We start from the raw sequence: 230,686 nt of genomic DNA, 5'->3' as shown, positions 1-230,686 counted from the left end.
ATGACCGGCATCACGAGCATTAGAATGCTTTCGTTGTCGTCGGCAGTGGTTGGCATGAGCAAGCCAGCTCGGTTGGGCGTACTCAACTCCAAGGTAATTTCTTCAGAATCAATGTTGGAGAGCATTTCTGCCAGGAAACGAGCATTGAAGCCAATCTCCATATCCTCGCCCTCATACTGGCAGGCCAGGCGCTCGCTGGCTTCGTTGCTGAAGTCAAGGTCTTCGGCTGAAACTGTTAGCTCAGAACCAGCTAAGCGCAGGCGAACCTGGTGAGTGGTCTTGTTGGAATAGATGGAGATGCGCTTTACCGAGTTCAGGAAATCGGCGCGGCTGATGATCAAGCGATTCGGATTACTTACAGGAATTACGTTTTCGTAATCAGGATAGCGCTCATCAATCAGGCGGCACACAAGGCGCATCTGATTGAAGCTAAAGAAGGCATTGGAGCTGTTAAATTCTACTTTCACCGTAGTGGCCTCGGATGGCAACGCACTTTTAAGCAGATTGAAAGCTTTCCGCGGAATAATCAGGTTAGCTGATTGACCGGCACCTACATCGAGGCGGCGATAGCGCAGCAGGCGATGGCCATCGGTAGCTACAAACGTAGCTTGGTTGTCTGCAAGTTGCACCAGAATCCCGGTCATGGCTGGCCGGAGCTCGTCGGTACTTACGGCGAAGATAGTTTTGTTAATAGCCCGCGCCAGCGACGAGGACGGTATTTCAATCGGAGCCGAGCCCTTCACTACTGGCACACGTGGAAAATCAGTAGCATTCTCGCCTGCCAGCTTGTACCGGCCATTGGCGGAGCTTATTTCGATGGTGTACGTTTCCTCATCCAGCGTAAAGGTTACGGGCTGGTCAGGCAGGTTTTTGAGCGTATCGAGCAGAATGCGGGCGGGGGCAGCAATGCGACCTGTTTCGCGGGCCTCCACGGGCAACTCTGTTATCATGCTGGTTTCCAGATCGGAGGCCGTAATAGTCAACTTGCCGTCCTCAATCTCGAAAAGGAAATTCTCCAGAATGGGCACTACGGGGTTGTTCGTGACTACGCCGTTAATGCTCTGGAGCTGCTTGAGCAAGGCAGAAGACGAGACAATGAATTTCATATAGTGGGGGTTCGGCCAGGGTTGGGGGAAGGCGACAAAGATAGGAAACGCACCCGGCTTTGCCAGCGCCAGCAGCAGGGAATAACATAACCTGCTAGTCAGTATTTGCTGGCGAAGTTTAGCGTGATGAAAACTCCAAAATTTCGCTTCCGAGAGAAGCGCGACAGGGCCTGTGCAAATTATAAAGCAATACAGAAAGTGGCCTAATCCATGCTGTATAGCATGAAATTCGCTAATGTTGATTCACATAAAACCTGATCACTTTCTGCTTTATGGCTCCCGAGGCTTTACACCGTTTAGTTTATCAAAGTACCGCTACCCTGCCCATGAATGATAAGGAATTGGAATCCTTACTTAAGCAGGCGCGCGATTGGAATGCGCAGCATCAGCTCACCGGTGTTCTGCTCTACAGCGAGCATAATATCATGCAAGTATTAGAGGGTCCTAGAGACGAGGTGTTCTATATCTTCAATAAAATTAAGCAGGATATCCGCCACCGCAACGTGATTAAATTAGCCGACGGTGAGATCTACCAGCGTGATTTCTCCCAGTGGTCTATGGGCTTCAAGGTTGTAGCTATAAGTGACTTCGAGCATCTTGCTGGGTACTTGAATATTAACCGAGCTGATTTTTTGCCCCCCAGTACTGGGCAAAACGATACATCTCTACATTCGCTCCTTGCCTCGTTTGTAACTGAGGATGTAATCCGGTTTTAAGTGGAATCGACAATAAGTATAGTGATAATACTTACGTCTACTTTCCCGCAGAAAACCGTTCTGCTTTTTTGCGAGGAATTTAAATAGTCATATAGAAAGAAATGCAAATAATCTACAGACTTAAATTTTTCTTGCGTCGAAATTCATGGTGCTTACAGTAGCTCAGATTCATGAAATACTACCCCAATATTATAAAACAATTATTAATACTAAGTACGCTATTATATTCGTGCACCAAAAATGGGAATATTGGCGAAAAGACTGTTGATAATTTTCAAATTAAAACGTCGAAAAGTATAATTAAAAATAATTTTATAAAAGCAAAAACAATAGCAGATACCATTGCCCAAAAATTAATAGCACCTGAGAAGCTAGGCAATTTTCATTGCGAATATCACTTTGAATATTATGATGAGCAAAAATATAATAATGACTCAATCAACAAGCCGCCAACTGATTATCATATTTCTTATTATTTAATCTACAATGGGGACACAATAGGTAATAGCCCTATTTCAATAGACAGCTCATTTCAAGTAAAGTATTGCCGAATAAACTCATTCATTGGTCAACGGCATTTCTTAGAAGGAAAACTAACTATAACTAAACGAAAGGCTTTGAACATTGCACAAAAGAATGGAATTGATTTGCATTCAAATAGAGCCAAGGCAACAGCTACATTTCTTTCTAACTATAACTTATATGATGAAGCGCTCAATGCGATATATAAAAATAATGGTTTATTAAACTTGGTTCAAGAGGAAAAAACTAGATTCTATTGGGAAATAGAAAATCATTGTGATGGCTGCATTAGGCTTAACGTTGATGCCGAAACAGGCGAAGTATTCGGCAAAGAGATAATGCAATTTATGTATTAATATTTTTCTAAAACGACGCGTAGCGCCGCTTACGCCGCCATGCTCTCAAGACTCCAAACACTCCTAACAACACTAACGGAGCGCCAATATTAATTAGTTGCCAGCGGCGACGCTGCTCTGTTACTTTCACTTTATCGAGCGGCCGTAGTGTAATTTGCTTACTGCGAACGGCGATGAGGCCGGTTTCGTCGAGCATGTAATCCACGGCGTTTAGGGCCAGCTCGCGATTGGCAAATTCGGTGTTGGCGAGACGGTCGAAGCCGAGGCGGAAGGGCTGACCAGTTTTAGGATCCAGTTCGCTACGCACAAAGTCGCCATCGCCGATAATCAGCACTTTACCGGGATGGACATTGGATGCAGTAGCCGGTTGAAACTGCGTGGTACCCGGCTGGGCACGATTAGCAAACAGTGAGCGAAATTGTCCTTCTAGCAGGTATCCTACCGGCTTAAAGCTCTCGCGGTACAGCTTGGCATTAGGCTCCATGCGGGCGTCGTTCAAATTGACGGGCACCGGGGACGGCAGCACACGAGTATAGCGAGAGGTAAAAAGCAGTGGCGTTTTGCGAATGCCGACTGCCTTTACCGTATCGATGGTACTCACGAACTTGGTGTACACCGCGTCGAGGTTGCGGGTGATGGGGTGCGGGCTAAACTGATTGATGAGCGGATAAAACTGCCATGGCATTGGCTCTACGGTGGGCTGGTCGCCGGTGGTACCGGTCACAAGCGGGATTACGCCGGAGTTCAGGTCGAGCACCAGATTGGGATTGATGCGGGCGCCGTATTTAAATAACAGGTCCTCTAAGTTCAGCTGATACGGAAACGACAGCATACCGCCGCGCGCCGCGCTATCGAGGTTCACACGCATGGCATCCACGAAAAAGAGCGCTTTGCCCCCCTGGGTAATGAACTGGTCGAGCTTAAACTTCTCAATTTCGGTGTAGGCTTGCTCTGGCTTGGCCACAATCACCGCGTCGAGGGTGCGCAAATTAGGCACCGCGGCCAGGTTGACGCGGTACACATCGTAATACTCCTGTAAAGAGCCTATCAGGTCGCCGGCTTGCGCGTTGGTCAACTCCCCGTGTCCTTCGACTACGCCAATGATTTTGCGGCGACCGGGCGACAGTTTGCGAATGTTGCTAGCCAACTCGTATTCGAGACCTTCAATGCTCTGATTAAGACGCACATCGGAAGATGCGGTTTGGTTGCCGCGTAAGAGCAGCACCTGCTTTTCGCGAGGCCCAACGGCCACAGTAGCCCAGGGAAAGATGATTTTCTCGACGCGCTTACCGTTTTCCGTAGCAGCCAAGTTGGTTGGGCGAAGTCCTTTTTTGATCAGCGTTTCATAATACTCGCTGCGTGCCTTCTCAGAGTTGGCAGCCGAAGGATCGACGAATACGTAGCGCAGATTTGCCCCCCGTACACCTGCATCTCATTCAGCGTTTCGCGCACGGCCTGTTGGAGACGGCGGAAAGCAGGCGGAAACTCGCCATCCAGATACACCGTGACCGTAACCGGCTCCGGCAAATTTTGCAGAAGCTGCTTCGTGGCCGGCGACATGGTGTAGCGCTTTTCCTCCGTTAGATCGAGGCGAAAAAAGAGCCGCTGTCCAACAAAATTGAAGAGCAAAAGCACTCCTATGATCAACAGGAACCGGATCAGGTCGCGGCGCTTGCGGGAAGGTTGAATGGGTGATTCGGGCATGTTGTGCGGGGCTTCCATCTTAGCTTTTTGGTAGGGTCAAGATGTAAGCAGGATTACCAATTGCGGCTTTGCAGCACTAGCCGGGTGGCTAAAAGCAGTACGGCCATTAGGCTAAAAAAATACGTCAGGTCGCGGGAGTCGATTAGGCCTTTGCTGATATCGCGGTAGTGGGCCGCGATGCCGAGCTGGCTGATATAATAAGCAGGGCTTCCTTCGAAAACGGATGCTAGGGAATCAAAGCCCGAGTACACCAAAAAGCAACCTACCACAGCCACTAAGAAGGCAATGATCTGGTCGCGGGTAATGGCGGAAGCAAATACACCCATCGCCACAAATACCCCAGCCAATAGCGCCAGCCCCAGATAAGAGCCCACCGTAGCCGCCGAATCGATATTGCCTTCCGGATTTCCGAGCTGATACACCGAATAATAATATAGGAGCGTAGGTAGCAGTGCCAGCAAGGTCAGCAGCAGGCAAGCCAGAAATTTGCCCCCCAGAATCTGGCCATCGGTAAGTGGCCTAGTGAGCAGAAGTTCGATGGTGCCTGCCTTTTTTTCCTCGGCAAAGGTACGCATGGTGATAGCCGGAATCAGGAAAAGAAAGATCCAGGGAGCAATATTAAACAGGGTTTGCAGGTCAGCGTAGCCGTAGTCCAGCACGCTACTATCGGGAAATACCCACACGAACAGCCCGGTAGCCACCAAGAAAACGCCCATCACTACGTAGGCGACTGGTGAGCTTAGAAAGGCATTGAATTCTTTGCGAAGAATGGCAAACATTGGGTCAATTAATGAAAGCAGGCGGTCATGCAGAGGCGGAGCCGAAGCATCTCGCGTGTTTAGTGAAGTTGCTAATCTAATGACCGCGAGCGAGATGCTTCGGCTCCGCCTCTGCATGACCGCCTGCTGGTTTTTATTTAGTCAGATTCTGAAATACTTGCTCCAGCGACTGCTCTTCTTGGCGCAGCCCCAGCAACACCCAACCTTCCTGAGCCGCAAGGCGCGAAATTGCTCCCCGAACGTCAGTTCCGGCGCTGGCCCGGATGTGGTACATATTCTGGGGGGCAATTTCGACGCTCGTAATGCCTGGCAAAGCCCGCAAAGGAGCGGGATCGATGGCTTGCTCAAACTCCGCACGAATAAGCGTATCGCCGGCAGCGCGGGCACCTAACTCGCTGACGGAGCTGTCGGCCACAAGTTGGCCCCTATTGATAATTACTACTCTAGTGCACAAGGCGGTTACTTCGGGAAGAATGTGAGTTGAGAAAATCACAGTTTTGTCTTCACCTAGTTCCCGGATAAGCGTGCGGATTTCGCCGATCTGGTTGGGGTCGAGGCCGGTAGTGGGCTCATCAAGAATGAGTACGCCGGGGTCGTGAATAAGCGCCTGCGCCAAGCCGACCCGCTGCCGATAGCCTTTCGATAAAGCTCCTATCTGCTTGTTCTGCTCCCGGCCGAGCCCTACTCTATCTACCATGGCAGCCACGCGCCGGCGCCGGTCAGTACCCTTCAGTCCGTGCACAGAGCCAATAAATTCGAGGTACTCGTGCACGTACATATCCAGGTAAAGCGGGTTGTGCTCAGGCAGATACCCCACCTGGCGGCGCACTTCCAAGGGTTCGGTCAGCACGTCGTGGCCGGCTACGCGCACGGTACCGGCGCTGGGGGGCAAATAGCCGGTGGCAATCTTCATGGTAGTGGACTTGCCGGCCCCGTTCGGCCCCAGGAAACCCAGAATCTCGCCCTTGCCCACTGAGAATGAAATGTCATTCACAGCGGCTTGAGTACCGAAGTTTTTGGTCAGATGCTGTATTTCAACCATAGAATGTAGCGCGAAGCTCCAGCTTCGGGCATCTTTGCGAAGCCCAAAATGGGATGCAACGATAGGTTTGGACGAGGAAGCACGGAGCTGGAGCTTCGCGCCACAAGTTTACTTTTTAGGCTGTAATGGCCGCATTTCCAAGTCCACAATGTGGAAATTAAATGGCGTTTGCAGCGCATAAATGATTGTATCGGCAATATCCTGGGGCTGCATCATGTGCTCGTTGGCGTCGGTGCCGGGTATATCATCGAAGAAATTCGTTTGCACCGAGCCCGGATACAAGCAGGTTACTTTGATACCATCGTTGCGCACTTCCTTAAACAACGACTGCGAAAAGCCCCGCACTGCAAATTTGGACGCACAGTAACCCGCCATTTTTTCGATGCCCGTAGTTCCGGCAATGGATGAGATGTTCACGATATGGCCGATTTGCTGACGCTTCATGGCAGGCAGCACAGCTTGGCAGCAATAAAATGTACCGTGCACATTTGTATCGAACATTGTGTGCCAGTCTTCAGCCGAGAAGCCATCAACGGGACCAGCAATGCCCAGCCCGGCATTATTTACGAGCACATGCACTTCGGAGCCAAGTTGATTGATGGTATTGGCAAAGGCAACCTGCACACTAGCTTGCTTGCGTACATCGCACTCAAAAAAATGAAACCGCTCGTGCCGCAAATTCGTCGGGCGGGTGCGGCCCCAGCCGGCCACTACTGCCCCTTGGGCCAGCAGTGCCTGAGCAGTAGCCAGTCCAATCCCTTTGCTGACGCCCGTTAGAATAGCTACCTTGCCGGTCAGGTCCATAGTTTGGGTATGTTGCGAGTGAATAGTTGGTTGCAAGTTAGCTGCCTGCCGCGGCTTTTGCGCAGTTGGGTAAGTCTGTTCCTCGTGATGTCAGGGCTGGCGGGCTGCGCGAAGGATCATGAGGGCGATTGTTTTAAGAGTACCGGCAGCGTTGTAACGGAGCGGCGGGCGCTTCCACCCTTTCAGGACTTAGTTACCTACACCAACGTAGATGTGATACTGGTTCAGGATAGCACAGCGAATGAACCCTACGCCGAGGTACGCACCGGCAAAAACCTGCAGGAAGACATTGAGCTTCAAGTTGAAGATGGGCGCCTCACCATACGAAATACGAGCCGCTGCAACTGGGTGCGCCGCTACGACACGCCCCGCGAAGTAACTTTGCACGTAGCCAGCATCCGCGATGTCGCCTTATTAGGCGCCGGTAATATCCGCACGGCTGGCAACTTCCGCGTCAGCACCGTTTTCTTTCACCTCGTGGGGGCCGGCGACTACGACCTCGACCTGACCAGCGACATTATCTTTTTGGATATGTATGAGTTAGGTGATGTACGTCTGCGCGGGGCCGCCGACGAACTGAGCCTAACCGTGGGCGGACTAGGCTCCCTGCGCGCTACCGAACTCCAAACCAAACGCTGCTTTTTTGAGCTCACCCGCAACAGCGACGGGTCGGCCTACGTTTCGGCTTCCGACATTGTGGGTGGCAGCCACGCCGGCACCGGCATTCTTTACTACAGCGGTAATCCTGCTGCCACCGACATTCGGATAACTGGCAAAGGCAAGGCAGTAAAGCGCGATTAATTATCGACTCTTGCCGCCGGTTAAATATCGCCTAGCTGAGGCCGGATCAGGAGTTCTTCCACCACCGCCTGGGGCGACAAGGAGTAAGCCCCAAAGATAGCTTCGGCTACATCTTCCGCCTTAATAAACCGCTCGGGGGCAAATCAGCACCCTCCCAGCTAGCCGTGAGCGTAGCCCCCGGCAACACAGCCGTCACCCGGATATTCTGCTCTTTCAACTCCTCGCGCAGCGCTTTTGTCAGGCCAAGCAAGGCAAACTTTGCTACGCTGTAGGCGCCGCCACTGGGATACGCCCGCAGACTGGCCACTGAGCACATCGTGAAAATATGCCCCCCACCGTGCGCCAATAAGCTGGGCAGCAAGGCGCGGGTCACATCGTAGGTGCTATATAGATTCACGTCAATCATATGCCGCAGCACTGAGCCTTCTTGGTCATCATCTTGAAGGCGACCAGGAGTAAATGCTCCCGTGTTATTAATTAGGACCTCGATTTTGCCCCCCAGCGCCAGCACGAAATCGGTGAAGCGGCGGGTATCAGCAGGTTGGCTTAGGTCGGCGGCTAAGGTGTACAGCTCACTGCCCGGAAGTTCCTCCTCCACATCAGCGGCTAGCGTTAGTAAATCGGCGGCTGAGCGGGCGCAGGTAACCACCGCGAAACCAGCCCGCGCAAAACGCATGACCACAGCGCGCCCAATTCCCTTCGTTCCGCCGGTAACAATGATATATTTTTGCATTCCTTTACTTGTTGAGTTCGTTTTTACGTAGGGTTATCAAACACGGGCCGAGCATTTCCTAAGCGTAGCTGTTTGCTCTGCAAGTTCCTGTATTTCTCCCTTCCTCCTTCCGCTTTATGGTCAAAAACTTCGGCGAGTTTCTGCTTTTTCTACAAAGTATGGTCACGCGGACCGAGCGCATCAAAACGCTCTGGAATCGCACCCTTGAAGAGGCCGTAATTATCGGCTTCAATTCTGTTTTTATCGTCGCTATCGTCAGCGCTTTTATCGGAGCTGTAACGTGCGTCCAGATCTCGTATAACCTTGTTAGTCCGCTTATTCCGAAGTCGACCATCGGCTTTATGGTGCGCGAAATGACTATTCTGGAGCTTGCGCCCACTATCACCAGCATCGTGCTTGCGGGTAAAGTGGGATCGAGCATCGCGGGCGGCTTAGGCACCATGCGTATCACGGAGCAGGTAGCAGCGCTAGAAGTAATGGGCATCAACTCTGCTTCTTACTTAGTGCTCCCGCGAATCGTAGCAGCCATTCTTATGTTTCCGCTGCTGGTTATTTTGGCAATGCTTCTTTCCATTTTAGGGGGCTACTTAGCCGGCACTCTCACCGGTGCCATTTCAGCTCAGGAATATATCGAAGGACTACGGAGTGATTTTATTCCTTACAATATCACTTTCGCCCTGATCAAGTCGGTAGTATTTGCCTTTCTGGTGTCTGCTATTTCTTCTTACAAAGGCTACTTCACCACGGGTGGGGCGCTGGAAGTAGGAGCAGCCAGCACCGGCGCCGTTAATAACTCTATCATCGCTATTCTGCTAGCTGACTTCGTGTTAGCTGCGCTTCTTCTGTAAATGCTTGAATGGCTGAGTGGTTAACTGGCTGATAGTTCCAACTTCTGAACGCAACCATTTGGCCATTCACCCTTCACCCATTTAATCATTCAACCATTTAGTACCATGATTGAAATTCATAACGTCCAGAAATCCTTTAATGGCAACCAAGTGCTGAAGGGTATCACCTGCACGTTTGAGACGGGCAAGTGCAATTTGTTGCTGGGTGGTTCAGGCACTGGTAAAAGCGTGCTGTTACAGTGCATTGTGGGCCTGATGCAGCCCGACATCGGGAGCATCACTTATGACGGCAGCGTGTTCACCAATAACAAGGTGCAGATCAGGCAGGAAATCCGGCGCAAAATTGGGATGCTGTTTCAGGGCTCAGCGCTGTTCGACTCTATGACGGTGTTCGAAAACATTGAGTTTCCCCTGAAAATGCTTACCCCCGAAATGACCAAAGAAGAACGTCGCGACCGGGTTGAGTTTTGCCTGAAGCGCGTAGGTCTTGAGAATGCGGGCAACAAAATGCCGGCAGAAATTAGCGGCGGCATGAAGAAGCGCGTGGGTATTGCCCGCGCCATTGCGCCCAACTGCACCTATCTATTCTGCGACGAACCCAATTCCGGCCTCGATCCACTCACCAGTCTCAAGATTGACGAGCTGATTCACGAAATCACGCACGAGTACAACATCACCACCGCTATCATCACCCACGACATGAATTCCGTGGTGGAAATCGGCGACCATATCATCTTTTTGCATAAAGGGCAAAAACTGTGGGATGGTACCAAAGACGAAATTCTGAATGCACAGGTACCGGAGCTGAAAGAGTTTATCTTCAGCAGCAGTTTGGTGCGAGCCGCCAAAAAAGTGGACGACGAATCGGAAGGAGGCCTCGCGGCCATTACAGAAGGCGAGTCTACCAGTGCCTGATACATTTGTTTATTCTACATAAAAAAGCCCCCCAGAATTATTCTGGGGGGCTTTTTTCGTTTAATCAAGATTGGCTTTGTGGTCACGAAGGCCAGTTAAGTGAGCCAAGTGGTGCTGTCCATGCCAGGCATAGAGCACCAGCGCCTGATCGAGCGTATAATCCCGATTGTTGCCGGGATGATAAAAGGTGCGTTGCCATTGGGCCTCCGTTAGATGATGCAGCAGCACCGTCCAGCGGGTGTGTAAGGCCTCTAACAGCGTTAACGACACGGTGATAGGAGTTGCTTCCACGTCGAGCAATTCGGCCCAGGCGTGCTCTTCATAGGGCTTCACGGTGGGCCTTTCCTCCGTGAGAGCCAAGCGGAAACGCGTATAGCTATTAATGTGTGAATCGGCCAGATGGTGAATGACCTGCCGACCAGTCCAGCCACCGGGGCGGTATGGCTCCTGCAAACGCACTCCACCAATTTCGCGGGCTACAGCCGTAAGCTGGGCTGGCAGTTGCTCAATCTGTCGAATTAGAGCAGCTCGCTCCGTAACGGAAAGCTTACCGGCCGGCAGCGTGGGCTGCCCAATTGGATAACGAAGATCGGGGCTGGGGGGCATTTTCAGTTGGTTGGGTGAAAGATGTTTGGCACAAAAAAAGCCTTCCATACAAGGAAGGCTTTCTTTCTAGAACGACCAAAATTTTAGCCGTTGCGCTTATTTAGCTCATCGCGAATTTTGGCGGCCTTTTCGTAGTCTTCTTTTTCCAGAGCCTGGGCCAGCATCTTCGTCAACTCGTCCAACGACACCTGACCACTGGGGTCGCGAGGGGTTGGCGTTGAGGCCGGCGTACCGCCGTTATCGTCATCATCGTCGTCCTCGTCATCATCGTCCGAAGCATCTTCGGCATTTTCATCGAGGTCGCTTAGAATGATACCGGCTTCGCTCAGCACGCTTTCCACAGTGAAGATCGGCACGCCGAAACGCAGGCCGATAGCAATGGCATCGCTGGGGCGGGCGTCGATTTCGAAGGTTGTGGCCCCATCGGAGCACACAATTTTGGAATAGAATACGCCTTCCTTTAAATCCGATATCATCACTTCAATGATGGCCACATGCACGTGCTCCGCAAACGACTTGAACAAGTCATGCGTCAGGGGACGGTTGGGGCTAATTTTTTCTATTTGAATCGCAATACTCTGCGCCTCAAACATGCCAATGATGATGGGCAACCGGCGGTTACCTGTTTTTTCGCCCAGGATAAGAGCGAAAGAACCCGATTGGGATTGGCTGGATGACAGGCCGAGAATTTCGAGCTGAATTTTCTTCACAAGCGATTAAGCTGATTTTAGGTGTGTCGATTTGCGTTTACTAAACTAGTAATCAATAAGTTAGTGCGTTAAATAAAACAATAGCAGCAACCCATCAAAACTTAATGTAGCGACGCACTAATTCAACTCTTTAACGGCCTGAGTTAATTTCGGTAATACGTCGAAAACGTCGCCAACGATACCATAATCAGCCGCTTTAAAGAATGGCGCTTCTGGATCCTTGTTGATGACGACAATAACCTTCGAAGAGTTTACGCCAGCTAAATGCTGAATAGCTCCCGAAATACCGCAGGCAATATACAAGTTCGGCGACACCGTGATACCCGTTTGGCCCACGTGCTCATGGTGAGGGCGCCAATCTACATCAGATACCGGCTTGGAGCAGGCAGTAGCCGCGCCCAAAGCTTTGGCTAGGTCTTCTATCAGATTCCAGTTCTCTGGGCCTTTCATGCCCCGGCCGCCAGACACTACTTTGTCGGCTTCCGGGAGCAGAATACCACCAGCCTGCTCCTGCATGATCACCTGCTTTGGTGCATCGGAGAAGTCGGCGTCGGTGAGCTGAGCGGAGAAGTTCTCTACCGTTGCGGTTTGGCCAGCATTGTGCAGAGGCTCCATCGAGTTCTTCTTCACAGCAATAATTTTGCGCTCGCCACTCAAAATAACGTCCGAGAAGGCTTTGCCGGAGAAAGCACCACGCTTCACCACAAATTGCCCCCCATCGGTTTTGGGCAGCTCTACTACGTTAGTAGCCAAGCTCGCTTGCAGACGCACCGACAGGCGCGAACCGACAGCCGCTCCGATGTTGGAGTTAGCTAATACAATTATCTGCGCACTTTCCTGCTGGGCCGCGGCGGCAATCAGTTTGGTATAGGCGCCGTTTACGAAATCCTTCAGACGGGAATCGTTGTCGTATAAAACTTTGCTGATGCCCTGCTCGCCGAGAGCGGCAAGGTTAGCTTCAGTAGCCTCACCCACGGCGACAGCCGTAGCCGTGGTGCCAAGCATCTGAGCCACCTGGCTGCCATAGGAAGCTACTTCCAATGAGGATTTTTTGACCTCGCCGTTATCACACTCAACTACAACTAGAACAGACATTTATTTAGACATAAGAAGTGAACTACAAGAAATGAGTTGTTTACCAGAGAAGCTTATTAGCAGACGTTTATCTCATGTCTGCTTCGTGGTTCTCTAATCTCAATCCTGTATTATATTACTTTGGCTTCGTTGCGCAGCAGCTTAATCAGGTCACCGGCCGATTCGGCAGGGATAAGCTTGACACCCTGCTTCTTGGGGGGCAAAGCGTACTCGGTAACCTGGGTGCGGGGAGCTTCGCCGGTTGGCTCTACTACTTTCAAGGGCTTGGTCCGGGCCGTCATGATACCGCGCATGTTAGGAATGCGGGGCTCACACATGGGCTCCTGACACGAAACAACGAAAGGCGTAGCCACCTCCACTATTTCTTTGCCACCTTCAATCTCACGCTCCAGCGTAGCCGTATTACCTTCTACATCAAGCTTGATGGCCGGTGCTACTGTTGGGATGCCGAGCAGCTCGCCAACCATGCCATGTACTTGAAAACCATTATAATCTATGCTTTCCTTGCCCATCAGAATGAGGTCGTAACCACCTTCTTTGGCGGCCGCCGCAATTTGCTGGGCCACGAAATAGGCGTCGGTGGGCTTGGCATTAACACGAATAGCGTCGTCGGCACCAATGGCCAGAGCCTTGCGAATATTGGGTTCCGTATCGGCTTCGCCTACGTTGAGCACCGTCACATTGCCCCCCAGTTTTTCCTTTAACTCAATGGCGCGGGTAAGGGCATATTCATCCCAAGGATTAATTACAAACTGCACCCCAGCCTTGTTGAGCTCCTTATTATCAGGAGTGAAGGCGATTTTGGTGGTCGTGTCGGGCACGTTGCTGATACAAACGAGAAACTTCATCGAAGGTGCTTATATGGACAAATAACTACGGGAAAGCCCCTAATTTCGGGCGAAGATACAGAAAACTCCTGCCCTATGGAAACCTCACCCAGCCGTTTACAGCAACTCCTAGCCTTCTACGCCGATGACCCCAACGACGCATTTACGATCTACGCACTGGCCACTGAATATAGGTCTACGGAGCCGCTAGTGGCTATGAAATATTATCAAACGCTACTGGATGAACACCCTGACTACGTGGGCACATACTACCACGCAGGCAAGTTGCTGGAGCAATTAGAAAAGCCGGAAGAGGCTGAAAAAGTTTACCGTCAAGGCTTGCAGGTGAGCCGCAAAGCCGGGCAGATGCACGCGGCCAGCGAATTGCAACAGGCTCTCAACCAATTGCTCGGCTTAGACTACGAAGACGAGTAAAATGACTGGTTTATTTTTTTTGCATGAGCGCGCGAGCTGCTTCCACCGCTATACGGGCATTGGGAGCAAAGGCATCGGCCCCGATGGAGCGCCACAGCGTTGGGTCGGCGTTGAATGGCTCCCCTCCTACTAACACAAACACGTTGCTGGCACCTATCGTATTTTTTTTGGCGTCAATAAGTTGGCGTAGTATGCCCACGTGGTGAGCCATAGAAGCACCAATGACTAGCAAATCGGCTTTAAACCCAACAACTGCTTTCCAAATGCCATCAGTCGGCGTGTTCGCACCTAAAAAGTAGGGCGTCCAGCCATCAAGTTCTAGAAAATCGGATACCATTCGCACCGGCATGCTATGCAAATCGCCGGACACCGTGGTAGCCACAAAACGGAAGCCATTGGGTGTGCCAGCTTGCAGATATGGGTGTAGCATGGCCATAGCCAACTCCGTAGCGGCGGTGCAATAATGCTCTTGCGCTACAGTAATTTGCCCTTTGTGCCAGCGCGAGCCCACCTCCCACTGCACAGGCATAAATACATGCTCATAGAGCAGCCGGACATCAATCCCGTCCTTCGCTTCTTTTCTGAGTAAGCTAATAGCTTCCGTACGCTGCCCAGCTAATAAATGCGCTAGATAGGCATCAGCTAAGTCTTTAAGCGGAGTTTCCTGAAGCGAGACGGCGGGCGTCGAAGGGGCCTTTTCAACCAGCGGGTGCTCTAATTCTTTAAAAGCGGCACTCAGATAGCCTGCTGCGGCAATATACTCTGTGATGGGCAGCCGTTGGGCAAGCACCTGCTTCAGGGCTGCTAACTGCTGTGTCAGACTTTGATCGTGGGCAGGATCGGGTGGATGGTGCCGGGAATGAAACAGATGCGTTTCAAATAAGCCCGCACTGTTCATTAGGATGGCATTGGCGAGCGCCGTCAGATGGCTTTGCATCTCCTGCTCCAGCGCTCTCCGACCTTCCTCATCGCCTTCGCAGTAATTTATACCGGGTGCTAGCTGACAGTAGAGCGTCGCAGCCTCCCCAGTTATATTCTCGGCCTGTTGATAAATGCTTTCGGCTGTACGTTGCTGTTTTACATTCATTACTGTATACCCATTGCTGCCCCCATAACACTGCTACACAGCTTATTGTATCAACAGCTATCTGTTTTACATAGAATACATTCTGTGAGTAAAAGGCGTAGCTTACTCTATCCGGTCTTTGTACTCTGAACCGCGCCGGGTGGTTTCGCAGAATGCGTTTTTACCTGCCATATAACGACAAAAAGCTCCTCGTACAAGATTCAGTGGCTGAGCAGTGCCCCCATTACAAAATTAATAGTTGCCTGCTTTTGGCAAAACCCCTGTTAAAGCCGTTCGGGGGCTTTTATTCAGTTATATCGCCTAAGGCAAGCAAGTCAGCAGTACTTTTTTGAGAGTACAGACCGTGTTGTTATCTGGTTGGTACTGAACTTTCTCTGGCCAATCTGTGTCAGAGGGACCATGTCCAAAACCTCTTTATGGCTTATTGGGGGGCTTTTTTTAGCTACTCCAGCCAATCTGCTGGCCCAGACTACCGATCCTACTCTCAACGCCGATGCGCCGTTCGTGCGCAACATCCGTCCTGATAGGCCCGGCCGCACCATCACGACCAACATGGTACCCTTGGGCCAAGTGCAGATAGATGCGGGCACCAACCGCTTTGAGCCGGCCACCACTACAGGTTTTGGCCCGAATCGTACGCTGTCCGGGGCTACGCTGCGTATTGGCTTGCCTAGTCATATTGAGCTGCGCCTGACGCAGGGCTACCTCCACCCCACCGACAAACTCGCCGCCGCATCAGCAAGGGTCACGGGCAACGATTTTGAAGTCCCACTGCCTTCTGCATCGCTTCCTGGTGGATTTATGCCTCTGACCGTAGGTGCCAAATTTCTCGCTTCTACCGTGCCCAATGCCCGCTCCCAAGTGGTGCTTTTGGGGGAGTTGACGCTACGCAACGGCAATGCGTCTTTCCCAAATAAAGTACTGGAGCCCGGAGCCCGTTTACTAGTATCGCAACAGTTGGGGCAGCGCTACGGCCTGGAAGCTAACCTCGGCTTTCGCCAGCGTGGCTTCCGGGCCGCCGACACAAAATTAGGCACCTACCTTGGCACGCTGGCTTTGAATGGACCCTTGGGGGGCAATTTTGGTTTCTTTGCTGAAACTTATACCACTTGGCAGCGCGATTCAAAGCTGGCGCCTGGGGCTACGGCCGGTGTTTACTGGCGGCCGCTGCCCAACCTCCGCTTCGACCTGAATGCTGGCCAAGGCTTCACCCGCGAAGCCGAGGGCTTATCTGTAGGGGCTGGCTTTAGCGTACGCCTTCCCAAATAGTAACCTAGTATTCGTTTAACATGAAACGGCCGCCCCAATACTTATTTAGTATCGGGGCGGCCGTTTTTTCAGACAAACCCAAGGGCTACGGACGCTGACCTACACTGGCGGGCTCAATGCGAGTGGGTGTTTGCTCGCCGCCGATTATTCCGGTAGCACTACGCGCAATGGCCGAAATAATGGCGGTCATGTTGGTCAAGTTCAAGCTTTCTACTTCGTCATCTACCGAATGATACAGCTTATCCGTCGGAATCTGGTCGCTGCTGATGGTGTGGGCCGGCACGCCTAAACGCGCTAGCGTCGCATTATCGGAGCGGTAAAAAAGGTTTTGCTCGGGGTAAGGGTCTGGCTCGAAGCGGAAGGGCGTGCCTTCCAGCTTTTGCTGAAGCAGCTTGCCAAAGTCAGAGCGCTCGTAGCCAGTGATGAAAGCGGTTTGGGGGCCAAATTTGGCTTCCTTACCAATCATTTCGATATTAAACATGGCCACAACTTTCTGTGGATCAATCTGCTGGGAAAAATATTTAGAGCCGAAGCCTCCAATTTCCTCTGCCGTGAAAGCCACGAATACCAGCGTCCGCTGATTTTTCTTTTTCTTCTTGCCGACCTCCAGCTTGTTGTTTTTGAAGTACTCTGCCAAAGCAACCACCGCCGTCGTACCGCTGGCGTCATCGTCGGCTCCATTGGCAATGGAGTCGCCGGCTACGGCAGGCAATATGCCAATGTGGTCATAGTGAGCTGAGAACACTACCATTTCGGCTGCGCGAGCTTTGTCCTCTGCCTGTCCGGGTAGCACTCCTACTACATTGCGCAGCTCCACCGTTTTGATGGTAGTGGTGGCCGTAGCAGCAAATTTTACGGGAGCGGCCGGGGCGGCAGCCAGCACAAAGACGCTGGCAAAAGGTTTCGGCTGCTCACCCTGCATACCGCCATGACTCAGATAGCCAGATAATTGCTTGAAACGCTGCGCGTGTGCCGGATCGACCAGCACCAGGGTGTTAGCAGTAGGCTGCAGCAAAGCGCCCATCTGTTGGCGCACATTATCCTGGGGGCCAATAACAATCACGCGCGGCGGCGCGGCATCTTCACTGGTCCAACTAAGGGTAGGCAGCCCCGATACGGGTAGCACGTTTTCGGGCGCTACCGCCGAGCCATTAAGTGTTACACTACTAGCAACTACCTGTACTTCGTACGCCGGAAACACCTGCTCGTAGGTGGTAAGACCTGGCATCTTCTCCAGCCCAATCCGTTCAAACTCAGCAGCCAAGAATTTAGCTGCCTGTAACCCGCCCGGCTTACCAGCGGCTCGCCCCTGCATGTCATCGGCCGCCAAGGTGCGGATGACGCGCTCAACGTTTGCTTGCTTAATTATTTTCTTTTGTGCTTCAGCTAATTGTCCTATACAGGCCAATCCAATGATCAGGACGAGTTTTTTCATGGCTCAAGGTAGGAATTTTGCCTCATCACAAAACCACTAATTCCCTTTAGCTTACCTTTTCACTTACCGTTATTCCTATGTCGCTCCGCTTGCTTCTGTTTTTGCTCCCTGTTTTTCTTTTTAGCGCCTGCAAAACTGCGAAAGACACTACCCCCGATGCCAGCCTGCGCAATACGCGCTGGGTACTCCGAACTCTAGGTGCTACCCCCATCACCACGCCCGAGAATAGTCAGGAAATCTATCTGCAATTCAACGCCACTACCGACCAGATAGCTGGCTACGCGGGCTGCAACCGTTATTTCGGCCGCTTCGAACAGCCTACAAATGCTTCGCTGCGCCTCTTGAATATTGGCTCGACCAGAATGTTCTGCGAAGCCCGACAACAAGTAGAAACCGACTATTTAAAAGCGCTTCAAGAAGCCTCACGCTTTCAAATAAAAGGCAATACCCTACGCCTTTACGCAGGCACAAGTGAGGAGCCACTGGCAATTTTTGAGGCCGTTTATCTAAGATAGGCGCACAAAAAAGCCCCCCAATTACGTTGGGGGGCTTTTTGTGCGCCTATAGCACGACCTACTTGGCGGGCAGTGCGGGTAACGAATTTAGCCAGGGCATGAAAGCCACAAAATCGGCTTCGGTGCGAAGAGCCGGGCGCTTTTTAAGCTCTGCCTGAATTTGGGCCGAGTGTTCGGGTAAAGCAGCCGTCAACGCTTTTGCATTCAGCTTGAGAGGTTGCAACCGACCATCAGCCGTACGGACGAAGTAGTCGGTTTGGTCAACCAGCTCATCATAGCGCCGGTCGGCGCTGTACGCGCCCGCGAAGCTAGCTTTTTGCAGCGTTTTGCGCTGAAGCTTGAGAAGGCTGTAGTTGCCCGGCACCAGTACTTCAAAATACTCCCGGCGCATTGCCGGATCAGGCGCGTCATAGAAGCGCTTGAAAGCTCGCGGCTGCGTTTTGGTCGGGTCGTTCAGAACAAATGACTCTATCCTGTTCATATCCAGGTATATGGAGTCCTTAGCATTACGAAGCAATAACAGCAAACGCTGATTGGCATCATACTTCAGTTTTAGCTCCGGTAATGGCACCTTGGACGCGAGTTGGACGCTGCCCGGAAGCCAGCTAGGAATCAAGTAAGGAGTACCCCGTACTCCCTCGTAGCGATTATCGAATCGAACAAAGGCTGAGCCCTCAACCAGGTTCTTAATATTTTCCTGGGCTGCATTGCCCGAGTTGATCACTGCACTTTGGGCGGTAGCTTGCAGACTCACCAAGGCGCTGGCGATAACAATAAATAGTTGAAAGCGTCTCATTTAGAGATTGAAGTTGAATAATCAGCAGTATTGCTCCGAAAATATATTCATTTTCAGATTAAAAGTCAGACTACGCGCTGTAAACACAAGATTAGCTCAGCGTAAGTATAAGGTCATCAGCGTTTACTAAGGTTCCTTCGCCCAGGTGCAGGCTTTGCACGGTAGTGTCTTCGGGGGCGGTGATGGTGGTTTCCATCTTCATGGCTTCGATAATGAAGAGCGGCGTGTTGCGCTTCACCGTTTCGCCATCTTTCACCAGCACTTTGGAAAGCATTCCCTGCAAGGGCGCACCAATCTGCCGCGGGTTCGACTTATCCGTTTTTTGGTTACGCACCGTTTTCACTTCCACCGAGCGGTCGCGCACTTCCAGATTGCGGGTCTGGCCGTTGAAGGAGAAGAACACGGTGCGGTTGCCGTCGTCATTCACGTTGCCCACCGAGCGCAGCTTCACAATCACCGACTTGCCGCGGGCAATATCAATAATGGTTTCTTCTCCGGGTTTGAGGCCGTAGAAAAACACACGCGTCGGGATCAGCGACACATCGCCGAACTGCTGCACGTGTGCCCAATACTGCTCAAATACTTTGGGGTACAGCAGATAAGAGAGCAGATCGGTAAACTTGGTCTGGGGGCCAAATTTCGTTTGAAACGCGGCCCATTCTTTATCAAAATCAATGGGTGCGAGGTGCTCATTAGGCCGGTCGGTGAAGGGCTTCTCATCCTTGAGAATAAGCTTTTGCAACTCTGCTGGCCAGCCCCCTTCCGGCTGCCCGATGTCGCCCCGAAACAGGCTCTGCACCGACTCAGGGAATGACAGGCTTTCCCCTTTTTCCAGCACGTCCTGCGTGGTTAGGTTGTTGGTCACCATAAAGAGCGCCATATCGCCAACTACTTTCGACGAAGGGGTTACTTTCACGATGTCGCCAAACAGCTGATTTACGTCGGCGAACGTTTGCTTCACTTGTTCAAACTTATCGCCTAGGCCCAACGCCGCCGCCTGGGGCCGCAAGTTCGAATATTGCCCCCCAGGAATCTCGTGCTGAAATACTTCTGACGTGCCTGCTTTCAAGCCCGACTCAAACGGATAGTAGTACTCACGCACCGTTTCCCAGTAGTTCGAAAACTCGTTCAGGCTCCGCTGATCGAACTCCCGATGGCGAGGCGTACCACGCAGCATTTCCACAATAGAGTTGAAGTTGGGCTGGGAAGTAAGACCGGATAATGAGCCTAGGGCTACATCAATTACATCAACATCGGCCTCAATCGCCTTGAGGTAAGTAGCTGCTTGTAAGGACGATGTATCGTGGGTATGTAGATGAATGGGCAAGCTAATGGTAGACCGAAGACCCTGAATAAGCTCAGTGGCGGCATAAGGCTTTAGTAGGCCAGCCATGTCCTTAATGCAGAGAATATGAGCGCCGGCGTCTTCGATTTGCTTAGCCAAGCGCAAGTAGTAATCAAGGTTGTACTTGGCGCGCTTGGGGTCCAGAATGTCGCCGGTGTAGCAAATGCTAGCCTCGGCCAATCCCTGGGTTTTGTTGCGTACAAAGCCAATACACGACTCCATGCCCGGCATCCAGTTCAGGGAATCAAAGATGCGGAAGATGTCCACGCCCGTTTCCCAGGCCTGCTGCACAAATCGCTCGGTGAGGTTATCGGGATAAGCTTTGTAGCCCACCCCATTCGCCCCCCGAATGAGCATCTGGAGCAAAATATTCGGTACTGCGGTCCTGATTTTAGCCAACCGCTCCCACGGGTCTTCGTGCAGAAAACGTAGCGCCACATCGAACGTCGCGCCACCCCACACTTCCATTGAGAAGGTTTGAGGGTGCATTTTGGCGTAGCGCTCCGCTACCTTCAGCAAATCGAAGGTGCGCATACGGGTCGCCAGAAGGCTCTGATGCGCATCACGAAACGTCGTGTCGCAATAATGGATGGGCTTATCGGCCCGCAGCCACTGGGCAAATGCTTCGGGGCCTAATTCGGTCAGTTTGTTCTTAGTGCCGGGCTGGTGGGGTTCGGTGGTATTAGCGGCCGGAATTTTGGGTTTGCGCAGATCCCGCGCGGGGTCCATCAGATTTTTAACGTCGGGGTTGCCGTTTACCACCACATCGCCGATGTAGGCCAGCACTTTAGTGCCACGGTCTTGGCGGGGCTTGTACTGAAATAGCTCGGGGTGGTCTTTGATAAAGTCCACATTGGCCTTGCCGCTTACAAACTCCGGGTTGGCAATGATATTTTGCAGAAACTGAATGTTGGTTCGTACCCCTCGAATACGGAATTCATCCAGCGTACGCGCCATTTTCTGGGCCGCTCCTTCCAGCGTAGGCGCATGGGCCGACACTTTCACCAGCAGCGAATCGAAGAAGGGCGACACTTTCACACCTTGGTACACCGAACCCTGGTCGAGACGAATACCAAAGCCGCCGGCCGAGCGGTAGGCCACAATAGTACCGTAATCGGGTTTAAAGTCGTTTTCGGGGTCTTCAGTGGTGATGCGGCACTGAATAGCGAAGCCCGTGCGCATTGGTTTGCCCCCCGGCTCCAGCCCTATCTCAGGCGAGGAGAGGTTGTAGCCGGCGGCAATGTAGATCTGCGTTTTGATCAGGTCGATACCGGTAATCATCTCCGTTACGGTGTGCTCCACCTGAATACGCGGATTTACCTCAATGAAGTAGATGCGGTCCTGCTCGGGGTTTACCAAAAATTCTACCGTGCCTACGTTGTTATAATTCACGGCCCGGCCCAGACGCAGCGCGTACTCGTACAGCAAATGCCGCTGATGATCAGCCAGATCCAAAGCGGGAGCAATTTCGACTACCTTCTGAAAACGGCGCTGCACCGAGCAGTCGCGCTCGTAGAGATGCACAATGTTGCCGTGGTTGTCGGCTACCAGCTGTACCTCTATGTGCTTAGGCCGCTCCACGAACTTCTCCAAGAACACAGTGTCATCGCCAAAGGCTTTTAGGGCCTCGTTACGGGCCTCAAAGAATCCTCTTTCCAATTCTTCATCCGTCCGAATGACGCGCATTCCTCGTCCGCCGCCGCCCGAAGCTGCCTTGAGCATGACGGGGTAGCCAATACGATGCGCCTCATTCAGAGCAACTTCCAGATCAACCAAATCGGCTTCGCTGCTTTCAATAATGGGCACTTGGCACTGCAATGCCACACGCTTAGCGGCTACTTTGTCGCCCAAGGCTTCCATTACTTCCGGCCGCGGCCCCACGAAAATGACGCCTTCCTCTTGGCAGCGCCGGGCTAGCGTAGCATTTTCAGCCAGAAACCCATAGCCGGGATGAATTGCATCGGCTCCATTCTCCTTAGCAGTACGCAGAATGGCTTCGATGTCCAGATAAGGCTTCAGCGGCTCATCGTCGCGACCGATCTGATAGGCCTCATCCGCCTTGTAGCGGTGCAGCGAATACCGATCCTCGTACGTGTACACGGCCACCGTTGGGATTCCCAGTTCGGTGGCGGCACGCAGCACGCGGATAGCAATTTCGCCACGGTTGGCAACGAGTAGCTTTTTAATATTCATAGTTCAGGAGATGAGGGAGAAGCGGAGAACGAATCGGGACGAAGCTAGGCAAATGCGCAACAAGCGCCACACGTAGTCAGCGAATTTTTGCTAACTGAGCCTTATTCGCAATATCGACTCCTTTGGTTATTCCGACGTAAAGGCTGCTACTCAAGGTAGGAAGCATTCCTAAAAAAGCCCCCCGGTAGTGTCCTGCTTCATGCAAAAATCCCCTGGTTAGCCTTTATTGGCTAACCAGGGGATTTGATTGGAAGTAATTTCAGCCGGTCTAGCGAGCGGCTCGTACGGAGCTGGCACCGCTGGCACGGCTGCTTACTACGCGCGCATTGCCTTTGTAGCGAATGTCGCTGGCACCTGAAGCGGTGGAGGAAAGTTCTCCATCGATATTCACCTGAGCCTCACTAGCACCCGATGCCGTTATCTGCGCGCCTCTGGATTGCAACGCATATGCTTGGTACTCACTACCGCCGCTGACGTTCACTTTCTGCCGATCGGCCTGACCGGAAAGCTTCACATCGCTGGCACCAGAACAGTTTACATCTAGGCTTTTCGCTGTGAGGCTGAGGGTTATATCGCTGGCTCCGCTGGCTTGTATCTTAAAGTCGTTCGTGGTAAAAGCTGACTGGCCCTTCACTGCAGATGCCCCGCTCACAGAAATTCCTTTGAGTGTGGGGCAGGTGATATAAATATTCACGCTATTCTCTTTGCTGCTGCCCACCAAGTCACGCCAGTTGAAATCACGGTCGCGGTATATTTTCAGGGTGCCGTTCTGCACCTCCGTTTTCAGGTATTTCTGGATTTCCTCTGATGCCTCCACTACCACGCTCGTAGCGCTGCCCTGGCGCAGAAACACATTCACCGCGCCACTGGCGCTCACGGCTTCGAAGTTGCCTGTTCGGCGGGTTTGCTTTGTTTGGGCTTGCACACAAAATTGGAGCGTACACGCAACTAACAGTAGGAAGAGTGCCTTGAAATGAGTCGAGGTTTTCATAGAGTAGAATAAGTATTTGAGAGTTGTTGAGGTAGATGCCTGTATCACACGAAGGGTTGCCTAAAGTGCAGATAATATACTCATTTAGCTGCTGAAATCAGATACAAAAAATCGGTAATAGTATTTACAATCAGCATGTTGGCTCCTGGGGGACAAATATTTTTCACTTTCGCTCCCAACGGCTTGCAACCATTTGCCTTGGACGTGCCTCCCCTCTACAGACTACTCACAACTTTCGCTATATGGTACAAGCCTTGACCCGCTCTTTTTTGTGGTTAACAGCCGCGCTCATGCTCGGCAGCTGCGTTGAAGATTCAGACGTCAACGCCGAATTACTGAATAGGCGCTGGCGATTAACAGACGTAGGCGAAACGCCCATTGAGGTTTCCAGCTTTTTCCAGGATAGAGAATCCTATATCCAGTTTGTCGCTTCTGGCAACCGGATAGAAGGCTTGTCAGCCTGCGACGAGATTGGGGGCAATTTTCGCTTAATGCGGCCACCAATACGCTCAATATCACGCAGCTAACGGTGAAGGCCGGCAGTTGCTCAAGCCCAGTAATCGGAGGGCGTTATCTGGCAGCACTACCTCAAATTACTACCTACAAGCAAGAAGGCAATACACTTCGTCTTTATGATGCGACGAACTCGCTAATTCCACGCTTGACTTTTCGCACAGACAACTGAGTTTACTTAAGTCCCTTATTTTACCTACTGATTGTTAGTGGATTAATTGTTAGGCGCTATGTTATTCAGGCCGGCAGAAGGTGCGCTTCTGCCGGCCTGATTTAGTAATAGGCTGCTGCCTTTACTCCGATTACTGGCATCTTGGGCAGCCGTAGTTTCACCTCGCGCAAACCTTGGCCGCTTGGTTCAGTTGTGAAGTAACCCTTCTCACCTGAACTACCTTCATGGATTTTGCCCAAAAAAACATTCTCATTGTCGGGGCCTCATCGGGCATCGGGCTGGCTACGGCCAAGCTGTTGCATGGTCTTGGTGCCCAATTGTTTACTGCTTCGCGCCACCTTTCGCCCGAGCTAGCCGAGTTGCAGACCACGCACCTCGCGCTAGACGCCACGCAGCCCATCGCGCCCACCGCCTTCGATGCCCTACCCGATACCTTGCAGGGCTTTGTGTATTGCCCCGGCAGCATCAAACTGCGCCCATTTGAGCGAATTCCGCTGGATGATTTTCGCAGTGATTTCGAGTTGAATGTAATGGGTGCTGTGCAGCTGTTGCAACCACTCATGAAACGGCTAAAAAAAGCGGATGGCGCTTCGGTAATCCTCTTTAGTACGGTAGCCGCCACTACGGGCATGAGCTTTCACGCCAGCATTGCCACCGCTAAAGCCGCGCTGGAAGGCTTAACTCGTGCGCTGGCCGCCGAATTTGCCCCCCAAAACATTCGCGTGAATGCGGTAGCCCCATCGCTAACCAACACGCCCCTGGCTGCGCTATTATTGAATACCCCCGAAAAAGCCGAAGGCGGAGCCAAGCGCCACCCGTTACAGCGCATCGGGCAGCCCGAAGATTTGGCGTACATGGCTTCCTTTCTGCTTTCTGACCACAGCAGCTTTATTACCGGTCAAGTGATGCCCGTTGATGGCGGCATGGGTCGGTTGAAGTAAAATAGCCAGATTCACGTTAGGCAACCTTTATACTATGGCTAAAATCACGCTTTTCTGGCATCGGCGCGACATTCGCTTGCATGATAATGCGGGCCTGGCCGCCGCATTACAAAGTGGCTATCCAGTGGTGCCGCTGTTTATTTATGACCGCGAGATTCTGGATCTGCTCCCCAGCCGCCGCGACGCGCGGGTCACGTTTATTTATCAGCAAGTAGAGCGTCTTGCGGCGCAGACAGAGGCGGCGGCGGGCAATTTTCTGGCTATTTATGGTCGGCCGCTGGAAGTATTTGAGCAACTGTTGAGTCAGCACGAAGTCGCGGCCGTGTATACGAATGAAGACTACGAACCCTACGCGAAAGAGCGCGATTCGGCCGTAGCGGCAATCTGCCAGCAGCACGGGGCTGATTTTCACGCGTTTAAGGATCAAGTAATTTTTGCCAAAAGCGAGATTCTGACTAAGTCGGGTACAGTACCCAAAGTATTCGGCTCTTATCAAAAAGCCTGGTTGGCCGCCTTGCGCGATGAGCACTTGCACGCGTATCCGTCCGCCGATTTATTTCGCCCTGAGAACTTATATCGGCTGCCTGATGCGCCAGCCCGGCCAACGCTGCAAGAAATGGGGTTCGAGCATTTTGAACAGTTTGTGCCAGCCGCCGAATTGCCGGATGAGGCTCTGGTTCGCAACTACCACCTAACCCGCAACCAGCCCGGCTTGGTGAATAGCAGCACTAGGCGTTCGGTGCACCTGCGCTTCGGCACCCTGAGCGTGCGCGAGGTAATGCGCCAAGCCAAAGAGCTGAACCCCAAGCTGCTATCCGAATTAATTTGGCGCGACTTCTTTATGATGCTGCTCTGGCATTATCCCTTCACCGCCACTGAGAGCTACGACCCGAAGCTGCGCCGCGTGCCGTATCGCAACAACGAACAGGAGTTTGCTGCCTGGTGCGAAGGCCGCACCGGCTACCCGCTTGTTGATGCAGGTATGCGGGAGTTGAACGCCACTGGCTACATGCCCAACCGCGCCCGTATTGCCGCTGCGGGCTTTCTGGTGAAGCATCTGCTCATCGATTGGCGCTGGGGCGACCGGTATTTTGCTGATAAGCTGCTCGACTATGATATGTCGCAGAACGTGGGCAACTGGCAATGGATGGCCGGCACCGGGGCCACGGCTGCCCCGTGGTTTCGGGTATACAGCCCCCAAAGTCAGCAGGAACAATACGACCCTACGTTTGCTTACGTGTGGCAGTGGATACCCGAGTTTGGCACCTGTGATTATCCCAAACCAATTGTAGATCACAAGTTTGCGCGCGAGCGGGCCATCGAAACGCTGCGCGCGGCTTACCGACAGGCAGAATAAGCGAGCGAAATGCGCCCACGACTTTTTACGTGGCCACACTGCTGCTCACGGCTCAACTTTACCGGGCTTCTTGCTGTTGTATCAGTACTATGGAAAATACGGAAAAGGACCGCATCAAGCAGGCTTACCTGACTTACGTGCTGGATAAAAATAAGCCTCCAGCGTCGGTGTTCAAGCTTACCAGCAAGCTGAATATCCCGGAGGAAGACTTCTACCGCCACTACCCGAACTTTGAGGCTATCGACCGGGAGCTGTGGGCTGACTTTGGCCGGCAGGCGCGCGAAAAAGCGGCTTTGGAGCCCGTCTGGCAGGAGTACGGTGCTCGCGAAAAGCTGCTATCCTTCTACTATACCCTGCTCGAAATCCTGAAGCAAAACCGCAGCTACGCGCTCATGGCGCTACGCCGCTCGATGCCGCGCGTACCGGGCATCACGCCCCGTGTGCTCGACGATTTCCGGACCGAGTTCGAGATGTTCATTGCTGATTTATTGCGCGAAGGCCGCCGGACCGAAGAAATTGCCCCCCGGCGCTTGGTGCAGGATAGCTACCCACGCCTGTTCTGGACGCAGGCGCTATTTGTGCTCACCTTCTTTGCCAAGGACGAAAGTCTGAACTTCGAGCGTACCGACGCGGCCGTGGAGAAAGCGGTTACACTCAGCTTCGACCTAGTGGGCCGCAACTCCTTCGACTCCGCCCTCGATCTGACTCGTTTTCTGTTGCATCGGCGTCGCTAATGGCTGAATCTGTGGACAATTTACCCCCCAGCCCCTCGCTGGCGGATGAGAGCGTGCCCGGCCGTCAGCTTGATTCGCTGCCCACTACCAAAGTGGCGCGGGCGGCTCGTTTTGCCAAGTCGGGACTGAAAGTGGGCGCCAATTATGTGAAGCACTACGCGCGCCGTTCGGTGGGCGCTACCAGCAGCGAGGCCGACTTGCACGCCGCCAACGCTGCGGAGCTGTACGGCACGCTGAGCGAGATGAAAGGCTCGGTGCTAAAAGTGGCTCAGATGCTGGCGCTGGAAAAGAAGTTTTTGCCCCCCGCCTACGCCGACCAGTTTGCCCAAGCCCAGTATCAAACGCCCCCGATTTCGGCTCCCTTGATTATCAAGACTTTCCGGGATGCGTTTGGCAAGTCACCCTTTGAGCTGTTTGCGGAATTCGATGTAAATGCTCGGCAAGCGGCTAGCATCGGCCAAGTGCACTACGCCCTATCACGAGACGAAAAAAGCCCCCTGGCAGTGAAAGTGCAGTACCCCGGCGTGGCCGACAGCATCCGCTCGGATATTCGTCTGGTGAAGCCCATTGCCCTGCGCGTGATGGGCCTCGATGAGGCGCAGGTCCGGCCTTACTTAGAGGAAGTAGAAACGCGCCTGCTCGAAGAAACCGACTACAAACTGGAGCTACTGCGCGGTACTGAAATAGCCGCCAGCTGCGCGCAACTGCCTCATCTGGAGTTTGCTCGCTACTATTCTGAGCTATCCTCGGCCCGCGTCCTGACGATGGATTGGCTGCCAGGCCAGCATTTGAAGGAGTTTCTGACCACGAACCCCAGTCAGGAAATCCGCAACCAACTAGGGCAGGCACTGTGGGACTTTTATATGTTTCAACTCAATACGCTGCTGAAAGTCCACGCTGATCCGCACCCCGGCAACTTTCTGCTACGCGCCGACAACGGCGGCACCGTGGGCGTGCTGGACTTCGGCTGCGTAAAGGAAATTCCGGCCGATGTGCATCGGCTTTTCAATGCGCTGCTGGCTCCCGAAACGTTGGCCGATGAAGCCCGTCTTGCCGCCCTGCTCGACGAAACCGGCATTCTGCGCGCCACTGATACCGCCGAGCGCCGCGCCCTGTATGTGCGCACGTTGCGCGCGTCGCTGGAGCTAGTTGGGCGGCCTTTCCGGGAGCCTACCTTCGACTTTGGCGACCCTGCTTATATGGCGTCGTTGTATGCGTTGGGTGATGATTTGATGCAGGAACCGGAGCTGCGCCAACAGCGCGAGCCCCGCGGCTCTGAGCATTTTATTTATCTCAACAGGACCTACGTGGGCCTGTATGCGCTGCTCACTGAATTGGGAGCGCACATTCGCACGCAATAAACCCGCGGTGGTGCTTCCACCAAAACTATAGTTGGGGCTTCCGGTTAATGCGTCCTGAACTGGCATCGATTCGTGTAGCAACATGAGTTGGCGCTAGCTCAGGACGCACTTTCTTTTTCCCCTCTATTTCCATGAAAAAACTTTGGACTCTTTGCGCCGCGCTGCTCAGCGTGGCTACCGCGGCTTCGGCCCAAACCACGGCGCTGAGCTGCTGCGCCAAGCCGGCCGTAGCCACCGAAACATTCGCCATGCTAGCCTCCAACACTGACTTCTCGGGTGGTCACGATGCGCCGCTGCCCTACTCTTATGAGGGCGAAGGCACGATGGTCAAATTCAAAACTGCCGATGGCCAAACTGGTCAGGGTTTCGAAATCAAGAGCGCTACGCCGTCCAAAAAGTATCTGTTCGTGATTCATGAGTGGTGGGGCCTGAACGACTACATCAAGAAGGAAGCCGCTGCTTTCGCCCGTGAGTTGCCCGGTGTCAACATCATCGCGCTCGACCTATACGATGGCCAGGTGGCCACCACGCCCGATGAAGCCGGCAAGTACATGCAAGCCGTAAAGACGGACCGTGCCCAGAATATCATCCGGGGCGCCATGCAGTACGCCGGTCAGGATGCTCAGTTTGCTTCTGTAGGCTGGTGCTTTGGGGGTGGCTGGTCCCTACAAACGGCGTTGCTCGCGGGGCCCAAAGCCGTGGGTTGCGTGATGTATTATGGCATGCCCGAAAAGGACGTGGCCAAGCTCAAAACCCTGAACACTGACGTGTTAGGCATTTTCGCCAGCGAAGACAAGTGGATCAATCCGGAAGTAGTAGCACAATTTCAGAAGGATATGGCGGCTGCCAAGAAGAAGGTGACCATCAAGAGCTACGCCGCCGACCACGCGTTTGCCAACCCATCTAATCCCAAATACAACCAAAAGTTTGCCGCTGATGCCCACACCGCCGCCGTGGCCTATCCGCGCAAGAACTTCAAACTGAAGTCTTGATTTAATATGCAAAAAAGCCCCCCAAATTCATTTCTGGGGGGCTTTTTTGTGTAAGCTGTGGTGGGAAGAGGCATAAGCGTGTCAACCAGCTTTCCGGCGAAAGCTGAGAGTCGGGTTACGCCGGCTTCAGTTGCCAACTATCCGCAAGCAAGGCGGCCATTTCCGCAACGCTAGCCGTGAGCTGCTCCCAAGAGTTGAGCACAAAGTATTGCTCCTGAAAGCGTTCCTCGGAATAGGGCGTGTCGAGCACTGTCGAAAGCTCAAACGCATGGCGGACGGTTTCATCGTGCACGCAGTGGTGAATCTCGCCGGCTGAGGATAGCAAACCGGCTCCATAAATGCGCGGCTGTCCGCCTTCCTGCACTAGCCCAAACTGGACGGTAAAGCCATACAACCGCCGTAGTCGCACCAAAGCAGCCACATCGTGGCGGTGCTGCCGACCTACGATGCCTAGGAAGTGCAGAAAATCGGCGAAGGCGGAGTCGGTGAGCAAGGGCGCGTGCCCAAATACGTCGTGAAACAAATCGGGTGTCTTCACAAAGTCGAACTGCTCCATTGCCCGCAACCGCGTGACGGCCGGAAACTTACGCTCTGCCAACAACGCAAAAAACGTAGCATCATCCACTGCTTCGGGCACAGGCACCAGCTCCCAGTTGGTGTAGCGCTGCAGCTGCTCACTTACCGCATCAAAGTGCGGGATAATGGTGCGCTGGAAGTCGAGGCGCGCGAGGCCAGCTCCAAATGCTTGCGCCGCCCGCTTATGCAGCAGAGCCGTCTGGCGGTCGAATAACACTTTCCAAACGAGTTGATCCTGCGTGGTGTACTGGTCGTGGGCTTGTTCGAACATAGCGCTAGGTAGAATTATTAGGTCATAAAAAAAGCCCGGCTCTTGACGGAGTCGGGCTTGTGGTTTTCGGGGTTGGAAGTGGTTACTTACCTTCCTTTCCGGCCATGCAGCTCGACTCCGCCTCCATTGGGGCGATTGACGGTTAGCATAATGCATTTGGCGGATTGCAGTAACATGGAACAAATATAGAAAATCAGAATAATAAGTTGTACGCCACTAGCCAACTTATTTTCAGATAGATACCAAATTTCTGAAAATAGTTATCGGGGGCATTTTTGTCCAAACAGCCAGAAGTAGCCGATGTATTTTACGTAAACCTTTGCGTTCGGCAGGACTTCTAAACACTCCCATACCGAAGCAAGCTGATTAGCACGTAGCTTCATTGCGACGCGTACTATTAGCTGCGTCACCTTAAAATTGCTTAAAGCTTACCATTTACTTCATAGCCCATGCTCAGGTTGGTATCGCCGGTAACGTGCAGGTCGAGGCGAGCTTTCTTGTCGGACGGATTGAGGAGGAGCGCGGTGGAGCCCGGCAAAAACCGTAGTATGGCGCGCTGCCCAGGGGCTAACGTAGCCTTGCCAAAAATACCACCCCCGAGAGGCCGCTCCTTTATTTCCACAGATACGGTTCCAGTGTTGCGAGCCACTACCCGAAAGGCGCCCGGCTGCCCGCCTCCCAGCGCGAACTGCTTGCCGGGCTCAATCAAAAGGTCGGACTTTAAGCTGCCACCAGCCAAGCAAGCTGTAGTGAGGAATAGCACCAGTGCAGCGGTTGCCGTAGCTACCCGCCGCGTTGGCACCAATTCGCTGAGCCGGCTCCTATGCTGAGTGAGCACATAATCAAGCGAATAGCGCCCGCCACCTACTACGGTTACAAGCACAAAGCACCAGAACAGGAGTTGCTGATAATACATACCCAGCACGGGTTCGGGCGTTTCGTACCACAAAAAAGCGATGACGAAAAACTGAAAGGCCAGTTGGACCGCGCTCCAGCGCGTGAGCAGCCCAAAGGCAATCAGCAGGCCGCCTGCAAACTCTCCCCAGGTAGCCAGCCACGCCCACATATAGGGTGATGGAAACGTAAAACCCAGAGTAGCCACTTGCTGCACAAACCAATCGGGTGGCCCCAGCGCGGCCTGCCCACCTGCCAGCTTAGCCGCCTCAGTGGCGGTGGTCATGCTGACGAGCTTTGCCCAACCGGCCCCAACGGCGATGGACAACCCAATGTGTAAACGCAGGAGCAGCCAGGCAACGTCGGCGAGGCGGGAGCCCAGCGGGCTGGCGGAAAAGAGAAGCTTTTTCATGGTCGTTGAGTAAGTGATTGAACGACCCAAAATTGCCCCCCACTCTACTCCCATACGCCCCGCATCATGGCTTGGGACGTCCCAACTTATGGATTGAGCCTAGCTGCCACCTCACTTGGCGTCGCCGATTTCAGCTTTTTGAAAACTCGGTTGAAGGTTGACTTGGAGTTGAAGCCCGATTCCAGCGCCACCGCCAGTAAGGTATAGTGCTGGAAGCGCGGGTCTTGCAGCTTGCGCTCTGCTTCAGCAATGCGATACCTGTTGATATAGTCATTGAAGTTTTGCCCGAAATACGTATTGATGACGCGCGAGAGCAGCGAAGTATTGGTACGAAGCTGACTAGCCAATTCACTCAAGGTAAGTTCGGGTGCCAAATACGGTCGCTCAGTTTCCATGTGACGGGAGAGCTTAGTGGCCCACCGCGTCAGGTCTGGGTCGGGCGCGACCTCTGCGGTGACTAACTCAGCAACTGGAGCCGACGCCTGGGGTTTTTTTTCGAATTTGCTTTCTAGGCCTGCTGGTTCGAGCGCTTCAATGCTTATCCTATCCGCGACGGTACTTGTGGTCGCTTGAACGTCCTCCGTACTGGTGGGCTGAAAATGTAGGGCTGGCGCTGGCTGGTAAGGAGCCAGCAATCCAGCAATACCCAAGTAATAAATTAGTAGTCCGGTTGCCAGAAATGAATACCACACCTGGATGTAGGACAGCGGCGTTAGCACTTTATTCACCAAGCCGAAGAAAAAGGAAACTAGCAGGCCCACCAACACCGCTACCATCAGATTGCGCAGCCATTGGAAGCTGATAGGACCTGTGTTAGAGTAATTATCGTCGAGGTAACGGCGGTAACGCTGGTAGTCACGAAGCGTGAGCCAGCCGTACGCAAATACCGATAGGTAGCCCAGCAATTCTACTGTGCCATCTAAGACTTCGCTCACATTGGCGAGATTGCCTTTTGTACCAAAGTGCTCAGTAAAAGGCTCTCCCAGGCTCCAATGCTGCCACACAACATCATGGCCAAATACCATGAGCCGCCAGCCTAAGTACACCGCCGCAGGCAGAAAGTGTAGCTTTTCGGCCTTACCAAATCGAAAGTCTTGGTTGGTAAGACTTCGAAAATAGAAGTAAAAGGTAGGCCCCAAAGCCAGCCAGTGACTAAAGGGGAAATAAAACATGAAGGTGGAGTGGGCATCGTGGGAGTCGTACCAACCTGCGAAGCCCAGCATCCACTGCGTAAGGGGAAGCGTGTTGAGCAGTAATAGTAGAGCCAGCCACCAATCGGAAGCTAAGCCGCGCTGCCACCCACGTACCAACAATATCCCTATAAACACCACGCCCTGCACAAAGAAGGGCAGCAGTAACGAGCTATAAGGACTGAATTCGAAGAACATGCGCTAAATCTACACAACCAGCCCGTTACGACATTACACTAATTCCTTCCGTAACTCGTACACCCGGCGCAGGTTTTGAATAAGCCGGCTCGATTCATCAAAATTCAACGTTTGCTGTCCATCAGAAGCTGCTTCTTCGGGCTTTTCGTGGGCTTCGTAGAGAATACCATCAGCGCCGGCCATGACGGCGGCAAGTGCCATTGGCGCTACGTAGTCGCGGATACCGATACCGTGCGAGGGGTCAACCACGACGGGCAGGTGCGTTTTCTCCTTCAGAATGGGCACCGCATTCAAATCCAAGGTATTGCGCGACGCGGTTTCGAAAGTCCTGATACCTCGTTCGCAAAGAATCAACTTCTCATTACCACCTGAAAACACATATTCAGCCGAGGATAATAACTCTTCAATTGTTCCCGAAATACCACGCTTGATGAGCACGGGCTTATCGACTCCCCCTAGCGCGTCGAGCAGGTTGAAATTCTGGGTGTTACGAGCACCAACTTGGAACACATCCACGTAGTCGTGCATCTCCTCCACCTGCGACACCTGCATTACCTCCGTCACCACTTTGATGCCCCGTTCGCGGGCCATTTGGTGAAATTGTTTTAGGCCTTCCATCCCTAATCCACGGAAGGAATATGGGGAGGAGCGCGGCTTAAAAACGCCTCCCCGCATCAGCCGCATGTTGTTATCGAGCAGGTGCTGCATGACTTTCTCCATCTGCTCTTCGCTCTCAATACTGCACGGCCCAGCTACCAGACTCAGCGAACCTTCACCGATAAATACACCGTCGCCTAAGTCGAGTACGGTGGGCCGCACGCGCCACTTGCGCGACACCAGCTGGTAATCGTCCGATACCTGATGAATATCCCGAATTCCGGGCAGCTGGCCAATAGCGCGCAAGTCGACTTCTGCCTTGCCGATGCCCACCAAGTAATGGGCGCGCTGGGTCGTCACCTCCGTAACCTTATACTTCAGGGCTTTTATCTGATTTATAATATCCGCTTTGGTATTCGCGGCAATATCTTTTTCGAGTTGGATGAGCATGGATTGCTGGTGCTGAGAAAGGTGTTGGAGTGCTTAATTCAGCACTGAGGAAACGAAAGCCTTGGCGGCGGCAGGCGCATCGTCGGCACCTTCGAGGGCCCGAATGAAGGCGGAGCCGATGATAGCGCCATCGGCATAAGAGCACGCGCGGTCGAAGCTGGTTTTGTCGCCGATACCGAACCCGATGAGACGCGGATTGCGCAGATTCATGGCCGCGATACGCTCGAAATACGCTTCCTGCACACCTTCACTTTGGGTATTTTGCCCCCCAGTAGTGCCGGGACCAGATACTAGGTACAGGAAAGAATCGGTCAGCTCGTCGATGCGGCGGATACGGCTCTCGCTGGTTTGCGGCGTGATAAGGAACACGGGGCGCAGGTTATAGCGCCGGAATATTTCCTGATACTCAGCTACGTAGTCATCCAGCGGCAAATCAGGCAGAATAATGCCATCAACGCCAGCTTCGGCGGCTTGGCGGCAGAAGTTCTCCACTCCAAACTGCATCACCGGATTCAGGTAACCCATGAGCAGCAGCGGCGTGTTGGGCACCGTTTGGCGGATACCGTGAAGCTGCTTGAACAGCACGCGCATATTCATACCGTTGGCCAGCGCGGCGGTACTGCTTTGCTGAATCACGGGACCATCGGCCAGCGGATCAGAAAAGGGCATCCCAATTTCGATCAGGTCGGCGCCGGCACCGGAAAGAGTTTGAATCAGCGGTACCGTAGCGTCGAGTGTAGGGTAGCCGGCGGTGAAGTAAATGTTGAGCAGTTTACCTTTTTTGGCGGCAAACGCTTGTTGAATACGGTTATTCATCGATCAATTAGTGAGTTCGTGCAGTAAGTAGTCGGCAACCACATTAGTGCATTTGCTCCGCGTATTTCAGGTAAGTATCCAAGTCTTTGTCGCCGCGGCCCGAGAGGTTCAGCACCACAATATCATCAGGGCCCGCCCCTATTTCGGGTAAAGCTGCTAGCGCGTGCGCCGTTTCAAGGGCTGGAATAATGCCCTCCAAACGACTCAGCTCGGCTACCGCCCGCAAAGCCGGCTCGTCTTCAATCGAGATAAATCGTGCCCGACCCGATGCACCAAGGAAGGCGTGCAGCGGCCCAATACCCGGATAATCGAGGCCCGCTGATAAAGAGTACGGCTCCGTAATCTGGCCGTCTTCGTCCTGCATAAGCAAGGTGCGCGAGCCGTGAATAATACCTGGCTTTCCCAGCACTGAGGTCGCCGCGGAATGACCCGAGCTAATACCCTTACCAGCCGCTTCCACTGCAATCAGCTTCACGGAAGGCTCGTCCAAGAAATGATAAAAAGCCCCCGCTGCGTTGGAGCCGCCGCCCACGCAAGCCACCACATAGTCGGGCAGTTCGCGGCCTACTTTTTCGAGCAGTTGTTTTCTAATCTCTTCACTTATAATAGCTTGCAAACGCGCTACCAAGTCGGGGTACGGATGCGGGCCTACTACCGAACCAATAATGTAGTGCGTGTCAACGGGGTTGCTAATCCAGTCGCGGATGGCCTCGTTGGTGGCATCTTTCAGGGTTTGGCTACCACTAGTTACAGGGCGAACTTCGGCGCCGAGCAGGCGCATACGCTCCACGTTGGGGCGCTGGCGTTCAGTGTCGGTTTTGCCCATGTACACAATGCACTCCATCCCCATCAGGGCGCAAACTGTTGCCGTGGCCACGCCGTGCTGACCGGCGCCAGTTTCGGCAATGATGCGCGTCTTACCTAAGCGTTGCGCCAGCAGAATTTGACCTACTGTATTGTTGACCTTATGGGCGCCCGTGTGACATAAGTCTTCACGCTTCAAGAAGATGCGGGTACCATAGCGAGCCGACAGTCGCTTGGCTTCAAACAATGGCGTGGGCCGGCCCACGAAGTCGCGCAGAAGTTGCTGGTAATCGCGCTGAAAGTCGGGGTCGGCGAGGATGGTGAGGTATTGCTCGCGCAATTCTTCCACGTTTGGGTAGAGCATTTCGGGAATAAATGCTCCCCCGAACTCACCGTAGTAACCACGGGCATTGGGTTGGAAAGCGGAAGTAGTAGCCATATCGAAGGTGAAGGGTTGGGATGCTGGTTTTGGAATTAGTTAGTTAAAACGGTGTCATGCTGAGCTTACCGAAGCATCTCTCCCGCAATGGTAAAATCAACGAAGCGGGAGAGATGCTTCGGCAAGCTCAGCATGACACATTCTTGTGCTTAGTGTCTATTAGTTCGGCAACGGCCGCGCCCCGAAGCTGCTGAAACATCTGTTGTAAGCGAGCCGAGTCTTTCATACCTGGAGAAATTTCAAACCGACTGTTTAGGTCTACGGCAAACAAGCCGGGCAGCTGGAGGTTCCGCAGTGTTTCGGCGTGCGTCAGGTCGAGGCCACCGGCGAGGAAATATGGGACTGTCAAAGAGTAGTCGCGCAGAAGTTGCCAATCGAAGACGAGGCCGTTGCCGCCGGGCTGCTCGCCTTTGGTGTCAAACAGGAAATAATCGCAGTGCGGGACGTAGGGCAATAGCGTGTCGAAGTCAAAATTGCCCCCCAGTGCAAACGCTTTGATTACTAGCAAATCTGGTGATCGTAGCACTTGACATTGAGCAGGCGTTTCGTCGCCGTGAAGCTGCACGGCGTTTAGCTCGAACTCCTGCACTCGCTGCCTGATAACTTCAGTCGCTTCATTCACGAATACGCCCACTTTTTTGATGTTGGGGGGCAAATTTTCTAAGCTGGCCGCGCTTAGCTCCTGCCCTACATAGCGGCTGGATTTGGGATAAAATATGAAGCCCAGAAAATTCGGTTGCAGCGCTGCCACGGCCGCCAAGCTATTCGCCTCGCGCATTCCGCACACCTTTATATATAGAGTAGGCTTCATGTTATAGAATCGACGCTGCGTTTTACGCCGTAATCGGCTCGGTAGCTCGTAATTCCTGCACCAGCGCGGCGCATGCTTTTTCGGGGCGGCTGTGACGCATGAAAGCCTCGCCCAGCAGGAAGCCGCGGTAGCCGTAGCCGCGCACTTGGCGGATAGCGGCTGCGGTGCTCAGTCCGCTTTCCGACACTTTCACAAATTCATCAGGGATGCGCTCAGCCAACTCAGCGGAAGTTTCCAGACTCATGCTGAAGTCGTGCAGATTGCGGTTGTTGACGCCTACCAAGTTCACTGCTTCAGCGTCGAGGCTGCGGTCTAATTCTTCGGCATTGTGCACTTCCAACAATACTTCCATGCCTAGACTGCGGGCGAAACGACCAAGCTTTGCTATTTCGGCGGGCGTGAGCACAGCCGCGATGAGCAGCACGGCATCGGCACCGATGCTTTTGGCTTCCAGAATCTGGTACTCATCTATCACAAAATCTTTGCGCAGAATGGGGCAGAAATTGAAGCGGCGCGCCGTTATCAAGTCCTCATTTTGCCCCCCAAAAAACTCTTTATCCGTGAGCACCGACAGCGCCGAAGCGCCGGCCTGCATGTAGCCAATGGTAGTGCGCTCTACGGGCGCATGCGGATTTATCCAACCCTTCGAAGGCGATTTGCGCTTAAACTCAGCTATAATTCCGCTTAAGTCTTCGCGCAACAGGTAGTGGCGAAGCGATAATGGCTGAGTTTTGAAGTACAAGCTGCGCTCCAGCAGCTTCACCGGCACCAAGCTTTGGCGCTCAGCTACTTCGCCGCGCTTATGTTGAATAATCTGATCAAGAATAGTAGCCATGAGCTAAGAACAAGAAGCCGCGGAGTTTGGTCGGCTGTGAGGATGAAAATGAATAAGTAGAGCAGGATGTAGAAATGCAGATTCGTGCCTCTACACGTTTAACAACTGCCGAAAAGCCCCCCGAGCGCGCCCACTCGCCAACGATTCGCGGGCGACCTCCAAAGCTGCGGGCAGCGATAATGCTGGATCAGCGCATTGAATAGCCAGCGCCGCATTTGCCGTTACGACATCGCGCTGGGCTAAGGTACCTTCGTTATCAAGCACTTGCAGAAACAAGGCAGCAGATTCGGTTACAGTTTGTCCCCCAGCCAAGTCGAGAGCCGTGTACGTAGGCATGCCGAGCGTGGCGGCGGTTACCACCTGCTCGCCTCGCGCCGACACTACTTTGGCGGTGCCCGTCAGCGACAGTTCATCGTAGCCGTCGAGAGCGTGGACGACGGCATAGCGGGTGCTGGTTTGCTGAAACAAGTAGTTATATAAGCGCAGCAATTCCAGGCTGAACACGCCCGCTAATTGGGCCGCTGGCCGCGCTGGATTTACCAATGGGCCCAAAATATTAAAGAAAGTGCGCACGCCCAGTTCGCGGCGTACGGGCCCGGCGTGGCGCATGGCCGGGTGAAAGGCTGCCGCGTGCAGAAAGCAAATATTCGCCTCGTCCAGCTGCCGCCGCAGGGTGTCGGATGGGGCCTCAAAATCGTAGCCGAAGTGAGCCAGAATATTGGAGGAGCCACACACCGACGACACACCGAAGTTGCCGTGCTTAGCCACCTTATAGCCCGCACCGGCCGCGACAAAACAGGCCAGCGTGGAGATATTGAGCGTGTCTTTGCCGTCGCCGCCAGTGCCCACGATATCGAGTACTTCGTAGGTGCCTAGTTCTGGGTCGCGGCAGAGTTCGAGCAGGGCATCGCGGAAGCCGCTCAATTCCGGCACCGTGATGGGCCGCATCCGATACACAGTCATAAAAGCGGCCGTTTCGGATGCATTAACGCCTCCCTGACCCAGGCGAAACATAGCCTCGCGGGCTTCCTCACGGGTGAGGGTTTGCTGGTCAAAAAGGGTGGTGAGGATCTGTTTCAAAATCGGTGATTTATAGAGATTGTACTAACCTGTTTCGTTGGTATATCATGCAGAGCGATGCGAAGCATGACGGGCTTTTAGTCAACAAGCCAGTTTCTCAGCATTTCATGGCCGTGTTCGGTCAGGATAGATTCGGGATGAAACTGCACGCCGCGCACGTCATACTGACGGTGACGCAGGGCTAGCACCTGACCATTAGCGTCGCTGGCCGTTATTTCAAGTTCTACCGGCATCGACTCAGGAGTTACAACCCAGGAATGGTAGCGGCCTACCTTAAATTTGGTAGGCAGGTTTTTGAATAACCTGTCCTCGCCAGTGATGATATCGGCGTCGGTGGCAATGCCGTGCAGCACGGCGGGCAGGTTATACAATTGCCCCCCAAAAGCCTCGGCAATCCCTTGGTGACCAAGGCATACGCCCAGCATCCGTTTCGTAGGCGCAAACCGCTCGATGATGGCGGGCATGAGGCCAGCATCAGCAGGAACGCCGGGGCCGGGCGAAAGCAGAATGGAATCGTATTGCTCCACTTCTTCCAACGATATTTTATCGTTGCGCACAACAGTGGTTTGCGCGCCGTAGCCAAGCTCGCGCAGGAGCTGCACGAGGTTGTAAGTGAAGGAATCGTAATTATCGAGAACGAGAATGCTCATGGTACTCAGAAAATTTAAGGGTCGCCATATCAAGCATGACAGACACTTACTGTTTTTTTCAGTTCAATTAGAAACGGTTGTGGCTTGCGTAGCGGTCAGCTTCTCCCCTATTGCTTCGGCCATTTTCAAGGCTTTGCGCAAAGCAGCCAACTTGTGATGCACTTCGTTTAGTTCGGAGTTGATATCGGAAGCGGCTACTACGCCCGCACCGGCTTGGTAGTGAAGCTGATTGCCAGTACTCAGAAAAGAGCGAATCATGATAGCGTGGTTGAAGTCGCCGTTGAAGCCTAAGTAGCCGAGGGCGCCGCCGTAGTAGCCGCGACCCGTTGGTTCGAGCTTATCTATGAGCTGCATGGCGCTGTGCTTAGGGGCGCCGGAGAGCGTGCCGGCCGGGAATGTATCGGCTACTACTTGCAGCGGCGAGGCGTAGGGAGCTAGCGTGGCGGTTACTTCGCTCACCAAGTGAATGACGTGAGAGTAATACTGAATTTCGCGGAAGACCTTCACTTTCACCTCGTCGCCGTGGCGAGCCAAGTCGTTGCGGGCCAGATCAACTAGCATCACGTGCTCAGCGTTTTCTTTGGGGTCGTCGGCTAATTTCTGGGCGAGGGCGGCATCTTCGGCATCGTGGCCGGTGCGGCGGAAAGTGCCGGCAATTGGGAACAGGCTGGCGGCGCGCCCTTTAATTAGCAACTGAGTTTCGGGCGAGGAGCCAAAGATTTTGAAGTTGCCGTAGTCGAAATAAAACAGATACGGCGACGGATTTACGGAGCGTAAGGCCCGGTACACGTTAAACTCATCGCCCACAAAACCCTGCGAATAGCGGCGCGACAACACAATCTGGAACACGTCGCCTTTGCGGCAGTGGTTTTGGCCAGCGGCCAGTTTCTCCAAGAACTCCTCATCGGTCAGGTTGGTGGTCTCATCACCTACCGGCGCAAAACCGAACTCCGGCAAACTCGGATTGCGCACTAGGTTCACTAGTCGCGTAAGGCCGTCGTGGTCGGTAGGCTCATCGGCGGGTGAGTGCTCAAATACGTACAGCTCATTGCGGAAGTGGTTGATGGCAATGACGTAGCGGTAGGTACCGTAGATAATGTCCGGAATCTGGCCGGCAGATTCTTTAGCTGGGTTCAGCGTGAGGTCTTCGAAATACTGCACTGCCTCATAGCCCATGTAGCCAAAAAGCCCCCCAGTAATGAAATCGAACTCGCTTTTCTCCGTTTGGAAGCGGCCGGCAAACTCACGCAGGCGGTCGAGAGCGAGACGGGGCTGCGCTAGCGTTTCGGTGGTAGTGGTGCCGTCCGGGAAGGTTTGGGTCAGCTTACCGCGGCTTAGCTCAAAGCGCGCCAGTGGGTCGCAGGCTAAGTAGCTGAATGCGTTCTGCTGGCCGTGATAGTCGGAGCTTTCCAACAGCAGGCAATTGGGATACTGATCGCGCAGACGCAGGTAAAGACCCACCGGCGTCACGGTATCGGCTAGCAGGCGTACGTGGCGGGTTTTGAGCGAGTAAGTAGGTTGCGGCGAGTTATTCATGGGACGCGGGGGGCTTTTTGGCGGTGAGCGATGCCTTCTGTTTTGGTCCACCGGGAAACAAAAAAGCCCGGCGGGTGGCCGGGCTTTCCTTTATGTTCGATGCGAGGTTCTATTTACAAATGACCTTACCGCACGCACAGGTTTTCCCGTCCGGAGTTTCGGAGAGGCCACCACCATGCTTGCGAAGTCATTGAGAAATTCATTGCCACTGAGTAAAGGCGTTTGTGTCGCAAATATACGGGCGAACTCACACTGCGCAAGTAATTTTTAAATCGCCAACGCCACAGCCTGCTCAAGGTCATTGCTTTGCACGCGCATTTTTGCCCCCCGGCGCATTCGATTGGTATAGCCACTGATAAGCCGCTGGAAACTCGCGCCGCCAAAACCACTCGGCGTGCTTGCCATCCGGCACAGTGTGGTAGCTGATGGTCGCGGTCTTCACTCCAGCTTTTCGCAAAGAATCCCGCATGGCAGCCATCAGCGGCACCATTGTCACGCTTTCCTGTTCGCCAGCGACTAAGTAAAACTGCACGGGTTTCCGCACTTTAGTGCGGCGCACGTAGGCAAAAATAGAATCCTGCGCGAACCACAAAGCCGGCGAAAACACCCCGATTTTGCTGAACACTCGGGGATATTTTAAGCCCGCATATAACGAAATTAGGCCACCCATGGAAGAACCGGCTATACCCGTATGTTGACGATTCTGTAAGGTGCGATACTTTGCATCAATGTGCGGCTTAAGAGATTGCACCATAAAATCGAGATAGGCATCGCCCTGCCCGCCACCATACTTTGCATTACGCCACGGCGAAAGCTCATCGAGGCGTGTGTCGCCGCCGTGGTCCACGGCTACCACAATGCAGCCTGCATCTTGCTCAGCTAGTTGCAGCTGACGCAAGGTTTCGTCCACGCCCCACTCACCGCTGAAGCCCGTAAATTCATCGAAGACATTCTGGCCATCGTGCAGATACAGTACAGGGTAGCGCCGGTTGCTGGTGGCGTAGTCGTTGGGCAGATACACCCACACGCGCCGCTTTCGGTTGAGCTGAGAAATAGCAAACGAGTCGGTCAGCACAGTCACATTAGGAGTCAGTGTGTGCTGTTTCACGGGTGCGCCACCCGCCAGATCCTGCCAATTGCTGATTACGTGCGTGACCGTTTTGCCCGCGGCAGCCGAATAACGCCGATTCTCGACGGCTTTGTTGGCAGCATCAGTTTCTACCGTTTCCCAGGTGCCACGCGTGAATTTGTACTCGAAATTACCGGTGCTGGGAGGCAAAATCACCTGGTAGCTGCCATCCGCATTTTTGGTAAGCGCGTGGGGGGCATTTTTGGGGTTCCAATTATTGAAAGAGCCCGCCACATACAGCACGGCATCGGTGGGTGTATTGGCTGGTACGTGGTCAACGCGCAGCGTAACCTGGGCCTGTAGAGAGCCTGCGCACAAGAGCAAGCTGAGTGATAAGGAAGGAAGACGCATGCAAAAAGAGTATTGTCGGCGCCCGAAGATGTTCGTGGCGTCGAGCTTAAGTAATTGGTAAAGATAAGGCTACCGTATCGTCCCGTTTTTATACCACGCCGAAATAGAATAATGCCCTACCTTTGCAACGCAATCGTTTGCGCAAAACAGCCAAAATAGCGCTATCTGCGGTTTTGTTATGAGCTGATAATGTCCACTTTATGCATACTTATTTACGCTGCTTCCTACTCTTTCTTCTACTCTGGAGTGATGCCTTCCTCACCCCAGCACTAGCGCAAGAAGCTATCCGCCGGCCGGAGGGCGACGTATTTGTAGACAAGCAAGGCGTGTTGCGGTGGCAGAAAACGAAGAAAGAGGTAGCCTTATTTGGCGTAAACTATACTACCCCGTTTGCCCACGCTTACCGGGCTCACCAGCGCGTGGGCGCTGCGCACGAGCAAGCCATCAGGCAGGATGTGTACCACCTGTCGCGGTTGGGTCTGGATGCGTTTCGCGTCCATGTGTGGGATGTGGAAATCACGGATACACTCGGCAATTTGCAGGAAAATGAGCACCTCAAACTACTCGATTTTCTGGTGGCTGAACTCAAGCAGCGCGGCATTAAGATTATTCTGACGCCGATTGCTTACTGGAATAATGGTTACCCGGAGCCCGACACCGGCACGGGCTTTTCCAGCATTTACTCCAAAGCTCAAGCCTACACCAATCCACGGGCAATACTGGCCCAGGAACGGTATCTGACGCAGTTTCTGAATCATCGCAATCTGTACACCAAGCTACTCAACCGCGAAGACCCGGATATCATCGCCTACGAGGTTTGCAATGAACCAAAATACAGCAAGCCTGAGGCGCGCGTAACAGCCTTCGCTAACCGCATGGCCCAAGCCATTCGCGCCACCGGCTGCCGCAAGCCGGTGTTTTACAACATTGCCGAAAGCCCAGACGTGTACGATGCCATTCTGGACGCGAAGGTGGATGGCGTCACCTTTCAGTGGTACCCGCAGGGCTTGGTGAGCGGACACGCATTGCGCGGCAACTTCCTGCCGTACGTGGACCACTATCCGATTCCATTTCGCACCGATAAGCGCTTCACTAGCAAGGCCAAGATGGTGTACGAATTCGAGTCGGCCGACATACTTCAGCCGGTGATGTACCCGTTTATGGCGCGCAGCTTCCGGGAAGCTGGTTTTCAGTGGGCCACGCAGTTTGCCTACGACCCGATGGCTATTGCCTTTGCCAACACGGAGTACCAGACGCATTACCTGAACCTGGCGTACACGCCAGCCAAGGCCCTGAGCCTGCTGATTGCGTCCAAAGTGTTTCACCGCGTGGGCCGGAGCCAGTCGTTTCCCAACTACCCGGCCGACTCGGTGTTCGATGCGTTTCGGGCAAGCTACCGGCAACAGCTCAGCGAGATGAACACACCGGAGGAGTTCTACCATACTTCCTCCACGAACACCCAACCGAAAAAGGCCGCCAGTTTGCGCCATGTAGCGGGCGTTGGCTCTTCGCCAATTGTAAACTACGGCGGCACCGGTGCCTACTTCCTCGATCGGTTGGCCGCGGGCGTATGGCGCTTGGAAGTAATGCCCGATGCCGTGCCCATCCGCGACCCGTTCGAAAAAGCCTCGTTGAGCAAGCCCGTCACGCAGATTTTGTGGAACGACCAGCCACTGCAAATCACGCTAGCCGAGCTGGGGGGCAATTTTTCCCTACGCGGCCTGAATGAAGACAACACCACGCAAACGCAGGCAAGTGATGGGCGCGCCACCGTGCGGCCCGGCGTGTATCTGCTGGCGGCGGGGGGCAAATCGACCAGTCGCTATACGGCCCAAACTGCTTTCAATCAGATTAAGCTAGGCGAGTTTGCAGCTCCTGCTCATACCAAAATTGCCCCTCAGGTACTGCACACGCCGACGGCGCAAGTTTCGGCGGGGCAACCAGTTCGCATTACGGCTCGCCTCACCGGAGCCGAGCCGCAGGACAGCGTTTTTCTGGTGGCGCAGCATTACTATGGTCGCACCCAAACATTGGCCATGACTACTACTAGCTATGCAACGGTCGAGGCTACGGTGCCCGCCGAGCTAGCGTATCCGGGCTTGTTGCGCTACTGGATTGTGCTGCGCAAAGGGCAGCAGGCGCTGACGTTTCCCGGCGGTTTCACAGGCCAGCCCCGCGACTGGGATTATTATCACGCCGAGAATTACGCTGTGCCCATTGTGGCGGCAGGTGCGCCTTTGCCCCTCTTTACCGCGGCCCTAGATAAGGACCATGTAGAAGCGCGCGGCCTTGCTTCTACCAACTGGACAGATTACGTCACGACACCGACTGGCGAACTGGCTTTGCGACTGGTTGTAGGGCAGCCCGATAAATTGAAATCAGCGGCACCGACTGGTCCGAAGACGGCTTTGCGGGCTTACTTTGGTCACAAGTTGGCGGGACGTGCTACAGAGTTGGCCAGCTTTAAAGAAGTAGTGGTTAAGGGCCGCGCTAATCAGCCCGCAACCACCGTGAAAGTGGTGCTCCAAACCAAAGACGCGGCGGCCTACGCTGCTACCGTACAGCTCGGCGCCGAAATGCAAGAAGTGCGAATTCCGCTTTCTGCCTTCCGTCCCGATGCGCTCCTGCTGCTGCCTCGCCCCTACCCCGGTTTTCTGCCGCTTACGCATGAATTTGCCCCCAGTCGGCATTTAAGCTCCCCGACGCTGAGGTGTTGCAAGTGGTGGTACAAGGCGCTGCGCCGGCCAATGGTCAGCTGCACGTTGATCTCGAATCAGTCTCTTTACAATAAGCTGCATGTTTTCTATCCCGACGCTCTCACCGGTTCTTTCACGCCTCGGCGCAGGCTTTTTGTTGGTTGCCGCGCTAAGTCAGTGTAACCGACCCGACAAGCCCCAAAGCGTAGCTCCAGCCGTTGACTTCAACCAGGACTGGCAGTTTGTCAAAGACATTGATACAGTTGTCACCACCTCTCTTTTTGCCAAAACAGCCGATAGCGCGGCACAGTGGACCGCCGTATCGTTGCCGCATACTGCCCAAATTGAGCCTGTTGTCACCGATAAAAAGCAGTGGCAAGGCACCTGCTTCTACCGCAAGTTTTTCCAAGTAGCCGCCGCCGATTCCACTAAGCGAGTAGCCCTACATTTCGGGGCGGCCATGCACACGGCCGATGTGTATCTGAATGGCAAGCGGCTCCAGCGGCACCTGGGGGGCTATTTGCCCTTCACGGTAGACATTTCCCGTCAGCTCAAGTTCGGTGAGGAGAACTGTTTGGTGGTAAGACTTAATAATCAGGACAACCCCGATGTGCCGCCCGGCAAACCCCTCAAGGACCTAGATTTCAACTTCTACAGTGGCCTCTACCGCTCGGTTCAACTGTTAGTTCAGGATAAAGTATACATCACCGACCCCATACAAGCCGGACGGCCAGCGGGTGGCGGCATTTTGTTGCACTACGAAAACGTAAGTCCGCAGTCAGCGACGCTACAGGTGCAAACCGATGTGCAGAATGATGCTGCCGAAGCGCAGAAGGTGCAAGTACGTGCTACTTTGCTCGACGCCAAAGGCGCCGCGGTAGGCAAGACGGAGAATCAAGAATCCACTATTGCCGCCGGTGCTTTTGGGAAAGTCAACCAGCAGCTTTCAATTGCGAAGCCGCAGTTGTGGTCGCCGGAAACCCCGTATCTGTATCGTTTGATGGTGGAAGTGCTACGCAACAGCGAAGTCATTGACCGCAAGGAAGTTAAAACCGGCGTACGGACCATTCGCTTTGCCACTGATGGTTTTTACTTAAACGGCCAAAAACTGCGTTTACGCGGCACCAACCGCCACCAGGAATATCCTTATCTGGGTTACGCCTTATCGGACAACGCGCAGTACCGCGACGCGTGGCAGATCCGGGAGGCAGGATTCAACTTCGTGCGCTGCTCCCACTATCCGCCCTCTCCGGCATTTCTGAATGCTTGCGACGAGTTAGGAATTCTGGTGATGAACTCGATTCCGGGCTGGCAGTTTTTTGGCGACGCTGATTTCCAGAAAAACAGCCTGCAGGACGTGCGCGACATGGTGCGGCGCGACCGTAACCACCCCAGCATCGTGCTCTGGGAGTCGTCGTTGAATGAAACCGACATGAGCAAGCCCTATATGGAGCAAACCCACGCGGCCGTGCACGAGGAGCTACCCTGGAAGGAAGGCGTGTACACCTGCGGCTGGATGGACTACGCTTACGATGTATTTATTCCCGCCCGCCAGCACCGTAAAGCCCCCGATTACTGGAATAAGTACGACGGCAAAAAACCCCTGTTTCTGTGTGAATACGGCGACTGGGAATATTATGCCCACAATGCTGGCTTCAATCAGACTGCCTACGCAGGCCTGAAAGAATCGGAGCGCACCTCGCGCCAGTTGCGCGGGCAGGGCGAGCGAGCATTGGCCCAACAAGCCCTTAACTTCCAGGAAGCTCACAACGACAACTACCGCAGCCCCGCCATGGGTGATGCCAACTGGCTGATGTTTGACTACAAGCGCGGCTATGCCCCTGATATTGAGTCATCCGGCGTAGCCGACATTTTCCGCCTACCGAAGTTTGCTTACTACTTCTACCAGAGCCAATATGGCCCCATAAATGTCCCCCACGGCTTCGGTAAACCCATGGTATACATCGCCAACTATTGGCAGCCAACTTCCAGCAAGCAAGTAGTGGTGTACAGCAATTGCGACGAAGTAGAATTGTCGCTCAACGGTAAGGTAATAGCCCGCCAGCGGCCGGATAAGAACAATTTTTCTGATCAGCTACCGCATCCGCCGTTCACCTTCACGCTTCCCGCTTACACGCCGGGTACCTTGCGAGCCGTAGGTTACTACAAAGGCAAGTCGGCGGCCCAAACTGAGCGCCGCACGTCGGGCGCTGCCAAAAGTCTGAAGCTTACGTATGCCCGGCACGGCAAAGATCTGGCAGCCGGTCAGAATGACGCCGTTTTCGTGTATGCCTCTGTAGTAGACGAAAACGGTACGGTTGTACCAGATGCGATTCATTCGGTGCGCTTCACCACAAAAGGCGGCGAGCTGATTGGCGATAATCCGGTGAGAGCAGAAGCCGGGGTTGCCACTATTCTGCTAAAAATGCCCCCCCAACAGGGAACAGCACAACTCACAGCTACTGCGGCTAGCTTAACTGCTAACACGCTCACGCTTAAGACCCAATAAAAGATTTTAACCCGGTGATAGATAGTAAGACATGTTCTACACAAGCGTTTGTGTAAAAAACAGGAATGATAGAAGCTAGTGTCATTCAACTTCTAATTTTCTTCCGATCAGAAGTATTTATTTTTTCTATGATTTAGCCTGTCATATATATGGTTGACAAAAAGAATTATCGATTGTGTTTTTTATACAATACGGCAGCTTAACCTTATAGAAAAAGGATGTAAGTCAAGAAAATGTCTATTCATAAGTGAGAAGGCCTATTTTATTCACTGTATTGTAGCAAAAAGGTGTTTCTAATGCCACTATGGCCATCTAACACTGAAGTATATCCTTCACCGGTATATTAAGTATTAACAATTTCTTTCTCTTTTTCTATGAATAAATTAATTGCATTTTTTAACGTCAAAACTTTAAATTGCGCAGTTTTTTCACCATTTTAGAATGTGTGGTTGAAATGATTAGTGCTGAATTTTTTAGTCCGCCGGCTATATCAGTTCCTCACTTCATCGCACGCCTTTTTGCTTACCCGGCTTAGCCGGCTTGTTTATTCCCACCTCAAACATTTTTTCAATGAAACACCCTTACTTGGCGAAACTATTGTTTCTCCTCTTGTTCATCTGTGCCGGTTTTACCGGCGCGTTCGCTCAGACCGGCTCCGTGAGTGGTCGGGTATTGGACGAACAGAGTCAAGGATTACCCGGCGTGACTGTACTGGTTGAGGGTACGTCCCTAGGTAACTCCACTAATGCTGATGGTACTTTCTCTATTCAAAACGTGCCGGCGGGCCAGCAAACCTTGGTCGTATCCTTTATCGGATACACCACGAAGCGTTTGCCGTTTGCCATTACAGCAGGGCAAAACACCGAATTGAACGCGACCCTAGGCGAAAATACTACCCTGCTCAACGAGGCAGTAGTAGTAGGTTATGGTACCCAGCGTCGGCAGGACGTGACGGGCTCCGTAGCGACCGTTGACTCTAAAGACTTCGTGCAGGGGCAAATCACTAACCCCGAGCAGCTCATCAATGGTAAAGTAGCCGGTGTGCAAATCACGACGGGCGGTGGCGCTCCGGGCTCAAACAGCAACATCCGCATTCGGGGTGGTGCTTCGTTGAACGCTACCAACGAACCCCTCATTATCATCGATGGTGTACCAATTGATGGTAACAGCATCAGCGGCGCGGCCAGCCCTCTGAGCACCATCAACCCAAATGATATTGAAACCTACACCGTACTAAAAGACGCTTCAGCCACCGCCATCTACGGTTCACGCGCTTCCAATGGTGTTATCATCATAACGACTAAAAAAGGCTTAGAGGGTGAGAAGCTGACCGTTACATTCAGCACCCAGTACTCACGCTCGAAGAAAGTAAACGAAATCAATGTTCTCTCCGCTGACCAGTTTCGCGCTGTCGTGAATGAGCGGGGCAATGAAACACAGAAGGCATTGGTAGGAGCGGCCAGTACCGATTGGCAGGATGTGATTTTCCAATCGGCTTCTACCTACGACAATAATATCAGCCTAACGGGAGCTTGGAAGAAACTACCCTTCCGGGTTTCAGCGGGTTACCTGAACCAAGATGGTATCTTGAGAACCAGCAACCTAGAGCGTATTACGGGTTCCATCAGCCTCACGCCCGTATTGCTCAACGATAACCTTCGCCTGACCATAAACGCGAAAGGCAGCCGTGCAAACAGCTTCTTCGCCGATGAAGGAGCCATCGGAGCTGCTACCAATTTTGACCCTACAAAGCCCGTTACGGGCGACGCTTTCGGCGGCTATTTCGAGTGGGCTCAGCCAAGCGGCAACCCTATTCCTACTGCTACCCGCAACCCGCTAGCCTTGCTGGAGCAGCGCCGCGATGAGGCTACCGTTGACCGCTTCATCGGCAACGTACAGCTCGATTACCGCCTACCTTTCTTGCCCGATCTGCGCGCCGTATTGAATTTGGGTATGGACCGCTCTTCCAGCGAAGGCACTCGCTTTGTTCCAGCTATTGCGGCTCGCTCGTTCACCCGCGGCGGTGAAAACAACCAGTACGCTCAGGACCGCTACAACAAGCTACTTGACTTCTATCTGAACTACGTCAAGGCTTTTGGTAGCAGCCGCCTCGACCTCACGGGGGGCTATTCTTACCAGGACTTCATTCGGGAAGAGCCCCGCTTCGCTGATCTTCGCGAAGACCGGACTCAGTTCGCTCCGGCTCCTTTCCCTTTCCCTTTCAAAACGCAGAACACGCTGGTTTCTTTCTTCGGCCGCGCCGTGTATAGCCTGAAAGACCGCTACAGCGCCACGGCTACGCTTCGTGCTGATGGTACTTCCCGTTTTGTGGACAACAACCAGTTTGGCTACTTCCCTGCCTTGGGACTTGCCTGGAACATCAAAGAAGAAGCCTTCCTCAAGGACGTAAACGTTCTCTCCCAGCTTAAGCTGCGTGGTGGCTATGGCATTACAGGTCAACAGGATCTGGAAACAGCCGTGGGTAACTACCCTTTCTTGGCTCGTTACACCCAAGGTGACTTGAACACCCAAATCCAGGTTGGCTACAACCCTGATGGAACGCCCCGCTTCGTGTCGACGCTACGCCCTGAAGGCTACAACCGCGACCTGAAATGGGAAGAAACGACCACCTACAATGCCGGCCTCGACTATGGCATTCTGGATGACCGTATCTCGGGCTCGATTGATGTGTATAAGCGTAACACAGAAGACCTGCTGGCTGTAGTAGCCCTGCCCGCTGGCTCTAACCTCATCAACGAGTTTGCCCGCAACATCGGCAGTCTGGAGAACCGTGGCATTGAAGTAGCACTGAACTTGGTGCCTGTTCGCTCCGAGAATTTCAACTGGAGTGTCAACTTCAACGTGGCCTACAATGAGAACAAAATCACCAGCCTGAACGACGTAAATGACCCCAACTTCGCCGGGTATCTGGTGGGGGACATTTCGGGTGGTACTGGCAACCGGATTCAGATCAACTCTGTGGGTTACCCCGCTAACTCGTTCTACGTGTACAAGCAGGTATATAATACGGAAGGTGCGCCGTTGGAAGGCGTATATGCCGACTTGAACGGTGACGGTCAAGTGACGGAGCTGGACAAGTACCGCTACAAGTCCTCCAACCCTAAGACTACCTTGGGCTTGAGCTCTAATGTATCGTACCAGAAGTTCAATCTGTCGTTCACACTGCGTAGCTACCTCGATAACTACGTGTACAACAACGTGTATTCCGACCGGGGTACGTATCGTGGTCTGTTTGACCCAAACAACTTCCTTGGCAACGTATCTGAGAACGTGTTGGAGACCAATTTTGCCAATAACCAGTTCTTCTCAGATTACTATGTAGAGAACGCCTCGTTCGTGCGCATGGACAACATCACGCTGGGATATAATGGTGGACGTTTTTTCAATGAAAAGCTAAACTTTGGCCTGACCTTCGCTGTTCAGAACCTATTCGTTATCAGCGATTACCAAGGCTTGGATCCCGAGATTTTCAACGGCATCGACCGGAACTTCTATCCTCGTCCACGCACCTTTACTGTTGGTCTAAATCTGGGCTTCTAAATAGTTCGTACTTCCTAAATAATGAAAAACCTACTCATAAGGAGCCTATTAGCCTTCACGGTTACTACCTCCACGCTTGGCCTTTCGTCTTGCGTAAAAGACCTCGACCGGGAGCCTGAATTTGATCCTACCTCTGCCCTGGTTTATACTGACCCTGCCAATTACGAGGCTGTTCTCGCCAAGCTGTATTCTGGCTTGGCAGTAAGTGGTCAGCAGGGCCCCAGCGGCGCACCCGACTTGCGGGGCTTTGATGAGGGCACCTCTCCTTACCTGCGCATGTACTGGTTCACCCAAGAGTTGCCAACAGATGAGGCCATTATTGCGTGGAATGACGGTGACCTCCCCGATCTGAATCGTTTGACTTGGACGCCGAGCAATACGTTTGTGCGCACCATGTACAACCGTATTTTCTATCAAATCACAATCTGCAACGAGTTCATTCGTGAAACCACGGATGAAAAACTCAGCGGACGTGGGGTGTCGGGCACGGTACTGGAAAATGTAAAACAGTATCGCGCCGAAGCTCGCTTCCTGCGGGCACTGAGCTATTTCCACGCGCTCGATATGTATGGCAATGTGCCCTTCGTAACGGAGAATGATCCGGTAGGTGCTTTCATGCCCAAGCAAACAACGCGTGCTGAGCTATTCAGCTATGTTGAGTCGGAACTGCTTGCTATTGAACCTGAGTTAGCGGCAGCCCGCCAAAACCAGTACGGTCGTGCCGACCGGGGTGCTGCGCAAACCCTGCTAGCGAAGCTTTACCTAAATGCTCAGGTATATACGGGCCAGCCTAAGTTCGCTGAAGCTGCTACTTACGCTAAAAAAGTAATCGATTCAGGCTACAGCCTGACCCCTACTTACCGTAATCTGTTCGTAACCGATAACAATACGGTTGCTGCTTCGGAGATCATCTTCCCAGTTACCTTCGATGGTTTGCGCACCAAGACTTTCGGTGGCATGACCTTCCTTGTACACGCTGGTGTGGGTGGCTCCATGGATGCCGCAGCTTATGGCATTAACGGAGGCTGGTCAGGATACCGGGCTAAGTCTACCTTGGCTGACAAGTTTCCCGACCTGACGGGTGCTACAGACCAGCGGGCCGCCAACTTTGTAACGGATGGCCAAAAGCGTGAGAACAATGACATTTTCACCTTTACCGATGGCTACGCTCTGCAGAAGTACCGCAATGTGAGCTCCACGGGCGTGAAAGGCTCTGATACCGGCGGTGACCACCCCGATACTGACTTCCCCCTGTTCCGCTTAGGCGACGTGTATTTGATGTACGCCGAAGCACTTTTGCGCAGCGGCGGCAGTCAGACCGAGGCACTCACCTATGTAAACCGCGTGCGTCAGCGGGCCAAGGCTTCCAATATTACCGGCAGCCAGTTAACTCTGGATTTCCTGTTGGATGAGCGGGCTCGCGAATTGTACATGGAGTGCTATCGCCGCACCGACCTGATCCGCTTTGGCCGCTTTGCTGGTCCTAGCGCCAACTACGTGTGGCCATGGAAAGGTGGTGTACTTCAGGGTCGTCCGGTTTCGGAAGCTCTCAATCTGTACCCTATTCCTTCTTCTGATCTTACCGCTAACCCCACGCTTAAGCAGAATCCTGGCTACTAAGCGTTTAGATGAAGTTACTTATCTGAATACCTGATGCTGAGCCCCAGCATAAAGTTGAGTCCAGCATCAGGTATTCGGTAGTGACCTTCCCACCCTCTTCAAAAAATTTAACTTCTCTACAAATGAAAAACTGGCTTACCCAAATCTTGGGTCTTTGCATGGCCGTAACGCTGCTTTCTTCCTGCGAAAAGGATGAGGAGCAGGTAGTTGCCAAGCCTGGCAGAGAGACCACGCTCACCACCGTTTCTACTAACGTACCGCTGACCCTGGATGACAAGGACAAGACATATGTTGTCTATTCCTGGACTCCCGTTTCCTTCGGTTACTTGGGAGAAGTGGTTTCTTACACGCTGGAAGTTGCCAAGAAAGGCAATGACTTTGCTGGTGCAAAAACCTATCAGACAGGCTCAGCACTAACCAAAACCTTCACTGTTTCCGAAATCAACAGTCTGATGATTGAGATGGGGGCGGTGCAGGATGCTAAAACTAAAGAGTTCAGCCCTATTGAGCTGGAAGTACGCGCGAAAGCCGCCTTGGGCACCAGCCCTACTGCCGATGCTATGGCTAAATACTCGGCCGTAACTACGTTGGCAGGCAAGCCTTATAACGCCAATGCCGCTATCGTTTACCCATCTCTTTGGGTACCTGGTGCTTACCAAGGCTGGGCTCCCGACAAAGCCCCTGCAATTGCTTCGGGCGACAAGGACAACAAGAAGACCTATGAAGGGTACATCTATTTCCCATCGGCTGATAAGCTGAAGTTCAAGTTTACCAGCAAACCCGCTTGGGATGACGTCAACTATGGTAAGGGCGCTAGCGCTACTGACCTATCAACCGATGGCGGTGCCGGCGACTTAGAGGTATCTGAACCAGGCTATTACTGGCTGAAAGCAAACACTGAAACGCTGAAGTGGTCAGCTACCAAAACTACTTGGGCTGTAATCGGCTCGGGTACTGCTAAAGGCTGGGATAATGAGACGCCCATGACTTACGACCCTATCCAAGGCGTTTGGACTATCACCACGGCTCTTTCGCAGGACGGTGAAATTAAGTTCCGCGCTAACAATGGCTGGGATCTGAACTACGGTGATAAGGGTGGCGACGGCTTGCTGGAATCCGGCGCCGACAACATCAAAGTACCTAGCGCTGGCAACTACACCATCACGCTGGACCTTAGCAAAGGAGCTGGCAACTACACGTACACGCTGAAGAAGAACTAAGGTAGGCTTACTTCTATCTACCATTCTTAAAAGGCCGCTGCATCGCAGCGGCCTTTTTTGCATCACCACCTTACAGACCAGTTACCCAAGTTGCACAGCGTCGGGGGGCTTTTTTGTAAAAAAGCCCCCCGGTGGATTATCGGTCAAACGATGCTAATCCAGCGCAATGCTTTCATCTACCAAATTCTTTTCCGTGCTTCGCTTCTGCTGCTCCGGGCACTGCGACGGTAGCTAGCTCATTTCCCGATCTTACCATCCCTTTCTCAGACTACTTCTTCTATGATAATCATTGCCGACGGCGGCTCCACTAAAACCAACTGGTGCCTCATTGACGACGCGGGTACCCGCATCCAATTTAATACGGAAGGTTACAACCCAGATTTTATTGGTACGGAAGGAATCCAAGCTTCTCTGCAGAAAAGCCTTCCCGACACGCTGGAGCTAGATAAGGTGACTGAGGTGCACTACTATGGGGCGGGGGTTTCGTCGGCGAAGAAAGCGGAGATAGTAGCGGCGGCCATGCGGGCTGTGTTTACGCAGGCCAAAGTCGTAGTCGACCATGACCTGCTGGCGGCGGCGCGGGCCCTGTTGGGGATCAAGCCAGGCTTTGCGGCCATCTTGGGTACGGGCACCAACTCCTGCATCTACGACGGCAAAGACGTAGCCATGAGCGTCGATTCGCTCGGCTATTTCCTGGGTGACGAGGGCAGCGGCTCCTACATCGGCAAGCGCCTGTTGCGCGACTATCTGCGGGGCCTGCTGCCTGATGGCTTACAAGAGAACTTTCGCGAAACGTATGGCCTCACCCGCGATGAGGTTTTGGACCGGCTTTATAACAAGCCCTTGCCTAACCGCTTCCTGGCCAGTTTCGGCAAGTACGCCTACGACCATAATAACGTGAGCTACTGCCGCGAAATAGTGGTGGAAGGCTTCAAGGCTTTCTTCGATAATATCGTAACCAAGTATCCTAATTACCAGGATCATACGTTCAACTGCATTGGCTCGGTGGGCTACAACTTCCGCGATGCCCTGATTCAGGTGGCCAAAAGCTACGATATGGAAGTGGGCAAAATCATCCGCTCCCCTATCGATGATCTGGTAGACTACCACACCATTCTTACTAAGCAGGCTTAATTCTCGCCTTCATTTAACAAAAAAGCAGCTCCGAAATCGGAACTGCTTTTTTGTTGGGCGCTGGGGGGCTTTTTTAGTGCTGTACAACCAGGCGCGTTGTCTGAATTTGATTGCCGGTGCTCACCCGCACTAGGTATACGCCGTTAGCCAACCCCTTGAGAGAAAGGGGTAGCTCATGCGCACCGATGGCCTGCCGGGAAGTGGTAGGCAGAGTGCGCACCGTAGCTCCCATCAGGTTCGTAATTGAAACGGTAACGGGAGCAGCCGTCGTCAGCTCGTAGCTAAGCGTAGCCGTAGTGGCCGCCGGATTAGGCGCGGCCGTCAGGCGCAGAGCCGTTGTGTTGCGAGGGCCGCGGGCAGCCAGCACGTTGGTTGGCCGATTGATCAGGCGTGAGGTATACACGGCGTATTCGCCAGGCTGTAAAGTCAGGTTAGCTGTGGGGTTTGTCACGCTGAGCGTAGCCCCAGTAAGGTAGTTATACCAGGTACCAGTTTGCTGAAACTGTGGATTAACTACCTGAGGTACAATATCAAAGTTACCCACCACGGTTACCTTCAGGTTGTCATCCTGCAAATGGATGGTTTTCACGGCCCCCACTACATTCTGGGTAAAATTGGTGGTTTCGAAAACTGGCTCGTTCTTTTTCAGCGCAATCAGGCTGGCATACACATTATACAGCTTGCGCCGCTCCTGCACATCACGATAATCCCAGCGGATGGGCTTGTTGGCCGTCCTGCAGTCGTTGCTATTAGTGCCATCAGGGCAGCGGTTGATGGCAAAGTCGTAGCCTAACTCCCCAAATTGCCACACCATTTTCGGGCCCGGCACAGTAAAGAAGAAAGCCGCTGCCGCTTCCTGACGAGCCAGCGCTACATTCAGGTCCTTGGTATTGTGCGTAGCGGTGGCCGCCCGAATGACAGGTTTTTGTACACCAAACGCTCCTCATCGTGGCTTTCCATGTAGCTCACCAAGTGCGGCTGCTCCCAGTTGCGGTTGCGGTAGTACGTAGCACTAAAATCCGACTTGTCGCCGGTATTGTAGCCCATAGTAGCCTCGTTGTATTTATCCGTCATTTTGCCCCATAGCATCATCCCGTAGTCGGCTAATATTTTCTCCTCGTCGTTATCGCTCAGGTGCTCCAAGATGCAGTACACGTTAGGATCGATGGTGCGAAGCTGGTCGTATATATTCTTCCAGATGGCAATGCGCGAGTCGTCGCGGCGGCTCCAGGCACCTACATCTGTAGGGTTATTGCGTTGCGTGAAGCCTTTTGATAAGTCGTAACGGTAGCCATCAATGCGGTATTCCTGGAGCCAGAACGCATTTACCTGCTCCACAAAATACTTCGTGAAGGGACTTTCGTGATTGAAGTCGTAGCCTACGTTGAAAGGGTGCGTGGCATCCGGATTAAACCACGGACTATCGGCCGTCGGCTTGCCGCCCGCAAAATACAGCTGTGCCATCGGCGACTGCCCAAATGAGTGGTTCAGCACCATATCCACGATAACGGCAATGCCACGCTTGTGGCACTCGTCTACGAAGCGCTTCAGGTCGTCTTTGGTACCGTAGTATTTGTCGGGAGTAAAGTAAAACGAAGGATTATAGCCCCAGCTTTCGTTACCCTCAAACTCATTGATGGGCATTAGCTCAATGGCATTCACGCCCAGACGCTGCAAGTAGGTAAGCGTATCAGTAAGAGTTTTGTAATCGTGGCGGGCAATAAAATCACGCACCAACAGCTCATACACTACCAGATCCGTACGCTTGGGCTTCTGAAAATTTGTTACCTGCCATTGATACTCTGGCTGTCCCGACTGGAAGGTTGACACGATGCCAGTCGTCTTACCCGTGGGGTACTGGAGGCGAGCCGTGGGGAACGTTGCATCCGGGATAAAACGGTCATTGTTAGGGTCTAACACCTTTTGTGTGTAGGGGTCAGCAATGCGCAGGTTCCCATCTACTAGGTACTGATAGGCATATTCGCGGCCGGGAGTGAGATTGTCAATCTGAATCCACCAGCGACCATTGCTGCTATTGTCCGGAGCATTATCGGTGGCACTCACGGGCGTGCGCTTCAGCGCCGATGCCGCGCTGGACTGCCAGTCGTTGAAGTCACCAATGGCGTGAACAAACTGCTTGTTGGGCGCCGTCAGGCTCAGGATGACAGAAGTGCCACCGTTCAGGTACGTGGCCCCATCTTTCTTGGCTCCGGCAGGCAAGGGTGCTGTGGTTACCGCCTCACGGGTCTGCACCGTTAGCTCTGTTTCAGCGGAGACAGTAGCGTCGGTGGCCGTGAGGCGAAGCACGTTGGCACCAGCTTGGGTTAGCGTTACGGTTCGGGAAATAGAGGTAGCATTAGGCTCCGATGCGCCAACCTGAACTCCGTTCAGGAACAGAGCCAGCGTGGCGGGCAGGGCGGACGTGCCGGTAACCGTGGTGGGTGCGTTAAGCACGAAGAAATTGCCCCCCGCTCCTGTGGGGGCCGTAAAGCGCAGATTAAACTTGTTCTGGGCTACGTCCACGAAGATGTCGCCTCCCGGACCGCGCCCTACCTTACTACCATCCGCATTTTTAAAGATCATGCCCAACCGGTAAATTTTAGTGCCGGCCGCAATGGGATAGAAGGTATTGGGCGTGAAGGTGATAGTGTAAATGTTGGCATTGGTGGCGGAGCGCGTCATCTTCGCCGCCGCGTCGGCCTGATTGAAAGCAGGGCTTTTTACATTGGTCCAGGTAGTGCCCGTAGGACTGTCAGTCACTACCCCGGTCCAGATGTAAACGTCGCCGGTAAAGTTGGCTAGCTCCCCATTGCCCTGAGTAGCATTGAAAATGATAGTAACCGGCTCTGATGCCAGAAAAGTGGAGGGCTGAGTTGTTACCTGGCCGTACGCGGCGGGCAGCCCGGTAAATAGCACAAGCAGGCTAAATAAAAGTCGAAGTTTCTTCATTAATAATGGATTGATGGTGGGACGTCAGGAAAGCCGAACTGAGCACTGGGCTTTATTTTATTCAGGATGAGTAAGCCAGAAGAATAAAGGTACACAACGAACTGTTTAGCTTAGTCCACAGGCGCACGCATTTGTTTGTAGCTTTGATGGTTCCGGCTCCTGAGGCCATTTGCTTCCGCATGACGCTTTTCTTTCGATTTTCTACAGAAGTCCGGTGGTGGCTGGTGGCTCTCTTCGTAATAAGCTGTTTACGGCCAGCCATTTGCCAGGCCCAAAGCTCCGCTGATTCGGCTTTAGTAGCGCCTACTTCTCCCCTCTTACAGCCAACCCAACCTGCCGATTCGGCCCACCTAAGCCGTCGGCTTCCCATTTTGGCCGGCGGCCTGGCGCTGAGCTACACGGGCTTGGTTTATGGATTGAGCAAGGGCTGGTACACCGGCGAGCGCACTTCCTTTCATTGGTTCGATGATAGCCGCGAGTGGAAGCAGGTAGATAAGGCCGGACACTTCTGGGGGGCTTTTCACGAAAGCCGCGGGGCAGTGGATATGCTGCGCTGGGCGGGCGTCCCTGACCGTAAAGCGCTGTGGTATGGTGGCTTCGTTGGCTTTCTGCTCCAAAGTCCCCTAGAGCTGCTCGATGGCCGCGACCCCGCGTATGGCGCTTCGGCTTACGACCTGGGGGCCAATTTTCTGGGCTCCGCCGGACTTATTGCCCAGCAACTGGCCTGGAATGAGGTTCGGATAATGCCTAAATACTCCTTCCGTACCACGCGCTACGCAGCGCTTCGGCCCAATGTGCTGGGTAAAAGCTTGCCTGAGCAATACCTGAAGGACTATAACGGCCACACTTACTGGCTTTGCGCCGACGTAGCCGCTTGGCTACCGCAGGAAAGCAAATGGCCCAAGTGGCTGCAACCTGCCGTGGGCTACGGCGCTCAGCAAATGGTGTACAACGACTCTGCCGCCAACGCTGCCTTGGGCCTCCATGATTACCGGCAGTATTATCTGAGCTTCGATATAAACCTGATGCGTATCCCCACGCGCAGTAAATTCTTGAAGCGCGTGTTTTATGTGGCCAGCATTTTTCACCTCCCCGCTCCCGCTTTAGAATATAACTCTCGCCGGGGTTTCGTGGTGCACGGGCTATATTATTAAGAGAATTACACTTGGAAGCTGGCTTCATCGGCTCGGGGTCCATTTCTGGCCCACGTTACGAGTAAAAGGCTTCTGGTCCCAGCTATTTCTTCCTAGCAAGCCTTCAAAAACGAAGGCAACTCGCTTTCTCCATCCTTCACTTCAGAGTAATTATTACTCGGTCCACACAGCCGGGCTGGACTATCGCGTCTACAATTTCAAAGCTATAAAACACAACCTATAACGACGGCAATATTACAATAATACAATATATACAACCAAAAAGCTCGTCAATTCCTTCTGTTAAAATACTCATGTCAGAGAAATATTCTTGACATTAATTCTACTCGTGAGTAAATTAATTGGGGACTTTTATTTTACAAAACACTGATTATCAAATGCTAGCTCAACTGTTTTCACCCTTTACCATCTACGTCATGCACCTATCAAATCTCGCACTTAAACCAGAAATGTAACTATGAAAAAATTCTTATTACTACTCTTTTTGATTCTGGCTGGTTTTCGCGTGGCGACGGCGCAGGATCGAGCGATACAAGGGCGAGTAACGGACCGGGCTACGGGTAGCGGCCTACCGGGTGTAACCGTACTCGTGAAGGGTACGACTATCGGAGCATCGACCGATTCGGAGGGGGGCTTTAATCTGTCAGTGCCAGCTTCGGCTACCACCCTCACCTTCAGCTTCATTGGTTACTCCACTGTCGAGCGGCCTATCACCGATGCAGGCACCATTAATGTAGCGATGGAAGCTTCTACCCGCGAGTTGGGTGAAGTAGTCGTAACAGCGCTGGGCCTGGAAACCAGCCGCGACCGATTGGGCACAGCCCAATCAACCGTGCAGGGCCAAGCACTAGTGCGCTCCGGCGAAACCAGCCCAATTACGGCCCTTTCAGGAAAGGCACCTGGTGTACTCATTACCCGTTCTACTGGCGACCCCGGCGCCAGCGCTAACATTCAAATTCGCGGCGCCAGTACCATTACAGGCAATTTGCAGCCCCTGATTGTAGTGGATGGTATTCCGATATCGAATACCTCTGTGGGCGAGAATACACCGGGTAGCTCGGGGGGCATTGTGGCCAGTGGTGGTGGCGCAGCTTCCAACCAGATAGCGGGAGTTGTGCAGCAGTCGCGCCTCAATGACATTAACCCCGATGACATCGCCTCTATGGAAGTATTGCGCGGGGCAGCGGCAGCAGCGCTGTGGGGAACACGGGCCGCAAATGGCGTGCTGGTGATTACCACCAAAAAGGGCCGCAACGCCGACAAGCTCAATCTCTCCTACCGCACCACCTATGGCATAGACGAAATCAACCAGGTGCCCGAACTTCAGCAACGCTTTGGACAAGGTGTGAATGGCCTGTTTTCACAGAGCAACGCCCGCAGTTGGGGCGACCGTATAGCCGACCGCTCAGGCGGACTGGATGCTGCCATTACAACGCCCGGTGCACCTGGCTACCAAGGCTTTATCACTTTCGCCGATGGTACGCAACGCTACGCTATTCCGGCGGGCACAGCAGCGAATCCTCACGGCGGCAAGAACAGTCGCGATACCTATGACCACAGCGACGAGGTATTCGGGCGGGGCTATACCTGGGACAATATTGCCACGCTCAGCGGCGGTGACCAACGCAGCAATTTCTATATCAGCCTAGGCAATACCCACACGGAGGGCATCGCGCGCAACAACAGCGATAACGACCGCACTACCGTCCGGGTAAACGTAGATCGGCAGTTGGCCACCAAGTTTCGGGCAGGTATAAACGCCACGTATGCGCGCACGTTCTCTAATCGGGTGCAGCAGGGCTCCAGTGGCAGCAGCATTTTCCTGGGGGGCCTTCGTAGCCCCGCCGATTTCAACAATGCCTACTATATCGGCGACTTTACCGATCCGCAAGGCAACATCTTCCTTCGTCGGCAATCCTCATATCGTAACCAATTAGGGAACAGCACTAATCCTGGGTTTGACAACCCCTTCTGGACTATTGATGAGGTGCGCGACCAGACGCGGGTGCAGCGGCTTATCGGGGCTTTGGAGCTGACGTATGATGCCACAAACTGGCTGAACATTATTAATCGTACAGGCGTCGACACCTATACCGACCGGCGCTCTACGGTGTATCCAATTGGAGCGGGGCAGTCGCCTACCGGGCAAATCGGGCAATCGACGATTCAGGAAACCCAAATCAATAACGACCTGATTGCGCGAGCTACGCATGATTTCTCCGAGAATCTGGGGGGCACTTTATTGGTGGGGACCAATTTAAACATCCGGCGGGGCGAGCAGGTCGGCGCTAATGCGACCAACTTCATCAACCCCTTCTCGCCGCCTCAGCTAGATAACACCCTCGCCGACAGCCGCCAACCCTTCAACCTCGTGGTGGAGCAGCGTACGGCGGCCGCTTACGCGCAAGTAGACCTGGCTTTCTTCAACCAGCTCTACCTCACGGGTACCGGCCGGGCCGAAACCGCATCCACTTTTGGCCCTGAAACCAGCAGCACATTCTTCTTTCCGGCCGGTACGCTCGCCTGGCAGTTTACCAAGCTTGCGCCCTTCGCTGATAACAAAGCGTTGAGCTTCGGTAAACTTCGGTTGGCCTACGGCTCAGTGGGAGTGCAGCCTACCCCTATCTCACCCGCACCTACTACATCCCAGGTGACGCTAACATCATTGCCGATGGGTGGGGTACCACCCTGGATGCGGCCAACTACGGCGGGGGCTTCGTACGCTCCAACGTGCAGGGCAACCCCGAAATCAAGCCCGAGCGCAAAACCGAATTAGAGGGTGGCCTCGACCTCCGCTTCTGGCAAGACCGCATCAATTTCAGCATTACAGGATACACCAACCGCACCAAGGACGCTATTTTGACCGTGCCGGTAGCAGCCACAACAGGCTTTGTATCGACTAGTGCCAACGCAGCTGAAATCGAAAATAAGGGGCTGGAGATAAGTCTTAGCGGTGACGTTATCAATCAGCCTGATGGCTTTGTCTGGAACATTGCGCCTAACTACTCCCTCAACCGCAACGAGGTAACCGACCTATCGGGCGCAGAGTCCATTTTTCTGAACGGTTTCACGGGCACCTCGTCGCGGGCCGTGCGGGGCTACCAAATGGGCGCTTTGTGGGGCAGCCGCTGGGAGCGCAATGCTGAAACCGGAAGCTTAGTGTTCGACACGAATGGGTTCCCGATTCAGGCCGCTACAGAAGGCATTATTGGCGACCCTAACCCCCGGTGGCGAGCAGGCCTCGGCAATACATTTAGCTACAAAGGCTTATCGCTGAATGTGCTGTTCGACCACGTTGACAACCTCGATGTATGGAACGGCACGAAGGGTGCGCTCTACTCCTACGGCACCGCTAAAGACACGGAAGTGGAAACAACAGTATCGGCGGCGGATGCGGCTACCTTGCGCCTGTGGAACAGCCAGACGGTAGCGCAGCGCTACCAGCCCAATGCTGATGGCTCCTATACCTTCCGCGGTTCGGTAACTGACTTTGGAGCCGGACCGGTAGTAGCAGACGAGCAGTGGTATCGGAATGGTTTGGGCAATGGGTTTACTGGTCCAGCTGAGCAGTTTATTGAGAACGTGAGCTATACCCGCCTGCGCGAAATCACGCTGGCGTATAGCTTGAAGCTGCCTTGGCTGAAAGACCGCGCGAAGTTGCAATCGGTGGACGTGTCATTGACGGGCCGCAACCTGGCCTTGTGGACCGACTATACCGGCGTAGACCCCGAAACCAACTTGACAGGTGTATCCAATGGCCGTGGTCTGGACTACTTCAACAACCCCAGTACCCGCTCCTACATCATGTCACTGAACTTCAACTTCTAAGCAGTGCAAGTAGGCTCCCAGCACCAACGGGTTACCGATGTGCTGACTTGAGCCCCGCACCTTTCTCCACGCTTTTGCTTGTTCAACCATATGAAAACATCCCTGCGTTATTATCTGCTGCTAGCCTTACTATTGGTAGGCCTAGGTAGTTGCGAAAAGATTACAGAAGGCTACGATATCAACCCAAATGCCCCCAGGATGCCCCAGCTGACCAACAGCTGACGGCGGTGCAGGTATCGGAAGGCTTTGTGCTGAGCGGCGAGATGGCCCGCACGGCTGGGATATTTAGCGACTATTTCACCGGCACCGACCGCCAATACGAAGGCCTGCAGAACTATACCACGGTATCGGGCGACTACGATAACATGTGGAACAACACCTACTACCTAGTGCTGGCCAACGCCCGCATCGTGATCCAGAAGGCGGAGGCTGTCCAGAATTTTCAACTGGCCGGCATTGCCCAAGTACTCGAAGCCCAGATGATTGGTATGGCAACTTCACTTTGGGGCGACGTTCCTTACTCACAAGCCTTTCAGCCAGGCAAACCAGCTCCATTCGACAAACAGTCCGACATTTACGCCAGCGTTCAAACCTTGCTCAGCACGGCCATCACCAACTTGGGGCGCAACGGCATCAACCCTGAAGAGCGCGACATTTATTATGGAGGCGACCTAGCTAAATGGCAGGCTGCGGCTCATTCCCTAAAGGCTCGCTTTTATTTACATGTGCGCAACTATCCGCAGGCGGCAGCCGAAGCGCGGCTAGGAATTGCCAGTCCGGCTGGTGATATGCTAGTGCCTTACGACGGAACCGTGAGCACCAGCGCCAACCCCTATTACGACTTTATCGACATAAACCGTACGGGTTATATGGGCGCGGATGGCTCCTATGGCTCGCGCCTGCTAGATGGCCTCCGTGACAATGCCCGCACCAATGAGTCGGCCCGCTTTGAGTATTTCTACTCCACCGAGGTTGGCTACAGTGACCTTGATCCTAACATATTGGAAGGTGGAGCTTTCGCGGCCGATGCTGACTTTCCGCTTATAACCTATGTCGAAACGCAAGCCATTCTGGCCGAAGCACAAGCCCGCGCCAACGATCTGACTGGCGCCTTGGCTGCTCTCAACAACATCCGGGCATACAACCGCACCACGTTCACGGGGGGCAATTATGCTGCCTACACGCTCGCCGATTTTGCCGCAGGTGGACTCCTGAATACAGGCCAATCGCAGCAGCAGGCTTTGCTACGGGAAATTCTGACAGAGAAATACTTGAGCTTGATTGGTCAGATTGAACCCTACAATGACATCCGCCGCACCAACAATCTGATCGGCGTGCCCAAAAAACGTGCTGATGCACCCAACATTCCGCAGCGGTACTTGATTGCGCAGAATGAGGTGAATACTAACCCTAATGTACCGCAGCCTATTCCGGCCTTGTATGATCCCACTGAGGTTAATCGGTAATTAGCTTTCTCTTCTTATTATAAGCCTCGGTCGCTTGGGCCGGGGCTTTTTGTTGTTAGAAAGATAAGTGACATCAAGTAAGCCGTTTGGAAGGTAGGGGGCACGTTACTGCAGGCGGCAGGGTTGAGAAGAAGCTAACCTATATCCCATAATACCTTTACGCATGAGTAAAGCACCTAACTCTGCGCTACTTTTGCTTTTCACCCCAATTTGAACCCACGCCTTACCGATATGAATGTAGGAGACCGAGTACGCCTGCTCACCGGCCGCGAAGAAGGCATCGTCACCCGTTTGCTTGACAACGACCTCGTGGAGGTCGCCATTGATAACGACTTCACTATTCCCGTGCTGCGGCGCGAGGTGGTAGTAGTTGCCGCCGAAGAGCACAAAGCGTTTGGGCAAAGTGCCGCTTCCGTAGCCGCCGAGCGCCAAGCCGCGGCCAGCGCCCCACGGCCCAATTTTGCCCTCCAGAAGCCTGATGCGCCCAACAACAACGCGGGGGGCAAAAAGGCAGACAAAGGCCCAAAGCCAGAATTGCCGAAGGCGCAAAAGGGCTTGTATCTGGCGCTTAGCCATCAGTCGCCGGAACTGCTGGCCGTGCAGCTTATTAATAACACCGATACCGATTTGCTCTTCACGTACGGCGAAGAGCAGCAGGATAAATACCGGGGCTTGCTCTCCGATAAGCTCGGTCCAAAGTCGGTAAGCAAGCCGTTAGCTCACCTTCACTTGAAGGATTTTGAGCAGTGGCCCGCTGCCGTGGTGCAACTACTGCCACACCGTCTGAATGGCGACACGGCGTTTGAGCTGCTCACCAAGCGCTTGTCTTTCCGGGCTAATAGCTTCTACACCAGCCGGCAGCCCGCGCCGATCTTGCAGAAAGAAGCCTATCTATTTCAGCTCGACGAGAAACCTGCCGCGCCCGTAGCTCCTGAGAAGCTCGCCGAAAGCCTGCAAGCCCAGCTAAGTGGCAACGCGCCGGCCAAGCCGGCGGCGGTTGCGCCTATCCCAGAGCCGGTCAAAACTATTTTGCCACCTTCGCACGAGGTTGATCTGCACCTGGAGGTACTCAACCCGGATGCTGCAACGCTCGATCCGCCTCTTACTAACACGGCAATCCTGCGCCTACAACTCGATGCGTTTGAGGATGCGTTAAGTCGGGCGTTGGCTACCAACATGCACGAAATCGTATTTATTCACGGCACCGGCAATGGCACCTTGCGCAAGGAGATTCACAAAAATCTGAGCCGCAACCGCGACATCAAGTTTTTTGAGGATGCCCAGAAAGAGAAGTTCGGCTACGGCGCAACGCTGGTGCGACTGAAGTAGATTCTCAAGTTGAGTGATTTCATTCACTTACAACACAAAAAAGGCTGCCTCTAAGAAGGCAGCCTTTTTTATAAACAACTATCAAGCTTACAAGTGAGCAATCGGGTCAGCATTACCATCGGGGTCGTTTTTCACGGTACCAACGGTATTAAAGCCCTTACCACGCATAAGCAGTACACCAGCCATGTGTGGGGTAGCCATCGACGTGCCGCTGATGGTGTTGTAGCCACCATTCAACCAGGTTGACTGTATGCCAACGCCGGGCATGCAATAGTCTACCGGCGGGTTGCCGAAGTTGGAGAATGAAGCCCATGAATCCGAACTGTTCATGGCCGAAATCGTGAAGATGTTAGCTCCATTCACCCGAGCAGGCGAGTGATTGTTCGCATTGTCGGTTTCGTTGCCTGCTGCTAGGGCGAAAAGAACCCCTTTCTCCGAAGCCCGCAATACTGCCGCATCAAGTGCCGTGGATACACCGCCGCCCAAGCTCATATTGGCTACGTCGCCGGCTTTGCCATTGGCGCCAACATAGTCTACACCGGCAATTACACCAGAGTTAGAACCGCTACCGCGTGAGTCCAGCACACGTACTGCTACTACTTTTGCACCAGCGGCTACCCCTACTACGCCACTAGCGTCGTTTTTGGCGGCAATGGTACCAGCGCAGTGCGTGCCGTGGCCGTTACCATCGTCTGGCGAAGCGTAGTTTTTGCCGCTGGTCAGGAAAGACTTGCTGCGGGCTACGTCAACGTTCAAGTCGGGGTGATCCAGGTCTATACCTGTATCGATAACCCAAGCGGTTCCAGCAGCAGTACCATCAGCAGTTCCTACGCGGGCAATACCATAAGGCGTTACCTGAGCAGCCTGTATGGTGCTACCGCCGCCATTGTTAGGATTACCAAGCGTGATAATCCGGTCTTGCTCCACGTAGGCTACATTTGCATCCTTACGCAGTTCGGCCGCTTCGACAGGGCTCAACTGAGCTACAAAGCCTTTTAGTGCATGACCATAGGCGTGGCCTACTTTCTCAGCACTCAAGCCACGGGCCCGCAGTATGCCTTGACCAACGCCTTTTACTTTATTCACTTTTGCGTCGTAAGAAGCGTCGCCATTGGTATCAACGGCGCCATCTTTCAGCACGACAATGTATTGACCTTCAATTAAATCATCTGATGCTTTTGCGTCAGCACTGATCTGGGCAACCGATGGATCGTCGGCATCGATAGAGTTATCGGAGCAGGCGGTGAATACAGCTGAGGCAGCTACGAGCGAAGCGCTCATTACCCAAAAAGAAAGACGCGGATGTAATTGGTTTTTCTGCATGCTTTTGAAAAGAATGATGGGTGAGAAAAAGATGAATTCGCCGCCCGCTGCTGAGGTCTGCATACCTCGGTACTATCAGCGGCCAGTGGGGTGATTGTTTGGCCAATGTATAGATTCGAAAATAACATCCAAGGCAGGGCGAGCTTTCGGGGGGCAAACTCAAGCCTTTTAATCCCATTTTTAACCCCAAAAATGCACCTCATATCAGCGCCACGGCAGAATCAGGAAGAAAATACTCTATTTGTGACATAGTGATAATTATATGTGTTTTTCGGTGTTAGTTGGACTCCTCAAGGCCTAGCTGAGAGTAGTCAGGTTTTGGGTTCTTACCTCTTCTGTACAAATAGGTGTTGACCTCATTGGTAAGTATGCAAGCAACGAAACTGCTACCTTTGCTTTTGTGATGAGTCGCTCCACCGCGGCGCCTTCGGGCGGCGAGGAAAGTCCGGGCAACGCAGAGCACCCTGCTTCCTAACGGGAAGGATGGGCCGTAAGGCTCAGACAGCCAGTGCCACAGAAAACTACCGCCTACGTTGCCTTCGGGCAGCCGGTAAGGGTGAAAAGGTGCGGTAAGAGCGCACCAGCGGCCGGGCGACCGTGTCGGCTGGGTAAACCTCAGGGGTTGAAAGACCAAATAAGCGGGCACGCTGCTTGGCAACAGGCAGCACCGGGCGGCTCGTCCGGCGTCCGTGGGTAGGTTGATGGAGCCTTTCGGCAACGACTGGCCTAGATAAATGGTGGAGACGCCGAGCTTTCGGGCTTGGCGGACAAAACCCGGCTTACAGACTCATCACCACCGCATCACCGGTCGCCGTAACTTCGGTTGCGACGACCGGTTTTGTTTTAAAGCTAATTGGGGGGTAAATATTTCTGGCAGGAGCCTTTAAATTAAATAATTACAATTTTTCATGTGTATTGTGTTCTTTCCTCATCGAATCCTTCAATAACTTTACTCACTAAACGGGTAAAGCTTTTCGTTACCTTCGCTACACCCTCAGTATTAATCTATTCTGCTCTCAGCTTATGCCCAAAATCCTCATTATCGACGACGAAAGGTCGATTCGTAATACACTAAAGGAAATTCTGGAGTACGAAAGCTACGCCGTTGATCAGGCCGAAGATGGTCCGTCGGGCTTGGATATGCTTATCAAGAATAAGTACGACGTGGTGCTCTGCGACATCAAGATGCCCAAAATGGATGGGCTGGAAGTATTGAGCCGCGCGCAAGAATTGGCCCCCGATGCCGCTTTTATTATGATTTCGGCCCACGGCAGCATCGACACCGCCGTAGATGCTACGAAAAAAGGTGCCTACGATTTCTTGCAGAAGCCACCAGACCTGAACCGTCTCTTGGTAACCGTGCGCAATGCCCTAGACCGCACCAAGCTGGTGACCGAAACCAAGACGCTTAAAAAGAAAATCGCTAAGAGTTCCGAGATGGTTGGCAGCTCGCCGGCGTTGGAGCAGGTGCGCAAGGCCATTGCCAAGGTCGCCCCCACCGATGCCCGCGTACTCATTACCGGCCCCAATGGTGCTGGAAAGGAGATGGTGGCCCGCCAGCTGCACGAGCAAAGCAACCGCGCCAACGGCCCCATGATTGAGGTAAACTGCGCCGCGATTCCCTCCGAGCTAATTGAAAGTGAGCTATTCGGTCACGAAAAAGGCTCGTTCACATCGGCGGTAAAGCAGCGCATTGGCAAGTTTGAGCAGGCGCACGGTGGCACGCTGTTTCTAGATGAAATCGGCGACATGAGCCTTTCCGCCCAGGCCAAAGTGCTGCGAGCTTTGCAGGAGAACAAGATTACCCGCGTGGGGGGCGAAAAGGAAATAACGGTAGACGTGCGCGTGCTGGCCGCCACCAACAAAAATCTTCAGCAGGAAATCGCGGACCGCAATTTCCGCGAAGACTTGTATCACCGCCTGTCGGTTATCCTTATTCAAGTTCCGCCGCTGAATGACCGCCGCGAAGATATCGGCGACCTCGTGCAGAAGTTCCTCGACGATATTGCTCGCGACTACGGCAACAAGCCCAAAATCGTCGCTCCCGAAGCCCTTGCTTACCTCAAAAGCCTCGACTGGCGCGGCAATATACGCGAGCTCCGCAACGTAGTAGAGCGCTTGGTAATCATGAGCGACGATACCATTACGGAATCAGACGCCAAAATGTATTCCGGCAAGTAAATAGCCACAGGTTTAACGCACTAGCCCCGCCTCTTCCAACCAAAGGAGGCGGGGCTAGTGCGTTAGCGCCTACACCATCTGGTTGCAGCCGCGCACATCTGAGTTGTCCAGCCGGCCTAACACCTCAAACGAGCCATCAGAATATTGACGAGCTAAGTCTTTGGTTTCGATAAAAGCGCAGGAGTCAATATTCGCCAAGTCGATGACATTAATAGCACCGGCCGGACGTGTAGCGTCAACAGAAAACGGGTCGGACGGCTCACGGAGCAGAAGGCGGAGGACTGGGGGGCAAAAAAAGCGGCCGTTGCCGGTGCTATAGGCTTGAGAAAGCAACTCGGTCATGCCGTATTCGGAGTGAATACCTTGCGGTCCAAATGCGGTCTGCAACTCGGCATGCAACTCCTCCCGAATCATTTCGCGGCGCCGTCCTTTCATGCCGCCGGTTTCCAGCACCGTGAGCCCCAATAGCTCGGGCGCCCCCGCATAGGCAGTTACCAAATCGAGCAAGGCATACGACACGCCCAGAAGCATTACCTGACGACCAGAATCGCGCTTAGCTGCTGCTAGCGCCTGCAACAACGCCTCATGGTCGTGCAGGAAAAACGCGGGTTGAGTTTGGCCCGATACGGTGGCAAAATGTTCAACCATAGCCACCAAGGAAGATTGCCCTTGCTCTAGATAGGAGGGCAACAGCGCCAGAAAAATCCAGTTGGTCAGGGGGCCATAGGTTTGCTCAAAAATTCGCGCGGCGTTGCGCCTGTACAGCGCTGGGTCGCGCAGGAGGTGGCGGCTGCGCTGCTGCTGGGTGGTGCCGCTACTCAGAAAGATTTCCTGCGGAACCCAATCGGCGGGTGCGGTGCGTACCTCGTGGGTTTTGAAGAACTCAATCGGAAGAAACGGAATATCCGTCAGCGTTTTAGCTTCACTTGGGTTGCGCCCGAGCGCGGCGATATAGTCGTGGTATGGGGGGCAATTTTGGGCCTGATACCGAAATAAGGCCAGGGCGATTTCCTCAAAATTGGTAGGCGAGACAGAAGGTAGAACACGCAGGTGCTCATCGCGGAAACTCATTGCAAAACAGTGGGGTTAAAAGCAAGGTATAACAAACGCAACACGTCTTCGTTGAGAAGTTGTATCTTCCGTTCTGGCTGAGAAGGCTACGTTTGACCTATCTTTTTTTCTTCTATATGAACCTACTTCGTACTCTTCGGATGGGTGCCCTACTCCTGCTCACGGGCCTGACAGTATCCTCATGCTTGGAGCCGCCAGAGTATCCGGAAACGCCCACTATCGACTTTGAGCGCATTACCTCGCAGCGAATATCTGATGCCAGCGGCACTTACGATAAAGTTACCATTACCGTTAGCTTTCGGGATGGCGACGGTGACCTTGGTTTGAATGAGGCGGACAAAACGGATGATTCTCCCTGGGCTCGCATTAAAAATGGATTGCCTAACCCATACTATAACAATTATTACCTCACGCCTTCTATCCGCAACGCTCAAGGCGATTTTGTAGAGTTGGAGCTGCCCGATCCTAGCTTCAACTATAACAGCACCTATCCACCGCTGGCTACCGACGACCGCGAAGCGCCACTGCGCGGCGAGCTAAACTTCACCTACGATTTCTATGTGGGCTCACCATTTACCCCCGGCCAGACCGTACGCTTCAACGTATCCATCTTCGACCGTGCTCTGAACCAGAGCAACACCGTCACCACCGACCCCATCACGATTCCGCGTTAAAGGAATTTCGTCGTTAAGGAAAGGTGAGAAAACCCCGACTAGATATTACTCTGGTCGGGGTTTTTCATGCTCGTTGAGTTGCTTAATAAATCGCTGGGAAGCGCTTCGGATCAGATTCCTGCAGCATCTCGTACACCGTATCAAATACATCTTCGGTGTTGGGCTTGCTGAAGTAATCGCCATCGGAGCCATAGGGCGGACGGTGGGGCTGGGCAGCTAAGCAACGGGGCTGCGAGTCGAGGAAGCGGTAGGCCTGCTGGTCGTCGAGCACGTGCTGCATCATGTAAGCCGTAGCGCCACCGGGCACATCTTCGTCGGCGAAAAGTACGCGGCTGGTTTTACGTACGCTGTCTGCAATAACGTGCTGCAAGTCGAAAGGCAGCAGCGTCTGCACGTCAATCACCTCCACCGAAATCCCAACTTCACCTAGTTGCTTGGCCGCATCCAGTACGATCCGGCACATAGAGCCATAGGTTACGATAGTCACGTCGGTGCCTGCCTGCAATATTTCCGGCACTCCAAGCGGCAACGTAAACTCGCCTACGTTCTGCGGAATGCGCTCCTTCAGACGGTAGCCATTCAGCGGCTCAATAACCAACGCTGGCTCGTCGCTTCGCAATAGGGTATTATAAAAGCCTGCGGCCTGCGTCATGTTACGCGGCACACACACATGCATCCCCCGAATGCTGCTCAGAATCATGCCGATAGGCGAGCCGCTGTGCCAAATACCCTCCAGCCGATGCCCACGCGTACGCACGATTAGTGGAGCTTTCTGCCCGCCCTTGGTGCGGTACTGCAAGCACGCCACATCATCCGACAAAATCTGGATGGCATACAACAGATAATCAAGGTATTGAATCTCGGTAATAGGTCGCAAGCCGCGCATCGCGGCGCCAATGCCCTGGCCCACAATGGTGCACTCACGAATACCAGTATCGGTCACGCGCAATTCGCCAAATTTCTCCTGCAAGCCAGCAAAAGCCTGGTTTACGTCACCGATGCGGCCGACATCCTCGCCGATGGCGAAGATAGTGGGGTCGCGGCGGAAGTTAGCGTCGAAGCAGGCTTGCAAAACCTCACGAGCATCAACCTGGGGGCATTATCGGCGAACTTGATAGGCTCAACCTCTATGTTAAGCGCAGCCTGCTCGCTTTGGCTATAGAGGTAGGAATTGTAGCGGTCAGCATTTTCAGCCAGCGCCTGATCGAGCCAATTGGTTAGTTCGCGGCGGCTGGCGGAACGCTGCTGATCGCGGGTGAAGCGCAGGGCTTTCCGAACCGTACGCACCATGTCGGCGCGGATGGGTGCGGGGTTGTGCTGCAACTGCTCCACCATTTCATGGAGGGCATTCTGACGGCCGGTTTCATCTACCAGCTTTTCCAGCAATACCACTACCTCGTCGCGCTCCTGCTTGATGGGGTTGAAAAAAGCCCCCCAGGCAGCCGTGCGCGCTTCACGCACGGTATTTTTTGCTTCATACTCCAGTTGATCCAGTTCCTCGCTCGTAGCGTGTTCTTCGGACAGCAGCCAGTCGCGCATTTTGAGCAGGCAGTCGTGCTCTTCCTCCCAGGTCAGGCGGTCCTTGGATTTATATCGCTCATGCGAGCCCGACGTGCTATGCCCCTGAGGCTGCGTCACTTCCGTCACGTGAACGAGCACCGGCACATGCTCGCGGCGGCACACCTCAGCGGCCCGCTGATAGGTATCGAGCAACGCTGGATAATCCCAGCCTTTCACGACAAAAATCTCAAAGCCCTGCTCGCCGGGTGCCTCGCGCTGCAGGCCACTGAGAATGGCGCTGATACTTTGCTTACAGGTCTGATATTCAGCCGGAACAGAAATACCATAGTGGTCATCCCACACCGACACGAGCATCGGAATCTGTAGCACGCCGGCAGCATTCAGCGCCTCAAAAAACATTCCTTCGGAGGTGCTGGCATTGCCAATGGTACCAAAAGCTACCTCGTTACCATTCACGCTGAACTGGGTCAACTCATGCAGTTCGGGGTTCTGACGGTACAGCTTCGATGCATAGGCCAAACCAACTAAGCGCGGCATCTGGGAAGCCGTCGGCGACACGTCCGCCGAAGAGTTTTTCAGCTCCGCGAGGTTTTTGAAGTTACCATCTTCATCGAGCAGGCGAGTAGCAAAGTGACCATTCATGGCCCGGCCGGCGGTGGCAGGCTCGGCTTCTACATCGGGGTGAGCGTAGAGCTGGGCAAAATACTGCTGCAACGTCAACTCGCCGGCGGCCATCATAAAGGTTTGGTCGCGGTAATAGCCGGAGCGGAAGTCGCCAGGCTGAAACACGCGGGCCATGGCCAGCTGAGGCAGTTCTTTGCCATCGCCGAAAATGCCAAATTTGGCCTTACCCATAAATACCTCCTTCCGCCCAGCCAAAGAGGCGTGGCGGCTTTCCCAGCCCAGGCGGTAGTCGTGGAGCAGGTCTTCTTTGCTGAGGGTGGCCGGGGTGGCGGCTAGTGCAGATTCGGCAGTGGACATAGGGAAGAGTAGAAATAAAGCAGATGGCGCCGATCAGTAGAACTGGGGGTTTCTTCGAACGGCGCACAAAAGTACAGATTTGGGCGCGATACCGGCTACAGGCCCCTTCAGCCCCCTACGAGGCCGGTATGTTTTTGTCTATCTTTGGGGAGTAATCTATGGAATTGTAGTCTGCTTTTGCCGCTCATTGCGCCATTATTTGCCTCTGTTTTCTCCGACCTTTACTGCTATCATTTTATGAAAAAGTTTGCCTCTCCCCTATTCAGCCTGGCTTTGCTGCTGCTATGCTTTTCAACTCAAGCTCAAGGCGTAATGACGTTTGAGAAAGAGCAGCATGATTTCGGCAATGTGCCCGAGGGCACGATGGCCACGCACGAGTTCAAGTTCAAAAACACCGGCAACCAGCCCATTATTATTGCTACCGTACAGGCCTCCTGCGGATGTACTACGCCCGACTGGACCAAGACACCCGTACTACCCGGCAAAACGGGTATGGTGAAAGCCGTATATAGCAGCGCAGGCCGGCCTGGGGTGTTCAACAAAACGGTAACAGTGACCAGCAACGCCGCTACGCCGAACACTACACTCACCATCAAAGGCACGGTGCTTGGACCTGAAGAAGTAAAAGCCAGCCTCACGCCCGCTCAAAAAGCCCAGGCTCCCCGCCTCGTACTCGACCGCACCACCCATGATTTCGGTAAGATGGAAGCGGGCCAGCAGCCTTCTGCTCGGTTCACGGTGAAAAATACAGGCAAGCAGGACTTATTGCTAGGCATGATAACCTCGCCTTGCAATTGCGTAGGCTACAAAAAAGCCCCCCAGCCCATCAAGCCTGGTCAAAGCGCCGTGATAGAGGTGCTCTACGCACAGCGCCAGCTCGGCCCGATGACGGATGTAGCCACACTGAACTCCAACGCCGTAGAAGGTCCTGCTAAGCTTACCATAAAAGCCAATGTAGTGCGCGATTTGAACGCGGCCAGCATGGTTAAAGAGAGCGCAACCGCCGTTCCCTTCAAGTAAAAACTGGCGCTTCGCCTTGCTTCATCCGCTTTGCGTAGCGCTTTGACTTTATTTTAAACTATAAGAAAGGTCGCAGCCCTTATCTTTGCGGCCGTTTTCACCCCCGTCATCCACCCATCTTCACTTCTCTGCCATGATCATCGGCGTACCGAAAGAAATTAAGAACAACGAAAACCGCGTGGGCCTGACGCCCGCTGGCGTAGCTGAGCTTCGCAAGCACAACCACACCGTATATGTACAAGCTACTGCTGGCTTAGGCAGCGGTTTTCAGGACGCCGAATACGAAGAAGCCGGAGCATTGATTCTCGCTACCATCGACGAAGTGTATGCGCAGGCAGAAATGATCGTGAAGGTGAAGGAGCCGATTAAGGAAGAATATAACCTGATCAAAGAAGGCCAGCTGCTTTTCACTTATTTTCACTTTGCCAGCGGCGAGGAGCTCACCCACGCCATGATTGAGCGCAAGGCCGTGTGCTTAGCCTACGAGACGGTAGAGCTTCCCAACCGTGCTCTGCCCCTGCTCATTCCAATGAGCGAAGTGGCCGGCCGCATGGCTCCGCAGGAAGGCGCAAAGTATCTGGAAAAGCCACTGAAAGGTCGTGGCATTCTGCTGGGCGGCGTGCCCGGCGTAAAGCCTGCTAATGTGCTGGTTCTCGGTGGTGGCATCGTTGGTACGCAGGCTGCCAAGGTGGCGGCGGGCTTAGGTGCTCAGGTTACCATCATGGATATCAACTTGAACCGTCTGCGTGAGCTCGACGACTTCATGCCGAAGAACGTGGTGACGCAGTATTCCAACGAATACAACATTCGCGAGGCCATCAAAACCGTTGACCTCGTAGTAGGTGCTGTGCTAATTCCAGGGGCCAAAGCGCCTCACCTCATTACCCGTGACATGCTCAAAACTATGCGCCCCGGCACGGTGCTCGTGGACGTAGCGGTGGACCAAGGCGGCTGCATCGAAACCTGCAAGCCGACCACGCACGAAGATCCAACCTTCATCATCGACGACATTGTGCACTACTGCGTGGCCAACATGCCAGGCGCGGTGCCTTACACGTCTACTTTGGCTCTGACCAACGCTACGTTGCCCTACGCCGTGCGCCTCGCTAATCTGGGTTGGCAGGAAGCTTGCCGCCGCGACGCAGCTTTGCGCCTGGGCCTGAACGTGGTGAATGGTGAAGTGGTATACCAAGGTGTAGCCGAAGCCTGGAACTTGCCCCTCGTAAGCGTTGATTCAGTATTGGAGCCCGCTCACGCTTAATTGTTTATTAGTGCTACAAAGCCTTCCCGATACACTATCGGGAAGGCTTTTTGGTTGATAGCGTGATGTAATAAACCTTAAGCTGAGGTTGCAGCACGCTCTTACTCTACTACATGAAAGGAATTATTTATACCGGCGAGGCCATCACCGACCATAAGCTACTGGCGATGCTGCCCAAAGAGCTGCAAGCATTTTTACGGCAGCGCAATGGCGTAGTGGCTTACTTCGGTGGCTTGCATATTCGGGGCTGCTGTACTGAGCCGGCGTGGCACTCGTTGCGGGAAGCGTGGCAAGGTGAGCAGGCGCTGCAAAAAACTTACGACACGGTTCAGAAGAACGACATACCATTCGCGCAGGACTGCGTGGGCAATCAGTTTTTGCTGCGACAGGGCGAGGTTGTCTTTCTGGACACCGAAACCGGGGAAATTGCCCCGCTAGAAGTTGATTTTAAGCATTTCCTGATTGGGGCCGAGAAGTTTCCGGTGGATGCGCTGGGGCTGGAGCCTTTGCGGCGCTGGCAGCAACAGGGTGAGGTTTTGGCGCCCGGGCAGCTGCTGCACATGTATCCGCCGGTTTGTATTGCCGCCACCACTGATAAAGCCACGCTAGCGCCAGTTTCAGTGTTGAAGCGACTGGCTTTTCTGGCTGACTTATACCGTCAAATCAAGCACTTGCCCAACGGCCAGTCGCTCACCATCAAGCCGCTTCAGGATTAGATTTCTTAGAATGCCGTCTCCCCTTCTGCGCCTGTTGCTCCGCCGCTTTGCCTTACTGTTAGGCGTGTATGTGCTGCTGCGCGCGGGCTTTTACTGGGCTAATCAGGAAGTGTTTCGCGAAGCATCGGGCACGGAGGTAGCGTGGGCTTTTTGGCACGGCTTCCGGTTTGATATTGCGGCGCTGCTCCTCCTGAATTTACCGTTTATGTTGCTGTCGTTGGTGCCGCGGGTTGATAAAGGCTGGCAGGGCTTTGTGCGGGGCGTTTATCTGACTCTGAACGCAACGGGCATGGCACTCAATATTATTGATAGCCAGTACTTTAAGTTTATAGGGCGCCGCACAACCGATGAGCTGTTTACCATCACCGACGACATTCAGCGCCAGGCGGGCCAGTTGGCTTTTCATTACTGGTTTCTGGTGCCGCCGTTTATCGTGTTATTTGGGCTGCTGTGGTACTTCTACCCGATGCCAACCGCTGCAAATTTACCCCCCACTCCGGCGGCAAGCTCACCGCAACGCCAGTTTATTCGGCCCCTGCTAGAGATAGTACTGGTGGCGGTGCTGGCGGTGATTGGCATTCGGGGCGGCTTGCAGCTCAAGCCTTTGCGCACGGGGCACGCCTTTGTACAATTGCCGCCGGTGTTGGGTCATCTGGCATTGAATAGCACATTTACCTTTCTGCGAAGCCTTGGCTACCAAGCGGTAGAACGACGCGCGTATTTTCAGTCTGAGGCGCAGCTACGGCAGGCATTAGCACCTCGGATGCCAGCGGCCGACCCAACCGCTCCTCGCGACAACGTGGTGATCCTGCTGCTGGAAAGTTTTTCTTCCGAATACACCGGCATCGAAAATGGTGGCCGTGGCTACACACCCTTCTTTGATTCGTTGGCCACCGGGGGGCTTTTTTTTCGTGACCACTACGCCAACGGGCGGCGCTCAATTGAGGCGCTGCCTGCTGTTCTGGCGGGCATGCCGGCGCTGATGGAAAGCCCATTTATCACCTCCAATTTTCAAACGAACGAGCTGCATGGCCTAGGAGAATTGCTGGGTCGGAACGGCTATGCTACTTCCGTGTTTCACGGCGCTCAGAATGGTACGATGGGCTTCAATACGTTTGCCGGCATGGTGGGCGTGCAGCGGTATTTTGGGCTCAATGAATATCCGGGTGGAGCCAAAAGTCCGGACTACGACGGGCATTGGGGCATTTTTGATGAGCCCTACTTGCAGTATTTCGCGCAACAGCTAAGCCAACAACAGCAGCCGTTTTTCTCTACTGTTTTCACGCTCACCTCTCACGAGCCGTTCCCGGTACCAGCCAAGTACAAAAACCGGTTTACACCAGGCGAATTACCCATTCACGCCTCCATCGGCTACACCGATTTCGCGCTCCGACAATTCTTCAAAACTGCCGCTAAACAGCCCTGGTATAACAATACGCTCTTTATTCTGCTCGCGGATCACACCTCTCAAACACTCACGCCCGAGTATCAAAACACCTTAGGTAGCTACAAAACACCTCTGCTTCTTTTCCACCCTAGCGGCAAATTGCCCCCCGCCAATACAAGCCGCATCACGCAGCAGGCCGACGTACCGGCTACCGTGCTAGATTATTTGGGTATGCCTGCCAACGGTAAGCTACTGCCCTTCGGCTATTCCGTATTTGATACCCTAGCCAATGGGCGCGCACTGTTTCTGACGGGCGGCTCCTACTACCTTGTTCACAAAGATTATGTCACGGAGCTGACAGCCAACGACCAAGTGCGCCTCTACCCTTACCAACGCCATAATTTGCCCCCCACGCCGGTTGAGAATGCTGCCAAGGCCCAACAGTACGGCCAAGAACTGCGTGCCAGCGTGCAGTTTCTAACGAATGGACTGCTGGATAATTCCCTGTACAAGCTATCGAAGTAAAAGCAGCTTCACTCGTCTGTCATGCAGAGCGGCGCGAAGCATCTCGCCTGCTAACGTTGCAATGGTGAACTCAACGAAGCGAGCGAGATGCTTCGGCTCCGCCTCTGCATGACGCACTAACTTAAACTCCTAAGAAATAAGAGCCAGCGCCTGCTCATACTTTGGAATTTCCGCTAGGCGCTGATTGCTTTTTTGTGCGAAGTCGACCAGCCAACAGTAATGCTGTAAGCCATTGGTCAGCAGCAGGAAAGGCGCTCCAACCGTTTGATTATAGGTAGTCACTTGGTGCGCAACGGTAGCCGTAATAGGCACGGTGGTGGCTTTACACTCTACCAATAAAAGCGGGGCGCCCCCAGGACCGAAAGCGCAGATATCGGTACGTTTCTGGCGTTGGTTGTAGGCATGGCCTCTCTCTAAGCTGAGCAAGCCGCGCGGGTAGCCCAACTCGTTCATAAGGTAGTGCACCACGTGCTGGCGCACCCACTCTTCGGGGGTGAGCACCACATTTTTGCGGCGCAATACATCCCATATCAGGGAGTTTGCGCCCGATTTTGTAAGTTTGTACTCGAAAGGCGGCAGGTCGAGAGCTTGCATCACCTCCAAAGGTACGGCCCGGAATCACTGCTTCCGCTTTTCATCCGCTGTACCGTCGTTCGAAAGTGCGACGGTTTTTTTGTATCAGTTTGTGAACAAGCAAGTAAGCGAACGGGAAGCTGTTCAGTTGCTTCATCTTTTCAATTCAAAATTCCACCATTTACCCCCACCCTATGAAGGACAAATCCGCGATAGTGGAGAACTGGCTGCCGCGTTATACTGGTGTGCCACTCAAGGAGTTCGGGCAGTATATTCTGCTTACCAACTTCATCAATTACGTGAATATGTTCGCCGAGCAGTTCGACGTAGAAGTGCGCGGACTAGATAAGCCGATGCAGTCGGCTACGGCCAACGGTATCACGATTATCAACTTCGGCATGGGCTCACCGATGGCCGCTACCGTTATGGATTTGCTGTCGGCCATTAAGCCTAAAGCAGCGTTGTTTCTGGGCAAATGCGGCGGCTTGAAGAGCAAGACCAAGCTCGGCGACCTGATTCTCCCCATCGCGGCTATTCGCGGCGAGGGTACTTCCGATGACTATCTGCCTCCGGAAATTCCGGCTCTTCCCTCCTTCCGTTTGCAGCGGGCCGTGTCGTCGATGATTAAGAAGCACGAAAAGGACTACTGGACCGGCACTGTGTACACCACCAACCGCCGCGTGTGGGAGCACGATGAAGCTTTCAAGGAATACCTGCGCCAGATTCGGGCAATGGCCGTGGATATGGAAACGGCCACCATTTTCGTGGTGGGTTTTATCAATGAGATCCCCCATGGCGCCCTGCTGCTGGTGAGCGATAACCCGATGACGCCCGAAGGTGTGAAAACGGCCGAAAGCGACTCAAAAGTGACGCTTGGGTACGTGCACACGCATCTACAGATCGGTATTGACTCGCTGATTGAGTTGAAAAACTCCGGCGAATCGGTGAAGCACATGCGCTTTGAGTAGACGCATAAAGAATTGTCACTTTTTACAGCTGGCATTCTAAAAAGAACGTCATGCAGAGCAGAGCGAAGCATCTCGGCAGCGGTAGTAGGATTACCAACCTAATATCAGCACGCGAGATGCTTCGCTCTGCTCTGCATGACGTTCTTTTTACAGTCTTTATCGCTTAATAACTTCCCGGCGCCAAGTAGATATCGCGGTACATTTTGCGGCGTGCCTTAACTTGCCTACATGATTCGACTTTTACGCCCGCTTTTCTTGCTGATGCCGTTGCTGGCAGGCTTCAGTAGTTGTCAAAATGCCCCCCAGCAGCAAGCCGCCGACCTAGTGGTGTACAACGCCACCGTGTACACCGTCGATTCGGCGTTTTCTAAGGCTCAGGCCTTTGCTGTACAGGATGGCAAGTTTCTGGCCGTCGGGACGGCTGACGAAATTCGGCAGAAGTATAAGGGTAAGCAGGAAGTAGACGCTGGGGGGCAATTTATCTACCCCGGTTTCTATGATGCGCACTGCCACTTCTACCGCTATGCCTTGGGCTTGCGCTTCGCCGATTTGGTGGGCACTACTTCCTGGGGCGACGTGGTGAGCACCTTACAACGGCAGCGGCAGCAGTACCCCCAGGCCGCGTGGCTGATTGGCCGCGGCTGGGACCAGAACGATTGGCCCACTAAACAGTTTCCGACCAAAGACACGCTGGATAAGCTGTTTCCCAACGTGCCCGTGCTCATCACGCGCGTAGATGGACACGCCGCCATCGTGAATCAGAAGGCCTTAGACTTAGCTGGCGTTACGGCTAGCACGCCCGTCAGTGGGGGCGTTATTGGCCGCGACGTAACAGGTCAACTCACTGGTTTGTTGGTAGATAATGCTGTAGACCTAGTGTCGGCTAAAATTCCCGAGCCTTCCGCAACGGAAGCCAACGCCGCTCTGCTGCAAGCGCAGCAATTATGCGTAGCCGTGGGCCTCACCAGCCTCGCCGATGCCGGTCTGGACAAAGCGAACATCGACCAGATGGAAGCTTTGCAGAAACAAGGCAAGCTCAAGTTGCGCCTGTATGCGATGCTCAACCCTACGGCCGCTAACAAGCAATTCTACTTCAAAAACGGCCCCATAGAGAATGACCGGCTTACGGTGCGCTCCTTTAAAGTGTACGCCGACGGCGCCCTGGGCTCGCGTGGTGCTTGCTTGGTAGAGCCCTACCACGACCGGCCAAAAGAAACCGGCTTCCTCCTTTCTACTGAAAAGGAATACCGGGCGCTAGCTAAAGAAATTGCGGCCAGCAAGTTCCAGATGAACACCCACGCCATCGGCGACTCGGCCAACCGCATCATTCTCAACATTTATGGAGAAGCGCTGAAGGGGCAGAAAGACCGGCGGTGGCGCATCGAGCACGCGCAAGTAATCACGCCGGCCGATATGGGTAAATTTGGGCAGTTTGGAATTGTACCCTCGGTGCAGCCCACCCATGCTACCTCCGATATGTACTGGGCGGGCGAGCGACTGGGGCCGGAGCGCGTAAAAACGGCTTATGCCTTTGAGGAACTGCGCAAGCAGTACGGCCAAGTAGCCCTAGGCAGCGACTTTCCCGTGGAAGATATCAATCCCCTCTTCGGTTTTCATTCTGCTGTTGCCCGCCAAGATGCGAAGAACTACCCAGAAGGCGGTTTCCAACCCGAAAACGCTCTTTCTCGCCCCGACGCCCTACGTGGTATGACCACTTGGGCTGCCCACGCCGCCTTTGAAGACAAGCAAAAAGGTAGCATTCAGCCCGGTATGGCCGCCGATTTTGTGTTGCTCAACAAGGATTTGCTCACGGCTCCGGCACCCGAACTGCGTGGTGCACAAGTGCAGCAAACCTGGATTGCCGGTGAGCAAGTATTCTCGATAAAGAAGTAGTGCTTATTTCATTATTGCGGGAGTCCATCAAGCATTAAACTCACAAAAAAGCCCCCAGAATTGTATCTGGGGGGCTTTTTTGTGGCGACGTTTACGATTAACTCCACCCTTGCTCATCGGCGCTAGAGCCGTACATGGCCGGCACCGGAATATCGAGCAAGCGCAGGTATACGCTAAGCTGGCCGCGGTGGTGAATGCTGTGATTCAGACCCATAATGCGCAGAGCGGCACCTTTGGGGCGCTCCATTAATACTTGGTCGCCAGCATGGAGCTTAAACGGCTGAGTTAGTTTCTCGTCGTCGGATTCGCTCAGGGCTTTGCGCAACGTTGCCGAATACTTGTCGAAGCGGGCCAGCAACTCCTCCTTGGAAGTCGGCGTAGGTCCTGGTTTTGGGGCGTTTTTGTCTAGAAAATCGCGCGAATCACGCTCAACAAAAAGAGTTTTGAACGCCAGCAGATTTACCACGTGTGATGCCAGCTGTACCAGCTTCATGCTCTTCGGGTGAGGCTGGTAATCGGCCTGCTCGAAGGGTACCCGTTCCAGTATTTTGCGGGTCGTAACCAACTCATGATCGAGCTCAGCGAGGATGTTTTGCTGGAGAGAAGATGTGTGCATGGGATGGATTGAAAAGTAAGAAAACTAGATACAAAGGCGTAGAGACGCTTGTGCGCGTCTACCCATCAGGCTCATTGCTCGAACACGATAGGGCTTATTGATCCGTTACCAAGCCGAAAACCGCGCTTCTACAGGACAGATTGGTTTAGTGGCGCTTCCGTAGTGACAGCATCAGGGCGCAGGTTCTGGCCGCGCATTCTGAACAGGAAAAGCAGACCCAGAATAAAGAACACGATCAGGGCAAGAATGCTGTTGCGCATGTTGCCTGTGATTTGGGAGATGATGCCGAAAACGGCGGTGCCAATCACGATGCTGAGCTTTTCGGTCACGTCGAAGAAGCTAAAGTAGGAAGCCGTATCGGGGGTATCCTCGGGGATGATTTTGGAATACGTAGAGCGCGAAAGGGACTGTATGCCGCCCATGGTCAGGCCAATGACGGAGGCCAGGGCGTAGAAGCTCCAGCCAGCCTGCACAAAATAGCCCGCCACGCAGATTAGCGCCCAGATGGCCACCGACCAGCTTAGCGCCCGCGTATTGCCAATGGCCTCCGACAGGCGGGCAAACAAATAGGCCCCCAGAATAGCGACTACCTGCAACAGCAAGATGGTGATAATCAGCGCCTGCGACTCCAGCTTGAGAACTTTATCGCCGAACACTGTGGCTACGTACATCACCGTTTGTACGCCCATGTTGTAAGTGAAATAAGCCAGCAAAAAGCGCTTGAGCATGGGCAACTGCTTGATCTGCTGCCACACATTACTTAGTTCGTGGAAACCATTGAGCAGGAAATTGCCCTGCGCGGCAGGCATGTGGTCGGGGCGACCGGTATCAGCGGGCAGACGGGAAAGCGCAAACTGCCCAAAAATGGCCCACCACAAGCCCGTAAACAGGAAAGAGATGCGCGGCGGTAACGATTTATTCGCCGGATCGATACCAACCAGATCGGGCTTGAGCACGATTACCAGGCTCAGCACCAGCAGAATAACACTACCCACGTAACCAAGCGAAAACCCTTTGGCCGAGAGCCTATCGTATTGGTCTTCAGTGGCAATGAGAGGCAAGTAGGAGTTATAAAACACAATGCTACCCGCCCAGCCAACGGTGGCCGACATGAGCAGCACTATCGATAGCCCAAACGTGGCTTGGGTAAAGAAAAACAAGCCCGCACACGAGGCTGCGCCCAGAAAGCAGAAGAAGCGCAGAAAGAGCTTCTTGCGGCCTGAGAAGTCGGCAATGGCGGTGAGAATGGGACTAAGCGCCGCGATAATGAGAAATGACGCGGAAATGGCGTAAGTATAGAGGGAGGAGCCCGGCAGGTTGAAACCCAAGAAGTTAACCACATCCTCACCCCGCTCATTCACAGCTACTGAGCCGTAGTAGATGGGGAAAATGGTGCTGGTAATTACCAGCGGGTACACCGAGTTGGCCCAGTCGTACATGGCCCAGCCATTGGTAGTACGGGGGTTATTCTTCTCGACTGGGGCCGAAGTAGCCACGGCAGCTTGCTGCATAAAATCAAGGAAAGGAAATGGTAGTGGGCAAGATAATGGGTTTTCGCGCAGTCCGGGTTACACTAGTGGTTCAGCTGGCAAATCTGAATCCTCCGCAGCTTGCTCCCCCATGTCATTTTCCAGCAAAGAGGCATATTGGGCGGGCGTATCCACATCAAAAACGCCCCCCGGAAACGGCACGCTACCAGCAGAATTACCATAACTAGCAATAACTTGCCGCGCACCCTCCGCCCCCCCAATTGGCGCAGTGCAGGGAGCGAATCGGCACTAAAAACTGCTGGGACACCCAGGGTACCGCCGTAGGCAGAGGCCACTACCGGCGCCTGACTCGCTTGCTGTTGCTTGATCATTGTCAGCAATAACGCTGGCGTAACCAACGGCTGATCGCAGAGCATGATGAGCACAGCTGAAGGCGGCTGGGGGGCTTTTTCCAAGGCAGCCAGCCCGGCCCGGATGGAGGAGCCCATGCCCGCCGCCCAATCAGGATTACGGGTAACGAGGAAGGGCAAATCATCAATTTCTGCAACTAGCTCCTCATGCAAAGCACCCGTTACCAGCATCAGCGGCTGGCAACCCGTAGCCACGGCCGTTTCGGCGGCGCGGCGTAGAAGGGTTTGGCCCTGGAAGTATAGCAGTTGTTTGGCTTGCCCCATCCGAGTTGATGCCCCAGCAGCTAACAAGATCAGAGCGACGGAGCTTGTCGCAGCGGAAGCAGTTAACTCAGAGAGCATGAGGCCGCAACCGTTGCATTTGCCACTGGTACCAGGGAAGAGCGAAGCACGGGTGTCTGCTCATGAATTGGGCCGTCGAGTTGGTGCAAAAAGCCCCCCGCACGTCCCCTGAGCACCGCCTGCATCTCGGCCACGATGGACAGCGCAATTTCTTCCGCCGTCTCCGCTCCAATATTCAACCCCACCGGACTGTACAACCGCGGCACGAGGCGCTGAGTCGGCTGCAAGCCTTCCTCTTCCAACTCCGCCAACAGCCGATCAGCCTTTTTGCGGGGCCCTAATAAGCCGATATACGGTGTAGCGGTGGGCAACAAATAGCGCAGTGCCGCTAAGTCGTAGTGGTAATTATGGGTCATCAGCAGGGCGAACTGCTGCGTGGGGGGCAAATTTGAGAGTTGGTCGAAGCTTACTACGCATACCTCTTCCGCTTCAGGAAAGCGCGTGGCGGTGGCCTGTCCCGGCCGTCCATCCACAACGCGCACCAGCCAACCCAAACTCGCGGCCAGGCGCACAAGGGGCTGCACATCATTACCAGCTCCGAATACCGTAACGCGCACAGCAGGCTGAATTACTTCCAAAAATATCCGCAGTGTGCCCGCTACCGTATCGTAGTCGGCGGTAGCAGACCGGCCACTTTGCAGGGTTTGGTGCGCGTGCTCCAATAGTTGCGCCGCTGTATCGGCTTCGAAGCTGAGCGTGCCGTGACTGGTAGCATCACGCAGCAATAGCAGCCGCTCTCCCACTTGCACTTCCGTATTTGTGGTCAGGCTGAAGGCAGTTATGAGCACGGCCGTTTGCTCCTGCTGGGCGCACACGCGCAGCATTTCCAAGGGGTTCGCTGGATCGTCAACATCGAGGGGCTCCAGCAGAATTTGTATAACTCCCTGGCAGCCCAAACTCACCCCGTGCTCTACGTCTTCTTCCTCATCCATAGAGTCGTAGGTGACCAGCGCTGGCCGGCGACGCACAATGGCCTGACGGGCCCGGCGCCGGGCGTCTCCCTCCAGACAACCACCGCTGATTGCACCCGTCAGCTGCCCATCTTCGGTCACCAACATGCGCGCACCCGGCCGTCGGTAAGCTGAGCCACTTACATGCACCACGGTGGCCAGCGCGCACGCTTGGCCAGCCGCACGGTAAGCGTCGTAGGCAGCAAGTAAACGGCGTATTTCACTCATAAAATAACTTATTGTTCAGCATCAGCCGCCTCATAACATACCCGGCCTACGCGGCACTCAGCAGCTTCCGCCACCTCATCATCCGGACCGAACGACTCCATTGTACGCAAACACCAACAAGTGGCGGTCATTCCGTCGACTAAAAGCCAGGGCTGCTCTCCTCCTTCATTCGTACCTAAGCCAGTTTTGCTACGCAAAAACCGACAGATCCCCGTGTGGTTTTCGAATTCAATGGGAATATAAGTAGGCATATAAATAAGCTATTCAACGGCGCTTCAACCCCTAGCCCCTTCTCCTAGGGGAGAAGGGGGACTAGTTCTAATAACTAGATGGCTAATACTAACTAGTTTGCTAGAAACTAAAGCTAGTTCCCCTTCTCCCCTAGGAGAAGGGGCTAGGGGTTGAGGCCCCTACGCCTCCCCGGCTTTTAGGATAGCGCGCTTCACGATGGCGGCAAAAATCGGCACCTTATAAGCATTGTGTTCTAGGGGCGTAGCACCGGCAGTCGCTGCTTGGCCGGCGGCGCGGGCGGTTTCTTCATTTATGGGTTTACCAATTAAGGCGGCTTCGGCGGCGGTGGCGCGCAGTGGAACGGGGCAGCGGCGCCCAGCACGATACTCGCCTTGGTGCAGCGGCCATTTTGCTGCTCCAGCACTACGGCAACGTCGGCCAGTGCCCAGTCGTAGCTTTCCCGCTCCCCGAATTTGATATACCACGAGCCAGTACCAGCCGCGGGCGCGGGCAGCAGCACATCGGTAATCAGCTCATTGGCCTGAATAGCGTTTTCGCGTTTCACATCCTTATCCGGCGTCACGAAGAATTGCTCCAGCGGCACGCGCCGCACACCTTGCGGACCAGTCAATTCCACCTGCGCCCCAAAGGCCACCAATGCTGTGCTGATGCTGGAGCCATGCACCGCCGAGCACACCGCGTTGCCCATGATGGCATGGTACTTATTCTCAGCGCCAGGCTGGTTCGCGAAGCAAACGGTACCGCCTTTTTTTAGGCACTTAAAATTCTCGTTACGGAAATACCAGCAGTGCGGACGCTGCATAATATTGCCCCCCAGCGTGGCCGCATTACGCACTTGGGGCGTAGCCGCGTGGCTGGCCGCCTCGGTAAGGGCGCGGAAGTCTTTTTGCAGGTCGCCATCGCGCTCTAGCTGAGCTAAGGTGACCAAAGCGCCAAGGTGCGTGCCTTCTTTGCCGGCATTGCGAATCGCATCCAGCTTAGGCAAATTGCCAATCCCTACTATGCGAGCGGGCACCAACACGTGCTCCTTCATCAAATCCAGCACGTCTACGCCACCAGCTTTGAAGATGGTGGCCGACTCCGGCTTGGCATTCACCAGCATTGCGTCGGCTACCGGCGTCGTGTTTTGGCCCGTAGCCTGCTTGACGCTTGTGGCGTCGGTCCATTGAAAGGCGTTCATCGTGCTAAGTCGTTAAGTAGGCAGTATTTGCTAGGTAGGAAGTGAAGTAGCCTAAGCTATACCTTGCCTAGTTTCTGTTTGGATCTGGCCAGCGCATTCAGAACCCGCTCCGGAGTAATGGGCAACTCGTAAATACGCACGCCAATGGCGTTATACACCGCATTAGCCACGGCCGCAGCGGTGGCTACGTTCGCAGATTCGGCAATACCCAGCGCATCGGTTGAACTGGTAGCCGTGTATTCCTCTACCATGATGATGTCGATTTGGGGTACCTCACGCGAGCCCAGAATCTTGTATTGGTCGAGGTTGGCGTTCATCATGTGGCCGTAGTTGCGGTCCAGGTGGCGGTTTTCGTACAGCGCCCAGCTGATGCCCTGCAAAATTCCGCCATTGATCTGGCTTTCCAGCGCCAGCGGATTGATGGGCCGGCCGCAGTCGTGGGCGCCTACTACGCGCTCCACTTTCACGTAACCTGTTTCCGTATCTACGGTCACTTCCACAAACTGAATTCCGCCCGATTGACCAAAGGAAATGCCCGGCCGAAAGAAGCCGCCGTAGTCGTCCTTGCGCTTTTCTGTGGCTGCTATTTGCTGGGTTGGGAGCTTCTGGGCCGCTTCGCGGAAGCTGATGCTTTTACCGCCGTTGCCCTTCGCCACAATTTTGCCCCCCACAAACGCCAACTCACTAGCAGCCACACCCATACTCGGTGCCACGGCGGCCAGCAGCTGCTGACCAACTTTATAAGCGGCCGTACGAGCGGGCGGCGTAATGGAGCCGGTGGTTTTGCTGCCACCCGAGCCTGGGCCAGGCGGATAATTCGTGTCGCCGATGCGCACGGTTACGTCGGTGGGTTGCAGACCCAATTCTTCAGCTACAACTTGGGCCAGCACCGTGCGGATGCCCGTGCCGAGGTCCTGCACGCTCGACATAATCTCCACGGAGCCATCCTGATGTAAGCGCACTTCACACGACGAGTCCATATCAATAAAGCGCCCCCACTCCGATTGAGCCGCACCCATCCCGCGCTTCACCACGCCGGGCGAAGCGCCGGGCGCTTGGCGCTTACTCCAGCCAAAACGCTCAGCGCCTACGCGTCGCTGCTCGCGGCGCATCTCGCTCTTGTCAATTTTGTCGCGCAAGGTTAGGGCATCCACGCCAACTTTTTCGGCCAGCTCATCAATGAGCTGCTCTAGGGCAAATGCCCCCTGCGGGGCACCCGGCGCACGGAAAGCCGCACCGGGTCCGGCATTGGTCAGTACGTCGTATTGTTCGCCCTTGAAGTTGGGGTTGGTCAGATACATGGTTTCCGCAATCCAGCCCACGCCCGCGCCCAGGCCCACACCCGCAGTCCCATGACTAACCAGCTGCATAGCCGTGAGCGTACCGTCTTTTTTGGCCCCAATGCGCAATGTTTGCACCGTACTGGGCCGATTACCCACGGCAACATGCTCTTCCCTTCTATCCAACATAATACGCACAGGCACCCCCGTTTTCTTCGACAGATTCATGGCGGCTACCCCGTAGTTACCGGCCCCATATTTGGCCCCAAACCCGCCACCCATAAACTCGGTGATGACGCGCACCTGCGTTTTGGGCAGCTTGAATAGCTCGGCCATTTCGCTACGAGCCCCGGCAGTGTCCTGCGTGGAGAGGTATACGGTCAGGCCGTCGGGGCGGTAGTCGGCTACCATACCGTGGGTTTCCAGCGGCGCGTGGGTTTGCACTTGGGTTCTGAACTCGCCCTCTACAATGATTTCGGCTTCCTTGAAGCCTTTCTCGACGTCGCCGCGCGAGCCGCCAAACATGCTTTTCGTGGATGGGCCGCGCACGTTGCCTTTCTGGGGCAAGCCACCCGCCGCGCCGCCGCCGCCACCACTTTCCTCCATGCTTACCTGTTTGCCACCGTACACCAGCGGCGCGTCGGGTTTGCGGGCCTCGTCCATATCGGTCACGAAGGGCAGCAGCTCGTAGTCTACTTTGATCAGGCGGGCAGCTTCATCAGCGGCTTGCTGGGTGGTAGCGGCCACGGCCGCAATGGGCTGGCCAACGTAGCGCACCTTCGGAAATTTGCCCCCCGTAGACTGCACTTTGGGGTTTTTGTGGTTGGGGTCGCGCTCAATGGCAGAGCCCATCACCGTTTCAATAATATACACCGCCTTCACGCCCGGGTAGCGCTCGGCGGCGCTGGTATCCACACTCTTTACGGTGGCGTGCGGATGCGGCGAGCGGTACATGCGCCCAAACAGCATCCCCGGCAGATTCACATCATAGGTATACTTGGCTTGACCTGTCACTTTCAAATGCGCGTCGAGCCGGCGGGTACGCTTGCCCAGCACGTTGAGCTTGTCATTTACGGCCAGCACGGGCGGCTCATCGGCCGGCACCTCGCGGCTGATGGTTTTCAGATTCACCCCCGGAATGCCCACTGGCATTGTCAGCGACTTGGTAGCGGCTGGCGCGGCCGAACCGATAGCCGGAGCAGCAAGCGCGGCGGCAAGCGCGGCGAACTTGCCCTCCTTCTTCGCCGACTTTTTGAGTTTACGGTAGCTGGCCATAATCTATCCTTTGGCGGCCTGAGCCTGATTTTGGGAGTAAGCAATGCCGGCCGCGGCCAGCGTCGCCTCAAATACTTTCGGATACGTACCGCACCGGCACAAATTACCGCTGGTAGCCGTTTTCACGTCCTCGAGTGTAGGCTTAGGGTTGCGCTGCAGGAGACTAGCGCAGCTCATGACCATGCCCGGCGTGCAAAAACCGCACATGCTGGCATCATGAACCACAAAAGCTTCCTGCACAGGGTGCAGCTTGCCGTTTTTGGCTAAGCCTTCGATAGTCGTTATTTCCCGCTTGCCTACTTCAATGGCCAGGGTCATGCAGGAGTTGACGGGCGTAGTATCGAGCCACACGGTGCAAGCCGAGCAGGCACCCCGGTCACATACTACTTTGGTGCCCGTCAGGTTCAACTCTACGCGCAGCACTTCGGCTAGCGTCTGGCGGGGCTCAATAGCCACTTTTTTCTTGTCGCCGTTAATCTTGAGCGTGATGCTAGTGCGCCCTGGACCGACGGTGTCGGGCGCCGGGGCGGCCTCCGCCCCCGACAAGCCAGCAATGCCGCTGGTCATAAGCACGCCCCCGGCCGCCGTGATGCCTGCACCTTTCAGGAAGCCGCGCCGCGACAGGCCCCGGCCCGCGTTGGCACTTTGTTCAATGTTCTCTTCGGGATCTTTCATCTAGCTTAGAAATAAGAAAGCGCTTGAGTAGAATACGCGTCCAAACGGCTGGGGGGCTTTTTTAGGCCTCAGCAATGCAGGTCAGTTCAGCCACGGATATTGCTTACCATACGAAGGTTGATCAGCTATGACTAAGATAAACAGATCATTCCAGAAATACCTTGAAGCTACATTTAGCAGCTGATTGAAAACACTCGCACACAGAAAAGCCTGACTCTAGAGTCAGGCTTTTCTGTGACTAATTGGCGCTTATTTGCTAACGCTGACAAGGGCCAGGCGTCGTGGAAATGACACCCGCTCGGCCAGCTTCGCAAGCGTTGTTGTAGGTTTTGCCGTCGCAGCCGCACACCGGATCTACATTCGCAGGGCATGGCCCCGAACTGATTTTGTCTTTGTCAATGCAATTCGGGTCCGGATCTGAGTCGGAGTTGCAGGCCATCAGACTAACTAGCAGGAAGCAGAATAATACATTTTTCATGGTTCTGAGCTGGCTGAGGTGGAAGTACTTAGTGGAGCCTAAAAAAGCCCCCCAGGTTGCATTCACGATGGTTTCATGCCCAGATAAAATAAGAAACATGCCGCTGGCACCTCCCTTTACAGGCTGTATCTTCGTGGAAGCAGAGTAACGAAGCAGTGGAGCCCCAGCCCGAATATCGCAAAATCATTCACCTAGACATGGATGCCTTCTACGCCTCCGTGGAGCAGCGCGACAACCCAGCGTTGCGCGGCCGGCCCGTAGCCGTAGGTGGTTCGCGGCAGCGGGGCGTAGTAGCGGCGGCCAGCTACGAAGCGCGGGAGTTTGGCGTACGCTCGGCCATGGCATCTTCGGTAGCGCTGCGCAAATGTCCCGAATTGGTATTCGTCAAGCCCCGCTTTGATGTATACAAAGCAGTTTCGCGGCAGATTAGAGCCATTTTTGCCGAATACACGCCGCTAATCGAGCCAGTTTCGCTGGATGAGGCCTACTTGGACGTCACTCAAAACCTCAAGCAGATAGCATCCGCTACGCAGGTAGCCCAGCAGATACGTGCTGCTATTCTAGCCGAAACGCAACTCACAGCCTCGGCCGGCATTTCCTACAATAAGTTTCTGGCCAAGTTAGCCTCCGACTACCGCAAGCCAAACGGGCAATTTGTCATTCGGCCACATCAGGGCCTGGCGTTGGTTGAAAGCTTGGCCGTGGGGCAGTTCCACGGTATCGGCCCGGTTACGGCGGCCCGCATGAACCAGCTGGGCATCTTTACCGGCCTCGATTTGCGCCAACAAACGGAGGCATTTTTACGCCAGAACTTTGGCAAATCGGGCAGCTACTACTATGCTATTGCCCGTGCGCAGGACAACCGTCCCGTGGTAGCCGACCGGATTCGTAAGTCCGTAGGCTCCGAAACCACATTCGAGCAGGATTTGGCCAGGTATGAAGAACTAGTAGCAGGAATTGCCCCCTGCATAGAATCGGTGTGGGAGTATTGTGAGCGCACCGAAACCAGAGGCCGCACAATTACGGTGAAAGTAAAATACGCTGACTTCCAGCAGGTCACGCGCAGCCGTACAGCCCTAACCTCTGTTCATTCCAAAGCCATACTCGAGCAGATAAGCTTAGAACTACTAACCGGCCTGCTTCCCTTATCCCAAGGCGTCCGACTACTGGGCGTGTCTCTGTCAAATCTGGATATCGAAGAAGTTGCTGGCCGACAATTAGCCCTAATTTTTTAGGATTCAGCGTAGATACATGAAAACGAGAAAGTATCTCCTCCAAAAACCCTAAATCTCTACGCTGGGGGGCTTTTCCGCTTGTCAGGCTCATCCATTACCTACCTCAATCGATTGAGATCGGTCAATTTATAAGGTCTTATTTCGGTAAAAGCACATGATTTTATTTGCAAATTGTTGGAGTTTATAGTACTCTTAACAAGAATTTCGCCCAACATCACAACTCTCTACTAACTTATGAATGCCCTCATAACGTCATTGCGAGTTGATTTGGCCCTTGTAGCCCGGTGATGTCAGGCCAGTAGCCACACATTTTTTTTGAGCTTTTACACAATCGTTTGTGAATGAAGCTTGACACAATCGATTGTGCATCTTATTATTTTTCATCCCCACCATTCCCCACTTCATGAAAAAGCCTGTACCCAAACTGAGTCGGTTCGCTATTCCGGCTCTTCTTTGCTGCCTGCCCTTTCAGCCCTACACGGCAGCAGCGGCTTCTTACGCTAATTTCCTGGCAAGCTCACTCACCTTCCAAACGCCTGATGTGACCATCAATGGCCGGGTGACAGACGAAAATGGAGAAGGCCTGCCGGGCGTGAACGTGGTGGTGAAAGGCACCACCAATGGCACGCAAACGGGTGCTGATGGCAGTTATACCCTAACCGCCCCCGACAATGGCACCCTCGTCATTTCGTACGTAGGTTACACATCGCAGGAAATTGCCGTAGGCGGCCGTACCACTATTAATATAGGCCTGGCTCCAGATGCCAAGGCGCTAAGCGAGGTCGTGGTAGTTGGTTACTTAACAGAAGACCGTCAAAATGTAAGTAGCTCCGTGAGCAGCCTCGACGTAAAAGAGGCAAACAAGGCGCCAGTAGCTACGGCTACACAAGCCCTGCAAGGCCGTCTGCCCGGCGTACAGGTTACTGGCAATGGTGGCCCCGGCGCGGCACCCATCGTTAACATCCGGGGTATTGGTACGCTGGGTAATGCCGGCAGCGGGCCGCTATATGTAATCGACGGGCTGTGGACGGATAATATCAGGGATCTGAATCCGAATGATATTGAGTCCTTGACGGTGCTGAAAGATGCCTCTTCAACCGCAGTTTATGGCTCCAGAGGCGCAAATGGTGTAGTTCAGATTACCACAAAAAAGGGCAAGGCTGGTGCTCCATCTATTAACTTCAATGGGTACACGGGCGTTGAAAGCGTGTACAAGCAATATAACCTGACCAACGCTAGCGAATGGGCCGACCGGGCCGTTATTGCTTACCGGAATGCGGGCTTAGATCCATTGAATAACGGCCAAAACAGCTTGGCTGGCGCCGTGAAAGGACCAGGTGGAGCTTTCAACCCCGATATTGATACCGATTGGCAAAAGGAGTTTTTCCAGACGGGCCGGGTCGAAGATTACAACCTGTCTTTCTCTGGCGGCTCCGCAGGGGAGAAGAACGCTACCAACTTCCTGATTTCGGGCGAATACTTTCATCAGGAAGGCATCGTAAAAGGCCCCGATTTTCAGCGCTATAGCCTACGCCTCAACTCTGGCCTCACCCGTGGGCGCTTCCGTCTACAGGAGAATGTGCAGCTGACGCACTTGAGCGCAACCCTGCTCAACGGCAATCCTTTCATCGACGTGCTGACCATAATACCCAGCATTCCGGTGTATGACCCGGCCAATGAAGGGGGGTATGGTACCGGCTCGCCCATTCTGAACACATTTGCCACCAACCCAATTGGTGCCCAGGAGTTGCTGCAGCGTACGCAGTCTGACAACCGCCTGGCGGGTAACATCAGCGCCGAGTATTCCTTCTTCGATTTTTTGACTTACCGCCTGAACGTGGCCGGAGATGGCCATACTTACAGCAATGCGGATGCCCAGAAGTCTGGTATCCTGCGGCAGAACACCCGCATCAATACCTCGTCGCTTAATGAGTTTTTAGGCTATGACCTCTTCCTATTGGGAGAGAACACCTTGAACTTCAACAAGCGCCTGGGCGACCATACGGTGAATGCGCTGGTAGGTGTTTCGGAGCAGAGCTTCCGGGCGCACAACATCCAAGCGGGCGGACAGGGGTATACGCCTGCTGGGGGGCAATATTTCTTTGAGCTGAGCGCCGCCCCAAAGGTGGGAGTTGTGCAGGGCACCTCATACAAGTACACGAAGCGCTCCTTCTTCGCGCAGGCTACCTACGATTACAAAAACCGCTACCTGCTGTCCGTCAGCGGACGCCGCGACGGTTCCTCCCGCTTCACGGAGGATAACCGCTGGGGCAACTTCGGTGCTGCCTCGATTGGGTGGCGCATCAGCGAAGAGGATTTCTTCAAGAACTCCCTGCCACAAGTCAACAACTTGAAACTACGCGCTAGCTATGGTGCGAATGGTAACGATGCCGTAGCTGGCGCCGCCGGCGGCAGCTACCTAACGCAAGCTATTGTAGGGCAAAATGTTAACTACGTAATCGGCACTGACCAACGAATTGTAAACGGCTCTTCGCAATTGGCGCTGCCTAGCCCCGATATTCGCTGGGAAGAACGGTACACGAAAGATGCCGGTCTGGACCTTGGTCTATTTGACGACCGCCTCACACTCTCCACTGATTACTACATCTCCGAGACCCGCAACGCTTTGGCTCCAGTGCAGGTGCTTACTTATCTGGGTCACTTTGGCGCTACGCTATTCCAGAATGCTGGTGATATCGAAAACCGGGGTTTCGAGTTGGCTTTAGGCTACCACGAAAACAAGAACGCCTTTACCTACGGCGCCGACTTTACTCTTACCACTGTTAAAAACGAGGTTACCTCCCTACCCGTTGTAGGCCAGGTATTGGAGGGCGGCGAGCTTCTGACTCGCTCGGAAGTAGGTCGTTCGCTCGGCGAGTTCTACTTGATTCCCTTCGACGGCATTTTTCAGTCGCCAGATGAGGTAGCTAATTATAAGAGCTCCAACGGCACCGTTATTCAGCCCTTCGCTTCCGCCGGCGACGTGCGCTACCGCGACACCAACGATGACGGTCGGATTAATAATAGCGACGCCGTGTACTCGGGCAAATCCATTCCTAATCTGCTGATGGGCCTGAACCTGAACGCTGGCTACAAAGGCTTTGATCTGTCGGTGTTCTTCAACTCAGCGAGCGGCAACAAGATTTATAACCAAGCCCGCAGAGACCTGGAAGGGTATGCTGGCCCGAATAACTACAACGCCGACGTAGAGCCCTGGTCCGTGGAGAACCCTTCTTCCTCTACTCCTCGCCTGCTGCAGGGTGGCGGTGCTGGCAACCTGGGCTTAGCAGCTGCTTCCAACTCCCTTTTCAACACCACGCGCTGGCTGGAAGATGGGTCGTACATCCGGCTGCGCAACATTCAGCTTGGCTATACCCTGCCTCAGTCACTGACCAGCAAAGTACCTAGTCTGGGCAGCGTACGCGTGTATGTAACCGGCCGCAACGTATTCACCATCACCGATTACACAGGGTTTGATCCGGAGATTACTGGCACAGGCTTCTACAGCCGCGGCGTCGATATCAGCTCTTACCCCAATGTGCGCAGCTTCACGGGGGCATTCAGGTCAACTTCTAAATCACGACGGGGCGTTGCAGACTCAGCTGTGCCCTACCCAAATCGTTTTCTTTACTTAGATGAAAAGCAATAAAATAATCACGCTTCTACTCGCAAGCGGTCTGTTTATGACCTCGGGCTGCGAGAAGGATCTACTGGACCAAAGCAACCCGAATGCTCCCACTAAGGACAATTTCTGGCAAAACGAGAGTGATGCTGTGAAGGGGGTATTTGCAAGCTACTCAGGCCTGCAGCAGTTTGCCTGCTACTACCGCAGCTGGCACTTTATGGCCCATCGCTCCGATGAGTCGTTTAGCGCGAGCCCCTTCGTAGAGCTGGCCAACTTTACGCGCTTCATTCAGCCCGACGTGGACTTCTTTATCTCGTCGTTTGCCTGGAACGACTACTACCGGACGATTTACCGGACGAATCAGGTAATTGGCCGCGTGCCGGGCATTACCATGGATGAGACGCTGAAAAAGCAGCTGGTGGCCGAAGCCAAGTTTGTGCGGGCGCTGTCGTACTTCGATATGGCTTACTTCTTCGGTAATGTGCCACTGATTCTGGAAGAGCCAAATGACGTGAATGCCCGGGCGCCCCAAGTGTCGCAGGCTGAAGTAGAAGCGCAGATAATTGCCGACCTGCAATCAGCTATTCCTGACCTGCCGCTTTCATACGGCAACAACGACAAGGGCCGGGCAACGAAAGGCTCAGCGCAGGCACTATTGGCTAAAGTGTACATGCAGCAGCGCAAGTGGGCAGAGGCTTCGGCGCTGTTCACGCAGCTTGCGGCCTCGGGCCAATACGACCTGGTGCCTAATTACCTCGACAACTTCACCGACACGAACGAAAACAACCGCGAGTCGGTGTTTGAGGTGCAGTTTACGGGTTCAGTGCTGGAAGTTGGTCAGGGACAAGACAACGGCTCTGCCTCAGAAAGCCATGACCGCCCCAACTTCTTTGGCCCTCCCGGTCCTACGTTTGCCGACGTGCAGCCCCGCCGCTGGCTACTCAACGCCTACACGGATTCGACAGTAGGGTTTGCGCCAGGCAGCACAACAAAGCACATGATTGACCCTCGGCGTGACATCAGCATCATTCACTCGGGCAACCCCGACCGCTTCTATGGCCGCACCTTTCAGCAGTGGAACTGGAACCCCAACCAGCAGTACTGGCGCAAGTATCTGAATGACCGCACCCGCACGGACGAGAACTTTTCGTCGGGCATTAACCACCGCGTTATTCGCTACGCCGATGTGCTGCTGATGCAAGCGGAGGCGCTGACCCAACTCGGTCAGATAAGCGCTGCGCTTCCCTTGGTCAATCGGGTACGCGCCCGCGTCGATCTGCGTCCTCTCACGGGTACTTTCACGCAAGCCTCCATGCTCCAGGCTATCTATTCGGAACGGGCTAAAGAGCTGGCCGGTGAAGGCACGCGCTGGTTCGATATCCTGCGCTGGGGCCTGATGGATAATCAGGCAGGAATTAATGAGCTCATTACCCGCGATACGGACTTCACCAACTTCCGTTTGGGCACTTCTAAGCTCCTGCCCATTCCGCGCCGCGACCTAGGTATCGACCCCAATCTCAAACAGAACCCTGGCTACTAAGCGATTGATTCATCACTAGACCAACAGCCGCTCTGGCCCACCGCTGGAGCGGCTGTTTTTGTCTGATACATACTTAAGTGTGGTTGCTATGCGTGTTTTTGCCCCCCAGACGAACTTCTGCCATCCGCGGCACTTCGTTTCCCGACTATGGCTGCGCTGTCTGTTGGTAGCTCTGTGTGGGTGTATCAGTGCCCAAGCCTACGCTTTGCAGGGGCTTACGGGGCTGCACGATCCATCTACCATTGTTAAGGATGGCGACCGGTATTGGGTGTTTGCCACCGGCCAGGGTATTTACAGTATGTCGTCCACGGACCTCATTAACTGGACCCCAGGGCCGCGCGCAGTATTCGTCAACAATGCCTATCCGAGCTGGATCAATACCAAGGTGCCAGGTTTTCAAGGCAATTTCTGGGCGCCCGAGTGCTTCTACATGAACGGAAAATTTCATCTGTACTACTCTTGCTCTACTTTCGGCTCTCAGGTATCGGCCATCGGGTTGGCTACCAACGTGACGCTGGACCCCAGCAGCCCCAACTACCGCTGGGTGGATCAAGGCGAGGTCATTTCAACTACCACCAGCAGCAGCGCCAATGCCATCGATCCGGCCGTATTTCGGGATGCAAATAATAATGTGTGGCTTACCTATGGCTCGTTTTTCGGTGGCCTGCGCACCACGCAGCTTAACCCGAGCACGGGCAAGTTGCAAGGCACCACCGAGTTTAGCGTGGCCAATGGTGACGTGGAAGCGGCCCACATCATGCGCCACGGCAACTTCTACTATCTGTTTATCAACCGTGGTGCCTGCTGCCGGGGGGCAAATAGTACCTACTTCGCGCAGGTTGGGCGGTCGTCGTCGCCTTCCGGGCCTTTTCTCGACAAGAATGGGGTCGATTTGAATAACAACGGCGGCACAACTGTGCTCAACTCCTCGGGTCGCTACATTGGGCCGGGCCATATTGGTGTGTTTGAGGAAAATGGCGTCAGCTACGTTTCACACCACTATTATGATCGGGATGACAACGGCAACCCCAAGCTCGGGCTGGCAAATCTGACCTGGGACGCCACCGATTGGCCCGTCATTAGCCGCGACTGGGTGAAGCCGGGCCGCTATGAAATTGCTAACAAAAACAGCGGGCTTGTGTGGGATGCCTGGGGTTGCACTGGCGTATCGGGCCAGATGATTGCGCAGGGCACGAAATCAGGCTTGACCTGCCAGCAATGGGATTTCACGGCGCTGGGCAACGGCGAGTACAAAATAACCAATGCGCTGGGCAGCCTCGCCGCCGATGTATCGGGCTGTTCCCCCGACGCCGGGGCCAAGCTGCAGCTCTTCACCGATAATGGCTTAACGTGCCAGCGCTTTCGCCTGGAGCGGGCCAACGATGGCACCTTGGTTTTCGCGTCTGTTAATGGTAATCGGGTGGTGGAAGTGCCTTCGGCTTCTGCGGTGGCCGGTATACAGCTCGGCCTTTGGGACTATAATGGATGCGCATGCCAACGTTGGACATTGGCTCCAGTGGGCACACTTACTGCGGCCAGTACTCCAGCGCTCTTAACGGAAGTAAGTATCTACCCTATTCCAGCTATCCGAGGAAGCTTTACAGTAGAGCTGGGGGCAAAAAAATGGGCGGTGCTGTCACGATTCAGATCTTCAACCTACAGGGCAGGTCAGTGTACCAAAGCAAATTTGCCCCCCAGCAGGAAAAGGTAGCGATAGACGCGGCTTTGGCGCCGGGTGTATACTTGGTGCAGGTGCAGCAGGCGGGTAAGCGCATGAATCAGAAGGTGACTGTTGAGTAGAGCGGGGCTGTGAAGTAGAGAGCCAAAGACACAAACGATTGTGTAATTCAACAACTCTTTCTACTTTACATACCAAATCTGAAGCTGCTCTTACCATAATCTACCCTCGTTAGTACCTATCAGCTTGCTCCAAGAGATTTATCTCTAGCAATTTAGTAGTAAACTAACGCCCCGGCAGTGGTACTTGCTCAACCGTTTCGCTACTCCCTGCTTAACCTTCCACCTAGGGTTATCGCCCATTTAAACCCCCTTTTTCTCCCGCTATGAAATCTTTTTCCCGCAACTCTTTGCTAGGCGGAAACCTGGCCGGCGTACTTCTTCTGGTAGCCTGCAACCAGCAACCCTCTAGCACTGAAAACGCCAACTCCGGCGCCGCCGCTGACTCCACCCAAACAGCCTCCACCGCTATGACCCCAACCGCTACTTCCTTCGGTAAGACGACCGATGGGACGGAAGTCCAACTCTACACCCTTACCAACTCGCACGGTCTGCAAGCCAAAATCACCAATTATGGCGGTACGCTGACCAGCTTATTGGTGCCGGACAAAAGTGGCAAGCTTGGCGATATCGTGTTGGGCTTCGACAACGTGAGCGGCTACCAGAGCCCGGAATATGTGAAATCAGGTCCTTATTTCGGCGCACTGATCGGGCGGTATGGCAACCGTATCAAGGGGGGCAAATTTACCTTGGATGGCAAGGAGTATAAGTTGGCCACAAACAATGGCGCCAACCACCTGCACGGCGGCGTGAAAGGCTTCGATAAAGTAGTGTGGCAAGCCAAGCCCGGCAGCTCGGCCGACGGCCAAAACCTGACGCTGACTTACACCAGCAAAGACGGCGAAGAAGGCTACCCCGGCAACCTGAATGTGCAGGTAGTGTACACGCTCACCAACGATGACGCGCTCCGCATCGACTACACGGCCACCACCGATAAGGCCACACCCGTCAACCTCACCAACCATAGCTACTTCAACCTCAACCATGGCACGGCCAAGGACATCCTGAGCCATCAGGTAACCCTTGATGCGGACCGCTACACCGTGGTAGATGCCGGACTGATTCCGACGGGCGAACTGCGCCCCGTGACGGGTACTCCTTTCGACTTTACGACTCCTCACGCCGTCGGTGAGCGGATTGGGCAGGTAGAAGGCGGCTACGACCACAACTGGGTGCTGAAGGGCACTGGCAGCGGCATGCATCAGGCGGCGATGGTGTACGAGCCAACTTCAGGCCGCACCATGACTATCACCACCGACCAGCCCGGCGTGCAGTTTTATACCGGCAACTTTCTGGATGGCACCCTCACGGGCAAAGGCGGCACCAAATACGTGAAAAATGGCGGTTTCTGCCTGGAGACCCAGCATTTTCCCGATTCGCCCAATCAGCCTAAGTTCCCCAATACCATCCTGAAGCCGGGCGAAACCATGCGCACGTCTACGGTGCATCAGTTTGGGGTGCGCAAGTAATTCGGCCTGCAACTTTACCTGGAAACTGATTTATTTATCTCTATCGTGCAAAATTCTCAATCCGTTGATTCGGGAGCAGATGCCTACGTTATCGGAGTCGACTATGGCACCGATTCCGTGCGCGCTTTGCTGGTGAATGCCCGTACTGGGGCCGAAGTGGCTCAGGCAGTGCATTATTACGCCCGCTGGAAAAAGCTGCTCTACTGCAAGCCCGCCCGCAACCAGTTCCGTCAGCACCCGCTGGATTACATCGAAGGGCTGGAAACCACTATCCGGCAGGTAGCTCAACAGGTGCCTGCTGAGCAAATTGTGGGCATAGCCGTAGATACCACCGGCTCAACGCCCTGCGCCGTGGATGAGCACGGCACCGCCCTTGCCATGACGCCTGGCTTTGAGGAAAACCCCAACGCCATGTTTGTGCTCTGGAAAGACCACACAGCCTTGGCCGAGGCCGCCGAAATCAACCACAAAGCCCGTACCTGGGGCGGCGAGGATTATACCAAGTACGAAGGCGGTATCTACTCGTCGGAGTGGTTTTGGGCGAAGATCATGCACGTGGTGCGCGAGGACGAGGCCGTAGCTCAAGCCGCCTATTCCTGGATGGAGCACTGCGACTGGGTGACGCTACAGCTCACGGGGGGCAATTTGCATGACTTCAAGCGCAGCCGCTGCGCTGCTGGCCACAAAGCGTTGTGGCACGAGAGCTGGGGCGGGTTGCCGCTGGAGCAGTTTATCGTTCACTTAGAGCCCAAGCTAACGTTGCTGCGCGGGCATCTTTACCAGGATACGTTTACCGCCGATCAACCCGCCGGCAACTTGTCCGCCGAGTGGGCTGAGCGCCTGGGCCTGACCACCAATACGGTAGTTGCCGTGGGCTCATTCGACGCCCACGCCGGCGCTGTAGCTGGCGAGATTGAGGCCTACTCCATGGTAAAGGTGATGGGCACTTCTACCTGCGACATCGTGGTAGCGCCCAGCGCTGAGGTAGGCGACAAGCTGGTACAAGGCATTTGCGGCCAGGTAGATGGCTCCGTAATTCCGGGTATGTTGGGTCTGGAAGCGGGCCAATCGGCCTTTGGTGATCTGCTGGCCTGGTTCCGCCAGATTATCGAGTGGCCACTACTCACGCTCCTGCCGCAATCGAAGGTGCTGACGCCTGAGCAGCAGGAGGCCCTGCGCGAAGAAATGAGCGACCGGCTGCTAATTGAGCTAACCAAAGCTGCCGCTGAAGTTGACCCCGAAGAATCGTCTGTATTGGCTTTGGATTGGGTGAATGGACGGCGCACTCCCGATGCTAACCAAGCCCTAAAAGGTGCCATTATGGGCCTGACCATGGGCACCAGCGCTCCTCAGATATTCCGGGCGCTAGTTGAGGCCATATGCTACGGCTCCAAGCAAATCGTGGAGCGTTTTGAGCAGGAAGGTATTCCAATTAAGCAGGTTATCGGTATCGGCGGGGTGGCGAAAAAGTCGCAGTTCGTGATGCAAACTTTGGCCGACGTACTCGACCGGCCTATCAAGATTGCTACCTCCGAGCAGGCGCCAGCCCTAGGCTCGGCGATGTACGCGGCCGTGGCCGCCGGTGTGCACCCTGATGTGCTGACCGCGCAGCGGGTTATGGGCAGCGGCTTTGCCGAAACCTACGAACCGAATCCGGCGCGCGTGGCCGACTATCAGCGCCGCTACGCCGAGTACAAAACTTTCGGTCAATTTGTGGAATCCGTAACGCTGGGGGGCAAAGATGACGCACCCGAGCCCACCGAATCCCGAGACGCCGAACATATCATCCCCGCTAACGCATGAGCCAGTATCAGGATCTAAAACAGGCCTGCTACGAGGCCAACATGCAGCTCCCCAAGCTCGGGCTGGTGCTGTTCACCTTCGGCAACGCCAGCGTCGTGGATAGGGAGCAGGGCGTATTCGCCATCAAGCCCAGCGGTGTACCCTACGACACCTTGCGGCCTGAGGACATCGTAATTATGAGTCTGGGGGGCAAAGTGGTGGAAGGCACCAAGCGTCCCTCGTCGGATACCAAGACGCACGCGGTGCTTTTCAACCATTGGGACCACATTGGCGGTATTGTGCACACGCATTCTACCTACGCTACCTCTTGGGCGCAGGCCCAACTGGATATTCCCATTCTGGGCACTACCCATGCCGACCACCTGACCGCTGACATTCCCTGCGCCCCGCCCATGGCCGACGCCATGATTGCCGGCGACTACGAGCACCAAACCGGCTGGCAGATCCTCAATGAGTTTCAGCGCCGTGGCCTCTCCCCTACTGAGGTGGAAATGGTGCTGCTCAGCAACCACGCGCCTTTTACCTGGGGCAAAACCGTGGAGAAAGCCGTGTACAACAGCGCCGTTCTGGAAGAAGTAGCTCGCATGGCCTACCTCAGTTGCACGCTTCGCCCCGACGTGCCACGCCTGAAAGACGCGCTGATTCAGAAACACTACGACCGCAAACACGGCGTGAATTCTTACTACGGACAGTCATAGCAATTGCCTGCTATTCACCCTAAAAGAACGTCATGCAGAGCGCAGCGAAGCATCTCGCGTGCTGACGCAGGATTAGTAACCCTACTAAACACGCGAGATGCTTCGGCTCCGCCTCTGCATGACAAAATCTCTAAGTATACTCTCTCCCATCATGATTGACATTTCCCACTACGAAGCGTGGTTTATTACGGGTAGCCAGCACCTCTACGGCCCCGAAACGCTGGAGCAAGTCGCGCAGCATTCTCAGCAGATTGCGGCGGCCCTAAACACGGAGCTACCGATCAAAATCGTTTATAAGCCGGTTTTGACGGGTCCCAATGAGATTTATCAGCTCATGCAGGAAGCCAACACCACCAAAAATTGCATGGGGTTGATTGCCTGGATGCACACTTTCTCGCCGGCCAAAATGTGGATCAACGGCCTGAAGATTCTGCAGAAGCCACTGGCTCACCTGCACACCCAGTTCAACCGCGACATCCCGTGGGCCGATATTGATATGGACTTCATGAACACCAACCAATCGGCGCACGGCGACCGGGAGTTTGGGTTTATTGGCACCCGCATGCGCTTGAATCGCAAAGTGGTAGTGGGCCATTGGCAGGATCCAGCCGTGCACCAGAGCCTGAACGTGTGGGCACGCGTGGCTTGCGCCTGGGCTGACTGGCAGGGGGCAAAATTCATCCGTTTCGGCGACAACATGCGCTACGTAGCCGTAACTGAGGGCGACAAAGTAGAAGCCGAAATCAAGTTTGGCTACTCCGTGAATACGTACGGCATCGGTGACTTGGTGGCAGTTATCAACGCCGTGAGCGATGCCCAAATTGATAAGTTGCTTGCAACCTATGAGCAAGAATACGAGTTGGCCGAAACGCTGAAAAACGGCGGCAGTCAGCGCGAGTCGCTGCGCGAGGCGGCCCGCATTGAGGCCGGCATGCGCAAGTTTTTGCAGGATAACGGCGCGAAAGGCTTCACCGACACCTTCGAAGATTTGCATGGCATGGCGCAGCTGCCGGGCATCGCTACCCAGCGTCTGATGGCGGAGGGCTACGGCTTCGGCGGCGAGGGCGACTGGAAAACGGCCGCGTTGGTGCGGGCGATGAAAGTGATGGGCGCCGGCCTACCGGGGGGCAATTCTTTCATGGAAGACTACACCTATCACTTCGCCCCCAACAACAATCAAGTGCTAGGCTCCCACATGCTCGAAATTTGCCCTACTATTTCTGCGGGTAAAGTGCGCTGCGAAGTACACCCTCTCGGCATTGGCGGCAAAGCTGACCCAGTGCGCCTCGTATTCAATTGCCCCGCCGGTCCGGCGCTCAATGCGACCATCGTAGACATGGGCAATCGTTTCCGGCTGCTGGTGAATGAAGTGGAAGCTGTAGAGCCCGAGCAAGACCTGCCCAAGCTGCCCGTAGCTCGCGTGCTTTGGAAAGTAAAACCAAGCTTAACAGTTGGTGCGGCGGCCTGGATTCTGGCCGGCGGTGCTCACCACACGGGTTACAGCCAAAATTTGACGGCTGAATATTTAGAGGATTTTGCCGAGATGGCCGGTATCGAATACGTTTTGATAGATGACGATACCAAGTTGCGCACATTTAAAAATGAGTTGCGCTACAACGAAGTAGCTTATGGCGGCCGATAATTTCGCTACTTTCCCAAATCCTTACTATTCGTCAGCCAAAAGCCCTACAACTTTCAAATGAATCAGCTCGCAACGATTGACTACATCGTTTTCATTATCTACTTCATCATTGTTGCCGGCTATGGCATCTGGATTTATCGCCGTAAGAACACACACGATGGAACGGTTGACGGCGATTCCAAAGACTACTTCCTCGCGGAGGGCTCTCTGACGTGGTGGGCTATCGGCTCTTCCCTTATCGCATCCAACATCTCGGCCGAGCAGTTTGTAGGCATGTCGGGCTCCGGTTTTAAGATGGGTCTGGCCATTGCCACCTACGAGTGGATGGCGTCTATCACGCTGATTATTGTGGCGGTGTTTTTCATTCCGGTATACCTGAAAAACAACATTGCCACCATGCCGCAGTTCCTGAGTCAGCGCTATAACAGCACGGTGGCCATGATTATGGCCGTGTTCTGGCTCATGCTGTATGTGGTTGTTAACCTAACTTCTATTCTTTACCTGGGGGCAATTGCTATCAGCAGTATCTCAGGTTTCGACCTTACGCTCTGCATGTACCTGCTGGCCATATTCGCTATTTTCATCACCTTGGGTGGTATGAAAGTAATCGGCTACACCGACGTGATTCAGGTGTTCTTCCTGATTCTGGGTGGTTTAGCGACTACGTATCTGGCCTTGAATCTGGTGGCAGAGCACTATGGTAGTACAGGTGTACTGAAGGGCTTCTCGCTGATGACGAGCCAGGCCAACGACCACTTCCACATGATTTTTAAGCGCGACAACCCTAACTACCTCGATTTGCCCGGCCTAACGGTGCTGCTCGGCGGTATGTGGATTGTAAACCTGAACTACTGGGGTTGCAACCAGTACATCACCCAGCGCGCCCTCGGTGCCGATCTGCCCACTGCTCGCGCTGGTTTGCTATTCGCTGCCTTCCTGAAGATGTTGATGCCCGTAATTGTGGTGTTGCCAGGTATTGCGGCGTACGTCCTGTTTAAGGCCGATGTATTCGGTGCTGAGATGATGCAGGACGGCGAGCTTAACCCCGACCGGGCCTATCCGGTACTGCTCAACATTCTGCCCGTGGGCCTGAAAGGCTTGTCTTTTGCCGCACTTACGGCGGCGGTGGTAGCCTCGCTGGCCGGCAAAGCCAACAGTATTGCCACCATCTTTACTCTCGACGTATACAAGAAAGTGTTCAATGAGGGTGCCTCCGAGAAGCAACTGGTACGCGTGGGCAAAATCTCGGTAGTAGTAGCCATGATTTTGGGCGTACTCATTGCTCCCTTCCTCGGTATCGATAAAAAAGGCGGCTTCCAGTACATCCAAGAATACACGGGCTTCGTGTCGCCGGGTATTTTCGCCATGTTTATCCTAGGCTTCTTCTGGAAGAAAACGACCTCCACGGCAGCTCTATTTGCTACTATCGGCGGCTTCCTGCTCTCGGTTCTGCTTAAGTTCTTGCCAAACATGATGGACCTGTCGTTCCTGGCTCCTATCGGCTTTGCCGTACCAAGCGCCACGGGCGTCTACGAGATTCCCTTCCTCGACCGCATGGGCATTGTGTTCATTGTCTGTGTACTGATGATGATAATTATCAGCCTGATTGAGAACAGCATGGGCGTGAAAACCAATGGGCTGGAAATTGACCGGACTATGTTCAAGACCAACCGCAGCTTTGCCATTGGCTCTATCGTGGTCTTTGTTCTAATTACCACGCTCTACACGGTTTATTGGTAATCAAAAAAGCCCCCAGTTATTCTCTGGGGGGCTTTTTTAAATGATCTGAGATAATGAATTCACAAGGCTACTTCCCACCTAAAAACGTACTTATGGAAACTCATTTTATTTCCCATAAAGCACAATCGATTGTGTTAAGCTTAAGTATATCTGGCGCGCTGATTAGCAACTCAGTACAAGCCCAGACGACCAACGCGCCCAGTACCATTACAGTGCAGGTAAACAAGCCCGGCGCCCCAGTTGCTAAGACTATGTACGGCTTGTTTTTCGAGGATATCAACTTCGGCGCCGATGGTGGTCTTTATCCAGAACTCGTTAAGAATAAGTCGTTTGAAACCGATGACCGCCTAATCGGCTGGAAAGGTATCAAAGGCGCCTCGGCCCTCTCCACCTATACGGTTTCCAGCCAGCAGCCCATCAGCGAGAAAAACAGCCACTTCCTCCACCTGACCGCTACCACCGCCAGCCCCGACGCGGGCTTCGTAAACGAGGGTTTTCGGGGAATGGGCGTGAAGGAAGGTGCCGAGTACACATTTTCGGTGTATGCCCGCCGTGGCCCCGGCAACATTGGGGGGCTAAATGTGACGATTGAAGAGCCTGCGCGTGCTCAGGGCGGAGGTCCCGAAGCGCCTGCCTCGGGTAAAGTCTTGGCCCAAACCAAAATCACTGGCCTCACGAACGAGTGGAAAAAGTACAGTGTCGTACTGAAGCCGTCAGCTACGGCAGCCAGAGCGCGCCTTAAGCTGACCGTAGATGGCACGGGCACGCTTGATCTGGACGTGGTATCGTTGTTCCCAAAGGATACCTGGATGAAGCGTGAGAATGGCATGCGCGCCGACCTAGTGCAGCTGCTAAAAGATATGAACCCCGGCTTTCTGCGCTTTCCCGGCGGCTGCATTGTAGAGGGCGTTACGCTTGACAACCGGTACCAGTGGAAGGAAACTATTGGTGATGTAGCATCCCGCTCGCCCATTATCAACCGCTGGAATACCGAGTTTAAGCACCGCTTCACACCCGATTATTATCAGTCGTTTGGGCTGGGTTTCTTCGAGTATTTCCAACTCTCCGAAGATTTGGGTGCTGAACCGCTGCCCATTTTGAACGTCGGAATGGCTTGCCAGTTCAACTCCGCTGAATTGGCCCCTATTACCGCCGCCGGTGGCCCCAGCGCCCCGGCCCACGACCACGCCGACGATGAGCCGACCCTCGACACCTTCATCCAGGATGCGCTGGACCTGATTGAGTTTGCCAACGGCCCCGCTACCAGCACTTGGGGGGCAAAACGGGTGGCAATGGGTCATCCGGCCCCTTTCAATCTGAAGTACATCGGGATTGGGAACGAGCAGTGGGGGCCGCAGTATTTGGAGCGCTACGAGCCGTTTGCCAAAGCCGTGAAGGCGAAGTACCCGAATATGAGCATCGTGAGCAGCGCGGGTCCTTCGCCGGGCGGTGAGCTATTTGATAAGGCCAGCGCAAAGTTGCGGGAGCTGAAGGCCGAGCTGATTGACGAGCACTACTACGCGAAGCCCGAGTGGTTTCGCGAGAACGTAGGCCGCTACGATAACTATCCCCGCACCGGTCCGAAAATCTTCGCAGGCGAGTACGCCGCGCAAAGCGTAGCCATCGGCAGCCCCGATAACAAGAACAACTGGGATTGTGCCATCTCGGAAGCCGCTTTTATGACCGGTCTGGAGCGCAACGCCGACGTGGTGACGATGGCCTCCTATGCTCCTTTATTTGCCCACGTAGATGCCTGGCAGTGGACGCCGGACCTTATCTGGTTTGACAACCTGAAAGCATACGGCACGCCTAACTACTACGTGCAGAAGCTGTTCGCTACCAATCCCGGCACCACCATGCTGCCCGTGCAGCTCGGCAACAACGCCAAAAACGGCCAGGATAACCTCTTCGCCAGCGCCGTAGCCGATGATAAAGTCGGTGAGGTAGTGGTGAAACTGGTGAATTACTCGCCCCAGCCCCGCACTGTAACCCTGAACTTAGCCGGCGCGAAGAAACTTGGTAAGTCGGGCAAAGCTATTGTGTTAGCCAGCAACGATTTGAATGCAGTAAACAGCATTGAGCAGCCCATGAACATTGCTCCAAAAGAGGAGAAATTCACGGTGAAATCTTCAACTATCAGCTACACCTTGGCGCCCAATTCCTTCACAGTTTTACGCGTTCCTGGTAAACGCTAAGCGTTCTATTAATCGGAAGTTGATAGGTGGGGAAAAGGAAGCAACAGGTTCTTTTTCCCCACCTATTTTTTTGCCCCTGCCGCATACTCAAGCCCTATTTAATGAAACACTTAGCTAAGCTGCTGCTTCCTGCTTTGGCCGTGGGACTATCTGTTCAAGCGCAAAAAACACCCCCCAAGCCAGCTTTTTATCAGTGGGCGCTTACGCCGCCCATGGGCTGGAATAGCTGGGACTGCTACGGCCCTACCGTGACGGAAGCCGAGGTAAAAGCTAACGCCGATTATATGGCTAAGTACCTTAAAGCTAGCGGCTGGGAATATATAGTGGTGGATATTCGCTGGTACGTGGGCAACGATACAGCCCATGGCTACAACGAGAAGAATCCAGACTGGAACATTGACCAGTATGGACGTTTCGTGCCGGCCGTCAATCGGTTTCCTTCGGCGGCGAATGGGCAAGGATTTAAGCCGCTGGCTGACTACATGCACGGTAAGGGGCTGAAATTCGGGATTCACATTATGCGCGGCGTACCCGTGGTGGCCGTCAACCGGAAGCTGCCCATTCTGGGGAGCAAGGCAACGGCAGCTGATATCTACTCAAAGGAAGGTCAGGCGGGGTGGCTGCGCGATATGTATACTGTAGTGGCCGGACGGCCGGGCGCGCAAGAGTATTACAACTCGCTGTTTAAGATGTACGCCGATTGGGGCGTTGATTTCGTGAAAGTCGATGACCTTTCTTCGCCCTACCACGCGCCGGAAGTTGAGATGATTCGCAAGGCCATCGACCTGACGGGTCGGCCGATTGTGCTGAGCACGTCGCCGGGCGAAACGCCCATTGCGCAAGCCAAGCACGTGCAGCAGCACGCCAATATGTGGCGCACCGTGGGCGACTTCTGGGATAGTTGGGAGCAGCTGAAGGAGCACTTTGAAGTCTGTAACCGCTGGGCGCCCTACAGCATGCCGGGCGCCTGGCCCGATGCTGATATGTTACCGCTGGGCCGCATTGGAATTCGGGCGGAGCGGGGCGATGACCGTATGTCGCGCTTCATCAAGGACGAGCAATACACGCTCATGTCGCTGTGGTCTATCTTCCGTTCGCCGCTGATGTTTGGGGGCGATTTACCCAGTAACGATGCTTTTACCCTGTCGTTGCTGACGAATAAGGAAGTGTTATCCATGCACAGCACCAGCACAAATAACCGGCAGCTTTTCCGCCAAAACGACCTTATCGCTTGGGTAGCCGACGACCCCAAAACCGGCGACAAATACCTGGCGCTGTTCAATGCCCAAGATCAGGAGCTTGCAACAGAGAAAGAAGCGGCTTGGTCGAGCGGCCTTATTACGCGTCAAACGCCGGGGCATAGCCAACCCATAGATATCGACATTCGGGGGGCAAAAAAGTTGTACCTAAATGTGCGCAACGGCGGTGATGACATTGCCTGGGATCACGCCGATTGGCTGGCTCCTACCCTATCCGACGGCAAAAAAAGCGTTGCACTGAGTAGTTTACCTTGGAAGCAAGCCTCCGCTGGCTGGGGCCAGGTGACGGCCAACAAAAGCGTGTCGGGCGCTGACTTGCTGGTGGGGGGCAAAAAATACACCGACGGCATCGGCACCCATTCTAACTCCATGATTGAGTACGATTTGCCCCCCGGCTTCACTCGCTTCACCGCCACCGTCGGGCTGGACAACGCGGGCGCTTCGCAGAATACGGGCGGCACGGTGCAGTTTCTGGTGTTTACCAAGAACCCATTTAAGCCGGTGCCTCCCGACTCAGCGCAGGTGGAAGTAGCCTTGCAACAACTGGGTTTCAACTCCGCTTGTATCGTTCGCAATATGTGGACGGGCAAAGAAATAGACACGTTCACCGGCACATTTGCCCCCCACATCCGGCGTCACGGTGCTGGGTTGTATCGAGTTTCTGCCAAGCAGAAATCAAAGTAGGATTAACGTCCGTTCAATCAACAGAAAGGGGCCGACTGCATGCAGTCGGCCCCTTTCTGTAGTCAATACAGCTCGATTATTTAACTGGCTTCACTCCTTCAGTCGTCATCACCACACGTTTAATCGTGCCGTCCTTATTGTAGTAAAGGTTATCGATGCAGACGGAACGGCGGAAGCTGCCTCCATCCGTTTGAAGAGCGCCGTTGTGGTAGATAAAGTACGATTGGCCTTTGAAATCGATGATGGCTTGGTGGTTGGTGTTGGAATTGCCCGCTATTTCATTCAAAATGCCTTTGTACTCCCACGGCCCTTCTATCTTCTTACTCATGGCATACACGATTTTCTCCGGGAAGCCCGACGCGTACGATAAGTAGTACCAGTCGCCGCGCTTATGAATCCAGGGGGCTTCGGTGAATTTAGGCACGTCTATGGTTTGGATGGGACCATCCAGCTCCGTCATATTGGGCTTTAGCTTAGCGTAGTAGCAAGCCGTATTTCCCCAAAATAAGTATGCCTGACCTTTTTCGTCGATCCAGACGGTAGGGTCAATATCGTCCCAACTAATCGTGGCTTTAGTGGTCATATCATTGGTAATCAAGGCTGAGCCGCGCGCATCTTTGAACGGTCCCAGCGGATTATCGGCCACGGCCACCCCGATGGCTTTTCCTGGGATGGTACTATGCTCGACGGCCACGTACCAGTAAAATTTGCCGTTGCGCTCCACCACCTGCGAGGCCCAAGAGTCGCCTTTGGCCCAGGCAAAATCTTTGGCAGCCAGCGGCACCGGATGCTCCGTCCAGTTCACCATATCCGGCGACGAAAAGCAGAGCCACTCGTTCATCACGTAGCGCTCCTGCTTGGGGGGCGCCTCGTCGTGGCCAGCGTAGATGTACACTTTATCCTTGTAAACCAGTGCGGCCGGGTCGGCGGTATACTTGTTCTTGATGATAGGATTGCCCCCCGGCGGGTTGAGCTCAGGCTTCACAATCGATTGTGCAGAAGCAGAAAAAAAAGCAGCTAACCCAAGGCAAGCTGCCGCAACTGTTAGGTTTATTCTCATCTAGATGGGGTTAAGAAGACTATGACTAACGCGTAAAGGCCAATGGCCTGCCCATTAGGTGAGCAGACCATTGGTTGTATTACCTACGCTTCTTGTACGCTGAGCGACGCGGTAGCCAGCGCTGCCAACATGGTTTTTATTCCTTGTTCAGCATCGGGGCCCAAATGCACGCGCAAAGTGCGCCGATCGTTTTGCTGCAACGCTTCTAAGTCGCCCTGAGCTTGGGCATTCTTGAACGTGCCAAACGTGTACGAGCGGCCCGGCAACGGCAAATCCTGCGGATGATCGACGGTGAATTGCACAAACAGGCCCGTGTTGGGTCCACCCTTGTGATACTGCCCCGTAGAGTGCAGAAAACGCGGCCCATACCCCGATGTAGTAGCGATGTGCAGTTGCTCCTGCACCTGAGCCCGCAGTTGCTGCAAGCTCTCATTCATCGCCGGCGATTCCGTGAGGTATGCCTGCACGTTCAGAAAGTCGCCGGACTTGGCCTGCGCGAAGAAGTTTTGGAGCACTTCAGCGGCGTCATTGCCACTTACGGCGGTATAGTACGCTACGCCATTTTCAGTCACTTTTGGCGCCTCTTTCTGCGGAATCTGCCCGTCCTGCTCTACCACTTTCATCAAACGATCAGTGGCAGTTTTGGCAGCCTGCACGTTGGGCTGGTCAAAGGGATTGATGCCAAACACGGCGCTGGCTACGGCCGTTGCTACTTCCCAACGGTAGAATTCAGCGCCCAGATCCAGCGCGTCTTTCATCAGAATTGTGATAACCGGATGACCGTCTTGCGCTAACTGTTGCAGCTTGGTCTGGTTGGCTTCATCAGCTTCGTTCTCATAGCCCACGTACACAAACACGCGGTCATGGCCGTACAGGCTTGGCTCACCGAGCGGCTCACCGGCTACAGGCAGAATGCCCTTGCCTTCTTTGCCGGTGCTTTCCGCTAATAGTTGCTCCAGCCACAAGCCTAGGTCGCTCAATGACTTAGGAACAACTAGCGTGAGCTTGTCGCGGCCTTGCTCGGCGAGCACGCCTAGAGCCGTACCCAGTTCTAAGCCCGGATTTTGCCCCCCAGCGCCGTAAGCGCCGCAAGCCCGCATCATCCCGATGGCCCGCGCCAGCAGTTCGCCAATACTTATGCCGTGCAGTGCAGCGGGCACCAGACCAAAGTAAGTTAAGGCCGAAAAACGCCCCCCAACCTCCGGGAAGTTGAGGAAAATACGCCGGTATCCCTGCTCCGTGGCCGAGGTCACGAACTTGGAGCCGGGGTCAGTAATAGCTACGAAGTTTTCGCCCGCCTTATCGCCTTTGATTTGCTTAACGCGGTCATAGAAATAGTCGCCAAACGCCAGCGGCTCAGCCGTCGTGCCCGATTTGCTGGCTACGATAAACAGCGTGTCAGCCAGCGGAACGGATTCTTCGATCTGCTTAACTGTGCCAGGATCCGTAGTATCCAACACCGAAATGGGCAAGCCATTTTCCCCCATCGGAAATGACTCTTTGAACACGATAGGTGCCATCGTGCTGCCACCCATGCCCATCACAACTACATGCTTAAAGCCGGCAGCCTTCACCTCGTGCACAAACTGCTCGATCTCGGGCACCGCCTTTACCATTGTTTCGGCTACGCGCAACCAGCCCATAAAACTGCGAACGCTCTGCTGGGCCTCCGCATCTTGGGTCCAAAGGGTGGCATCTTTTTGCCAGAAGCCTTCTGTAAAGTTTTTGGCGTTGAACTCCTGAGTTTTAGCGTCGATAGCCGCTTGGAAATCGCCTAGCTGCATTGTGGCCGGAGCCACCGTGATGCCCAGCGCTTTCTGCCGTTTCTTCTCCAACGATTCCATCAGCTTGCCAAAGGGTTCGTTGAATTTCTTGGCGCCATCCACCTCTAGGTGATTGGTCAACTCCTCCAGATTTAGCCCCAGCTCCGGTAAGCGCCGAAGTACTTCCTGAGCTTTCTCCAGGCCTTCTTCCAGATGGTCGGCGGGCTGGCCTTTCTCGCGGAAAATATCCAGCGTTTCCACCGGCACTGTGTTCACCGTGCGCGGCCCAATGAGGTTGGTGATGTACTTTAGGTCGTCGTACTTCGGGTTTTTATTGCCGGTGCTGGCCCACAACAAACGCTGCGTATTGGCGCCTTTGGCTTGTAAAGCCTCCCACCGAGGACCCACAAATATCTCCTTGTAGATTTGGTAGGCCTGCTTGGCACTGGCCAACGCCACTTCGCCTACCATCGACTGCGCCAACTCGCCTTTCTCGCCGCCTTCAGCCGCAATCTTTTCCAGCATTGGGTCAATCAGCACATCAATACGGCTGAGGAAGAAGCTAGCTACGGAGGCAATTTTATCGATGGGCTGGCCGGCCTTTACGCGGTCTTCTAAGCCTGATAAGTAGGCTTCAGCTACCAGCTTGTAGCGTTCCAAACCAAAAATCAACGTCACATTCACATTAATGCCCTCGGCAATAAGCCGACGAATGGCGGGTAGCCCCTCCAGGGTTGCTGGTACTTTGATCATCACATTAGGGCGGTCAACGGCTTTCCAGAAGCGTATGCCCTCCTCGATAGTACCTTCCGTATCGTTCACTAAGGCCGGTGATACTTCTAAGCTCACGTAGCCGTCGCCAGAATTATCGTGGCTGTCGTACACGGGCCGAAACAGGTCGCAGGCGTGCTGCACGTCGGCAATGGCCAGTTCGGTGTAGATCTCATCTGCCGATTTATTCTGCAAAGCCAAGCTCTCAATAGCCGCGTCGTAGTCGTCGCTGCCCCCGATGGCCTTCTCAAAAATGGCCGGATTAGACGTGACGCCGCGCAGGGCTTCGTCGGTAATGCGACGCTGTAACTCCCCGTTGATGAGAATTTTACGCCGAATGAAGTCGAGCCAGATGCTTTGGTCAAACTGGCGGATGGCTACTAATGGGTTCATGCGAAAGATGGTTTTAAAGCTTAGGTGTCAGTCTTTCTGAGCGGCTGAAGATAAATGCCCCCCAGCATACATTCTGTCTACGTATTAATTCAGCAAAACGAACTATTAAAAACGGGTTCGTAGAAACGAGGTAAAATTTGCTCCGTGCCCCTCGTTATGAGACGGACAACAACCTTTCTTCATCATGTTGTCTGGTCGGACAAATTCAAGGTAAGAATCGGATAAATCAACTATTGACACCGATTCGACAATATTATTTCACAATCGTTTGTGCAAAGTAGGCAAAATAGCGCTTTTTGTTCACCACTTACTTCTGCTCCGGTACTGGCCAGCCATCCTTATCCCAGACTAGCTTTTCCATCCGCAACTTAGCCCGCCCCTTGTCGGCCGCGTCATATCCGTGAAAAACCAGATAATCTTGGTTATCAAAGGTGTATACGGAATTATGACCGACGCCGTACCAGTCCTTGTCGCCCTCCATCACCAGCGTGCCGCCACCCTGTTCTAATCCCACGCCGGCTTTATCGGTGTAAGGGCCAGTAATTTCCTTGGCACGGCCAACCACCATTTTGTACGTGCTTTGCGGCCCACGGCAGCAGAAGTCAAACGACGTAAATAGGTAATAGTAGGGTCCTTTCTTGAAGATAAAGGGTGCTTCAATGGCCGCGTCGCCGGGCATGGAGTCGGTGAGTTGAGCATTGCGGGGCCGGCTGGCAATGGTGCGCCATTGCTCGGGTTGGGCCGGAACTGTCAGATCGTCGCGAAGCTTTACCAGCTTAATTCCATTCCAGAACGAGCCGAAGCTAAGCCAGGGCGTACCGGCCGCATCACGCGCCAGATTGGGGTCAATGGCATTCCACATATCCCGGCCCGGCACCGACTGAATAACTTTGCCTTTGTCCACCCATTTGTAATCAGGCGACGCTGGATTCAAGGTTTTATTCGTCGCTAAGCCAATGCAAGAAGTGTTTTTCCCAAAGGCTGAGATCGAATAATAGAGGTAATACTGCCCATTCTGAAAAGAAATATCTGGGGCCCAAATGTGGTTATTCTTAAACCCCGGCACGGCTTTTACAGCCCAGCTTGGAGCCTCACTGAACACGGGCTTCTCACGCTGCCATTGTTGCCTATCTTTCGATGACCATATTGCAATGCCTGGCCCCGTGCAGAACATATAATACGTGCCATCTTGCCGAATCATCACTGGATCGTGGGCCGGAATCAGGTCTTTGCTTGCCTGCGCCTGCGCCCACTGAGCGACTAGCAGCAGAAGGCTCAGGTATACAAGTTTTTTCATAGGAGCATCTGATTTACATTAACGATTGTGTAATCTATGCTTAAATAAGTAAAATTGTGCAGATTCATTGTGACTCTTTGTTGACAGAGGAAGCAACTGAACGAGCTAGGGCGGGCACTACCCCACGGAGTATCACGAATATGAATTATGAACCCACGCAAACCCAAGAAGGAGGAAGTGCCTGACAGCCCAGTTTCAATGGCCGATTTAGCCAAGGAGCTAGGCGTTTCCATGACCACTGTTTCTCGTGCCCTCAGTGACCACTACAGCATTGGGCCGGCCACTAAGCAGAAGGTATTGAAGCTGGCCAAAAAGCTTAACTACCAGCCCAATCAGATGGCGGCGGCGTTGCGCAAGGGCAAGAGCAAGCTTATTGGCGTCATTGTGCCTTACATTGAAGGGCGCTTTTTTCCCTCGGTGGTACATGGCATCGAAACGGCGGCCCGCAAGGCAGGCTTTAGCGTAATCTTTTGCCAGTCGAACGAGGATGTAGCCAACGAGCGCAAGAACATCGAAACCTTGCTTAACGCGCAAGTAGCGGGCATTTTGGTTTCGTTATCCCGTAATACGCGCGATTTCAAGCACTTCGAAAAGGTGCGAAAACGAGGTATTCCCTTGGTATTTTTTGACCGCATTCTGGAAGGCGACAACGTAAACGCCGTGGTGCTCAACGACAGGGAAGGTGCCTTTCAAACTACTAAGCACCTACTGGAGCAGGGCTGCCGCCGAGTGGCGCACTTTGCGGGGCCCCAACACCTGAATATTTACAAAAATCGTCGTCAGGGATACGTCGATGCGCTACGCAGCTTTGACTTGCCGCTGGATGAGGATATGATTATCTATTCCGACATGACCCTGGAGCAGGGCACGGAAGGCATGAAGCAGCTGCTGGCGTTGCCGAACCCACCGGATGGCGTTTTTGCCGCCGGCGACTCCGCTATTCTGGGGGCGCTTCAGCTACTCAAAAGCCGGGGCATTCGCGTGCCCGAGGATATTGCGCTGGCGGGCTTCAGCAACGAAGGCTTCACGGCCATCACCGAGCCCATGCTGACTTCCGTCGATCAACGCTGCGAAGAGATGGGGCAGGCCACGGTGCGCTTATTTATGGAATTGGTGGAAGCCAAAGGCACGCCCTTTTATCAGCGCCAGGTGGTGTTGCAGCCGCAATTATTTATTCGGGAGTCGTCGCTGCATTCGGGGAAGCGGTAGGCAGTAAATTTGCCCCTAGACTTCTTTGTTTAGCCGACACCTAGCTTACGCGACCATTATCTAAAGCAGAGCAACGTGAGAGAATATCTGCTTTTTGTTGATACGGAGACTTCCGGCATCCCGCAGGATTGGAATAAGCCGTATTCGAGTCGTGACAACTGGCCCCATATTGCTCAGCTAGCGTGGGTGGTGTACACGCGCGACGGGCAGGAAGTGAAGGCCGAGAATCATTACATCCTGTCCAGCGACTACGACATGAGTCCGGCTTCCGCCACCATTCATGGCATTACGCCGGAATTTTTGCGGGAGCATGGCAAGCCGCGGCACGAGGTAATGCGTCGTTTATACGACGATCTCCTTCAGTATCAGCCGCTAGTGGTGGCGCATTTTATGCAGCTCGATTATCATATGATGGGCGTGGGCTTTTATCGCGCCGGGCTAGATAATCCGGTGAGTGAGCTGCCCACGTTTTGCACCATGCTTACTTCGGCCCGCTTTCTCCAGTATTCGACTCAGCCAAAACGCGGGCTGCGGCTAAATGAGCTGCACCAAAGGCTTTTTGGGGAGCCAATGGCGCGCGAGCACGATGCTCTAACCGATGCGTACGCCACCGCCCGCTGCTTTTTTGCCCTGTGGCAGCGTGGCGACATTGATGAACAGATTATTATGGCCCAACGCCCCCTTGGTGAACCCGGGAAAACCGTTTCGCGGCGGTGGCGCCCATCTCTGACGCATTTTATCGTAGTTCTGGCCCTCGCTGCCCTAGTGGCTCTGCTCCTTCTCTTCTGACATGAACGACCGCCTAGAATTTCTCAAAACGGCAACGCCTTTCAACCGCCTTCCCATCGATGTGCTGGAGGAAGTAGCGGAGTTGCTACAGGAAGTAATACACCCGAAGGAAGCCGTTATTTACCTGCAGGATGTGTCGAAGCTACGCGGAATCGACCTTATTGTGGAGGGTGAATACGAGACGTTTTTCTACGACAGCCAACAGAACAAACGTCTGATCGAAATTAGCCCCCCGGGCTCCTGCTACGGCGGTGTATCGGTGTTGCTGAACAAAAAACGGTCGTTGCGCACCGTCATAGCCCGCAAAGGCACGCGCGTGTACTTTCTGCATCGGCGCGACTTTAGGGCTCTGTGCCAGGCGTACGAAGACTTCTTTCAATACTTCACGCACCGGTATGGGCAGCAAATGCTCAACCCCGAGTATGCCCACTTTTTGCGGCCCGATCATAAGGCTGGGGGGCAAAATTACATTGCCTCCGACCAGCTGTATTCGCGCCGCCTCGAAACCGTGGAGCTGCGCGATGTTATAGCCTGCCCCGGCAGCACGCCCATTCATGAAGTGGCCCGCCGCATGGCCGCCGCGCGCACCAGCTGCTACTTCATTACCAACGACGAACCCAACGCTTCCATCATAGGCTATGTGACCGATATAACCCTGCGCGACAAGGTCGTAGCTGGCTTGCTCGACGCGAATCAGCCGGTGGCCACAATCATGGATGCACCCGTGGTGGACATTGACAGTCAAGCGTTTGTGTATGAGGCTGTGCTGCGGATGTTCAGGACTAAAACCCGGTATTTGCTGGTGAAAAAGGCCGACGAATACATCGGGTTTATCAGCCGCAACAAGCTACTCAGCGACCAAGCACAATCCCCGTTTGTATTCATTCAGGCCGTCAAGCAAACGCTGTCGGTACGGGAGTTGAAGCGGCGTTGGGAGCAGGTGCCCAACATGGTGTATCAACTGCTGGACCGCGGCGTGAAGCCCGAAATCGTCAACCAAATTATTTCCAGCGTTTCTGACACGATTGCGCTCAAAGTCATCGAGGGAGTGATTCAGGAGCAAGGGCCGCCGCCCGCCAAGTTTGCGTTTATTGTGCTGGGCAGCGAGGGCCGCAAAGAGCAAACCTTGCTCACCGATCAGGATAACGCCATCATTTACGAAGACAAAGCCAACGAGCAGCGCGAAGCGGTACGCGCATACTTCTTGGAGTTTGCGCGCATTGTTTCGGAGCGGCTCAACAACATCGGTTTCTCCTTTTGCGAAGGCGGCCTGATGGCCATGAACCCGAAATGGACGCATTCACTGTCGCATTGGAAGCGCAACTACACGGCCTGGATGACGGAGGCGAACCAGGAAACGGTAATGAAGTTTTCCAGCTTTTTCGACTGTCGCTACCTCTACGGCGAGGAAAGCTTGGTAACGGAGCTGCAAGATCATCTGCGCGCCGAGCTGCAAGGCCGCCTCGACCGCTTCCTGTATTACATGGCCAATAACGCTCTGCAATACGAGCCACCGCTCACGTTTTTCCGCAACATCCGCACCTTCACGCAAGGCTCGCAGCAGGTTTTCGACTTAAAAAAAACCATGACGCCCATTGTTGATCTGGTGCGCGTGTACGCTCTGCGCCAGCAGATTTTCACCACCAATACCGGTGAGCGTATGGCCTTGCTCAATGAGCAAAACGTGTTTACCGACAAAGAATACCAAGAGCTTTTACACGCCTATTATTACCTGATGGGCATTCGCCTCAAGAAGCAGGCCCAGCAAATCATCAACGACCGCACCCCTCCTACTAACTACCTCGACCCGCGCACACTCACCCAAGTAGAGCAGGTTACGCTAAAGGAAACCTTCAAAGTGATATCCGATTTCCAGGTTAAAATCCGGGTGAGCTTCACAAAGACGTTATAACTATACAGAGCCAAAAAAGCCCCCAGAAACATTTCTGAGGGGCTTTTTTAGTGAAATTTATCAAAGCTACTGAACTAGGGACGACGGTTCACGGCGTTCAAGTCTTCGAATGCCTGCTTCAGGCGCGCCACGAAAGTTTCTTCACCTTTGCGGAGCCACACACGTGGGTCGTAATACTTTTTGTTGGGCGAATCGGCGCCGTCAGGGTTACCGATTTGGCCTTGTAGGTAGCCTTCGTTCTTCTGGTAGTAGTCTTTGATGCCTTCCCACAATGCCCACTGCAAATCAGTGTCAATGTTCATCTTGATGGCACCGTAGCTAATTGCTTCGCGGATTTCTTCTTGGCTAGAACCCGAGCCGCCGTGGAACACAAAGTCGATGGGCAGTGCCTCCGTGATGCTGTGCTTACTGCGCAGAAACTCTTGCGAGTTGTGCAGGATTTTCGGCTGCAACTTCACGTTGCCGGGCTTGTACACGCCGTGCACGTTGCCAAAGGCCGCCGCGATGGTAAAGCGGGGGCTGATGGCGCTCAGCTGCTCATAGGCGTAGGCAACCTCTTCAGGCTGAGTATACAACTTTGAGCTATCGACGTCGGAGTTGTCGACGCCGTCTTCCTCGCCACCAGTTACGCCAAGCTCAATTTCCAGGGTCATCCCGATCTTGCTCATGCGCTCCAGATAGCGCTTGCAGATTTCGATGTTCTCCTCAATCGGCTCCTCCGACAAATCGAGCATGTGGGAGCTGTACAGCGGCTGGCTATATTGGGCGAAATGCTTCTCGCCGGCTGCCAGCAAACCATCAATCCAGGGCAGCAATTTCTTGGCGGCGTGGTCGGTGTGCAGAACAACGGGCACATCGTACAGCTCAGCCATCAGGTGCACGTGCTGAGCGCCCGAAATGGCCCCTGCGATGCTAGCGCGCTGGTCACCATTCGGAATTGACTTACCAGCAAAAAACTGCGCGCCACCGTTTGAGAACTGAATCATAACCGGCGAATTCACAGCCTTGGCTGCTTCCAATACGGCGTTCACCGTGTTGGTGCCCGTCACGTTCACGGCCGGCATAGCGTAGGCATTGGCCTTCGCATGACGGAAAAGGGCCTGAATTTCGTCGCCGTGAAGTACGCCGGCTCGCAGTGTGGTTAGTTGTTCAGTCATCATAAGAAATGGTGTAAGAGCAAAAAGTATAGGGTGGGAAGTAGGAGTGGCAATTTCCAACATTTTACCGACGAACCAAACGCCCTTTTTTTATAGGTATGGCAGCAACTCACTTCAAAACGACGGTCATGCAGAGCAGAGCGAAGCATCTCGCGTGCGGTCGTTAGATTACTACTCTCTCATCAGCACGCGAGATGCTTCGCTCCGCTCTGCATGACCGCATCATGGATTCAGTCTTTACTGTCCTTTGCCGCAGTTGCCATTACTGTACTCGCGTCAGGCGCACATAGTCCAGCATAGCTTGGTTCACCGCGCCATTCATATTCTCATTAGCGGGCTCAAAGGCTAAAGTCAACGTCTGGGGGCCATTTTCCAAACGTACCAGCACGGAGTTGGAGAAGCCCCAGTTCGACCACTCGGCTACGCCGCGCTGAGGCATCACAATGGTTCCTAGCTGTTGCTGACCGTTGCGCAGGGTGCGAATAGCGCATTTATTCTCCGTATTGATGGGTCCGTTGCCATTGGCATAGCGAAAATCAACAGCATACAGACCTGCTGCTGGCACCGTCACGCGAATAGGCAGCGTCTTGTTTTTCGTCTTGCTGACTTCAATGAAGCCTTGACCACTGAAGCCCTTGTACGGCAACGTCGCCTTCGGCGCAACAGCTTCCAATTGATAGAGCTGGCTGAATTTCTCGCTATTTACCGCCAGTGGCTCGCTGGCAAACGATTCGAGGCCTGCCGCGTCTACAGCTATCACCTGATACTCAGCGTACGCGGTGGCATCGGCCGGCGATTCCAAGGCGGTGGTCGTGGCTATTGCCTGGCCATTTCTCAGGATGCGGTAGCTTCTTACCCCTTCCTGCTTATTCCAGGTGAGGCGGTTGTTCGCAAAACTTACTTCGGGGGCTGCCGGTGAGAATCGGTTCGCTACCTGAGTCACGGGGGCTTTCTGGGGGCTTTTCCGGCTAAGAGAATCCGAACCTTATGGCGGCCGGTAAGCGTGGCAGGGATGGTAGCATTGGCCAATGGCTTGTCATCCATTGTAATAGTCGTTATTTCATTGCCGTAGCCCTCCATCTCCAAATCCAGCACCGCACCGCGATACTTGAAGTTTGAAAGCTTACGCGGTCCGGCAAATGCCTTTGGTACAAACGGCCGCAGCACGAGCTTATCGGCCTGAAAATCCATTCCAAACAGCACCTTGTACACGAGGCTCAGGCTACCGGAAAGGCTCCAGAGCATATTGCTCGAGTTAATTTGAGTACCGGCGAAATCGCCGTTTTCCGCCACGAAATTTTCCTTGTTGGTCAAGAACAAAGCAGCGGGGCGGTAAATGGCGGCAATGCTTTCGGTTAAAGAGGCATCGTTGCCGACTTTAGCCGCTGCCAGGGCCCAATAGCTTTGCACAAAAGGCCACACGCCGTTATTGTGGTAAGGCGGAATGCCAGGTATCTGCGGGTAAATGCAACTAATGCCGTAGGGTGTGGTGGGTGTTTTTTGCACCACTTGCTCCGCACGCTCGCCTTCCGCAATACCAAAAAGTACGGTGAGCGCCTCGCCCAAGGCCTCAGCCCGTGGCGACAGTATTTTGTAGGTACGCCCGTACAGAAACTGGCCGTAATATCCTTTTTCGGGTTGCCACAGGTACTTATTTATACCTTGCTTAATCTGCTGGGCCAGCTGCTGGTGCTTGCTGGCTACGGCCGCCTCACCGAGGATTTGGGCCATCTGGCTGAGCACTACGTTGGCGTGGTAGTGCACGGCATTCGTACCCAGCGTTTCCGACTCATAAATGTCCACGGGCTGCATCCACTTAGGGTAGGTTTGCTCCCGCCAATCCAAAAACGATGACTCGCCGCGTACCATGCCCGTCTGCGCGTTATAAGCGTTCTGAACATCGTCCTCAATCGACTTTTGGATGATGGGATACACCGTGCGCAGCCACTGCTCCTCGCCTGTCACTTTATAGATTTCCCAGGCGGCCGTGGCCCAAATCATGCGGTCGGTGGAGCATGGGTATGCGCCGCCCGTGCCCGTATCCTGAATAATACGCCCCTCCTTCGATACCTTACGCATCAAGCTGTTTTTAGCTACTTCCGGCTGTAGCATGGCCATCGACAGAATGATGCTGTAGCTGATGTCGCGGGTCCAAACGCCGGCCCACTCCTTACCGGTGCGGAAGGTGCTATCCGGCTCCACGGCGCGGCGGGCTTCCTCTAGCGCCAAATTATACAGCGCATCGGCTATCGGATAATCAGAAGTGTACTGCGGAAAATCATCCGTGTTAATCGACTTCTCCCACTTGCCGGCAGTGGTTTCGGCGGCCTGGGGGGCATTTAGGGTCAGTGTAGTCTCATAAATGCCGTTGCCATCAGGGTCTTTCAGCTCCAGTTCGGGCTTGTTCACAAGGTTGTCAAAATCCCAGCTAAGCGGAGCCGTGTTGCCAGCTACAAATACCTTCTTGAAGTCTTCCTTATAAATCTTCTCGCCTTTGAAAGTGGTGTAGAAACCTTGCTTCTTAAACGCCGCCAACACCGGCCGCATATCCAGCCGAATCTTCATGGGTGTGTTGGGGGGCAAATACAAGTTGGCTGGTACCGCTCCGGGGTCTACGTAGCGCTGCCCAAACACAATGACCGGTAGTTCGGGGGCTGTTTTCCCCGCCCGCGGCACCGCAATAAACCGATGATCCTGGCCCGGCGCCAGCTCGTTGTCCTTGCTGTTTATACTAAACTTAAAGTTAATTTCCGGGCTCTGAAACTCATTCGCAGGGCTTTGGTAGTTTGAGGTGAGCGAGGTAGGTGAAACGACCCGGGCTACGTGCTTACCCTGCACCACACTATCGCGATACACGGCGTACGCCTCCGACTTCCACACCGCCCCAGAGTCGTCTGTATCAGTCGTTTGTTGCATCTGACAAGCACTTAAGAGAGAACATGCGAGCACAAAGCCCGCTGAATAGGATAGTTGCTTCATACTGGAAATTTGGAAACAATGCTGCCTGCCTTGAGCTCCGCCAGCGGCTTACGCAACCACAGAACTCTTCAGGCCAGGGGACGAAAGATAGAGCAGTTTCGGCATCCGCGCAGGAATTTACTGACAGCGTAGCCTCACTTAGCATGGTTAGTTTCTACAAAAGATAAGCATGCTACAAAATGGCTAGCCTAAACCGTAGGAGAATAGCTATACTTTACTTACTTAGCAGTAGGCTTCTCCCTCTTGCATTTCCACTCCGTTATGCAGTTTCTACTCCATTGGCACCGCTTCTCCCTGCTTCTGACTTTTCTGCTGGGGCTGAGCCTGAGTGCGCCTGCTCAGAAAAAGCCATTGCCGGGCTACGTCGTTACGGCTGGCGGCGACACGCTGCGGGGGGCAATTGTTCCGGCTAGTAGGCTCACGCAGCAATACCGGGTGGAGTTTATTCCAATGCAGGGCCACCAACGCCTTTTTCTGGATGGCTATCAACTCGCGTCCTACACTTACTACACAGACCTGGACACCATACGCTACGTTTCGCTTCTGTTTGCACAGCGCGGCATGGATAAGCCCTGTCGGGGTTTCTTACAGCAGGTAGTGGCCGGCAAGGCGCAATTATATTATTACAGCTTTCACAATTCTGGTCAGCAACTGACCTCCTTTAACAGTGGCGGCTTGCTCAGTACTAGCCCCAGCAATTCGACTACTTCAAAGCAGGTGAGTGCTTATGCCCACTCCCTGATGAATAGCACTCCATTAACTCCTAGCATCAAACCGCAGAAAAACGCAAAATACCCCACATTCGGCCCGTTGAGTAAGCGTGGAGTGTACAATCCCGACAACACCCTCGTCATCTATCGCGCGGATAAGAGCCGGCTGGAAGACGTTAATGGATGGAGATTCCCGAAAGATGCGGCTGCTTATTTTGCCGATTTTCCCGACCTAGTCGCTGATCTTCAATCAGGTCAGTACCAGGCCCGCGACCTACCACAAATAGTACGGCGCTACAACGCCTGGCATCTTACGCGCAAGTCTGCTCCTTGATAATGAGTTGACTAGCTAACGTTCAATATGCGTACCTAGTGACCTACCCGAATGGATGCTGTTTACGAATTACTTTTCATCCTACCTATTAAGGTCTAGATAAGCCTACCTAATTCACACTTAATTAGATACTTGCTCTCGTTATCTAATGTTATCTAGACCTCATCTATGTCTCACACTCTCCGTCAGCGCTGTGGACCGGTTCTACTTATTTGCTTCTTAAGTTTGAGCATCAGCGCCTTTTCTCAGAAGAAAAAGCCATTGCCAGGTTACGTAGTCACCACAGGAGGCGACACCTTGCTGGGGGCCATCTATCCCACCGACCCTTTATTGCAACAGATTCAAGTAGAATTTCTAACGGTGCAAGGAAACCAGCGGCTCACTCTAGATGGCTATCAACTTGCTTCCTACACTTACTTTAAAGACCAGGATACAATACGCTATATTTCCTTTCCTTTTTTGCAGAATGGCAGTACAAAGCCAAATCGCGGTTTTTTGCAACAGCTAATAACCGGGGAGGCCCAACTTTATTACTACAGTGCGCATGATACTGGGCCAACACCGATGCCCAACAATCCTAACGTTTATTTCTATATAGTCCCTCAAAAAAACTCGAACTATCCTTTGTTTACGGCACCAAGGCGGCGTGGATTAGGTCGAAACCCCGCACGCTCCTTTGTTATTTATCGTGAAAACCAGGATCGCCTAGCTCATACTAATGCGTGGAAATTCCCCAAGGACGCCGTCACTTATTTCAGCGAATGCCCAGAATTAGTTGCTGATTTAAAATCCCGACGTTATCGGTATCGCGACATTCCACAGATCGTACGGCGATACAATGCATGGTTCCAAACGCAAAAGCCTACACCCTAATTAAGCTGGATAGTCAACTTTCAGTATTTGTACCTGTTCCATTCTGCGTATGGAAGCTGATGTTATTGTGATTGGGGCTGGGCTAGCGGGGCTGGTAGCCGCCGCAGAGCTAGCTGACGCGAACAAGCGAGTATTACTACTGGATCAGGAACCCGAGCAAAGCCTCGGCGGACAAGCTTTCTGGTCGCTGGGGGGCATTTTTCTGGTCGATTCACCTGAACAGCGCCGCCTCGGCATCCGCGATTCGCACGCGCTGGCCTTAGATGACTGGCTTGGCACCGCTGCCTTCGACCGCCCCGAGGACAAGTGGCCCCGGCGCTGGGCCGAAGCTTATGTTGAGTTTGCGGCTGGCGAAAAGCGCTCTTGGCTTTATCAGCAGGGTATGCGCTTTTTTCCCGTGGTGGGTTGGGCCGAACGAGGTGGTTACGGCGCTATCGGGCACGGCAATTCTGTGCCGCGCTTCCACGTCACGTGGGGCACCGGGCCCGGTGTGGTAGCGCCATTTGAGCGCCGCGTGCGCGAAGGCGTAAAACGCGGCCTCATCACCTTCAAATTTCGGCATCGAGTAGAAGAGTTAATCGTAACAAATGGCGTCGTGAATGGCGTGTTGGGTGAAATCCTCGAACCCAGCGACGTGCTGCGCGGGCAGAAAAGCTCTCGCATAGCCGTCGGCGACTTCGCGTTTTATGCCCAGGCAGTCATCGTAACTTCTGGTGGTATTGGGGCCAATCATGCGCTGGTGCGGCAAAACTGGCCCGCGCGCCTCGGCGAGCCCCCCAAAAGCATGCTGTCGGGTGTGCCCGCCCACGTCGATGGCCTGATGCTGGGCATCAGCGCCGCCGCTGGGGGGAATTTAATCAACCAGGACCGTATGTGGCACTACCCGGAAGGCATCCAAAACTGGAACCCCATCTGGCCCAACCACGGCATCCGCATTCTGCCCGGCCCTTCGTCGCTGTGGCTTGATGCGCGTGGAAATCGCCTGCCCGTGCCCTTGTTCCCGGGCTTCGACTCGCTGGGCACGCTGCGGCACCTGCGCCAAACAGGTCACGACTACAGCTGGTTTGTGCTAACACAGCGCATTCTGCGGAAGGAATTCGCCCTTTCCGGCTCGGAGCAAAACCCCGATCTGACCAACAAAGACTGGCGCCAGACCCTTGGCCGCGCCTTTGGCAAAGCCGCGCCGGCTCCTGTTGAGGCCTTCAAAAAACACGGCGCCGACTTTGTAGTAAAAGACAACTTAGCCGACCTCGTGCAGGGCATGAACGCTTTAACAGAAGCTCCGCTCATCGACCTCGCTTCTCTGGAGCGCGAAATTCGAGCCCGCGACCGGCAGCTGGACAATCCCTTCAGCAAAGACAGCCAGATTACGGCTCTGCGGGGTGCCCGCAACTATCTGGGAGACAAACTTATCCGCACGGCGAAGCCCCACCGTCTGCTCGACCCGGCGGCTGGGCCGCTCATTGCGGTGCGCCTGCACATCATCACTCGCAAGACCCTCGGAGGCCTCGAAACCGACCTTTCTGGGCGGGTACTGAATGAAGATGGCAACCCTGTGCGTGGTCTGTATGCGGCGGGCGAAGTCGCGGGTTTTGGCGGTGGTGGGATGCACGGCTACCGTGCTTTGGAGGGCACCTTCCTCGGTGGCTGCCTTTTCTCAGGCCGAGTAGCCGGCCGTGCTGCTGCGCACGCCGTTATTTAGCACACCCTACAGTACAGGGAAGCTGACTACGAGGCGGCGTTTACATTTAGTTCGTTGGCAAGTTTCTGTCGCTGCACTGCCCTTATGAAATGCACTCGCCTCTTATTGGCTTGCCTTGTTTGCCTGCTCACAGTCAAAAGCGTAGCCGCGCAACCAGCTAAAACCAGCTTTAGATTCGATTTTGGATCGGGTAAAACAGCGGCTGGCTACCAGCAGGTTTTACCGACTGCTGTGTACGCAGCAGACAAAGGCTACGGCTTCGATTTCAATACCACTGTTAAAGCTGTTGACCGAGGCGGAAAAGACGCACTAAAGAGCGATTTTGTAACTAGTGACAAGCCCTTTTACTTCTCCGTCGATTTGCCGGAGGGAAACTACAATGTGACCTTTACTCTTGGCGATGCAAAAGGTCGCTCTGCTACCTCCGTAAAGGCAGAATCGCGCCGCTTACTGCTGGAAAAGACGGAAACCGAGCCGGGCAAATTCAGCACGCACACGTTTACTATTAACATCAAAAGTCGGCAGATTCTGGGGGGCAATTCGGTGGCTTTGAAACCGCGGGAACTGACCAAGCTCGATTGGGATAACAAGCTCACGCTAGAATTCAACGGCGCCGCTACCTGTCTGAATTCTCTGGAAATAACGCCTGCTCTAAACGCGGTAACAGTTTTTCTGGCTGGCAATTCTACCGTCGTCAATCAGGAAGAGGAGCCCTGGGCTTCGTGGGGACAGATGTTGCCGCGCTTTTTGAAGTCCGGAGTGGCCGTTGCCAATCACGCCGAATCGGGCCTGAGTCTGGGCAGCTTTCTGGGCTCGCGGCGCCTGGAAAAAGTACTGAGCGTGATGACGCCCGGCGACTACCTATTTATCGAATTCGGGCACAATGACCAGAAGGAAAAAGGCCCCCAGGATGGCGCCTATAACTCCTACACGGAGCGCCTGAAGCTGTTCGTAAGGGAAGCCAAAAAGAAGGGTGGCATTCCGGTCATTCTAACTTCTACCAGCCGCCGCTCATTTGGGGCTAATGGCAAGATTGAAAACAGCCTTGGCGACTACCCAGAAGCCGCGCGCCAAGTTGCGCGCGCCGAAAACGTCGCGCTCATTGACCTCACCGCCATGACCCAAACGCTCTACGAAACGATAGGCGTGGAAGAGTCGAAGAAAGCCTTCGTGCATTACCCGGCCAACACCTATCCGGGACAGGAGCAAGCCCTGGCCGATAACACGCACTTCAGCCCGTATGGCGCCTACCAAATTGCCAAGTGCGTAGTGGAAGGCGTCAAAGCTAATAAGCTAGGCTTAGTGAAGTTTCTCAGGAATGACACCCCACCCTTCTCCCCTACCCAACCTGATGCCTTAGCCGCTTGGCAGTGGGCCGAAAGCCCGCGCACTGATACTGTAAAACCCGATGGCAATTAGCATGATAAAATACAGCCTGTATTGCCTGTTACTGATCCTGTTTTTGCCCCCCACGTATGCCGCGGCGCAAACCCGGCCGGCGGGCAAACTGGCGCCCAAGCCCCTGTACCGCGACCCCATTTTCGACGGTGCTGCCGACCCGGTGGTCATCTGGAATAAGCGGGAGAAAAAGTGGTTTATGTTTTACACCAACCGCCGTGCCACCGACCCCGCTGCCGAGGGCGTAACCTGGGTGCACGGTACGCGCATCGGTATTGCCGAATCGGCGGATGGCGGCGCCACGTGGAGCTACCGCGACACAGCTAACATCAACTACCGCCCGACCCCGCAGTACACGCACTGGGCGCCCGATGTTGTGGAGGATGAAAAAGGCGGTTATCACATGTTTCTGACCTACGTGCCGGGCATTTTTACCGATTGGAATCACCCGCGTCATATTCTGCACCTTACCAGTTTAGATTTGCTGAATTGGAAATACGAATCGACGCTTAGCCTAACCACTGACAAAGTCATTGATGCCAGCGTATTTCGCCAACCCGATGGCACGTGGCGCATGTGGTACAACAATGAGCGCGACGGCAAATCCATTTACTACGCCGACAGCCCCGACCTCTGCCATTGGCAAGACAAAGGCTTGGCCCTGAAGGAGCGCGGTGAAGGTCCCAAAGTTTTCCGCTGGCACGAACGCTACTGGATGATCATCGACAAATGGAAAGGCCTGGGCGTGTACAGTTCCACCGACTTACAGCAGTGGCAGCCGCAAGAAGAGCACTTAGTAGAGCTACCCGGCAAAGGCTCAGAAGATCAAGCCATTGGCGGCCACCCCGACGTGGTAGTGCAAGGTGACCGGGCGTATCTGTTCTACTTCACCCACCCCGGGCGCACCGAAGGCACACCTTCCGCAGCGGCCACTTTAGCCACCAAACGCAGCCTGATTCAGGTAACTGAGCTGCACTACGCCAACGGCAAGCTCACCTGCGACCGGGACCAGCCCACGTATATTCAGCTCAAGCCAACTGGTAAGCAACCGAAAAAACGATTGTAAAAAGCCCCCCAGATGCCGCCATTTTTCTCCTCAAAAAGCCCGAAGGCTTTCCCGCTTATCATCAGTTTTTTTATCAGCTTTGGTGCGCTTGCTCAGCAGGCTTTACCGAAAGGACAGGCACTGGTTTTTGCCTACTTCAAAGGCAACGGACAAGATGGTCTACACCTAGCGCACAGCCAGGATGGCTACACCTGGTCGGCGCTGAAAAAGGACAGCACCTTCCTGCGGCCTACAGTCGCCAAGGATAAGCTCATGCGTGACCCTTGCGTGATTCGGGGCAAAGATGGGCTATTTCACATGGTCTGGACGGTGAGCTGGAACGATAAGGGCATCGGTTACGCCACTTCCAAAGACCTGGTGAATTGGTCGGCGCAGCAGTTTATTCCGGTGATGCAGCACGAGCCCGAAGCGCGTAATTGTTGGGCGCCTGAAATTACGCTCGATGAAAAAACGGGCACTTATCTCATCTACTGGGCCACTACCATTACTGGCAAATTTCCCGAAACACAGAGCACCGCCGACAAAGCTTACAACCACCGTATTTACTACGTCACGACCAAGGACTTCAAGACTTTCGGCGACACAAAGCTGCTGTACGAGCCGGGCTTCAACTCCATTGATGCCACTATCCAGCGCGACGGCAAACGCTACGTCATGATTCTGAAAGACGAAACCCGCGAGCCCGCTCAAAAGAACCTTAAGGTAGCTTTCAGTAATAATTTACTGGGCCCGTACGGCAAAGCCTCCGCTCCCATCACCGGCAAGTATTGGGCAGAAGGCCCTACTGCTATTCAGCTAAGCAAAGAATGGCTGGTGTACTTCGATAAATACACCGAGCGCAAGTACGGCGCCGTTCGCTCCACTGACCTCAAAACCTGGACTGATGTTTCCGATCAAGTGCGCTTCCCGGCCGGCGCCCGCCACGGCACCGTCATTCAAGTATCGCAGAAGGAACTGGATTTGCTGCTAAAGCAGTAATTGCTAGAACAGTTATGCGATTATGTACCCGCCATCATCAGGCGGTCATGCCGAGCGCAGCGAAGCATCTCGCGTGCTTTCCAGGATTAGTAACCTCACATCAGCACGGGAGATGCTTCGCTGCGCTCGGCATGACCGCCTGATTAACAATCTACCCTGCCTTTTTTACCAAGTACTTCTGTAGGGGGCATTTTTTGAGGTCGCGAATTCCCTCCGCCACGATGGCCGCGTTCAGCTTCGCACCGGCCTCGATGGTGTGTGTGTGGTCTTGGGTGTTGAAGTAGGTTGCGCGTACTTTTTGCTCGCCCTCCGCGTCGTATTTATCGGCCACGCGGTTGTTTAAGTCGATATAATACGCGCCACCTTGCTTAGCGGCTGCCGCTGCCCACTGGCCGTAGTCGGCGTCGGCGCGCTTCACTTTGCCGTCTTGCCACTGGTTGCGCGGAATAAGCGAGCATACAATGACGGTGGCGCCTTTAGCTTTGGCCTCGGCAATGTACTGGCGCAGATACCAGCCGTAGCTGTGCACTACTTCTTGCTGCTTGGTAATGGGATTATAAATCTCCTGGCTTTCGTTGCCATTGCTACGGATGGTGCCGCGGGCACGGGCGGTATCAGCCAGGGGACCATTGTCGTTGTGGCCGAACTGCATAATGACGAAGTCGCCGGGCTTCAGCTTGGTTTGCACATCGGCCCACAAGCCTTTAGTGCGAAACGTGCGGCTGCTGGTGCCACCCAAAGCTGCGTTGCGAATGGCAAGGCGGGTAGTATCGAAGTGCGCGGGCAAAAAAGCCCCCCAGCCCCAGAGGCCGCCGTCGCCGTTGCCTTTGCCGTTTTTCACAGTTGAGTCGCCGATGAGGTAGAGTGTGGGTTTTGGCCGTTCTTTTTGCAGAAAAGCCAACGAGATAAACACCGCAAAAAGAAGCAGAAGGCCGTTCAGTTTGCGGCCTCTTTTCTTCGAAAAAACTGACAATACAGCGGCAGCGGGCGTCGTCGTTTTCATAGCTAAGTGAAGGAATAAATTAGCGTTTGGCGAGAAAGCTTCGCAGAGGCAGCCGCTTAAGTTCTTTAATACCGGATACCACCGATTCGGCATTGATGCGCGCTCCGGCTTCGTTGGTGTGGGTGTGGTCGCCGGCGAATAGTTTGGCGACTTCCTCGGGGCCCATTTTGTCGTATTTGTCGGCTGTGATTTTATTCAAGTCAATGAACTGCACCCCTTCCTGCTGCGCTACTTCAGCCGCCCATTTACCAAAATCCTGATTGGCCCGCTTCACCTTGCCGTCTTTCCACTGGTTGCGCGGAATCATAGAGGCCACAATGGGCGTGGCGCCCTTCGCTTTTGCCCCCCGAATAAAAGAGCGCAGATACCAGCCGTAGGTGTGCACCGTTTCCTGGCGGCCATTGGGCCAAGTTAAGCTCTTGGTTTCTTCACCGGTGCCGCGCAGCACGCCACGCCGGCCGGCTTTGGTAGTGTCGGGCTCGCTGCCTTCGTTGTGGCCAAACTGCATGATGAGAAAGTCGCCGGGCCGCAGCAGCGAATCGACGCGCCGCCAGCGCCCTTCCGACACGAAGGTGCGCGTGCTGCGGCCAGCCATAGCGTGGTTGGCAATAGCAATGCGCGTGGTGTCAAAAAAGCCCCCCAGCTTGCTTCCCCAGCCCATTTGTGGCAAGTGCGAATTGTTGACGGTGGAGTCGCCGATGAGGTAGAGCGTGGGCTTGGTCTCGGCCGATTGAACGAATGCCGTCAGGCAGCCAAGTAGCGCAAACAGAACGACGAGCTTTTTCATAAACAACGCACCAGTAGGCAAATGAATCGATCAGCAAGGAAAAGCTTCGCCTTACCGCAACTCTCCTGTACTGTTCGGTGTGCGCCAGCAACCGAAGCACTACTTCGACAGCCCAGATTAAAGCTTTTGTAGTCCTCCGCGTCGTGATTTTGGACCAGCAGGAAAGTAGTATCGGGCCCTGCAGGAAGCAGCGGGCACCTGTAGCAGGCTGTCAGAATACACTGATCATTAAAATGTTATAGACAGGACACTGCAGGACACATCGTGGAATTTTATTGGTCAGCTTTGATAAGTGCACTATCACCCGGTGTGCATGTATTTCCGACCTACCCAATTTCCACTTCCAACCCCATTACTATGCTTAAAAACCTACCATGGCTCAAGCGTAATATTGCCTTTTGCGCTTTGCTAGCTGCAACGGGCACGCCCTTTATGAGCGTCGCGCAAGGTAAGAAAAAAGCCCCCCAGACCGCCCAACGCCAACTCGAAAAGCTCGGGCGCGGCATTGTGGCCGTCAAGCTCGACGAGAGCAAAGTATTCGTGAGCTGGCGCCTGTTAGCCACGGATAATCCGGAAGTCGGCTTTAACCTGTTTCGCAAAACGGCCGACGGCGAAACGGTTAAGCTGAACACCACTCCCATTACGGAGAGCACCAACTGGGTAGACGAAACTGCGGCCGGCATCCAGGACGCAACGTACTTTGTGCGTGCCGTGCGCAACGGCGGACCAGGACACGGTCAGGAATCCTCGAACCCGGAAACCACCGGAGTATGGGGCCAACAGTTTATGCGCTTGCCCTTGCAGCGCCCAGCCGGCGGCACCACCCCCAACGGCGCAGCCTACACCTATAGCCCCGGCGACTGCTCCGTGGGCGATATGGACGGCGACGGCACCTACGAAATCGTAGTAAAGTGGGATCCCTCCAATCAGCAAGACAACTCGCTGAGCGGCTTTACGGGCAACGTTATTCTGGACGCCTACAAGCTCAACGGCGAGCGTCTGTGGCGCATTGACCTAGGCAAAAATATCCGGGCGGGCGCACACTATACCCAGTTTATGGTGTACGATCTGGACGGTGACGGCAAGGCGGAAGTAGCCTGCAAAACGGCGGATGGCACCATTGATGGCACGGGCCAGGTGTTGGGCGACGCCAGCGCTGACCATCGTAACACGGCTGGCTACATTCTGCGCGGGCCGGAGTTCCTGACGGTTTTTAATGGCCTTACCGGCGCCGCTTATCCCAGCGTACGCTACCTGCCGCAGCGCCATCCCACGGTGGGCGACAACCCCACGCCAGCCCAAATCAATACCATCTGGGGCGACAATTACGGCAATCGAATCGACCGTTTCCTGGCTGCCGTGGCTTACCTCGACGGCGTAAATCCTAGCTTGGTTATGTGCCGCGGCTACTACACGCGCACCGTGCTGGTGGCCTGGGACTTCAAGAACGGACAGCTCACCGAGCGCTGGACCTTTGATAGTAACGACGGCACTCCCGGCAACCTAGCCTACCGCGGCCAGGGCTATCATAGCCTGGCCGTTGCGGACGTAGACGAAGATGGCAAAGATGAAATCGTGTACGGCGCCTGCGCCATCGACGACGACGGTAAAGGCTTGTATACCACAGGCCGCGGCCACGGCGACGCCATGCACGTATCGGACCTCGACCCAGACCGGCCGGGCCTGGAAATATTCTCTGTGCACGAAACCCAGGCACAATACGGCTCGGCTCCCAATGACTTCCGTGATGCGCGCACTGGCACCCTGATTTGGGGCGCACCGGGTCCTAATCAGGGTGATGTAGGCCGAGGTGTAACGATGGACGTTGACCCTCGCACGTTGGGCACCGAATCGTGGAGCACCCGCGGCGGGCTGTACTCGGCCAAAGGGGTTCAGATTTCAACTGTCAAGCCCAACAGCATCAACTTCGGCGTGTGGTGGGATGGCGACTTGCTGCGTGAACAACTCAATGGCACTGATATCAACAAATGGGACTGGCTGAACAGCCGTACCAACTCTTTGCTACCCGCTGCTACGCTTGGCGCCGGCTCAAATAATGGCACAAAAGCAACGCCTAACCTGAGCGCCGACTTGTTTGGCGACTGGCGGGAGGAAGTTATCTGGCGCAACACCAACAACGAGGAGTTGCTGATTTTTACGACTACGATTCCTACTACTTACCGCCTCACCACGCTCATGCACGACCCCGTGTACCGCCTGAGCATTGCGTGGCAGAACGTGGGCTATAACCAGCCCCCGCATCCCGGCTTCTACCTGGGCGACGGCATGACACTGGCCAGCGTCAGCAGTCCGGTAGGGGAAAAAGCGGCTACCTCAGCCACCGTATATCCTAACCCCACCACTAGCTCGTTCCACATTAACGCCCCTGGTGCATTCACCTACGAAGTGTACAACAACTTCGGACAAGTAGTAGAGCAGGGCGCGGGCGAGCCGGCGAATACAATTGGGGCCAGCTTGAAGGCAGGCTTGTACACGGTGAAGGTGCACTCCACCGACGGTGTGCAAACCATCCAAGTATCCAAGGAATAATCGACTCCATTAAGTTAGAAAGGGGCGCTGACGATATTGTCAGCGCCCCTTTTTTGTGGCTTGTAAAACCACTAAGAGGAAGCCGGCACGAACAAAAAAGCCCCCCAGATAGGAAAAATGCGGTGAGTTCAGGACGAAGCAGGATACTACAGGTAGCACGCAGAAGAAATCTGGCCTAAGTTGGCTACCTAAATGCCCCTTCTGCCCTTCTGAGCTACTGATTATGAAAACCAATCTGCTGACCTGGTTCACCTGTTTGACGCTGCTCTGGGGTGGCAATGCCACCGCTCAAGCACCCCCGCAAAAGCAGGTTCGCTACCTCTCCGGCACCGATAACATGCACACCGCCACCTGGGATTTTTACTGCACCGGGGGGCGAAAAAGCGGCTTCTGGACCAAGATTCAGGTGCCATCGTGCTGGGAGCAGCAGGGTTTTGGCAGCTACAACTACGGCCGCGACTACAAAACCTACGGCAAAAACTTCCGCTTCGCCGACGAGAAAGGCCTGTACAAGCACACCTTCCAAGTGCCCGCCGAGTGGCGCGACCGGGAGGTGTTTATTGTATTTGAGGGCTCCATGACGGATACCGAAGTCAAAATAAACGGGCAACTGGCTGGGCCCATTCATCAGGGGGCTTTTTACCGTTTCAAATACAACCTCTCCGATAAGCTGAACTTCGACAAGCCCAATGTGCTGGAAGTAACGGTGAGCAAAATGTCGGCCGACGCTTCCGTGAACAACGCCGAGCGCTTGGCCGACTACTGGATTTTCGGTGGCATTTTCCGGCCCGTATACTTGGAAGCATTTCCCAAGCAATTTGCCCCCCAGCTAGCCATTGATGCCCGCGCCGACGGCTCGTTTAAGATGAACGTAGCCCTGAAGGGTCTACGCCAAGCTACCGACGTGCAGGCCGACATCGTGAATGCGCAGGGCGCAGTAGTAGGTACGGCGCGGGGCCAAGCCAGCGCCCAGGATACGCTGGTGCAGCTCAAAACTACAGTCACCAAGCCGCAGCTCTGGACCTCCGAAACGCCGAATATGTACCGCGTGAACGTGACGATGCAGGCTGGGGGGCAAAAGTTGTATCAGACTTCCGAGCGCTTTGGCTTTCGCACTATCGAAATCCGCCGAGGCAAAGGCGTGTATGTAAACGGCACGCAAGTCAAATTCAAAGGCATCAATCGCCACAGCTGGTGGCCGGAAACCGGCCGCACCCTCAACGACTCTATTCACCTGATGGATGTGCGGCTGATGAAGGAGATGAATATGAACGCCGTGCGCATGTCGCACTACCCGCCCGACGCCAAGTTCCTGGACCTCTGCGACTCGCTGGGACTGTACGTGCTCGACGAGCTAGCCGGTTGGCAGAAAGCCTACAGCACGCCCGCCGGCGCGAAGCTGGTAAAGGAAATGGTGCAGAAGGACGTGAATCATCCCAGCATCATCTTCTGGAGCAACGGCAACGAAGGCGGCCACAACAAAGAGCTGGACGACGACTACGGACAATATGACCTATCCAACCGCCCCGTTATTCACGCCCACCACCGCCCAGGCAACCAGCACAACGGCATCGACTGCAACCACTACGAGAACTACTACAGCTCGCAGAAAATCCTGGCCGACTCGCTGATTTACATGCCCACCGAGTTTCTGCACGCCCAAGACGACGGCGGCGCGGCCGTGGGTCTGCACGACTTCTGGGAGCTGCACTGGGCTTCCCAACGCTCGGCGGGGGGCTTTTTGTGGGCCTTAGTCGATGAGGGAATCGTGCGCACCGACCAGCGCAATATCATAGACGTAAACGGCGTGAATGCCCCCGACGGCGTGGTGGGCCCGCACCGCGAAAAGGAAGGCAGCTTCTACGCCATCCGCGAGATTTTCTCGCCCATCAAGATTGATTTGAAGGAACTTCCTAACAAGTTTAACGGCACCGTGGAGGTGGAAAATCGCTACCATTTCAACAACCTTAGTCAGTGTTTTTTCCAGTGGGAGTTGGTGAATTACCGCCTGCCCGGCGAGACCTTCACGGGCTCGACCACCATGAAAAAAAACCGCGTCGACAGCCCCAAAGTTGCCCCTTTAGCGAAAGGCAAACTCAAACTCGGTTTGCCCAGAGACTGGAAAAACTACGATGCACTAGTACTCTTCGCTTTCGACCCGCAGAAAAACCTGGTGTACAAATGGACGTGGTCAACTGGCACCAATAAGCAACTTCTCCGCAACATACTCACGCTTCAGGAGAAGGAAAAACAGCCCATCGAAACCACCGAAACCGACAGCACACTCACGCTCAAAGCCAGTAACATCACCGTCACTTTCAACAAAACCAACGGCCACATCACGGGCTTGAAAGGCAACAGCGGCGACAAGCTTTCCTTCGGCAACGGCCCCATTTTAGCTGCCGGTCAAGCCAAGTTCACGGGTCTGCGGCGCCGCACTGAGGCCGACGGCGAAGTAATCGAGGCCAGCTATCAGGGCGACTTAAAAACGGTGCGCTGGAAAATGTACGGCAGCGGTTGGCTCCAGCTCGATTACGAGTACGCACTGCAAGGCGATTTCCCCTTCGCCGGCCTGAGTTTCACCTACCCCGAAAACTTCGTAATTGGGGCCAAATGGCTGGGCAAAGGTCCCTACCGCGTCTGGAAAAACCGCTTGCAGGGCGTAAATACCGACGTGTGGGAAAACGCCTACAACAACACCCAAACGGGCGCCGCCCCCTGGATTTACCCTGAGTTCAAAGGCTACTTTGCCGATATCACTTGGCTGGAGATGAACACCGTGGAAGGCAAGTTCCTGGTTGCCAGCCCCGACAAAGGCCTGTTCGTGCGCCTCTTCGATTTCTACGGCCTCTCCGGCGTCAAGTCCAGCCCCGACCTGCCGGGGGGCAATTTATCCTTCCTCGACGCCATTCCGCCCCTGGGCACCAAGCTCGCCTTGAACATCGACGCTAACACGAAAAATCTGGGTCCCAACAGCGAGCTAAACCACCTCAACGGCTCCACAAAACGCACGCTTTATTTCTTCTTCGGCCTGCCCAAAACAACCGGCACGCCCCAGCCCTACACCGTCCCCGCCAAGAACGATTTGTTTTAAGCAGAGAAAGGCAAGATCCTCTTAGTCATAACAGCCAAAAAGAACGTCATGCAGAGGTGGAGCCGAAGCATCTCGCGTGTTTACCAGGATTACTAATCCAATGTCAGCACGCGAGATGCTTCGGGTCCACCTCTGCATGACGTTCTTTTTAATAGTCGAGATGCGTTCTTCGGCACCTCGACTATTGCTTAGTCTACTTCACCTGCTTACTCTACTTCACCATCTCCATCTCCACGCTGGCCATAATAAACGGTCCTACACCCTTGAAATCATTCTTCTGGATAGGCTCGCTGAGGTAGTATTCGTAGCTGCCGTCGCGGTAAGGTTTGCCCCCCAGACCGCCTACGCTCACCGTGCCATTCAGCGTCAGCAGTCCATCGGGTTCGGTTTGCACAAACTGCTTCAGGATGCCCTGATAGCCTTTATCGGCTACTTTTTGGAAAGACTTATCCAGGTAGCCGAGGCGGGTGCCCTTAGCTAGCGCGTATACGAACATGCACGAAGCCGAAGCCTCCACGTAGTTGCCCGCCCGAGTACCTTGGTCGGACACTTGCCACCACGCGCCGGTTTTGGGGTCCTGATACTTCGCCAGCACGGGAGCCAACCGTTGCAGATACTTAATGAGCTTGGTCCGCTCGGGATGGTCTTTGGAAAAGTAGTCGAGCACATCTACCAGCGCCATTGCATACCACCCCATACCGCGCCCCCAAAAGTTGGGCGACAAGCCAGTTTGCTTATTGGCCCATTGTTCCGTGCGGCTCTCATCGTAGCCGTGGTAAAGCAGCCCAGTCTTCGGATCGACCAGGTTTTTCTCGATTAGCGCAAACTGTTTGGCTACTTCATCAAATCCTTTTGGCTGCTTAAATAGCTTACTATACTCGGTGGAAAAAGGCTCTGCCATGTATAGGCCATCCAGCCACATCTGGTTGGTGTAGCGCTGCTTATGCCAGTAGCCGCCCGCCTTCGTGCGCGGCTGGGCATCAAGCTGCTGATGCAGGCGGTGGGCGGCTTTGAGGTACTTTTCCTGCTGTAAGCCCGGCTGCTGACTTAGCGTAAGCAATATGCGGCCAGTGTTGATATTATCAAGGTTAAAATCCTCGTATTTGTAACGCTGAATCGAGCCGTCCTCGCCAATGGAGTAGTCAATTGTACGCACAATGTAGTCGAGGTATTTCCGCTCGCCAGTGCGCTCCCACACGCGTTCGATGGCCTTCAGCATCAGGCCCTGCTCGTAGCCCCAGCGAGCCACTTTATTCTGCTCCAGCCCCAGCGAATCGGGGTAGCGCTTGATAAACGAATCCACCATGCGCTGCGACAGCGCGGCAGACTTATTCTGGGCAAAAACCGCTGGACAAAGCAGCAGAAACAACAGCGAAAGCAGCAGGTTTTTTTTCATACAGAAAACTCGTCTGGGGGGCTTTTTTGAGACTTATTAGCTCAGAAATGATTTTTTATATGGTCATAAAAGTCGACCGTCATGCAGAGCGCAGCGAAGCATCTCGCGTGTTTAGTAAGAGTAGTAATCAGTCATCAGCACGCGAGATGCTTCGCTGCGCTCTGCATGACCGCCTTTTGATTTTTATAGGTATTTCCACTCAGCCTTAGCGGCTTACTTTTTGGAGACGACCACAGCTTTCTTCTTCACCTTTTCGCCAAACTCCACACCTAGTTTCGCCTTCGAAACATCCGTATTGGTAAGCCGCACATTCTTGGCTTTATCGGCACCCGATACGCGCAGGAGCACGGCCGCCTGGGGGGCATATTTGATGTTATCGAGGGTGATATTCTGGCTGTTGTGCACTTCCATTACCGGGTCGGTTTTCTGCGTTAGCAACGTCACGTTGCGCAGCTGAATATTGTCTGCCTCAATGCACACCAAGCCCTGCTGACTCTGCAGCACTGCGTTTTCGATGCTGATGTCTTTGATGCTCATCTCGGGCAAGCCACGCACCATGATACCGGTTTTGGCGCCGTTGCAGGTTACGTTGCGAATCTGAATTTTGCGGAATTGCGGGGTACTTTCATCCACCGGCTTGGCCGGTGAAACGGGCCGTTCTTTGGAGCCTGCTACCTGCGGCGTGGGGTCCTTGATCATGTAGTACATGTTGAAGAGAATAGCCTCGCCGAGAATATCTTTCATGTCTACGTTTTCGATGAATATATTCTCCACCACGCCGCCCCGGCCCCGCGTCGTTTTGAAACGCAAGCCAATATCGGTGCCGATGAATGTGAGGTTGGAGACATAGATATTGCGCGCGCCGCCCGACATTTCGGAGCCAATCACAAAGCCGCCGTGGGCCCGGTACACTTTGCAGTTGCGGATGATAAAGTTCTCGGTGGGCATGGCCCGCTGCCGCCCCTGCTCATTGCGCCCCGATTTGATACAAATCGCATCGTCGCCTACATCAAACGTGGAGCCTTCTACCAACCCATTTTTGCAGGACTCCAAATCCAGTGCATCGGTATTGGGCGTGTAGGGGCCGTTAAACACTGTCACATTACGTACGATTACATCTTCGCTCATCATGGGGTGCAGGGTCCAGGCCGGCGAGTTCTGGAACGTCACACCTTCCAGCAGTAGCCGTTTGCAGTGATCGAGCACCAGCATATCCGGGCGCAGATAATCCTTTATTTCCTCAAAATCCTTGATTTCAGATTTCTCTTCGCTGAGCACACCAGCTTCTTTTACCAGCGTACCCTTCAGGCTTTGCGGCGAGGGGTACCAGCGGTCCTGCTTCTCGTTCAGCACGCCACCCGACGCCACCAGCTGCTTCCACTCCGACTCCGTGGAGCGACCTTTCTGCACCATGTACCACGCCTCGCCTGCGCCATCCACAATGCCTTTGCCGGTAACAGCTACGTTTTCGAGGTTCTTGCCATAAATCTGCGGCTGATTGCGCACCGCGGCCAAACCTTCCCAGTTAGTTTTGATCAGCTTGTAGTCAGCCATCTTATCGCTGAACTGCACCAATGCTCCTTCGGCAATGTGCAGGTTCACATTGCTGCGCAACTCAATGGGGCCAGTGCGCCAGTGTCCGCGCGGTACCAGCACCACGCCCCCACCCTTTTGGCCACAGGCATCAATCGCTTGCTGCAAGGCCGCAGTGTTGGAAGTTACCCCGTCGGCCACCGCGCCATACTTAGCAATCGAAAACGTGTCGGCCCGGAAGGACGTAGTTTTGACGGGGGGCAAATTTGGCGTAAAAGAAGTCTGGGCAGTAGCCAGCGTGGGCAGCGTCAGCAGGCTAAAAAGAGCGAGGCGTTTTATCATAGCAAAGGGAGAGTAACGGAAAGGAAATTGATTACTAAAGTTAGAAGGCTAGAGAGCTAGTTCCCCTCCTCAGCTGAGGAGGGGTTAGGGGTGGTTGGCTCGTTGAACGATTCGGGATTAGATGGTTCAGGTAAACAACATCAGCAACGCCTTCGACCACCCCAGCCGCGCCTTCAGCGCGGCGTCCCCTCCTCAGCTGAGGAAGGGAGTTTTCGTTCTACCTCAAGGCATTTTGCTTAAGCCTTCCCACTGCACTTTCCAGCCCTTGGGAATGCCGGGATTTGCTTCTTTGCAGCCATCGTAGCCGGCGCACATGAGGGCCACGGCCGCCAATAAACCACCGTTACCGGGCAGGTAAATGGGCAAACGACCTTCCTGGTAATTGTGGCCGCTGGGCAGGTAAGTATTGGTGCGCACTTTCATGAGCAACGCGTCGACGGCGCGGTCAGGCAGGCCGAGGCGGGTGGCGGTCATGGAGGTCATGGGGAAGTCCCAGCCCCAGGTTTTATCCCAGCTCCAATCCTTCCAAATAAGGTCGAAGGTACGGCGCATGGTGGCGGGTTCAACTTGGCCGGTGGCGGGCATTACGCCCAGGGCGGCCAGCACGGATGGGTGGTCGGTTTTGAACTCGGGGTTGGTGTAAGAATCAGGGGCGCTTTCGGTGGCTAAGTAAACACCGTTGGCTTGGGGCAGCTTCGAGAGCTTTTGCAGGACGGCATCCCACTTGGGGTTGCGCGGCTGGCCCTGACGCACGCGCCATTGCTGGGCCGTGTTGAGGGCCCAATTCCAGTACACCAGCTCGAAGGTTGGGTTGAAAGTTTCTTCGGCTTTAAAGCGTTCCTGCGCTGGAATCACCCCTTTGCCCAGAATGTAGCGGTCTTTTTCCTTCTCAAAAAACGGATACGAAGCCATGAAATCAGCCGTGGCCGACACCCGATCTTGATACAGCTTTAGCGTAGCCGCATCGGGGCGCTGCCGGTAGATTTCCTCGGCGAAGTAGATGAAGTGGGGCTGCTGCCAAATCAAAAAGGCCCCACCGACGAAGGTCCTTCCTGGCCCCACGGATCAGTCATTTTCTGCCACCGCACACCCTCGTACCCTTGGCGCTTAGCAATGCCGCGCGCTACAGCTTGTACATCGGGGCGGGCATACCAAGTCAGGCTTTTTTCGAGCAACGCCGGGCGACCCCACAACGCAAAGTGAGCCGAGTGCCACCAGTGCATTTCCAGGTGCGGTCGGCCGTACCAGCTGTTAAGTACCAACCCGGTTTCTTGGGGCGGCTGTGAGCCGGCACCTTGCAGTTTCGTGAGGTACTGCGACAACACAATGCGCCGCTCTAGCTCTTTAGCCCGCGGATCAGTGGTGCCGCTGAAATCAACGGCTCCACCGCTCCGCCAAAAAGTCACCCACTGCTGCTGGCTGTTCTGACGCGTGGCGGCGAAGGTTGGGGCAGGCGTGGAGCGCGGACGAGGCGAGAAACGACAGGTGAATTCCAGCACCTTTTCGCTTTTGCCGGGTGTGAGCACAAATTCGTGCGCTTTGCCCGCCGCCACCGTTGCCGACTGCACCCAGCTCAGCGCCGCATAGTATTTGGTGGTATCCAGTTGGTGAGAAATCAGAGCAGCACCTTTTTTCTGCTCGGCTATGGCTGATTTATGCTGATCAGGTTTGGTGTAATCAGTGCCCATATCAGCCCAGCCGGCCGTCGGGAATGGGAAGCGTAGCACCACTTTCAAGCGGCCCGATTTTATCAAATCCGACTCCACGCGCGCGGCTACTGCATCCTGTTCTTGGTGCCCTACGGTCACGACATCGACCGGCACGTTTTCCAGAGTAAAGTGGCTTTTCAGCTCGCCTGTCCACGGATTTAGCTCCTGCCGGATGTCTCGCAGATCTTTAATAGTGGCTTCTTGCCCATTCTTTTTGAGTAGCACAAAGCCCAGATTCCCCAGCTGCAAGCGGTGCGGATTAGCGCGCAGATAATCAACGGCTTCCTTGTTGCCGGGCGTTTTTACCTGCACCGCATACGGCACCTTGCGGCCATTCAACTCCACCTCGCGCAGGCTCTGTTCAAACTTGTAGTCCTGCGTGTTCGGAAACGCATGCCAGCCCCACTCCGACTGCGTACCCAGCGGCACGCCCTTTTCATAGTAAGTCGGGAAGGTTTGCAACCCCGTAACATCAGCCGTGAAGGCAAAAGCCCCATTGCCCACCGACAGCGACGAAAGCGTATCGGTGTTCGTGATAATCACACGGTGGCGCTCCACCAAAGCTTGGCGGTTGATGGGTTTTTGCTGAGCAACAAGGGGCAGACTGATACCAGCCAGCAGGACACAGGAAAGGAATTTCGGGAGAAGGCGCATGGGCTAATTTGCTATTACTAATTTGCTATTAAAAGAACGTCATGCAGAGGCGGCGCCGAAGCATCTCGCATGTTTAGTAAGATTACTAATCCCGCATCAGCACGCGAGATGCTTCAGCTTTGCCTCTGCATGACGTTCTGATTGTTGATATTCATTCGTGTTGATTCTTATTCTCGCACGAGCGTTACGCTCATAAGGCCAATGACCACGTCATTAGCTAGGGCTTTAAGCGTGAGGCTGCGCAGCTTTTTCTTCGGATTGAGGGGCATATCCAGCACGGTGGCGGCACCACCATCAATGGCGCGGGTGCTGAAGCCTTTGATGCTCGTGTAGTCCTTGAAATCGCGGGTGAGCAGGCCGGTTTTGAGATGAAGGCGGAAGGGTTTGGGGGCTCCTGTATCGAAGGCAAAATCATCCTGAAAGTAATCCTGCTCAATCGGCGCCCAGTTGTCGGGGTTGCGCAGAGGCAGCGTATCGGTGGTGCCGTCGGTGTAGGTTACCACCACTTCGCCGTTCACGAGTTGGCTTTGCATAGGATTGGTGGAGCCGGCCATGAGCAGGTAGGCATGGCTGGATTTGCCCCCCAGCGGCACTGTCGCCTGATCCGCGTAATTGTCCCACTGCGACACGAACAGAATGTTCTTCTCCCCTGCCGCGCTAGGCGTGCGCAAGGGCGTACCCCAGGGCAACGCAATTTCGTTTTTGCCCCCGCCAGCTTGCGCAAACCGGCGTCGTCGATGACGGCTTGGGTGAGCGGGTAGCACCAGTTGCCAATGCCTTGGGTGGGCAGTTGGAGCGTAGGTCCGGCGGGACGAGGCGAGAGGTATACGTTCTGAAAAATTCGCGTTACCTGGTCATTAAAATGCGGGGCTAGATTGACGGTTTCATAGCGCGCTTTGGCGACTTTGGGAGCGTCCCAGGTCAGTACTTTGTCCACGACCCGGCCGTTGCTCCATTCCACGGTCACGACATTGGAGCCGGGCACCACGAAGGCAGTAGGCACCGCAATTTCTGCAGTTGTGCTGCGCGGGATTTTCAGGTTGGTAACGTACGGTTTGCGACCATTGCCTACGGTTACTTTCGCGGTTATATCTTCCGTATTATTCTGTACCCAGAACTGCAATCCATTTGGCTGGGGGGCTTTTTCGGCAATAATTTTCACGGCGTCCCGAATCTCAAAAGGCAGCGGTGCCCACCAGGTAAGTCCGCCCTGACGGAGCTGCACAAAGGCAGTGCGGGCACCTGTTGAGTTAGTTACTTGAGCCGTTAGCACTGAGCCGTTTGGCGTAGCATTGCGCAACGCTTTTTGCGGGTCGAATACCTTCGTGATGGTGGCATGCGGGAAGCGCACTTCCAGCTGGCTGTTGGCGGCGTACACCGGAGCTATTGCGGCCGTGTCGGGTGCGGCACCTTGCCAAGTTATGGCTACCTCGTATTTCGCGGCTGGCGCGCTATTAATTTCAATAACCGGCTGACCTACAGCTGCCTCTAGCGCTTGCCACTTACCGGGCTGCCCGTTCACGGTTATCGACTGAATATCGTCGGCCTGGGCTTGCACCTGCATACGCAGCCGGAGCGGCTGGGCGAAGCGCGGCGTGATAGTGTAAGCATCTTGCTGTCCCTGCCGCTTAAAGTCAAAATCGATATCGGGCACCGACAGGGCAGCGTTGTTCCAGGCGGCGGGCAAACCTGGGCGGATGGTCAAAATGCCCCCCAGCGCATCCGGTACAATGCCGAACAATCCTTCCAAGAGTGTGCGGGATGCCACACCGATAGGGTCGGCAAAGTCACGGTACAGCTCGCCGCGGTGAGCATCGTAGAAGGACACCTGCTGAATATTGCCCGGACTAGAGCCCAAATACATGCTTTCGAGCAGAGCACTTTTCCAAAGCTTAAACGCCTCATCTGTGCGCCCGGCCTGCCAGTTAGCCAGCGTAGTATGCAGCACTTCGGCTAGCGCCACATTGTTGATAGACCAGTCGTAGGGCTGCCAGTTGGTGGTGGAAAGCAGATGGTAGCCCTCATCCGGCAAGCCCGTGGCCCGCACCGGAATATGCGGAATGCTGGTATCCACATAGCGCAGGGCTTGGTAAGCCTGAAAAGCGTCCGACACTTCCGAATCGAGGGCGTGATACACCGTCCAGAGAGCAGCGGCGGGGTGCAGTTGCTTCAGCCCCAGCGCATCCTGATACTCGGCGTACCAACCCTGGGCCGGCATCCACAAACGGGCGTTGAGGGCCTGATGAATCTTAGCGGCTTCCTGCTGGTATGGCTCCGGGTTATGCCCCAAGCGTGTTGCTAGCTCAGCGGCCACCTTGTTGGCGAGGTAGTTATAAGCCGACGAATGAGTTACGGCGCCACCACTGTATTGCAGGGCGTCGCTGGCCCAGATGGCGGCGTAAGCGTCGTAGAGGCCGTCATTATCGGTGTCGAAGTTGCGCTTTTCCCAGGCCAGATGGCGCTGCAATACGGGCCACAGTTCGCGGGCCATGGTCAGGTCGCCGGTCCAGCGCAGGTGACGCAGCAACGCGTCGATATAGACCAAGTTCATATCGTAGTGATGAGGGCGAAAGTCACCCCCAGGATTGCGCGAAATGTAGCCGCTGCTAAACACCGCCGTTCCCAGTTTTTCCTGGTGGCGCGCCAAGTGCAGGGCCGTATCCATGACCAGCGGACCCACCGCCGGACTAGTCAGCTGCGACTTGGCATACGCCCGAAAGTGGGTTTGGGCGCGGTCGTGCCAGCCGAGTGGGTCAGCGGTATAGGCCCCGCGCCAGCCATTAAGAGGCATGCGCCAGGCAATGGAGCCGTGCAGATAAGCTGGGTCCTGCCAAATAGCATCAGCGGCAATGCTTAAGGCGCCACCTAGGGTATTGATATAAGGATCAGGGGTTTGCACCCGCACGCGGTTAGTTAGCTTTTGCCGGGCAGCCTCGGCGCGCGTCCAGGCTTGCGGCAACTCGTTGTAGCGCGGGGCGGCCGTTTCCGGCTTTTGAATGGTGAAATAGAGTGCTTCACCAGCTTCTACTTTTACAGCGCCCGTTAAAACAGGGGTTGTTGAGCTTTTGGAGGCGTAGAGTTGGGCGGGCGATGCTTGCTGAGTAGCATCGGCAATGTGCGTTTCGGAGGTTGGTGGAACAACGCCTGTCAGCGTAGGGCGGGCAGTTGGGCTGGTAGCGACGGGGGGCTTTTTGCTTGCTGCCTCGGCTACTAGAGCTTCATTTTTTGGGGGCTTGGGTGGGGCGCCGAATGTTAGACGGAAGATGTTGTTATTTAACTCAAATACATTGCCCTGGCAATACTCCGGCTTGAGGTAGAAGTTGGATTCGGGGTCGGCGCCGATGTCGCCGTCGCGGCTGAATTTCTTGCCCGTAGCGCCGCCGAAGGCCCACAGCAGGCGAACTTTCCCGGCGGGCACACCATCGAAGGTGGCACGAACCAGCATGCCTTCCGCGTCGGCTTGGGCCAGCACCTCCAGTTGTAGCTTACCGGCTCCCAGCAGTGCATCTTTCACTTCGTAGAGCATGGCGCCGGGCCGGTAGCGGGCCTCAATGCTATCAGCCTCAATTAGCCACTTGCTTTGGCCATCGACTAGTAAGCCCAGCTTAAAATTGCCCCCCATGCCAGGCAGGTACAGCGCAAACTCGGGTAGGTCGCCGGCTTCTACGCGGAAGGCGGTGTTGGTGCCGTAGAGCGCGCGGGTGAAGCGTTTGTTGCCATTGGTAATAATGAAGTCGGAGCCGTCGGGGCGGTAGCGGAGCGTGCGGGCCTGATCGTGCCAGAGCGCTGGTGGAGTTGGCGGCGCCGATTGCGCCTGAGTGCCGGTACTCAACAGACAACCTATGCCCACCACCAGCCAGCCAGCTACCAGTGTCGGCAGCGAATTTCTTATGAAGGTTTTTCTACAGTCGGATCTACTCATTACCCTTTTTTATGCGTGAATTTGCCCCCCAGGGCCGCAAAAAACCCGGCTCTGACCAGGCTATGTTCCTGGGAGAGCCGGGCTTTACCTTACCTGCCTTTCAGCGACTTTAGTAGCCGGGATTCTGATCGTAGAGGCCGGGCGTGGCGCTTAGCTCATTCAGCGGTACGGCGTAGATAACGTCATTGGGGCCAATATTACGGCGAATCTTGCCCGACGCATCTTCCTTGGCAATCCAAGCGTTCATGGTGGTTAGCACGGTACCGGAGCGCACCAGATCGTGCCAGCGCAAGCCTTCACCAATAAACTCGCGGCGACGCTCCTCCATCAGTTGGGCCATGGTGACGCTGCCAGTAAGCGCGGGCAGTTTGGAGCGGGTGCGAATCTGGTTTACGATAGTTAACGCCTCAGCTGGCGTGCCACCGCCACCACGAAGGATAGCTTCGGCTTTCATGAGCAGAATATCGGCATAGCGCATCACAATGAAGTTGATGGGCCAGTCGGTGTTTCCCGTACCGCGACCGGCAGCACTCACGTATTTTTTCAGTACAGTACGGTTTTCGGCAACGCCTGCTACCAAATAACCTGTCTGCACGCTGGCTGCCCGACGGTCATCGTTAGTCGCCAAAATGCTCAGGAAATCAGTTGAAACCGGCTTGATCTCAACTCCGCGCGAACCGAATGGAATACCCAGCGAAGTGAAGTAGTTGTCAGGTACCATCACGCCCGGATGGGTAGCGCCGTTGCCCACAATGTATTGAACATCAAATACTACTTCCGCATTATTCTCATTGGTGTACGAGAAAACGTTGGCGTAGCTTGGCAGCAAAGAGTAGCGGTTGCTGGCAATTACTTCGTTGAGCAACGCCAGAGCTTTGTCGTTTTCGTTGCTTGCTAAACCGGGGCCATCGATACCATAGGTTGGGCCCGAACGAGTGAGATACACCAACGCTAGCAGGCCCTTCGCCGCACCCGACGTTACACGGCCCACATTCACGCCAGTATAGTTCAGCGGCAGATTATCCTTGGCGAATTCCAGATCCTTGATGATCAGGTCGTATACCTCTGCTACCGAGCCGCGCGGAATTTTGGCTACTTCCTGGGGCAGCAGCGCTTTGTCGATAACCGGTACGCGGCCGAACATGCGCACCAGGTCGAAGTAGTGAAATGCACGCAGGAAGCGCGCCTCACCCTCGTAGCGTATCCGCAGCCCTTCGCCTACTACTGAGCCGTTGGCGCTCAGCTGATCGAGCATGGTGTTGGCCCGGAAAATAGCGCCGAAGTCCGATGCCCAAGTATCGGACATATAGGGACTTACTGAGAGCGTGGTGTTGAAGTTGTTGATGGCATCCCAGTCGCGTACACCCTGGCTGCTGACGCCATAAATGTTGTCGGAGCGCAGTTCAGACAAAATCAGGATGCGGTCAGGATATCCACGGAGCTGGCTGTACACCGCGTTCATGGCCTGCTCGAAGTCAATGGCGGTCTTAAAGAAAGCCGGTACCGACCCGTTGGAAATCGGGGTTTGATCGAGGTCATCTTCGCAGCTGCCCAAGGTGAGAAGGCAAGCAGTGGCGAGAAGGAGAGATATTTTTTTCATGAGAAGTAGTAGTTAGAAGCTAAGAGCTGGGATACCGGAGCAAGCCCCGACCGTCAGCTGGTGGCTGAAACTTAGAAAGTAACGTTGAGGCCCAGAACCAACGATTTAGCCAAAGGCAATCCGCCGTAGTCAACACCCGAGGTGAAGGTGCTGCCATTGTCGGTGTTCACGGCATCGGGGTTGAAGCCGCCGTAGTACTTGTCTTTGCCGAACCAGTTTTCAGCCGTTACATATACACGGGCACCCTGCATTACACTCTTGCTGACAATGCGGCCCAGGTCGTAGCCCAGCGTGATGTTGCGCACGCGGTAGTAGTCGGAAGAGTACAGCCAGTCGGTGTTCTTGATGAAGCCAAACCGAGCAGTAGCCTTGCCTTTCACACCGTCGCCGGGGTCTTCTTCCGAACGCCACCGGTCGCGGGAGCGGCCAAGGGCGTTTTCCTGGTAGCCCACGCTGGTGCGGTCGATGGCGCGGCCAAACATGGAGTAGATGTAGCCACCGTTCTGACCCTGCACAAGGAAGCTCAGATCGAAGCCTTTGTACTTGAAGGTGTTCGTGATGCCCCAGGTGTATTTAGGGTTAGGCTGACCCACAATCACGCGGTCGTTGGCGTCAATCTTACCGTCGCCGTTGGCGTCTTCGTAGCGGGGATCACCGGCCGTCTGGTTGTTGTAGAGCGCGGCGCCGTTATCGATATCAGCCTGGCTCAGGATGCCATTCTGGCGAATAACGAAGATGCTATACATCGGCTTGCCAACCTGCAATACGTTGCTGGGCAGGTCGGCTACTGAAGCAACTTCAATAGTAGCATCGCCGGGTCCAAGGTGCTTTACCTCGTTCTGGTTGTGGCTGAAGTTGAGCGAGGTAGTCCACTCCAGGGCGTTGTTCAGGTTGTTGGTGGTTAATTCCACTTCCCAACCGCGGTTTTCTACTTCCCCAATGTTTACGAGGTTGTTACCGAAGCCCGAAGCCGTGTTGATCGGCACATTTAGCAGCAGGTCCTTGCTGGTTTTGGTGTAATAATCGAACGAGCCGAAGATGCGGTTCTGGAAGAAGCCCACGTCCACACCAAAGTCGATGGTGCGGTTGCGCTCCCACTTCAGCTCGGGATTTTCTACCCGGTTCGGAGCCTGACCCGTAGCCAAAGCACCACCAAAAGTGTAGTTATAAATACCCAGGGTGGCAATGCTGTTGTAGTCGCCGATGCTGTTGTTGCCCGACAAGCCGATGCTGGCCCGCAGTTTCAGGTCGCTGAGGAGCGTAATGCTCTTCATGAACTCTTCCTGCGAAATGCGCCAGCCCACGGAGGCGGCGGGGAATACACCGAACTGATTTTGCCCCCCAAAGCGCGACGAGCCGTCGCGGCGGATGCTGGTAGAGAGCAGGTATTTACCATCGTAGCTATACTGCAAACGGCCGAAGTAAGAAATCAGGACGTTCTGGCTTTCGGTGGTGTTATTGCTGCCAGTGCCGTTGATGTTGGTAGCCGCGTTCAGGGTGGTTACCTGGTTGTTCACGAAACCGCCGGTAGCGCCGAGGCGCACGTTATCGATGCGCGAGATATTGTAGGCGTAACCCGCCAGCGCCGTCAGGTCGTGCTTTTCGCCGATGACCTTGCTGTAGGTGGCCGTATTCTCGTTCACAAACGTTTGCCGGCGGAATCCACTGTAAGAGCCTGAAGCTAGCGAGGTAGGCAGATCACGCACGGCCGGCTGGTACGATTTGGCCGTCACGTCGTTGTTGTCGAAGTTGATGCTGGTGCGCAGGCGCAGGCCGCTGATTACTTCGTACTCCGCAAACAGGGTGCTCAGGGTGCGGAAGGTTTTGGTTTGGCCGATGGCATTCTCCATCACGCGCACCGGGCTGGCCGTCGACACGCCCCAGCGGTACACTTCATTTTTGCCGTAGCCAGTAGCTACGCCCGCCGTGTCCTCCACGATGGGGGCCATGGATACGAGCTGATGTAGGCGGTTGTCTTTGCCCTCAATGCCGGGGTCGTCGGTGATGGAGTAAGTAGGCGTCACGTTCAGGCCGAAGCGCAGCTTATTGCTGGCTTTTACTTCCACGTTGGCGCGCGCCGAGTAGCGCTTATACCCAAGTCCCACCATCATGCCCTGCTGATCGGTGTAGTTTCCTGATATGAAGTAGTTTACATTGTCGGTGGCGCCGCTAGCTCCTACCTGGTAGCTCTGGGTGCGGCCTGTACGAAAAGCCTCGTCCTGCCAGTCGATGTACTGCAAGCCGGGGTGACCGGGCTGAAACCACCGCTCATCAATCATCTGGGCGGGCACAATGTTGGTTACTTTCAGGATAGCCTGACGCTCAGCCGTGGTCTGGCTGGCCGTGCGGCCGACACCTGAGCGTACCCAGTTATCATTGATGATTTCGGCGGCCCGCTCAGCCCACTCTTCGGCGCTCAGCACGTCCAGCTTTTTGGCGGCCTGCGAAACACCAACGTAGGTATTGAGCGTGATTTGAGGCTTACCCGACTTACCTTTCTTCGTCGTGATAATAACGACGCCGTTGGCAGCGCGCGAACCGTAAATAGCGGCCGCGGCAGCATCTTTCAATACCTGAATCGACTCGATGTCGTTGGGGTTGATGTTATCGAGCGGGCTGCCGCTGGCAAAACGCCCCCCGCCATTCTGGGCTACGTTGTCGAGTGGGAAACCATCGATTACATACAGCGGCTCATTGCCGGCCGTGATGGAGCCTGCGCCCCGTACCTGCACACTAAAGCCCCGGCCGGGTACACCGGTGTTCTGCTTTACCTGCACACCCGCCATCTGGCCTACCAAGGCCTGATCGACGCGGGCAATAGGCCGCTCTTCCAAGCGGCTGGCGTCGAAGGTGGCGATGGCGCCGGTTACGTCGCCCTTCTTCTGCGTGCCGTAGCCTACTACCACGACTTCTTCCAGGCTCTTCACATCTTCAGCCATCTTAATGGTGAACGCCTGTGAGCCAGTGAAAGGGCGCTCCTGGCTTGTGAAGCCGATGAAGCTAAACACCAATGTACCAGCCGTTTCGGGTACTGATAAGCTGAAAGTACCATCGGGGCCAGTGGTGGTGCCGTTGGTAGTGCCCTTGATAACGACCGTGACGCCGGGCAAACCTTCGTTGTTTTGCGATACGACCTTACCGGTCAGCTGCCATTCGGCTACTTTATTGGTGCTGCTGGTGTGGGCTTGCACGGCCGTGATGCCCGGTCCTGCTAGCAGTAGCATTGGCAGGCATACCGCTATCGGGTAGCGCCGCCATGTGTAACTTTTCTTCATGAGTAGGTATGGGTAGGAAGTAGAGTGTTTTGACAAGACCGAGGCTTTTGAGCATGACCAAATTATTACCTCCTCTAGCCGAAACCCTCCTGTAGACTACCGCCTTGAGCCGATTCCCCTGAAATTATTTTTCCAATAATGCTTTGGACTGTGTTTTTGGCACGGCGCGCTTAGCGGTAGAGCTTACAAATACTGGCTTGGCTGCGCAAGTATCTATGGCCGTGCAGTTTGTAGTAGCGGTTACTGAGACTTATACCTCTCTTTCCAAGTGGCGGACTTTGTCAGCCGAGCATCTACTTACCTGCCCCCTTCACAGCTGTCATCCTGACGAAGGAAGGACCTTCTCACGCCAGCACGAGTTGTTACTACACGAGTTGTTCATCGGTGAAAAGGTCCTTCCTTCGTCAGGATGACAGCTGTAGAGATATAGGATAGATGGAAATAAGTGACAACGCTTCTTCAAAAAATTGTTGAGACATGTATCTCCAGTGCTGTATGGCTGATGCTTCTACATAGACACAAAAAAGCCCCCCAGTAGAGCATTTGCAGCACTGGGGGGCTTTTTTTGATGCCTGTTAACTCTAGGAGCCTAAGTAGTTGCCAAAGCCTACAACCACCGTTGAAAATACCACGACTAGGATGCCGAGCGAGATGGTGCGCATGGTCAGGCGGTTGGAGCCGCGCCACTCGTGCAAAATCAGGCCCCACATGCTGCTAAAGGCAATAATGAAGGCCATGTGCAGCGTCCAGCCGGAGAAGCGGTACTCGCCCATTTGGCTGTCGCCCATGCCGTAAAAGAAGAACTGGAAATACCAGGTAAAACCCGCCAGCGCGCAGAAAATAATGTTGCGCGCAATTGGGGCCGACATATTAGTGTAGTCGGTGTATGTCTTGTTCTTGATATTCAAATAAATGGTCCAGATGGCGTTCGTAGTAAGGCCGCCGAGCAGGATGATCACCAGGATGGCATTGTTGGCGTAGAGTGGATTTGTGCCGTTATCCGTCGCGAGTTCCGCAATAGATTGGCCAGCGGTTAGGCCGAAAGAAAAACAGGCGCTCATCACGCCTGAAAACACGGCCACAAGCAGGCCCTTACGCATATCGAATTCGGCCACGCCGGCTTGTTTTTCTTCCGTGGTCTGGTGCTTTTCTTTCATCACGCCGGCCATCCCACAAATCAGGATACCCGCCACGCATACCACCAACCCCATGATAATTACCTTGCCGGACAGGGTGCTGATCAGGGCCGGAAAAGTACCTTCCCAAATAGGCGGCACCAATGTTCCAAACACGGCGCATAAGCCTAGGGTGACGGCCATCCCCAGCGATAACCCCAAGTAGCGCATGGCGAGGCCAAACGTCAGGCCACCGAAGCCCCACAGAATGCCCCAGAAGTAGGTCCAGAGAATGGTTTCGGTGTCTGCCTGGGCCAGCACCCCGAATAGGTTAGGCACGGTGAGGTAGCCAAGCAACAGGGGCGCCATTAGCCAGGAAAAAAGCCCCCCACGAGCCAATAGCTCTCCCAGGCCCAGCCATTTACTTTCTTGTAAGGCAGATAAAAGCTGCCGGAGGCGAAACCGCCTAGTGCGTGGAGCACCACTCCCAGAAAAACACTCATAAGTCGAAGTTGTTGGTCGTGTTGTTTTACCAAATCTGCCTTAATCGATTACCGGAACCCTCCTGTTCTCTCCTGAAAGCAGGAAACTACAGCCCAGCAGGGAATAAATCGGCGAAAAGCAGACAGTTGCAAGAATTTATTTCGTCCGCGAACAGGAGAGTGCAGGAGTTTTACTGCGTACACTTCCTCTTCTTTTGTGAGCAATCTAATTATCCGGTTTTCGCCCCTCAAATCAGCAGCCTCAATATGGAAAAAACGCTCACCTTTCAGCACGTCAGTTACTTGTGGGATGAGGCCCAAGCGGCGGCACTAGCCAGCGACGAAGTAGCGCTATTCATTTACCGCTCCAACCTGCTCGGGGCCGATTTGCGCCTGACCAACTACGCGGGCGGCAATACCTCCGTTAAAATCACCGAAACTGACCCCGTAACTGGCGAGCAAGTGCCCGTGATGTGGGTAAAAGGCTCGGGCGGCGACATCGGCACTCTCACCAAAGCCGGCTGCGCCAACCTTTACGTCGAGAAACTGCACCAACTGAAAAACCGCTACCGCGGCCTGGAGCACGAAGACGAGATGGTAGAACTGTTCAACCATTGCCTCTTCGACCCCAAGTGCGCCGCGCCCTCCATTGATACGCCCCTGCACGGCCTGCTGCCTTTCAAGCATATCGACCACCTTCACCCCGATGCACTCATTGCCATTGCCGCCAGCCAAGACGGGGAGCAAATCATGCGCGAGATCTGGGGCGACACGATGGCGTGGCTGCCCTGGCAGCGCCCCGGCTTCGATCTGGGCTTACAGCTCGAAAAAGTAGTGTTGGAAAACCCCAACCTGCGCGGCGTCATTCTGGGCGGACACGGCTTGTTTACCTGGGGCGACACGTCGTACGAGTCGTACATGAACACCTTGGAAGTAATCGAACAGGCCGCTGCTTATCTGGAAAGCAATTACGGTAAGCAAAAGCCTGTATTTGGTGGCGTAAAGCTCTCGAATGGCCCCGATGCAGCCACGCGCAAGCAGCATGCTGCTGCCGTTATGCCTACGCTGCGCGGCTTGGCATCCGGCCACCGTCGCATGTTGGGTCACTTTACCGATGATCCGCGCGTGCTGGAGTTTGTAAACTCGAACGACTTGGCGCGTCTGGCGCAAAAAGGCACTAGCTGCCCCGACCACTTTTTGCGCACCAAAATTCGACCCCTGGTCCTCGACCCGGAGGTGATGAGCCAGCCGTTGGCGGAAGTAAAAACGTATTTGCAGGAGCAGTTTGCGGCCTACCGCCAAGATTATGCGGCCTATTATGAGCGTAGCAAGCATACCAACAGCCCGGCCATGCGCGACGCCAATCCGGTTATTATTTTATGGCCCGGTGTGGGCATGTTTGCCTTCGCTAAAGACAAGCAGACGGCTCGTGTAGCCGCCGAGTTCTACACCAACGCTATCAACGTGATGAAGGGCGCGGAGGCGGTGAGCACCTACGTTGGTCTGCCTGAGCAAGAAGCATTTGACATTGAATACTGGTTGCTGGAAGAAGCCAAGCTCCAGCGCATGGCGCCCCCTAAGTCGCTCTCGGGGAAGGTGGCCTTTGTTACGGGTGGTACGGGCGGTATCGGCAAAGCAATATGCGAGGCCCTGCTGCAACAGGGGGCTTGCATCGTCGCTGCCGACCGTGCCGACCTGGACGAAACCCAAGCCGATTTGCGCAAGCAATATGGCAAGGACAGTTCGTTGGCCGTAGGCATTGAAGTTACGAGCGCAGACGGTATTGCCGAGGCCCTGCGCCAGAGCGTACTGCAATTTGGCGGCGTGGATATCATTGTCAACTGCGCGGGGCTGAGCATTTCCAAGCCTTTGGCCGAGACCACGCAAGCCGACTGGGATATCCTCAACGATGTGCTGGTGAAAGGGCAGTTTCTGGTGAGTCAGGCCGCCGTGGAGATTCTGCGCCAGCAGGCTTTAGGCGGAGATATTGTGAACATCGCCAGCAAAAATGGTCTGGTGGCTGGTCCGAACAACGTGGCCTATGGCACGGCCAAAGCAGCGCAGCTACACATGTCGCGCCTCTTGGCCGCCGAGCTCGGCCCCGACAAGATTCGGGTGAACACCGTGAACCCCGATGCCGTGCTACGCGGCTCCAAAATCTGGGAGGGCGCTTGGGCACAAGGTCGCGCTAAGGCTTACGGTATTTCGGTGGAAGAATTGCCCCAGCACTACGCCAAGCGCACTTTACTCGGCGAAGAGTTATTGGCCGAAGACATTGCCAAAGCCGTGCGCGTGTTCGTCGATGGAAGCCTAAGCAAGTCTACCGGCAACGTGCTCAACGTTGATGGCGGCGTGGCGATGGCCTTCGTGCGCTAAGCGAACAAGATAGAAAAGAAGGGCCGGCTTAGTAGTCGGCCCTTCTTTTTTTGTTCTCGCAAAAATTCTATGCGCTATGTATCAGGTGTGTTCGATTAAACACGCAGAAATCTAACGACCTAAGCCGGATCCTACCGGGGGGCTTTTTTGCATGACGAGAATTGCGGGAACGTTCCCGGCAACGATGGCATAATGAAATCCAGTCAATCGTTTCCAATTGAACTTTAATCTCCTTAATTTAAGCCTAGGTAGCTTAATTGCACCTGAACCGTATGCCGCAGACACACGAAAAAAGCGAATGATTTTCCGTGTTTTCTCTCAGCGCTAGTTTCTCCCACCCAACTATCCGCTATGGCCGTCTTACTTCCGCCTAATCAGAGCATGTACAAGTTGCAGTTTAAGCCTTTCGACAAAACCCCTAAGTACAAGCAGATTGTGCAGTCGGTGATAACCGATATTGAGCGGGGAACCTTAAAGAAAGGCGACCAACTGCCCTCCATCAGTGAGCTAAGCGCCGAATACTACCTGGCCCGCGACACCGTCGAAAAAGCGTATCGGGAGCTGCGGGAGCGGGGTTTTTGCACCTCGGTGCAGGGCAAGGGCTACTACGTGCAGGCCACCGATGCCACCAAGATCAAAATCCTGCTGGTATTCAATAAGCTCAGTTCGTACAAGAAGATAATCTACTACGCTTTCCTGCAAGCCCTCGGCGACCGTGCCACCGTTGACCTGCAAATTCATCACTACAGCGCCCACCTGTTTCAGGAAATTATTGAGAAGAACCTGGGCAAGTACAACTACTATGTGGTGATGCCCCACTTTGCGCTCGATCTGGATAAGGCTGACTACCGAAGCGTTCTTAATTCCATTCCCGCAAACGAATTAGTACTCCTCGATAAGGACTTGCCCGACATAAAACGCGATGTACTGACCGTATATCAGGACTTCGACAAGGACATTTTTACGGCCTTGGAAGGCGTGCAGGATTTGCTGGAAAAATACGAGCGCATGGTGCTGGTACTGCCCAGCGTCGGCAACAATTATCCGGTGGAAATTGCTTGGGGTTTTCGCACGTTTTGCATCAACTACAACAAGGGTTTTTCGGTCAAGGAAAACGCCATAAATGAAGTGCTGGAAGCCGGCACCGCTTATGTAGTGGTGGAGACTACTGACCTAGCTGAACTGATGAAAAAGGTACGTCAAACGCCTTTCTTACTGGGTCGCGAAATCGGTATTTTATCGTTCAATGCCAGCACGCTGAAGGAGCTGTTGGGCATTACGGTTATCACCACTGATTTTGAGGCTATGGGCCGCACGGCCGCGGAGCTTTTGCTTGAGAAGCAGCGCGTAAAAGTCAAGAATCCATTCTACACCATTCGGCGCGGGTCGTTGTAAGAGCAGTAGTCTCAAAAAGACCCTTTCTGCTCATCGGGGGCTTTTTTTGTAGAGAAACATAGTTGTGTCTCGTCGTTGCGTAGCACAACGTTCTACTTAAACCGTTCAATGCGGAGAGGCAAAGTAAAGTGCCTCAATTCCGTATTGACAACACGAATTAGTTCAGGGCGAGGAGAAGCAACTGAGTGCTTCTCCTCGCCTTTTTTCTCTCACTTAATAGGCCAGTAGTTTGGGGCAGATTTAATCCAGTAAAAAAGCCCCCCGCACAGGAGAGTTCAGAACAGTTTGGGCGGACAATGGTGCTAGGTTGCTTCTCTGAAAAAAGCTGTGTTTTTAGTCTGGGTGGCTAACCTGCTAAACCGAAGCTGCCCGACCCTGATCTTCCCACTATCGACCCCTACCCTACTATGCTTTCCGACCAACAAATTCAGGACCTTAACCAACCGCTGTTGAGTGAGCACCAGCTCCGCTTCAGCTATCTGGCCGACATGCTGGCCCGCCGTAGCCTCGACGCGCAAGATGTGATCCGGCAGCTCGTTGAATTTCAGGTAGCTATTCCAAGCTGGGCCCTGGGTACGGGCGGCACGCGCTTTGGGCGCTACCCATCGGGGGGCGAACCGCGCAGCCTTGAGGAGAAGATTAGTGATGTGGCACTACTTAATCGTCTTAATCGCTCTTCGAACTCGATTTCCCTGCATATTCCGTGGGATATTCCGAAGGATATTGCCGCGCTCCAGCAGCAACTGCAAGCGGAAGGGCTGACAATTGATTCGATGAACTCGAATACGTTTCAGGACCAGAAAGACCAGCCAGTATCTTACAAGTTTGGCTCGCTGAGTCACACGGAAGAAGGTGTTCGGCAGCAGGCCATTCAGCATAATATTGAGTGCGTAGAATACGGCAAGCAGCTGGGGGCCAAAATTCATACGGTGTGGCTCGCTGATGGCTCTAATTTTCCGGGTCAGCAACACCTGCGCCGCGCGTATCAGCGCACGGCCGAATCGTTGGCCAGCATCTACGAAGCCATGCCTTCGGACATGACGATGCTGATCGAGTACAAACCTTACGAGCCGCACTTCTACTCCATGGTTATTCCGGATTGGGGCACGTCGTATTCGCTGTGTCAGTATCTGGGCAAGAATGCACAAGTGTTGGTTGATTTAGGCCATCATTTACCGAACACCAATATTGAGCAGATTGTGGGCCGCTTGCTGCATTTCGGGCGTTTGGGGGGCTTTCACTTCAACGGGTCCATGTACGGCGACGACGACCTGACCACGGGCAGCATCAAGCCGTATCAGCTCTTCCTGATTTTCAACGAGCTGGTAGATGGCGCTCAGGACACGGCCGTGACGAACCCAGCTGTAGCCTACATGATTGACGCCAGCCACAACACCAAAGATCCGCTGGAAGACTTGCTCCAATCGGTGGAAAGCATCCTAGGAGCTTACGCCAAAGCCTTACTGGTAGACCGCGCAGCCCTGCAAGAAGCCCAGGATAATAATGACGTGGTGCGGGCCGAAGAAATCCTGCGCGACGCCTTCCTCACCGATGTACGGCCGCTTGTGGCCGAAGCCTACAGCCAAGGTGGCGGGGCGCTCAACCCCATTGCGGCCTACCGCGCCGGCAAAATTCGGGAGCAGCTTATTCAGCAACGCGGCAAATTCAGTCTGTCTACTGGCTTATGAAAAAGTCTATCTACGCCGTGTTTGATGTTGGCAAGACCAACAAAAAAGTCTTGCTTTTCGATGAGGATCGGCAGATCATTGACGAGCACCAGCAGGTATGTCTGGAAACCGTAGATGAGGAAGGATTTCCGTGCGAAACGCTCACGCGGCTTTCGCAGTGGGTGCAGGACCGCTGGCACGCTCTGCGACATAATCCGCACTACAATCTGAAGGGAGTGAATTTCACTTCCTACGGCGCCAGCTTTGTGCACCTTGGCGCCAATGGGCAGCCCATTTTGCCGCTCTACAATTACCTGAAGCCGATGCCACCGGCCCTGATGACTCAGTTTTACGCTGAGCTTGATCAGGACCCCGTTGACTTTGCTACGGCTACCTGCTCGCCGCAAATGGGCATGCTTAACTCGGGTATGCAGTTGTACTGGCTCAAGCGAACCAAGCCCGAGCATTACGCTCGCATTCGTACGTCGCTGCATTTGCCGCAGTATCTCTCGTACCTAATTAGCGGTGAAGCTTTTAGCGATTATACCTCCGTCGGTTGCCACACAGGTTTGTGGGATTTCAAGCGCAACCAATACCACGACTGGGTGTACCGCGAGGGCATCGACGACAAATTAGCCCCCCTGACCAAAGACTCAATTGCTTCCGTGGTCGATGGCATTTTGGTGGGCGTTGGCTTGCATGATAGTTCGGCGGCATTGCTGCCCTATATACAACAAGACGCGAAGCCTTTCTTGCTGATTTCGACCGGCACCTGGGCCGTGACGCTGAGCCCCTTCAACCGCGAGCCGCTCACTCCTGAGCTACTGCGCCGCGACTGCCTGAGCTTCCTTTCGCCCAAGGGCGAGATGACTAAAGCGTCGCGGGTATTTTTCGGTCGCGAGCATGACTTTCAGGTACAGCGTATTGCTCACCACTTTCACGTAAAGCCCGATTTTTATCATTCGCTGATGCTGGCCCGGCCTTACGATGAAGCCTCGCATGACTTTCAGCCGTGGTGCATGCGCGGCACCGGTCCCTTCCCGGAGCGGCAGGCGAAAGAGTGGGATCTATCGGGCTTTACTACTGCGGGTGATGCTTACCATCACCTCATGCACGGCCTCATGGATATTCTTACCGAATCCATCAACCTGATTCGGCGCGACGAGAAGCTGATTTATGTGGATGGCGGCTTCGCCCGCAACCCGTTGTTTATGCAGATTCTCGGCTGGAATTTCCCCGACGCGAAAATCAAAACCTTAGAGGTTCCTCAAGCTACAGCGCTCGGCGCCTTAATTCACTTGGAACAGGGTGAAGCCTGGAAGAAAACTCAATTGCTATTCTCCTAATATCCAGAACGACAATTCCCCTCCTCAGATGAGGAGGGGACGCCGCGCTAACAGCGCGGCTGGGGTGGTTGAGGGCGTGGCTGATGTTGTTTGGAAGGTTACAAAGGCGGTCATGCAGAGCAGAGCAGAGCGAAGCATCTCGCGTGCTGACGAAAGGTTAGTAACATAACGGAACAAGCTACTTCGCTTTGCTCTGCATAAAGTTCAGCCAAACACCTAAACAACATCAGCCACGAGCTCAACCACCCCAGCTTCGGCTTCGCCAAAGCATCCCCTCCTCATCCGAGGAGGGGAGCTTCGTCCTGAATTCATCTCTTTCCTCTTCATGAAAGTCGCATTATTCATTCCCTGTTACGTTGATCAGTTTTATCCGCAAGTAGGTATTGCTACCTATCAATTGCTGCAAAAACTGGGGATACAGGCTGCCTTCCCGCAGAAGCAAACCTGCTGCGGCCAGCCGATGGCTAACAGCGGCTGCGAGCAGGACGCTATTCCCGTCTACCATCACTTCGTCGATACCTTTCAGGGCTACGACTACGTGGTAGCACCGGCGGGTAGCTGCGTGTATCATGTGCGCAAGCATTTCAATATCATAGAGCAGACTCCGGCCGTGCAGCATGTGCGCGAGACCACTTTCGATCTGATTGATTTTATCACTACTATTCTCGGCGTCACGGAAATACCAGGTGTATTTCCGCACAAAGTAGGTTTGCACCTGAGTTGCCACGGACAGCGCGGATTGCACCAAGCAAATGAATCGGAAATAACCCCCGTTCGCGATGGGCATTTACGGAGGCTATTAAAATCACTGGATGGCATTGAGCTAACGGAACTCGACCGCAACGATGAGTGCTGCGGATTTGGTGGCACTTTCTGCGTGTCGGAGGCCGCTATTTCGGCGCGCATGGGGCAGGACAGAGTGCAGGATCACCTACGAAACGGCACGCGGGTGCTTACGGGCGGCGATATGTCGTGCCTGATGCACTTGGAGGGCATTGTGCGACGCCAAAAGCTACCCATGCGAGTGATGCACGCCGCCGAAATCTTGAATGGCACCATCTTATGAGTCACCCCAAACGAGCGGAAGTCTTTACCCGCGACGCAGAGCGCACCACCTGGCACGATGACACCTTGTGGTTTGTGCGCCAAAAGCGCGATAAGGCCGTGTATGCGGTGCCCGAGTTTCAGGAGCTGCGCGAGTTGGCCTCCCAAATCAAAACGCATACACTGAGCCGCCTAGCTGACTACTTAGAGCAGTTCGAAGCGCAGGCCAAGGCAAATGGTGTGCACGTGCATTGGGCGGCCAACGCAGAAGAGCACAACGCCATTGTGCTCGATATTATTCGGCAGGAAAAGGCCAGCAGCATTGTCAAAAGCAAGTCGATGCTAACGGAAGAATGCCACCTAAATCCCTACCTGCTGCGCCACGGCGTGGAGATTGTGGATACGGACTTGGGGGAACGCATCGTGCAGTTGCGGCAAGAGTCGCCGAGCCACTTGGTGCTGCCGGCCATTCACTTGAAGAAGGAAGACGTGGGCGCCACGTTTTTTAAGCACTTGGGCACGGCGGAGGGCGAAGTCGATCCGCAGGTTCTCACCGAAGCGGCGCGTCAGCACTTACGCGCCAGGTTTTTGGCGGCTGAGATAGCTATTTCGGGGGTTAATTTTGCCATTGCCGAAACGGGCAGCATTGTCGTTTGCACCAACGAAGGCAACGCTGACTTGGCCGTTAACCTGGCGCGGGTGCACATTGCCAGCATGGGCATTGAAAAGCTGATTCCCCGCCTTTCTGATCTAAGCGTGTTCACGCGCCTGCTGGCCCGTAGTGCCACTGGCCAGCCCGCCACTACTTACACGTCGCACTTCAGCCGGCCTGCCGCGGGCAAGGAAATGCACGTGATTCTAGTGGATAATGGCCGCACGCAGCAGCTCGGCCGCCCCGATTTTCGGGCTTCGCTAAAATGCATTCGGTGTGGTGCCTGCATGAATACCTGCCCAGTGTACCGCCGCAGCGGCGGCCACAGCTACGACTTCACCGTACCAGGGCCGATTGGGGCTATTCTGTCGCCCAACATCGACATGCGTCAGCACGCCTCGTTACCGTTTGCTTCTACGCTCTGTGGCTCCTGCACGGATGTGTGCCCCGTGAAGATTGACATTCATACTCAGCTCTATAAGTGGCGGCAGGTGATTGCGGCGGCCGATGAAATTCCGGCCAGCAAGAAGTGGAGCATGCGTCTGCTGAGTCGGGTGCTGGCCCGGCCGGGTATGTACGAGTTGGGGGGCAAATTTGCCCGCACTAGCCTGCGTTTTGTGCCGCACGCCCTCACCCACGCACCCGGCTACAACCCCTGGGCCATTGCCCGCGAGCTACCCGAGCCGCCACCTCAAAGCTTCCGCGAATGGTTCAAACAAACGAATCCCAAACCATGACGGCCACTTCTCGTGAGCGAATTCTGGCCGCGACCCGCGCCAATCACTTCGAAGAAAACCCATTGCCTACTGTGCCTTCGTTTGATGGTGATAACACGGTAGAGCGGTTTACGGAAGTGCTACAAGGCATTGGGGGGCAAATTGTGCATGTACCTGCTGGCAAGAAATTGGCGGAAATGGTTCAACAGCTTTTCCCAACTGCAGGACATCTGGCTTCTCCCCTACTGCCCGCTACAATTTCCATCGATGAGCAAACACCCACTGCTGTGCTCGACACGGTGGACGTGGCCGTGTTGGGGGGCGAATTCGGCGTAGCCGAAAATGCCTGCATTTGGCTACCCGAAGCAAACATGCTACACCGGGCTTTGCCCTTGATAACCCAACATCTGGTGCTCGTGCTTTCGCAGCAAAACATTGTGGCTACCATGCACCAGGCTTATGCCCGAGTGCAAGACGTAGGTGGCTATGGCATGTTCATCGCGGGCCCATCCAAAACGGCTGACATTGAGCAATCTTTAGTTATCGGGGCGCACGGCGCGCGTAGCTTGACCGTGCTGCTCACGGCGTAAGTAGCGCCTGCTCACACGAGAACGAGCCCGGATGATAGAGTATCATTCGGGCTCGTTCTCGTGTGAGCAGGCTCTTCAGAACTTCACACTAGTGCTGTTCGCCACGGCTACGGGCTGCTGGTTTTGGGAGGTGATATTCATATCCTTCACAGTCCAGTTTTTCGCGTAGCTGATGTCACCAGCGGTTTGCGCCGTCATCGTGATGTTGCTCAGGGTCATGTTTTCAAGCAGGGAGTTTGCTTGACCTTCGGCCGAAATCGCCTTTTTGGCATTGGTCACGCGCACGTTGCTGATGTGCACGTCGCGGAAGTACGGGAGGCCTTTTTCGGCAGGCTCTACTTTGGTCAGCATGGCTTTCCAATGGGCCGGCAATGTCTCCTGGGTGTAGCCTGCGGGCAGCGTGGAATAGCTGTAGGAAGGGTTCCAGTTCATGGTCATCTCGATGGCCACACCTACGCCGTTCATCTCGATATTATCAACGCGAATATCCTCTACTGTACCGCCCCGCGTGAGGGCCGATTTGATGCGGATACCAACCTTGGTGCCTTTCGCTTTCAGGTTGCGGGCAATGACGTGGCGAATGCCCCCCGAGGTCTCGCTGCCGCAGGTAAAAAGCCCCCCACCGGCACCAGCGACGCAGTTTTGGATGAGCACGTACTCCGTGGGCTTGTTCACGCGCAGGCCATCCGCGTCGCGGCCCGACTTCAGGCAGAAGTTGTCGTCGTTGCAGTCGATGTCGCAGTTTTGCACCAGCACGTAGCTACTGGAGTCAATGTCGATGCCGTCGGTGCTGGGACCGTGGGCGCCGAGGTTATTGCGGATGATGAGGCCGTCGGCGGTGACGTTTTTGGAGTACAATATGTGTACGGTCCAGAAACCGGCCCGCTGCAACGTAATGTCTTTAATAGTAACGTTCGAGGAGTTTGACACAAGCAGCGTGCGCGGGCGCTTGGCGTCGTAGTCGACAATCCAGCGCAGGCCTTTTGCATTATAGTCTTTGCGCAGGGCCCAATACATATCCCAAAATGGCTTGCCTTGTCCATCCACGGTTCCTTTGCCAGTGATGGCTACGTTATCCTGATCCAGCACATTGATGAGCGCCGCGGGCCACACCATCTCGATGCCAGCAATACGGCTCGGCATTTCAGGATAGTCTTTGATATCCTGGCTGCCGAGCAGCGTGACACCTTTATCGAGGTGCAGAGTAACGCCTTTTTTCAAAAAGATAGAGCCCGTCAGATACTGACCAGGCTCAAATGTAACCACACCGCCATTTTTGGCAGCGGCGTCAATGGCTTTTTGAATGGCTTTGGTGTTAAGTGTTTTGCCGTCACCGACTACGCCATACGTAGCGGCTGCAAACGTCATTTTGGTCGTGGGCATCGACTTGGCGCCTACTTCCTTTACCCAGGCCGGATCTTCGGTGGTGGGCGCCGCTAGGTTGGTTACAAACGGACATAACCAGGAAATAAGCAGAAACAGGAAGGAGAGCAGCAGCTTCATGTGAGGTTGGGTTGGTACAGCTCAGGATAAAGCCCCAAATGCAACATGACGCGAGACGAAGGGACGGTACAACAGATTCCCACCACCGCTGTTTTTGCCCCCCAGCCCCGCGTCAGTTAACACTTGCTTTTGCTTACTTATCCAAATCTGCATTTTCTCTCCTGCTGAACCCTCCCGCACCCTCCTGCTACTGGAAATTTTAGAGGCACAACACGGCAGAAATTTAACGTAACCGTACCTTGAAATTTGTATTTGCTCACCAGGGTGCTTTTTTAGAAATAGAGCTAAAAAACAAGCTCGTCATGCTAAGCATGACGAGCTTAAAGAATGCGGTTGATAACCGGCTAGTAACCAGGGTTTTGCTCGGCTTGGCGCTGCTCCTGCGTCAGAGCTTGGCCACCGCGGAAAATCCGCTCCAAGTGCTCACGTGGAATCGGCCGCAGCTTGTGGTAAGGCTGAATTTCGGCCCGGGTGTCGGGGTTGAAAGTGCGGGCGCGCTCTAGCAGCGTTTCGGTGCGAGCCAGGTCTTCCCAACGGTGTAGCTCGCCGGCCAATTCGCGGGTTCTTTCATTCAGAATAAAAGCAATGAAGCGCGCCTGCGTAGTGGTGGCCGACGGCGGATACAGCTCGGCGGGGTCATTGGTCGTGAATTTGGTCATGGTAACTTGCAAGGCCGGAGCCGTGCTCGTCACGTCGCCGCGGGTGCCGCCTTCTACCAGGGAGAAAGCCGTCGGTTTGGCCTCACCGGCCTTATACGCGGCCCGGTTACGCAGAATATTGATGTAGCTGATGGCCTTGGCATAATCGCCTTTGCGACCGTAAGCCTCAGCAGCAATCAGGTACGTTTCGGCAAAGCGAGCCAGAATGCCATCACGGGTACCAGCTTCTTCGTTTACACCAGAGCCAGCCCGGAAAGGATCAATGTACTTGAGCAGCTGGGGATATTTGTTGCGTACGCCTACTGGGCCGGTTGGGTCATAGGCAGAAGCTACGGCGCCAGTAGCGTTGCGGAAATAGCGCGCAAACGTAGCGTAGCGCGTGCGAGCAATCTGGGCAGCCGTGAGCGTAGTCTGGGGGGTATTTACCCGAATGAAGATGGCCGTGTCACCCAAGGTAAACTTAGGTTGGTTCACTAGCGCCGGAGTCGGCGCATTAGCAGCTGTCCACCGTGGAATAGTGGCGGCGTTGTTGGCCAACCAAACCGTTTTGAAGCTCTTGTAAAAGCGCGAGTCGTTGCGCCGGTCGTAGATGTCCATGGTGTAGTTGGTGGGCATCAGGCGGCGGAAGGGCCGGTCGTTGAGCAGGTCGCGCGACATACCGGGGGTGTCCTCATAAAACATGGTGAAATATGAGTGCACACGGTTGCCAAAGCGGCCCGCCAGCGTAATCACGTTGTTGAACTGCGTGGAGAAGATAACTTCCCGGCTGGTCTGGGCGGCGCGGTTGTTGGCGTAGCTGGAAATGTCCCAGAGGCGGGCAAAGTCGTTTTCCAGAATGTAGCGGCCGGAGGTAATCACCTGGTCGGCGTAGTAAGCGGCGCTGTCTACGTCGGTGGGCTTCTGGCCGCGCTCATCAGTAATAGCGCTGCCGCGCGTCAGATATACCTTCGCTAAGTAGTGCTGGGCCGCACCCTTAGTCGCCCGGCCAAACTCCGCGCTGGTGGGGGACAAATTTTCCTCCGCGAAGCGCAGATCTTTGATAATCTGCTGATATACCTGCGGCACGGGCGTACGCTCGTATTCCAGCTGCACACTTTCAGTAGGCTTCAGCGAAATGGGAATGGCGCCGTACTGCTGCACCAACTGGAAGTAATAGTAGGCCCGCAGGAAATGTAGCTCGCCGAGGCGCTGGGCTTTCTGCGCGGGCGTGGCCAGCGTAGTGGTGCCGGTGAAAGCCGGAATCTTGTCGATGCCGATGTTGCAGCGGTTGATGCCATCGTAGTCGGCCGTCCATACGTCGTGCACGAAGCTCTCGATGCCGTTACCGGTATTCAGGCGGGCACGCTCGTAGGTATTCCAATACACGTAGTTTACTTGGTCGGCGTGGGTAAACTCATCGGTGCCGAAGTTGAACATCGCGTAGCTGTGCTCATTGGCGTACTTGAAGCGAGTTTGTTCGTAAGCCGCTTTTACGAGGTCTTCCAGCCCTTTTTCCGTGTTGTAATAATCGTTAGTGAGGGTAGAGACGAGTTCTTCCTGCAGATAGTCCTTGCAGGCCGTGGTAGTCAGGCCAAAGGTGGTAAGCAGGGCAATGGTTATGAGTCGATAGGAACGTTTCATGAGACTAGGCTAGACGTGGGGAATTAGTCGTCAAATCAGAAGCCGATGCGCAGGCCAACCACCAAGCTCTTGGTGCTCAGGTTGCGGGCTTGCGCCAGCTCGCCAGAGGTGGTACCGATGTCGGTAGCTTCGGGGTCTAGGCCTTTGAACTTGGTGATCAGGAAGGGGTTGACCGCATTCACATACACACTCAGATTGGTGCTGTAAAACTTGGCAGCCAGGTCTTTGGGGATGGTGTAGGTAAGCGAAATGCTACGCACTTTGGCGAAGCTGCCATTCTGGTACCGCATTGCGTCGCCGAAGGTGGCGATGTCCTGCTGGCTGTTTGGCCGGGGTGCCTCGGTGGTCGGGTTGGCAGGAGTCCAGTAGTCCACCTGTTGGCCCGGAAAACGCCCCCCAAGGCCAGGCCGGAAGCCCGTGGCCAGCATCTGCCCGACGCGGGCATACACGAGGAAGCTCAAATCGAAGCCGGCGTAGGAGAAGCTGTTGCTCACGCTGCCGCTCCACTTGGGACGGTTTGAGCCCAGCACAATCTGGTCTTGGGTGTTGATCAGGCCATCATTGTTTACGTCCACAACTTTTATCGTACCGGGCTGCGCGTTGTAGCGTGCCAAGCCTTCGGTGTCATAGCTCTGCCAGATACCGTCGAACTTATAGTCGTAGTACACGCCCAGCGGCTCGCCGATAAACCAGCGGTTGCCCAGGTCGTCCTGCTTGCCTGAGGCTAGCTCCACGAATTCTTCCTTGTTCTTGGTAAAAACGAAGTCAGTGCCCCAGCGGAACTTGCTGGTTTCCACGTTCACCGTCGACACGGTAGCTTCTACGCCGGTGTTGCGCGTGGCGCCAATGTTTTGCAGCACGTTGTTAAAGCCCGAAACTGTAGGAAGCGCACGGGGCAGCAACAGACCAGTGGTATTCGCGCGGTACACTTCCACCGAGCCGTTGATACGATTCTGGAACAAACCGAAGTCCAGACCTACGTTGACGGTGTTGGTCCGCTCCCACTCCAGTTCGCTGTTGGGTAAGCCCCCTAGCGTATTGGGTAGCGTGCCGGGCGTGGGCGTGTAGCCATAAGCTGGTGTTTCATCCCACACGTACGGCGTTTGCTGCAAGGTGCCGCCGGTGGTGTACGGGTCCACGGAAGCCTGGCCCACAGAGCCGTAGCCGCCGCGTAGCTTCAGCTCGCTCAGCATGGCTATGTCTTTAAAAAAGCCTTCTTCCTGTAGTTTCCAAGCCAGAGCCACGGAAGGGAAAAATGCCCATTTACGGCCCTCAGCCAGCACGGAAGCACCATCGGCGCGGCCCGTAGCCGTGAGCACGTACTTGTCGCGGAAGCTATAGTTTACCCGTCCCATCCACGACATCAGCTGCCGTTGGATAAAGGGGCCGGAGCCGAAGCTTTGAGCCGCCGCGTTGTTAGTCGAGCCCAGGTTGTACCACTTCTGCGAGTCGTAGGGGAGGTTGGTGGCACTGATGGACGAGCCTTCACTGCGGTCCTGCTGAATACTTTGCAGTAGTGTCACGCCCAGGCTGTGGTCGGAGGTAATTTGCTTATCATAGAAAAGCAAGTTCTCAACGACGTACGTAAAGTTCTGATTCTGGTCGTATTGCGCAAAGGATACGGCGTTGGGGCCGCCACCCTGCCCGGTTGAGCGGGCCGAGCGAAACTGACCATTGCGGGCGTTGCGAAAGTCGGGGCCCACGTTGAGGCGGTAGCGCAGGCCTTCGAGCAGGCGGGCTTCGGCGTAAAGGCTGGTAAAGAAACGGGCTACGCGGCGCTCGCTGAATGTATTCTCCGGGTCAAGCAGCGGGTTTAGGATGTTGGCGTCCGCGCCGGGGTTGGTCTGGAATACGCCTTCCGCGTTGTAGGGCGCGGCATAGGGCAGTTGCCCCACGGCCTTGCCGTAGATGTCGGGGCCGACGTTCTGAATGCCGAGGCTAGCGTTGGTAGAGCCGCCCACCGAAATAACTTTGTTGACTTTGAAGTCGAAGGTGGCGCGGGCGGTGTAGCGAGTAAAGTCCTGGCCGGGCTGAATACCTTCCTGGTTCAGGTAGCCCACCGACAGCGACGCGCGCAGGTTTTCGGAGCCACCGCTGGCGCTTAGCTGGTGGTTTTGGGTGAAGGCATTGCGTAAGGCCGCATCCTGCCAATCGAAGCTCTTGATCTTGCTGGGGTCGTAGATCGGAATCTGGGTAACGTTCGGGAAGCCGTACAGCGCAAAACGAGCTTTCTCCTCCTCCGTCGCTTCGCGCGTCTCAGGAACGCGGGCGTCGAAATCACGCCAGGTGTACGCTCCGGCAATGTTGGCCCACACGTTCGGGTCGGTGCCAAACAGCGTGAAATCGTTTACGGGATTGGGGTAAGGCGTGGTGTAGGAGCCGGACGTACGGTACGCTTCGCGGCGCACGTCGGCAAACTCTGCCGCGTCAAACAGCTCCGGAATGCGCAAAGCCCGGTCGAAGCTGCCGTAGGTGTTGTAGCTGATGTTGAACTTACCTTCCTTACCGCGCTTGGTCGTCACGATGACCACGCCATTTGCCCCCCGCGAACCGTAAATGGCCGTAGCTGAGGCATCTTTTAGCACTTCTACCGATTCAATATCATCAGGATTGAAGTCGTTCAGACCTGTGCCTTGGGCCAGCGGGATACCATCGACCACGTACAGCGGCTCGTTGGAAGCCCGCACCGAGCGGTTGCCGCGAATACGAATAGCCGGCGTCTCGCCAGGCCGAAAATTGCCCCCCGCCACGTCCACACCAGCCGCGCGGCCTTGCAAGGCCTGCGTCAAGTTCTGGACTGGCACCTGCTTGATCTTCTCTTCCGATACCGACGACAGCGCGCCCGTTACATCACTCTTTTTCTGGGTGCCGTAGCCGACCACCACCACGTCTGCCAGCTGGGTTACATCCTCGGCCAATGTCACGTTTATGGGCGATGCACTCGCGGGCACTTCCTGGGTTACAAAGCCAATTGACGAGATTGTAAGCGTAGCGCCGGCCGGGGCCTGCAAGCTGAAGCTGCCATCGGGGTTGGTACTCGTGCCCGTGGTAGTGCCTTTCACCACCACACTTGCCCCCGGCAAACCGCTTTTATCGGTTGCCGTTGTTACCCGGCCCGTCACGGTTTGATCGGTCTGGGCAAAAACACTGGCGGGCGCCAATCCAACCAAAACGGTCAGCGGCAGCCAGCGAGCTGAGTTATAAAGTTGTAACATAAAGGAGGAGTTGGAAGTGGGAATGCGTACAAGGACTTTCTGTCTACCAAGTACTTGTCTTCCTTACCTAAATCCCTCCCGCACTCTCCTGCTGTTGTGTTAGTATTTCTTCGATGTGATCAAAAGTTTGGCAATTGCCTCACACAGCCTATATATGTCATCCGCAGAATTATCTGTCATCCGCAGAATTCCGATAACCCCTGCGCGAAGCTGTCATTTAGGCCACTTCTAGCGGAGGGAATAACTGGCACCTCGTAGTTTTAAGCCTGATAAAAAACGCGTTCTAACGGCGTTACCACCGGCGAATTATCCGGATTGGTCAGCATCAGATCGGCCATATAGTCCCACCAGCGCTGCATAATGGGCAGCGACGGTAGCTGATCAGCGGTGTGCTCGGGCAGGCGACGCTGCACGGCGAATAAGGTATCGGTGGCGGGATTCAGGTAGATAGAATACTCGCGAATGCCGGCCGCGTGCAGGGCTTCGGTCAGCTCCGGCCAGATTTCGTCGTGGCGGCGCTGGTACTCGGCTTGTACGCCGGGGCGGAGCTGCATAGTAAAGGCTATTTCTTGCATGGGGGGCTTATTTTTTACCTTGAGTACTCACGCGCCACTGGTCGGTGCGGAAGGGTGAAGCGGGTAGTCCGGCTTTATTGTAGAAGTTAGGCATGGGCGACTTGCTCCAGCCAAAACGCACAGCTACCGGCTGCTTTACCTGCTCGCTCCACACTACCACCAAGTTGCCGTCAATACGAGCCTGAGCGGGCCGAAACACGCTGTCGGGCCCGGCGATAATGAACTCGCGCAGGTCGCCGTTTTGCGCCACCAGGCCGCCCGATGTATAGTCGAATTGCAGGTGTGCTTTGCCATCTTTCACTTCCATCTTTTTGTAGATAGGCCCCGAATACGGCAGGTTTTTCTGCCCGTATTCTTTGGCTAAAGCCCACAATGCCAACCGGTGGCCCACAACCTGCTTGTTGCGCGGATGAATATCAAGCGAGTCGCCAACGTCAGTGGTGACCACCATGCCTGTGTTCGGCACGGTTTGCATGCTCACCAGCTGGGCTTCGCGGATTTCAGGGTTCTGGCCTTTGTGGGGGGTAATTTGGACGAAGTAAAATGGCAGATTCGGCTGCTGCCAGTCTTGGCGCCAGTTGGCAATCATGGCCGGAAACAGCTTGCGGTACTGATACGCGCGCTCAGCGTTACTCTCGCCCTGGTACCAGATCACGCCCTTCAGCGTGTACGGAATCAGGGGCTTGATCATGCCGTTATAGAGCTTGTAAGGCGACTTATTGCTGGTCGCGCTGAGTGGCTCGGCAGGTTTGGGCGTCGTGGTTTGGGGCGTGGCGGCTTTTTCTTGCTGCCACGCGGTGAGGGCCGCTTCGTAGGCGGGGCGTTGGGTCAGGCCTTGGTCGTAGCGCGTGAGAATGGGCTGCAAATCCGGATCCTTTTCCAGCACGTCTTTCCGTGTCCACGACTCGGCCGGCGTGCCACCCCAGGAAGAGTGAATCAAACCCACCGGCACCTTGGTTTTCTCGTGAATTTCCTGGCCAAAAAAGTAGGCTACGGCCGAAAAGCCTCCCACTGTTTCGGGGCTGCACACCACCCAACTCCCCTCCGTATCCAGTTGGGGCGTATCGGCCACTTTCTGCGGCACCGTAAACATGCGAATAGCGGGGTATTTCGCCTTGGGTACTACTTCCACTTCATTCACGACGCCCGTCATCCATTTAGAAGAGCCTTTCGCCACCGGGAAATTCATGTTCGACTGCCCCGAGCACAGCCACACCTCCCCTAGCAACACATTACTGATAGTCAGCTTATTCTTGCCCTGAAAGGTAATAGTGTGTGGTCCGCCAGCCGCGCCGGTCGGTATCCGCACCTGCCAGTTTCCTTGGGCGTCGGCGGTAGCTTTCTGGGGGGCTTTTTGCCAGCTGGCAGTTACCGTTACCGCTTCGCCGGGGTCGGCCCAGCCCCAGAGAGCCACGGTTGTTTTTTGCTGCAACACCATGTTATCGGCCATCAAAGCGGGCAGCTTGATGTTGGCCCAAGCCGGACATGCCAGCGCAAACAGCAGTAAAAGCAAGAGGTGGCGCAAATGAAGCCGATGAGTCATGCTGGGGGGCTTTTTACGAAGTGATTTTGAAGATAAAGGCAGAAGCGGTCATGGATTTTCCGCCCTGGGAAGCGCCGAATAAATACGCCGGCTTTCCATCGCGCAGCAATAACTGCGGCCGTTCCAAGCGGCCGTAGCGCTTCAAGTTTGATGGGGCAGGCGGCTCCACTACGCCATAGTCGCGCAGGGGCAAATAGGCAATTTTGGGGAAGTCCCAGCGCTTGCCGTCCTCCGATTCCAGGTAGAGTCCGACTTCATGGTTGTACACGCCCATGTCGCGGGCCAGCAGCCGAAATTTGCCCCCCTGCCGCCACACAAAGGCATCCTCAAACTGCTTGTTGTGGCCTTGGTTGGAGAAGTCGATAACCGGATTGCCAGTGTGCTTCACGTAAGGACCTTCCAGCTTATCGGCCACGGCCAGGCCGTACTTGCGGTTGCCGCGAATGGTGGGGTCTTTAGCCGTGAGGTAGTCCTGAGTGTTCCACGATTTATAGTACAGCCAATACTGCCCGTTGGGGTGCTTGATGAAGGCCGGATTGGTGGTGCAATGGTCATCCCAGGCGCCCTCGGCGCCGGGCTCCAGCAAGGGCGCATCAGGTCGCTGCCAAGGGCCGTTGAGCGAATCGGCGGTGGCTAAGCCAATGCGCTTTGTGTTGGTTTTGCCGTTGCTGTTGCCCATATAAAACAGGCAGTATTTCCCATCCACAAACTGAATACTAGGATTGTGGCAGGTGGTAGCGTCCCAATATCCGGGTCCGCGCGGGGCCAATACTACATCCACAAAACTGAACGGGCCTTCCGCCGAATCACCAACAGCGTGGGCAATTTCGGAGCTATTGATCCAGCCTCCCATGCCTTTTTTGGCCGGCCAGCGCGAGAAAAACACGTGCACTTTGCCGTCGGGCCCGTCGATGGGACTCGTGCACCACACGTAGTAATCGGGCAGTTCCAGTGCGCGACCTACGGGCTTTAGGTGCTTGCTGAATTTAGAGAGGCTGCCTTTAGGATAATCAATCAGCCGGCCCGCAGAAAAGCCCCCCAGCGCCCGCGCCACTGGTGCGAGGGTCAGCGTAGCAAGAAAGGCGCGACGGGTGAGCATGGCTAACGGTGGTTTCGGATTAAAATAGATGACAGATCATTAGGAAGGCGTCGCGTCACTAGAGTTATAACCCTGGCGACGCTTTATCCTGGCGCCCATTCGTTGTCGTTGGGGTTAGTGTCACGGGGCCTAGCAAACCAGACTCTTTCGGGGCCCATTTTTCAGCCGTAAAAAGGCCATCTGCGCCACGGTTTTCCTTGAGCTTGCTCGACATATTGATATTGTAGGCATTCTTGTAGGGCACCTTATTGCGGTCCATGTGAATGATGCGGTTTGCCATGCCATTGCTGACGGTAACTACCAGCTTGTTGGTCGCCTGCATTTGGTCTTTGGGCACAAATACCTGATATGTCGGGCCTACAAGCGTACCTAGCTCCTTGCCATTGAGCTGCACGCGGGCACTTTCCGCTACCCGGCCCAAGTCCAGCAGAAATCCTTCGCCCGTACCCTGGGGCTTGGCAAATGAAATGGTATAAGTAGCGGTACCGGAGAAGTTTTTGACTGCTTCGCCGTTCCAACTAGTCCACGAGCTTAGTTCTTTCACCTGCGCTTTGGCCGGCAGCTCCGGTCCACCCGACACAAAGCTCACATCCCAAGTGCCTTGCACGGGCTGTGAGGCGCCGGTAGCTTTCATATACGCGTAAGCAGGACCCGTCAGAGCGGCATCGTTGGTTTCTAGAATGCACGATTCGCCAGGCGCCAGCTGCACGTACACTTCCGTGCCCGCCGCCGACGTACGCGAGGCCGCCACGCCTAACTTCTCAGTCATGGGGTTGTATAGCGCCACCGATTTGCCCCCCACACGGAGCGGCACCCACCCTTCCACTGGTTTTTCGCCCCAGTTGGCCACAAAGTAGTAGTGTCCTTTATCGTGGCGGCGGCGCACAAATTCGAGGCCCTTATCCACCATCATTTCGCGCTGCACGCCAGCGGCAGTCAGCGCCTGGTCAACATCTTTGCCGACCAACACGGAGCCTTTGCCCACGCTAGCTTTTTGCACGCCACCACTGCTGGAAAACTTGAGCGAACCAACAAGCTTTTTAAAAGCAGCGCGTCGGCTATCCAGTTTACCCAGACCAGGCACGTCGGTGGGAAGCTGGTCTTGAAATACGATGGTAGCGCCGTTCTGAGCCAGCTTTATTAGCTGTTCCATCGTGGCAAGGGGCATCACCTGCGCGGCCGGCACGAGAATGGTTTGGTACGCAGATCCTCCGCCAGTTTGCAAAGTTTTACCCGTGTTTTTAACCTGCTGAAGTTGCAGATCGGAGATGAAATCAAAGCCGTAACCTTTGGCCAGCAATGCCTCGCCGGTAGCGCCTACGGGCATGCCTTTAAAGCCGTGGTCGATGCCATCGAAGTGCTGAAGCATGACCTTGCCGGGTTTGCCATACGAGTCATAAATGGGCAGGTACACCAGCACGTCATTGCTGGGTTGGCCGGCCTGCATAAAGGACTGCGCGTGCGCCACGTAGCGGTTTAGCTGGGCAAAATCCGTCCAGAACGTGTTATTGGGGTTGAAGTGAACGGCCGCGTAAAATAGCCAGCCCGGCCAGGGTGCGGCCTGAGGCGAGTAGTTGGTGCCGTGATAAAACGTGTGATTAACGCCCCCCAGCAGCATGCGGTCCATGGCTTTTTTGATGTCGCTGAGCTTGGACAGAAAGTGGTCATTTTCCCAGGTCGCCGTCTCCGACGAAGTAAGCTTTTTGCCCGTCACGTGCGCTGCCGAGGAAGCAAACTTGATGCGCAGCAAGTCCTCTCCTTCTATCTCGGGAATATCCGTGACGGCGTACAAATCAAGGATATTAGCCGGCGAGCCGTGGGCCTGATTGCGGATCAGGGCTTTGTGCGTTCTGGCCCAGTCGCTCCAGGTTTTGGTGTAGTTTTCCAGCAGCAACTCCGACAAGGTTTCGCGGTAGTCGGTGAGCACGCGCTGGTTTTGGTCGTCGCTGGCTTTGCCGAATAAGGCGGGCAGGTGCTGGCGCAAATCGTAGCCGCGGCGCTTCTGGAATTCGGCAAACATCTGGGGCGTCCAGTTGCTCTCGCCCTGGGCGTCGTCTACCTCGTAGGAGTCGTTGAAAAAAGCGCGGATGCTGGATACGTCGCGGCCCTTGAAAGCTTCATCGAAGCGCTGCAAATAGTGCTGGGTCGCGGTTTGGGAAAAGTGGTCAATCACGTCGCCTTCGCCGCCGGGTCCGGCCCGCTCTACCTGCTTACCGTGCCAGCCCTGGAACACGCCGTATAAGGTCCAGTTGCCGGCCGGCGCCTTCCAGTTTAGCTTACCATTGGCGTCTACTTTGCTGGTCAGATCCAGGGTTTGGCCCTTATCGGAATACGCCATCAGCGCCTGCAATGGCAGAAGCTTTTCGAACCGCACCTGGTCGAAGGCGTGGAGCTGCAAATCCTTGTTTTTGGCTATCGGCTCTACTAACTGCTTGATGTCAATTGGCTGGCCCACCGTGCGGATCATCGGCTTCTGAATGTAGCTAACCGTCTCCTTCAATTGCTCTCCGCCTTTCACGGTATACGTCTGGTAGGCCACGTACTTGCAAGCATCCTCGGACGTCACCCAAGGCCCACCAAACGGCCACCCAGACGCCTGCGCCATATCCACGCCCAGCCCCAGTCGCTTCGACTCGGTAAGCGTGTGCGTGAGCATGGTCATCCACTTGGGCGAGAGGAAGTCAATGAAGTGTTTTTCCGTGCCTTTCACCCCATAAATCGGTGTGATTTCGGTGCCACCCAAGCCGGCTTGCTGGTACTGCGTAAGCAAGCGCGTCAGGTCCTGCTCAGTCACAGCGCTGCCTTGCCACCACCAGCGCGTCCACGGCTTGTTTTGCTGGGTGATTTCGGGCCATTTCAAGGCTTGGGCCGAAGCTGCGTTTTGATGAAGCGCCGCGGCAACAAGCAGAGAGAAAAACAGGGATTTTTTCATTGGAGAAGCAAGACTTAAGACTAGAGAAGCTAGGTTAAAGCTAGCTCCCCTCCTCAGCGGAGGAGAGGTTAGGGGTGGTTGACCGGAGCGTTGTTTTGTTTCCCTAAAAAAGGCGGTCATGCAGAGCGCAGCGAAGCATCTTGCTCGCACCGTTAGAGTAGTAATCCTGCGTCAGCACGCGAGATGCTTCGCTTTGCTCTGCATGACGGGCTGGAGTATGTTCATCTCAACAACGTCAGCAACGAGGTCAACCACCCCAGCCGCGCCGGTGGCGCGGCGTCCCCTCCTCAGCGGAGGAGGGGAGTTGGTCGTTCTTTAGTTTCCAGCGCTTACTGATTTTGATTTAACCTCATTCATTTTGTAGATCTCGCTGCCGGCTAGCAGGAAGCAGCCGAGGCCGTAGTCCTCGAAGTCGGGCTTGCTGGTGTAGCTCACGGGCTGTCCGTCTTTGGGCTCTTTGCCGGTGCCTTGCACGTAGCCGAGGAAGCCATTGGGGTGCACGCACTCCTTAGCCATGGCGTTCCAGGCTTTGGCGATGATGGACTGGTATTGCTTGGCGTCGAGCAGGCCGTTGTTGATGCCCCAAGCCATGCCATAGATGAATAAGGACGTGCCCGTTAGCTCTTTGCCACCGAAGTTCGTGGGGTCGTGGAGGCTGACGTTCCAGTAGCCATCGGGGCGCTGCAGGGCGGGCAAAGCCTTTATCATGTTCAGGTACATCTGCTCGTACTCAGCGCGGTGGGGGGCATTTTGGGGCAGGATTTCGAGCGTCCGCACCATGGCCGCTACCACCCAACCGTTGCCGCGGCTCCAGTAGCAATCTTCGCCGTTGGGCTCCTTGTATGGGGGCACAAAGTCCTTGTCGCGCCACCAGAGTTGGTCTTGGGGGTTGTAGAGGCCGTTGGTACCGTGCACCGTTTTGGAGTAGTTGTAGAGGCGGTACATCTTCTCGTAGTAGGCCGTATCCTTGGTCATCACGCCGAGCTTGGCGTATACAGGCATGGCCATTTGCAGGGCATCAATCCACCACCAGTCGTCTACCTTGGGGCTGTTCACCATCAGATCAATACTGGCTTTGATGTCGCGGATGCGCTCGGGCTTGGGGTCTATTTCGTAGAGCGCAAGGTAGGTTTGGCCGGCGGCCTGGTTGTCGGCGTTGCGGGTCGTGATGCCGTTATTCAGGCCCCATTGGTGCTTTTCACCCCAGTCCACGGCGTAGTCGTAGTACTGCTTCTGCTTATCGATGCCGTAGAGCGCCATCAGGCCTTCGTAGTACACGGCCCGCGTCCAGATGTGGCTGGGGCGCGTTTTATTGGTCACGATTTCCTTGCCTGTGTCCGGCCACTTCTTCATGAAGTAGGCGTTGGTCTTTCGCATAGTTTTGAGCACGTCCTTCTGCTTGGGCATTTTTTGGGCCTCCGCCGTCGTTCCCAAGCAGGCTAGCAGGTACGCCGCCACCAATACTTGTTGCCAAAAAGCCCCCCAGCGCTGCGTCATCGTCATGATATGTTGCGTTATAAGATTTACTGATGTCTGTAGTTGTTCGGGCGCGGGTTGCTACGACGACGCTTTGGCAATTTCTACCGCGTACACCTGCTCCTGCCCCTCGAAGTTGGCGCGGAAAATTATCCACTTGCCATCGGGTGAGAAATGGACGTTGGGCTCCAGCTTGTAGCCGTGGTGCTTCATGTTCACCAGTCGCTCCGACTTAAACTTGTCGCCCTCGGGGCGGAACAGATAGATCCACATGCCATCGGGGGCTTTGGCTACCTGGCCCGCGTCGCCGCCGTCGCCCGCGAATAGCTTCTGATCGGGCGAAACATTGAAGTGAATCGACCACTCGTTGCGGTCCATTTGGTAGAGCTTTTCCTTGCCGGTTTTCACGTCGGCGCCGGCTAGGTAAAAGGTCACGCTGCGGGGCTTTTGTAAATCAAACCACACCGTTTTGCCATCGGGACTGAAGAACTCGTGGCCGGCAATTTCACCCTCTACGGTGCGCTTGTGTACCAGCTTGTTCTGCTTGGTTTTGATGTTGATGTGCCAGATGCGGTCCACCTTGTGCCAGGGGCCTTCGTGGCAGTACATGAGCAGGTCGGGGTCGGTGGGCGAAAACTGTACGTGGCCCAGCCAGGTGTTTTCCTTGTAAATGTCGGTCCGCTTGCCCGTTTTGGTGTCGATGGTGAACAGAATGTGCTCCACCTTGGCGTCGTAGATGCGGTTGAAGAAGTCGCTCTTCGCCGGGTACTTGCGCAGAATTTCGCGGGCTTCTTCGCCGCCGAGCGCGCCAGCAATCGTTGTTTCGTTGGCGTTCAGACTGGTGATGTTGCCCGGAAAATCTTTGGGAAACACATAGATGCGGCGGGTCTTTTTCGTGTCCACGTTGGTAGCGTATACCGTGTCTTGGGCTTGGTAAAACACGTCCCGACCTTTGGGAGCTACTATTTCTCCGCTCACTTTGGCGAAATAACGGCTCAGTGGCTCCACCTGCCGGGTTTTTAAGTTTACCAGACGCAGCTGCTTGCCGCGCTCATCGGTGTGGTAATACACCATTTTGTCGCCTTCGCTGGCTTTGCCTTGCAGGAAGGGATTGTTGTGAAAATAGAAGCTGCCGTTGCCGCCGTCGGTGGGCGTCAGGCGCACCACTTTGTGGCCCGTGTCCTGGTCTATCCAATCGGCGGGCATGGGCTTACCGCCGGTTTCCTGCTTGGTTTGGGCCCCGGCAGTGGCTCCGAAGAGCAGCAGACCGCCGCTGAGCAGGAGTGAAAGTCTGGTTGATTTCATAGTTGGGATGGGAGATTGAGTAGGGCGTTTAGAATTCAGGACTTGGGCTTGCTTGCCGCGGTGGGAGTCGGCACCCGCACGTACTTTTTGAGGTCGCGCAGGGCAATAACTTCGTACTTATTATCGTGCAGGTAGCGCAAGTATTCCTCGAAAAGCGCGGGCGGCGTGGTTACCCAGTCGTGGGCGTAATCAGGGACGCCGTGCACGGTGAGCACCACAATTTTGCCCCCCACGGCCTGCTGAATGGCCGTGAGCACGCGCTGCTTATCAGTGCCAGTAGTAGTGAAGCTGGGGATGAGCAAGGGGTTATCCGTGGCGGGGTCGTAGGGCTTGTCGCCGCCTACGCGGGCAAACTGGTAGCCCTGCTGGGGCAGCACCGTGAAGGCAATAGGATGCGTGTCATAAGCGGGATAGGCAAATGTGGTTGGCTTGGAGATGCCATTAGCCGCGCAGCGGCTCTCAATAGAATCTAGCTCGGCCACCAGCTCGGGCGCACTCATTTTGTTCACGTGCTTATGCGTGAGCGTGTGGCTCCCGATTTCGAAGCCCTGACGGTGCAAATCCGCTATTTGAGCCCAGCTCATGTACTTGGTTTTGTCGGCGAAATCGGGGCGAAACTCGCAGACGTAGAAGGTGGCGCCGAAGCCGTATTTCTTGAGTAGGGGCGCTACATAGGTGGCGTGCGTTACGGCCGCGTCGTCGAAGGTGAGCACCACCAATTTATCCGGCACGGCCCGCCGTAGCTGCTGGGCACCAGCGGAAATAGCCACCAGGCAGAGCACCGCCAAAAGCAGCACTTGACAGGCGTAATCCCTTAAACCGTGGGGGTGAGAGGCGGGAAGCATGTGTACAAGAAACAGTCTTCTCTGCCCCTAACCCTCCTGTACTCTGGGGTACAGTGAAATTCGTTCGCTCCAAAATGCCGTAGCTCGTCCCAAAACAGCTGCTTACATGGAGTGTCGTACCTTTAGAAAACACGCAGGCCGCCAGCGAGTTTTTGCACATTGTATGGCTTATGCTCCGGCCGCTACCTGCGCAAAAGTGTAAGCCAGTCAGGGTATAAAAGCCTGGATACTTGCATCGTTTTAGCCTACCCTTCCATCCGCTCCCACCTACCTCCATCTTATGCACGGCACCGTTCTACTCCTGCTAAAGCGCTACGTTCAAACCCAGTACGACCATAGCACCTGGCTGAAGCTCATGGAGCTTTCCGGCCTCAAAAACATTGAGTTTGACCACAAAACTGCCTACCCCGACGAGCACATATATACCCTAGTAGGGCAGGCCGCTGAGATGACCGGGCTGTCGGCGGGCGAGCTGCACGAGAAGTTCGGCGAGTACTTGGTGCCCGATCTGATGTTTATGTACCAGAAGTACGTGCAGCCTGAGTGGAAAACCCTTGATATGATAGAGCACACGGAGCTTACCATGCACAAGCAAGTACGGCGCGAGCACCCCGAAAATAGCCCTCCAGTGCTGAATGTAGAGCGCCTCGGTGAGAACGAGCTAATCATTGACTATGTATCGCCGCGGCGCATGAGCGGCTTGGCAGTAGGCATTGTGCGCGGCTTGGCTACGTATTTCGACGAGGCCGACCGCATCGATGTGATGCCCACCACCAGCCACGACGGCGAGCAGGTGCGCATTCATGTGCGCCGGTCGTAGCAGCGTGTTTTCACGAATTTACCGTTGAGTTTTGGGAGGTCTTTACAGGTTGTGAAAGCAGGGCGCTGGCGAAAGTAGATGGTGAGGCAAATATCTTTTTTACAATGATGCACGTTCTAGGGTCCTGAAACTAGCGAGTGTACTATTCCACAATGGCTTGTACTCTGCCTGTTTCTGATCCTAAAACTCGCTTCATGTCTATAAAAATCACCACCCGCAGCTTTCTTCTTGCCCTTTCCATTAGCCTATTTGGTTGCAGTTCCAGCAGCTCCGATGCTGATCCGGAGCCCACGCCTGCACCAGCCCCCGCTCCTGCCCCGGCGGCGCCCATCACTTACAAAATCACCTACGCCGGCAACAGCCTGCTCTCCGGCTACTTAGGCTTTGTCATCGACAGCAAGATCATGACCGAAGTCAAGACCCAGGGTGGCGCTGCTTTAGGGGCGGGCACCTCCGAAAACTTCGCGGTGGCCAACTACGTCACCCCGCAGGTACTCGACCAGATGCCGAAAATCAACGCCGCCTTCGACCCAACCAAGGACGTGAACGTGCTGGTGCTCTGGGAAGGCACCAACCATATTTACTACGGCAGCACGGCCAAGCAAGCCGAGGAATCACTATTGGAAGTGTGCCGCCGCGCACGGGCCGCGCATCCGGAGTGGAAAATCGTGATGGGTAGCTTGCTGCCCCGCTCCGAAGATGACTACCCCGCCACCCAAGAGCGCGACCGTCTGGCCGTGAACGTCGCCCTGCGCGCCGTAAAAGCCAGCGGCAACACGCTATTCCACGAGCTAGCCGACGTAGCCCAGGACCCGCGCATTGGCCCCGGCGGCACCGAGAAAGACAAAACATACTACCACGACCTAGTGCACCTCAACGACGCCGGCCAGGCGGTAGTCGCCCCCATCTTTGCCAAGTCAATCGTGGCGGTTATTAAGGCCGGCAAGTAGAGGCACTACGTATAACTTCTAGCGTTTCTACTAATAGAAAAAAGCCCCCCAGAATTGAAAAGCATTTCGGGGGGCTTTTTTTGTCCATTCGTCTTAGGCTGACGCAGCTACCTGCCCTTCACAGGGGAGATAAGTGAGCGATTATAGCGCTCGGATCTAGAGCAGCTTATCGGGCGGAGGTTGTCCGACTCAGTGCCGCTGCTTCCTGCACGAGTTCCCGAAATTCAGTGCGCGAGCCATCCGTGTCAGGTGCTTCGCTGGTGCGAGCCAAGGCGGCGGTGCTAGCCCAGGTGGCCGTGCCCGCGTAGCGCGAACGGCGGAGCAGCAAACCGAACTGAGCCACAGACGCGGCCCAGCGCAGGTTGTCGGAGGCTTCTACAATAGATTCATCGAGCCGGACATTACGCACCGGAAGGGTGAGCAACTTGCTCGCGCTGCCAGTTGGCTCCTGATAGCGCAGCTTCACGGTCAGCAGTTCCGTGCTAGTCGTGGCGGCCGGATGGGGGATATTTGTCTGGTACTTCAGCGGGTCGATGGTGCTGCTGCCCGTGGCAGGAGCCGCTACCGGCACAACTTCGTAGAGGGCCGTTACCTGCTGGCCGGCACCTAGCTCGCCGGCATCTTTGCGGTCATCATTGAAATCCTCGGCGGCCAACAGGCGATTTTCATAGCCCAACAGACGATACTCGCGCACTAAAGCAGGATTAAACTCGACCTGTATTTTCACATCCTTAGCCAAGGTGAAGAGCGTGCCGCCGAACTGCTGCACTAGCACCCGCCGGGCTTCGCTAAGCTGGTCGATGTAGGCGTAGTTGCCGTTGCCTTTATCAGCCAGCAACTCCATTTTACTGTCTTGCAGGTTGCCTGCCCCGAAGCCCAGTACCGACAAAAAGACGCCTGATTCTCGCTCCCGCGTAATCAGTCGCTCCATATCAGCGTCACTCTGCTCCCCCACGTTGAAGTCGCCGTCGGTAGCCAGGATAATCCGGTTGTTGCCGCCTGGCCGCTGGTGCTGCCGAGCGAGTTGATAAGCCAGGCGCAGTCCTTCCCCGCCGGCAGTGGAGCCACCGGCCTCCAGTGCATCGAGGGCGCGCAGAATAGTAGCGGGCTCGGCCCCCGAAGTGGGTGGCAGCACCACCCCAGCCGCCCCGGCGTACACCACGATGGACACATAATCCTGGGGCCGCAGCGACTCGCGCACCAGCAGCCGCAACGACTCCTGTAGCAGGGGCAGTTTCTGCGGGTCGCTCATGGAGCCGGACACGTCAATTAAAAATACTAGGTTAGCTGGCGGCAGATTTTCCACCGCTACCTGCTTGCCCTGCACGCCCACCAGCACCAGTTGGTGCGCCGGGTTCCAGGGGCAGGCGGCCACTTCAGCATTCAGTGAGGCCGGTCCGGATTGCGGCTGCGGGTAGTGGTACGGAAAGTAATTTACCAACTCTTCCAGGCGCACGGCGTCGGCTGGGGGCAACTGCCGGTCCTGGGTCAGGAAGCGGCGCACATTAGCATAAGAAGCTCGGTCTACGTCGATGGCGAAGGTGCTGAGCGGATTGCGCTCGGCCGCCAAAAACGGGTTTTCGTGAATAACAGCGTAATTTTCGCGGGTGGAGCTTAGGGAGTCCGATGACTTGGGGTCAGCAGGCGCTGAGGCCTCATCCGGCGCGGGCTCCAGAGCGGCGACCTCTATTCTCTCCATTTTTTCGGTTGAATACTGTTGGTGGCAGGCGGGCAATAGCCACGCGGCCCCCAGCAGCCCCCACAGGGGCAGCAAGCGGTTTATTTTCATGAGAAAGAAAATTGTGGGGAGGAAAAAAGCCCCCCGGTGACTGGCACCGGCCACTCGCCCCGCCGCAACTCGCGACCTTGCAGGGAGCGTGCTGCGGCCTCGTTTTCTTCGCGACGAAAACTCAGCGACAGCATTGACCCGGCTGACCACCAATGGCTTGGTCCGGGGGAGGCAAATACACAGGCAGCGCCGCCTGTAGTCCTATATACCAGCCCCCTACCTTAGGTAACCCAACACCTTACCGCTATCTTTTTACCCTGTTCAACGGGGCCTCACCCCCCGGCCCCCTCTCCTAGGGGAGAGGGGGAGCCTGACGCTAGTCGTGCCACGCGGCAACGTCGGCTGCTGCCTCCGCAACCGCTACCATATTTGAGCTAGCATAGAAAAGTCCCCCAGAAATATTCTGGGGTCTTTTCTATGTCATACTAACCTTTTTACTGCTGTTATCAACTCGGTAGCGGTGCTGGAGGCGCAAGCCGACAGGGCCGCGCAGGCCGAGCGTCAGGCTCCCCCTCGCCTAAGGGCGAGGGGGCCGGGGGTGAGGCCCACCGTTACCCAATCATCGCTATCTTCCCGCCCCATTCTTCCTACCCAATTATTCCCCCGTGACCTATCCCGAATTTGAAGCCCGCTGGCGCCCGGCCGGCGGCGCGGAGCGGGCCAACTACGGCCTGTTTCTGCAAGACCTCTGCGAATTATTAGAAGTACCAAAGCCCGACCCGACCACCGACGACCCCGCCCAGGATGCCTACGTGCTGGAGCGGGCCGTGCAGTTCAACGACGGCGCCAGGAAAAGCACCGGCCGCATCGACCTCTATAAGCGCGGCTGCTTCGTGCTCGAAACCAAGCAGGGCACCGACACCCCCGACCAGCAGCAGCGCCTCAATCGCGCCGAGCTGGGTCTGCCCGCCACCACCCGGCGCAAGGGACACGCCGTGCGCGGCTCCGCTAAGTGGGCCGAAATGATGCAGGCCGCCCGCCAGCAGGCCCTCGGCTACGTGCGCGCCCTGCCCGCCGAGGAGCCCCGCCCCTTGTTCGTGCTGGTGGCCGACGTGGGCTACTGCCTCGACGTGTACGCCAACTTTGCCGGCGTCGGCGACTCGTTTGTGCCGTTTCCCGACCAGTCGCGGTTTCGGCTGCCGCTTTCGGCGTTGGCCGATGCGGGCACGCGGGCCATGCTGCGCCAGCTTTTCACCGAGCCGCGCGAGCTGGACCCCAGCCGCCGCGCCGCCCGCGTAACGCGGGAGCTGGCCGGCTACTTAGCCGGCGTATCGGCCCAGCTGGAGCGGGCCGGGCACGCGCCCGATGTGGTGGCGCAGTTTCTGATGCGCTGCCTGTTTACCATGTTTTCCGAGGATGTGGGGCTTATTCCCAAAACCTCCTTCACGGGCATGCTGCGCACCTACTCCACGCCCGAGATGCGCGAGTTTCTGCCCGATGCTTTGGCCGGCCTGTGGCGCACCATGGACCTGGGGGGCTTTTCGCCCGACCTCAAGGCCCGCCTGCGCCGCTTCAATGGCAAGCTCTTTCACGATGCCACAGCCCTGCCCCTCTCCACCGACCAGATGGCCCTGCTGCTCAAAGCCGCCGAGGCCGACTGGACCGAGGTGGAGCCCGCCATCTTCGGCACCCTACTCGAACGCGCCCTCGACCCCAAGGAGCGCCACAGCCTGGGCGCCCACTACACCCCGCGCCGCTACGTAGAGCGCCTGGTGCTGCCCACGGTGCTGGAGCCCTTGCGCCGCGAGTGGGCCGCTGCCCAGGCCGCCGGCGCCCGTCGCCTCGACGAAGGCCAGCCCAAAGAAGCCCGCGCCGAGCTGGTCCGCTTCCTTAACCGCCTCACCTCCATTCGTATCCTCGACCCTGCCTGCGGCTCCGGCAACTTCCTCTACGTCACGCTGGAGCACCTCAAGCGCCTGGAGGGCGAGGTGCTGGCCGCTATCAACAGCTACGGCCACACGGGCCTGCTCGATTTGGGCGGCGGCACCACCGTGAGTCCGCGCCAATTGCTGGGGCTGGAGCTAAACCCGCGCGCGGCCGCCATTGCCGACGTGGTGCTGCGCATCGGCTACCTGCAATGGCACCTGCGCACCCACGGCGTCACGCAGCTGGCCGAGCCCCTGCTGGATGAGTACCAGAACATCCGCCAGCAGGATGCCGCCCTCCAGCACGACCCGCCCGTGCCCCGCCTCGATGCCCACGGCCTCCCCGTGACGCGCTGGGACGGCACCACCCGCCTCCACCCCGCCACCGGCCAGCCCATCCCCGACGAAACCGCCCGCACCGCAGTCTTCGATTATCCCAATCCTAAGCCCGCCGCGTGGCCGGAAGCCGATTTTATTGTCGGCAATCCGCCGTTTGTGGGTCCGGCCCGCATGCGCGATGCCCTCGGCGACGGCTACACCGAAGCCCTGCGCAAAGCCTACAAAGGCAAAGTACCCGACTCGGCCGACCTCGTGATGTATTGGTGGTACAATGCCGCCGCCGCTGTGCAGCGCGGCCCCGCCGAGCGGTTTGGCTTCATCACCACCAACAGTCTCAAGCAAACCTTCAACCGCCGCGTGATGCATCCTTTCCTGGAAGGCGAACCGGCTCCGCTCACCCTCACCTTCGCCATTCCCGACCATCCGTGGGTTGATGCCGCCGAAGGAGCAGCCGTGCGCATCGCCATGACGGTGGCCGAACGAACTTCCGCTAATTCAACCGCTGGGGGCAATTATTGAATCTGAAGACTGAATCTGTTGCTGAAGGAGATGAAGCTGCTGAAGTGACTTTTGTGGAACAGCAAGGTCGAATCCAATCAGACTTATCAATTGGTGCTGCATTAGATAGTGCTGATGTGCTCAAAGCCAATCTAGGTTTGGCAAATCGTGGTGTGCAGTTAATGGGTGCTGGGTTCATAATATCACCTGAAAAGGCCCAAGAACTGGGGCTAGAATCAGTTGTGGGATTGAATGCACATATCCGGCCTTATCGTAATGGACGCGATTTAACGGATAAGCCACGCGGCGTTATGGTCATTGATTTCTTCGGCTTGAAAGCTGATGAAGTATTGACAAAATATCCTGCGACATATCAGCATCTTCTCGAAAATGTGAAGCCAGAGCGTGACCAGAATAACAGGGCTTCTTACAAAAACAATTGGTGGTTCTTTGGTGAACCACGAGCTAATTTCCGCCCTGCATTGAGGGGCCTAAACCGTTACATTGCTACAGTTGAAACTGCCAAGCACAGAATATTTCAGTTTGTAGAAGCTGAGGTTTTACCTGATAACAAGTTGGTAGCAATTGCCTTAGAAGACGCTTACTATTTAGGTGTTTTGTCTAGCAGAATTCACTTGGTTTGGGCAAGTGGTACAGGCAGCACATTGGAGGATAGGCCAGTTTATGTAAAGACAAAAGGATTCGACCCGTTCCCCTTCCCTGACGCCACGGCGGAGCAGCAGGCGCGCATCCGGGAGCTGGCCGAACAGCTCGACGCCCACCGCAAGCGCCAGCAGGCCCTGCACCCCAGCCTCACCCTCACCGACCTCTACAACGTGGTCGAGAAGCTGCGCGCCGGGCAGCCCCTGGCCACGGCCAAAGAGCATACCATCAACCAGCAGGGCCTGGCCTCCGTGGTCCTCAGCCTCCACCAGCAGCTCGACGCCGCCGTGGCCGAAGCCTATAATTGCCCCCCAGACCTCCCCGACGCCGACATTCTCACCCGCCTCGTGCGCCTCAACCACGAGCGCGCCCGCGAGGAGCAAGCCGGCCACGTCCGCTACCTTAGACCGGCCTACCAAGCCCCCGAGCAGCAACAGTCTGCGTTAAATTTGCCCCCCAGCGCCGCCGCAGCTGCCACTACCGCCACTGAATCCACCGGCCCCCAGCCCTGGCCCACCGAGCTGGCCCAGCAAATGCAAGCCGTCCGCAACGCCGTGCAGCAGTCCGCCCAGCCCCTCACCGCCGCCCAAGTAGCCGCCCGCTTCCGCCGCACCAAACCCGAAAAAGTGCAGCCCCTGCTGGATACCCTCACCGCCCTCAGCCTCCTGCGCCCCACCGAAGAAGGCACCTACGCCGCCTAACCAGAGAAAGAAGAACGACCAACTCCCCTCCTCAGCGGAGGAGGGGACGCCGCGCCACCGGCGCGGCTGGGGTGGTTGACCTCGGTGCTGACGTTGTGTAGTTGTTCGGGGGGCTTTTTTCAAATAAGGCCGTCATGCCGAGCGGTAGCGACGCATCTCGCGTGCTCATGTGAGGGAGGTATATCTTCCACATTGAGCAGGCTATAAAGACACCCAGCCAGTGTACATCTACCTTCTCACTAACCCTTCACGATCCGTCCTCTATACAGGCATTACAAATAACTTAGAGCGGGGGCTATATGAGCACAGTCAGAATCTGGGTGCTTCGGGCAAATTCACGGGCCGGTATCAATGTAATCTACTGGTGTACTTTGAGGCGTGCGCCGATGCTGTTCAAGCTATTACCCGCGAAAAGGAAATCAAAGGCTGGAGTCGAGCCAAGAAAGAAGCCTTAGTTACCAATATGAACCCAACTTGGGAGCCTATTGATCTAAGCACTTGGTCCGGTTAGGGTTCTTATCAAATAACTCAATAGAACGTCATGCAGAGCGGAGCGAAGCATCTCGCGTGTTTAGTGGGATTACTAACCTGACATCAGCACGCGAGATGCTTCGCTCCGCTCTGCATGACCGCCCTTCTGGCTGCCCGACGGCCTTTCTTGCTGCCTAACAGTCTTTCTGGCTGTATGACCACCTTTATAGTTATATCCTCGTCTCTCAAACGGCTACTTTCCTTCCATTACCAACCCTACCCAAGCGTGGGCACGGCAGGCACTATTGCATATTTTAGCTTTATCATAATTTATTCAATATTAATTTGTATTATACTATTTAAAATATATATTACTGTGCACTATCACCTTATATAAGTCTGCTATGCCAATTGAAGAATATGGCTCGATAGATTTCCCCGTTGCACTAGATGAGTGGGAAGACTATATTATTGCTTTCAGAGAGAATCTAGGAACGGAAACGTATCCAGAGCCAGACATAGCCGTTTTTTGGCTAGATAAAGCCACTCAATTGCGGGTAAGACGAAGCGGTAAATCACTAGTGCCAGGCGTACCCTCCTTCGTGGAAGTGCCTTCTGCTGAACTTGTGGAATACTTCTACAATCTTATGCCCCAAGGAAATCAGGGTAGGAAGGCATACTACATTAGTAAGTCAGCAATACGTGATGGGAAAGTGGTGATTTTACCTATACGAATAGCTGAACTCAAGTTTAAGAAGGACCAGCTGGTAGAAAGAACAGGAGGAGTTATTCATAACCCGCCCTATTAGCACAGCAACATGGCAAAAACCCGAATTCCCAGCAAAGACGATTCGGCTCCTGAAGAGTCGAACCCAGATGCCCCCACCTCCACCAGTCGCCCCTCCGACGAACCCGTCGACCTCTCTACGTTGGATAGCGGCGTACTGCACAACCCGCCCCAGGCCACCCAAAGCGGGAGCGGCACTACCGACGAAGAGTAGCGCGGCGGTAGCCCGATAACCGCCTACCAGCACGCGCGGCAGCGTATGTACCCTTAGTGCCCGCCAGCATGAAGCATTGTATTCTTCTGCTTCTTTTGAGCATTGCCCTGCTCCCGCAGCCGGCGCGGGCCCAAACGCCTGCCGCCGCCGATAGCCTGCGCCGGCTATTGCGCCAGCAGCCCCGCCCCGACACCGTCCGCGTGCAGCGCCTGCTGGCCCTGGCTCACGCCGTGCGGGTGGCTGATATTCCGCAGGCCACCGAGCTGAATCAGCAGGCCCTGACGCTGGCTCGCCAGCTGGCATACACCGATGGGCAAGCCGAGGCGCTACTGTCCATCAGCATTCTGTACCGCCGCCAAACCAACTATGCCGAGGCTCGGCGCTACGCTCAGCAGGCTCAGCGCCTGTTTGCCCAGCGTGCCGACCAGGAAGGTATGGGCCGGCTGTGGCTGCAAATGAGCTGGATAGATTTGTTGCAAGCCAACTATGTGCCCGCTCTGGCTTCTGCCCTCAAAGGCTTGTCGCTGACGGAGAAAACCGGCGACCTGCAAACTCGCCTGCGCCTCCAGGTCAACATTGCGAATACCTACGCCAAGCTGGGCAACTACACCGAGGCCTTGCCGATGCTGCAAGCCTCCCTAAAAAACGCCCAGCGCCTGGGCGACGAGCAAGCGGTGGCGCAGGCCCTGAACGGCTTGGGCAGTGTGTATCAGATGCTTGAAAAGTACCCGCAGGCTTTACGCTATCATCAGCGCTCCTTACAGATGAGTAAAAAGCGGGGCGTGGTGGGTGCTGAAACATCCGATGAAATTAATCTGGCCGATGTATATGGCCGAATGGGAAATCAGGCTGAAGCTATGGCCCACGGCCAGCGGGCCCGACAGTTGGCACGCGCCACCAACGACCAATACAACCTGCCCTCGGTGAAGCTGATGCTGGCCCGGGCCTTTCTGCTCGCCAACCAGCCCGACAGCGTGCTCACGCTCGCGCACGACGCTCTGCGGCTGAGCCAGGAGTCGGGCAGCAACAGTAATATTCGCGAAGCCAGCGACCTGCTGGCCGAAGCCTATGCCCAGCGCCGCGACTTTGAGCAGGCCTACCGCTACCGCAACCTGCAAATAGCCTACAACGACTCACTTTCGGGTGAGGATACGCAGCGCCGCAGCAGCGCCCTGCGCTACGGCTATGAGCTAGACCGCAAGAAGGCCCAGATTGACCTGCTCAACAAAGACCGTCAGCTCCAGAAGCAGAAAGCCGAGCGCCAACGGCAGAAGTTCGTGGGCCTGCTGGCCGGCATTGTGGGGCTGTTGTTGCTGGCCGGGCTATTGCTGCGCAACGTGTACATAAAGCAGCGCGCCAATCGCCACCTCAACGAGAAGAACCAGGAAATAGCCGCCCACCGCGACGACCTCGACCAAGCCCTCACGGAGCTGCGCGCCACCCAGGCCCAGCTGGTGCAGCACGAAAAGCTGGCCTCGCTGGGCCAGTTGACGGCCGGCGTGGCCCACGAGATTCAGAACCCACTCAACTTCATCACCAACTTCTCCGACCTGGGTGTGGAGCTAACCACCGAGCTACAGGAAGAGCTGGCCAAGGAATCGTTGTCGGAAAGGGGGCGCGAAAACATCACGCAGCTACTTGATGATTTATCGCACAACCAACTCAGCATTCATCAGCACGGCCGCCGCGCCGACCGCATTGTGAAAAGTATGCTGGAACACTCGCGCGCCAGCAGCGGCCAGCCGCAGCCCACCGATCTGAACGCGCTGGCGGAAGAGTGTCTGCGCCTGGCCCACTACAGCTACCAGGCCGCCAACAAAGATTTCAAAGCCACGCTCACCACCGAATTTGCCTCCCACCTGCCCAGCCTACAGGTAGTACCCCAGGACCTCAGTCGCGTGCTCATAAATCTGCTCACCAACGCTTTCTACGCGGTAGCGGAAAAACGCAAGCTGCTGGGCGAAACCTACGAGCCGGAGATCAGCGTCCGAACGGAGCAGACCGAAAAGGAGGTTTGCCTGCGCATCCGCGACAATGGCAACGGCATTCCGGCCGAGGTGCGCCAACGCATCTTTGAGCCTTTCTTCACCACCAAGCCCACCGGCGAAGGCACGGGCCTGGGCCTCTCGCTGAGCTACGACATCATCACCAAAGGCCACCGGGGCACGCTCAACGTTGAGACGAAGGAAGGCCAGTTTACAGAGTTTATTATTTACCTCCCCCGAACAGTAGGGGCCGCTCAACGCCCCGCCCACACCGCCACCGCGGAAATGACAAAAGCCAGCGTGTAGGCCTAGGCTGGTTTACCTGCTTCTGAAAGAACTTCAGACCGGGGGGGTTTTTACTTGCGCACGGCTTCAATAATGCTGAAGGGCGACATCGTAGGCAGGATGCGGGTTAGCTCCAGCCCAGCCTGATCGAATAGCTGGCGATACTCCGCTTCGGTTCGCTCACAGCCGCGTAGGTACAGCAGCATCTGCAGGTCCAGAAACTTACCAAAAGACGGCTCGTTCCCTTCGGGCAGCACCATTTCCACCACCAGCACTTTACCGGCCGGGTTCATCGCCTCACGGCAGTGTTTCAGAATAACCACGCTTTGCTCATCGTTCCAGTCGTGGATGATGTGCTTCATAATATAGGCATCGGCTCCAGTGGGTACCGCATCGAAAAAATTGCCCCCCACCCGCTCGCACCGGTCGGCAACGCCATGCGATTGTATCAGGTCGGCGGCGGCTTCTACAATGGCCGGCATATCGTAGAGAATGCCCCGCAGCTTGGGGTATTTTTTCAGAATAGAAGCCAGCAGCAAGCCGTGTCCGCCTCCTACATCAACAAGGCTGGAAAAGGCCGAGAAATCATAGGCTTCCAGCACAGCGGCGCTGCTAAAGGCGCTGTTGCTGGACATGGCATCGTTGAACACTTTGCCCGCCTTCTCATTCTTCCAGAAATAATCGAAGGAGGAGGTGCCGAACACCTTATCAAAAGCTGGCTCGCCCGTTTGCACGCTATAAAGCAGCTCAGCCCAGGTCTGAAACTGAAAATCGTTGGTCATCAGGGTTACGAAGGGCCGCAAACTGCCCGGCACGTCACTTAGTAGCGACTCAGCCGGCGGCGTCAGGCGAAACCGCTTGTCTTCGTCTTCCGAGAACACGCCCACGCTGGCACAGGCCCGCAGCACCCGATACAAGGAACGCTCATGCGTATTGGTGCGGCGCGACAGTTCGCCCGCGCTTTTGGGGCCGTCTTTCAACAGATCGGCAATGCCTAGCTCGGCAGCTACACCGATGGCGCGCGAAGCCGCGAACCCAAACATCACATGCATGAGCTGAATGGGAGGAGGTAGCTCCGGGTTCATACCTGAGTTGATTATGAAAGGAGGGGACAATAGCCTCAGCTCTGCCTACACATGGCTTTTTGCTGAGCGTTACACTAATATATACAATTAATTCTATTATTATTTACAAATAGCATAGCCGAATTTTTTGCTTGACAGCACACACTTTAGCTCATCGTTTTTGCGAAAAACCACGTTTGTACCAACTCAACCTTCCTTGCACCCCCTCACTTTACAACCACAACTATGAACAAGCGTGATTTTTTGCAGCGCGGCCTGCTCCTGGCCATCAGCGGTCTGGTGAGCCCTGCCCTACTGGCCCGCGCCCGCGACGAAAAGTTTTTGGCCGAAGCCCGCGCCACTCCTATGGCCGACGGCCCTTTCACCTTGCCGGCCCTCCCGTATGCCTTTAATGCCCTGGAGCCTCACATCGACGCACGCACGATGGAGATCCACCACGACGCGCATCACAAAACCTACGTATCGAAGCTCAACGAAGCCGTGGTGGGCAAACCCCAGGAAAAACAGTCGCTGGCCGAGCTACTGGCCTCTGCCAGCAAGCAGCCCGACGCGGTGCGCAACAATGCTGGCGGCCACTGGAATCACTCCATGTTCTGGCAGATACTCGCTGCTAAGGGTGGCGGACAGCCTACCGGTACCCTCGCTACCGACCTCACCAAGACTTTTGGCTCGTATGAGAAGTTTCAGGAGGAATTTGCCAAGGCCGCCACGGGTCGCTTCGGCTCGGGCTGGGCGTGGCTTAGCGTAGACAAGGCGGGCAAGCTGTTCATCTCCTCCACTCCCAACCAGGACAACCCCCTCATGGACATTCCCGGCATTCAGCGCGGCACGCCCATCTTGGGTCTCGATGTGTGGGAGCACGCCTATTATCTCAAATACCAGAATAAGCGCCCCGATTACGTCAAGGCGTTTTGGAACGCGGTAAACTGGTCGGCGGTGGGCCAGCGCTACGACGCGGCCCGCAAGAGCTAGGCTGGAAGGTGGAGTAGGCCTGTCACAATAATGTATGAGCGAAATGCTTCGCTCATACATTATTGTCATTCATATAAAAGGCGGTCATGCCGAGCGAAGCGAAGCATCTCGCGTGTTTGATTGTTCAGCTTGGCAACATCAGCACGCGAGATGCTTCGCTCCGCTCGGCATGACGTTCTATTGAGTTATTATTTTTGTTCTCGCTACGCTCTCACTGCTTTGCTGTATGTTGCTCAATAAAGGTGAGCAAAGCGGTTTTGAACAGCTCTATTTCCTCGCTGGTATTGTAGGGCGCAAGTCCCAGCCGAATCCAGCCGCCCTGCTCATTTACTTGCAGCTTATCGGCCATAGTAGAGGCGTAAAAGTGGCCGTGCGCAATGCACATATTGTAGTTGTCGGCAAACCAGGCGGCGGCCTCCCGCGAGTTGATGCCTTCCAGCGTAAAAGCCAGCGTGGGCGTTTTGCGCGTGCCGGCTGGCGCGCGGTATAAGTGCACGGGGGCAAATTCAGTAGGAATTCTTCCAGATGTAGCGCCTGCTCCGTTTCTTGTTTCTCAATGGCTTCCATGGCGGTGCGCAGGCATTCTTGGCGCGTAGAACCTGTACCCAGCGTTTGAATAAACTCCAGTGCCCCCAATAGGCCGGCAATAGCCTCGTGGTTTTGGGTGCCGGTTTCTAGCTTATCGGGAATGTGAGCGGGTGCGGGGGCCAATTTGTAGACCGGCAGCTTTTCAAACAGCCCTGCCGACACTACCGCAATACCTAAGTGCGGACCGAAGAACTTATACGCCGAGCAAAACAGAATATCAGCTCCCAGGGCCCGGAAGTCAATCGGCAGGTGCGGTACGGCGTGCACCGCATCCAGCACCACCAGGGCATTTACAGCTTTGGCGCGCCGAATCACTTCTGCTACCGGCGTCACGGTACCCGTCACGTTCGACGACATACTCACGGCCACGAGCTTGGTTTTGGGTGTTATCAGCGTGTCTAGTTGGTCGAGTTCCAGGGTGTAGGTTTCGGGATTTAGGGGAATGAATTTCACCACCGCGCCGCAGTCCTGCGCCAGCGTCACCCACGGATCTACGTTGGCCCGGTGGTCGATTTCGGTGACGATGATTTCGTCGCCGGGCTGGATAAACGTGGCCAGACTGCGGGCAATAGCAAAGGCCAAGGAAGTCATATTTTGGCCAAAGGCAACCTCCTGCGGCTGGCAATTCAGCAAATCGGCCATGCCACGCCGCCCTTCTTCCAACAGCTCGTCGGTGGCTTGGCTGGTGGCAAAAGTGCCGTGCAGGTTGGCCATGCCGCCGGTAATGTAGCCCATCATGGCATCGATGGCTTGCTGGGCCATCTGCGTGCCGCCGGGCCCATCGAAAAAGATAAAGGGCTTGTTGTGGTTGTGCGCCCGAAGCGCGGGAAAAGAAGCCCGGATGGGATCCATGGGTGATGGCAAAAACGACATGCGAATGGGGTGGAATAAGAATAGGCGTTGCAGATTGCTTGTAAGGTATAAAGCGGCGCCAACATGCCCTAGCCGACGCCAAAAAGCCCCCCAAAGAGCTACTTGGGGGGCTTATTCAATCTATGTGTGCAGTTGGGTTATCGTGGCAAGGCTTCTGCCACGGCCGCAGACAAAGGCGTGGTGGGGCGCCCGATTAGCTGCGAGAGTTGTCGGCTGTCGTCGTGCAAAGCCCCCTGCGCAACGCCGCCATCCCAGCCGGCGATAGCATGTGCCAGGCCCTCTGGCACCCCAAAGCTGCTCAGGGCCGCCGCGTATTCAGCCACGGGCAGGTCATTGTAGGGAATATCCTTGCCGCTTTGCCGTGAGATTTCGGCAGCCAGCTCGGCCAGCGTATAGGCGTCATCTCCAGCCAGCTCGTACACCTTGCCCGCGTGGCCTTCACCCGTGAGCACGGCCACGGCTGCATCAGCAAAATCGGCGCGTGTGGCCGACGAAATCTTGCCTTCCTGCGCACTTCCAAGGAAGGCGCCACCCGCCAGCGCGCCGCCAATGGAGCCCGTGTAGTTTTCGGTGTACCAGCCGTTACGCAGGATGGTAAAGGGAATACCAGAAGCCTTCAGGTCGGCCTCTGTGGCCCGGTGCTCATCAGCCAGACTCAGGGGCGACGTATCAGCGTGCAGCAGGCTGGTATATACTAAGTGCCTGACGCCCGCCTGCTTGGCTGCCGCAATTACGCTTTGATGCTGCGCGGCGCGCTGCCCCACCTCGTTCGACGAGATGAGCAGCAGCGTATCTACGCCGGCCAGAGCAGCGGTGAGGGTTTCAGGCTTGGAATAGTCGGCGTGGCGAGCTTCCACGCCTAGATCAGCGGCTTTGGCCGGATTGCGCACCAGGGCCACTAATTGGTTGGCTGGTACGCGTGTTTTCAGCTTTTCAATGACGAGGCGGCCGAGTTGGCCTGTTGCTCCGGTGATGGCAATACGCATAGCTTAGTTGGTTAGGTGATTGACGAAACAAAAGTAAGTTGTATACTTACATAAAGTAAGTACGCACAAAAAAGTAAGTATGAAAAAAAATACAGAATCCACTCCCACGGCAGCTGCGACCCTCTCCGAGAAGTTTCGGCGCGGCGACTTAATGTCCGCCGCCTGTCCGTCCCGCACCGTGCTGAAGCATATTACCAGCCGCTGGGGCGTGTTAACGTTAATAGCCCTGGAAGGAGAAACGCGGCGGTTTAGTGAGTTACGGCGGCTGATTGGGGGCGTGAGCGAGCGAATGCTGGCGCAGACCCTACAGTGGCTGGAAGCGGATGGGCTAGTGAAGCGTGTTGCCTACGAGGTAGTGCCGCCGCACGTAGAATATAGCCTGACTCCTTTTGGGCAGCAGGCCGCGCAGAAAGTACGCGACCTGGCCGATTGGATAGAAGTCAGCGTCCCGGATATACTCCAACATTGGGATAAGGACCCGGCCAGCCAAACCGCCAGCTGATATCTACGCTTAGGCTGCCACCTCACCTTAAGCTTACCCACTCGAAGCATTGGGGGGCTTTTTTGTGGGATCGTGCTACTTTTAGAAGCGGGGCAAACACGGCAAGCCCTGATTTAGCTTCAATGTAGCCTCCGCCCGCGACTTCGTGCGCCAGCTGAGCGTTTTCTTGCCGCTCCTGTACATTTACCAACCAATCCACCCGCCATTATTCCGCCCGTATGCGCCCACTATTTACCCTGCTCCTGTTAGTGTCTGGCTTCGTCGCTCAGGCTCAAGCATTCAAACCTGAAGAAATTGCGCGCTGGCAGCAGCAGGCCAAGCAAGTAAATATCATCCGCGACCAGTGGGGCGTGCCGCACATCTACGGCAAAACCGACGCCGATGCCGTGTTCGGTCTGCTCTACGCCCAATGTGAGGATGATTTTGCCCGCGTCGAGGAAAACTACCTTACCAACATCGGGCGGCTGGCGGAAGTGGAGGGCGAAACGGCTTTGTACAGCGACTTGCGCGCTAACCTGTTTCTGGACAGCACCCAGGCCATCAGCATCTACCAAAAAAGCCCCCCGTGGATGAAGGAGTTGCTGAATGCCTTCGCCGACGGCACCAACTATTACCTCTATACCCACCCCACCGTGAAGCCTAAGCTGCTCACGCGCTACCAGCCTTGGATGCCGCTCATGTTCAGCGAAGGTAGTATTGGCGGCAATATCAGCGTGGTGCCGCTGGAGCGTTTGAAGGCGTTTTATAGCCAAAAGAAATCAACCTCCTGGCAGCATCCCGATGTTGAGAAGCAAGACCGCGAGCCGGTGGGTTCCAATGGGTTTGCTATTGCCCCGGCCAAAAGCGCCAGCGGCCACGCCCTGCTGCTCATCAATCCGCACACGTCCTTCTACTTCCGACCTGAAGTGCAAATGGTGAGCGAAGCCGGCCTGAATGCATACGGCGCCGTTACCTGGGGACAGTTTTTTGTGTACCAAGGTTTTAACCAGAACTGTGGCTGGATGCATACCTCCAGCCAGGCCGACTCCATGGACGAGTACTTGGAAACCATTGAGGAGAAAAACGGCAAGTTTTATTATAAAGTGGGCAAGAAGCGGCGCCCGGTTCAGGTCAAAAAGGTGTCGCTGGCTTATAAGCAGGGCAACCAGGTGCTGCGCAAGGAGTTCACCACCTACCGCACCCACCACGGGCCGGTGGTAGGCCAGCAGACTGATAACCAATGGGTAACGGTGCGCATGATGGACACGCCCTTGGAGGCGCTAGAGCAGTCGTATCTGCGCACGAAGGCTACTGATTACGCTAGCTTCAACGAGGTGATGAAGCTCAACGGCAACGCCACCAACAACACCGTTTTTGCCGACAGCAAAGGCAATATTGCTTACTGGCACGGCAACTTTATGCCCATCCGCGACCCTAAATTCGACTGGAGCCGGCCCATTGATGGCAGTAACCCACAAACTGAGTGGAAGGGTCTGCACAAGGTAAATGAGTTGGTGCAGGTGCTCAACCCCGCTAGCGGCTGGATTCAGAACTGCAACTCCACGCCCTTCACCGTATCCGGCCCGAGCAGCCCTGCAAAAGAGAAATACCCCGCCTATATGGCCCCCGACGCGGAAAACTACCGCGGCATTAATGCCGTGCGCGTGCTCAGCCGCCGAAAGATGTACACGCTCGACACGCTCATTGCCGCCGCTAACGACCCGTATCTGGCCGGCTTCGAGGAGTTGATTCCGGCCTTGGTAGCGGCGTACCAAACCCCGGCCGGCAAGGCCAGCACGCAGTCGAAGGCAGTGCCGGAGGCCATAGAAGTGCTACGAACCTGGGATAAGAAATACGGCAAAACATCCGTAGGGCAAACGTTGGCTATCTACTGGGCCGAGCGCATCCAGAAGCTGGCCCGCACCCGCGCCCTCCCCGATCAGCGCCTCGACAACTTGACATTTACCGCCTTAGTCATCGAAAAAACGACGCCTCAGGAAAAAGTAACTGCCCTAGCCGAAACTCTCGACGAGCTAACCCGCGACTTTGGCACTTGGAAAACGCCTTGGGGCGAAGTAAACCGCTTTCAGCGCCTCACCGGCAAGATTCAGGAAGTGTATGACGACAGCAAGCCGAGTATTCCAGTAGCCTTCACTTCCTCCGCTTGGGGTTCTTTAGCAGCATTTGGGGCGCGGACGCAGCCAAACACCAAAAAGCGCTATGGCAACGTCGGAAACAGCTTTGTGGCGGTAGTAGAGTTCGGGCCGCGCATCAAAGCACGCTCCGTGCTGGCTGGGGGAGAAAATAGCGACCCCAACTCGCCCCACTTCACCGATCAGGCGGCTATGTACACGGAGCAGCGGTTCAAGGATGTGCTGTTTTACCCTGAGGATGTTCGCAAAAACGCTAAGAAAACCTACCATCCAGGTGAGTAAGTTTTGCAGCCGTCAGAACAGCGTATAGACGCGACACTTCGCGTCTCGTCGTTGAACGATTGGGTCTGCGCTGTAGAGATAAACAACATCAGCAACGACGAGACGCGAAGTGTCGCGTCTCTACATTTTTCAAAAACAGCGAGGCCGCGCCGTCTGATTACTGACGGCGCGGCCTCGCTGTTTTTCCTCTAACAGTTTAATCAATCATAACATTAGCCCCCGTCAGGGCCACGTTGGATTGCAGTACTTGTTTGTCGGCCAGCACCGACTTGAGCGGCTGCCCACCGCCCACAAAAACCTGCACTTGACCGGCCTGCACCATGCGCTCGGCTTTCTCATTCAGCAAGGACAACTGCCGGGGCGTGAGCATAAACTGGACTGTCTTTTTCTCGCCCGCCTTGAGGTTTATGCGCTGAAAGCCTTCGAGCGCGTGCAGGGCCACGCGAGTCTTGGCGTTGGGGTGTTTCACGTAGAGCTGCACCACTTCGTCGCCGTCGCGCTTGCCGGTGTTTTGCACTTCTACGCTCACCGTTAGGGGCTGGCCAGTTGGGGCCGCGGGGGGCATTTTTAGGCCGCTGTACTTAAAGGTGGTATAGCTCAGGCCGTGCCCGAATGGGTAGAGCGGCGTGTCCTTGAAGTAGCGGTAGGTGCGCCCTTCCATATCATAGTTATCGAAGGCGGGCAGCTGTTTTTCCGACTTGTAAAATGTCACAGGAAGGCGTCCGGCGGGGTTGTAGTCACCGAAGAGCACATCGGCCAGAGCTGTGCCGGTGGCCTGGCCGCCGTACCACGTGTTGATGATGGCAGGGATATTGGCCGCTTCCCACGGCACACCTAGCGCACTGCCGGTCATCATAGCAAATACCACCGGCTTGCCCGACGATTTGAGCACCTTCAGCAGCTCAGTCTGTACTTTGGGTAGGGCAATGCTGGTGCGGTCGCCGCCGCTGAAGCCTTCCACATCTACTTTCATTTCCTCGCCTTCCAAGCGGGGAGAAATGCCCCCCACGAAGACGATGGCGTCGGCATCGCGCACTTGGGCCAGGATATTCTTGGCGTTCATCGGCACGATGTGCGCACCGGCAAACTTGAGAATGGTACGGCGGTCGGCCTGGAAGTACTCAATTTTGATGTCCATCTTCTTGCCGGCCTCTACTTTCTGGGTATGCTGCATGGTCGAAACGCCGCGGCTTTTCCAGTTGTCGATGACTAGCTTATTGTCCACGAATAAGCGGTAGCCGTCGTCGCCGGTTATTTGGAAGGCTAGCTCCTCCGACTTCTCTGGGGTGAAGGTGGTGGTGTAGCGGGCAGAGAAGTTTTCAGAAGGCAGACCAGGTACTACTTCAATCTTTACGTTGGCCAAATAGCGGTCGAGGCCGGCTTCCTGGGTTGATACCACGGGTTGGCCTTCCAGATTGGGGCCTTTAAAATACTCTGCTTTGAAACCGGGCTGACCGTTGAAGGCAAGGCTCTTATTGATGTCGAAGTTCTCATACACGATGTTGCTGGCGTGGTCAACACCTTGGATGAACGTCACTTCCGTGTTCTTCCCCACCTTGGCCCGAATGCCTTCCAGCGGGGTCACGTTGTCGGTGGGAAAACCGTTGTAGTTGCCGAGCTGCACAGCGTCGTTGTCGGCGTTGGGGCCCATCACGACCAGCTTCTTGATGTCTTTGCGAAGCGGCAGCGTGTTCTTCTCGTTCTTCAACAGCACCAATGATTCATGGGCCATTTGCAGGGCGTGAGCTTGGTGGGGGGCACTTTCCACTACGCTCATTGGAATTTGGGCGTACTTCACGCGCTCCACTGGGTCGAACATGCCCAGCTGAAAGCGAATCTTGTACAGGCGCTTCACCGACACATTCAGTTGTTGCTCAGTTATGAGCTTGCGCTGCACCGATTCTAACAGGGAATTGTAGGTAAAGAGCTTGCCCGTGGCGCATTCGAGGTCAGTGCCGTGGAGCACGGCGTTAGCGGCGGCAGTGGCCGCGTCGGGGTCAGTTTTATGGTTTTGCCAGAAGTCGTTGATGCCGTCGCAGTCGGAGGTGACGTAGCCCTGGAACTTCCACTTGTCGTAGAGAATCTCGTTCATCAGCTTGTCGCTGCCGCAGCAGGGCTGGCCGGCGTAGGCGTTGTAAGCGCACATCACGCTGGCCACTTTCGCATCCACAATCAAATCGCGGAAAGCTGGCAGATACGTATCCCACAAGTCGTATTCGCTGATTTTGGCGTCGAATACGTGGCGCAACTGCTCGGGGCCGCTGTGCACGGCAAAGTGCTTGGCGCAGGCCGTCACCTTCAAGTACTTTGGATCATCGCCTTGAAACCCTTTCACTAGCGCCGAGCCCAGCTGCCCGGTCAGGTAAGGATCTTCGCCGTAGGTTTCTTGGCCCCGGCCCCAGCGCGGGTCGCGGAAAATATTGATGTTGGGCGTCCAGAACGTGAGTCCTTGATAGATGCCTCGCTCACCGCGGCGGGCGTACTCATGGTGCACGGCACGGGCTTCATCGGACGTGATGGTGGCCATTTTGAGCATAGCATCAGTGTTAAACGTGGCAGCCAGACCGATGGCCTGGGGAAATACTGTCGTCTTCATACTCGTACGGGCCACACCGTGCAGCGCTTCATTCCACCAATTGTAGGCCGGAATGCCCAGCCGGTCGATGGCGGGCGAGGCATTCAGCATCTGGCTTACTTTTTCCTCCAACGTCAGCCGACCTACTAAGTCGTCTACCCGCTGATCGATTGGCAGATCCGGGTTGCGAAACGGGAAGTCTTCGGGTTTGCTGGGGGGCATTTCTTGAGCTGTCGTGGAGGCCGGAGCAGTGGCGGTCTGCTGACTTCCTTTGCCGCACCCCGCAAGGGCTGCAAATGACAAAACGATTAAAGTTTTCTTCATCCTGAAGGTGGGATTGGGTGAAACGATGTCAGCGGTGGGGTGATCCGGGCCGCTGACGACGCATAGTAGATGGCAAAAACGCTTGCTCGAAAGTGTCCAGTTTGGTCACGTTTCTGCCTGCTTGGCCGGCATCTAAAGTAGGCGGCTTCCCAACTATGACCAGCAGTTTTTAGCCAAATCTGCGCTTTGAAGCATGAAATAATCTATGTAAACGATTGTGATAGTATTTCTTACTGATATAAGCGCCATGCTAAGTTAGCCCTTTGCCTGCCTCTCTACGTTTATCTAGCTTCGAACCCAAGACGCAACTCTTATTTCACCCCAACCTCATACAACCTAGAAAAGCAAAATCATGGCAGGAAAACTCAATAGAAAAGTAGCCCTCATCACGGGTGCAAGTGCCGGCATCGGTGAAGCCTGCGCGCGGGCCTTAGCTGCCGAAGGAGCCAATTTGGTATTGACCGCCCGACGCGACGAGCGGCTGGAGGCCCTTGCCGCCGAGCTGCGCCAACTAGGCGTGGAAGTAGCGTTTGTAGCCGGCGATGCCCGCGACGAAGAAACCGCCCGCCGCACCGTGCAAGCCGCTACCGACTCGTTTGGCCGCCTCGACATCTTGATCAATAACGCCGGTGCCGGCAACTACAAGAACTTGATTGATACCAGTGCCGACGAGTACGACGAGCTCATGGACACCAACATGCGCACCACCTTCCTCTTCACGCGCCACGCCGTGCCCGTGATGCAAAGCCAAAAATCCGGCACCATTCTGATGCTCTCCTCGATGGCGGGTGTGTATGGTTTTGCGGGTGAAGCGGTGTACTGCGCTACCAAGTTTGCTCAAGTAGGCTTTGCCCAAGCACTGGATAAAGAGCTGCGGCCCGATGGTATTAAAGTAGGCGCTATTTGCCCTGGCGGCGTAAAAACTGAGTTTGCATTAGGCAAAGGCCGCACCGAGGACAAAGTAGCCCAATCGGGCATGCTAGATGCTGAGGACGTAGCTGGCGCCGTGCTGCTGGCCTGCACGCAGTCGGCTAACTCGCGCATTATTGAGATACAGATGCGCACCATGGACGAGGCACTGACCTAAGCGTCGTTATTAGTGACACAGTCACAAAAAAGCCCCCCAGCGGATTGTTGGGGGGCTTTTTTGTGACTTATTCGCGACTCATAGCATTAACTCCCTCTGGTTTAGGCTGCCCCAACAGTTGATACAAGCTGGCTATGTGGCTAAACAGCACCACCGGCACAATAAACGCGGGCAACCACACAAACGGAAAGCGCAATACCCCCACATTGGGCTGCTCAAAGGCAAGGCGTTGAACTGGAGTTGGGGCCGAGAGCAAAGCCAGCGTAACGATGATGCCCAGCAATACAAGCGCAGCTATATTCCAGGCGATTAGCCCTCCCCTACCTAACCGCTTAGTGCGCCACATACTTGCCACCACAGGAGCAGTAAGGCCCGAGAGAACGTCGAAGTTGCGACCAGAAAACGTCATCAGCTCGGGCACAAGATGAGCAGCTGCCAGTCCGTATAGCCCAATCTCAACTCCCACGCGCACGATGCTGATGGAAGTGAGATCGGCTAGAGGCAGGCGAGCCATCCAGCGGCGGCCTTGCGGGGAAATAACGATGGCTAGAATGACGGCCAGTGCCGGCAGAAGTGCGCCCAGCGCCAAGCGGGGCGGTAGCGCGTCCAAATTGCTTTGATAAAAGCCCCCCAGCGCCAAGCCAGCCTGAATAGTAAGCCACACCCCAACAATCAGCCAGTAATAAGTAATTGAGCTGCCGGCGCGTTGTATGGCCTGCGCCAGCAGCCACGCTGTAAAGGACGTGCAGGCCACAAACAGCACACTAAGCCAGGCCGGTACCGGTGCGTTCAGATATTCCAGATTGACCGTCGGCATACATAGCAGGGGTTAGCAGTGGCGTACTAGTTAATAATATAGCCATAATTGAATAAAAGTACTAGCGTGGCTTTTTGCCTCCGTATCCGCAGGGAATGCGCGCGGATTCACTGAGCTTATATCCCATTTCATTGCGTCTACATCCGGCTTCATCAGAATCTGATTCCGGGCCGGAAAGGTGCTCGTGACCTTTGTACTACGCCAGCCATTAAGGCCGCTTGGCAGAACAAGTCACGCACTCAGACCATGAAAAACGCTGCTCACTTTCTCCTGTTGCTGGTATTGACCAGTCTTTCCTCAGCAAGCTTCGCCCAGAATAATACGTCGCTCTCCGGAACCGTCCTGGACCAGCAGCGCGCGGCGGTACCTTTCGTTAATGTGACGTTGGTCGAAGCGGCCGATACTGCACTTATAACCGGCACGGTAACCGAACTCAACGGCGCTTTCAACCTAAATGCCCCCCGGCCGGGGTCTTTTCGTCTGCAAGTGAATGGCCTCGGCTATAAGCAATGGACCTCGCCTGTGTTTGAAATAGCAGCTGAATCAGGCACACGTGATTTTGGCTCCATTGTGCTGGCTCCTAGCACACAGTTGCTTAAGGAAGTAAAAGTACAAGCCATGAAGCCTACCGTGGTGCAGCTCGCCGACCGCACGGTGGTCAACGTGGAGGGCAAGGCGCTTGCGGCCGGCAATACCGCCTTCGATGTGCTAGCCCGAGCGCCCGGCGTATTTGTAGACCAAGACGGCAGCATCCAACTGAATGGGAAAGCCGGCGTGCAGATCATGCTGGATGGCAAACGAGTGTACCTCACGGGCAAAGAATTACAAACCGTGCTGCGAAGCATGCCCGCAGAACAGATTCGCACGTTGGAGCTAATCACCAACCCTTCTGCTAAGTTCGACGCCGAGGGTACGGCCGGCGTTATCAACCTGACACTCAAGAAAAATCAGCAGACAGGCCTAAACGGGAGTGTGTATGCTGGGGCGCATTATAATGGGCGAGCGGGCTATACTGCTGGCGGCACGTTGAATGCGAAACACGGCGCTTGGAACTCATTTGGCAGCCTGGATATGGCTCAGCGCCCCAACCTCTATACCATTGCCGCCAACCGCACCTTCGATGCATCAGGTCCTGGTGTGCAGTTTCGGCAGGACAGTCGGCAGACAGGAACGCGTAAGTCGCCTTCCTTGCGAGTAGGCACTGATTATAATTTCAACGACAAGCATAGCGTAGGTATCACAGCCAACGTGGTATTGGCAGATGAATCAAATGTATTTAGAACGGAGACGCTACTAGGCGCTGACCCGGATACCAGCCGACAACGGGTCGAAGCGCGCAATACCCTCAACAATCAGTTGATCAGCGGCACTTTCAACCTACACTACCTCGGCAAACTCGACACTCTGGGCACAACGATATCGGCAGATGCTGACTACGTGACTCTCACGGATGAAACCCAGAGCACCTTCCTGAATCGTTATCTGACTCTGAATGCGCCCGAGGAAGGCAAGACACAGTCGCTGGCCAGTGACAACCCCGTGCGCTACGACATCTACGCGGCCAAAGTCGACTACACCAAAGCGCTGGGGGGCAAATCTGAGCTAGAGTTGGGGGGCAAAATAAGCCAAGTGCGCTCCAATAACGAGCTAGCTTTCTACACCACATCAGCGAGTGAGCGCATTCTGGATGTGACGCGCAGCAACCACTTTGTGTATCGGGAAAATATCGTGGCTGGCTACACCAACTTCAGCATTAGCCTAGGCTCCAAATGGAAGTTACAGGGTGGCCTAAGGGCTGAGCAAACCCGCAGCAAAGGCAACTCGCGCACGCTGGGCACTACCACCGCGCGTCGCTACCTCGACCTTTTCCCTAGCGTATTCGTGCAGCAACAAGTAAGCAAGGAGTACCAAGTGAGCTACCAATATAGCCGCCGCATCAGCCGGCCGCGCTACGAAGACCTCAACCCTTTTGTGTTCTTCCTCGACCCATACACCTTCGCCCAGGGCAATCCACAGCTGCGCCCACAATACACGAATTCCTGGCAAGTATCACAGACGCTGAAGTCGACTTACAACCTTACGCTAGGCTTTGCTCGCACCGCCGATTATATCGCAGAAATCCCCACGCAGAATGCTCAGGATACATTGACCTTGATGCAGCAGCGCAACGTGGATCACTTCGACCAAGTGAATGGCACCCTTTCGGTGCCCGTGCACTTGGGCTCAAAGTGGCAGATAAACAACGTGCTTAGCGTGGCCTACCAGCATTTTCAGACGTAGCTGCAAGGCCAGAAAGTAAACAACCGCCAGCTCCACTATTTCCTGCAATCAAGCCAGCAAGTGCAGCTACCCGGCAAGTTCAAGCTGGAAGTGAGCGGCATTTATCTGGGTCCGCAGGCGTACGGAATTTATCAAGTGAAGCCGCTTTGGTGGGTAGATGCTGGTCTGAAGCGCTCCTTCCTGGGCGACAAGCTGGACGTAAGCCTAAACGTGATGGATATCTTTCGTTCGCGCCAGCTGCGGGGTTCTTTCCAGACGGCCAGCAACCGCACCGCCTTCGACGTATACCGCGGCACTCAAAGCGTAGGGCTGCAAGTGCGCTACTCCTTCAGCAAAGGCGCGGCCTTCAAAGCAAAAACCCGTACCACGAACCTAGATGAGCTAGACCGCGCCAAAGATTAGCCTTACTCAATTGTTGTTCCCGTACCGCAGCTGTTATTGTTAACTTCCTTGAAATACCCCGCTATGCTCCGACGAATTATCACTGCTGCGCTTACGGCTATAGCTTGGTTTTACGTCATCGTATTTATCAAGATGGGTACCGTGTGGTTTTTCAACCTGCGGGGCATGATAGAGCTGCCATTTATTTTTCTCTTCATGCTCAGCTCATTTTGGGTGCATGAGAAAATAGCCCTACTCTTTACCTCTGCTCGGCTCAATTGGCTACCTAACTGGGCTAAACGCCTGCTGGAAGGTGCGGCGGTAATTGCCACGGCCATCCTCCTGTGCTGTCTCTTTGTTTTCGTCCCGGTTTACTTCCTGATTCCTACCGCCATTTTTCCCGCCCAAGACCTCCGGCTTTGGTTGGTATTTACGGCTTTCCTGTTCCTTTTCTTCTACTACTTCGTGGAGCGGGAACGGGTGCAGAAAAAGCTACAGCTGGAGTTTTTAAGAGCCGAACAGCTCCAAAAGGAAAGCTTTCAGGCCCAGCTGGAAGCCTTGAAAAACCAGGTAAACCCCCACTTTCTGTTCAACAGCCTGAACGTGCTCGGCTCGTTGATTTATAAAGACCAAGACCAGGCAGTGACCTTTCTACACCGGCTCTCGGGCGTGTACCGCTCGGTGCTTACCCACAGCGACCGGCCTTCCGTGCCGCTGCGGGCTGAACTGGAGCTAGCTGACGCCTACATCTACCTGATGAAAACGCGCTTTGGCGATACGCTGCACTTTGAGGTAGATGTACCCGCCGACAAGCAAGCCTGCGAAGTACCTCCGGCGGTGCTGCAGCTGCTGATCGAGAATGCCATCAAGCACAATGGAGCTACCGCTTCCCGACCTTTACGAGTGTGGATTTATGTAGATCAGGACAAGCTAGTGGTGGAAAACAACCGTCAGGCGCGCTTGGATGTGGCCCCATCGACGGGGCTCGGTCTGCAAAACATTATCAACCGCTATCATCACCTGACGCCGAAACCCGTGGAGGTTATTCCTACTGACGAGACTTTTACCGTGCGGCTTCCGCTCCTGCCTGCCTCCCCCACTGTATGAACGTACTACTTATCGAAGACGAGCAGCTGGCCGCTGAGGTGCTGGCGAGCATTATCACTCGCCTACGCCCCCAGGCTACGATTGTAGCATCCATTGGCTCGGTGGAAGAGGCAGTGCAGTGGCTGACGCTACACCAAGCCCCGGACTTAATCTTCTGTGACATCCATCTTTCCGATGGCAATAGCTTCAGCATTTTTCAGCAGGTAGATGTGCGGAGTCCGGTCATCTTCACTACTGCCTATAATGAGTATGCCATTGAGGCTTTCAAGGTGAATAGCATCGATTATTTGCTCAAGCCTATTGAAGCCGGGGAAGTAGCCAAAGCCTTGAAGAAGTACGAGGAATTGCAGCGCCACCACCTGCCCTTTGGCCTGGAGAACCTACAGCGCCTGGTGCACACGCCAGTGCCGGCTACGTTTCGGACGCGGTTTTTGGTGAAGCAAGGCCAGGGGTTGAAGTCAGTGGGTGCGGATGAGGTGGCGTACTTTTTCGCGGAAGAAGGAGTGGTGTTTTTAGTTACGAAGCAGGGCGCACGGTTTATCATTAACCTCACATTGGATCAGTTGGAAGAGCAGCTCGATGGCAGCCAGTTTTTCCGGGCTAATCGGCAATTTATCGTGCACATTGGGGCGGTGCAGGAAGTCAGGCCATATTTCAAGGGGCGCTTGTCGTTGGTAGTGAAGCCGCCAATAACTGAAGAACAGGTAGTAACCAGCAGCCGGGCTGCTGCCTTCCGGCAGTGGCTGGATATGTAGTGTTGGGCGGCTGCGGCTGCCTTTGAAAAGCCCCCCAGGCCGTGTATTCTAGCTTTCCTCTGTTGTAAACTGAACTCAAGGTGCGTTTTACTCACACAGAAATGCGCGGGGTTTGGCGAAACCGTGGGTAAGCTCAACATAACATTCCTCGGCAAGCGAAGTATCGATAAGTTGATTTTTCATCTTTCCGAACTTCAACCCACCCTATATAATGGCTATTGATAATCAAACCAACGACGAGCTAAACCAACCTAACGATCCCGCAAAACTTGGCTCAGATCAAGGCGCCGGCTTTAACGCCGACGACGATCCTCGGGCTATGCCGCGCTCTCCTTTGAACGCCGTGGATACCAGCGACCAAGCCGGCTCTGTCGCTCCAGGTCAGATAGGGGACAGAATAAATGCCCCCCAAGGCTCTGATTTCGATACTCAGCGGCGTCAGGGCGCAAGCGGCTTTGACGACAGCCTTGGTTCGTTGGGCCGTGGTCAGGGTATGGGGCGCGCCGGCTTCAACGGCGACGAAGACCGCACCTATGATGAAAGTGGTATCCGTGGTGGCCTTGGCAGCAGTGGCGGCCGCGAAGACCTCAGCGACCGAAACCTAGGAGTCGATACAAACGCGTTTACGGGTGGCTACGGTGGTGGCGACTACAACCGGCCCAGCGACCCTCTTGTTGACCGCATTGGCATGAATAGCCGCAACCCAACCGACGAGTCCGAGCAAGACCAAGAGGATAATTCTACCAACGCCGGAAGCCAAACAACCTAGGTCAGCGGCCGCCTTCCCATTTGCTGCACTTGCCGCCAAATGTCTTCTTCCACCGGAATGCCGCGCTTCAAATTATCCTGGCGGGTAGCAAATGACTGCTCGCCGGGGTAGAACACCTGCTCGCCCGCTTCCGACGGCGCGCCGCTTTTGGTATAACTGAGAATTTCCTCGATCAAGGCCGCGTGCATGTTGGGCTGGTGCAACGCAATAAAGCACTGCGATACGCCCGCTTCAGTGCCCGACTGCGTGATGGCCGCCGTGGAGCGGCCGCCGCTGAGGGCGGTCAGTAGCACGTCGAGTACCAGCGACAGGCCCGACCCTTTCCAGAAGCCAATGGGCAAGGCCCGCTCCGAGGCCAGAATATCGGCGGCGTTGGTGGTGAGTTGGCCTTTCTGGTCGTAGCCGCCGGGCACGGGCAGGGGTTCCTGCCGGGTGGCATACGTATTCAGCTTGCCATAAGAATACTGCGAAATAGCCATATCCAGCACGATGGGGGGCTTTTCGCCGCGCGGCACGGCAATAACCAGCGGATTGTTGCCCAGCCGTGCATCCGTGCCGCCCCAGGGCGTAACGTTGGCAATGGTATTAGTGAAGCAAATGCCAATGCAGCCGGCTTCGGCGGCCTGCCAGCCGTAGGTGCCGCCGCGCATCCAGTGGTTGGTATTACGGAGTGCCACGCAGCCAATCCCATGCTCCTTAGCCAAGGAAATAGCCCGCGCCATGCACACGCTGGCGCTATACATACCGGGAGCTAAGTTGCCATCCCAGCGCTCCAGCGCGCCATTTTGCTCTACACATTCCGGCTCGGCGTCGGGGTACACTAGGCCGCTCTGCACGACCTGCACAAACGTCGGAAACCGGTTGAGGCCATGGGTGTACACGCCGTCGCGACTGTTTTGGGCGAAGATGGTGGCGCAGTGTTCGGCGCGGTCTTCCGAAAAGGCCAGCGACAATAGCACCCGCTTAAACTCCTGCTGGAGCTGTGGGTAAGGAATACGGAAACTCATGGGGGGCTTTTTGGTTGATGATTAGCAGCTGCTTGTAATGGTCGTTCGCTAGAAAGCAGCTTGCGCTTATGGATTCGGGCCAGCATTATGACACCTGCTTCCGGTTTCAACTGCCATACTCAAGTTGGCAATACGCGATTTTTCAAATTTTCACCCGCTTTTCTTGCCACTGAAGTCTATTCTGGCAGCTCCGCTGCGTTTTGCCCACCGGCTTTTTCAGACCTCAATAAGAGAAATTAGCCCCCCACATAGTGGCGCGACGCGTGAGTAAGTGTACGGGTTTTGGCTCGGGTCGCAGCTCATCCGTAGTAATACGGACAAAAAACAAAGCTGAAGTGTCGTAAAATCCGTAGTAGCTACCTGTCCCCGCGGGAGCGCCTACACGTTATACACAGCAGTATTTACGAGCGGGCACCATCTCTCCTGCGCGTCTGAGGCTTTATACATTCCGATTGATGGCCAGAACAATTATCGTTTCCAACCGCCTGCCCACCAAAGTGCAGCGCACCAACGACGGCCTCACTTTTCAGCCCAGCGAAGGCGGGCTGGCTACCGGCTTGGGCTCCATCTACAGGGCCGATGATAATATTTGGGTGGGCTGGCCTGGCTTATTTGTAGAAGATCCCGCTGAGCAGCAGCACGTAGCCGACCAGCTACGCAACGACAGCATGGCGCCGGTATTCCTGACCGAAACCGAAATCCGGGATTTCTACGAAGGCTTTAGCAACTCCACGCTCTGGCCTATTTTCCATTATTTCAACGAATACGCCACCTTCGAGGAGTCGCACTGGGAAGCCTACGTGGCCGCCAACGCGAAATTCTGCGAAGCCGTACTCGCGCTGGCCGGCCCCGACGATACTATCTGGGTGCACGATTATCAGCTGCTGCTCCTGCCGCAGATGCTGCGCGCTGCGCGGCCAAAGGCTACCATTGGTTTCTTTCTGCACATTCCGTTTCCCTCGTACGAGTTGCTGCGGGTGCTGCCCTGGAGCACGGAGCTGTTGGAAGGCATGCTGGGCGCCGATCTGATTGGCTTCCACACCTTCTACTACATGCGCCATTTTCTGAGCGCGGTTTCCAACCTGCTAGGGCTTCCCAACCAAAACGGCCAGATTGAAACGCCCAGCCGCATGGTGCTCGTCGATGCCTTCCCGATGGGCATCGACTATGAGCGCTACGCTACGGCCGCCGCCTCGGAAGCGGCGCTGGGGCACATCCAAACGTTCCGCGAAGCCTTGCGCGGGGTGCGCATGATCCTGTCCATTGACCGCCTCGATTATACCAAAGGCATTGCGCAGCGACTACGGGCTTTTGAGGAATTGCTGAAGCGCTACCCCGAGTGGCGCGAACAGGTGAGCCTGCTCATGCTGGTAGTGCCCTCCCGCGACCAGGTAACGCAGTATCAGGCCCTGAAAGTAGAGGTAGATGAGCTGGTCGGCCGCATCAATGCGCAGTACGGCACCATTGCCTGGACGCCCATTCTGTACTTCTACCGCTCGCTGCCCTTCGACCAGTTGGTAGCGCTCTACCGCTTAGCCGACGTGGCGCTGGTAACGCCCGTGCGCGACGGCATGAACCTGGTAGCCAAGGAATATATTGCCTGCAAGGCCGCCCAGCGCGGCGTGCTCATCCTCAGCGAGCGAGCCGGCGCGGCCCAGGAGCTTTCCGATGCGCTGCTCATCAACCCCACCGCCACCGGCAAAGTGGCCGACGTACTGCACCAGGCCCTTACCATGCCGGAAGACGAGCAGAAAAGCCGGATGAGCAACTTGCAGGCCCTGGTGCGCCAGTACGACGTGTTTGCCTGGACGGAGCTGTTCATGAATCGGCTGGCGTACAGTAAGATTAAGCAACTGACGTTGGGCACCGATTTCTTGGATGCTGAGGCCAGCGCCCAACTACGGCGCGACTACCAAAAAGCCCCCCAGCGGCTATTACTGCTCGATTATGGCGGCACTTTAGTTGATTTCCACAACAACCCCGAGCACGCCAAGCCCGACGAGGAGCTACTCCGGTTATTGCGCGTCCTTACGGCTAATCCCCGGAACCGCGTCGTTATTATCAGTGGGCACGACCGACCCACGCTGGAAAACTGGCTGGGCCATCTTCGCCTCGACTTTATTGCCGAGCATGGCGTGTGGCTGCGGCAGGCGGGCGAAGAGTGGTACCTGTTTCGACCCATGGAATCAAAGTGGAAAAAGGGCTTTCGGCCTTTGCTGGAGCAGTATGTCAGTCGCACCGCCGGCTCATTCATTGAAGAGAAAGACTACTCCCTGGTGTGGCACTACCGCCGCGCCGATGCGGCCTTGAGCGAAGTGCGCTCGCGCGAATTGCTCAATCACCTCAACTTCATGACTTCCAATACCGATTTGCAGGTACTGGAAGGCAATAAAGCGCTGGAAATAAAGACGATTGGCATTACGAAGGGTACTGCCGCGCAGCGTTGGCTTACGCCCGATTATTCCGACTTTATTCTGGCTATCGGCGACGACCGCACCGACGAAGATATCTTCCGGGCCTTACCCCCTGATGCTTACAGCGTGAAAGTGGGCAGCGCCATTCACTCTGCGGCCCGCTACTCTGTGGGTGGCATCTCGGACGTGCGCAAACTGCTTACCGAGCTTGCTGAGGTAGAAGCTACCCGCCCAGATGTACACGTAGCGCAGTCCACGCCTACCTAAAGAGTACAGTTGGCAACTGAATAGCTATAGCAAAAAAGCCCCCAGAACTTGTCTAGGGGGCTTTTTCAGGTTCAATTATTCTTTACTGACTATTTATCTGCTCAAAGCGGGCATCCAACTCAGCACGCGAGGCTTGCCGGATTTTCTCTGAGGTGCCATAGCCAATTTCTTGCTCCCCGGCCGCCAGTCGAGCCACGATGCTATCAGCAAACTCATCGACGGGCACGGCCCAGGTATGCAGGCCCGGCCCACCCAAATCGGTATTCACACCGGGCGGCACAATTTCCAGCACGCTCAATCCCAGAGGCGCCAGTTGCTGCCGAAGCGAGAGCGTGAAGGAGTGCAGCGCGGCCTTGGTAGCGCTATAAATGGGCGCGGCCGCCATCGGCGCAAACGCCAGCCCCGACGACACATTGATCACCACTGGATTGGCTTGCTGCCGCAAGTGGGGCAGCAGCAAAGCCGCCAGGTGAATGGGCGCCTCGAAGTTGATAGCAATTTCCTGCCGTTGCTCTTCCCAAGCATCTAAGCTGGGGGGCAAATCGGCTAGCTGAAAACGGTTTTGGATGCCGGCGTTATTAATCAGCACGTTCAACGCCGGAAAGTCGGCCTGCACTCGGCGGGCCAGTTCAGCGCGGTCGGCGGCCTGCGCCAAGTCGCACTCGTAGATGTGTAGGCCGGGCACCTTGTCTTGCGCTTCGCGCAATTTATCGGCGCGGCGCCCGCAGATAATTACGTCGCTGCCCGCCTCGCGCAGGCGTTGGGCCAGGGCCAGCCCAATGCCGGACGCGCCGCCCGTTATAAGAATCGTGTTGTTTTGGAGGTTCATAGAATAGCTACGGCTGATGGTTGATAAGGAACAAGCTAGTGTTCCTAAACGCAGACAAAGCGTGCGAGAACGAAAAACCTGTACCCTAGCCCTCATTTTTTGCCAGCAGCAATGCCCACAGACCGTAAACCCCCAGAAACGAAAGGACATAAAAAAAGGCATCCCACCCGGAATGCCCTTTTCAAATCCCAAAGTTGAAGACAAAGTCCCACCCCTACTTCAACCTGGGTTAGTCCACCAGAACCGGCGCCACAACTGACAGTATTGGCACCATTCCAGAGACTAAGACTGTTGGTGAAAGCCAGATAAGCAGCTTATCACAAGTATCTTCATTAAAGCGAGAGCCTCAATTATGATGGCAATTTAGAAAAAAGTTGGTAATACCAACTGTTACCACCTTAAAAATTTATAGGGCAAAAGTAAAAAACCTGTACTTTTATTAAAACAGCCCATAGAATGAAGGCTGTTATCGTTACAACAAACAATTATTAAGGAACTTTGCATTGTGTCGCCGCTCCACATGCCTATTTCCTGTCATTTCCCCTTCTACACAACTTAAAGCATGGCACCTACTCCGAAGCGTGTTTCCATTATCGACATAGCCAAGGCGCTAAACCTGTCGGTAGCGACGGTATCAAGGGCATTGGCCGATAAAAAAGATATTGGCGAGGCTACCAAAGCCCGGGTACGCCAGTTGGCCCAAGAACTAAACTATCGGCCCAACCAGTTGGCCTCGGCGCTGCGCAAGGGCCGAAGCGGCACGTTGGGCGTCATTGTGCCGCACATCAAGGGCTATTTCTTTCCGGCCGTTATGCATGGCATCGAAACCATAGCCAGCAAGGCAGGCTATAACGTGCTTCTGTGCGAATCGAATGAAGACGTGAGGCGCGAGCGGCGCAACGTCGAAACGCTGCTTTCGGCGCAGGTAGAGGGTATTCTGATGTCGGTGTCGGCCACTACCCTCGACCAAACGGACCACTTTGAGCAGGTGCGCCAGCAAGGCACTCCGCTGGTGTTTTTTGACCGTATGCCCGAACTAGTCGGCAGCACCGGCGTCGTGCTCGATGACTTTTCGGGCGCTTATCAAGTGGTTACTCATCTGATTGAGCAAGGCTGCACGCGCATTGCACACTTGGCTGGTCCTCAGCACTTAAACACGAGCCGCAATCGTTACCTGGGTTATGCCCAAGCCATGCGGGCCCACGGACTACCTCTCGATGATGAGAACCTCGTTTTTGCGTTGCCGGCGCTGAGTCAGGAGTCTGGCCGCATGGGTATGGAGCATTTATTGGGACTAGCCCAGCCGCCGGATGCGGTGTTTGCCGCCTACGCCATCCCTACGGCCGGCGCACTGGAAGTCCTGCACGAGCGTAAGATTCGAGTGCCGCAGGACATTGCTCTGGCCTGCTTCAGCAACGAGCCCTTCACCACCATGACTACCCCCCGCCTGACCGCCGTAGATCAGCGGGCCGAGCAAATGGGCGAAACGGCCGTGCGCCTGTTTTTACAGCTCTGCAAGCGCGGCCCAGAATACGCGCCGCCACCCATCGTACTCAAGCCCGAGCTTCGCCTCCGCGACTCCTCTCTGCATATGCAGCATTGGCAGCCTCAGCTACAGGCTTCTTAACCAAGAAATGTAGCACGAAAAAGCCCCCCAGCAGATCCAAATCGTCTGCTGGGGGCTTTTTCGTGCTAATGCAGGGCAACACAGGTACCGCAGGTGCAACCAAAAACACAACAGTAGAAAAGTACGCTGTAAAGTGGCCTGGGGGGGGCAAATTTGCCACTTAGAATCCGCTGTAGTAAGTTGGGTCGTTGCCGCGGCTACCTGCTGCCCACCCGCGAGCAAACGCCGCTAAGATCTCCGCCCCTACTGCATTAGAACATGGATTATCTACAGCTAATGCCCGCCGTTTGGCGCCTTCGGTTTCCGAAAGACACAGAGCGAGATTTTATTCAGCATTACGAAGAGACCAACATCAGAACCATCCAGATATCCCTGGCTTTTGGCTTCGTGCTGTACTCATCATTTGGCATTCTGGACATATTCTCGGCACCCAATTCTACCTCCACCGCGTGGTTTTATCGCTTCGGCATTGGTAGCCCCACTCTGCTGCTCATCGTTGTCATCACCCACATAAAAGCGCTCCGCTCCTATCTACCCCAGATTATTAGCCTAGGGTGCATTGTGGCGGCTGCTACCGTCAGCCTTATTATTCGGGAAACAGACCCGAGCGAGTTGGCGCACACTCATTATTACGTTGGTCTTATCATCATTATGATGTTTACGGGGTCGTGGGCGCGACTGAAGTTCTGGTATGCCTTCATTTCTAATACCCTGATAATCAGCATTTATTTCGTTGTACTAGTTACTGATGGGCATTCCATTCACGATAGACTGCTCATTATCAATAACGGGATGATGCTGCTTTCGGCACATTGCGTTTCTGCCTTAACCTGCTACTTTTTTGAAGTAAACAGCCGGATTGATTTTCTTCAGCGCCGCACAATTGAGGCGGAAAAGAATAAATCGAATGCCCAACGCGAAGAGCTTGAACTACAGGCGGAGCAGTTGGCCAACGCGCTTAACTCCTTGGAAACCACACAGGCGCAGCTGGTGCAGCGGGAGAAAATGGCCTCGCTGGGCGAGCTGACGGCCGGTATTGCCCACGAGATTCAGAACCCGCTGAACTTTGTCAATAACTTCGCCGAGGTCAGCACGGAGTTGGCCGCCGAGCTGTTGGCCGAAGCAGCCCAGCCCGAACCGGACTTACCCGCTTTGCGCGAGGCCGCCGAGGATTTACGCCAAAACCAGGAGCGCATTCGGCAGCACGGGCGGCGGGCGGCCAACATTGTGCGCGACATGCTGGCCCACGCCCGCGCTAATAGCGGCGCGCGTGTTCCAACGGACCTGAATGTGCTGGCCGACGAGCACCTGCACCTGGCTTACCACAGCTTTCGGGCCCGCGACCCGCAGTTCAACGCCACGCTTACTACACACTTCGATCCCTCTTTGGGGGTTGTTGAGGCAATACCGGAGGCCTTGAGCCGGGTGATGCTCAATTTGTTTAACAATGCCTTCTACGCGGTGCAGCAGCGACAAAAAACGGAGGTCAACGGTTATCGCCCGGAGGTGCAGGTGTATACGCATCGCTCCAATGGGCACATTGAGCTGCGCGTACGCGACAATGGCCTGGGCATCCCAGCTCCTATTCGCGACAAGATTTTTCAGCCCTTCTTCACCACCAAGCCCTCGGGCGAAGGCACGGGCCTGGGCCTCTCGCTCAGCTACGACATCGTCACCAAAGGCCACGGCGGCACTCTCTCCGTCGACAGTCAGGAAGGCAAGTTTACGGAACTCACCATTGAACTGCCCCAAAGCAAGGAGCCAGAAAAAGCCCCCCAGACGGAGTTATGATAAGGCCGGGAAACGTTGCCGTTTTTCAGCAAGCAAAATTCCTGATTAATAGAATTATCACTGGGTGAATACATAAGATAGAATATAAATATATTTAGCCGACATTATAAACTATTAAACATTTTTTTGTAAATTAGCAGGAGATACACAGCAGTGAATTTCCTAGGTACAAGCCACTTAGCAGGAAGCAAAGTACGCTCCGTACGTTTTCGGTGCCAATGCCTGTGGGGTGTTTGGCTTTAAAGATTTAAGTTCTGCTTTCCGTGGGGTTCTAGCCCCTTCCGACGCTGTCAATCCGCTGTTTCCATTACCGCTCCTTCACGATCCTCATCTCCGCGCGCACACCTTGGTATTGTCAGTAGTTTAAGTCTCTGATAATTTTTGAATTGACTACTACGCTGCTCCTGCGGGAGTAATCGGAGTTGCGGGCAGTGCCAGCAGCACCCCGAAAAAGCCCCCCAGGTGCAAGAATAGCATGGGTATGCAGGTCGGGTTTTTATGCTGCTTCGCCTCGACGGTGCTTCGCTCCTTGTCATGAAACGGTTTTGTGTGCTGCTACTGTGGGGGTTAAGCATAAGCACCCCTATCAGGGCTTTTCAGCTTAACGCCAGATTGGACAGCCTGCATCGGCTCTTGTTAGTAGCCCCCCCGACTCCGGGCGGGTGTTGCTGCTAACCCAGCTGGCCTACGAAAACACGCAAAGCAATCCGCTGGCAACGATATTTTATGGCAAGCAAGCCCTGAAGCTTGCCCAGAAGCTGGAGTATCGGCGGGGTGAGGCATGGGCGCTGATTCGGTTGGGTTCGGGTTTTCGGGAGGCGGGCAACTACCCGGCGGCGCTGCAGGTAGGAATACAGGGCCTGCGGCTGTCCGAGGAGCTGCGCGACCAAGAACTGATTGGGCGGGCGCTGAACACGCTGGGCTATTTGTACTGGGAGCAAGGCTATAGCCGGCCGGCCTTGGCATACTTTTTCAAAGCGAAACGTGTAGCCGAAAAGAGCCGCAACATCAAGCTCCTAACCCGCATCATGGGCAACATCGGCAACGTGTATGCCCAGCTAAACCGGCTAGATTCGGCGCGGCACTACTCACAGGTGGGCTACGCGATGGACCTGAGCGCGAAAGATCTGATCAGTGAGGTAGGCGACGCGGCCATGCTGGGCAATATCTACGCGAAGCTGGGCAACCCACAGCTGGCTCGCCACTACTACCGCCGCAGCGTACAGCGGGCCCTGGGCCAGCATATTACGTTTGCGCTGTGCCGGGCGTATCTGGGGCAGGCGCAGCTATTCAAGGCCGAGCAAGGACCGTGGGCCGATTCAGCCATATATTTTGGGCACAAAGCCTTGGTTGCCGCCCAGCAAGGCAGCTACCCTAAAGGAGTGCTGGAGGCCAGCCGCTTTTTATCGAATGTATACGCCGCCCGCCGCGACAACACCCGCGCGTTTCGTTACCTGACTTTAGCCAGCACTACCCGCGACAGCCTGTTCAGCCAAACCAAAATGGCGCAGGTGCAGGCCCTTGAAGTAAGCGAACAGCTCCGCCAGCAGGAACGCGCCATTCAGCAGGCCCAGGCCGATGATGAACACCGCTCTCATTGGTTGATTGCTGCCTTAGCCAGCATCATTCCGGTGCTGCTGCTGCTGTGGCGCACCATTCGGCATACACAGCGGGCAAACCTGAAGCTGAATGCTCAGAACGCGGAAATTGCCAACCAGCGCAACAAGCTAAGCACCACCTTATCGCAGCTGAAAGTAACGCAGGCGCAGCTAGTGCAGCGAGAGAAAATGGCCTCGCTGGGGGAGTTGACGGCCGGTATTGCCCACGAGATTCAGAACCCGCTGAACTTTGTCAACAACTTCGCGGAAGTAAGCTCCGAGCTGGCCGCCGAACTACAGGCCGAGGCCGCTCAGCCCGAACCGGATTTGCTGACGCTGCGCAGCGCCGCCGCTGAGCTTCGGGAAAATCAGGAAAAGATCTATCAGCACGGGCGGCGGGCGGCCAATATAGTGCGCGATATGCTGGCCCACGCCCGCACCATCGGGGGCGAACGGGTGTTAACCGACCTGAACGCGCTGGCCGACGAGCACCTACACTTAGCTTACCATAGCTTCCGGGCCCGCGACCCGCAATTTGTGGTCACCCTTACCGCTCAGCTAGATCCGGCGCTGGGCCGCATTCGGGCCGTGCCGCAAGCGCTGGGCAGGGTATTGGTAAATTTGTTCAACAATGCGTTTTATGCCGTGCAGCAGCGGCAAAAAGTAGAAACCGGAAATTACTGCCCGGAAGTGCAGGTGTACACGCATCGCCGCAATCGCCACATTGAGCTGCGGGTGCGCGACAATGGCCTGGGCATCCCGGCTCCGATTCGCGACAAGATTTTTCAGCCTTTCTTCACCACCAAGCCCTCGGGCGAAGGCACCGGCCTGGGTCTCTCGCTCAGCTATGATATTATCACGCATGGCCATGGCGGCTCCCTCTCCGTGAGAAGCCAGGAGGGCGAATACACCGAATTCATTATTGAGCTTCCGCAGGGCATTGCCTACAAAAAAAGCCCCCCAGACGCGGGCGTGGCCAAAGATGTAGCCCTTATGGACTAGCTGTCCCCCGGGGGGAATAGTTTACCAGATAAGCTTGTAGCCAATGCCGCGCACATTCACGATTTGTACCTGCAAGGCGGCCTTCAAATGGTGGCTCAGCTACATCAAATTTTGAAAACAACAGAATAAGCCATAATAACTGTGGCTAATTCTGAAGCAGCTTCAGCGTGCGCTGCACCGCTCCCTGCCGTAGTTGCAAGCTATAGACTCCTGCTGGCCAAGTCCGATTCATGGGTAAGACCAAGGTATTAGTACCCACTTCTAAAAAGGCGCGCTTTTGCAGCATTACCTGCCCTAGGGCGTTGACTAAGTGTAGAGTTGCTTCGCCAGCCTCTGGACTGTTGATCTGCACGCTGAGTTGCTCGCCCAACGGGTTCGGCCAGGCCTGGACTGTAAAGGCCGCGCTCGTTGCTATCGGCACGGCTTGGATGGCTGAATAAGTCAAGGTGCCATCCAGGTCCACCTGCTTCAAGCGATAATAAATCACTGATTGCCCGTAGCGCGGCGCATTCTTGTCTATATATTCATACGTGTGTCGCTGTGTGGTCGTACCCTGCCCTGGGGTGCGGTGCAGCGGCTGGAAGCGCACGCCATCGACGCTGACTTCCAGCTCAAAGTACTGGTTGTTTTGTTCCTGGGCGGTCACCCAGCGCAGCCGCACGTCGGCTCCGCGCGGGGAAGCTACAAAGCTGATCAGCTCAACGGGCAAGGGCACCTCGCGCGTTTGCGTATACTTCACGGTCGTGATGGCACCGCTGGACGAAGTATTCCCTGTTACCAGCACGTTCCCCGCTTTGTCAACGGCGATGGAAGGGGCTGCCTGATCCGTAGAGGTGCCCGGGACTGGTGCCGGCCCGTCATAGGCCGCATTCCAGAGCTGCTCGCCCGTCGTGGCAGCAAATTTTATCGTGCGATAGTCCGCGGGATTAAGGACAATATTGGTGATGGAAGTGCCCACGATGTAAACGTTGCCCGCGGCATCTAGGGCCAGGGCCTCGGCCCCGTCAAAAACACCAGAAGAGCTTGGGTTGGTCGGTCGAGTGTATCGCCCTTCCCACAGCGGCTCCCCAGTCGGGGTATATTTCAACACGAGGGCAGATGTGCTCAGCTGAGCTTCCTGTGATTCGCCCGCTACAATCACATTGCCGGCGCCATCAATGGCTAACGCTGCTGGCTCATCTGACTTTTGGGCAGGGCCACCATAGCGCACCGTCCACACCTGCTGCCCCGTGGCGGCCTCATACTTGACCGTAACGATGTCGCGGCTTTGTTCCACATCCGTACTGCCCGTGACGAACACGTTGCCTAGAGCATCTAGCGCTACGGCTGTAGCCCGGTCTTCCCTACTAGCCGCACTATTATAGGCCGTAGCCCACAACTGCTGGCCCGTAGCTCCGTCATATTTGAGGGTCATAAAGTCGGTAGAAATGGACGGGGTTCCTATTGTCCCCGTTACCACCACGTTATTGCTCGCATCGACGGCCAGCGCCACAGCATTGTCGACTAAACTGCCGGGGCCATTATACTGCCGCTCCCACAGCTGTTGGCCGGTGGCGCCATCGTACTTGACCGTGGCCCAGTTCGTGCTCTCCAGCGAGCCGCTATAGTAGGAGCCGGTCACCACGACATGGCCCGCCCCATCCAACGCCAAGCCCACGGGGGTACCACCCGAGCGGCGTACGACCCACAACGTCTCGCCCGTAGCGCCATCATACTTGACGGTCAGGTACCCTAACGAAGTGCCCGTGGTAGCATAGGTGCCGGTCACGTAAACATTGCCGGCAGCGTCTACTACCATTTTCTTAGGGCGCTCATCGTAGTTAAACGTGTTTTGGGAGCGGGTTGTCCAGAGGGGCTGCCCACTGGGGGCGTACTTGATGGTGACAATATCGTAATTGGGATTGAAGCGCCCCTGACTGCGGTAGACGTAGCCCGTTACAATAACATTGCCTTCTCCATCCACCGTCACGGCAACTGCCCGATCATCTCGGGGCTGAATAGTGCTGTTATAATGAACTGCCCATGCCTCCGTCACTTGGTCTGATACAGCAGAGGGAGGTGGCGTGTCCTGTGCCACTGCGGGTACGCTAGTCGTTTCCAGAAAGGCCAAGCTAATAGCAAGAGCTAGCAATCGTGTACACGTTTGTTTCATAGACGGTTGTGAATAGAACGAGTATTCCTATCAACACCTGTTATTGCACAGGATATCTTGAGATTTAATACACTCAGATGTAGATAGACAGTTAAAAAAAGGAGATTCTTAGCGAAACTTTCACTAAGAATGATTATAAAATTTATATTATTAATATAATTCTTTACCTACGTATCTTCCTTGCATTAGTTGCCTTGATATATCAAATTCGGCCTGACCGCTTGACAATGGCGCTAGCAGGCGTAAGCACAATAACTTAGTGCTGTCTAACCCCATTAGAGGGAGGAAATTTCCTGCCGCCGCATCTACAGAGTGATTTTTAGTCTTTAGCTATTTATTCACTAAGCTTTAATGGGCTTACTTTCTACCGCGCTAAACTTCAGCAACTATCGAATTGATAGCGGCTGTAGTCTAGTGAAGACAACTATGAACGGATTCTGGAGTAAATGAAGGGCGCTTCTTATTCCCTTGCAGCAAAGACTCTCAGTCGCTGGCCAACTACCAGATAAGCTTGTAGCCGATGCCGCGCACGTTCACGATTTGCACCTGCGGATCATCCTTCAGATAGCGCCGCAAGCGGGTAATGAATACGTCCAGGCTTCGGCCATTGAAGAAGCTGTCGTTGCCCCATAGTTCCTGCAGCACCGTGGCCCGTTCCAGCACTTGGTTGCGCTGGTCGTAGAGGCACTTGAGCAGCTCGGCTTCGCGGTGGGTGAGTACTTCTTCGCGGGTGCCCAATAGCAGGCGCTGCTTGGGATGGTCGAACTGATACTGACCGATGGTGAGCACGCTGGGGGGCGCTGCGGCCGGCGGGGCCGCGCTTAGGCGAGCTTTAATGCGGACAATCAGCTCATCCATGCTGAAAGGCTTTTTGAGGTAGTCATTGCCTCCCAGCTCGAAGCCGCGCACTACATCGGCGGGTTGGGAGCGGGCCGTGAGGAAAATGATGGGCACAGTGGCGTTGTCGCGGCGGATTATTTCGGCCAGCGAAAAGCCATCGAGGCGCGGCATCATCACATCAGCCACCACAATATCGGGGCACTGCTGGCGGAAGAGCTCCAAGCCTTCCTGCCCGTCGGCGGCGTAGCGCACCGTAAAGCCCCGCACCTCCAGACTGTCTTTCACAATCATGCCCAGCGCGGGCTCGTCTTCGATGAGGAGAATAGAGGACATGAGGTGACAGATAAAAGCGGATTGTTAGGTGACTAAGCGGGCAGCCACAAGGAAAACTCACTGCCGCGGTTAGGCTCGCTGCGCACGGCAATATGCCCCCGTGCCGCTCCACTACTTGCCGCACGTAATACAAACCCAAGCCGAAGCCCTTGACGGGGTGCAGATTGCCGGTCGGTACGCGAAAAAACCGGTCGAATACGGCCGTTTGGTAGCTTTTTGGAATGCCGATGCCATCGTCCTGTACCGTCAGGCGCCAGCCGGTTTCGTCGCGGCGGCCTTTGATGCCGATGGTAACCTGCTCGCGCGAGTACTTGATGGCGTTGTCGATCAGGTTATTGATGACGCCCGCTACGTGCAACCGGTCCAGCGACAACGACTCGGTCGGCTCGATATCGACCTCAAAATGCACGGGCTTGGGAGCCTGCAATTGATGGCGCAGGACGAGTTCGTGCACCAGTTCCGCGGGCCGCACCGGCTCAGGGTTGATGGTAAGTTGCTGCCGTTCCTCCACGGCACTGTTGAGCACTTTCTCCACCAAATCCGACAGTCGTTGTAGCTCCTTCCGCGAGATGCTCAGGTAGGTTTGAGCTTTCTGCGGATCATTCAGCGCGCCAAAGTTCTGCATTGCCTCCACCGCCGCCGACACCGTAGCCAAGGGCGTTTTCAGCTCGTGGGTCATATTGTTGATGAAGTCGTTTTTGACTTCCGAAAGCTTTTTTTGCCGCAAAATAGTGCTCAGCATCAGCGCGAAGCAGCCCGTAGTCAGCCCCAGCAGTGCCACCGAGCCGCCCAACAAGCCGCTCATCTGGCGCAGGATATAGGACGTTGGGGTAGGAAAGGAAGCCTGTACAAACACCGAACGAATAGGATTGAGCGGAATAGGCGGCGTTTGGACCGGATAGCCAATGGGCGCGCGCTTATTGCGCGGGTTTACGGCCAATATGGGTTCCGCTGCGGGCACGTTCAGCGTGTCGAGGATGGCTTGCGTTTGCACATTGCGCAGGCGCAGTTCGGCTTGGTAGGCGGCGAGAAGTTGAGGCAGGTTCACGCGGCGGCTGCCCGTCCAGTCGTTGAGGATGATGCGCGAGAGGGTGCGAGCAGCCGTATCGGCCGCGGCCCGCCGGTGGCGAGTCGTGATTAGTATCCGGTCAGACTGGAATAGGCGGGGCGTCGTGTCCTTCCGCCCGGGCTCAGTCGACACCACAATACGCTGAATTTGCCCCCCACTGTCGGAGTTGAACTCTCCCACCAGGATACGCCGGTTTACGCCTTTCTGGTCGCCCTGCACCAGCTGGCGCGCGCCGCTGAGCAGTTGCCGCTGCACCACGGCAAGCAAGGCTTCGCGGGTGGTACGGTCGAACTGCTGACTGGTGAGCTGGTAGGTATTGTACAGCCAATACGCCTGAAAGCCATTGATGCCCAGAATACAAGCTGCCATAAGCCAGAAAATAGAGCGGATGCGGCGTTTCATGGGCGGGCGAACGGTAGAGCAGAACGAAAATACAGCCTTGCCGCGTGGTACTCACCACCGTTAACATTCTTTAACACATGATAACAGTGCTTTACACGCCGGAAGTAGTGCTTTGTAAGCGTAATTCAGTGCTTCAAACTTCTGCTCCCATGAAACTCCTCCCTACTTCCGTGCTCACGCTGCTGCTCGCCCTTGGCGTGGGCGCTGCCACTTCCCTCCATGCCCAGACCACCGGGCGCATCTCTTACGAGGCCACCCGCCGCATCGACCCAAACCAGCGGCGCATTGTGATTAATGGCCAGGAGGTAAAGCCCGGCAGCCCCGACTTTCCCGCTGATATTCCCGATGTGCGCTCCTTCGGCCAAACCCTGAGCTTCGCCGGCGACTACGCCAAGGAAGCCCAAGAAGGCGGCGGCGGGATGGTTCGCATTGTGGAAGGCGGCCCAAACAGTGCTCCGCAGACCACGAACATAGGTCGCCCCTTTGAGGAAACCGTTTTCCTGAACCTGAAGGACCGCACCTACGCTACCGTGGTATCGGTCAAGAAAGATGATAAAACCACCGAGTACCGGGCCGATGCTCCCTTAGCAAAACCGGAAAACTGGCAGCTGACCGACCAAACCAAGAAGATTGCCGGCTACACTTGCCGCAAGGCCACCGTGCCTTTCCGCAAGGAAACCTACACCGTTTGGATTACGACCGATCTGCCTTTCACCTACTCCCCCATTCGCGACCTGACGCCGGAAAAAGGCGTTGTGCTGGCCGTAGAGGGCTCCAGCGAGCAATTCAAGGCCACTAAGGTTGATCTTAAGGCCCCGGTGAAAGAGGGGGAAGTGCGGCCCAGCACGCAGGCGCAGACAGTAACTACTGCTGAACTGACTGATTTGCGCGAAAAAGCCCGGGCCGATTTCCGCTCCCGCATGATGGAAAACTTCCGCGGCCCCGGCTCCAACTAATTTCTGGCTTCTTCCCGAACTGCTTTTCGCTTGTAAGTAGCTCTACAATCAGTGCGCGGTGGTAGAGGCGCAAGCTTTTGCGTCTCTACCCCTGACATATATTGTGAATCAGTCGCTGCAATTGCCGAAAAGAAGCCGCTGGGGGGCAAATTTCTATAAAGCCGCTTATCCTATGCGCTACGCTCTACTTTTTTTCGTATGCTGCTGGAGCACTGTGCTGGCCACCGCGCAGCCAACGGTCCCAACCCGGGCCGGCGGGCCTGGCCAGATTCTGGGCGGCATCGCCGATTCGGCCAGCGGCAAGCCCCTTCGGGAAGCGTCGGTGTCGCTGATGGCGGCCCGCGATTCGTCTTATATCTCCTTCACCATCACCGATGGCGACGGACGCTTTGTTCTGCGCGGCGTGACGCCCGGCCGCTACTTTCTGCTGCTAACTTTCGTTGGCTACAAAAGCAGGCTTTTGCCAGTAAGTGTGGCGGCCGCCGGAGCTACCGACGTTGGTATGCAGCGCCTGGGGGGCTTTTCTCACACGCTGGGCGAGGTGGTAGTGCAGCAGGAGCGCGCCCCGGTTTCGGTGCAGGGCGACACGGTGGCTTTCAGCGCTCGCGCTTTCCGTACCCAGCCCAATGCGGCCGTGGAAGCCTTACTAAAGAAGCTGCCTGGCGTACAGGTCGACCGCGACGGTACCATCCGCGCCCAAGGTCAGCAGGTAAATCGGGTATTGGTGGATGGCAAGCCCTTTTTTGGCGATGACCCCAAGCTGGCCACCCGCAACCTGCCCGCCAACATCATTGATCAGGTACAGCTCTACAATCAGCGCAGCGACCAGTCGGCCTTTTCCGGCATCGACGACGGCCAGCAGGAGAAAACCATCAACCTGATTACCAAGCGCGACAAGCGCAAAGGCTACTTCGGCACTGAGTCTATCGGGGCGGGCACCAATGAGCGCTACCGCGCGCAGCTAGGCTTGAATCGCTTTAATAATGGCCGGCAGATTTCAGCACTGGGTCAGGCCAACAACATCAATCAACTGGGCTTCAGCAACGATGGCAGCCCCACCGCCGGCGACGTAAGCAGCGGCCCCGGCGCAGGCAGCAATAGCGTACCCAGCGGATTTGGAGGCGTGGGCGGGCCGGGCGGCGGTGGCCAGGTTACAATAAACATGGGCGGCCGTGGGAGCGGCAATGCACAGCCAGCCAGTAACAACCAGCCCAGCAGCATCACCGAATCGTTGGCTGGGGGGCTAAATTATCGTGATGCCTGGGGCAAGCGCGCCGAAGTGGCCACCAGCTACTTCGCCAACCGAACCACGGTGACTACCGACCAGGTAAGCCGGCGCGAAAACGTGGCGGGCCTCGACGCGGGCACCGGCGAAACCGGCCAGCCCCTAGTTACCGACCAAAGCGCTGCGGCCCGCGCCCGCACCGTAAGCCAGCGGCTGAACTTTCGGCTGGACTACCGGCTCGATACCCTTACCTCCTTTCGCTTCACGCCGGCCCTGTGGTGGCAAAATACGGATCAGCGCCAAGCTAAAGATCAGCTAACCAGCATCGGGGAGCGGCAGCTAAATACCAGCCTTAGCACCTACAATGCCTCGGCCAATACGCTCTGGGGCAACGGCAATCTGCTGCTGATGCGCCGTTTTGCCAAGGCTGGCCGCACCTTGTCGGCTAACCTCAGCGCCGTGCTGAATAACCAGGATGGGGAAGCCTTCAACCAGGCTACGAACACTTTTTTCGCTCTCGATGGCACCGGCCGCACTACCCTGCTCAACCAGCGAATAAGTCAGGACTACCCGGCCCGTACACAGGCGCTCAATCTGGCGTATGTCGAGCCGTTGAGCTTGCAGCAAAAGCTGGAGTTTAGATATAACCTGGCCAATACGCGCAGCACCTCCCGGCGCGACGTGGCCGACTTCAACCCCACTACTGCCCGCTACGATGCCGCAAATGAAATCCTTAGCAACCAGTTCAGCAGCGGTTTTCTGACAAACCGGGCGGGCCTGACTTGGCAGACGCGCCGCCTGCGCTACGGCTTCTCCCTGGGCCTCGACGCCCAACAGTCCAGCCTGCGCGTCAACAATCAAAGCGCCGATACTGCCCTCACGCGCGACTACCAGAGCTTGCTGCCCAGCGCCATGTTTACGCTAAATGCTAGCCGTAGCCGCACGCTGCGCCTAAACTACCGCACGCGCTTGCAGGCACCCACGGCCAGTCAGCTTCAGCCCGTAGCCGACAACACCAACCCACTATACATCCGTCTCGGCAACCCCCAGTTGCGGCCCGAATACTACCACACCCTCACGGCTACCTTCAATCAATTCAACGCCGTGAACAACCGCAGCGTGTTTGGCTTGCTAAGCGCTAATCAGGTTCAAAATCGCATTGTGTCGGCCACCAGCTTCAGCTCGGCCGGTGTCCAAACCACGCGGCCCGTCAACGCCGATGGCTACCGTAGCCTCAACGGGTTTCTGTCCTTGGGTCAGCGGCTGGGCTGGCACAAGCTGAATGTAAATCTGACCACGAATGCCAACTTCACCCAGGGTCAAAGCCTAGTAAATGACCAGCAAAACCAAGCCCGCAACTGGAGCCTAGGGCAAGGACTGAGCCTCAACACGGCCTTCAACGACAAGCTGGAACTTGGCCTTGCCGGCAACGTCACGTACCTGGACGCCCGATATTCTCTCCTGCCCCAACAAAACACTTCGTACTGGACCCAGACTCTGGAGGCCGATGTATTTTATCAGCTGCCCGGCCGCTGGGCCGTGAGCAGCGACCTATGGCTCACGCGCTACGCGGGCCGCTCAGCTGGCTTCAACCAGGGAGTATCGCTGTGGAACGTGGGCCTCACCCGCCAACTCTTTAAGGACAAACAGGGCGAGCTAAAGCTGCAAGCCTACGATTTGCTCAAGCAAAACCGCAGCGTAGTGCGCAACGTGACCGATATTTACTTAGAAGACGTGCGCAGCAAAGTTCTCACCCGCTACTTCATGCTCAGCTTCACTTACAACCTGCGGCAGTTTGGGAAGTAGGGTTGTCGATAGAGGTAGATAAAACAATGAGTGGAGCCGAGCAAAGGCAGTAACTGAATACCTTACTGCATATTTCCATTAGCCTCCCCCGTATGTCGTCGTCCATTCCTATTCAACCCACGCTAGAAGACCCGCAGACGCTGCTGATCCCCTTGCAGGCCACCGATTTTGAGGCCCTGTACGCGGCCGCTTCCGACCCGAAGGTTTGGGAGCAGCACCCCAACAAAGACCGCTGGAAACCGGAAGTTTTCCGAACGTTTTTTGAGGGTGCTATGCAGAGTCAGGGGGCTTTCAAAATCATCGACAAAGCGACCAATGAGGTGGCGGGTAGCACTCGTTTTTACGGCTATGATGAACAGGAAGACAGCATCCTGATTGGCTACACGTTCTACGCCACCCGCTACTGGGGCAAGGGGCTCAACCTGAAGGTGAAGACGATGATGCTGGACTACATCTTTCAGTTCGTGTCGCAGGTTTACTTCCATATTGGCGCGGCAAACACCCGCTCCCAAATCGCGATAAGCCGTTTGGGGGCAGAAATGGTAGCCGAGGAGGAAGTAGCGTATTTTGGTGAGGCGCCCCAGTTAAACTTCGTCTACAGAATCGGGAAAGAACCGTGGAGCAGGCGCGGCTGAAACGGCGTAACTATTCAGCCGGCAAGGTTGCCCGCTGGGTTATTTGCGAAAGCGGTCGGCGGGCCGGAGCGTGAAGTTGCGCGCTACATTAAACCCGAAATAGATGTCGCCATCGAAAAATTGCCCCCCAGTGCGCGGAATGAACAGCGGTTCAATCATTCCCTGCGCATTGGTAACGTGGAGCTGAAATACGTGGCCGCCCGTTTCAATATCTACGCCGGCGGCCATGGCATCACGCAGTCCGGTGGCGCGGGAGGTGGGTAAGCGGTAAAAATATT

The 230,686-nt window shown here is 55.1% G+C and carries 165 protein-coding genes, 1 other RNA gene and 4 pseudogenes (2 of these 170 running past the window's edge); 87 read left to right on the top strand and 83 right to left on the bottom strand.

The annotated features are described in order from the left end of the window. Window positions 1–1,106, bottom strand: the 5' portion of a protein-coding gene (gene dnaN / locus G7064_RS19555) for a DNA polymerase III subunit beta (protein WP_133273287.1). Its footprint begins 19 nt before the window's first position; 1,106 of the gene's 1,125 nt are visible here — the first part of the coding sequence; it begins with the start codon at window positions 1,104–1,106; the stop codon falls past the left edge of the window. 272 nt (window positions 1,107–1,378) lie between these two features. Between dnaN and G7064_RS19550 the strand changes: the two genes are divergently transcribed. Together G7064_RS19550 and G7064_RS19545 are read left to right on the top strand one after the other, a co-directional pair. Continuing rightward, entirely contained in the window at window positions 1,379–1,822 is a 444-nt protein-coding gene (locus G7064_RS19550) for a BLUF domain-containing protein (RefSeq protein ID WP_166074918.1), read from the top strand. Between the two features lie 170 nt (window positions 1,823–1,992). Next, the gene (locus G7064_RS19545) at window positions 1,993–2,700 is read left to right on the top strand and encodes a hypothetical protein (protein WP_166074917.1); all 708 of its coding nucleotides are present in this window, start codon (window positions 1,993–1,995) and stop codon (window positions 2,698–2,700) included. A 7-nt stretch (window positions 2,701–2,707) separates the two neighbouring features. Here the strand turns inward: G7064_RS19545 and gldG are convergent, their stop codons facing one another. The 5 genes from gldG to G7064_RS19525 all read right to left on the bottom strand — a co-directional run bounded on the left by gldG (window position 2,708) and on the right by G7064_RS19525 (window position 7,029). Further along, on the bottom strand, window positions 2,708–4,108 hold the full coding sequence (gene gldG, locus G7064_RS19540) for a gliding motility-associated ABC transporter substrate-binding protein GldG (RefSeq protein WP_262888652.1): 1,401 nt from the start codon (window positions 4,106–4,108) through the stop codon (window positions 2,708–2,710). Further along, window positions 4,036–4,404 (bottom strand): Gldg family protein, encoded by a 369-nt coding sequence (locus G7064_RS22810; protein WP_262888629.1) that lies wholly within the window; start codon window positions 4,402–4,404, stop codon window positions 4,036–4,038. The genes gldG and G7064_RS22810 overlap by 73 nt, the downstream gene beginning before the upstream one ends. A gap of 53 nt (window positions 4,405–4,457) precedes the next feature. Next, window positions 4,458–5,183 (bottom strand): gliding motility-associated ABC transporter permease subunit GldF, encoded by a 726-nt coding sequence (gene gldF, locus G7064_RS19535; protein WP_166074916.1) that lies wholly within the window; start codon window positions 5,181–5,183, stop codon window positions 4,458–4,460. Window positions 5,184–5,316: 133 nt separating this feature from the next. Next, complete coding sequence (gene gldA / locus G7064_RS19530; protein WP_133273291.1) at window positions 5,317–6,225, bottom strand: gliding motility-associated ABC transporter ATP-binding subunit GldA; 909 nt, start codon at window positions 6,223–6,225, stop codon at window positions 5,317–5,319. Window positions 6,226–6,333: 108 nt separating this feature from the next. Continuing rightward, window positions 6,334–7,029 carry an SDR family oxidoreductase gene (locus G7064_RS19525; protein WP_166074915.1) on the bottom strand — a complete coding sequence of 232 codons (696 nt, stop codon included), beginning with the start codon at window positions 7,027–7,029 and terminating at the stop codon, window positions 6,334–6,336. A gap of 87 nt (window positions 7,030–7,116) precedes the next feature. On the opposite strand from G7064_RS19525, the gene G7064_RS19520 reads away from it, so the two are divergent. Then, a complete protein-coding gene (locus tag G7064_RS19520) occupies window positions 7,117–7,830 on the top strand; it encodes a GIN domain-containing protein (protein WP_240935899.1) in 714 nt (237 codons plus the stop codon). Between the two features lie 106 nt (window positions 7,831–7,936). On the opposite strand, the gene G7064_RS19515 is transcribed toward G7064_RS19520, so the two are convergent. Beyond that, complete coding sequence (locus tag G7064_RS19515) at window positions 7,937–8,563, bottom strand: SDR family oxidoreductase (RefSeq protein ID WP_317172788.1); 627 nt, start codon at window positions 8,561–8,563, stop codon at window positions 7,937–7,939. 116 nt (window positions 8,564–8,679) lie between these two features. On the opposite strand from G7064_RS19515, the gene G7064_RS19510 reads away from it, so the two are divergent. Further along, window positions 8,680–9,411 carry an MlaE family ABC transporter permease gene (locus G7064_RS19510; protein ID WP_166074913.1) on the top strand — a complete coding sequence of 244 codons (732 nt, stop codon included), beginning with the start codon at window positions 8,680–8,682 and terminating at the stop codon, window positions 9,409–9,411. A 105-nt stretch (window positions 9,412–9,516) separates the two neighbouring features. Continuing rightward, complete coding sequence (locus tag G7064_RS19505) at window positions 9,517–10,326, top strand: ABC transporter ATP-binding protein (RefSeq protein ID WP_133273295.1); 810 nt, start codon at window positions 9,517–9,519, stop codon at window positions 10,324–10,326. Between the two features lie 60 nt (window positions 10,327–10,386). Here G7064_RS19505 and G7064_RS19500 read toward each other — a convergent pair whose 3' ends face one another. From G7064_RS19500 to G7064_RS19485, 4 genes are all read right to left on the bottom strand, one after another. Beyond that, window positions 10,387–10,980, bottom strand: a complete 594-nt coding sequence (locus G7064_RS19500; protein ID WP_240935608.1) for a YfiT family bacillithiol transferase — start codon at window positions 10,978–10,980, stop codon at window positions 10,387–10,389. 35 nt (window positions 10,981–11,015) lie between these two features. Further along, on the bottom strand, window positions 11,016–11,642 hold the full coding sequence (locus tag G7064_RS19495; RefSeq protein ID WP_133273297.1) for a bifunctional nuclease family protein: 627 nt from the start codon (window positions 11,640–11,642) through the stop codon (window positions 11,016–11,018). Between the two features lie 117 nt (window positions 11,643–11,759). Next, window positions 11,760–12,737 carry an electron transfer flavoprotein subunit alpha/FixB family protein gene (locus tag G7064_RS19490; RefSeq protein ID WP_133273298.1) on the bottom strand — a complete coding sequence of 326 codons (978 nt, stop codon included), beginning with the start codon at window positions 12,735–12,737 and terminating at the stop codon, window positions 11,760–11,762. Between the two features lie 110 nt (window positions 12,738–12,847). Then, entirely contained in the window at window positions 12,848–13,585 is a 738-nt protein-coding gene (locus tag G7064_RS19485; RefSeq protein WP_166074912.1) for an electron transfer flavoprotein subunit beta/FixA family protein, read from the bottom strand. A gap of 75 nt (window positions 13,586–13,660) precedes the next feature. On the opposite strand from G7064_RS19485, the gene G7064_RS19480 reads away from it, so the two are divergent. Beyond that, window positions 13,661–13,999 (top strand): tetratricopeptide repeat protein, encoded by a 339-nt coding sequence (locus G7064_RS19480; RefSeq protein ID WP_133273300.1) that lies wholly within the window; start codon window positions 13,661–13,663, stop codon window positions 13,997–13,999. A 10-nt stretch (window positions 14,000–14,009) separates the two neighbouring features. Here G7064_RS19480 and G7064_RS19475 read toward each other — a convergent pair whose 3' ends face one another. Further along, entirely contained in the window at window positions 14,010–15,086 is a 1,077-nt protein-coding gene (locus tag G7064_RS19475; protein ID WP_166074911.1) for a B12-binding domain-containing protein, read from the bottom strand. Between the two features lie 399 nt (window positions 15,087–15,485). On the opposite strand from G7064_RS19475, the gene G7064_RS19470 reads away from it, so the two are divergent. Then, window positions 15,486–16,355 carry a transporter gene (locus G7064_RS19470; RefSeq protein ID WP_166074910.1) on the top strand — a complete coding sequence of 290 codons (870 nt, stop codon included), beginning with the start codon at window positions 15,486–15,488 and terminating at the stop codon, window positions 16,353–16,355. An 85-nt stretch (window positions 16,356–16,440) separates the two neighbouring features. Here G7064_RS19470 and G7064_RS19465 read toward each other — a convergent pair whose 3' ends face one another. Continuing rightward, a complete protein-coding gene (locus tag G7064_RS19465) occupies window positions 16,441–17,790 on the bottom strand; it encodes a M20/M25/M40 family metallo-hydrolase (RefSeq protein WP_166074909.1) in 1,350 nt (449 codons plus the stop codon). 77 nt (window positions 17,791–17,867) lie between these two features. Between G7064_RS19465 and G7064_RS19460 the strand changes: the two genes are divergently transcribed. Beyond that, on the top strand, window positions 17,868–18,305 hold the full coding sequence (locus tag G7064_RS19460) for an META domain-containing protein (protein ID WP_166074908.1): 438 nt from the start codon (window positions 17,868–17,870) through the stop codon (window positions 18,303–18,305). Between the two features lie 58 nt (window positions 18,306–18,363). Here the strand turns inward: G7064_RS19460 and G7064_RS19455 are convergent, their stop codons facing one another. The 3 genes from G7064_RS19455 to G7064_RS19445 form a co-directional block, all read right to left on the bottom strand. Beyond that, a complete protein-coding gene (locus tag G7064_RS19455; protein WP_166074907.1) occupies window positions 18,364–19,101 on the bottom strand; it encodes a hypothetical protein in 738 nt (245 codons plus the stop codon). A 91-nt stretch (window positions 19,102–19,192) separates the two neighbouring features. After that, on the bottom strand, window positions 19,193–22,639 hold the full coding sequence (locus G7064_RS19450) for a pyruvate carboxylase (protein ID WP_166074906.1): 3,447 nt from the start codon (window positions 22,637–22,639) through the stop codon (window positions 19,193–19,195). Window positions 22,640–22,907: 268 nt separating this feature from the next. After that, window positions 22,908–23,630, bottom strand: a complete 723-nt coding sequence (locus G7064_RS19445) for a head GIN domain-containing protein (protein ID WP_166074905.1) — start codon at window positions 23,628–23,630, stop codon at window positions 22,908–22,910. Between the two features lie 242 nt (window positions 23,631–23,872). On the opposite strand from G7064_RS19445, the gene G7064_RS19440 reads away from it, so the two are divergent. From G7064_RS19440 to G7064_RS19415, 6 genes are all read left to right on the top strand, one after another. Further along, complete coding sequence (locus G7064_RS19440; RefSeq protein WP_166074904.1) at window positions 23,873–24,157, top strand: hypothetical protein; 285 nt, start codon at window positions 23,873–23,875, stop codon at window positions 24,155–24,157. A 382-nt stretch (window positions 24,158–24,539) separates the two neighbouring features. Next, window positions 24,540–25,256 (top strand): SDR family NAD(P)-dependent oxidoreductase, encoded by a 717-nt coding sequence (locus tag G7064_RS19435; protein ID WP_166074903.1) that lies wholly within the window; start codon window positions 24,540–24,542, stop codon window positions 25,254–25,256. Between the two features lie 34 nt (window positions 25,257–25,290). Further along, window positions 25,291–26,613 carry a cryptochrome/photolyase family protein gene (locus G7064_RS19430; protein ID WP_166074902.1) on the top strand — a complete coding sequence of 441 codons (1,323 nt, stop codon included), beginning with the start codon at window positions 25,291–25,293 and terminating at the stop codon, window positions 26,611–26,613. An 89-nt stretch (window positions 26,614–26,702) separates the two neighbouring features. Next, on the top strand, window positions 26,703–27,347 hold the full coding sequence (locus G7064_RS19425; protein ID WP_166074901.1) for a TetR/AcrR family transcriptional regulator: 645 nt from the start codon (window positions 26,703–26,705) through the stop codon (window positions 27,345–27,347). 11 nt (window positions 27,348–27,358) lie between these two features. Then, a complete protein-coding gene (locus tag G7064_RS19420; protein ID WP_240935607.1) occupies window positions 27,359–28,708 on the top strand; it encodes an ABC1 kinase family protein in 1,350 nt (449 codons plus the stop codon). Between the two features lie 131 nt (window positions 28,709–28,839). Further along, a complete protein-coding gene (locus tag G7064_RS19415) occupies window positions 28,840–29,700 on the top strand; it encodes a dienelactone hydrolase family protein (protein ID WP_166074899.1) in 861 nt (286 codons plus the stop codon). A gap of 115 nt (window positions 29,701–29,815) precedes the next feature. Here G7064_RS19415 and G7064_RS19410 read toward each other — a convergent pair whose 3' ends face one another. The 12 genes from G7064_RS19410 to G7064_RS19355 form a co-directional block, all read right to left on the bottom strand. Continuing rightward, window positions 29,816–30,547, bottom strand: a complete 732-nt coding sequence (locus tag G7064_RS19410) for a phenylalanine-4-hydroxylase (RefSeq protein ID WP_133273314.1) — start codon at window positions 30,545–30,547, stop codon at window positions 29,816–29,818. Window positions 30,548–30,968: 421 nt separating this feature from the next. After that, complete coding sequence (locus tag G7064_RS19405; RefSeq protein WP_166074897.1) at window positions 30,969–31,853, bottom strand: DoxX family protein; 885 nt, start codon at window positions 31,851–31,853, stop codon at window positions 30,969–30,971. A gap of 86 nt (window positions 31,854–31,939) precedes the next feature. Continuing rightward, complete coding sequence (locus G7064_RS19400; RefSeq protein WP_166074896.1) at window positions 31,940–33,241, bottom strand: helix-turn-helix domain-containing protein; 1,302 nt, start codon at window positions 33,239–33,241, stop codon at window positions 31,940–31,942. Between the two features lie 33 nt (window positions 33,242–33,274). Next, the gene (locus G7064_RS19395; RefSeq protein WP_166074895.1) at window positions 33,275–34,288 is read right to left on the bottom strand and encodes a bifunctional 3-deoxy-7-phosphoheptulonate synthase/chorismate mutase; all 1,014 of its coding nucleotides are present in this window, start codon (window positions 34,286–34,288) and stop codon (window positions 33,275–33,277) included. 33 nt (window positions 34,289–34,321) lie between these two features. After that, a complete protein-coding gene (trpA, locus tag G7064_RS19390) occupies window positions 34,322–35,104 on the bottom strand; it encodes a tryptophan synthase subunit alpha (protein WP_166074894.1) in 783 nt (260 codons plus the stop codon). Between the two features lie 43 nt (window positions 35,105–35,147). Then, the gene (gene trpB / locus G7064_RS19385) at window positions 35,148–36,347 is read right to left on the bottom strand and encodes a tryptophan synthase subunit beta (RefSeq protein ID WP_166074893.1); all 1,200 of its coding nucleotides are present in this window, start codon (window positions 36,345–36,347) and stop codon (window positions 35,148–35,150) included. Between the two features lie 127 nt (window positions 36,348–36,474). Further along, window positions 36,475–37,158, bottom strand: a complete 684-nt coding sequence (locus G7064_RS19380) for a phosphoribosylanthranilate isomerase (protein WP_166074892.1) — start codon at window positions 37,156–37,158, stop codon at window positions 36,475–36,477. A gap of 22 nt (window positions 37,159–37,180) precedes the next feature. After that, on the bottom strand, window positions 37,181–37,993 hold the full coding sequence (gene trpC / locus G7064_RS19375; protein WP_166074891.1) for an indole-3-glycerol phosphate synthase TrpC: 813 nt from the start codon (window positions 37,991–37,993) through the stop codon (window positions 37,181–37,183). Window positions 37,994–38,083: 90 nt separating this feature from the next. Then, window positions 38,084–39,073, bottom strand: coding sequence for an anthranilate phosphoribosyltransferase (trpD, locus tag G7064_RS19370; RefSeq protein ID WP_166074890.1), 990 nt, complete (start codon window positions 39,071–39,073; stop codon window positions 38,084–38,086). A gap of 77 nt (window positions 39,074–39,150) precedes the next feature. Beyond that, complete coding sequence (locus tag G7064_RS19365) at window positions 39,151–39,723, bottom strand: anthranilate synthase component II (RefSeq protein ID WP_166074889.1); 573 nt, start codon at window positions 39,721–39,723, stop codon at window positions 39,151–39,153. Window positions 39,724–39,786: 63 nt separating this feature from the next. Next, a complete protein-coding gene (locus G7064_RS19360; RefSeq protein WP_166074888.1) occupies window positions 39,787–41,259 on the bottom strand; it encodes an anthranilate synthase component I family protein in 1,473 nt (490 codons plus the stop codon). Between the two features lie 298 nt (window positions 41,260–41,557). After that, window positions 41,558–42,739, bottom strand: coding sequence for an alpha/beta hydrolase-fold protein (locus tag G7064_RS19355; RefSeq protein WP_166074887.1), 1,182 nt, complete (start codon window positions 42,737–42,739; stop codon window positions 41,558–41,560). Between the two features lie 200 nt (window positions 42,740–42,939). On the opposite strand from G7064_RS19355, the gene G7064_RS19350 reads away from it, so the two are divergent. The 6 genes from G7064_RS19350 (at window position 42,940) to G7064_RS19325 (ending at window position 55,479) form a co-directional block, all read left to right on the top strand. Beyond that, a complete protein-coding gene (locus tag G7064_RS19350) occupies window positions 42,940–45,618 on the top strand; it encodes a cellulase family glycosylhydrolase (protein ID WP_166074886.1) in 2,679 nt (892 codons plus the stop codon). Next, window positions 45,536–47,944, top strand: coding sequence for a glycoside hydrolase family 2 protein (locus G7064_RS19345; RefSeq protein ID WP_166074884.1), 2,409 nt, complete (start codon window positions 45,536–45,538; stop codon window positions 47,942–47,944). Before G7064_RS19350 ends, G7064_RS19345 begins: the two co-directional genes overlap by 83 nt. Window positions 47,945–48,514: 570 nt before the next feature. Beyond that, window positions 48,515–51,505: a SusC/RagA family TonB-linked outer membrane protein gene (locus tag G7064_RS19340; RefSeq protein ID WP_166074883.1), complete on the top strand. Its 2,991-nt coding sequence runs from the start codon at window positions 48,515–48,517 to the stop codon at window positions 51,503–51,505. A gap of 21 nt (window positions 51,506–51,526) precedes the next feature. Continuing rightward, window positions 51,527–53,125, top strand: a complete 1,599-nt coding sequence (locus tag G7064_RS19335) for a RagB/SusD family nutrient uptake outer membrane protein (RefSeq protein WP_166074882.1) — start codon at window positions 51,527–51,529, stop codon at window positions 53,123–53,125. A 122-nt stretch (window positions 53,126–53,247) separates the two neighbouring features. After that, entirely contained in the window at window positions 53,248–54,345 is a 1,098-nt protein-coding gene (locus G7064_RS19330; protein WP_166074881.1) for a SusE domain-containing protein, read from the top strand. Between the two features lie 279 nt (window positions 54,346–54,624). Beyond that, complete coding sequence (locus tag G7064_RS19325; RefSeq protein WP_133273327.1) at window positions 54,625–55,479, top strand: N-acetylglucosamine kinase; 855 nt, start codon at window positions 54,625–54,627, stop codon at window positions 55,477–55,479. Between the two features lie 73 nt (window positions 55,480–55,552). Here G7064_RS19325 and G7064_RS22000 read toward each other — a convergent pair whose 3' ends face one another. Beyond that, window positions 55,553–56,308, bottom strand: a complete 756-nt coding sequence (locus G7064_RS22000) for a T9SS type A sorting domain-containing protein (protein WP_205711148.1) — start codon at window positions 56,306–56,308, stop codon at window positions 55,553–55,555. A gap of 47 nt (window positions 56,309–56,355) precedes the next feature. Continuing rightward, window positions 56,356–58,428 (bottom strand): alpha-amylase family glycosyl hydrolase, encoded by a 2,073-nt coding sequence (locus G7064_RS19320; protein ID WP_205711147.1) that lies wholly within the window; start codon window positions 58,426–58,428, stop codon window positions 56,356–56,358. 179 nt (window positions 58,429–58,607) lie between these two features. On the opposite strand from G7064_RS19320, the gene G7064_RS19315 reads away from it, so the two are divergent. From G7064_RS19315 to G7064_RS19295, 5 genes are all read left to right on the top strand, one after another. Then, entirely contained in the window at window positions 58,608–59,582 is a 975-nt protein-coding gene (locus tag G7064_RS19315) for a YfiM family protein (protein ID WP_240935606.1), read from the top strand. Between the two features lie 457 nt (window positions 59,583–60,039). After that, window positions 60,040–62,358 (top strand): SusC/RagA family TonB-linked outer membrane protein, encoded by a 2,319-nt coding sequence (locus G7064_RS19310; RefSeq protein ID WP_166074880.1) that lies wholly within the window; start codon window positions 60,040–60,042, stop codon window positions 62,356–62,358. Then, window positions 62,313–63,410 (top strand): hypothetical protein, encoded by a 1,098-nt coding sequence (locus G7064_RS19305; protein ID WP_166074879.1) that lies wholly within the window; start codon window positions 62,313–62,315, stop codon window positions 63,408–63,410. The genes G7064_RS19310 and G7064_RS19305 overlap by 46 nt, the downstream gene beginning before the upstream one ends. A gap of 149 nt (window positions 63,411–63,559) precedes the next feature. Continuing rightward, the gene (locus G7064_RS19300) at window positions 63,560–64,876 is read left to right on the top strand and encodes a SusD/RagB family nutrient-binding outer membrane lipoprotein (RefSeq protein ID WP_166074878.1); all 1,317 of its coding nucleotides are present in this window, start codon (window positions 63,560–63,562) and stop codon (window positions 64,874–64,876) included. 210 nt (window positions 64,877–65,086) lie between these two features. Further along, window positions 65,087–66,205 carry a Smr/MutS family protein gene (locus tag G7064_RS19295; protein ID WP_240935605.1) on the top strand — a complete coding sequence of 373 codons (1,119 nt, stop codon included), beginning with the start codon at window positions 65,087–65,089 and terminating at the stop codon, window positions 66,203–66,205. Between the two features lie 87 nt (window positions 66,206–66,292). Here G7064_RS19295 and G7064_RS19290 read toward each other — a convergent pair whose 3' ends face one another. After that, on the bottom strand, window positions 66,293–67,486 hold the full coding sequence (locus G7064_RS19290; protein WP_166074877.1) for a S8 family serine peptidase: 1,194 nt from the start codon (window positions 67,484–67,486) through the stop codon (window positions 66,293–66,295). A gap of 442 nt (window positions 67,487–67,928) precedes the next feature. Here G7064_RS19290 and rnpB point away from each other — a divergent pair. Together rnpB and G7064_RS19280 are read left to right on the top strand one after the other, a co-directional pair. After that, an RNA gene (rnpB, locus tag G7064_RS19285) (RNase P RNA component class A) lies at window positions 67,929–68,326 on the top strand. Window positions 68,327–68,551: 225 nt separating this feature from the next. Next, window positions 68,552–69,709 carry a sigma-54-dependent transcriptional regulator gene (locus G7064_RS19280; RefSeq protein ID WP_133273335.1) on the top strand — a complete coding sequence of 386 codons (1,158 nt, stop codon included), beginning with the start codon at window positions 68,552–68,554 and terminating at the stop codon, window positions 69,707–69,709. Window positions 69,710–69,778: 69 nt separating this feature from the next. Here G7064_RS19280 and G7064_RS19275 read toward each other — a convergent pair whose 3' ends face one another. Beyond that, the gene (locus tag G7064_RS19275; protein ID WP_166074876.1) at window positions 69,779–70,780 is read right to left on the bottom strand and encodes a long-chain fatty acid--CoA ligase; all 1,002 of its coding nucleotides are present in this window, start codon (window positions 70,778–70,780) and stop codon (window positions 69,779–69,781) included. Between the two features lie 116 nt (window positions 70,781–70,896). On the opposite strand from G7064_RS19275, the gene G7064_RS19270 reads away from it, so the two are divergent. Then, window positions 70,897–71,454, top strand: coding sequence for a hypothetical protein (locus G7064_RS19270; protein ID WP_166074875.1), 558 nt, complete (start codon window positions 70,897–70,899; stop codon window positions 71,452–71,454). A gap of 82 nt (window positions 71,455–71,536) precedes the next feature. On the opposite strand, the pseudogene G7064_RS19265 reads toward G7064_RS19270, so the two are convergent. Next, window positions 71,537–73,956, bottom strand: a pseudogene (locus G7064_RS19265) (thiamine pyrophosphate-dependent enzyme). A 237-nt stretch (window positions 73,957–74,193) separates the two neighbouring features. Here G7064_RS19265 and G7064_RS19260 point away from each other — a divergent pair. From G7064_RS19260 to G7064_RS19245, 4 genes are all read left to right on the top strand, one after another. Then, window positions 74,194–74,976, top strand: coding sequence for a DUF1573 domain-containing protein (locus G7064_RS19260; protein WP_166074874.1), 783 nt, complete (start codon window positions 74,194–74,196; stop codon window positions 74,974–74,976). Between the two features lie 133 nt (window positions 74,977–75,109). Then, entirely contained in the window at window positions 75,110–76,237 is a 1,128-nt protein-coding gene (gene ald / locus G7064_RS19255; protein WP_166074873.1) for an alanine dehydrogenase, read from the top strand. 113 nt (window positions 76,238–76,350) lie between these two features. After that, a complete protein-coding gene (locus G7064_RS19250) occupies window positions 76,351–76,953 on the top strand; it encodes an SMI1/KNR4 family protein (RefSeq protein ID WP_166074872.1) in 603 nt (200 codons plus the stop codon). A 10-nt stretch (window positions 76,954–76,963) separates the two neighbouring features. Next, window positions 76,964–78,865: an LTA synthase family protein gene (locus G7064_RS19245; RefSeq protein WP_166074871.1), complete on the top strand. Its 1,902-nt coding sequence runs from the start codon at window positions 76,964–76,966 to the stop codon at window positions 78,863–78,865. A gap of 129 nt (window positions 78,866–78,994) precedes the next feature. Here G7064_RS19245 and G7064_RS19240 read toward each other — a convergent pair whose 3' ends face one another. Next, window positions 78,995–79,459 carry a type I restriction enzyme HsdR N-terminal domain-containing protein gene (locus G7064_RS19240; protein ID WP_166074870.1) on the bottom strand — a complete coding sequence of 155 codons (465 nt, stop codon included), beginning with the start codon at window positions 79,457–79,459 and terminating at the stop codon, window positions 78,995–78,997. A 173-nt stretch (window positions 79,460–79,632) separates the two neighbouring features. Here G7064_RS19240 and G7064_RS19235 point away from each other — a divergent pair, with 173 nt between their 5' ends. Both G7064_RS19235 and G7064_RS19230 read left to right on the top strand, forming a co-directional pair. Continuing rightward, window positions 79,633–80,406 carry an AMP nucleosidase gene (locus tag G7064_RS19235; protein WP_133273344.1) on the top strand — a complete coding sequence of 258 codons (774 nt, stop codon included), beginning with the start codon at window positions 79,633–79,635 and terminating at the stop codon, window positions 80,404–80,406. A gap of 228 nt (window positions 80,407–80,634) precedes the next feature. Beyond that, window positions 80,635–82,299, top strand: coding sequence for an amidohydrolase (locus G7064_RS19230; protein ID WP_166074869.1), 1,665 nt, complete (start codon window positions 80,635–80,637; stop codon window positions 82,297–82,299). Between the two features lie 97 nt (window positions 82,300–82,396). Here G7064_RS19230 and G7064_RS19225 read toward each other — a convergent pair whose 3' ends face one another. The 10 genes from G7064_RS19225 to G7064_RS19185 all read right to left on the bottom strand — a co-directional run bounded on the left by G7064_RS19225 (window position 82,397) and on the right by G7064_RS19185 (window position 91,475). Further along, window positions 82,397–82,915, bottom strand: coding sequence for a DinB family protein (locus tag G7064_RS19225; RefSeq protein WP_166074868.1), 519 nt, complete (start codon window positions 82,913–82,915; stop codon window positions 82,397–82,399). A 128-nt stretch (window positions 82,916–83,043) separates the two neighbouring features. Then, window positions 83,044–84,426 carry an MFS transporter gene (locus G7064_RS19220; RefSeq protein WP_166074866.1) on the bottom strand — a complete coding sequence of 461 codons (1,383 nt, stop codon included), beginning with the start codon at window positions 84,424–84,426 and terminating at the stop codon, window positions 83,044–83,046. A gap of 62 nt (window positions 84,427–84,488) precedes the next feature. Further along, window positions 84,489–85,157, bottom strand: coding sequence for an NTP transferase domain-containing protein (locus G7064_RS19215; RefSeq protein ID WP_166074865.1), 669 nt, complete (start codon window positions 85,155–85,157; stop codon window positions 84,489–84,491). After that, window positions 85,142–86,335, bottom strand: a complete 1,194-nt coding sequence (locus G7064_RS19210) for an XdhC family protein (RefSeq protein WP_166074864.1) — start codon at window positions 86,333–86,335, stop codon at window positions 85,142–85,144. Before G7064_RS19210 ends, G7064_RS19215 begins: the two co-directional genes overlap by 16 nt. 8 nt (window positions 86,336–86,343) lie before the next feature. Further along, a complete protein-coding gene (locus G7064_RS19205; RefSeq protein ID WP_166074863.1) occupies window positions 86,344–86,586 on the bottom strand; it encodes a hypothetical protein in 243 nt (80 codons plus the stop codon). A 159-nt stretch (window positions 86,587–86,745) separates the two neighbouring features. After that, window positions 86,746–86,880, bottom strand: a complete 135-nt coding sequence (locus tag G7064_RS23345; protein WP_410505559.1) for a hypothetical protein — start codon at window positions 86,878–86,880, stop codon at window positions 86,746–86,748. Window positions 86,881–86,891: 11 nt separating this feature from the next. Beyond that, window positions 86,892–87,767 (bottom strand): FAD binding domain-containing protein, encoded by an 876-nt coding sequence (locus G7064_RS19200; RefSeq protein ID WP_205711146.1) that lies wholly within the window; start codon window positions 87,765–87,767, stop codon window positions 86,892–86,894. Window positions 87,768–87,823: 56 nt separating this feature from the next. Continuing rightward, window positions 87,824–90,322, bottom strand: coding sequence for a xanthine dehydrogenase family protein molybdopterin-binding subunit (locus G7064_RS19195; protein WP_166074862.1), 2,499 nt, complete (start codon window positions 90,320–90,322; stop codon window positions 87,824–87,826). A 3-nt stretch (window positions 90,323–90,325) separates the two neighbouring features. Then, window positions 90,326–90,997, bottom strand: coding sequence for a (2Fe-2S)-binding protein (locus tag G7064_RS19190; protein ID WP_166074861.1), 672 nt, complete (start codon window positions 90,995–90,997; stop codon window positions 90,326–90,328). Window positions 90,998–91,253: 256 nt separating this feature from the next. Further along, window positions 91,254–91,475, bottom strand: a complete 222-nt coding sequence (locus G7064_RS19185) for a Kazal-type serine protease inhibitor family protein (RefSeq protein WP_166074860.1) — start codon at window positions 91,473–91,475, stop codon at window positions 91,254–91,256. A 197-nt stretch (window positions 91,476–91,672) separates the two neighbouring features. Here G7064_RS19185 and dinB point away from each other — a divergent pair, with 197 nt between their 5' ends. The 12 genes from dinB to G7064_RS19125 all read left to right on the top strand — a co-directional run bounded on the left by dinB (window position 91,673) and on the right by G7064_RS19125 (window position 111,162). Next, window positions 91,673–92,710: a DNA polymerase IV gene (dinB, locus tag G7064_RS19180; RefSeq protein WP_240935897.1), complete on the top strand. Its 1,038-nt coding sequence runs from the start codon at window positions 91,673–91,675 to the stop codon at window positions 92,708–92,710. Between the two features lie 403 nt (window positions 92,711–93,113). Then, window positions 93,114–96,359: a SusC/RagA family TonB-linked outer membrane protein gene (locus tag G7064_RS19175; RefSeq protein ID WP_166074858.1), complete on the top strand. Its 3,246-nt coding sequence runs from the start codon at window positions 93,114–93,116 to the stop codon at window positions 96,357–96,359. After that, the gene (locus G7064_RS19170; RefSeq protein WP_166074857.1) at window positions 96,346–97,875 is read left to right on the top strand and encodes a RagB/SusD family nutrient uptake outer membrane protein; all 1,530 of its coding nucleotides are present in this window, start codon (window positions 96,346–96,348) and stop codon (window positions 97,873–97,875) included. Before G7064_RS19175 ends, G7064_RS19170 begins: the two co-directional genes overlap by 14 nt. A gap of 88 nt (window positions 97,876–97,963) precedes the next feature. Continuing rightward, window positions 97,964–99,586, top strand: a complete 1,623-nt coding sequence (locus G7064_RS19165) for a family 43 glycosylhydrolase (protein WP_166074856.1) — start codon at window positions 97,964–97,966, stop codon at window positions 99,584–99,586. Beyond that, window positions 99,547–99,675 (top strand): hypothetical protein, encoded by a 129-nt coding sequence (locus G7064_RS23340; RefSeq protein ID WP_410505512.1) that lies wholly within the window; start codon window positions 99,547–99,549, stop codon window positions 99,673–99,675. The genes G7064_RS19165 and G7064_RS23340 overlap by 40 nt, the downstream gene beginning before the upstream one ends. A gap of 263 nt (window positions 99,676–99,938) precedes the next feature. After that, the gene (locus G7064_RS19155; protein ID WP_166074854.1) at window positions 99,939–101,141 is read left to right on the top strand and encodes an aldose epimerase family protein; all 1,203 of its coding nucleotides are present in this window, start codon (window positions 99,939–99,941) and stop codon (window positions 101,139–101,141) included. A 45-nt stretch (window positions 101,142–101,186) separates the two neighbouring features. Next, window positions 101,187–102,944, top strand: coding sequence for a ribulokinase (locus G7064_RS19150; RefSeq protein ID WP_166074853.1), 1,758 nt, complete (start codon window positions 101,187–101,189; stop codon window positions 102,942–102,944). Then, window positions 102,941–103,642 (top strand): L-ribulose-5-phosphate 4-epimerase, encoded by a 702-nt coding sequence (locus G7064_RS19145; RefSeq protein WP_166074852.1) that lies wholly within the window; start codon window positions 102,941–102,943, stop codon window positions 103,640–103,642. The genes G7064_RS19150 and G7064_RS19145 overlap by 4 nt, the downstream gene beginning before the upstream one ends. Window positions 103,643–103,793: 151 nt before the next feature. Further along, complete coding sequence (gene araA, locus G7064_RS19140) at window positions 103,794–105,284, top strand: L-arabinose isomerase (RefSeq protein ID WP_166074851.1); 1,491 nt, start codon at window positions 103,794–103,796, stop codon at window positions 105,282–105,284. Window positions 105,285–105,341: 57 nt separating this feature from the next. Next, window positions 105,342–107,024, top strand: a complete 1,683-nt coding sequence (locus G7064_RS19135) for a sodium/sugar symporter (protein ID WP_133273361.1) — start codon at window positions 105,342–105,344, stop codon at window positions 107,022–107,024. A gap of 92 nt (window positions 107,025–107,116) precedes the next feature. After that, the gene (locus G7064_RS19130; RefSeq protein WP_166074850.1) at window positions 107,117–109,219 is read left to right on the top strand and encodes an alpha-L-arabinofuranosidase C-terminal domain-containing protein; all 2,103 of its coding nucleotides are present in this window, start codon (window positions 107,117–107,119) and stop codon (window positions 109,217–109,219) included. A gap of 101 nt (window positions 109,220–109,320) precedes the next feature. After that, window positions 109,321–111,162 (top strand): NPCBM/NEW2 domain-containing protein, encoded by a 1,842-nt coding sequence (locus tag G7064_RS19125; protein ID WP_166074849.1) that lies wholly within the window; start codon window positions 109,321–109,323, stop codon window positions 111,160–111,162. Window positions 111,163–111,238: 76 nt separating this feature from the next. Here the strand turns inward: G7064_RS19125 and G7064_RS19120 are convergent, their stop codons facing one another. The 3 genes from G7064_RS19120 to G7064_RS19110 all read right to left on the bottom strand — a co-directional run bounded on the left by G7064_RS19120 (window position 111,239) and on the right by G7064_RS19110 (window position 116,446). Then, window positions 111,239–112,147 (bottom strand): glycoside hydrolase family 43 protein, encoded by a 909-nt coding sequence (locus G7064_RS19120; RefSeq protein ID WP_240935603.1) that lies wholly within the window; start codon window positions 112,145–112,147, stop codon window positions 111,239–111,241. Between the two features lie 158 nt (window positions 112,148–112,305). Further along, window positions 112,306–115,149 (bottom strand): bifunctional transaldolase/phosoglucose isomerase, encoded by a 2,844-nt coding sequence (locus G7064_RS19115; RefSeq protein WP_166074847.1) that lies wholly within the window; start codon window positions 115,147–115,149, stop codon window positions 112,306–112,308. A 307-nt stretch (window positions 115,150–115,456) separates the two neighbouring features. Continuing rightward, window positions 115,457–116,446: an arabinan endo-1,5-alpha-L-arabinosidase gene (locus tag G7064_RS19110; protein WP_166074846.1), complete on the bottom strand. Its 990-nt coding sequence runs from the start codon at window positions 116,444–116,446 to the stop codon at window positions 115,457–115,459. A 147-nt stretch (window positions 116,447–116,593) separates the two neighbouring features. On the opposite strand from G7064_RS19110, the gene G7064_RS19105 reads away from it, so the two are divergent. The 3 genes from G7064_RS19105 (at window position 116,594) to G7064_RS19095 (ending at window position 120,356) form a co-directional block, all read left to right on the top strand. Beyond that, entirely contained in the window at window positions 116,594–117,655 is a 1,062-nt protein-coding gene (locus G7064_RS19105; RefSeq protein ID WP_166074845.1) for a LacI family DNA-binding transcriptional regulator, read from the top strand. A gap of 75 nt (window positions 117,656–117,730) precedes the next feature. Beyond that, on the top strand, window positions 117,731–118,444 hold the full coding sequence (locus G7064_RS19100) for a 3'-5' exonuclease (protein WP_166074844.1): 714 nt from the start codon (window positions 117,731–117,733) through the stop codon (window positions 118,442–118,444). Between the two features lies 1 nt (window position 118,445). Continuing rightward, a complete protein-coding gene (locus tag G7064_RS19095; protein WP_166074843.1) occupies window positions 118,446–120,356 on the top strand; it encodes a DUF294 nucleotidyltransferase-like domain-containing protein in 1,911 nt (636 codons plus the stop codon). Window positions 120,357–120,430: 74 nt separating this feature from the next. Here the strand turns inward: G7064_RS19095 and fbaA are convergent, their stop codons facing one another. The 3 genes from fbaA to G7064_RS19085 all read right to left on the bottom strand — a co-directional run bounded on the left by fbaA (window position 120,431) and on the right by G7064_RS19085 (window position 124,429). Next, window positions 120,431–121,513, bottom strand: coding sequence for a class II fructose-bisphosphate aldolase (fbaA, locus tag G7064_RS19090; protein ID WP_166075215.1), 1,083 nt, complete (start codon window positions 121,511–121,513; stop codon window positions 120,431–120,433). Between the two features lie 262 nt (window positions 121,514–121,775). Beyond that, a complete protein-coding gene (locus G7064_RS22555; protein ID WP_240935601.1) occupies window positions 121,776–122,456 on the bottom strand; it encodes a hypothetical protein in 681 nt (226 codons plus the stop codon). Continuing rightward, window positions 122,453–124,429: an MGH1-like glycoside hydrolase domain-containing protein gene (locus G7064_RS19085; protein WP_240935599.1), complete on the bottom strand. Its 1,977-nt coding sequence runs from the start codon at window positions 124,427–124,429 to the stop codon at window positions 122,453–122,455. The genes G7064_RS22555 and G7064_RS19085 overlap by 4 nt, the downstream gene beginning before the upstream one ends. Before the next feature lie 324 nt (window positions 124,430–124,753). Between G7064_RS19085 and G7064_RS19080 the strand changes: the two genes are divergently transcribed. From G7064_RS19080 to G7064_RS19055, 6 genes are all read left to right on the top strand, one after another. Continuing rightward, window positions 124,754–125,536, top strand: coding sequence for a hypothetical protein (locus G7064_RS19080; RefSeq protein WP_166074842.1), 783 nt, complete (start codon window positions 124,754–124,756; stop codon window positions 125,534–125,536). A gap of 168 nt (window positions 125,537–125,704) precedes the next feature. Continuing rightward, window positions 125,705–126,409 (top strand): hypothetical protein, encoded by a 705-nt coding sequence (locus tag G7064_RS19075; RefSeq protein WP_166074841.1) that lies wholly within the window; start codon window positions 125,705–125,707, stop codon window positions 126,407–126,409. Between the two features lie 49 nt (window positions 126,410–126,458). Further along, entirely contained in the window at window positions 126,459–128,111 is a 1,653-nt protein-coding gene (locus G7064_RS19070; RefSeq protein WP_240935597.1) for an FAD-binding dehydrogenase, read from the top strand. Between the two features lie 84 nt (window positions 128,112–128,195). Then, a complete protein-coding gene (locus tag G7064_RS19065) occupies window positions 128,196–129,530 on the top strand; it encodes a rhamnogalacturonan acetylesterase (protein ID WP_166074840.1) in 1,335 nt (444 codons plus the stop codon). A 1-nt stretch (window position 129,531) separates the two neighbouring features. After that, window positions 129,532–130,575 (top strand): glycosyl hydrolase, encoded by a 1,044-nt coding sequence (locus tag G7064_RS19060; protein WP_205711145.1) that lies wholly within the window; start codon window positions 129,532–129,534, stop codon window positions 130,573–130,575. 12 nt (window positions 130,576–130,587) lie between these two features. Then, a complete protein-coding gene (locus G7064_RS19055) occupies window positions 130,588–131,553 on the top strand; it encodes a glycoside hydrolase family 43 protein (RefSeq protein ID WP_166074839.1) in 966 nt (321 codons plus the stop codon). A 151-nt stretch (window positions 131,554–131,704) separates the two neighbouring features. Here the strand turns inward: G7064_RS19055 and G7064_RS19050 are convergent, their stop codons facing one another. Further along, on the bottom strand, window positions 131,705–132,556 hold the full coding sequence (locus G7064_RS19050; RefSeq protein ID WP_240935595.1) for a rhamnogalacturonan acetylesterase: 852 nt from the start codon (window positions 132,554–132,556) through the stop codon (window positions 131,705–131,707). A 19-nt stretch (window positions 132,557–132,575) separates the two neighbouring features. Further along, a complete protein-coding gene (locus G7064_RS19045) occupies window positions 132,576–133,343 on the bottom strand; it encodes a rhamnogalacturonan acetylesterase (protein WP_166074837.1) in 768 nt (255 codons plus the stop codon). Window positions 133,344–133,700: 357 nt separating this feature from the next. On the opposite strand from G7064_RS19045, the gene G7064_RS19040 reads away from it, so the two are divergent. Continuing rightward, the gene (locus tag G7064_RS19040) at window positions 133,701–135,893 is read left to right on the top strand and encodes a T9SS type A sorting domain-containing protein (RefSeq protein ID WP_166074836.1); all 2,193 of its coding nucleotides are present in this window, start codon (window positions 133,701–133,703) and stop codon (window positions 135,891–135,893) included. A gap of 223 nt (window positions 135,894–136,116) precedes the next feature. Then, a complete protein-coding gene (locus G7064_RS19035) occupies window positions 136,117–138,987 on the top strand; it encodes a glycoside hydrolase family 2 protein (RefSeq protein WP_166074835.1) in 2,871 nt (956 codons plus the stop codon). 211 nt (window positions 138,988–139,198) lie between these two features. Here the strand turns inward: G7064_RS19035 and G7064_RS19030 are convergent, their stop codons facing one another. From G7064_RS19030 to rhaT, 9 genes and pseudogenes are all read right to left on the bottom strand, one after another. Beyond that, on the bottom strand, window positions 139,199–140,383 hold the full coding sequence (locus tag G7064_RS19030; protein ID WP_317172787.1) for a glycoside hydrolase family 88 protein: 1,185 nt from the start codon (window positions 140,381–140,383) through the stop codon (window positions 139,199–139,201). Window positions 140,384–140,596: 213 nt separating this feature from the next. After that, window positions 140,597–142,258: a glycoside hydrolase family 28 protein gene (locus G7064_RS19025; RefSeq protein WP_166074834.1), complete on the bottom strand. Its 1,662-nt coding sequence runs from the start codon at window positions 142,256–142,258 to the stop codon at window positions 140,597–140,599. 222 nt (window positions 142,259–142,480) lie between these two features. After that, the gene (locus tag G7064_RS21995; RefSeq protein WP_205711144.1) at window positions 142,481–143,284 is read right to left on the bottom strand and encodes a hypothetical protein; all 804 of its coding nucleotides are present in this window, start codon (window positions 143,282–143,284) and stop codon (window positions 142,481–142,483) included. After that, window positions 143,281–144,621, bottom strand: coding sequence for a hypothetical protein (locus tag G7064_RS21990; RefSeq protein ID WP_205711143.1), 1,341 nt, complete (start codon window positions 144,619–144,621; stop codon window positions 143,281–143,283). Before G7064_RS21990 ends, G7064_RS21995 begins: the two co-directional genes overlap by 4 nt. A 167-nt stretch (window positions 144,622–144,788) precedes the next feature. After that, window positions 144,789–145,175 carry a hypothetical protein gene (locus G7064_RS19015; protein ID WP_166074833.1) on the bottom strand — a complete coding sequence of 129 codons (387 nt, stop codon included), beginning with the start codon at window positions 145,173–145,175 and terminating at the stop codon, window positions 144,789–144,791. Then, window positions 145,136–148,543, bottom strand: coding sequence for a DUF4450 domain-containing protein (locus tag G7064_RS19010; RefSeq protein WP_166074832.1), 3,408 nt, complete (start codon window positions 148,541–148,543; stop codon window positions 145,136–145,138). The genes G7064_RS19015 and G7064_RS19010 overlap by 40 nt, the downstream gene beginning before the upstream one ends. Window positions 148,544–148,652: 109 nt before the next feature. Next, the gene (locus G7064_RS19005; RefSeq protein WP_166074831.1) at window positions 148,653–150,143 is read right to left on the bottom strand and encodes a RagB/SusD family nutrient uptake outer membrane protein; all 1,491 of its coding nucleotides are present in this window, start codon (window positions 150,141–150,143) and stop codon (window positions 148,653–148,655) included. A 71-nt stretch (window positions 150,144–150,214) separates the two neighbouring features. Then, entirely contained in the window at window positions 150,215–153,418 is a 3,204-nt protein-coding gene (locus G7064_RS19000) for a SusC/RagA family TonB-linked outer membrane protein (RefSeq protein ID WP_166074830.1), read from the bottom strand. 581 nt (window positions 153,419–153,999) lie between these two features. After that, window positions 154,000–155,036, bottom strand: a pseudogene (gene rhaT, locus G7064_RS18995) (L-rhamnose/proton symporter RhaT). Window positions 155,037–155,282: 246 nt separating this feature from the next. Between rhaT and G7064_RS18990 the strand changes: the two are divergent. From G7064_RS18990 to G7064_RS18960, 7 genes are all read left to right on the top strand, one after another. After that, a complete protein-coding gene (locus G7064_RS18990; protein WP_166074829.1) occupies window positions 155,283–157,391 on the top strand; it encodes a bifunctional aldolase/short-chain dehydrogenase in 2,109 nt (702 codons plus the stop codon). A 351-nt stretch (window positions 157,392–157,742) separates the two neighbouring features. Beyond that, entirely contained in the window at window positions 157,743–158,786 is a 1,044-nt protein-coding gene (locus G7064_RS18985; RefSeq protein ID WP_240731417.1) for a GntR family transcriptional regulator, read from the top strand. Between the two features lie 407 nt (window positions 158,787–159,193). Further along, entirely contained in the window at window positions 159,194–160,474 is a 1,281-nt protein-coding gene (locus tag G7064_RS18980; RefSeq protein WP_133273381.1) for a TIM barrel protein, read from the top strand. Beyond that, window positions 160,471–161,799: an FGGY-family carbohydrate kinase gene (locus tag G7064_RS18975; RefSeq protein WP_166074828.1), complete on the top strand. Its 1,329-nt coding sequence runs from the start codon at window positions 160,471–160,473 to the stop codon at window positions 161,797–161,799. Before G7064_RS18980 ends, G7064_RS18975 begins: the two co-directional genes overlap by 4 nt. 325 nt (window positions 161,800–162,124) lie before the next feature. Then, the gene (locus G7064_RS18970) at window positions 162,125–162,865 is read left to right on the top strand and encodes a (Fe-S)-binding protein (RefSeq protein WP_166074827.1); all 741 of its coding nucleotides are present in this window, start codon (window positions 162,125–162,127) and stop codon (window positions 162,863–162,865) included. Beyond that, entirely contained in the window at window positions 162,862–164,232 is a 1,371-nt protein-coding gene (locus G7064_RS18965; RefSeq protein WP_166074826.1) for a lactate utilization protein B, read from the top strand. Before G7064_RS18970 ends, G7064_RS18965 begins: the two co-directional genes overlap by 4 nt. Beyond that, window positions 164,229–164,801, top strand: coding sequence for a lactate utilization protein C (locus tag G7064_RS18960; protein WP_166074825.1), 573 nt, complete (start codon window positions 164,229–164,231; stop codon window positions 164,799–164,801). The genes G7064_RS18965 and G7064_RS18960 overlap by 4 nt, the downstream gene beginning before the upstream one ends. A 75-nt stretch (window positions 164,802–164,876) precedes the next feature. Here G7064_RS18960 and G7064_RS18955 read toward each other — a convergent pair whose 3' ends face one another. From G7064_RS18955 to G7064_RS18910, 10 genes are all read right to left on the bottom strand, one after another. Then, the gene (locus tag G7064_RS18955) at window positions 164,877–166,304 is read right to left on the bottom strand and encodes a glycoside hydrolase family 28 protein (protein WP_166074824.1); all 1,428 of its coding nucleotides are present in this window, start codon (window positions 166,302–166,304) and stop codon (window positions 164,877–164,879) included. A 344-nt stretch (window positions 166,305–166,648) separates the two neighbouring features. Further along, the gene (locus tag G7064_RS18950; RefSeq protein WP_166074823.1) at window positions 166,649–168,583 is read right to left on the bottom strand and encodes a RagB/SusD family nutrient uptake outer membrane protein; all 1,935 of its coding nucleotides are present in this window, start codon (window positions 168,581–168,583) and stop codon (window positions 166,649–166,651) included. A gap of 35 nt (window positions 168,584–168,618) precedes the next feature. Next, window positions 168,619–171,798, bottom strand: coding sequence for a SusC/RagA family TonB-linked outer membrane protein (locus G7064_RS18945; protein WP_166074822.1), 3,180 nt, complete (start codon window positions 171,796–171,798; stop codon window positions 168,619–168,621). 260 nt (window positions 171,799–172,058) lie between these two features. Further along, a complete protein-coding gene (gene rhaM / locus G7064_RS18940) occupies window positions 172,059–172,373 on the bottom strand; it encodes an L-rhamnose mutarotase (protein WP_166074821.1) in 315 nt (104 codons plus the stop codon). A gap of 7 nt (window positions 172,374–172,380) precedes the next feature. After that, the gene (locus G7064_RS18935) at window positions 172,381–173,916 is read right to left on the bottom strand and encodes a sialate O-acetylesterase (protein WP_166074820.1); all 1,536 of its coding nucleotides are present in this window, start codon (window positions 173,914–173,916) and stop codon (window positions 172,381–172,383) included. A gap of 13 nt (window positions 173,917–173,929) precedes the next feature. Further along, on the bottom strand, window positions 173,930–175,015 hold the full coding sequence (locus G7064_RS18930; RefSeq protein ID WP_166074819.1) for a glycoside hydrolase family protein: 1,086 nt from the start codon (window positions 175,013–175,015) through the stop codon (window positions 173,930–173,932). A 64-nt stretch (window positions 175,016–175,079) separates the two neighbouring features. Then, window positions 175,080–177,947 carry a glycosyl hydrolase gene (locus tag G7064_RS18925; RefSeq protein WP_166074818.1) on the bottom strand — a complete coding sequence of 956 codons (2,868 nt, stop codon included), beginning with the start codon at window positions 177,945–177,947 and terminating at the stop codon, window positions 175,080–175,082. A 315-nt stretch (window positions 177,948–178,262) separates the two neighbouring features. Then, entirely contained in the window at window positions 178,263–179,354 is a 1,092-nt protein-coding gene (locus tag G7064_RS18920; RefSeq protein WP_240935894.1) for a glycoside hydrolase family 88 protein, read from the bottom strand. 150 nt (window positions 179,355–179,504) lie between these two features. Then, window positions 179,505–180,728, bottom strand: coding sequence for an oligogalacturonate lyase family protein (locus G7064_RS18915; protein WP_166074816.1), 1,224 nt, complete (start codon window positions 180,726–180,728; stop codon window positions 179,505–179,507). Window positions 180,729–180,763: 35 nt separating this feature from the next. Beyond that, the gene (locus tag G7064_RS18910) at window positions 180,764–181,573 is read right to left on the bottom strand and encodes a polysaccharide deacetylase family protein (protein ID WP_166074815.1); all 810 of its coding nucleotides are present in this window, start codon (window positions 181,571–181,573) and stop codon (window positions 180,764–180,766) included. 280 nt (window positions 181,574–181,853) lie between these two features. Here G7064_RS18910 and G7064_RS18905 point away from each other — a divergent pair, with 280 nt between their 5' ends. After that, the gene (locus G7064_RS18905) at window positions 181,854–182,393 is read left to right on the top strand and encodes a heme NO-binding domain-containing protein (RefSeq protein ID WP_166074814.1); all 540 of its coding nucleotides are present in this window, start codon (window positions 181,854–181,856) and stop codon (window positions 182,391–182,393) included. Window positions 182,394–182,587: 194 nt separating this feature from the next. Then, entirely contained in the window at window positions 182,588–183,343 is a 756-nt protein-coding gene (locus G7064_RS18900; RefSeq protein ID WP_166074813.1) for an SGNH/GDSL hydrolase family protein, read from the top strand. Window positions 183,344–183,509: 166 nt separating this feature from the next. On the opposite strand, the gene G7064_RS18895 is transcribed toward G7064_RS18900, so the two are convergent. Continuing rightward, window positions 183,510–185,132, bottom strand: coding sequence for a vWA domain-containing protein (locus G7064_RS18895; RefSeq protein ID WP_166074812.1), 1,623 nt, complete (start codon window positions 185,130–185,132; stop codon window positions 183,510–183,512). A 605-nt stretch (window positions 185,133–185,737) separates the two neighbouring features. On the opposite strand from G7064_RS18895, the gene G7064_RS22550 reads away from it, so the two are divergent. The 6 genes from G7064_RS22550 (at window position 185,738) to G7064_RS18870 (ending at window position 192,961) form a co-directional block, all read left to right on the top strand. Beyond that, a complete protein-coding gene (locus G7064_RS22550; protein ID WP_240935593.1) occupies window positions 185,738–187,855 on the top strand; it encodes a DNA methyltransferase in 2,118 nt (705 codons plus the stop codon). 161 nt (window positions 187,856–188,016) lie between these two features. Beyond that, complete coding sequence (locus G7064_RS23130; protein WP_317172862.1) at window positions 188,017–189,198, top strand: type IIL restriction-modification enzyme MmeI; 1,182 nt, start codon at window positions 188,017–188,019, stop codon at window positions 189,196–189,198. A 220-nt stretch (window positions 189,199–189,418) separates the two neighbouring features. Then, the gene (locus G7064_RS18885; RefSeq protein ID WP_166074811.1) at window positions 189,419–189,709 is read left to right on the top strand and encodes a GIY-YIG nuclease family protein; all 291 of its coding nucleotides are present in this window, start codon (window positions 189,419–189,421) and stop codon (window positions 189,707–189,709) included. Window positions 189,710–190,073: 364 nt separating this feature from the next. Further along, window positions 190,074–190,478 carry a hypothetical protein gene (locus G7064_RS18880; RefSeq protein WP_166074810.1) on the top strand — a complete coding sequence of 135 codons (405 nt, stop codon included), beginning with the start codon at window positions 190,074–190,076 and terminating at the stop codon, window positions 190,476–190,478. Window positions 190,479–190,487: 9 nt separating this feature from the next. Next, window positions 190,488–190,670, top strand: a complete 183-nt coding sequence (locus G7064_RS18875; RefSeq protein ID WP_166074809.1) for a hypothetical protein — start codon at window positions 190,488–190,490, stop codon at window positions 190,668–190,670. Between the two features lie 68 nt (window positions 190,671–190,738). Beyond that, window positions 190,739–192,961, top strand: a complete 2,223-nt coding sequence (locus G7064_RS18870) for a tetratricopeptide repeat protein (protein ID WP_166074807.1) — start codon at window positions 190,739–190,741, stop codon at window positions 192,959–192,961. A gap of 50 nt (window positions 192,962–193,011) precedes the next feature. On the opposite strand, the gene G7064_RS18865 is transcribed toward G7064_RS18870, so the two are convergent. Beyond that, a complete protein-coding gene (locus G7064_RS18865; protein ID WP_166074806.1) occupies window positions 193,012–194,025 on the bottom strand; it encodes a methyltransferase in 1,014 nt (337 codons plus the stop codon). 225 nt (window positions 194,026–194,250) lie between these two features. On the opposite strand from G7064_RS18865, the gene G7064_RS18860 reads away from it, so the two are divergent. After that, window positions 194,251–194,997 (top strand): superoxide dismutase, encoded by a 747-nt coding sequence (locus G7064_RS18860; RefSeq protein ID WP_166074805.1) that lies wholly within the window; start codon window positions 194,251–194,253, stop codon window positions 194,995–194,997. 211 nt (window positions 194,998–195,208) lie between these two features. Here G7064_RS18860 and G7064_RS18855 read toward each other — a convergent pair. Both G7064_RS18855 and G7064_RS18850 read right to left on the bottom strand, forming a co-directional pair. After that, window positions 195,209–196,320 (bottom strand): annotated as a pseudogene (locus G7064_RS18855) (aminotransferase class V-fold PLP-dependent enzyme). Between the two features lie 275 nt (window positions 196,321–196,595). Then, window positions 196,596–197,444, bottom strand: coding sequence for an SDR family oxidoreductase (locus G7064_RS18850; protein WP_166074804.1), 849 nt, complete (start codon window positions 197,442–197,444; stop codon window positions 196,596–196,598). Window positions 197,445–197,523: 79 nt separating this feature from the next. On the opposite strand from G7064_RS18850, the gene G7064_RS18845 reads away from it, so the two are divergent. Then, entirely contained in the window at window positions 197,524–197,946 is a 423-nt protein-coding gene (locus tag G7064_RS18845; protein WP_166074803.1) for a winged helix-turn-helix transcriptional regulator, read from the top strand. A 218-nt stretch (window positions 197,947–198,164) separates the two neighbouring features. Then, entirely contained in the window at window positions 198,165–200,360 is a 2,196-nt protein-coding gene (locus G7064_RS18840) for a penicillin acylase family protein (RefSeq protein WP_166074801.1), read from the top strand. Window positions 200,361–200,556: 196 nt separating this feature from the next. Here G7064_RS18840 and G7064_RS18835 read toward each other — a convergent pair whose 3' ends face one another. Then, on the bottom strand, window positions 200,557–203,259 hold the full coding sequence (locus G7064_RS18835) for a glycoside hydrolase family 3 C-terminal domain-containing protein (protein ID WP_166074800.1): 2,703 nt from the start codon (window positions 203,257–203,259) through the stop codon (window positions 200,557–200,559). A gap of 352 nt (window positions 203,260–203,611) precedes the next feature. On the opposite strand from G7064_RS18835, the gene G7064_RS18830 reads away from it, so the two are divergent. Further along, window positions 203,612–204,346 (top strand): SDR family oxidoreductase, encoded by a 735-nt coding sequence (locus tag G7064_RS18830; protein WP_166074799.1) that lies wholly within the window; start codon window positions 203,612–203,614, stop codon window positions 204,344–204,346. A 67-nt stretch (window positions 204,347–204,413) separates the two neighbouring features. Here G7064_RS18830 and G7064_RS18825 read toward each other — a convergent pair whose 3' ends face one another. Further along, on the bottom strand, window positions 204,414–205,163 hold the full coding sequence (locus G7064_RS18825; protein WP_166074798.1) for a hypothetical protein: 750 nt from the start codon (window positions 205,161–205,163) through the stop codon (window positions 204,414–204,416). A gap of 246 nt (window positions 205,164–205,409) precedes the next feature. Between G7064_RS18825 and G7064_RS18820 the strand changes: the two are divergent. The 4 genes and pseudogenes from G7064_RS18820 to G7064_RS18800 all read left to right on the top strand — a co-directional run bounded on the left by G7064_RS18820 (window position 205,410) and on the right by G7064_RS18800 (window position 210,455). Next, window positions 205,410–207,845 (top strand): annotated as a pseudogene (locus G7064_RS18820) (outer membrane beta-barrel protein). Between the two features lie 63 nt (window positions 207,846–207,908). Further along, a complete protein-coding gene (locus tag G7064_RS18810) occupies window positions 207,909–208,931 on the top strand; it encodes a sensor histidine kinase (RefSeq protein WP_166074796.1) in 1,023 nt (340 codons plus the stop codon). After that, the gene (locus G7064_RS18805) at window positions 208,928–209,686 is read left to right on the top strand and encodes a LytR/AlgR family response regulator transcription factor (protein WP_166074795.1); all 759 of its coding nucleotides are present in this window, start codon (window positions 208,928–208,930) and stop codon (window positions 209,684–209,686) included. Before G7064_RS18810 ends, G7064_RS18805 begins: the two co-directional genes overlap by 4 nt. A gap of 211 nt (window positions 209,687–209,897) precedes the next feature. Continuing rightward, window positions 209,898–210,455: a hypothetical protein gene (locus tag G7064_RS18800; protein ID WP_166074794.1), complete on the top strand. Its 558-nt coding sequence runs from the start codon at window positions 209,898–209,900 to the stop codon at window positions 210,453–210,455. Here G7064_RS18800 and yiaK read toward each other — a convergent pair. Further along, a complete protein-coding gene (gene yiaK, locus G7064_RS18795) occupies window positions 210,452–211,462 on the bottom strand; it encodes a 3-dehydro-L-gulonate 2-dehydrogenase (protein WP_166074793.1) in 1,011 nt (336 codons plus the stop codon). The two genes, G7064_RS18800 and yiaK, sit on opposite strands and share 4 nt — an antisense overlap. Window positions 211,463–211,917: 455 nt before the next feature. Here yiaK and G7064_RS18790 point away from each other — a divergent pair, with 455 nt between their 5' ends. Next, window positions 211,918–214,143 (top strand): bifunctional alpha,alpha-trehalose-phosphate synthase (UDP-forming)/trehalose-phosphatase, encoded by a 2,226-nt coding sequence (locus G7064_RS18790; protein ID WP_166074792.1) that lies wholly within the window; start codon window positions 211,918–211,920, stop codon window positions 214,141–214,143. Between the two features lie 82 nt (window positions 214,144–214,225). Here G7064_RS18790 and G7064_RS18785 read toward each other — a convergent pair whose 3' ends face one another. Continuing rightward, window positions 214,226–214,972, bottom strand: a complete 747-nt coding sequence (locus tag G7064_RS18785) for an SDR family oxidoreductase (RefSeq protein WP_166074791.1) — start codon at window positions 214,970–214,972, stop codon at window positions 214,226–214,228. Between the two features lie 562 nt (window positions 214,973–215,534). Between G7064_RS18785 and G7064_RS18780 the strand changes: the two genes are divergently transcribed. The 3 genes from G7064_RS18780 to G7064_RS18770 all read left to right on the top strand — a co-directional run bounded on the left by G7064_RS18780 (window position 215,535) and on the right by G7064_RS18770 (window position 220,990). Next, window positions 215,535–216,599 carry a LacI family DNA-binding transcriptional regulator gene (locus G7064_RS18780; RefSeq protein ID WP_166074790.1) on the top strand — a complete coding sequence of 355 codons (1,065 nt, stop codon included), beginning with the start codon at window positions 215,535–215,537 and terminating at the stop codon, window positions 216,597–216,599. A gap of 258 nt (window positions 216,600–216,857) precedes the next feature. Beyond that, window positions 216,858–218,390, top strand: a complete 1,533-nt coding sequence (locus tag G7064_RS18775) for a sensor histidine kinase (RefSeq protein ID WP_240935590.1) — start codon at window positions 216,858–216,860, stop codon at window positions 218,388–218,390. 662 nt (window positions 218,391–219,052) lie between these two features. Then, window positions 219,053–220,990: a tetratricopeptide repeat-containing sensor histidine kinase gene (locus tag G7064_RS18770; RefSeq protein ID WP_166074789.1), complete on the top strand. Its 1,938-nt coding sequence runs from the start codon at window positions 219,053–219,055 to the stop codon at window positions 220,988–220,990. 145 nt (window positions 220,991–221,135) lie between these two features. Here G7064_RS18770 and G7064_RS18765 read toward each other — a convergent pair whose 3' ends face one another. The 3 genes from G7064_RS18765 to G7064_RS18755 all read right to left on the bottom strand — a co-directional run bounded on the left by G7064_RS18765 (window position 221,136) and on the right by G7064_RS18755 (window position 225,786). Next, window positions 221,136–223,142, bottom strand: a complete 2,007-nt coding sequence (locus G7064_RS18765; RefSeq protein WP_166074788.1) for a PQQ-binding-like beta-propeller repeat protein — start codon at window positions 223,140–223,142, stop codon at window positions 221,136–221,138. A gap of 498 nt (window positions 223,143–223,640) precedes the next feature. Beyond that, a complete protein-coding gene (locus G7064_RS18760) occupies window positions 223,641–224,273 on the bottom strand; it encodes a response regulator transcription factor (RefSeq protein ID WP_240935892.1) in 633 nt (210 codons plus the stop codon). Then, a complete protein-coding gene (locus tag G7064_RS18755) occupies window positions 224,161–225,786 on the bottom strand; it encodes a sensor histidine kinase (RefSeq protein ID WP_240935587.1) in 1,626 nt (541 codons plus the stop codon). Before G7064_RS18755 ends, G7064_RS18760 begins: the two co-directional genes overlap by 113 nt. Before the next feature lie 149 nt (window positions 225,787–225,935). Between G7064_RS18755 and G7064_RS18750 the strand changes: the two genes are divergently transcribed. From G7064_RS18750 to G7064_RS18740, 3 genes are all read left to right on the top strand, one after another. Further along, window positions 225,936–226,742, top strand: a complete 807-nt coding sequence (locus G7064_RS18750) for a GLPGLI family protein (RefSeq protein WP_166074787.1) — start codon at window positions 225,936–225,938, stop codon at window positions 226,740–226,742. A 172-nt stretch (window positions 226,743–226,914) separates the two neighbouring features. Beyond that, the gene (locus G7064_RS18745; protein WP_166074786.1) at window positions 226,915–229,773 is read left to right on the top strand and encodes an outer membrane beta-barrel family protein; all 2,859 of its coding nucleotides are present in this window, start codon (window positions 226,915–226,917) and stop codon (window positions 229,771–229,773) included. 92 nt (window positions 229,774–229,865) lie between these two features. Further along, window positions 229,866–230,408, top strand: a complete 543-nt coding sequence (locus G7064_RS18740; protein WP_166074785.1) for a GNAT family N-acetyltransferase — start codon at window positions 229,866–229,868, stop codon at window positions 230,406–230,408. 39 nt (window positions 230,409–230,447) lie between these two features. On the opposite strand, the gene G7064_RS18735 is transcribed toward G7064_RS18740, so the two are convergent. Then, window positions 230,448–230,686: the 3' portion of a DUF5777 family beta-barrel protein gene (locus tag G7064_RS18735; RefSeq protein ID WP_166074784.1), read on the bottom strand. 52 nt of this gene lie beyond the right edge of the window; the window shows 239 of its 291 coding nt (coding positions 53–291); the start codon falls outside the window, past its right edge; its stop codon occupies window positions 230,448–230,450.

It is taken from the genome of Hymenobacter sp. HDW8, from assembly GCF_011305775.1.
Lineage (GTDB): Bacteria > Bacteroidota > Bacteroidia > Cytophagales > Hymenobacteraceae > Hymenobacter > Hymenobacter radiodurans.
This window is presented reverse-complemented; position numbering and strand designations above follow the sequence as displayed.

Coding starts and splice junctions, on each gene's coding strand:
- G7064_RS19550 (WP_166074918.1), top strand. CDS start 1,379: ATGGCTCCCGAGGCTTTACACCGTTTAGTTTATCAAAGTACCGCTACC.
- G7064_RS19545 (WP_166074917.1), top strand. CDS start 1,993: ATGAAATACTACCCCAATATTATAAAACAATTATTAATACTAAGTACG.
- G7064_RS22810 (WP_262888629.1), bottom strand. CDS start 4,404: ATGCCCGAATCACCCATTCAACCTTCCCGCAAGCGCCGCGACCTGATC.
- gldF (WP_166074916.1), bottom strand. CDS start 5,183: ATGTTTGCCATTCTTCGCAAAGAATTCAATGCCTTTCTAAGCTCACCA.
- gldA (WP_133273291.1), bottom strand. CDS start 6,225: ATGGTTGAAATACAGCATCTGACCAAAAACTTCGGTACTCAAGCCGCT.
- G7064_RS19525 (WP_166074915.1), bottom strand. CDS start 7,029: ATGGACCTGACCGGCAAGGTAGCTATTCTAACGGGCGTCAGCAAAGGG.
- G7064_RS19520 (WP_240935899.1), top strand. CDS start 7,117: ATGTCAGGGCTGGCGGGCTGCGCGAAGGATCATGAGGGCGATTGTTTT.
- G7064_RS19515 (WP_317172788.1), bottom strand. CDS start 8,563: ATGCAAAAATATATCATTGTTACCGGCGGAACGAAGGGAATTGGGCGC.
- G7064_RS19510 (WP_166074913.1), top strand. CDS start 8,680: ATGGTCAAAAACTTCGGCGAGTTTCTGCTTTTTCTACAAAGTATGGTC.
- G7064_RS19505 (WP_133273295.1), top strand. CDS start 9,517: ATGATTGAAATTCATAACGTCCAGAAATCCTTTAATGGCAACCAAGTG.
- G7064_RS19500 (WP_240935608.1), bottom strand. CDS start 10,980: ATGGAAGGCTTTTTTTGTGCCAAACATCTTTCACCCAACCAACTGAAA.
- G7064_RS19490 (WP_133273298.1), bottom strand. CDS start 12,737: ATGTCTGTTCTAGTTGTAGTTGAGTGTGATAACGGCGAGGTCAAAAAA.
- G7064_RS19485 (WP_166074912.1), bottom strand. CDS start 13,585: ATGAAGTTTCTCGTTTGTATCAGCAACGTGCCCGACACGACCACCAAA.
- G7064_RS19480 (WP_133273300.1), top strand. CDS start 13,661: ATGGAAACCTCACCCAGCCGTTTACAGCAACTCCTAGCCTTCTACGCC.
- G7064_RS19475 (WP_166074911.1), bottom strand. CDS start 15,086: ATGAATGTAAAACAGCAACGTACAGCCGAAAGCATTTATCAACAGGCC.
- G7064_RS19470 (WP_166074910.1), top strand. CDS start 15,486: ATGTCCAAAACCTCTTTATGGCTTATTGGGGGGCTTTTTTTAGCTACT.
- G7064_RS19465 (WP_166074909.1), bottom strand. CDS start 17,790: ATGAAAAAACTCGTCCTGATCATTGGATTGGCCTGTATAGGACAATTA.
- G7064_RS19460 (WP_166074908.1), top strand. CDS start 17,868: ATGTCGCTCCGCTTGCTTCTGTTTTTGCTCCCTGTTTTTCTTTTTAGC.
- G7064_RS19455 (WP_166074907.1), bottom strand. CDS start 19,101: ATGAGACGCTTTCAACTATTTATTGTTATCGCCAGCGCCTTGGTGAGT.
- G7064_RS19450 (WP_166074906.1), bottom strand. CDS start 22,639: ATGAATATTAAAAAGCTACTCGTTGCCAACCGTGGCGAAATTGCTATC.
- G7064_RS19445 (WP_166074905.1), bottom strand. CDS start 23,630: ATGAAAACCTCGACTCATTTCAAGGCACTCTTCCTACTGTTAGTTGCG.
- G7064_RS19440 (WP_166074904.1), top strand. CDS start 23,873: ATGGTACAAGCCTTGACCCGCTCTTTTTTGTGGTTAACAGCCGCGCTC.
- G7064_RS19435 (WP_166074903.1), top strand. CDS start 24,540: ATGGATTTTGCCCAAAAAAACATTCTCATTGTCGGGGCCTCATCGGGC.
- G7064_RS19430 (WP_166074902.1), top strand. CDS start 25,291: ATGGCTAAAATCACGCTTTTCTGGCATCGGCGCGACATTCGCTTGCAT.
- G7064_RS19425 (WP_166074901.1), top strand. CDS start 26,703: ATGGAAAATACGGAAAAGGACCGCATCAAGCAGGCTTACCTGACTTAC.
- G7064_RS19415 (WP_166074899.1), top strand. CDS start 28,840: ATGAAAAAACTTTGGACTCTTTGCGCCGCGCTGCTCAGCGTGGCTACC.
- G7064_RS19410 (WP_133273314.1), bottom strand. CDS start 30,547: ATGTTCGAACAAGCCCACGACCAGTACACCACGCAGGATCAACTCGTT.
- G7064_RS19405 (WP_166074897.1), bottom strand. CDS start 31,853: ATGAAAAAGCTTCTCTTTTCCGCCAGCCCGCTGGGCTCCCGCCTCGCC.
- G7064_RS19400 (WP_166074896.1), bottom strand. CDS start 33,241: ATGTTCTTCGAATTCAGTCCTTATAGCTCGTTACTGCTGCCCTTCTTT.
- G7064_RS19395 (WP_166074895.1), bottom strand. CDS start 34,288: ATGCTCATCCAACTCGAAAAAGATATTGCCGCGAATACCAAAGCGGAT.
- trpA (WP_166074894.1), bottom strand. CDS start 35,104: ATGAATAACCGTATTCAACAAGCGTTTGCCGCCAAAAAAGGTAAACTG.
- trpB (WP_166074893.1), bottom strand. CDS start 36,347: ATGGCTACTACTTCCGCTTTCCAACCCAATGCCCGTGGTTACTACGGT.
- G7064_RS19380 (WP_166074892.1), bottom strand. CDS start 37,158: ATGAAGCCTACTCTATATATAAAGGTGTGCGGAATGCGCGAGGCGAAT.
- trpC (WP_166074891.1), bottom strand. CDS start 37,993: ATGGCTACTATTCTTGATCAGATTATTCAACATAAGCGCGGCGAAGTA.
- G7064_RS19365 (WP_166074889.1), bottom strand. CDS start 39,723: ATGAGCATTCTCGTTCTCGATAATTACGATTCCTTCACTTACAACCTC.
- G7064_RS19360 (WP_166074888.1), bottom strand. CDS start 41,259: ATGAATAACTCGCCGCAACCTACTTACTCGCTCAAAACCCGCCACGTA.
- G7064_RS19355 (WP_166074887.1), bottom strand. CDS start 42,739: ATGCGTCTTCCTTCCTTATCACTCAGCTTGCTCTTGTGCGCAGGCTCT.
- G7064_RS19350 (WP_166074886.1), top strand. CDS start 42,940: ATGCATACTTATTTACGCTGCTTCCTACTCTTTCTTCTACTCTGGAGT.
- G7064_RS19345 (WP_166074884.1), top strand. CDS start 45,536: ATGTTTTCTATCCCGACGCTCTCACCGGTTCTTTCACGCCTCGGCGCA.
- G7064_RS19340 (WP_166074883.1), top strand. CDS start 48,515: ATGAAACACCCTTACTTGGCGAAACTATTGTTTCTCCTCTTGTTCATC.
- G7064_RS19335 (WP_166074882.1), top strand. CDS start 51,527: ATGAAAAACCTACTCATAAGGAGCCTATTAGCCTTCACGGTTACTACC.
- G7064_RS19330 (WP_166074881.1), top strand. CDS start 53,248: ATGAAAAACTGGCTTACCCAAATCTTGGGTCTTTGCATGGCCGTAACG.
- G7064_RS19325 (WP_133273327.1), top strand. CDS start 54,625: ATGATAATCATTGCCGACGGCGGCTCCACTAAAACCAACTGGTGCCTC.
- G7064_RS19320 (WP_205711147.1), bottom strand. CDS start 58,428: ATGAAGAAACTTCGACTTTTATTTAGCCTGCTTGTGCTATTTACCGGG.
- G7064_RS19315 (WP_240935606.1), top strand. CDS start 58,608: ATGACGCTTTTCTTTCGATTTTCTACAGAAGTCCGGTGGTGGCTGGTG.
- G7064_RS19310 (WP_166074880.1), top strand. CDS start 60,040: ATGAAAAAATTCTTATTACTACTCTTTTTGATTCTGGCTGGTTTTCGC.
- G7064_RS19290 (WP_166074877.1), bottom strand. CDS start 67,486: ATGAGCGCTTCGCTCGTAGCTGCCTCAGCTGTATTCACCGCCTGCTCC.
- G7064_RS19280 (WP_133273335.1), top strand. CDS start 68,552: ATGCCCAAAATCCTCATTATCGACGACGAAAGGTCGATTCGTAATACA.
- G7064_RS19275 (WP_166074876.1), bottom strand. CDS start 70,780: ATGAGTTTCCGCGATGAGCACCTGCGTGTTCTACCTTCTGTCTCGCCT.
- G7064_RS19270 (WP_166074875.1), top strand. CDS start 70,897: ATGAACCTACTTCGTACTCTTCGGATGGGTGCCCTACTCCTGCTCACG.
- G7064_RS19260 (WP_166074874.1), top strand. CDS start 74,194: ATGAAAAAGTTTGCCTCTCCCCTATTCAGCCTGGCTTTGCTGCTGCTA.
- ald (WP_166074873.1), top strand. CDS start 75,110: ATGATCATCGGCGTACCGAAAGAAATTAAGAACAACGAAAACCGCGTG.
- G7064_RS19250 (WP_166074872.1), top strand. CDS start 76,351: ATGAAAGGAATTATTTATACCGGCGAGGCCATCACCGACCATAAGCTA.
- G7064_RS19245 (WP_166074871.1), top strand. CDS start 76,964: ATGCCGTCTCCCCTTCTGCGCCTGTTGCTCCGCCGCTTTGCCTTACTG.
- G7064_RS19240 (WP_166074870.1), bottom strand. CDS start 79,459: ATGCAAGCTCTCGACCTGCCGCCTTTCGAGTACAAACTTACAAAATCG.
- G7064_RS19235 (WP_133273344.1), top strand. CDS start 79,633: ATGAAGGACAAATCCGCGATAGTGGAGAACTGGCTGCCGCGTTATACT.
- G7064_RS19230 (WP_166074869.1), top strand. CDS start 80,635: ATGATTCGACTTTTACGCCCGCTTTTCTTGCTGATGCCGTTGCTGGCA.
- G7064_RS19225 (WP_166074868.1), bottom strand. CDS start 82,915: ATGCACACATCTTCTCTCCAGCAAAACATCCTCGCTGAGCTCGATCAT.
- G7064_RS19220 (WP_166074866.1), bottom strand. CDS start 84,426: ATGCAGCAAGCTGCCGTGGCTACTTCGGCCCCAGTCGAGAAGAATAAC.
- G7064_RS19215 (WP_166074865.1), bottom strand. CDS start 85,157: ATGCTCTCTGAGTTAACTGCTTCCGCTGCGACAAGCTCCGTCGCTCTG.
- G7064_RS19210 (WP_166074864.1), bottom strand. CDS start 86,335: ATGAGTGAAATACGCCGTTTACTTGCTGCCTACGACGCTTACCGTGCG.
- G7064_RS19205 (WP_166074863.1), bottom strand. CDS start 86,586: ATGCCTACTTATATTCCCATTGAATTCGAAAACCACACGGGGATCTGT.
- G7064_RS19200 (WP_205711146.1), bottom strand. CDS start 87,767: ATGAACGCCTTTCAATGGACCGACGCCACAAGCGTCAAGCAGGCTACG.
- G7064_RS19195 (WP_166074862.1), bottom strand. CDS start 90,322: ATGGCCAGCTACCGTAAACTCAAAAAGTCGGCGAAGAAGGAGGGCAAG.
- G7064_RS19190 (WP_166074861.1), bottom strand. CDS start 90,997: ATGAAAGATCCCGAAGAGAACATTGAACAAAGTGCCAACGCGGGCCGG.
- G7064_RS19185 (WP_166074860.1), bottom strand. CDS start 91,475: ATGAAAAATGTATTATTCTGCTTCCTGCTAGTTAGTCTGATGGCCTGC.
- dinB (WP_240935897.1), top strand. CDS start 91,673: ATGGATGCCTTCTACGCCTCCGTGGAGCAGCGCGACAACCCAGCGTTG.
- G7064_RS19175 (WP_166074858.1), top strand. CDS start 93,114: ATGAAAAAGCCTGTACCCAAACTGAGTCGGTTCGCTATTCCGGCTCTT.
- G7064_RS19170 (WP_166074857.1), top strand. CDS start 96,346: ATGAAAAGCAATAAAATAATCACGCTTCTACTCGCAAGCGGTCTGTTT.
- G7064_RS19165 (WP_166074856.1), top strand. CDS start 97,964: ATGCGTGTTTTTGCCCCCCAGACGAACTTCTGCCATCCGCGGCACTTC.
- G7064_RS19155 (WP_166074854.1), top strand. CDS start 99,939: ATGAAATCTTTTTCCCGCAACTCTTTGCTAGGCGGAAACCTGGCCGGC.
- G7064_RS19145 (WP_166074852.1), top strand. CDS start 102,941: ATGAGCCAGTATCAGGATCTAAAACAGGCCTGCTACGAGGCCAACATG.
- araA (WP_166074851.1), top strand. CDS start 103,794: ATGATTGACATTTCCCACTACGAAGCGTGGTTTATTACGGGTAGCCAG.
- G7064_RS19135 (WP_133273361.1), top strand. CDS start 105,342: ATGAATCAGCTCGCAACGATTGACTACATCGTTTTCATTATCTACTTC.
- G7064_RS19130 (WP_166074850.1), top strand. CDS start 107,117: ATGGAAACTCATTTTATTTCCCATAAAGCACAATCGATTGTGTTAAGC.
- G7064_RS19125 (WP_166074849.1), top strand. CDS start 109,321: ATGAAACACTTAGCTAAGCTGCTGCTTCCTGCTTTGGCCGTGGGACTA.
- G7064_RS19115 (WP_166074847.1), bottom strand. CDS start 115,149: ATGAACCCATTAGTAGCCATCCGCCAGTTTGACCAAAGCATCTGGCTC.
- G7064_RS19110 (WP_166074846.1), bottom strand. CDS start 116,446: ATGAAAAAACTTGTATACCTGAGCCTTCTGCTGCTAGTCGCTCAGTGG.
- G7064_RS19105 (WP_166074845.1), top strand. CDS start 116,594: ATGAACCCACGCAAACCCAAGAAGGAGGAAGTGCCTGACAGCCCAGTT.
- G7064_RS19095 (WP_166074843.1), top strand. CDS start 118,446: ATGAACGACCGCCTAGAATTTCTCAAAACGGCAACGCCTTTCAACCGC.
- fbaA (WP_166075215.1), bottom strand. CDS start 121,513: ATGACTGAACAACTAACCACACTGCGAGCCGGCGTACTTCACGGCGAC.
- G7064_RS19085 (WP_240935599.1), bottom strand. CDS start 124,429: ATGCAACAAACGACTGATACAGACGACTCTGGGGCGGTGTGGAAGTCG.
- G7064_RS19080 (WP_166074842.1), top strand. CDS start 124,754: ATGCAGTTTCTACTCCATTGGCACCGCTTCTCCCTGCTTCTGACTTTT.
- G7064_RS19075 (WP_166074841.1), top strand. CDS start 125,705: ATGTCTCACACTCTCCGTCAGCGCTGTGGACCGGTTCTACTTATTTGC.
- G7064_RS19070 (WP_240935597.1), top strand. CDS start 126,459: ATGGAAGCTGATGTTATTGTGATTGGGGCTGGGCTAGCGGGGCTGGTA.
- G7064_RS19065 (WP_166074840.1), top strand. CDS start 128,196: ATGAAATGCACTCGCCTCTTATTGGCTTGCCTTGTTTGCCTGCTCACA.
- G7064_RS19060 (WP_205711145.1), top strand. CDS start 129,532: ATGATAAAATACAGCCTGTATTGCCTGTTACTGATCCTGTTTTTGCCC.
- G7064_RS19055 (WP_166074839.1), top strand. CDS start 130,588: ATGCCGCCATTTTTCTCCTCAAAAAGCCCGAAGGCTTTCCCGCTTATC.
- G7064_RS19050 (WP_240935595.1), bottom strand. CDS start 132,556: ATGAAAACGACGACGCCCGCTGCCGCTGTATTGTCAGTTTTTTCGAAG.
- G7064_RS19045 (WP_166074837.1), bottom strand. CDS start 133,343: ATGAAAAAGCTCGTCGTTCTGTTTGCGCTACTTGGCTGCCTGACGGCA.
- G7064_RS19040 (WP_166074836.1), top strand. CDS start 133,701: ATGCTTAAAAACCTACCATGGCTCAAGCGTAATATTGCCTTTTGCGCT.
- G7064_RS19035 (WP_166074835.1), top strand. CDS start 136,117: ATGAAAACCAATCTGCTGACCTGGTTCACCTGTTTGACGCTGCTCTGG.
- G7064_RS19030 (WP_317172787.1), bottom strand. CDS start 140,383: ATGAAAAAAAACCTGCTGCTTTCGCTGTTGTTTCTGCTGCTTTGTCCA.
- G7064_RS19025 (WP_166074834.1), bottom strand. CDS start 142,258: ATGATAAAACGCCTCGCTCTTTTTAGCCTGCTGACGCTGCCCACGCTG.
- G7064_RS21990 (WP_205711143.1), bottom strand. CDS start 144,621: ATGCGCCTTCTCCCGAAATTCCTTTCCTGTGTCCTGCTGGCTGGTATC.
- G7064_RS19015 (WP_166074833.1), bottom strand. CDS start 145,175: ATGGCCGGCTCCACCAATCCTATGCAAAGCCAACTCGTGAACGGCGAA.
- G7064_RS19010 (WP_166074832.1), bottom strand. CDS start 148,543: ATGAGTAGATCCGACTGTAGAAAAACCTTCATAAGAAATTCGCTGCCG.
- G7064_RS19005 (WP_166074831.1), bottom strand. CDS start 150,143: ATGAAAAAAATATCTCTCCTTCTCGCCACTGCTTGCCTTCTCACCTTG.
- G7064_RS19000 (WP_166074830.1), bottom strand. CDS start 153,418: ATGAAGAAAAGTTACACATGGCGGCGCTACCCGATAGCGGTATGCCTG.
- G7064_RS18990 (WP_166074829.1), top strand. CDS start 155,283: ATGGAAAAAACGCTCACCTTTCAGCACGTCAGTTACTTGTGGGATGAG.
- G7064_RS18985 (WP_240731417.1), top strand. CDS start 157,743: ATGGCCGTCTTACTTCCGCCTAATCAGAGCATGTACAAGTTGCAGTTT.
- G7064_RS18980 (WP_133273381.1), top strand. CDS start 159,194: ATGCTTTCCGACCAACAAATTCAGGACCTTAACCAACCGCTGTTGAGT.
- G7064_RS18975 (WP_166074828.1), top strand. CDS start 160,471: ATGAAAAAGTCTATCTACGCCGTGTTTGATGTTGGCAAGACCAACAAA.
- G7064_RS18970 (WP_166074827.1), top strand. CDS start 162,125: ATGAAAGTCGCATTATTCATTCCCTGTTACGTTGATCAGTTTTATCCG.
- G7064_RS18965 (WP_166074826.1), top strand. CDS start 162,862: ATGAGTCACCCCAAACGAGCGGAAGTCTTTACCCGCGACGCAGAGCGC.
- G7064_RS18960 (WP_166074825.1), top strand. CDS start 164,229: ATGACGGCCACTTCTCGTGAGCGAATTCTGGCCGCGACCCGCGCCAAT.
- G7064_RS18955 (WP_166074824.1), bottom strand. CDS start 166,304: ATGAAGCTGCTGCTCTCCTTCCTGTTTCTGCTTATTTCCTGGTTATGT.
- G7064_RS18950 (WP_166074823.1), bottom strand. CDS start 168,583: ATGAAACGTTCCTATCGACTCATAACCATTGCCCTGCTTACCACCTTT.
- G7064_RS18945 (WP_166074822.1), bottom strand. CDS start 171,798: ATGTTACAACTTTATAACTCAGCTCGCTGGCTGCCGCTGACCGTTTTG.
- rhaM (WP_166074821.1), bottom strand. CDS start 172,373: ATGCAAGAAATAGCCTTTACTATGCAGCTCCGCCCCGGCGTACAAGCC.
- G7064_RS18935 (WP_166074820.1), bottom strand. CDS start 173,916: ATGACTCATCGGCTTCATTTGCGCCACCTCTTGCTTTTACTGCTGTTT.
- G7064_RS18930 (WP_166074819.1), bottom strand. CDS start 175,015: ATGCTCACCCGTCGCGCCTTTCTTGCTACGCTGACCCTCGCACCAGTG.
- G7064_RS18925 (WP_166074818.1), bottom strand. CDS start 177,947: ATGAAAAAATCCCTGTTTTTCTCTCTGCTTGTTGCCGCGGCGCTTCAT.
- G7064_RS18920 (WP_240935894.1), bottom strand. CDS start 179,354: ATGCCCAAGCAGAAGGACGTGCTCAAAACTATGCGAAAGACCAACGCC.
- G7064_RS18915 (WP_166074816.1), bottom strand. CDS start 180,728: ATGAAATCAACCAGACTTTCACTCCTGCTCAGCGGCGGTCTGCTGCTC.
- G7064_RS18910 (WP_166074815.1), bottom strand. CDS start 181,573: ATGCTTCCCGCCTCTCACCCCCACGGTTTAAGGGATTACGCCTGTCAA.
- G7064_RS18905 (WP_166074814.1), top strand. CDS start 181,854: ATGCACGGCACCGTTCTACTCCTGCTAAAGCGCTACGTTCAAACCCAG.
- G7064_RS18900 (WP_166074813.1), top strand. CDS start 182,588: ATGTCTATAAAAATCACCACCCGCAGCTTTCTTCTTGCCCTTTCCATT.
- G7064_RS18895 (WP_166074812.1), bottom strand. CDS start 185,132: ATGAAAATAAACCGCTTGCTGCCCCTGTGGGGGCTGCTGGGGGCCGCG.
- G7064_RS23130 (WP_317172862.1), top strand. CDS start 188,017: ATGGGTGCTGGGTTCATAATATCACCTGAAAAGGCCCAAGAACTGGGG.
- G7064_RS18880 (WP_166074810.1), top strand. CDS start 190,074: ATGCCAATTGAAGAATATGGCTCGATAGATTTCCCCGTTGCACTAGAT.
- G7064_RS18875 (WP_166074809.1), top strand. CDS start 190,488: ATGGCAAAAACCCGAATTCCCAGCAAAGACGATTCGGCTCCTGAAGAG.
- G7064_RS18870 (WP_166074807.1), top strand. CDS start 190,739: ATGAAGCATTGTATTCTTCTGCTTCTTTTGAGCATTGCCCTGCTCCCG.
- G7064_RS18865 (WP_166074806.1), bottom strand. CDS start 194,025: ATGAACCCGGAGCTACCTCCTCCCATTCAGCTCATGCATGTGATGTTT.
- G7064_RS18860 (WP_166074805.1), top strand. CDS start 194,251: ATGAACAAGCGTGATTTTTTGCAGCGCGGCCTGCTCCTGGCCATCAGC.
- G7064_RS18850 (WP_166074804.1), bottom strand. CDS start 197,444: ATGCGTATTGCCATCACCGGAGCAACAGGCCAACTCGGCCGCCTCGTC.
- G7064_RS18845 (WP_166074803.1), top strand. CDS start 197,524: ATGAAAAAAAATACAGAATCCACTCCCACGGCAGCTGCGACCCTCTCC.
- G7064_RS18840 (WP_166074801.1), top strand. CDS start 198,165: ATGCGCCCACTATTTACCCTGCTCCTGTTAGTGTCTGGCTTCGTCGCT.
- G7064_RS18835 (WP_166074800.1), bottom strand. CDS start 203,259: ATGAAGAAAACTTTAATCGTTTTGTCATTTGCAGCCCTTGCGGGGTGC.
- G7064_RS18830 (WP_166074799.1), top strand. CDS start 203,612: ATGGCAGGAAAACTCAATAGAAAAGTAGCCCTCATCACGGGTGCAAGT.
- G7064_RS18825 (WP_166074798.1), bottom strand. CDS start 205,163: ATGCCGACGGTCAATCTGGAATATCTGAACGCACCGGTACCGGCCTGG.
- G7064_RS18810 (WP_166074796.1), top strand. CDS start 207,909: ATGCTCCGACGAATTATCACTGCTGCGCTTACGGCTATAGCTTGGTTT.
- G7064_RS18805 (WP_166074795.1), top strand. CDS start 208,928: ATGAACGTACTACTTATCGAAGACGAGCAGCTGGCCGCTGAGGTGCTG.
- G7064_RS18800 (WP_166074794.1), top strand. CDS start 209,898: ATGGCTATTGATAATCAAACCAACGACGAGCTAAACCAACCTAACGAT.
- yiaK (WP_166074793.1), bottom strand. CDS start 211,462: ATGAGTTTCCGTATTCCTTACCCACAGCTCCAGCAGGAGTTTAAGCGG.
- G7064_RS18790 (WP_166074792.1), top strand. CDS start 211,918: ATGGCCAGAACAATTATCGTTTCCAACCGCCTGCCCACCAAAGTGCAG.
- G7064_RS18785 (WP_166074791.1), bottom strand. CDS start 214,972: ATGAACCTCCAAAACAACACGATTCTTATAACGGGCGGCGCGTCCGGC.
- G7064_RS18780 (WP_166074790.1), top strand. CDS start 215,535: ATGGCACCTACTCCGAAGCGTGTTTCCATTATCGACATAGCCAAGGCG.
- G7064_RS18775 (WP_240935590.1), top strand. CDS start 216,858: ATGGATTATCTACAGCTAATGCCCGCCGTTTGGCGCCTTCGGTTTCCG.
- G7064_RS18765 (WP_166074788.1), bottom strand. CDS start 223,142: ATGAAACAAACGTGTACACGATTGCTAGCTCTTGCTATTAGCTTGGCC.
- G7064_RS18760 (WP_240935892.1), bottom strand. CDS start 224,273: ATGATTGTGAAAGACAGTCTGGAGGTGCGGGGCTTTACGGTGCGCTAC.
- G7064_RS18755 (WP_240935587.1), bottom strand. CDS start 225,786: ATGAAACGCCGCATCCGCTCTATTTTCTGGCTTATGGCAGCTTGTATT.
- G7064_RS18750 (WP_166074787.1), top strand. CDS start 225,936: ATGAAACTCCTCCCTACTTCCGTGCTCACGCTGCTGCTCGCCCTTGGC.
- G7064_RS18745 (WP_166074786.1), top strand. CDS start 226,915: ATGCGCTACGCTCTACTTTTTTTCGTATGCTGCTGGAGCACTGTGCTG.
- G7064_RS18740 (WP_166074785.1), top strand. CDS start 229,866: ATGTCGTCGTCCATTCCTATTCAACCCACGCTAGAAGACCCGCAGACG.